The following is a 211,289-nucleotide window of genomic DNA, read 5'->3' as shown; positions in this document are numbered from 1 at the left end:
AGACAACGACCTTGAAGTGTTCTTTCTCAAGGACGGAGAGTGCAGAAGGCTGCACATTTTCATAGTCGATGAGTACGTAATTTGTCCGCATCCAATTTCCTCACAAGCGCTGCTAACACCTGAATTAAGCCGCTGCGCTGCGGCCAAACACAAACCCTAGTCAAGCCACGAAGCGCAGTCGGCTTGAATGAATTGTTAGCTGGCTGTGACCAGCGTTGGAGGTTGAGTGAAAGAGTCGAAAGCATTGCAGGTGTTGCGAAAGCATAACGACTGGCGGCGAGGCGGCAAGTCTGAGCAGCAGGACGCGCTGGAAATTGGCGAGGCTATCGACGTTGCCATTGCCGCGCTGGAATCGAACAAGCGGCAACGGAAACGAATGCCGAACATCACTAATGTCGATGAAATCATCAATGCCAGCTAACACCTAGTAGACCCCACAAGCGGGGCATAAGCAGGATAGTGCGCGCACGGCGGCCACTGGTCAAGGCGAATTCCCGCGGAAATTCAACCACTTGCCCCTGTTTCGTCGCAGGGCGGTTGCTGAATCCCCTGAAATGGAACCCACGGATGGGGGCGTAATGGCGCGGCAGGCGGCAAATCGGGGTGTAGCACCGGGAATGGCTTTGTCCGGAATTCATTGCAACCTCCCCCCCAATCCCGACACCCGCCCCGCGTGCCTTGCCAGCGCCGCGGCAATCACCTCCGCGCTGCCTGCCAAATGCAACGCAGTGCGGGCGCGGGTCAGGCCGGTGTAGAGCAATTCACGGCTAAGCACGCGGGCGTCGCGGCGGGGCAATTGCAGCCACACGGTGTCGAATTCGCTGCCCTGCGCTTTGTGCACGGTCATGGCGAAGGCGGATTCATGCGCGGGCAGCGCGGCGGGGTGGAAGGCGCGCGGGCCGTCGGCGCCGGGGAACCACGCCAGCGGCGTGCCGTCGGCATCGGCCAGGCAGACGCCCACGTCGCCGTTGAACAGGTGGTGGCGGTTGCTGTTTTCGGTAATGAGCAGGAGGCGGCCCGGGAACCAGGCGGGCGGGCTGCCGATGCGGTGGCCGGAGAGCTGCGCTTCGATGCGGGCGTTGAGGCCGCGGGCGCCCTGTGGGCCGTCGCGCAGCGCGGTGAGCAGGCGCAGGCGGGGGGCGCGGGCCAGGGCGTCGGCCGGGTTGGTGGCGGCGGCCAGGGCGCGGAAATGCGCCAGCAGGTCCACGCCGGGCGCGGCCAGCGGGTCGTCCGCGTTCTCGTGGAAGTGGACATTGGCAAGGCCGCCACCGCGCAGCAGGGCCAGCGTCCCGACGGCATCGCCACGGCGCACGGCGTCGGCCAGCGGGGCCAGTGCCAAGGTGTCGCTCTGGCGCCAGCCGCGGGTGAGGTGGACGCGGTGGCCGTGCAGGGCGGGGGTTGCGGGCGGGGCGGCCGCGGGTTCGTCATCCCCGCGTCCGGAGGAATGACACGGCAAGGCATCGCCTCCGTCGGGACGCAGGGCTGCGGCATCGCCTCCATGGGGCTGACGGGCAAGGGCGTTGTCGAGCGTGAACGGCTGCACGCCGCCCAGCAGCGGTGCCAGCGCGGCGGCATCGTCCGCACGCAGCGCGGCGCCGTTGCCGGTGGCGCGCAGGATGCCGGCCAGCACGTCGCCGGCTTCCACCGAGGGCAGCTGGTCCGGGTCGCCCAGCAGGATCAACTGGGCGCCGTCGGGCACGGCTTCGGCCAGCTTGCACATCAGCGGCAGATCCACCATGGAGGCTTCGTCCACCACCACGATGTCGAACGGCAGCGGGTGGCCGGCGTGATGGCGGAAATCCGGGCGGTCCGGCAGTACGCCCAGCAGGCGGTGCAGGGTGCTGGCGGTGGCGGGCAGCGCGGCCAGCACGGCGGCATCCACGCCCAGCGTGGCCATGCGCTGCACGGCGGCGCGCAGGCTTTCGGCCATGCGGTCGGCGGCGCGGCCGGTGGGCGCGGCCAAGGCGATCCGCGGCGGCGCGTGGCCGGCGTGTACCGCCTGCGCCACCCGCAGCGCCAGCAGCCGCGCGATGGTGGTGGTCTTGCCGGTGCCGGGCCCGCCGGTGACCAGCAGCAGCGCGCGGCGCAAGGCCAGCGCGGCGGCGCGGGCCTGGGCATCACCGGCGGCGGCATCGGGGAAAAGTTGGACAAACAGCGGGGCAAGCAGTTCGACATCGTTTGCCGGCACCGGCGCAGCGGCGATGGCGCGCAGGCGCTGCGCAAGGCGGCGCTCGTATTCGCGGTAGCGGCGCAGGTACAGCAAGCGCTGGCCGTCACCCAGGCGCTCCCACACCAGCGGCGCGGTGGCGGCCGGCGCATCGGGGGCGTCGGGCGTGGCGACGAGGGGCGAAGCTGCGAGTTGGCGTGCCCAGTCGTCGGCATCGGGCCACGGCAGGTCGGCATCCACCACCAGGCGCGGACGCGCGGGGTCGAAGCCGGCGTGGCCCTGCGCCACCGCCAGCGAGGCCAGCGCGGCGGCGGCCAGCACGGCGTCCGGCGTGGCCGGGTCCAGCCGGCGCAGGGTGTTGGCCAGCGCGTCGTCCAGCGGGCGCAGCGCACCGAGGCGGGTGAGTTCGCGCAGCAGGCTCATGGCGTGCCTCCCGCGTGGCCGAACAACGCGTCCAGCGCGTGCACCAGCTCAGGCGCGAAGCACTGCGCGTGGATGCCGGGCGAGGGGTTGCGGGTGGCGTCGAGACCGCGGCAGAACACGTAGCGGATGCCGCCGAAGTCGCGCGCGTAGTCGTAGCCGCCACCGGATGCGGCATCGCCCAGGCGGAAACGCAGCCAGCGGTGCAGCGCCAGCGTGTAGATCAGCGCCTGCAGGTCGTATTCGCTGTGCGCCATGGCGCGCTGCAGGGCCGCAGCGTCATACGCGGGCAGGCGGTTGGATTTGTAGTCCAGCACGTACCAGCGGCCGTCGTGGCGATAGGTGAGGTCGATCAGGCCGGTCATCAGGCCTTCCAGCTGCTGGCGCAGGCCGAAGCCCTGACGCTCGCGCACCACGCCGTGCGCGTGCAGCAGCGCCAGCAGCGCATCCACGCGCGTGGGCTGCAGGGAAAACTGGAATTCCAGCTCTGCTCGGCGCGCGTCGGCGGGCACGTCGCACAGGCGCACGCCTTCCGGCAGCGCGACGGTCAGCGTGTGGCCCACCAGCCGCGTGGTCAGCGCCACGCCGTCGGCCAGCGCGTCTTCGCCGTAGCCTTCACCGCCCAGCGCCGCGGCGATCACGCGGGCCTCGTCGGCGGGCGCAGGCGCGCCGTCCCGCCAGGCGCGCCAGGCGGCGAAATCGGCGTGTTCCAGCGCGGCGTGCAGCGCCACGCCGTAGCGGTTGCCAGCAAAGCGTGGGTCGAACGCCGCCGCTTCGGCCGGGGCCTCGTCGAGGGCCTCGCCCGCCTCGGGCTCGTCGCTGCCGCCGGGCGCGGGCAGGGTGGCGGCGCTGCTGGCATCACCGCCTTCCGCCCTGGCCAGCTGGCTGAAGCTGTACACCCACCAGTCGTTGCGCAGCACGCGCGACGGGGTGCGCGCCGGCGGCACCGCGCCGTCCTGCGCGGCCGGCAGGCGCGGCAGGTCCGCGGGCGGCAGCGTGGCATCGAACGCGACGCCGGCGGCGCGCAGCGCGTTGGCATCCCCCAGCATCGGCGCCAGTGCGGTCTTGTCCGCGTTGTAGAACGGACCAGTGGCCAGCCACAGCGCGTGCTCGGCGCGGGTCAGGCCCACGTAGAGCAGGCGCGCGTCCTCGGCCTGTCGTTCCTGCAGCCAGGCGGCTTTTGCCTCCGGCCAGCCGGCCTCGGGCAGCGCTTCCAGCTTCCAGTGCAGGCGGCGGCCGGCCCCGGCGTCGTGCACGGTGCAGTAGCGGCCGGGATCGGCCGGCTTGCCGCCGATGCCGACGAAGGGCAGGAACACCAGCGGGTATTCCAGGCCCTTGCTCTTGTGCAGGGTGACGATCTGCACGCGGCGGGCATCCGATTCCAGCCGCAGCAGCTGCGCCTCGTCGCCGGGGTCGGCCTCGGCGATGCGGCGCGCCAGCCAGTCCACCAGCCCGTGCAGGCCCAATGCGGTGCGCTGCGCTTCCTGCAGCGCTTCGGCCAGCTGCAGGAAGTTGCTGACGCGGCGCTCGCCGTCCAGCAGCCCCAGCAGGCGGTCGGCCTGGGCGGTACACAGCGCGGTGACCAGCGCCAGCGGGCCGCCGCTGCGCAGGCGGTCGCGCCAGTGCTGCGCCTGCATCTGCCAGCGGCGGTGGGCGTCGCCGTCGCGGTCCAGTGCATCGATGGCGGCAGCATCCTGCCCCACCAGCACCGTGGCCAGCGCAGCGCGCAGGCGGCCGTCGTCGCCCCCGTGCAACAGCGCCAGCAGCAGCACGTGCAGCTCGCGCGCCTCGTCGGTGGCAAACAGGCTCTGCTTGCCGGCCGCCACCGCCGGGATGCCGGCCAGTGCCAGCGCGCGCTGCACCTGCGTGGCCTCGCGATGGGTGCGCACCAGCACGGCGATGTCGCCCGGCTGCACCGGACGCAGCGTGCCTTTCTCATTCAGCTGCGCCCGCCCCGCGCGCGCGTCCGTCAGCACGCCGTGGATGGCGGCAACGCAGGCGCGGGTGGCAAGGTCACGCGCCTCCGCCGCGCGCCAGGTAGTCTTCGCCTTGCCCTTGGCGTCCTCGCCGGCGGGCGCGGGTGCCTGCCACACGGTCAGCGCCGGCGCGGGCGCACCGTCGCGCAGATAGTCGTGGTCGTGGCGCTTGCCGCCGGGTTCGACGGGGTGGAAGACGATGTTGTCATCGACAAACGCCGCCGTACCGGCCTGCCGGTACAGCGCCTCCACTGCATCCAGCACCGCCGGCCGCGAGCGGAAGTTGTGCGCCAGCGCCGGTGCATCGGTGGCCACTTTGCCGGCAGCCAGGTAGGTGTGCACGTCGCCGCCGCGGAAGCCGTAGATGGCCTGCTTGGGGTCGCCGATCAGGAACAGCGCGGGGGCGTCGCTGCCGCTGCCGAACACGCGGTCGAAGATGCGCCACTGGCGGGCGTCGGTGTCCTGGAATTCGTCCACCAGCGCCACCGCGTACTGCGCGCGCAGCTGGCGCGCCAGCGCGTCGCCCTGCGGCCCGTGCAGTGCGTTGGCGACGCCGGCAATCAAGTCGTCGTAGCCCTGCACGCGGCGCTGCCGCTTAAGCAGGGCCATGCGGTCGCGCGCGTCATCGCGCAGGCGATGCAGCAGGGCCGCGCGGCGGCGGGCCACATACCCCTCGTGCGCCTGCACGGCCTCGACGTAGGTCGCAATGGCGTCGCACAGCGGTGAGTCCGGCAGCATCGCTTCCTTGCCTTTGTTCGCCTTGGCGCGCATGGCGGCGGCGGTGAAGCGCTCGATCTTCGCATCCAGTGGCGCGTCGAACGCGCCCGCCTCGCACCACGCCGTCCACGCCGACCACAGGGGGTCGATCCAGTCGAACTTGTAGCTCTGGCCGTTAAGTACCTTGCCATCGAGGGCAGCACGCAGCGCCGCGAGAAAGTCCGCACCGTGCGCCCGAAAGGCCTCGGCCAGCGCCCGGCCCGCCGCCAGGAGACGCGGCTGCGGATCGGCCGGTATCGGCACCGCCGGCGGCCGCAACACCGGCACCTCCAGCAGATCGCGCAAGTCCTGCGCCAGTTCGGCGTAGCCCTGCTTCCACAGCGCCAGCAGATCGTCGGCGCTGGCCGCGTCCTGCGCATGGACGCGCCAGAGATCGGCGGCCACCTGCTCGCGCAGGTCGCGGTCGTTGGCCAGCAGCTCCGGCACGTCGAAGCCCTGCCCGGCGTCCAGCGCATGTTCGCGCAGCACCCGCATGCAGAAGCCGTGGATGGTGAAGATGGCGGCCAGGTCGATGTCCACCGTGGCCTGGCGCAGGCGGCGGCGCAGCGCCTCGTCGGACTCGACACCCCGGGCACGCTGTTGCGCCAGCAGCTGGTGGGTCAGCACGGCCTCGGGCGGGGCGGCGTCGGTGGGCGGCGCATCCAGCAGGGCCAGCGTCAGCTGCAGACGCTCGCGGATGCGCTTGCGCAGCTCCTGCGTGGCGGCCTCGGTGAAGGTGACGGCCAGGATCTGGCCGACGCGCAGGCCGCGCTCCACCACCAGCCGCGTGACCAGCGTGGCCAGCGTGTAGGTCTTGCCGGTGCCGGCGCTGGCTTCGATGCGCTGCACGTCCTGCAGCGGAACGGCGAGGTAAGGATCAGGCGCGCTCATGCGGCGTCCTCGGCGTCGTCGTCCGGCAACGCCGCATCGCCCACGTCGATGGGCGCGGCTGCGCCATGCACCACCGCACCGAACACCAGGCCGGCAACGCGGGCGAAGTCGCGCAGCGCGGCATCGTCCGCAAAGGGATCGCGGCCCCGCAGCGCCAGCCGCAGCGCGTCACCGGCGCCCTCCGCCCAGCCACCGCTGCCGCTTCCGCGCCACTTGGCGGCGGCCTTGACCACGCCGCGCACCGGATCTTCTTCCGCGAACAGCGCCCAGCCGCTGTAGGGTGCAAACGGCAGCGGCTTCTGCAGGCCTTCACGGCGCAGCGTCAGCAGCGTGCGCAGGGCGTCGATGGCCGCTGCCTGCGACAGGGCCGGGCGCGGGTGCGGCCCGACGCCCGCCGCATCCGTGTCGTGGAATTCGAAGCAGGGCAGCGCGTGGCCCGCAGCATGCAGCAGCAGCCAGTCCAGGCCGTGGCGGATCGCGGACGGGCCGTTGGGCGTGCCGAAGCGCAGCCGCGCAAGGCGGCCGGCATAGAGGCCATCCAGACGGCCATGCAGGCGCACGCCGTCGATCTCCACGGCCACCGCCAACGTGTCCTCCGCGGCGCCTCCGCGCCATGCGGCAAACGCCTCGGCATACGGCGTCACTTCGTCCACGATGTCGTCCAGCACACGCCGGCCCAGCGGCCCGGACGGCAGCAGGCCGCGGGCGCGCAGCGGTGCATACAGGGCGTCGGGCTGCGCACTGGCCAACAGGCGTTCGAACACCGCCCGCTGCAGCCGGGCGTGCGCCAATCCGCGGCCCGGTGCCTGCAGTGGCTCGATGTCCTCCACCGCCTCGTCCGGCTCCGGCAGCCGCAGCTGCAGGCGCTGGCGCAGGAACTGGCCGGCAGGATCCAGCAGGAAGCGGCGCAGGGCATCCAGAGGGAGGTCGTCCTCGGCCTGCGCCGGCGGTGCCAGCGCGTCCGCGGCATCGATCCACGGCGGCAGCGCGCGGCGTGCGCCGGCCAGCCGACCGGCGGCGGGATGCCAGGCGGCCTGGTAACTGAAGACGCGCGGATTGGGCTGGCCGGCGGCATCGGTGGCACCGAACGCGGTGGGCGAGAACGGTTGCAGCGGATGCGCCAGCACCAGCGCCTTGCGTGCGGCCTCCACGTCCACGTGTTGCGCGGCAGCGACGGCCACCAGGTCCGCCACCAGCGGCGACGGCTCGCGGGTGCTGCCGTCACGCGGATCGCTGCCCAACCAGCTGACATACAAGACATCCTGCGCCGACGTCAGCAGTTGCAGCAGCAGGTAGCGGTCATCGTCGCGGGTGGAACGATCCCCCAGGCGGCGGCGGTCGGTCCCCAGCTCGGCGGTGAGGCGGTTGAGCCCGGCAGCGGGATCACGGCGCGGGAAGTCGCCGTCACTCATGCCCAGCAGGCAGATCACCCGGAACGGTAGCAAGCGCATCGGCACCATCCGCGCAAAGCTGACGCCCCCGGTGAGCAGCGGGGCGCGGGTATCGGCATCGCCCAGCACCTGCGCGAAGTGCGCGCGCACCACCTCCGCCGGCACCGGGGCGTCCACGCCGGCGCGGGCGGCATCGCGGGCAAAGCCGTCCACCAGTGTGCGCAGGCGCTCCAGCGCACGCTGCGTGGGCGCGGCGGACGGCGGCCGCGGCAGCAGCGCGTCGAGCAGCTGCAGCAGGCGCTCGCGCCACTGGGCCGGCGGCATCGCTTCGGACAGCACGCGCTCGTGCCGCGCCAGCACGCGCAGCAGCTGCAGCAGCGCGTCCAGCGCCGACAGCGCGCCACCTTCCAGCTGCGGCCACGGCGCCACGCCCGCCACCTCCTCCTCGCTGCCGGTGGCGTGCCCCAGCAGCAGGCGGTCCAGCGCGAATTGCCAGGTGTAGGCGGCATCGGCGGGCGCACCGTGGCGGGCGCGGTGGCCGGCATCCAGCCCCCAGCGCGCGCCGGCCGCATGCAGCCAGCCGCGCAGGCGCTCCAGCGCGTCGGCATCCAGCCCGGCCGCCTCGGCCAGCGGCGGGCTGGCCAGCAGGTCCAAGGTCTCTTCCAACCCGAAGCGCGCCACCGGCAGCGCCAGCAGCCGCAGGAACACGTCGGCCAGCGGCTCGCCCGCCAGCGGGCTGGCATCGGCAACGGCGTACGGGATGGCATCGGCCTGGCCATGGCCGCCGAACACGGCGTCCAGATAGGGCACGTAGGGATCGATGTCCGGTGCCAGCACCGCGATGTCGCGCGGCTGCAGCGGCGGATCGAAGCGCGTGTCCTCCAGCAGCGCGCGCAGCCGGTCGTGCAGCACCTGCAACTCGCGCAGGCGGGTGTGACAGGCGTGGAACTGCAGGCTGGGATCGCTTAAGTCCACGGCCGCGCGCGGCGCAGCCCCCGGCACGGCGCGGCGGTGGAAGATGTCGGCCTGCAGCCGCGCCAGCAGGCGGTCGGGCACGCCGCCGGGCGCCTGCTCGGGGTCGGCCGAGGCGTCCACCTCGAAGCTGGGGTGGACCTGTTCGTAGCTGCCCAGCAGGGCCAGGAAATCGCGGCCGGCCGCGCCCCAGTCGCGCAGCAGGGGATGCTCGTCCGGGGCGTCGTCCTCGCCACGGCGCGCATGCGTCTGCAGATCGCCCCAGCCGCCGCCGGTAGGCGTGGGCAGGTAGAAGTGCAGCGTGCCCACCCGCGCCTGCGTGGCCAGCACGCGCAGCACGTCGGGGGACACGTTGAGCAGGGCAAAGGCGAACAGGCGCGGTGGCAAGCCCACTGGCCGGGCGTCGCCATCGGCAAACCGGGCCAGATACGCCTGCAGGCGGTGGACGCGATGGCGACGGCCGGCGGCAACCGCGCGCCACAGGATCGCCTGCGGGTCGTCGGGGTCGGCGCCGTCTTCCCAGCGCAGCAGCCAGTCGCGGCGCCAGGCCTGGTATTTCTCGAAGGTGGTGGCCAGCTCGCCGGCCAGCGTCCACGCCTTCAGCGGATCGTCACCGGTCACGTACGCGGCCAGCGACGCCAGCGCCGGGCGCGCCAGCAGCGCGGGGTCGGTCAGCGCGGCGTGCAGGCGCCAGTGCAGCGCCGCGGCGTCCAGATCGTCATCGCTGCGGCCCAGGTTGGCATCCAGCGCGCGGGCGACGAATTCGCCCGGCGTCAGGAATTCCAGGTTGGCGGCGATGCCGTGCACCTGCGCCAGCGTGGCCTGCAGCCAGCGCCGCATGGCCACCTGCGGGATCAGCACCGTGTCCGGCGCCAGCAGGCCCTGGCCTGGCGCGGGCGTGCGCAGCGCCTCCGCCAGCAGCCCGGCCAGCACGTCCAGCGCATTGGAATGGTAGAGGCGGAAGTCGGGGGCAGGGCCGGACATGCGGGCATCATGCCGGAGCCGAATCGCAGGAGGCGAGACGCAGCATTCCACCGCCAAATCCGTGACGGCCTGCATGCAGGCGCCGGATCGGTGATAATTCCTGTACTTGCGGGTTCATTCGCTTCGCCCCCTGTTCAGCCTGTGCCCGCCAATCTGTGCCGCCCGCGCGCACCCCATCCGTCCCGCTTCGATACGGGCCTTCCATGACCGAGCTTGCCTCCATCGCCGTGCGCCTGTCCGATATCCGCCTGGAATACGGTGGGCGTGCGGTCTTGCGCGGGATCAACCTCAGCGTGGCCAAGGGCAGCATGACCGCCGTGCTGGGCCCGTCGGGCAGCGGCAAGTCCACCCTGCTGGCCGCCATCACCGGCGAGCTGGTGCCGGCCCAGGGCCAGGTGGAGGTGTTCGGCCAGCCGGTTCCACGCGACGCCCGCGGGCTGCTGGCGATGCGCAAACGGCTGGGCGTCCTGCTGCAGGGCAATGGCCTGCTGACCGACCTGACCGTGCTGGAAAACGTGGCGCTGCCGCTGCGTGCCCATTCCGGCCTGCCGGCCGCCGAGATCCAGGCGCGGGCGCTGGCCAAGCTGGAGGCGGTGGGGCTGGCAGCCGCCGCCGACCGCTTCCCGCGTGAACTGTCCGGCGGCATGGCGCGGCGGGCGGCGCTGGCGCGCGCGTTGGCGCTGGATCCGCCGCTGCTGCTGTGCGATGAGCCGCTGACCGGGCTGGACCCGATCGCCAGCGGCGTGGTCATGAGCCTGCTGCGCCAGCTCAACCAATCGCTGGGACTGACCTGCATCGTGGTCAGCCATCACGTGCGCGAAACCCTGCCGGTGTGCGACCAGGCCGTCGTGGTCGCCAACGGCGGGCTGGCCTTCGATGGCACGCCCGAGGCGCTGCAGGCCAGCCAGGACCCGCTGCTGCGGCAGTTCCTGGACGGCAGCCCGCACGGGCCGATCGCCTTCGACGACGTCACTGGACAGAGGGCCGCCTGATGCCGCTGACCTCGCTGCTGCGTTCGTTGGGCCGCGCCGGGCTGTTTGCCCTGGCGGTGCTGCGCGCCTCCCGTCCGGGCGCGGATTTCCTGGTCGAGCTGATCAAGGAGATCTACAAGATCGGCGCCCGCTCGCTGCCCATCATCCTGGTCGGCGGTGCGTTCGTCGGCCTGGTGCTGACCCTGCAGGGGTATCGCACCCTGACCACGTTCGGCGCCACCGATGCGCTGTCCACCCTGCTGGGCCTGTCGCTGTACCGCGAGCTGGGCCCGGTGCTGACCGCGCTGCTGTTCATTGGTCGCGCCGGCAGCTCGATCGCTGCCGAGCTGGGCCTGATGCGCGCCACCGACCAGATCAAGGCACTGGAGCTGATGGCGATCGATCCGCTGGCCAAAGCCGTGGCGCCGCGATTCTGGGCGGCGGTGCTGAGCCTGCCGCTGCTGACCGGGCTGTTCTGCCTGATGGCGATCACCGCCAGCTGGTTCGAGGCGGTGCGGGGGCTGGGCCTGGATAACGGCACGTTCTGGGCCGCACTGCAGAACAGCGTGGATGCCTGGGACGATTTCGGCGTGGCCCTGCTGAAATCCGCGGTCTTCGGTGCCACTGCCGCACTGGTGGCCGCCCACGCCGGGTTTTATGCCGAACCGACCATCGAGGGCACCTCGGTGGCCACCACCCGCGCCGTGGTGAACGCCTCGCTGCTGGTGCTGATGTTCAATTTCGTGATGTCGGCGCTCCTGTTCCGCTAACCACCGCCCGTGCGGAGCCGGATTCCGGTCATGCCGCCACCTGCCCTGTTTCGATGAGGACCTTCCTTCATGGCAATCCGTAGCCCCAGAGTCGAATTCGCGGTCGGCGCCTTCCTGCTGGTGGCGCTGGCCTCCTTGCTGGTACTTGCCTTTGTGTCCACCAACCGCCAGTTCGGGGACGGCGGTGGGCAATACCCGCTGCACGCGCGCTTCAGCTCGATCGGTCAGCTGCGCCTGCAGGCGCCGGTGCGGATCGGCGGCGTGACGGTGGGGCGCGTGTCCGCACTCGAACTCGATCCCAAGCGCTTCGATGCGCTGGTGACGCTGGACATCGACAAACGTTACCAGCTGCCCGCCGACACCTCGGCCGGCATCTTCACCAGCGGCCTGCTGGGCGAGAGCTACGTCGGCCTGCAGCCCGGCGGCGACCCGGAAAACCTGAAGCCGGGCGAGGAAATCGCCTACACCCAGCCGGCGGTGGATCTGATCCAGCTCGCAGGCAAGTACATGTTCGGGGGCAGCAGCGCGTCCACGCCCGCCACCCCGAATGCCCCCACGAACGCACCGTCCCCCACGGAAGCAACCCCATGAAGCCCCTGATCCTGTCTCTGGCGCTCGCCCTCGCCGCCCCGCTGCTGGCCACCGTGCCGCTGCCCGCCCAGGCCCAGCAGGCCGCCACCACCCCGGGCCAGCAGGTCGTTGCCAACGGCAGCCGCATCCTCACCATCCTGCAGCAGCGCCGCGCGGAGTTCCGCAAGAATCCAGCCGCGCTGCGTGCGTTCATCGATGCCGAACTGCGCAGCACCTTCGACAGCAACTACGCCGCGCGGCTGGTGCTGGGCACCCATGGCCGCGGGGCCAGCGATGCCGACGTCAAGCTGTTCGCCGACGCCATGGTGGACAACCTGATGCAGCGCTACGGTTCCGCCCTGCTCGACTTCGAGGGCAACCCTCGGCTGCGCCTGAAGGGTGAGACGCCGCTACCGGGCGGCCGCGGCATCAAGGTCTCCACCGAGCTGCTGCGCGACAACGGCGCGCCGGTGCCGGTGGACTACCTGGTCCGCAACAACGGCGGTTGGAAGATCTTCGATGTGATGATCGAAGGCGTGTCCTACGTGCAGACTTTCCGCAACCAGTTCGACAGCCCGCTGCGGCAGAAAGGCATCGCCCAGGTGGCGGCCGACCTGCGCAATGGCACCCTGCAGACCACCAACGGAAATGACAGCCGCCGCTGAAGGCCCCCGCTACGCCGGACGGCACCGGCTTGGCCCTGCTGTCGGCGCTGGCCCAATGCTTCGCCGCGCATCGAGGGCCAGCCGCCGGGCCTGGCCGGGCTGCGTGCCGCCTACCGTATGACTCCTGACCCGCTTCGCTTCCAAGGACCCGCATGAACCGCCTGTTGACCTCGACCGCCCTGGTTGCCGCGCTTGCAACCGCCGGCTGCGCCAGCGCGCCGGCCGCGCGCGAGGTCGCCCCGGCGGCGCCGGTCGTCCCGGTCGCGGCCGCACTGGACGCCGCACCCGCCGTGGCGACGGACACCTTGCCGGTACCGCCAGCCGAGGCGCCCGTCGACGCCCCGATGGCCGAGGGGAGCCCGGCCGCTGCCACTGCTGACACCTCCGCCACCAGCGACGCGCCCGCCACGCCGGCGGAAGACGACTTCGCGGCGATCTACGGCGACACCGCCGCACCCGCCGACGGCCAGGGCAGCGGTGCCACCGTGCTGGACCCGTGGGAGCCGATGAACCGGCGGGTGCATGCGTTCAACAACGCCATCGACCGCGCCGTGATCCGCCCGGTGGCACGTGCTTACGTGAACGTGGTACCGCAGCCGCTGCGCGCGGGCGTGACCAACTTCTTCGACAACCTCGGCTCGCCGCTGGCGTTCGCCAACCTGCTGCTGCAGGGCAGACCGGGCGAGGCGGTGGAGATGCTGGGCCGCTTCCTGGTGAACACCACCTTCGGCATCGGTGGCCTGTTCGACCCGGCCGGCAAGCAGCTGAAGATGCACCGTCACAGCGCCGATTTCGGCCGCACGCTGGCGCGCTGGGGCTGGCAGCAGTCGCGCTACGTGGAGCTGCCCTTCCTCGGGCCGCACACCCTGCGCGATGCGTTAGGCGAGGTGGGCGACATCTCGATGTCGCCGCTGAGCTACGTCGAGGAAGACCGCACCCGCATCTCGCTGCAGGCGCTGCGGCTGACCGACCTGCGCGCCGGCCTGCTCAGCATCGATGCCCTGCGCGAGGCCGCGCCCGATGAGTACGTGCTGACCCGCGACGCGTGGCTGGCCCGCCGCCGCTACCTGGTCGAAGGCGACCGCAGCCACCGCAACGAGGGCGTGGACGCGCTGCCCGAGTACATGATGGAAGACGAGCCGGCCGCCACGCCGCCGGCCCAGCCAAAGCCCTGATCGCGGCGAGGCTCAGTCCCGCGCCGGTGCTGCCAACGCCACCGGTGCGTCCTCGGCCGACTCGCCCGGCAACGCATCCACCTCGCGCAGGCTGCGCTCGATGGCGCGGGTGCGCACGCCGGTCTGCTCGATCTGCCTGCTGGCCTGGTCAAGCTTGTCCTTCACCTTGTCCAGTACGTCGCCAAACTTGCCGAACTCGGTCTTGGCCTTCTCGAGGATGCGCCACACTTCGGCCGAGCGCCTTTCGATGGCCACCGTGCGGAAACCGATCTGCAGGCTGGTGAGCAGGGCCAGCAGGGTGGTCGGCCCGGCCAGGGTGATGCGCTGCTCGCGCTGCAGGGCTTCAAACAGCCCGGGCCGGCGCAACACCTCCGCGTACAGCCCTTCGGTGGGCAGGAACAGCACCGCGAATTCGGTGGTGTGCGGCGGGCAGATGTATTTGCCACGGATGCGCTTGGCCTCCTCGCGTACGCGCCGCTCCAGCGCATCGCCGGCCGCGCGCGCCGCATCGGCATCGGCACGCTCCTGCGCGTCCAGCAGGCGCTCGTAGTCCTCGCGCGGAAACTTGGCGTCGATCGGCAGCCACACCACCGCCTCGTCGCCCGCACCGGGAAAGCGCACCGCGAACTCCACTCGCTCGCTGCTGCCGGGAATGGTGGCCACGTTGGCGGCGTACTGGTCGGGCGCGAACACCTGCTCCAGCAGGCCGGCCAGCTGCACCTCGCCGAAAATGCCGCGCGATTTCACATTGGTCAGCACGCGCTGCAGCCCGCCGACATCGGCCGCCAGCTTGCTCATATCGCCCAGGCCCTGGTGCACCTGCGCCAGCATGCGGGTGACGTTGCCGAAGCTCTCGGTGAGCCGCGTCTCCAGCGTGGCGTGCAGCTTCTCGTCCACGGTGGCGCGCATCTGCTCGAGCTTGGCGGCGTTGTCGGCCTGCAGTGCCTGCAGCTGCTGCTCCAGCGTGGTGCGCATCTCGGCGATGCGTGCCTCGTTGCGCGCGGCCAGCTCACGCAGGCCCTGACCCAGCGCGTCGGCGTGCCGCTGCTGCTGTTCGGCCAGCTCGCCACGGGCCTTGCGTGCGTCCTCGACCAGCGCGGCGCGCAGCGCGTCCAGCCGCGCATCGGTGCGCTGGGTCAACTCGTCCAGGCGCTGGTCGGTACGCGCCGCCACCGCCTGCAGCTGGCTGCCGAACCCGTCGATGCGCTGGCCCTGCTGCAGGGCGAAGCCGTCCAGCTGCGCGCGCAGCTCGCTGCGGCCCTCGCGCTGTTCCTCGCGCAGCTGCGCGGCGATGCGTTCTTCGGGGCGGCGCTGCAGCTGCACCAGCAGCAGGACGAGTGCGGCCAGGACGGCCACCAGAAGCAGGATCAGCAGCAGCGTGTTGGTATCCATCCCGCCAGTGTAACGGCGGGCGTCGCAACGCCTGCGACTGCGCTCAGCCGACGTTGACGCCGAACAGCCAGCCGATCAGCGCGGTGGCGCCCTGCGCCAGGCTGCCCCACAGCAGCACGCGCAGCGCGCCCTTGATGCCGCCGCCGCCGGCGACGCGCTCGGCAACAAAGCCCAGCACCGCCAGCAGCACCAGCGAGCTGGCGACCAGGACGGTGGACAGGCCCGGGCCGGACCACAGCCAGGCCAGCAGCACCGGCGGCAGCGCGCCCAGGGTGAACGCGCCGGCCGAGGCCAGCGCCGCCTGCACGGGGCGTGCGCGCTGCACCTCGTGGATGCCGACTTCGTCACGCAGATGGGCGGCCAGCACGTCATGCGCGGTCAGCTGCTCGGCCACCTGCCGGGCCAGCGCCGGTTCCAGCCCGCGCTGGATGTAGATCTGGGTGAGCTCCTGCAGCTCCGCTTCCGGATGCTGCTCCAGCGCCGCGCGCTCGATGCGGATGTCGGCTTCCTCGGCATCGGCTTGCGAGCTGACCGACACGTATTCGCCGGCGGCCATCGACAGCGCGCCGGCCACCAGACCGGCCAAGCCGCTGAGCAGGATGGTGGCGGGCGCGGCCTGCGCGGTGGCCATGCCCAGCACCAGGCTGCCGGTGGAGATCAGGCCGTCGTTGGCCCCCAGCACGGCGGCGCGCAGCCAGCCTGCGTTGTGGCTGCGATGGGATTCGTGGTGATGGTGATGTTCGACAGGCATCGGCGGCATCCGGTGACGGGGGGGGGTGAAGCGCGCGGTGGCATCAGGATTGTAGGCCAGCCCTGCGCAAGGGCCGCTATTCGTCGTGCCAGAGCTCGTGCGAATCCACCAGCACCCGCAGGCGCGCCAGCTCGGCCTCGGCGCGGGCATCGGCTTCGGTGGACACCAGCTGGGCATGCTGGCGCTGCACCAGCAGCCATTCGGCCACTGCCACCTCGCCCAGTTCCCAGCCGCGCCTGATCCGCTGCAACGCCGCGGTACTGGCCGTCAGCGCGGCCTGCTGGGCGCGCCACTGCTCGGCCAGGGTGACCGCGGCATTCACCGTGACCACCGCTTCGCGGGTGATGTCGCGCCGCATTGCCTCGGCATCCCCATGCAGGGCGGCGGCGTTGGCGGACTCCGCCTGCGCGTTGGCACTGCGCTGGCGGCCGCCCAGCGGAAAGCTGAGCACCAGCCCGGTGACCTGCTCGACGCCGCCGCGCTCGTCCAGCCGGCGCAGCCCCAGCGTGGGATCGGCGATGCGTTCGGCGCGGGCGCGGGCGGCACGGGCGTCGGCCTGTTCGGCATCGGCCTGCAGGGCGCCGATCTCGTGGCTGCGCGCGATGATGCGGTCGATCCACACCTGCGGCGTCTCCGGCAGCGCCAGCGGCGGATCCACCGCGGGCGCGACCTCGGGAATCGGCAGGCCGGGGAAGTCGCTGTGCAAGGCCTCGCGGGCTGAGCGCACCGCGGCCTGTGTGGCCAGGGCACGCGCACGCGCCTGTGCGGATTCGACCTCGAGCAGGTCCAGATCCTTGCGGGCCGCCGCGCCCAGCGCCACCTGCCGGGCCAGCCCGGCGCGCTCGGTCTCCAACAGGTGCAGCTGGATCTCCGCGGTGCGTTGGCGTTCGGCCGCGCGCAGCCAGTCCATCCAGTCGCCCAGCAGGCGCCGCGCCGCCTGGTGGCGGGCATCGTCAAGACGCAGCTCGGCCGCACGCACGCCGATATCGCCGATGCGGCGGTCCAGCGCGGCCTTGCCGGGCAGGCGGAACGTGCGGCTCAGGATCAGCTCGGTCTCGACGTAGCGCTGGTGCAGGCCAGGCTCGTCCACGTTGCGACGCAGGCGTGCGCCTTCAAGCTGGAATTCGTGCGGCCCCGCGGCCAATGCGCGGGCCCGCGCCTGCGCTGCGTCCAGGCGGGCGCGGGCGGCGGCGACATCGGGCTGCAGTTCAATCGCGTCATGCACCACATCGTGCGGTGGCAACCATTGCTGCGCGGGCGCTGCCGCGCTGACCAGCCACAGCAGGCCCAGCATCCATCGCTTCATCCCAGCCTCCCCATCGCCAGCACCGGCTCCAGCCACCAGCGCACGTCGTGTGCGTCCACTTCCTGCCGCAGCTTCGCCAGCACGCCATCCACCTGCGCCGGCGGCAGCAGCATCCACAGCACCCGACGCTCCACCCGCCCGCGCACCTGTTCGGCGGCGGAGGCGCGGGCGAAATCGCTGGAATGGCCTTCCGCCTGCAGCAGGGTGAACCCGGGCATCCCCGGCGTGGCCACCAGTGCCTCGGTCACCGCCTGTTCCAGATGCGGCGGGAACACCAGCACCAGCCGCACGGCAGCGTGGGCGTCTTCGATCATGGTCATGCGGCCTCCTTCTTCGCAGCGGCGATGCCATAGCGGCGGTACAGGATCGGCAGCAGCAGCAGGGTCAGCGCGGTGGAGGTCACCAGGCCGCCGATCACCACCACCGCCAGCGGGCGCTGGATCTCCGAACCGGGGCCGGTGGCCAGCAGCAGCGGGACCAGACCCAGCGCGGTGATGCTGGCGGTCATCAGCACCGGCCGCACGCGCTGCAATGCGCCACGGCGCACCACCTCCTGCAGCGGCAGGCCGGCGTCGTGCAGCTGGTTGAAGCAGGTCACCAGCACCAGGCCGTTGAGCACGGCGATGCCCAGCAGGGCGATGAACCCGACCGATGCCGGCACCGACAGGTACTGCCCCGACGCCCACAGCGCCAGCACGCCGCCGACCAGCGCGAACGGGATGTTGCCCAGGATCAGCAGCGCCTGGCGCAGCGAACCGAAGGTCATGAACAGCACCAGGAAGATCACCGCCAGCGCCACCGGCACCACCAGGCCCAGGCGGCGCGCGGCGCGCTGCTGGTTCTCGAACTGGCCGCCCCATTCCATGCGGTAGCCGGGCGGCAGGCGGACCTCGCGCGCCATCGCAGCCTTGGCGTCCTCGACGAACCCGACCAGGTCGCGACCGCCGACATTGGCCTGCACCAGCGCGTAGCGCGAGCCCTGCTCGCGGCCCACCTTCACCGGGCCATTGCCGGCGGCCAGCCGGGCCACCGCCGACAGCGGGATGTCGCTGCCGTCAGGCAGCGCCAGGCGCAGCAGCCGGAAGCGCTGCTCGGACAGACGCACCTCGTCGCCACCGCGCACCAGGATCGGCGTGCGCATCCCCGGCTCGATCACGGTGCCGGCGCGGATGCCGTCGATCTGGGCGCGCAGCTCGTCCTGCACGTCGGACACCGACAGGCCATGGCGGCCGGCCGCGACCGGGTCCACCACCACCTGCAGGTAATCGACACCCTCCACCGCCTGGGTGATCACGTCCTGCGCACCGGGCACCCGCCCCACCGCGGCGGCGGCCTGCTGGGCCAGCGCGCCCAGCACATCGAGGTCGGGGCCGAAGATCTTGATGGCAAGGTCACCGCGGCTGCCGGTGAGCATCTCGGACACGCGCATCTCGATCGGCTGGGTGAAGCCGATGTCGATACCGGGGAAGCCCCGCAGCACCTTGCGCAGTTCATCCACCAGCCAGTCCTTGTCGGCCACGCGCCAGTCCGACTTCGGGCGCAGCTTCAGGAACATGTCGGTCTCGTTGAGGCCCATCGGATCCAGGCCCAGCTCGTCCGAGCCGACGCGCGCCACCACGTGCTCCACTTCGGGCACCTGCGCCTTGATCGCGCGCTCCACCGCCAGGTCCAGGGCGGCGGAACGCTCCAGCGAAATCGCGGGCGACTTGGCGATCTGCACCAGGATGTCGCCCTCGTCCATGGTGGGCATGAAGCTCTTGCCAACACCCAGGTAGGCCGCCACGCCCAGCGCCAGCGCCACCAGCGCCGGCACCAGCGCCCGCTGCGGCCGCGCCAACACCGCATCCAGCAGCGGGCGGTACAGGCGGTCCACCTGCCGCATCAGCCACGGTTCGTGGTGCGCGTGCGAGCGCAGCAGCAGCGACGACAGCACCGGGATGAAGGTGAGGGACAGCAGCAGCGAGGCCGCCAGTGCGAACACGATGGTCAGCGCCACCGGCGCGAACAGCTTGCCTTCCAGCCCTTCCAGCGTGAGCAGCGGCAGGAAGGTCAGGGCGATGATCAGCATGCCCGCGGCCACCGGCACCGCCACCTCGCGGGTGGCATCGAACACGCGGTGCAGGCGCGGCAGGTGGGCGCCGCGCGCATCCGGCTGCAGCCGGGTCACGGTGTTCTCCACCACCACCACCGCGGCATCCACCAGCATGCCGATGGCGATCGCCAGCCCGCCCAGGCTCATCAGGTTGGCGGTCTGCCCGCTCAGCTGCATCAGCAGGAAGGTGAACAGCGCCGCCAGCGGCAGCATCAGCGACACCACCAGCGCCGCGCGCAGCTCGCCGAGGAACAGCAGCAGCAGCACGACCACCAGCACGGTGGCTTCCACCAGCGCGGAGCGCACCGTTTCCACCGCACGCTCGATCAGCTGGCTGCGGTTGTAGAACGGCACCACCCGCACGCCCGGCGGCAGGCTGGACGCCAGCGCCTGCAGGCGCGTCTCGGTGGCGTGCACCAGCTTGGAGGCATCGACGCCCCGCAGCGCCACCACGATGCCTTCCACCGCCTCGCCGCGGCCGTCGCGGGTGACCGCGCCGTAGCGCGTCATCGCCTCGGTGCGGACGCTGGCCACGTCGCGCACCCGCACCGGCGGCATGCCGGGCTTGAGCACCACGTTGCCGATGTCGGCGGCGTCCGCCAGTGCGCCTTCCACGCGCACGATCAACGCGTTCTCGCCGGCGCGCAGGCGGCCGGCGCCGTCGTTGCGGTTGTTGCGTTCCAGCGCGTCCACCAGATCGCGCAGGCGCAGGCCGTTGGCCAGCAGGCGGGCGCGGTCGGGCACCACCACGAACGACTTGACCTCGCCGCCGAGCGCGTTGACGTCGGCCACGCCGGGCACCGTGCGCAGCGCCGGGCGGATCGTCCAGTCCAGCAGGCTGCGCTTCTCCTGCAGGCTCAGGCCACCGCCCTCGATGGTGAACATGAAGACGTCCGACAGCGGCGTGGCGATCGGCGCCAGGCCACCGCCGACGTCGGCCGGCAGCACGCTGGTGACGTTGGCGTAGCGCTCGGCGACCTGTTGGCGCGCCCAGTAGATGTCGGTGCCCGGCGCGAAGTCCAGGGTGACGTCGGCAATGGCGTACTTGGCGGTGGAACGCAGCATCACCGCGCCCGGCACGCCCAGCAGCTCCATCTCCAGCGGCGCCACCACCCGGCTTTCCACTTCCTCCGGAGTCATGCCCGGCGCCTTCAGGATCAGCTTCACCTGGGTCGGCGAGATGTCCGGATAGGCATCGATCGGCAACTGCAGATAGGCGCGCAGGCCAGCGCCGGCCAGCGCCAGCACCGCCAGCAGCACCAGCAGCCGCTGGCGCAGGGAAAACGCGATCAGACGCGACAGCATGGGCCTACTCCGCCGCCGCCAGGGTCTTCAGCACGTTGCCGCCGGCCGCGGCCACCGGCACGCCGGCACGCAAGCCGGTGCCAATGACCACCGCGGTGCGACCGTCACCGCCCAGCTGGCGCACCGCCACGCGACGCCACGCGCCATCCTCGCGCACGAACAGCACCTGTCCCTTGCCCTCCTGCAGCACCGCGCTGGCCGGCACCGCCACCGCGCCTGCCGGGGCAGGCAGGCGCAGGGTGACATCCAGCTGTTGGCCCGGTAGCAGGCCGCTGCCGGGGTCCACCTGCGCGCGCACGCGCACGCTCTGCGCACCCGTATCGGCATCGCCACTCACGGCCGCCACGCGCGCCACGCCACCGCCAGGCAACGCCACTGTCTGGCCCACGCGCAGCTGCGCCGCCAACTCCATCGGCACCGCGAATTCCAGGTCCAGACGTTTGCCGGCAACCAGCGAAAAGGCCGGGGCCAGCGCCTCCAGCGCCTGCCCGGGGCGCACTTGGCGGCGCAGCACGCGGCCCGCCTGCGGCGCCAGCAGCTCGAATTCAGCCGCGGCGCCGCTGGGACGAAACTGCGCCAGCGCAGCGCTGGCCTGGCGCATGCTGGCGAGGGCCATCTGCGCGCGGGCGCGGCTCTCCTGCGCGCGGGCGGCGGGAATCAGGCCCTCCTGCTCCAGCAGGGTGTCACGGCGGGCCTGCTGCGCGGCGACGCCGGACTCCGCCTGCGCGCGCGCCAGATCGGCCTGGGCGGCAAGCAATTCGCGGCTCTGTACGCGCAGCATCGGCTGCCCGCGCTGCACCTGCTCGCCCTCGTCCACCAGCACGCGGGTGACCACGCCGGCATAGGGCAGGGTGACCTGGGTGCTGGATGCCAGCGGCATCGTGACTTCGGCCGGCAAGCCTGCCACCGGCACCGCGTCCGCTGCCGTGGCCGGCACTTCGCGCAGGCCCAGGTTGGCGGCCTGCGCGGCGCTGAGACGGATGCGACCCTCGGCATCGGCGCGAGGCGCCAAGGCCGCGTCGGCAGCGGGATCGGGGGCGCGCTGGCAGGCGGGCAGGCCCGGCAGGGCGAGGGCAACGGCGAGGACGAGCAGGCGTGGGCGCATGGCGGAGACGGCATCCGGCAGAAGGCGCCAGCCTGGCAAACCAAGCTTTTGGCTCGCTTAAGGCTGCCAGAGGCCCAGGCAACCTCCGAACACCCTGGAAATTTCTGTCGGCGATGGCGGGCGGACCACGCATCGCTCGCGCAAGCAATTGATGGGTGTGCGCCAAGCGCCCGGACAGGGGCTGGGCTTGGCATGGACTGACAACGCCAGAACGGCGTTGCCGGGACTTTTCCTAGAGTGCTGGGATCGGCCCCAATGCGGCCTCCAGCACACCATCGCGCAGGCGGAAGTCCAGAACCAGCCCCAGCGCCGCCGCCATTGCCAGCACTAACGCCAGACCCAGCCCGGCGTGGCGGACATCGGTGGCACGATTGCCGCGCCAGTGACGCTCGCCGAACCGGGCCACGTCGGCTTCGGCCAGGCCCGAAGCGCGGTTACGTACGCGCAGCCACCAGCCGGCACCGTCGGCGGACAGCGCCACCTCGACCGGCGTCCCCGGGTCGCCGTACTCCATCGCGTTGCGCAGCAGGTTGGCGGCGATGCGCTCCAGCATGCCGGCATCACAGACACCCCACGCCTCCTCCGGCACCTGCAGGGCCAGGCGCGCGGGGTCCAGCTCCTCGCCGCCGCTGGCTACCAGCGCGCGCAGCAGCGCCGCCAGATCCAACGGATCGGCCTGCGGTGGCTCCTGTCCGGATTCGAACCGGGCCAGCGCCAGCAGCGCCTCGATCCCGCGCTGCATGCGCGCATTGGCATCGCCCACGGTAGCCAACGCACGTCGCAGCGCGGCGGGGTCGCCGTCGCGACGCGCAAGCTCGGTGACGGCGGCGATTTCCGCCACCGGCGTGCGCAGTTCGTGGGCCACGCTGCGCGACAGCCGGCGCTCGCGTTCGGCCAAGCCCCAGGACGTGCGCAGTGCGGCGTGGGCCGCCTCGACAAACGGATGCAGCTCGCGCGGGGTGGTGGCCAGCGACCCCGGCTCTGGTGGTCCGTCGTGCGACAGCCGGCGCGCCTCGCGCGCCATGTGCACGAAGGCCTGGCGCACCAGCAGCAGACACAGCAGCACGGCCGCGATGACGGCCGCCAGCGTCCCGGCCAGCAGCACCGCGTGCATGCGCCGTTCGGTGCGGTCCCAGCTCTCCCGCTCGGTCGCCACCACCAGCCGGCTGCCGGCAAGATCACCGCTGGCCAACGTTTCCACCCGATAGCGACCGGCATGGCCATCGGGAAGCAGGATGTCGCCCTGCACGCCGGTGGGCGCGCGCAGCGGACGGTCGCCACTGTTCATCGATGCCGCCTGCAGCCGGCCACGGGCGTCGTAAATAGCGAAGAAGTCGGTGTGGCCGGCGATGTCCCAGGCCGGCAGCACCTCGTCCAGCGAATGCGCCCCCGCGCCCAGCTGGCGAACCAGCGCGCCGGTGCGTGCGGCCAGGAACTGGTCCAGCTGGCGGTACATCGCACGGTCCACCAGCACGTCCAGCACCAGGAACAGGCCGCCCAGCAGCAGGCCGATGGCCAGCACCAGCTGCCACGCCAGGCGCGTGCGCAGCGACCAGCCATGGGATTCAGTCGATCGCATAGCCGAAGCCCCGCCGGGTGTGGATGGGATCGGGCGCACCGGCCTTGGCCAGCTTGCTGCGCAGGGTGCTGACGATGACCTCCACCACCTTGTCGGACGCCTCGCTGGCGCTGTCGTAGAGGCGGTCGAAGATGGCCGCACGCGACAGCACCTTGCCGCGCTGGCGCAGCAGCAGCTCCAGCAGCGCGTACTCCTTCGGCGACAGATGCAGATCGGTGCCCTGCCAGCGCGCGCGGCGCGCATGCGGGTCCACCTGCAGCGCGTCCCATGCCAGCAGCGCGGTGCCGTCCTCGCGCGGGCGGCGGGCCAGCGCGCGGACCCGCGCCAGCAGTTCGTCCAGGGCGAACGGCTTGACCAGATAATCGTCCGCGCCGGCATCCAGCGCGGTAACGCGATCGGCCACGGTATCGCGCGCCGACAGCATCAGCACGCGGGTGGGCGCCCGCGAGGCGCGCAGCGCGCGCAGGACGCCCAAGCCATCCAGCCCCGGCAGCATCCAGTCCAGCACCAGCAGGTCATAGTCATGGGCGGCGAGGAAGCGCAGCGCGGCCGGGCCTTCCGCCGCGTGGTCGCAGGCATGGCCTTCAGCCGCCAGGGTGGCGCGCAGGCTATCCGCCAGCGCAGGCGAATCCTCGACGATCAGCAGCCGCATCGGCGTCGCGCCTGGGGAAAATCGTGCATGGGGCTCCTTCACATGCCAGCAGTCCAGCTCCGCATGCTACCGCCCTGCGGCCGCCCAGATCAGCGCAGCACGCACGTGGCGTCGACCACTTCCACGCCCTGCATCATGCCCAGCAGCGCGTCGAACCACGGCTTGTGCGACGCGCCGACCACGGCCAGCACGCGCGCGCCGGGGTGTTCGCGGAACGCGGCGCGCAAGTTGGCGACCCTATGCAGGTTGCGCGCCTCCCACCCGCCCAGGTACTGGCGGCCGAAGCACTGCGCCGACGGGCGCCAGGGTTGAAAGGCGTCAGTCCAGCACGCGGCAGAACACCGCCTTGAGGTAGCGCGATTCAGGCACCTGCGCCAGCCACGGGTGGTCCGGGCCGGCGCCGGCCACTTTGAGCACCTGTACGGTGCGGCCGGCATAGAACGCGGCGCGGCGCAGCATGTCGAGGAACTGCTCCTCGCTGACCAGGCCGGTGCAGCTGAAGGTGGCGAACAGGCCGCCGGGCTTCACCACGCCCAGCGCCAGCTTGTTCATGTCGAGGTACTTCTTCAGCGCGTTGATGACCTGCTCGCGGTCGCGGGTCATCTTGGCCGGGTCCAGGATCACCGCGTCGAAACGCTCGCCATTGAGGGCGGCGTCGCGCAACCACGGGAAGATGTCGGCCTGCACGAAGCGCGGCTTGCGGCTGCCGATCAGGGCGCTGTTGAGGTGCGCGTTCTGCTTGGCCAGCTCGATCACGGCCGGGTCGATATCGATACCCACCACCTCGGCCGCGCCGCGCGCCGCGGCATACACCGCAAAGCCGCCGGTGTTGCAGCACAGGTCCAGCACGCGCTTGCCTTCGACCTGCCGGCTCAGCCACTCGCGGTTCTCGCGCTGGTCGGCAAAAAAGCCGGTCTTGTGCGCGCCGGCCGGGTCGGCGCGGAACTTGATGCCGTGTTCGGTGACGATGGCCGGTTCGGTGCCCTGCGTGTCCTTGTAGTCGAAGCTTTCCTGCTTCTGCACGTGCTCGTCGGCGAAGCTGTGGAAACGGCAGCCGGGGAAGTGCTCGCGCAGCGCATCGAAGATGATGCTGCGGTGCCGCCACGCGCCGGCGCTGAAGAACTCGACCACGATCAGGTCGTCGTAGCGGTCCACCACCAGCCCACTGATGCCATCGCCCTCGCTGTGCACCACGCGCCAGGCGTTGCTGATTTCATCCAGCCGGAGGATCTCGCGGCGCAGCCGCACCGCCTCGCCGATCTTGCGCACGAACCAACCGGCATCCACCGGCACCTCCGGGTTGCGCTCGAGGATGCGCACGGCGATCCGCGAATGGCCGTTGTAGAAGCCACGGCCAATGAACGCGCCGTCCACGCCGACCACATCCACCACGCTACCCGGCTTGGGCCGCTGCGCGGGCTTCTCGACCAGGCGCTGGAAGATCCACGGATGGGTGGAGTTCCAGGCGTTCTTCAGACGGACGACGGGCAGGGGTTCGGCCATGGGGCGTTGACACACGGGTAACGGGAATCGGATATTGTCGCCCAAGAAGGGGAGTAACTCCGCGCGCGGTCGTCGTCATGACGGGCCAACTGTCCCAAAGACAGCGCCCCGGCGCCGCGGCAGGCCCACGGCCTGTGAGTGAGACCTTCGCCGAACGGCGAAGCGCGCTCCCTTTCCATGCGTCCCTGCATGGACGCCTCCGCCGGTCGAACGGAGCGCATTGCATGGAGACGATTGGAACCCCCTTTCTCTGGCTGGTATTCGGCCTGGTGGTGCTGGCCGCGCTGGTGGCCGACCTGGTGCTGATGCGCCACGGCGGGCCGCACAAGGTCACGTTCAAGGAAGCCGCCTGGTGGAGCCTCGGCTGGGTCGCACTGGCGCTGGCCTTCAACGCCTGGCTGTGGTGGGAGGCGGGACAGCGCTTCGGCGCCGCGGAAGGCGGGCGCATCGGCATGGAGTTTTTGACCGGCTACCTGGTCGAAAAAGCGCTGGCGGTCGACAACATCTTCGTGTTCCTGATGATTTTCAGCTACTTCGCGGTGCCAGAGATGCAACGCCAGCGCGCGCTGGTGATCGGCATCATCGGCGCCATCGTGCTGCGCGCGATCCTGATCTTCGCCGGCGCGCTGTTGCTGTCGAAGTTCCACTGGGTGCTGTATCTGTTCGGCGCCTTCCTGCTGCTGACCGGCATCAAGATGTGGCGTGCCGCGGGCGAGGAACCCGACCTTGACCGCAACCCGGTGCTGCGCTGGCTGACCGCGCACGTGCCATTCGTGCGCCGCTATGTGGGCAGCGCGCTGTGGATCGGTCAGGGCCGCCGCCGCAAGTTCACCCCGCTATTCATCGTGATCGCGATGATCGGCATCACCGACGTGATCTTCGCGGTGGATTCGATCCCGGCGATCTTTGCCATCACCACCGACCCGTTCATCGTGCTGACCTCCAACGTGTTCGCCGTGCTGGGCCTGCGCGCGATGTTCTTCCTGCTGCAGGGCATGGCCGACCGCTTCCACCTGCTGCCCTATGGCCTTGCGCTGGTGCTGGCCTTCATCGGTGCCAAGATGCTGCTGATCGACCTCTACAAGATCCCGATCCTGCTCTCGCTGGGCGCGGTGGCGGTCATCATCGGCACCACCATCGCACTCAGCCTGCTGCGGCCGAAGCCGGGGCACGCGCCGCCGGCCCCTTGAAGCCGGCGCGTGGCGTGACCACCTGATCGGGATGTCCGCTTCCTCCACCCGCGATGCCCAGCGCCAGGCCGACCGGGCACGCGTCCGCCGCGCGCTGAATGCCAGCTTGGGCGCCGCGTTGCTGCTGTGGGCCTGCTTCGCGGCGCAGCAGGGCTTCGACTGGACGTTCCTAGCGGTCACGCCACGCACCGCGGAGGGACTGCTCGGGCTGCTGGCGGCCCCTTTTTTACACGGCTCGGTGGCGCACGTGCTGGCCAATACCACCGCGCTGCTGCTGCTCGGCACGCTAGCCGGCACCGCCTACCCGAAGGCGACGCTGCGCGCGCTGCCGCTGCTCTGGCTGGGGTCTGGGCTGGGCGCCTGGCTGCTGGGCCAGCCCGGCTCGCACCACCTGGGCGCCAGCGGCGTGACCCACGGTCTGGGCTTTCTGGTGTTCACGCTGGGCCTGCTCCGCCGCGACCGCGCCGCGATCGCCGCCGGCATGATCGCGTTCCTGTTCTACGGCGGCATGTTGATGTCGGTACTGCCGCGCGAAGCCGGCGTGTCCTGGGAATCGCACCTGGGCGGCGCCTTGGCCGGCATCGTGGCCGCGATCCTGTTCCGCCGTAGAGACCCGCAGCCGCTACGGCCGAAGTACAGCTGGGAAATCGAGGAAGAGAGCGAAGCGGCGCAGGCGCGGGAACGCGCCGAGGCCGGCTTCGAAACATACGAACTGCGCGCCCCGGACGATGTCCCGGTGCTGTGGCAGCGCACGCCGCCATCGGCCGAGGCGACGGTGTTGCCGTTCCGGCGCCCCTCCGGCCATGATCCCGGCGGCGCGGCGGAAGGCCCCCGATTGGATACCAACAGGTAGGAATTTTCTGAAATCCGCGTCGGTGTTTTCCGTGTGCATCAGCGCCAATACCCTGTCACTGGGCCTGGAAGCGCGTTTCTGAGCACCCCGCCAGCAGTGACGCCACGACTGCCGCCGCAAGGCGGCAGTCGTATTTTCAAAGCCGAGCAGGTGCTATTTCCCCGCCAGCACCACTGCCCCCAGCTGGCGGTCATGCCAGCGCGACAACAGCAGCAGGGACGTGGCCGCACCGCACAGGCACAGGAACATGTCCCATTGCGTATCCCAGACATCGCCCTGGGTGGCGAGGAACGCATCGGCGTCAGCACCATAGATCAATGCCGACCACCATTCGATCAGTTCGAAGAACGCCGAAAAGCTGAGGCACGCCGCCAGCACCAGGTACACCAGCCAGCCGCCGCGGCGTAGCGGCGTCAGCCGCAGCAGCAGCTCGCGCGCCAGGATGGCGGGGACGAAGCCCTGCATCCAGTGGCCCACGCGGTCCCAGGGGTTGCGGGTGGTGTCCAGCAGATCCTGCAGCCAGAACCCAAGCGGCGTTTTCGCATAGGTGTAGGCGCCGCCATGGATCAGCACCAGCGCATGCAGCGCCAACAGCCAGCACAGCAACCGGGTCAGCGGGAAGTGCGGCCAGCGCCACGCAATCAGCGCCAGGCCAACCATCGCCCATACCGTTTCCAACACCCAGGTCAGCCGATCGGTGGCGATGGCCAGCGACACCGCGAGGGCTAGCACCACGCCACCAGCCAGCAGCCAGCGTTCGATGCGGGTGGGTGGAATGGCAACAGGATGTGGGTGGCGGGTCATGCACGGATGCTAGCGCACGATTCCGCCGCGGTTGCGGTTGCGCGCCGTAAGCTTTGCCGTCTTTTCCCATACCCATCATTCACACCTGCCATGCGCCGCATCGTCGCCCTTGTCTGCTCCGCCGTTCTGCTGGCGGCCTGTGCCAGCGCCCCCGCGCCAGCGCCGGCGCCTGCTCCGCCGCCAACCAAGGTCGAGATCAAACCCATCAAGGTGGGGCTGGCGTTGGGAGGTGGGGCCGCCAAGGGCTTTGCCCACATCGGCGTGATCAAGATGCTGGAGGCCAACGGCATCCAGCCGGTGGTGGTGGCCGGGACCAGCGCTGGCAGCGTGGTGGGCGCGCTGTATGCCGGCGGCATGGATGCCTATGCCCTGCAGCAAAACGCCTTCGAACTGGATGAGTCCCGCATCCGCGATGTCAGCCTGTTTTCCGGCGGGCTGGTCAAAGGGCAGAAACTGCAGGAGTACGTCAACCAGTTGCTGGGCAACCGCCCCTTCGAAAAGCTGAAGAAACCCTTTGCCGCCGTCGCGACCCGGCTGGAGGACGGCCAGCGCACGGTGTTCGTGCGCGGCAACGTCGGCCAGGCGGTGCGCGCGTCCAGCTCGATTCCGGGGGTGTTCGAGGCAGTCAGCATCGGCAAGCACCATTACGTCGATGGCGGCGTGGTCAGCCCGGTGCCGGTGGACGCCGCGCGCGAGCTGGGTGCCGATTTCGTCATCGCGGTAGATATCTCCACCAAGGCCACCGGCAGCGCGGATCCCTCCAGCCTGCTGGGCAACATCAACCGCAGCATCGCGATCATGGGGCAGAAGCTGGGCGCCGCCGAACTGGCGCGGGCCGACATCGTGATCCGTCCCGCGGTGAACGACATCGGCGCTGCCGATTTCGACCAGAAAAACCGCGCCATCCTGGAAGGCGAGCGCGCCGCGCAGGCCGCCCTGCCGCAGATCCGCGCAAAGCTCGCCGCCCTGCAGGCACAGCGCCTGGCGCAGGCCCGCCAGGCCGCAGAGAGCAAGGCGGCAGCGCAACGAGAGGCCGAGCGCAAGGCGCGCTGCGCGCAGCAGACCGGCCTGCTGGACAAGCTGCGCCGCGATGCGGACTGCCGCGCCGACTGACCGGGCTTACGCTTCGCCGGCCAGCGGCAATGCCTGCGCGCGCTTGACCGTGCGCAGCACGAAGCTGGTGTTGACGTCGGCCACTTCGGCCTGCGCCAGCAGCTTGTCCAGCAGGAAGCGGGAGAAGTGCTCCAGATCGCGCACCACCACGTGCAGCAGGTAATCCATGTCGCCGGTCAGCGCGTGGCAGGCCACGATCTCCGCCCAGCCGTTGACCTGTTCGGCGAACACCGCGATGCGGGCGGCGTCGTGGCTCTTCAGCTGCACGCGCACGAACGCCTGCAGACCAAGCCCCAGCTTCTCCGGGTCAACCTCGGCGCGATAGCCGGCAATCACGCCCTCGCGCTCCAGCCGCTGCACCCGGCGCAGGCAGGCCGAGGGCGACAGGTGCACGCGTTCGGCCAGCTCGGCGTTGGTCTGGCGGCCGGCCCGCTGGAGTTCCGCCAGCAGCAACAGATCAATGCGATCGAGCGTCGTCTTTGTCATTTTTTCCCACTGGATCCACTAATGACGCAATAATTTTGCGCTCATTCGCAATATCCACGCAAGAACGCAGACATCTTGCGCCGGTTGGCGCTTACGCTGGGTCATCACTCTGGTTGCCCCCTTTCGCCATGTCCGCTCTGCCCACCCCGCGCCGCCTCGAAAACATCCAGACCGACCGGGGCTCGGTGCCCGTGTACGCCACCGGCACGGTGGAGCAGCCTTGGGACAGCTACACCGAGGCCGATCACGCGGTGTGGCGGCAGCTGTACGCGCGCCAGCAGGCGCTGCTGCCCGGTCGCGCCTGCGACGCTTTCCTGCAGGCGCAGGCGCGGATGCGGATGCCGTCAGACCGGATTCCGAAGTTCTCCGATCTCAATGAAATCCTCGGTGCCGCCACCGGCTGGCAGATCGTGGCGGTGGAAGGGCTGCTGCCGGAGCTGGACTTCTTCACCCACCTGGCCAACCGCCGATTCCCGGTGAGCTGGTGGATCCGCCGACCCGACCAGATCGACTACATCGAGGAGCCGGACCTCTTCCACGACCTGTTCGGCCACGTGCCGCTGCTGATGGATCCGATGTTCGCCGATTACCTGCAGGCCTACGGCCGGGGCGGGGTGAAGGCGCACGGCATCGGCCCGGACGCACTGATGCAGCTGGCGCGGCTGTACTGGTACACGGTGGAGTTCGGCCTGATCCGGCAAGCCGACGGGCTGCGCATCTACGGCGCCGGCATCGTCAGCTCCAAGGGCGAGTCGATCTACTGCCTGGAGAGTGCCGCGCCCAACCGGATCGGCTTCGACCTGGAGCGGGTGATGCGCACGCGCTACCGCATCGACACCTACCAGAAGACGTACTTCGTCATCGACAGCTTCGAGCAGCTGATGGACGCGACGCGGCCCGACTTCGCCCCGATCTACGCCCGCCTGACCGGACAGGACACGATCCCGGCAGACGCCGTGCTGGCCACCGACACCGTCCTCCAACGCGGCAACGGCGGCGCCTGACGCCCGGGCCACGCCGGCATCGGCGACAATGGCGGCTTCGTCCCCGCCGAGGCCGTGCCCGTGACGCAAGCCCAGATTTCGCTGACCCGCTTCCTCATCGAAGAACAGCGTGCCGACCGCATCAACCCCGAGTTGCGCCTGCTGGTGGAAGTGGTGGCACGCGCCTGCAAGCGCATCTCGATTGCGGTGGGCAAGGGCGCGCTGGGCGGCGTGCTGGGCGACGCCGGCGAGGCCGGGCAGGCCAGCATCAACGTGCAGGGCGAGGCGCAGAAGAAGCTGGACGTCATCGCCAACGACGTGCTGCTGGAAGCCAACGCGTGGGGTGGCCATCTGGCCGGGCTGGCGTCGGAGGAGATGGACCACAGCCAGCCGATTCCGGACGTCTATCCGCGCGGCAACTACCTGCTGCTGTTCGATCCGCTGGACGGCAGCTCCAACATCGACGTCAACGTCTCGGTGGGCACCATCTTCTCGGTGCTGCGCTGCCCGGAGGGCGTGACCACGCCGGAGGACGCACACTTCCTGCAGCCCGGCACCGCGCAGGTCGCGGCCGGTTACTGCGTGTACGGTCCGCAGACCACGCTGGTCCTCACCGTCGGCCACGGCACCCACGCCTTCACCCTGGACCGCGAGGTCGGCAGCTTCATGCTGACCACCCGCGGCATGCGCATCCCGGAGGAAACCCGGGAATTCGCGGTCAACATGTCCAACCAGCGCTTCTGGGAACCGCCGATGCAGCGCTACGTCGGTGACCTGCTGCTGGGCAAGGACGGGCCGCGCGGCAAGGACTTCAACATGCGCTGGATCGCCTCGATGGTGGCCGACGTGCACCGCATCCTCACCCGCGGCGGCATCTTCAGCTATCCGCTGGACAGCAAGTGCGCGCCCAAGGGTGGCAAGCTGCGGCTGATGTACGAGGCCAACCCGATGAGCCTGCTGGTGGAACAGGCCGGCGGCGCCGCCAGCACCGGCCGCCAGCGCATGCTGGAGGTCCAGCCCAGCGGCCTGCACCAGCGGGTACCGGTATTCCTGGGTTCGAAAGCGGAAGTGGAGGCCGCGGAGGCCTACCACCGCGCCCATGACGCCGCATTGGCCTGAGTGGACACTCCGGCAGCACGCCTTGACGGCGCCTGCGGCAGAATGCCTCCATGCACCTTGACCCGCACCTGTGGCCCCCCCTCGCCTTCGGCCTAATCCTGGCAGGCGGCCTGTATCTGTTCATCAGCGAGAAGCTGCGGGTCGACGTGACCGCGATGCTGATCCTGCTGGCGCTGGTGTTGACCGGCGTCCTGAGCGACAAGCAGGCGCTGTCGGGGTTCTCCAGCGAACCGGCCATCATCGTGGCGGCGGTGTTCGTCATTTCCGGCGCCCTCGGCGCCACCGGCATCAGCGAGAAGCTCGGTCGTTGGGTGGAGCGTGCGTCAGGCAACCACGAGTGGCGCACCATCGCGGTGGTCATGCCGATGGTGGCGTTGCTGGCCTCGTTCACCCACCACGTGATGGTCACCGCGATGATGCTGCCGCTGCTGCTGCGGCATGCGCGCAATCGCCGCCTGCCGGCTTCACGCCTGCTGATGCCGATGTCGCTGGCGGCCTCGCTGGGCACCACGTTGACCCTGTTCAGCGCGCCGGCTTTCCTGCTGGCCAACGACATGCTGGTGCGTGCCGGCGCCGAAGGGCTGGGGATTTTCTCGATCACGCCGATCGGCATTGCGCTGGTGCTGGTGGGCACCGCCTACATGCTGCTGACCCGCTGGCTGCTGCCCAAGCACAGTGGCGAACAGAACGAGGATGACTACCTGCGCCTGGACCGTTACCGCACCGAGCTGGTGGTGGTGAAGGACGGCCATTGGTGCACGCGCCCCTTGGCCGAGCTGCAGAAAGCATTGGGCGAACGTTTCCGCCTGCTGGGCTGGCTGCGTGACGGCGTGCGTCGTGACGACCTGGGCGCCAGCAGCCCGCTGCTGGCCGGCGACGTGCTGCTGGTGGAGGCAGCGGCCGACGAACTGATGTCGCTGCACGAGGATGTCGGCCTCGACCTCAATGCCGTTGCCCGCTTCGGCGGTCTGGCCAGCGGCGATGGCAAAACGCAGCTGGTACAGGCCGTGGTGGCGCCGGGTTCGGAATTCATTGGCCGCAGCATCCGTGAACTGGATTTCGCCCGCCGCTTCCACACCGTGATCGCCGGCCTGTGGCGGCGCGGCGAGCAGATGGCCGACCGGCTGTCCGACGCACGCCTGCGCGAAGGCGACCTGCTGGTGCTGTGGGGGCGGCCTGCGCGCTTCGCGGAACTGGCCGCACACCACGGCTTCTTGATGTTGGTGCCGTTTGCGGGTGAGGCCAAGCGGCGCCTGCGCGCGCCGCTGGCGCTGGCCATCCTGGGCCTGACCGTGCTGGCCGCCGCCACCGAATGGCTGTCGCCGCCATTGGCGTTCCTGGCCGGAGCAGTGGCCATGGTGGCGACCCGCTGCATCGACGTGGAACAGGCGTACCGCGGCATCGACGTGCGTATCTTCGTGATGATCGCAGGCGTCATCCCGCTGGGCATCGCAATGGAACAAACCGGCACCGCCGCGCTGCTGGCGCAGTGGCTGTCCCATTTCATCGAACACTGGTCGCCGCTGGCGATCCTGCTGGTGATGTTCTCGCTGGCGGCGCTGCTGACCCAGGTGATGAGCGATGCCGCCACCACCGCGTTGCTGGGCCCGATCTCGATCGCCACCGCGCAGGTCTTGGACCTGCCGCCAGCACCTTTCGTGGTCTGTACGGCGCTGGGTGCGGTGGTTGCCTTCCTGACCCCCATCGGCCATCACGGCAACCTGCTGATCCTGCGTCCCGGCCAGTACCGGTTCGGCGATTTCCTGCGTATCGGCCTGCCGCTGACCGTGCTGATCGGCCTGGTCAGCGCCTGGATGGCCCGTTGGCTGTGGATGGGCGGGCCGCTGCTGCCCATCCCCGGCTGAGCGCTCAGAACAACTCGCCCTGCGGCGAGTCCGGCTGTGGCCGCACGAACAGGTCGGTACGCAAGGGCGGCAGCGCGCCGTAACCGCATCTGCGACGCGCCTTGGCAAAACGCAGGGCGATCAGGTCGGCGAACGGCCCTTCGCCGCGCATGCGGGTACCGAATGCGCTGTCATAGTCCTTGCCGCCGCGCATCTGCCGGAGCAGGCTCATCACGTGGGCGGCGCGGTCCGGATAGTGCAGGCGCAACCATTCGCGCCAGATATCCTTCAACTCGTGCGGCAAGCGCAGCAACACGTAGCTCGCGGACTGCGCACCGGCCTCGCGCGCCGCGGCCAGGATGCGCTCGAGATGCGCGTCGGTGATCGCCGGGATCACCGGCGCCACCAGCACGCCCACCGGTACGCCCGCTTCGCGCAGCGCCGAGATCAATTTCAATCGCGTGTGCGGCGCGGCGGCACGCGGTTCCAGCGCGGCCGACAGCCCGTTGTCCAGCGTGGTGACCGAGACGTAGACGCTGGCCAACCCGTCCCGCGCCAGCGCGGCCAGCAGGTCGAGGTCGCGCAGCAGCGCGCTGCCTTTGGTGACGATGCTGAGCGGATGGCGGGTTTCCCGCAGCACCTCCAGGCAGGCACGGCTGATGCTGTAGCGGCGCTCGATCGGCTGCCAACCGTCGGTGTTGATGCCCAGTGCGATGGGCGCAGGCACGTAACCCGGCTTGGCAAGCTCGGCGCGCAACAACTCGGCCGCGTTGGTCTTGGCGAACAGCCTGGTTTCGAAATCCAGCCCCGGCGACAGGTTCAGGTAGGCATGCGATGGGCGCGCAAAGCAATAGACGCAGCCGTGCTCGCAACCGCGATAAGGGTTGACCGACTGCGAGAAACCGATGTCCGGCGAAGCGTTGCGGCTGATGATGCGGCGCGCGCGCTCCTCGGCGACCTGCGTGCGCAGTGCCGGCGCTTCCGCCAGCGCGTCGTACACCGAGCCCCAGCCATCGTCTTCGCCAACCTGCGCGCGCGTTTCAAAGCGTCCCGCAACCCAAGAGGCGGCACCACGGCCGCGGACGGGTGCCTGCACGCGCCGGGCATCCTCCCCGGGCGAGGGTGGAATGGATGCAATCTCCATCCGCGCAGCCTACGCTGTGGCCGTCGCACGTGCCGCGACCAAGGACGCCACCCATGCCCGGCTTCACCCCCCTCTGGGACGCCCTGCTTGCGATCCCCCATCTGAAAACATGGCTGTTCGCGGGCTGGTTGCTGTATTTCCTCTGGCTGGGCGGCTGGATCCTGCTGCAGAAACGCGAACCGGTGGCCACGCTGAGCTGGCTGATCAGCCTGGCGGCGCTGCCCTACCTCGGCTTTTTGGTCTATTACTTCTTCGGACCGCAGCGGATCAAGCGTCATCGTGCCCGGCGCCGGCGCCACCATGCCGTGCTCTACCCGGACACAGGCGGGCAGGAAAGCGTCGAGCTGCGCACCCTGGCGCATGCCACCACCGGCCTTGCACCCAGCACCGCACGCGACGTGCGCCTGCTGGTGGACGGCGGCAACACATACCCCGCGTTGCTGGAGGCCATCGCGGGGGCGCACGACCACATCCATCTGGAGTACTACATCTACAACCCCGACCGTACCGGCAGCGCCCTGCTCAACGCGCTAGTCGAGCGCGCCCGGGCCGGGGTGAAGGTCCGCCTGCTGCTGGACGCAATCGGCTCCAGCCGTGCCAAAGCCCGTTTTTTCGCTCCGTTGCTGGCAGCCGGCGGCGAGCTGGCTTGGTTCCATCCAGTGCGTCCGTGGATGCTCTGGAAACGGCCCTGGATGAACCTGCGCACCCATCGGAAGCTGGTGGTCATCGATGGCGCGGTCGGCTTCCTCGGCGGCATCAACATCACCGATGAAGAAGACGAGCGGTTGCGCCCCGATGCCTATCGCGACCTGCATCTTCGGGTGGAAGGCGACATCGTCCGCTCCCTGCAGGAAGTATTCGTCGAAGACTGGGCCTATGCCACGCAGCGCAAGGACTTCATCGGCGACGTGGCGCGGGCGATGCCGCCAGCGCAGGTGGGCCCGATCCGTTCCCAGCTGCTCACCTCGGGGCCGGATTCGCCGTGGGAGGCGATCCATCGGGTGCAGGTCAGCGCCATCCACGCCGCCAACCGGCGCGTCTGGTTGTCCACACCTTACTTTGTCCCCGGCGAGGCTGCGATGATGGCGCTGACTTCGGCGGCACTGGGCGGGCTGGACGTGCGCCTGCTGGTGCCGAGAACCAGCGACAGCCGTCTGGTCACCTGGTGCATGCGCTCCTACTACGACGAGCTGCTGGCCGCTGGGGTGAAGGTCTACGAATACGGCCCGCGCATGCTACACAGCAAGACACTGCTGGTTGACGACCAGCTGGCGATCATCGGCAGCGCCAACTTCGACCACCGCAGCTTTCGGCTCAACTTCGAGGCCTCGCTACTGTTCGAGGATGCCGCCGTTGCCGCCACATTGGCAGCGCTGGTGGAGGGCGAATTCGCTTTCGCCCCGCGGGTGCGCGCCGACCGCAACCGGCCCCTGTTCACGGCCCGGTTGCCCGAAGCCCTGGCGCGCCTGATGGCCCCCCTGCTGTAAGCCACGCCGCGGCGTAAACTGCGCAGGTCCGATCCGGAGCCGCGCGCATGCACTGGTTGTTCCTGCTGCTGGCCATCGCCGCCATGGCCCTTGCCTTTATCACCACCTCGGTCGGCGTGCTGGCCGGCTGCCTGCTGGCGGCACTGGTGTTCTTCATTCTGTGGGTGCTGGGTCTGTACCAGGCGCGGGTCGCCGGAAGTGGGCGCGATGCAAGCGCGATGCTTGACCCGGCCGAACTGCGCCGATTGCGCGAACAGGCACAAGCGCGCCAGCAGGACCGCGACGCCTCCGGCCCCGCGACATGACCGCGCTCAGCGTCAACCTCAACAAGATCGCCGTCCTGCGCAACTCACGCGGCGGGCGCGATCCCGATGTCGTCGCTGCCGGCGTTGCCTGCCTAGATGCGGGTGCACACGGGTTGACCGTGCATCCGCGTCCTGATGGCCGTCATATCCGCACCGACGACGTGCATGCGCTGGGTGCGCTGTGCGCTGCCCGCGGCGTCGAGTTCAATGTGGAAGGCAATCCCTTCGCAGCGCCCCGGCCCGGCTATCCCGGGCTGCTGGCGCTGTGCGAGGCGGTTCGCCCCGCGCAGGTGACGCTGGTTCCTGATGGCGATGGCCAGCTGACCTCCGACCATGGCTTCGATTTCGCCCGGGACGGTGCGGCCCTACGTCCGCTCATCGCCGCGTTCAAGGCGCTGGGTTGCCGGGTCAGCGTATTCGTCGACGTGGGGGATCCTGCGGTCGGGCAGGCGGCGGCGGTGGGTGCCGATCGCGTCGAGCTCTACACCGGGCCGTACGCGGCCGCCTACGCTGCCGGCACGCCGGAGACCGCCTTGGCAGCGGCGGCGGATACGGCACGACGCGCCCAATCGGCCGGCCTGCAGGTCAACGCCGGCCACGACCTGAGCCAGGCCAATCTTGCGGCGTTCCTCGCCGCGGTGCCCAACGTGCGCGAGGTGTCGATCGGCCATGCGCTGATTGGCGAAGCGCTGTACGCGGGCCTGGATGCGACCGTGCGTGCTTACCGTCGCATCGTTGACGCGGCGCGCCCCGCTGGCTGAGCCCATCTGGGCAGCTTGTCTTGACTGGCGACGGCGCCCGGTCTTCCAACGGGATGCCGGCCCACTGGAACAGCCGGCCCGGTATTGGCTTCCGCCAACCCCTTGCACAAAAAAACGCCGCCCGGAGGCGGCGTTTCGTCATCCACGACGTGCCCTGAAAGCCAGGGCCTGAATTGCTTATTTCTGGACGAAGCCGATCTTCATCATCTCGGCGTTCTTGGCGGCCGCCAGCACCTTGGCCAACACGCCGTACTCCGCTGATTCGTTGGTGTCGATCTGCAGTTCCGGCTGGTTGGTGGGATCGCGGGCGACTTCCTCTTCCATCATCTTCTGCAGCGCGCTGACCGGCGTCGGCGAGTTGTTCCAGAAGACCTGGCCCGAGGCGTCGATCCGCAGTTCGATCGGATCCGGCGGTTCCTTCGGATTCTCCGGCGGCTTGTCCGTCTTCTGCGGCAGGTCGACATCGACCGGCACCGACTGGATCGGCATCGTCACCATGAAGATGATGAGCAGCACCAGCATCACGTCGATCAGCGGCGTGACGTTGATGTCCGCCATCGCGCCTGCACTGGCTTTGGCAAAGGCCATCTTGCGTTCTCCTTACTGCCCTTTCTTGGGCGGCGTGGTGATGAAGCCGACCTTCGCCATGCCCTGCGCCTGCGCGATCTTGACGACCTCGTTGATCAACCGGTACGGCGTGGTCTTGTCGCCACGGATCTGCACCGGCGGCTGCGGGGTCTTCTGCGCCTCGACCGACAGGCGGCTTTCGATCGCCTGCCGGGTCGTGGGCTCGTCGTTGAGGAAAAGCTCGCCCGCTTCGGTCACTGAAATAGTGATCGGCGGAACTTGCTGCTTCTTCTCTTCCTTTTTCAGGACCACCGCTTCCGGCAGCTGCACCTTGACCTTGTGGTTCATCAGCGGCGTGGTGATCATGAAGATGATCAGCAGGACCAACATCACGTCCACGAGGGGCGTGACGTTGATTTCGGCCATCGGCGCGCCGTCTTCCTTGTTACCGACACTTACTGCCATGGTCAGGGGCCTCCGTCAGAATAGCTGCTCGCAAAGGCGATCAGCGCTTGCCGCTCGCGTCGCCGACGCGAGCGCCGGTGGCGAAGAAGTCGTGCAGGTCGTGCGCGAAGGTGTCGAACTGGTTGTTGGTGATGCGGTTCGCGCGCACAAAGGCGTTGTACGCCAGCAGCGCCGGGATCGCCACGAACAGACCAATCGCGGTCATGATCAGCGCCTCGCCCACTGGGCCGGCCACCGCGGAGATCGAGGCGTCGCCCGACGAACCGATCTTGATCAGCGCGTGGTAGATGCCCCACACGGTACCCAGCAGGCCGACGAACGGAGCCGAGGAACCGGTGGTCGCCAGCACGGTCAGGCCGGACTCCAGGTTCAGCGACTCGCGGGTCACGGCCTGGCGCAGGGCACGGTCGACGAACTCGGAGCGGTTCAGCGACTCGGCCAGCTTGGAACCGTCGTGGCGGGAGTGGTGCGCGGCGGCCTGAGCGGCATCGAGCGCGATCTTGGAGAAGGGCTCCCACTTGGGCTGCTCTTCCATGAAGCGGATCGCGTCCTGCGCGTTCGGGGTTTCCCAGAACGTATTGACGACGCGATCGGCGCGGCTGCGCAGACGCATGTTCTTGATGAAGTTCATGATGATCCAGTACCAGGACATCACGGACATGATGCTCAAGGTCAGGAACACGATCCAGCCGACGATGTCGAAGTTCTGGATCAGATGGTCAAAGCCCATCTGCTGCAGCGCGGCGGCGTTGTTGCCTCCGGCGGCGGCAGGTGCGGCGGCAGCAGTTTCTTGCAACATACGCTTACCCTTGGATGTCGTGGATGAAGTGGTTCAAGAGAGTGTGACGCGGGGGTGGAACGGTTGGAGCGGTACAGCGGTTACAGCTTGAATTCGACCGGGACGCGAACGCGACTGGCAACTTTCTGGCCGTTCTTGACCTCGGGGTTGAACCGCCAGCGCTTGGCGGCGGTGACCGCGGCGCGGTCCAGGTTGCGGTTGCCGCTGGACTTCTCGACCTCGACGTCCAGCACGCCGCCGTTGGCGTCGATGCTCACGATAAGGATCGTGGTGCCCTGGATGCCGCGGCGCTGTTCCTCCGGCGGATAGCGCGGCGGATTCATGGCGCGCGAGGACGGATCGACGCTGGAGCCGATATCCGGAACCGAGGCCGGCGGCGATGGCGGCGACGGCGGCGGTGCGGCCACGTCAACGGCGCGGGACTCGCTCAGCACGACAGGCGGATCTTCCGGCGGCGGCGGCACCGGGCTGGGCCGCGGCGGCGACAGCGTCTTCGGCGGCGTGGTCAGCGGCTTGGGCTGCTCCGGCGGCGGCGGCGGCGGCGGCGGCGGCGGGGGCGGCGGCTCGATGAAGGTGACGCTCACCACGTCGTTCTTCTCGACCTCCTGGGCCGGCGGCGACAACGGCGCCAGCAGCATGAGCAGCGCGGCCGCATGCAGGGCGATGGCGAAGCTGAAGCCGGCGATACGCGGCCAGCTAAGGCCGCTTTCACGGCTGTCATTCTTCTCGATGTAGGCGAGATGTTCCGTCATGCGCACGGCTCTGCTGTGGGGGGCCCCGATCGCTGCGACCGGGGCGGATTACGATGCAGCCTGAAGGCCGCAGGAATCCCCTAGTGTATACCAATTACCCCGGCTTGTTCCAAGCAAAGGATCCGATGTAAGCGGCAAACTGCGCACTGCGTCTCAGCGCGCCAAGATGCGGTTGGCGTCTTCGGGTTTCTTCACACCCTTCGCAAGCGCCTGCTTGGCGGCCTCCTTGGCTTCCGCCTTCTTGCCCGCGTAGTCCAGCACCTTGGCAAGATTGAGGTAGGCCTCGCCGTCGGCGGCCATCGGCGCGGCGCGCTTGTAGAGTTCGATCGCCAGCGGGATCTTGTCGTCCATGTAGGCGTTCTGGGCCAGCACCTGATAGTCGCGGGACAACTCCGGACCCGGCTGCAGGATGCCCTTCGCGACGCCGTCCTCCATCACCTTCTGCGCGTCGTTCCAGCGCTGTGCGTTCATGTAGCCAACGTAGAGCGCACGCAGTTCGCGCGGTTCTGCGAGCATGCCGCGCTTGTAGGCACTTTCCAGCAGGGTGTTGGCCTCATCAAACTTGTCGGCGCCCTGCAGCGCTGCGACCGCGTTCATCAGCAGGCGCTTGTCGTCGGGATTCTTCGCCACGAGCTGCTTGTAGATCGTGGCGGCTTCGTCGTGGCGATCCATGCCGGCCAGGATGCCGGCACGAAGCGCCTGATGCTCCGGCTTCTCCGAGCGGGTTTCGGCCAGGAACCGGTCGATGGTCTTCAGTGCGTCGGCATAGCGCTCCTCGCCGTACTGGATGACCGCCAGGTTGAACATCGTCGAGTAGTGGCCGTCGTTGTCCAACCCATTGGCGTCCAGCGCCTTGGCGAAATAATCGGCGGCCTTGGCCTGGTCCTGCATGTTGGCGGCGGCATTGCCGGCCACCGAATACGCGAAGGATTTCTCGTAGGCCCCCGCCATGGGCATGGCGGCGATTTCCTCGGCCTTGGCGATGGCGCCGGCCCAATCATCCTTCTCGAACAGGGCCTGGAGGTTTTGCAGCGGCTTGATGGTCTTCGGGGACGCCTTCGCATCCGGGGACTGGCGCGTTGCGTTGGGATAGAGCGCCGGCTTTGCTTCCTGCGCTTGCTCCGTTTTCTGACCCTTGCCCAGCTCCGCGAGCCGGCGGGCGCGCTCTTCGCGCATGCTGGTGGCTTGGGGGCCGGCGTGAACAACCGGGGCCAAGGTGAGCACGCCAAGGGCGGTGGCCAAGGCGATGGTCAGCGGGCGGCGGGACTGCTGGGTCATGGGGATTCCTCGGAGGCCGGAAGGCCGCGACAGGCGCGGCGAGATGCGGAAACGTAGCAGAAAGTGAAGGGTACCGGCGTATGCCGATCTTCACCCGTTCAACTGCAGTGCGGGCTGCGTCCCTGCGCGCGGGCCGCCTGCAGGGTGGGTACCAGTCCGGCTGCCCGCGCCTCCAGCTCGCGCAGGCGCGATTCCGGATCCGGGTGGGTGGACAGCCACCGCGGCGGGCGCGCGCCGCCAGCGGATGCCATGTTGCGCCAAAGCGCAACGGCGCCTTCAGGGTCGAAACCGGCCTTGGCCATCAGCGCCTGCCCGACCACGTCGGCTTCCGACTCCTGCACGCGCGAGTTCGGCAGCAGGAAGACACCCTCCAGCACGGCGCCCCCCAGCTGGCCGGTGGTCTGTTGTGCGGCATCGCCGTAGCGGGAGCCAGCCAGGGCACCGGCCACACCAAGCCCGGCCTGCGCCAGCACTTGCCGGGTCACTCGTTCGTCGTGATGGCGGGAGATGACATGGCCGATTTCGTGGGCCAGAACCGCAGCCAGTTGGTCCTGGTCCTTGGCAACCCGGAAGATGCCGGTGTACACGCCGATCTTGCCACCCGGCAGCGCCCACGCATTGGCCTCGTCCTTCTGGAATACCGCATAGTCCCAGCGCACCGCATTCCACGGCGGCGGCAGTTGCGCCGCCAGTGCGTGCACCACGCAACCCACGGTGGCATTGAGCCGCGCGTCCTTGCTCAGCGGGGTCTCCGCCTTGGCCTGGGAGAACGCCTGCAGGCCCATCTGGTCCAGCTCCGCCTGGGACACCGCACCCACATATTGGGTGCGCCCGGTCGGGGAGGTCGTGGTGACGCAGGCCACCAGCGAGAGCGTGAACGCTATGCCTGCTGCAAGAGGCTTGATCTGCATGGTGTCCTCCGATCCCGCGAGACAATGTCGTTGTAACCGCTACCTGCTGAAAGCCGCGTCAAGCCGGGCGCGGGTCAAACGTCCAGATTGGCGACCTTCAGCGCGTTGTCCTCGATGAACTCGCGACGCGGTTCCACCACATCGCCCATGAGCGTGCTGAACAGGGCATCGGCAGCCACCGCGTCTTCCAGCCTGACCTGCAGCAGGCGGCGGGTGTCCGGGTTCACCGTGGTGTCCCAGAGTTGCTCGGGGTTCATTTCGCCAAGGCCCTTGAAGCGCTGGATCTGGCGGCCCTTCTTGGCTTCTTCGAGCAACCACGCCTGTGCCTCGGCGAAGCGGCTGATCGGCTGCGCCTTGTTGCCGCGCACGATCCGCGCGCCCTCGCGCACCAGCCCGTGCAGCTGGGCCGCCGCCTCGCGGAGCGGCTTCAGCTCGCCATGCTCGAACAGCGTCTGCGGCAGTACCTGGGTCAACTCCTCGCCCATGTGGGTGCGGGTGATCAGCAGCGCGGCCGGACGGCCTTCCTGCGCCGCTTGCCAACGCAGGGTGTAGCGCGGCTTGCCGAGGCCACTCTGGTTGAGGCGCGCGGCCAATGCGGCCAGGCCGGCGGCCAGGTCGCCATGCGCGGCCACGCTGGCGGCGTCCAGCGGGACGAAGTCGATCAGCGCCTCCAGCACGCCCGGATCGAACCGGTGCGCGTTGCGGGCGATCGCTTCACGGGCACGCGCGTAGGCCAGCAGCAGACCCTCCAGCGCGACGCCCTCGATGGCCGGCTCGCCATCGGCCGGCACCAGGCCGGCGCCTTCCACCGCGTTGCCGGCCAGATAGGCGTCCAGCGCGGCATCGTCCTTCAGGTACAGCTCGTTCTTGCCCTGCTTGATCTTGTACAGCGGCGGCAGGCCGATGTAGATGTGGCCGCGGTCGATCAGCTCCGGCATCTGCCGGTAGAAGAAGGTCAGCAGCAAGGTGCGGATGTGGCTGCCGTCCACGTCGGCGTCGGTCATGATGATGACGCGGTGGTAACGCAGCTTGTCCGGGTTGTACTCCTCCTTACCGATGCCGGTGCCCAGCGCGGTGATCAGGGTGCCGACCTCGGCGCTGGCCAGCATGCGGTCGAAGCGCGCACGCTCGACGTTGAGGATCTTGCCGCGCAGCGGCAGCACCGCCTGGTTCTTGCGGTTGCGGCCCTGCTTGGCGCTGCCGCCGGCCGAGTCGCCCTCGACGATGAACAGCTCCGACAGCGCCGGGTCTTTTTCCTGGCAGTCGGCCAGCTTGCCGGGCAGGCCGGCGATGTCCAGCGCGCCCTTGCGGCGCGTCAGGTCGCGCGCCTTGCGCGCCGCCTCGCGGGCACGGGCGGCATCGACGATCTTGGAGGCGATGGCCCTGGCTTCGTTGGGATGTTCCTGCAGGAACTCCTCGAACTTTTCGGCAAAGATCGCATCGACCACCGCACGCACCGGTTCGGTGACCAGCTTCTCCTTGGTCTGCGAGGAGAACCCCGGATCCGGCACCTTCACCGACAGCACCGCGATCATGCCCTCGCGCATGTCATCGCCCGACAGCGCCACCTTGGCCTGCTTGGCGATACCGCTGTTCTCGATATAGCGGGTCAGGGTGCGGGTCAGCGCGGCGCGGAAACCGGTGAGGTGGGTGCCGCCATCCTTCTGCGGGATGTTGTTGGTGAAGCAGTACATCGTTTCCTGGTAGGAATCGCTCCACTGCACGGCGCAGTCGACCACGATGCCGTCCTGTTCGCCGCTGATCGAAATCACGTTGGGATGCAGTGGCGTCTTCAGCTGCGCCAGGTGCTCGACGAAGCTGCGGATGCCGCCTTCGTACTGGAAGACGTCATGCTTGCCGTCCGGACGTTCGTCGATCAGCTCGATGCGGACGCCGGAATTGAGGAAGCTGAGCTCGCGCAGGCGGCGGGCCAGGATGTCGTAGTGGAACTCGACGTTGTGATTGAACGCGACCACCGACGGCCAGAAGCGCACTTCGGTGCCGCGCTTGTCGGAGGCTTCCAGTCGCTTCAGCGGATACACCGGCTCGCCGTGCCGGTATTCCTGCTGCCAGTGGTACCCATCGCGCCAGATATCGAGGGTGAGCTTCTCGGACAGCGCGTTGACCACGGACACGCCCACGCCGTGCAGGCCGCCGGACACTTTGTAGCTGTTGTCGTCGAACTTGCCGCCCGCATGCAGGACGGTCATCACCACTTCGGCAGCCGAAACGTCGCGACCCTGCTTCTCGCTTTCCTTGGCGTGCCGGCCCACCGGAATGCCGCGACCGTTGTCCCAGACCGAGACCGAACCGTCGTCGTGGATGGTCACCCGCACCGCGTTGGCATAGCCCGCCAGCGCCTCGTCCACGCCGTTGTCCACCACCTCGAACACCATGTGGTGCAAGCCGGAGCCATCGTTGACATTGCCGATGTACATCCCTGGCCGCTTGCGGACGGCCTCCAGGCCTTCCAGCGCGGTAATGCTGTTGGCGTCGTAGTTACCGGAGCTGGCGGGGGTGTTGGCAGGTTGGGGCGACTGGCCCGGGGTCTGTTCGTTCTGCGACATCAGCGCGTTCGTCTCCCGAGGCGCGCCGGAGCGCGCCAAGACACATTAGCTATAGGAACACACAGTATAGCCGACCGATGCACAGGCCCGGTCGAAGCTACGGCACCGAAGCAAAGCACACGGCGTGGTTACCGTCGGGAAGCCGATTCAGCCGGAAACGAAACCAGAACCGGCGCTGATGACGCCATGTTCCACGTGGAACGTGGCCACAGGTCGCCCGAGGGACACCAACCCGGCCGGCGCCTCAGTGCCGGTTACCAGCACCTGCGCCCCACTGTCAGCCAATACTTCCAGAACCCGCTGCTGGTGCCGGCGATCCAGCTCCGAACCCAGGTCGTCCAACTGCAGGATCGGCCAATCCCCTCCCACCTCGGCAAGATGGGCGGCCTGCGCCAGCAGCAGAGCCAGGGCCAATTGCTTGGCCTGCCCCCGTGAAAGCCCCTCCCGACCAGGAAGGTCCCGCAGAACGAACCGCAGGTCTGCACGGTGCGGGCCCAGCGACGTGTGGCCCAGGGCCAGATCCCGCTCGCGCGACAGCAGCAGGGCATCGGCCAGCCCCAGCTCATGGCGTTTCCAGCCAGGTTGCAGGGCGATCTCGATCGCTCCCGCCGCAGGCAGCAGCTGGGGAAGGATCCGGGCCAGCTGTGGCTGCAGGCTTGTCACATACACCTCGCGCAGTTGGGTCAAGCGCTCACCTGCTTGCGCCAGTTCGGATTCCCATGCGTCCAACTGCCCCCCGCGCCCCCCCTGACGCAACAGGCTGTTGCGCTGCTTCAGCGCCCGCGCATACCGACGCCACTCGGGCATAAACCCATGTTCCACGTGGAACATGCCCCAGTCCAGATAGCGGCGCCGGACGTCGCCTCCCCCATCCACCAAGGCATGGCTGCCGGGTTCGAACGTCACCACGGCCAGCGCTTCGCACAGCGTGCCCAGCTGGCGGATTTCCTGACCGTCCAGGCGGGCCTGCCAGGCATTGCCGCCATGCCGAAGTCCCACCCGGCGCGACGCGCCCGCGTGGGTCTCCCATTCGACGTAGACCTGCAACGCTGCCTCCCCCTGCCGCACCAAACCGTCCCGGACCCGGCCGCGGAAACTCCGGCCATGGGCCAACAGGTGCAGGGCTTCCAATAGCGTGGTCTTGCCGCTGCCGTTGTCGCCGGTGATGAGGTTGAACCCGGGCTGGAGCTCGATTTCAGCCCTCTCGAAGCGTCGGATGGCTTCCAGGCGCAGTCGGCGGATCAGCATCGGCTACTCCGCGGCGCAGCCAAACAACGACGCCCGGACAATGCCGGGCGTCGTTGCAGGTGTTCCACGTGGAACATTAACCAGATCACAGGCGCAAGGGCATCACCACGTGGCGCGCATGGTGGCTGTCGGCGCCGCGCACCAGGGCGGAAGAATTGGCGTCGCGCAGCTGCATGACGACGAATTCGTCGCGCAGGGCGCTCAATGCTTCCAGCAGGTAGGTCACGTTGAAGCCGATGGCCAGCGAATCCACATGGGTCTCCGCCTCCACTTCTTCCTGGGCTTCTTCCTGTTCCGGGTTGTGGGCGCTGATTTTCAGCAGGTTGGGCGAGACTTCAACACGCACGCCGCGGTACTTCTCGTTGGACAGGATCGAGGCGCGCTGCAGCGAGGCGCGCAGGGCCTCACGGTCGATCTTCACCTCGCGGTCGGCACCGATCGGAATGACCGCCTCGTAATCCGGGAACTTGCCGTCAATCAGCTTGCTGGTGAAGGTGACATCGTCCCGCTTGATGCGGATATGGCCCTTGCCCAGCTCGAGCTCGATCTGGCGGTCGCCGCCTTCCAGCAGGCGCTGCAACTCCTGCACGCCCTTGCGCGGCACGATGATCTGACGGCGACCTGCATGCCCCTGTCCCAGCGCAGTTTCGCACAGGGCAAGGCGATGGCCGTCGGTGGCCACGCAGCGCAGGGTGTCGTCGCGCAGGTCGAACAGCAGGCCGTTGAGGTAATAGCGGACGTCCTGTTGCGCCATGGCGAACGCGGTGCGCTCCAGCAGTTCCTTCAGCGCCGCTTCCGGCACGCTGACCTGCTCGGTGGCCTCGACTTCATCCAACGACGGGAAATCGTTGGCCGGCAGGCTGGCCAGGCTGAACCTGCTGCGCCCGGCCTGCACGGTGACCTTGTCGCCGGACTGACTGACGGTGACCCGGCTGCCGTCGGGCAGCGCGCGGACGATTTCGAAGAGCTTGCGGGCAGGGATGGTGATCTCCCCGTCCTGCGCATCGTCAACCACTGTCCGGGCGACCATTTCGACTTCCAGATCGGTTCCGGTCAAGGCCAACTGGCCATCGTGCACCTTGGCCAGCAGGTTCGCCAGAACCGGCAAGGTGTGCCGGCGTTCAACCACGTTGACGACCTGGGCCAACGGCTTGAGCAGGACTTCGCGTTGCAGGGAGAACCGCATGTAAACCCCTCACCGTTTGGTTGGTTACGGACCTGCCGGTGGGCAGGCCCTTCGCTTTTCAAAAATGGATAAATCTAGAAAGCAGGTGGTGCTGGAGGTCCGGAAAACGGGGGATATCTATCCCAACCTGTTGTTTTTAAACGAATTTATCGGAGATGAAAGCCGCGGGGAAACCCCCTTTGGACTTGCGGACAACCTGTGGATGGTTTTGCTGGTGGCAGGGTGTCCCGGGGTTGTCCACAGCATCTCCCGATGTCATTCACTGAGTTTGCGGATCAGTTTGTCCCAGTCCTCGTGCAGCTTGCCGTCGCTCTCCATCAGCTGGCGGATCTGCCGGCAGGCGTGCAGCACGGTCGTGTGGTCGCGGCCATCGAATGCCATGCCGATTTCCGGCAGGCTGTGTTCCGTGAGTTCCTTGGCCAACGCCATCGCAACCTGACGCGGACGTGCCAGCGACCGCGTGCGCTTCTTGCCCAGCATCTCCCGCAGCTGAAGACCGTAGTAGTCTGCCACGGCCTTCTGGATGTTGGGGATGCTGATCGACTGCTGCTGTGCGCGCCACAGGTCGCGCAGGGTTTCCTGGGCGAACTCCAGGGTCACCGGCCGGCCCAGCAGCCCGGCCTGGGCCGTCAGCTTGTTGATCGCGCCCTCCAGCTCGCGCACGTTGCTGCGCATCTTTTTGGCGATCAGTTGGGCCACTTCGTCGGGGATCACCGCGCCACGCTCGCGTGCCTTGGACAGCACGATCTGGGCGCGGGTCTCGAAATCCGGCGGGTCGATCGCCACCGACAGCCCCCAGCCGAGGCGTGACTTCAGCCGCGGCTCCAAACCGTCCACCTCGCGTGGGTAGCGGTCGCAGGTCAGGATGATCTGCTGGCGTCCCTCGAACAAGGCGTTGAACGTGTGGAAGAACTCTTCCTGGGTGCGATCCTTGCCAGCGAAGAACTGGATGTCGTCGATCAGTAGCGCGTCGATCTTGTGGAACTGACGCTTGAACTGGTCGGTGGTTTTTTCCTGCAAGGAACGGAAAAACGCGTCGTAAAACGTGTTCGAGCGCAGGTACAGCACCCGTGCCGCCGGGTTGAGCCGACGCATCTCGTTGCCGGCGGCATGCATCAGATGGGTCTTGCCCAGACCGGTACCGCCGTACAGCAACAGCGGGTTGTGGCCGCGGTCGCCGGGCTTTTGCGCGGCGTGCCAGGCGGCGGCGCGTGCAAGCTGGTTGCTGCGGCCTTCGACGAAGTTGTCGAAGGTGTAATGCGGGTCGACGTTGCCCTGGAATGACGCCGGCGTGCCCGGGTCTGGGTGCTGTGCAGTGGCGGCCGGCAGGCGGGGAGCAGGGGCGGCAGTGGCCGCAGCCCGGCGCGGCGCGCCAATGTCGATCACCACGTCGGCGCTGCCGCCAAAGTGGGCGGCCAATTCGCGGATCCGCGGCAGGAACCGGCTTTGCACTTCGTCGCGGACGAAGGCATTCGGTGCGTAGAGGACCAGGCCGTCGTCGCGGCGATCGGCCTGCAGCGGCTTGAGCCAGGTGCGGACATCCTCCTGCGGGTACTCGGATTCCAGGCGTTGCAGGCAGGCGGGCCAGACGTGCATGTTGGGGAGAGTCCGGAAAAGCGGCGGCGCGGCCGGGGCAACGCCGCGGCGGCTGTGGATAAGCTGGGGATGGAGCAGGTTACCACCGCGCCCGGATGCCGCAAACCCGTTGCCGGTGGAGTGACCCGGGCATACTTGCGCAAAACCTGACTTGCTAGTACGATTCCAAGTCTTTTCCGCTGAATCCAAGCAAGCAGGCCCGCCATGGCGACCAAGCGCACCTACCAGCCCAGCAACCTCAAGCGCAAGCGTGATCACGGCTTCCGTGCCCGCATGGCGACCGCCGACGGCCGCAAGGTCCTGGCCCGCCGCCGTGCCAAGGGCCGTCATCGCCTGACCGTCTGACCTCCGGGTCGGATCGCGTCCCCGGCGCATGCCGGGACAGCAATGATGTTGCCAGCGATGCCCCAGGCGCCGGTGTCCGGAGAGGATGCCGGCGCCGTCGCGTTGACGCCTCCACGCCGGGCTGGCTTTCCGCCCGCAGCGCGGGTGCGGGCGAAGGCCGAGTTCGCCCGCGTATTCGAGCACGGACGACGCACCGCTGATCCAACGCTGGCCTTGCACTGGCTGGCCGATGCGGCGCCTGCCCGGTTGGGCCTGGCGGTCTCGCGCAAAGTCGATCCACATGCGGTGGGCCGCAACCGCATCAAGCGCGCTCTGCGCGAACAGTTCCGCTTGCTGCGTGATCGCCTGGCAGGTGGCGCCTACGTGGTGGTGGCGCGTGCTGCTGCCGCCCGCACCGACAACCAGGCCCTGCGCGCCAGCCTCGAACAGTTGCTGCTGCGTGCCGGCGCGTTGCCCCCGTCCGCCTGCGCCGGCACAATGCCGCGCGCCGATTCCCCGACTTCTCCCGATGTGGCCGCGCGCCGCGTGCGCCCCGAGACTCCTGCCCAATGACCCAGATCCGTACGTTCCTGCTGATTGCCTGGCTGATGGTGGCGTTCCTGCTGTGGCAGGAATGGGGCAAGGAGAAGACCGCCGCCGCGCAGCCGGCGCCGGCCATTCCCACTGCCACGCAGGGCGGCGGGGCCGCTGCGGCAGTCCCGCAGGTGGCGACGGGGGGGGCTTCCTCCTCCCAGGCCGCCGCACCGGCCACTGCGGCCCGCGCGCCGGTCGTGCGCCTGCGCAACGACGTGCTGTCGCTGGACCTCAATGGCCGCGATCTGGTCCGCGCGGAACTGCTGGCCTACCCACAGACAACCGCGGCCGGCAGCCCGCCGGTGGTGCTGTTCGACACCGACCCGAGCCGCTACTTCACCGCGGAGGCCATCTGGCGCGCGGCGGACGGCAGCGAACTCGCCCTGCGCCCGGACGGTGACGACCGCGACATCACGCTGGCCGATGGTGCCGCTGCGGTACAGGCGCGCTTCGTCGCCCAGGACGCGAACGGCGTGCAGCTGCAGCGCACCGTCACCCTGGCGCGCGGCAGCTATGCGGTGCGCGTGCAGGACGCGCTGATCAACACCGGCGCCGCCGCCTGGACCGGCGACATCGAGCGTCGCCTTGAGCGCATCCCGCCGGTGGTCAAGACCGGGTTCACCAACCCCGAGTCGTTCAGCCTGAGCGGTGCCGCCTGGTACAGCCCGGAAGACAAGTACAAGAAACGCAAGTATCCGAAGTTCATCGAGGATGGCCCGCTCAACCAGACCGTGACCGGCGGTTGGATCGGCCTGTCGCAGCACTACTTCCTTGCCGCGTGGGTGCCACAGAAAGACCAGCCCGCGCTGTTCACGCTGGGTCAGCGCGGCCCGCTGTACTACGTGGCCGCGCGCGGCCCGCAGGTGACCTTGGCGCCGGGCCAGCGCTTTGAAAGCGACGCCACGTTGTGGGTGGGCCCCAAGCTGGCCGACAAGCTGGATGCCACCGCGCCCGGCCTTGGCCTGGCCATGGACTATGGCATCTTCACCGTGCTGTCCAAACCGATCCACTGGCTGCTGACCCAGCTGCACAAGCTGACCCACAACTGGGGCTGGGCGATCGTGCTGCTGGTGGTGCTGATCAAGGCGCTGCTCTATCCGCTGTCGGCGGCGCAGTACAAGTCGATGGCCAAGATGCGCAAGTTCCAGCCGCGCATCGAGCAGCTCAAGGAGCGCTACGGCGACGACAAGCAGAAGTTCCAGATGGCGATGCTGGATCTGTACAAGAAGGAAAAGATCAATCCCGCCGGGGGTTGCCTGCCGGTGCTGGTGCAGATGCCGGTGTTCCTGGCCCTGTACTACGTGCTGCTGGAAGCGGTGGAGCTGCGCCAGGCCCCGTGGATCATGGGCTGGGTGAACGACCTGACCGCGCGCGACCCGTATTTCATCTTGCCGATCCTCAACGCCGCGGTGATGTTCCTGACCCAGCGGATGACGCCGATGGTTGGCATGGATCCGATGCAGAAGAAGATGATGCAGTTGATGCCGCTGGTGATGGCGGTAATGTTCGCCTTCTTCCCTGCCGGCCTTGTCCTGTACTGGGTCACCAACGGCACGCTGGGCATGTTGCAGCAGTGGTGGAACACCAAGCGGTTCGCCGAGGAGCCGGCCAAGTAACCCCACCGGAACCCGCCTGACGGCGGGTTCCGCGCATCCGGCCGCCGCAAAGCGGCTACGCTGCCCGCACCCACGCTTTTTGTTTCGAGCATGCCGAACGTGCAGGACACCATCGTCGCCATCGCCACGGCCCCCGGTGCGGGCGGCGTCGGCATCGTGCGCCTGTCCGGCCCACGCGCCGCCGGGATCGGCGAACAGGTGTGCGGGCGGGCGCTGCGTCCGCGTATCGCCGAGTACGCCCGTTTCCGCGATGCCGCCGGCGCGACGCTGGATGACGGCATTGCGCTGCGGTTCGTCGCGCCCGCCAGCTTCACCGGCGAAGACGTGGTGGAACTGCAGGCGCACGGTGGCCCGGTGCTGCTGCGCGCGCTGGTGGATCGCTGCGTTGCGCTGGGGGCCCGCCAGGCGCGGCCCGGGGAATTCAGCCAGCGCGCTTTCCTCAATGGCAAGTTGGACCTGGCGCAGGCCGAAGCGATCGCCGACCTGATCGCCGCCACCGACGAGCGCGCCGCGCGCGCGGCCCGGCGCGCGCTGGACGGCGCGCTGTCGCGCCAGGTGGAGGCCCTGATGGCACGGCTGCTGGCGATCCGCGTCCATGTCGAGGCCGCGATCGATTTCGCCGACGAGCCGCTGGACACGCTGGGTGGCGCGGCGCTGCGCGACCAGCTTGAGGCAACCCGCACCGCGCTGTCGCGCCTGCAGGCCGAGGCCGAGCGCGGCCGCAAGCTGCGCGACGGACTGCACGTGGTGCTGGTGGGGCCGCCGAATGCCGGCAAGAGCTCGCTGCTCAATGCGCTGGCGGGCAATGAACGCGCCATTGTCACCGATATTGCCGGCACCACCCGCGACGTGCTGCAGGAAACGATCCGCATCGACGGCGTCGAGCTGACCTTGGTCGATACCGCCGGGCTGCGGGTATCGGAAGATGTGATCGAAGCGGAAGGCATCCGCCGTGCGCGCGCCGAACTGGGTCGCGCCGACCTGGCGCTGGCGGTGGTGGATGCGCGCGCACCGGACGCAGGCCGGGCGACGCTGGAGGCGGATCTGGCCGTCGTGCCGCAGGTGCTCTGGCTGCACAACAAGGTGGACCTGTTGCCCGCACCGCCGGTACTCGATGCGGGTGCGTTGGCGATCTCGGCGCGGACCGGCGAGGGCCTGGCCGCGCTGCACCAGCGATTGCTCGCGCTGGCCGGTGGTGATGCCGCGGCGGACGGTGCGTTCTCCGCGCGCGCGCGCCATGTGGATGCGCTGGCGCGTGCGGGGGACTGGCTGCAGCAGGCCGCGTATGAGCTGACATGGGAGCGGCTGGAGCTGGCCGCGGAGGCGCTGGTGCGGGCGCACGATGCGCTGGGGGAGATCGGTGGCCGCGTCGATGCCGACAGCCTATTGGGTCACATTTTCGCCTCGTTCTGCATCGGCAAATAGGCGCCACCCTTGACAACCGGGGGCGGATTGCCGCGTGCTATAAAATCGTGCGCGACTACCAGGGGGAACACGCGATGACTCACCACAATCACAGGCCGCGCAAGGGATGGGCGCCGGTCGCCTTGACCGTGGCCATGGCCTGCGCCTTGGCCGCCTGCAAAAAAGAGGATGCAACAGCGGCCGGGACGCAGGGCCCCCAGCAGGCTGCCCCAGCGCCAACGCCGGAGTCGGTGGTGGCTGCATCGGTATCGGCGATGAGCCCGGACCAGCTGCGCGACGCCGCCAACAGCGCCTACAACGACAATCGCCTGTATGCGCCAGCCGGTAACAACGCGATGGAGTACTTCCTCGCCTTGCGCGACAAGCAGCCCGGGGATGCGGGCGCCTCGACTGCGCTCAGCGACCTGCTTCCGATGACCGTGATCGCCACCGAGCAGGCCATTTCGCGGGAAGATCTGGAGGAAGCCAAGCGGCTGGTGGCACTCATCGGCAAGGCCGACCGGAACCATCCGGCGCTGGGCCGCCTGAAGGCCAGCGTGGCCAGTATCGAGGCCAAGCTGAAACAGCAGGCCCAGACCCAGCAGCTGAGCGCCGAGGAAGAGGCCAAGCGCCGCGAGGAGCTGGCCAAGAAGCGCGAAGAGGATCAGAAAAAACTGCAGGAGCAGCAGCGCCAGCAGCAAGCAGCAACGGACACCCAGACCCAGAGCGAGGCCGAACGCCAGCGCCAGGCCGCAGCGGAAGCCGAGCGCCAGCGCCAGGCGGCGGCCGCTGCGGAAGAGCAGCAGCGCCAGCAGCAGGCCGCGGCGGCCGCCCAACAAGCGCCGGCGCCGGCGCCAGCCCCCGAACGGCCCCGCCCGGCGCCATCGGTGGAATTGCGGGCGATCTCGCAACCGGAACCGAGATTCCCGCCTGCAGCCCAGCGCGCGGGCGCCAAAGGCAGCGTGCAGGTGGAATTCACCGTGGGCACCGATGGCAGCGTGACCAGTGCGCGGGTGGTGTCGTCGGATGCGTCGCCCCAGTTCAAGCGCGATTTCGAGCGCGAAGCGCTGGCTGCTGTCAAGCGCTGGCGTTTCCAGCCGGTCAGCCAGGCCACCACCAGCCGGCGCACCATTGTCTTCCAGTGATGTGGGCTTCGGCCTGACCAGCAAGACGCCGGCACAGCGGCCCGCGTAGAACGAACCATCCGGACAGTCCAGGCAACGCCCCCACCGGGGCGTTGCCTGTTTCGGGTGGACGGTTGCCGATGGGGCTGGCTCACCCGCCGGCTGGACAGGCCTGCAACACCCCGGCGCCCAGCCCCGTCATCGCCCGCGACAGGCGTCACAACAAGGTGGCCATCGCCCTTTCTTTCCCTGCACCGACAGTCCACGCCACATCAATCGTGGCGGTTCGACGATCCTGCCTCCAGACTGGCGAACAGTAGCGACGGAGCACGTCCGCCAGGCCGCAGCGCGGGCTGGCCGGTGCGCCTGGGGAGGGCCATGCCGAGGCCCGGTTCCGCCAGCGGCAGGCACGCCACGAACGCGCTGATCATGCGGTAAACATGCCCGCCAGAACCCGTTCATCGCCGCGACAATTGGAACAGGGGGCAGCGTCCGGTCCTCCCCACCCACGCAAGCCCTCCAGCGCAATGCCCGCCACTTGCGTTGCGGGCATTGCTGTCGCTGTGGCCATTGCGTCCGGGTTTTGACACAGCCCGACAGGCCGGGTTGTTGCTTTCGCATTGCGCATCAGCAGCAGGGATCGGCGCGGCGCTGGTTCAGGCCGAAATGGCCAGCTTCTCCTGCCGGTAGCGCCACACCGCCAGTGCCCAGAGCACGGCGGCCAGCGCCAGCGAGCTGGCCAGGTACAGCGCCCACTGCTGCATCGATGCCGCTTCGCCGCGGGTGATCTTCTGGATCAGCTGGTTCTGCGACAGGAACGGCACGGCGTACTGCCACACCGCGGTGTCCTTGAGCGGGTAGGCCATCAGCGCGTAAGCCGGCAGCATCGGCAGCATCATCAGCCACATGATGTGGCTCTGCGCTTCCTTCATGCTCTTGGCGCCCGCTGCCAGCGCGGTGATCAGCGCGGTGCCGATCAGCACCAGCGGCACCAGCGTCAGCAGCAGCTTGCCCATCGCCAGGAAGCTCACGTCCATCTGCTTGGCCATGCCGCTGGCCAGGGTGGCCGAGACCTTGAACGACACCAGGATCAGCAGCATCGAGGCCAGGCCCAGCAGTGCCGCCGCCAGCATCTTGCCGCCCACCAGCGCCGCACGTGAGGCCGGGGTGGCCAGCAGCGGCTCCAGCGATTGCCGCTCGCGCTCGCCGGCGGTGGTGTCCATCGCCAGGTGCGCGCCGCCGATGAAGGCGAAGATGGTCAGGATCATCGGTAGCAGGATCGACATGAACTGGCTGTTCTTGGCTTCCGGCGTGGCCATGTCGCGGGTACCCACCTGCAGCGGGGCGGCGATGGCCGGATTGATGCCGCGTATCAGCAGGCGCATGGCGCCCACGCTGTTGCCATAGCTTTCCAGCACCTTGCTGACCCGCGCCACCTTGACGTCGCCGTTGCGGCGGGTGGTGTCGGTGATGATGTCGATCTTGGCGGGTTTGCCGGCGCTCCAGTTGCGGGCGAAATCGGCATCGATCGCCAGCGCCAGGTCTTCCTGCTGCGCGCGCACCCGCGCTTCGATGTCCGCCGGTGCCGGCCTGGCGTCGATGCCATAGCTGGCCAGGAACTTCATCAGGTTCGGTGCCCGCTCCATGCCGACCACCGGCACGCTGAGGGTCTTCTCCAGCTGGGTTTCGGCGCGCATCTGGGTGAGCTTGCCGATGCCCAGGAAGATCAGCGGATACAGCAGCGGCGCCACCATCAGCGACAGCAGGAACGTCCGGCGGTCGCGGAAGAAGTCCAGCCATTCCTTGCGCATCACCGTCAGCATCGCGGTGGTGAAGGACGTCTTGTTCATGCGTGCAGGCCCTCTTCGCTGCCGATCAGTTTCACGAATGCGTCTTCCAGGTTGGCTTCGCCGGTCAGCGCGCGCAGTTCGTCCGGGGTGCCCTGTGCGGTGACCCGGCCCCTGGCGATGATCACGATGCGATCACACAGCGCCGCGACCTCCTGCATGATGTGGCTGGAGAAGATCACGCAGCGGCCCTCGCCGCGCAGCTCCTGCAGGAACCCGCGCAGGCCGCGCGTGGTCATCACGTCGAGGCCGTTGGTGGGCTCGTCCAGGATCACGTTCTTCGGGTCGTGGATCAGCGCCCGCGCGATCGCGGTCTTGGTGCGCTGGCCCTGGCTGAAGCCTTCGGTGGCGCGGTCGAGGAAATCCTCCATCTGCAGCGCCTGCGCCAGCTTCGCGGTGCGCGCGGCAATCTCCGCCGGCGTCATCCCGTGCAGCTTGCCGAAGTAGGCGATGTTCTCGCGCGCGGTCAGGCGCTTGTACACGCCACGCGCGTCGGGAAGCACGCCCAGGCTGCGGCGCACGCGCTCGGCGTCGCTGGCCACATCGACGCCGTCCACCAGCACCCGCCCGGACTCCGGCGACATCAGGGTGTAGAGCATGCGTAGCGTGGTGGTCTTGCCGGCGCCGTTGGGGCCCAGCAGGCCGGTGATCTCGCCGTCGCGGGCGGTGAAGCCCACGTCGTCCACGGCAACCACCGGGGTCTTGTCCTTGCCGCGTCCGGGAAAGGTCTTGCGGAGGTGTTCTGCAACGATCATTGCGTCAGTCCTTGGAAGTCGTGTCGTGGCGATGCCGGCTCAGGGCTCGGCGCCGTTGAAGCTGACGAAGGGGACCACGTAGCCGAGCCGGTCCAGGCACGTCCCGTCCAGCGCCTTGGCATCGGCCTTCTCGATGAATTGCGCGAACAGCTTCGGCATGCAGCCGGCGCCCAGCACCGAATGGCCCTGGCCCTTCAGCACGAACAGGCGGCCGTTCGGCAGGCGCTTGACGATCTCCTTGCCGTAGCGGGGCGGCGTCACCGGATCGAACTCGCCGGCCAGCACCAGCGCCGGTACCGGGGTGGCCAGCGGCTGGTGGAAGTCGGCCGGCACCCGGCCTTTCGGCCAGACCCTGCACATCGCGGCCATGCCGGAAGGCATCGCATTGCCCAGCACGGTGCCAGCGTCTTCGGCGCGGGTGACCATGCTGTCGGCGTCCTCGCTGCAGACAACCGAGAGCTGCATGCCCATCGCCATCGCGTCTTCGAGGTCGCCGGACATCATCCTGGCCAGCGCCATCAGGTTTTCATAGTGGCCGGCGTTGGCTTCGTGGATCAGCTTCGGCAGCAGCCCGGCGGCCAGCGGCATGTAGGCGTACATCCGCACCAGTCCGGCCACCGTCTCGGCGCGCAGGATGCCCTGCTTCACCTCGCCGCTGGTCGCATCGTGGTACTGCACCTGCGCCGGTTTCGCACGCAGTGTCGTCAGCAGCACGTCGAGCTCCGCGCGCGGATCACCGAGTTTGTCCTTGCAGGCGGGATCCTTGCTGCACAGGCCGAACTGCAGTGCCAGCGCGTCGTCCAGGTTGCGCGCGAAGATATTGCCCAGGCCCAGCGTGTTGGGCACGGGCGAATCCAGCACGATGCTGCGGGTGGCCTGCGGATGGCGCATGGCGTACTGCTGGGCCACGCGGGTGCCGTAGCTCACGCCGACCAGGTTGACCTGCTGGGCGCCGATGGCCTGGCGGACCGCGTCGAGGTCGGCGACCGCGTCGGTGGTGGTGTAGAAGCGCAGGTCGGCCTTCTTCGACAGCTCGGCCGCGCAGGCGGCGGCCTGGGCCTGCATCGCCTCGGGCGAGGTATCGGCGTCGTCATCTTCGCCCTGCGGCGCCTTGCAGGACAGCAGGTTGGAATGGCCGGTGCCGCGCTGGTCCAGCAGGATGACGCTGCGGCGCTTGCGGACTTCCTTGAACACCGGGTCCATCGCCGGGAAGGTGTCCACCGCCGACTGGCCGGGGCCGCCGGCCAGGAAGAACACCGGGTCGGGTGCGCTGTCACCGTTGCCGGTGGGCTGCAGCCACGCGATGTTCAGCGCGATCTTGCGGCCGTCGGGGCGGCTGCGGTCCTCCGGCACTTCCAAGCGCGCGCACTGCGCCTCCAGGCTGTCCCTGCTCATTGGCGAGCTGAGGCTGCACGGCGTGAAGGCAAGCGTGCCCAGCATCACCGGCTTGACCGGCGCGACGGGTGCAGAGCCGGTGCTGCGGTCGCCGGCGGTCGTGTCGGCGGCCTGCTTGTCCGGGGCCAGCGCCCGGTAGCCGAACAGCGCGGCGGCAACCGCCACGGCAAGGATCAGTCTGGTCTTGCGGGAGTTCATCGGGACCCCTTCGGGTGTTGCGGTTGGAAAAGGACGGCGTGCCATCACGCCTCGTCGGGCAGGAACACGTCTTCGATGCGGCAGGCGAACAGGCGGGCGATGCGGAAGGCCAGCGGCAGCGACGGGTCGTACTTGCCCGTCTCCAGCGCGTTGACGGTCTGCCGCGAGACTTCCAGGCGAAGCGCCAGCTCGCCTTGCGACAGGCCCTCGCGTTCCCGCAGTTCGCGCAGGCGATTTTTCACCAGTCGCACCTCATAGATAGCGCCGGGTCAGGGCCATCTTGGCGATGCCGTAGGTGAAGCACAGCAATGGGAACACCCAGATCATCGCGGCGGCGGCATCGATGTCGATGACCTTGGCCTTCTGCAGCAGCCCACCGGCGAAGTACAGCAGGGCCACCAGCAGGCTGGCGATGCCGATCGCCTCGGTTTCGATGCGCTGCTGCAGCTCGTCGATCTCGCGCAGGTAGCGCAGCGCCGCACGCATCAGCAGGGCGATCGGCAGCACCGGCAACACCGCCACCAGTGCACGCAGCGGAACCGGGCCGATCCCGCGCTTCACCAGCCAGATCGATACGAACAAGGTCAGGGCGTAGCCGATCATGATCGGCCACAGCGCGCGCAGATAGCGCCGGCTGGCCGGCTGCGCGTACATCTCGTCGCAGTGCTGGCGCCACCAGCGCGGCACCAGCAAAAACAGCGCCGCGCCGAGGAGATAACCGGCGCCAATCCCCACCCACATGCCCACCGCATCGTCCGGCCAATGCAGCAGCCAGCGGCCGGCGCCGGCCAGGCCCAGTGCGGCCAGGCCGATCGCGACGAAGATCCACATCCAGCGGCGCAGGGTCATCGGTTCAACCCCGGCGCGAGCGGGCGAGGAACACCACACCCAGCGCGATGAACGAGGTGGCCACGCCGATAAAGGCGGCCTGCCCCGCGGCCAGCGCGGCAGCGGAGAACGCCACGCCGGCGCCGAGGAACGCGATGCCCGCGCCGCGGAGCTGCTTGGGATCCTGTGGTTTCATGCCACGCCTCCTGTCAAGGTTGCTTGACAAGACACTAGCGCGCAACCAATCGCTATGTCAAGCGTCCTTGACAGTGCGTGCTGTGGAAATGTGCATCGGCAGGCACGGACCCGGGTTACTTGTTGCTGACGTATTTCTCGCGGTGGGTGAGGCCGGGTGCTTGCGCGGCATGCCGCGGGCCCGGCCGAACGCCGCGCGCGTGAGCGCGTGGCCGGGGATCCGCCGCCCCGGTCACTTGTTGCTGACGTATTTCTCGCGCCGGATCATCGGCACCGGCAGCCCCACGGCTTTCAGCGCCTCGAAGGTCGCATCCACCATGTCCGGGTTGCCGCACAGGTAGGCGATGTCGCCGGCCGGGTCGGGCGCCAGCTCCGGCAGCACGTTCTGCACGTAGCCGTGGCGCACGTCGGGATGGGCCAGCGGCGAGTCCGCGGCCGGCAGCTCGCGCGACAGGCACGGCAGGTACCGGAAGCGCGGATGGGCGTTCGCGAAAGCGCGGAACTCGTCGCCGTACAGCAGTTCGGCCGGCGTGCGCGCGCCTTGCAGCAGCACCACCTCCACGCCGCGTTCGTCCATCAGCCGTTCCAGCTGCGGCAGCATCGCCCGGTATGGGGTGATGCCGGTGCCGGTGCCGATCAGCAGGTAGCGGCGGTTGGCGTCGTTGGGATACAGGCAGAACCGCCCGAACGGGCCGCTGGCGTCCACCGTGGTACCGATCGCCATGCCCTCGAACAGGGCGGTGGCCGCGCCGCCGGGCACGTAGCTGACCGCGATCTCCACCCGCGCGTCGGGCGCTGCGTCGGGGGCGCGGCCGACGGCGATCGAGTAGCTGCGGCGTGCCGGGCTGCCGTCGGCGTAGTGGAAATGGATCTGGATGAACTGGCCGGGGATGCAGGCCAGCGGCTGGCCGTCGTCGCGTTCGAACGACAGATGCGCCACGGTGGGCGCGATCATGCGCCGAGCGACAAGCTTGAGTGGGAAATGGGAAATGGCCACGGGCATGCAACAGTGCGTGGCATCAGGCGCGCCACGGGGCTGCCTATACTACCGGCTCAGTGCGCATGACTTTGCGCCCGAGGCGTTCCGATGACCGACCAATCCGCGGCCCCTGCCCTGCGCGTGCGCGAGCTGCATAAAACCTATGGCAATGGCGTTGAGGCGCTCAAAGGCGTCAGCTTGGAGGTGCAGGCGGGCGATTTTTACGCCCTGCTTGGCCCCAACGGCGCCGGCAAGAGCACCCTGATCGGCATCGTCAGCTCGCTGGTCAACAAGACCAGCGGCACGGTGGAGATCTTTGGCATCGATCTGGTGCGCCAGCGCAGCCTGGCGATGCGCCAGCTCGGCCTGGTGCCGCAGGAAATCAACTTCAACATGTTCGAAAAGCCGCTGGACATCTGCGTGAACTACGCGGGGTTCTACGGCATCCCACGCCGGCAGGCGCTGGCGCGCGCCGAGCAGGTGCTGAAAGAAGCGCAGCTGTGGGACAAGGCCGACAAGATGAGCCGCACGCTATCGGGCGGTATGAAGCGGCGGCTGATGATCGCCCGCGCCATGATGACCGCGCCGAAGCTGCTGATCCTGGACGAGCCCACCGCCGGCGTGGACATCGAAATCCGGCGCGGCATGTGGAAGACGCTGAAAGAGATCAACACCGCCGGCACCACCATCATCCTCACCACGCACTACCTAGAGGAAGCGGAGAGCCTGTGCCGCAACCTCGCCATCATCGACCACGGCCGTATCGTCGAGCAGGGCCCGATGAAGTCGCTGCTGGCCAAGCTGGACGTGGAGGGCTTCCTGTTCGACGTCGAGGATGTCCTGCCCGCCACCCTGCCCGCGATCGAAGGCGCCACGCTGGTGGCGGCGGACGCGCACACGCTGGACGTGGACATGCCGCGCGCGATGGACCTCAACCGCGTCTTCGCCGCGCTTGACGCTGCCGGCATCCGGGTGCGCTCGATGCGCACCAAGAGCAACCGGCTGGAAGAGCTGTTCGTCCGCATGACCGCCCGCGAAGGAGCCCCGGCGTGAGCAATCCGAACCTCGTTGCCCTGGGCACCATCGCCCGCCGCGAAGTGCACCGCATCCTGCGCATCTGGGGCCAGACCCTGATGCCGCCGGCGATCACCATGACGCTGTACTTCCTCATCTTCGGTGGCCTGATCGGCTCCCGCGTCGGGACCATGGACGGGATCCGCTACATGGATTTCATCGTCCCGGGGCTGGTGATGATGAGCGTGATCCAGAACAGCTACGGCAACATTTCCAGCTCGTTTTTTGGTGCCAAGTTCGGCCGCCACGTCGAAGAGTTGCTGGTCAGCCCGATGCCGAACTGGGTGATTTTGTGCGGTTACGTGGCCGGTGCCGTCCTGCGCGGGCTGATGGTGGGTGCCATCGTGCTGGCGATTGCCATGCTGTTTACCCGCGTGCGGGTGCCGCACCCGCTGGTGATGCTGAGCTCGGTGCTGCTGGGCGCCACCATTTTCTCGCTGGCCGGGTTCGTCAACGCGATTTACGCCAAAAAGTTCGACGACATCGCCATCGTCCCGACCTTCATCCTGACCCCGCTGACCTACCTTGGCGGCGTGTTCTATTCGATCAAGCTGCTGCCGGTCTGGGCCCAGGCCGGCACCCATGCCAACCCGATCTTCTACATGGTCAATGCCTTCCGCTACGGCCTGCTGGGCGTGTCCGACGTGCCGCTGTGGGTGGCCTATGCGCTGATGCTGGGCTTCGTGCTGGTGCTGGGTGCGCTGGCCCTGTATCTGCTCCACAAGGGCGTTGGCCTGCGGAGCTGATCAGCCAGGCAGGCGGAAGAACGCGGTTGCCGTGGCGGTGGTCGCTGCGGCAACCGACTCGACGGCCTCGCCGCGGTCGCGCGCCAGTTCTTCCACGATATGCGGCAGGAAGGCCGGCTCGTTGCGGCGGCCTTTCGGCATCGGCCTGAGCGTGCGCGGCAGCAGGTAGGGCGCGTCGGTTTCCACCATCAGGCGGTTGCCGGGGATGTGCTTGACCGGCTCGCGCAGGTGCTGGCCGCGGCGTTCGTCGCACAACCAGCCGGTGATGCCGATGTGCCAGTCCTGGTCGAGGTAGTCGAACAGCTCCTCGCGTGTGCCGGTAAAGCAGTGCACCACCACCGGGCCCAGCCGGCCATCGAACTGGCGCAGGATCGCCATGAAATCGGCATGGGCGTCGCGCTGGTGCAAAAACAGCGGCTTGCCGGTGTCGGCGGCGATCTGCAGCTGCCATTCAAAGGCGCGCCGTTGCGCCGGGCGCGGGGAAAAATCGCGGAAGTAGTCCAGCCCGCATTCGCCCACCGCCACCACTTCGGGATGGGCATGCAGTGCGCGCAGTTCGGCATCGTACTCCGTGCTGTATTCGCTGGCGTGGTGTGGATGCACGCCAGCGGTGGCAAACCATTCGCCGGGCCGGCTGCGCGCAAGCTCCAGCACCTTGGGATTGTGCGCACGGCTGGCGCCGGTGAGGATGGCGCGCGTCACGCCGGCAGCGCGCGCGCGCAGCCAGACCGCATCACGGTCGTGGTCGAAGCTGTCGTGGGACAGGTTGAGGCCGATATCAATGAGCTGCATTCGCACATTGTAAGGTGACCGCCGTGTGCCCCCGCAGGCAGGCGCCTGCCGGGGTTGCCGCTGCCCACGCCTTGCGGCCTGTCTGTTGCACGCGTCTCCTGTTTCCGGAAACATGCCCCCGACAGCCGCACATACGCGGGCGGCCAAGGTGGGCATGCAGGCAACCGGGGGGCATCGTGCCGATTAATAGCCAGGCATTCATCGAGACCCTGGATGCAGCCATCCAGTCGCATCTTGAATGGACGCGCCGGGTGCTGCGCTGTGCCGTGCTGCACGAATCACCGGGCGAGGATGTGATGCAGGCGCAGTCGCATCTTCTGTGCCAACTGGGGCGCTGGCTGATGGCCAATCGTGCCAGCCTGGAGCGGCTGGATGCCGAGCGGTTTGCCGCGCTGGAGGATGCCCATCGTGACATGCACGATGCCATCCGCACCCTGTGCCACGACATTCTGCAAAACCGGCCCAGCAGTCCCGAAACGCTGCAGCAGTTCGAGCAGACCCAGGTCAAGGTCGTGGACTGCCTACAGCATTTCAAGACGCTGCTCGTTGGCCGCATCTCGCAGATCGATGTCTTGACCGGCCTGCCATTGCGTTCGCGCATGCAGGACGATTACGAGCAGATGCTTGCCCGCTGCCGGCGTCAGGGCTGGGTGTTGGGGGTGTTCCTGGCGGACATCGACCATTTCAAGCAGGTCAATGACGAACACGGCCATGCCGCCGGCGACGTCGTGCTGAGGGATGTGGCGATGGCCATCCGGCGCAGCGTCCGCAACGAGTGCCAAGTTTATCGCTATGGCGGCGAGGAGTTCGTCGCTTTCATGGAATTGTCGCGTCCCGAGATTGCCCGGGTGCCGGCGCAGCGCGTGCTGCGACATGTGCAAGAACTTGAAATCCAATTGCCGGATGGATGTGTGGTCCGCCACCCCACCTTGACCATCGGCATCGCCATCGCAAGGGAAGGCGAACCGTTGGCCGACGTGTTGCGCCGTGCGGATGTGGCGATGTACGCAGGCAAGCACAGGGGCCGCAACTGCTACGTGCTGGAAGGGGCGCCCTGACGGTTTCCTGGGGCCAGCGGACCGGCCAATAGCCAGGGCAAGCACGGCCGGTTCGTACAATCGCGGCCATGCAGTTCCCCATCACCCCGTTGTTGCCGGGTCTTCTCGACGCACTGGCCGCGCATCCGCGGCTGGTGCTGGAAGCGCCGCCGGGCGCCGGCAAGACCACCCAGGTGCCGCTGGCACTGTTGCACGCACCGTGGCTGCAGGGCCGTAAGGTGGTGATGCTGGAGCCACGCCGGGTCGCCGCGCGGGCGGCGGCCGGGTTCATGGCCCGGCAGTTGGGCGAGCGCGTCGGCGCGACGGTGGGCTACCGCATCCGCTTCGAGAACAAGGTGGGCCCGACCACCCGCATCGAGGTAGTCACCGAGGGCATCCTCACCCGCATGCTGCAGGACGACCCATTGCTTGAGGGCGTCGGCGCGCTGGTGTTCGACGAATTTCACGAGCGGCATCTGGCCGGCGATCTGGGGCTGGCGCTGGCGCTGGACGTGCAGGCCGGCGTGCGCGAGGACCTGCGCATCGTGGTGATGTCGGCCACGCTGGACGGCGCGCGCCTGGCCGATTTTCTCGATGCCCCGCGCCTGTCCAGTGCCGGGCGCAGTTTTCCGGTGGCGATCGCGCATTTTCCGGCGCGGCGGGATGAGGCGCTGGAACACCAGACGCGGCGGGCGATCGAACATGCACTGGCGACGCACCCGGGCGACGTGCTGGTGTTCCTGCCGGGCCAGCGCGAGATCGCCAAGGTGGCGGCGCTGCTGGAGCTGGACGACCACGCGGTCGAGGTGCTGCCGCTGCACGGCGAGCTGCCGATCGAGCAGCAGGCGCGCGTGCTGCAACCGGCGCCCGACGGCCGTCGCCGGGTGGTGCTGGCGACCAACGTGGCCGAATCCAGTGTCACCCTGCCCGGCGTGCGGGTGGTGATCGACAGCGGGCTGGCGCGCGAGCCGCGGTTTGATCCCAACAGCGGGTTCTCGCGGCTGGAGACGGTGGCGATTTCCCAGGCCAGCGCCGACCAGCGTGCCGGCCGTGCCGGGCGCGTGGCGGAGGGTTGGGCGTACCGGCTGTGGCCGGCCTCGCAACGGCTGGAGCCGCAGCGGCGGCCGGAGCTGGTCCAGGTCGATCTGGCACCGCTGGCGCTGGAGCTGGCGGCCTGGGGCAGCGACGGGCTGCGCTGGCTGGATCCGCCACCGCCCGGTGCGCTGGCGGCCGGACGCGACCTGTTGCGCCGGTTGGACGCGTTGACCGCCACCGGCACGCTGACCGAACGCGGGCGGCAGATGCTGGCATTGGGCACGCACCCGCGGCTGGCCGCGATGCTGCTGGCGGCGGCAAACGACCCGGCGCGGTTGGCCCTGGCCTGCGATCTGGCCGCCCTGCTGGAAGCGCGCGACCCGCTGCGCACCCGCACCGATGCACTGGCGGCGCGCTGGCAGGCACTGGCCGCATTGCGCGCCGGCCGTGTGGCAAGCGATGCCAGCCGTTCGGGCCTGACGGCGATTGATGCGGCGGCAACGCAGTGGCGGCGGCGTCTGCGCTGCGACGCCGCGCCGCCCGCCACAGTTCCGGCGCATGCGCTGGGCGACTTGCTGGCACATGCGTTTCCCGACCGCATCGGCCGCCAGCATCCGCAGGACCCTCGCCGCTACCTGCTGGCCAATGGCCGGATGGCGCGGCTGTTCGACGACTCTGCGCTGTACGGCGAGCCGTGGCTGGTGGCCAGCGAACTGCGCTTCGAGGCCAAGGACGCGCTGCTGCTGCGCGGTGCGCCGGTGGACGAGGCCGTGCTGCGCGCCGAGTTCGCCGCGCACTTTTCCGATGCCGATGAGGTGCGTTGGGATGCCGAGCGGCGCGCACTGGTGAGCGAGCGCGTCGCCCGCTTCGATGGCATCGTGCTGGCAGCAAAGCCTGCAGGCCGTGTCGATCCGGCGCTGGCGGCGCGGGCGCTGACCGACGCCGTGCGCGACCTCGGTCTGGCCGTGTTGCCGTGGTCGGAGGCGCTGACGCAATGGCGCATCCGCGTGCAGTGTCTGCGTGTCTGGCTGCCCGAGCTGGGCCTGCCCGACCTGTCCGATGCGGCGCTGCTGGCCAGCCTGGACGACTGGCTGCTGCCGGCATTGGCCGGCAAGACCCGGCTGGATGCTCTGTCGGTCGAAGCGCTGGCCGAGGCCGTGCAGGGCCGGCTGGACTGGCCGCTGCGGCAGCGCCTCGACGCGCTTGCGCCGACCCGCATCGCGGTGCCCTCCGGCATGCAACGCGCCATCACCTATGCGCTCGACGCCGACGGTACGCCGGCCGCGCCGGTGCTGGCGGTGAAGCTGCAGGAGCTGTTCGGGCTGGCCGATACCCCGCGCATCGCCGATGGCCGCGTGCCGCTCACCCTGCACCTGCTGTCGCCGGCCGGCCGCCCGCTGCAGGTGACCCAAGACCTGCGCGGGTTCTGGGAGCGCACCTATCCGGACCTGAAGAAGGAAATGAAAGGCCGCTACCCGCGCCACCCGTGGCCGGACGACCCCTGGAGCGCCACCGCCACCCACCGCGCCAAGCCGCGCGGCACGTGACGCGCCCGTCACGGCGGCGCGCCATACTGATGCCCGTTGCCATCTCAGGAAGGAGTACCGCATGGGCAAGTCGAAACGGCCGCAGGACCGGGCACTGGACCTCTTGGCCGACGTGGGCGATGGCCTGCGCCGCAAGCTGCCGGACAAGGCGGTGCAGTGGATCGAGACCGGCGCTGCGCTGGGCGCGCTGCGTGCCGGTGCCAAGGTGGCCGGCGGCGTGGTGCGGCGCAATCCGTTGCTGGTCGGCGCGGCGGTGGCCGGCGCCGGCCTGCTCTGGTACGCCGCGCGCCAGCGCGCCAAGGCGCAGGCGGCGCAGGAAGGCCAGGCCCGCCAGGTGCGCGCGCTGCGGCGCGGCGAGGTGGAGCAGGACGACTACGGCGTTTGAGCCGGCGTGCAGGGCTGCGTGCAGGCAACAGCCGGCAGCTCCACCACAAAGCGGGCACCGCCGCCTTCGCGCGCCTCGTACCAGAGCCGGCCGCCGGCCTGGTCCACGATCCGCCGGGCCAACGACAGTCCCAAGCCGTTGGACAACGTTGCCTCGCCATCGCCGGCGTTGCTCCGCTGGAACGGCATGAACAGCCGCGACCGGAAGCCGTCGGGGATCCCGGGCCCGCGGTCCTGGGCGACCAGCTGCCAGAAGCCCGGTGCACCGGCGCGTGCCGCCAGCGTCAGTTCGCCGCCGTCGCGTGCGTATTTCAGCGCGTTGCTCACCAGGTTCTCGCCCACCTGCCGCAGCGCCTGGTCATGGATCGCCACGCAGGGATCACAGCCGGACGGCTCGATCTGCAGGCGCAGGCCGCGTGCTTCCAGCTGTAATTCATAGCGCGCCGCCAGCCAGCGCAGGGTGTCATCGAGATGGGCGCAGGCCGCGGCCGCAGGTTCCGCTGTGTGGGCGTCCTGCCCGGCGCCGGCCTGGCTTTCGAGATAGCTGTGGATGTAACCCAGCGCCTCGCGCGTGCTTTCCTCAATGATCTGCAGGTAGCGCGGTACCCGCGCCGGATTGGCGTCGGCCAGGCCCAGCATCTCGCAGGCGAACAGCACGCTGGTCAGCGGGTTCTTGAGATCGTGCGCCACCAGGTTGACCAGCTCCTGGCGCTGGCGCGCGACCTGTTCCAGGCGGTCGCGGGTCAGCTTCAGGTGCAGGTGCACCTGCACCCGGGCCAGCAGCTCTTCCGGCGCGCAGGGCTTGGCCACGCAGTCCACCGCGCCGGCTTCGAAGGCACGTAACAAACGTGCCCGGTCCGAATGCGCGGCGAGCACGATGGCAGGGATCTGCCGCAGACGGGGCTGCGCATGCAGGGCAGCCAGCAGCTCGACGCCGGTGATGTCCGGCAGCGGCAGGTCCAGCAGGATCAGGTCCGGGGCTTGGCGGCTGGCCAGCGCGAGCGCCTGGGCGCCGCTGTCGACGTGGATCAGCGCATGGCCGTGCTGACCGAGCAGGGACAGCGCCGGGTTCTCTGCAAGCGGCGGCGCGGAAACGACGAGGACACGCCCGAATCTGGCGATCTGATGCGGCATCCTGCAGGCACTCCATGCCAGTCTGGCGAGCTACGGTAGCAAAAGACCGGCGGGGCGCACACAGCGGAATTAGTCGCCTTCCAGGGCCCGCCATTGCCCGGGTGCCAGCCCCTGCAGCGCATGCGGCCCCACCGCCATCCGCACCAGCCGCAGCGTGGGCAGCCCCACGGCCGCGGTCATGCGCCGCACCTGCCGGTTGCGGCCTTCGGTGATCACCAGCTCCAGCCACGCATCCGGCACCGTCTTGCGGAAGCGCACCGGCGGATCGCGCGGCCACAGTGCCGGCGCCGCCAGCAGGCGCGCGCGCGCCGGGCGCGTGGGGCCGTCGTTCAGCACCACGCCCGTGCGCAGCTGCTGCAGCTGGGCGTCGGTGGGTGTGCCTTCCACCTGCACCCAGTAGGTCTTGGGCAGCTTGTGCGCGGGGTCGGTCAGGCGGTGCGCCAGCCGACCATCGTCGGTCAGCAGCAGCAACCCTTCCGAGTCGAAATCCAGCCGGCCGGCCGGATACACGCCCGTGGGCAGGCCGAACCCCGCCAGCGTCGGTCGCGGCGGCACGCTGCGGTCAGTGAACTGGCACAGCACGCCATAGGGTTTGTTGAAGGCGATGAGCATGGGCCGTGCAGAAATCCGGGGCGCGCAGCGCGGAGGGCGTGGCGTGGAAAGGTCAGTCGCTGGCCGGTTTGCGGAACCGCAGGGTCATCCGGTCGCTTTCGCCAATCGCCTGGTACCGGGCGTCGTCGGCCGCATCGTGGCGGTTGGTCGGCGGCAGCGTCCACACGCCGTTGGGATGGTCGGCGGTGTCGCGCGGATTGGCGTTCACCTCGCTGCGGCCGTCCAGCACGAAGCCGGCACGCGTGGCCAGTTCGATCACCAGCGCCTCGGTCAGGTAGCCAGAGGTCTTCATCGTGTCGAGGTCGGTGCCCGGCTGGGCGCGGTGCTCCACCACGCCTAGCGTGCCGCCCGGCTTGAGCGCGGCGAAGAAAGCCTGGAAGTAGGCATCGGCGGTGCCGGCGGACACCCAGTTGTGCACGTTGCGGAAGGTCAGCACTGCGTCGGCGGTGCCGGGGGCGCCCAGTACCGGCGCCTTGCCGTCGTACTCCAGCAGGGTGGCGCGGTCGTAGCGGGCGGGGTCGGCGCTGAACACCGCGCGCAGCCCGTTGCTGCGCCCCGGCGCGGGTGTGGCGCTGGCCGCGATGTAGTGGCCGTGGTGGCGCAGGTAGGGCGCCAGGATCGCGCTGTACCAGCCGGTGCCCGGGCTGATCTCGATCACCGTGTCGGTAGGCCGGATGCCGAAGAACGCCAGCGTTTCGGCCGGATGGCGGTAGACGTCACGCGCGCGCTGGGCCGGGCTACGGCCCGGATCGGCCACGGCCGCGCGCAGGCCCGCGTCGATGGCGGGTGCGCCCGTTGCGGCGGGGGGCGGCGTCTGCGCAGTGGCGGCGGGGCTGGCCGCCAGCAGCAGGAGGGCGAGCGCGTGGGTCGGCAAGCGGGTCATGCGGCGGCTCCGGTCGGTCGGGGCTTGCAGGGTAACCGCGTCTGCCGGAAACACGCAGCCCGGCACGGGGCCGGGCTGCGTAGCGGTCCGCGGGAGCGCGAGGCTTACAGCGTGCCCAGCGCCGCATTGAAGGTGGCGCTGGGCCGCATGGCGGCCGCCAGCTTGCCCATGTCGGGCTGGTAATAGCCACCGATGTCCACCGGCTGGCCCTGCACGGCAAGGAGTTCCTCGACGATCTTCGCCTCGTTGTCCGCCAGTCGCTGGGCCAGTGGCGCGAACGTCGCCGCCAGCGCGGTGTCGGCCGTCTGCGCAGCCAGTGCCTGTGCCCAGTACAGCGCCACGTAGAAGTGGCTGCCGCGGTTGTCGATGGTGCCCAGCTTGCGGCCCGGCGAACGGTCGTTGTCGAGGAACATGGCGTTGGCTGCGTCCAGCGCATCCGCCAGCACCTGTGCGCGGGCGTTGCCGGTGGCGTTGGCCAGGTGCTCGAACGAGGCCGCCAATGCCAGGAACTCGCCCAGCGAATCCCAGCGCAGGTAGTTTTCCTCGAGGAACTGCTGGACGTGCTTGGGCGCGCTGCCGCCGGCACCGGTCTCGAACAGGCCGCCGCCGGCCATCAGCGGCACGATGGAGAGCATCTTGGCGCTGGTGCCCAGCTCCATGATCGGGAACAGGTCGGTCAGGTAGTCGCGCAGCACGTTGCCGGTGACGCTGATGGTGTCCTGGCCTGCGCGGATGCGCGCCAGCGAAAGCCGCATGGCCTCGATGGGCGGGAGGATCCGGATGTCCAGGCCGGCGGTGTCATGCTCGCGCAGGTAGCGCTCGACCTTGGCGATCAGGCTGCGGTCGTGGGCGCGCTGCGGATCCAACCAGAACACCGCGGGCGTGCTGCTCAGGCGCGCACGGGTCACCGCCAGCTTCACCCAGTCGCGGATCGCGGCGTCCTTGGTCTGGCACATGCGCCAGATGTCGCCAGCCTTGACCGCATGCTCCATCAGCACGTTGCCGGCGTCGTCCACCACCTTGACCACGCCGTCGCCGCTGATCCGGAAGGTCTTGTCGTGGCTGCCGTATTCCTCGGCCGCTTGCGCCATCAGGCCGACGTTGGGCACGCTGCCCAAGGTGGCCGGGTCGAATGCGCCGTGCGCCTTGCAGTCGTCGATCACCACCTGGTAGATGCCGGCATAGCAGCGGTCCGGGATCACCGCCTTGGTGTCCTGCAGCTGGCCCTGGGCGTTCCACATGCGGCCGCTGTCGCGGATCATCGCCGGCATCGAAGCGTCCACGATCACATCGCTCGGCACGTGCAGATTAGTGATGCCCTTGTCGGAGTTCACCATCGCAAGCTGCGGGCGCTCCGCATACAGCGCGGCGATGTCGGCCTCGATCTGCGTGCGCACGCCGGCGTCCAGCTGCGGCAGCCGCGCGTACAGGTCGCCGATACCGTTGTTCGGGTCGAAGCCCACCGCAGCCAGCGCGGCGGCATGCTTCTCCAGCACCGGCGCGTAGAAGCGCGAGACCACGATGCCGAACATGATCGGGTCGCTGACCTTCATCATGGTGGCCTTCAGGTGCAGCGAGAACAGCACGCCCTTCGCCTTGGCATCGGCGATCTGCGCGTCCACGAAGGCGGCCAGCGCGGCGGCGTCCAGCACACTGGCATCGATCACCTCGCCGGCCTGCAGCGGCAGCGCCGCGCGCAGCGGGACGGTGGCGCCGTCGGTACCGGTGAATTCGATGCGCACGCTGCCGGCGGCCGGCATGGTCACCGACTGTTCGCTGCCGTAGAAGTCTCCGGCGTCCATGTGCGCGACGTGGGACCGGGAGTCGGCGCTCCAGGGCCCCATCCGGTGCGGGTGCTTGCGGGCGTAGGCCTTCACCGCCTTGGGCGCGCGCCGGTCGGAGTTGCCTTCGCGCAGCACCGGATTGACCGCACTGCCCTTGACCTTGTCGTAGCGTGCCTTGGCGTCTTTCTCGCGGTCGTCCTGCGGTGCATCCGGGTAGTCCGGCAGCGGATAGCCCTTGCCTTGCAGCTCCCGGATCGCCGCCTTCAGCTGCGGGATCGAGGCGCTGATATTGGGCAGCTTGATGATGTTGGCCTCCGGCGTCTTCGCCAGCGCGCCCAGCTCGGCCAGATCATCGGCCACCGCCTTATCGCCCAGCCGGTCCGGGAACTGCGCCAGGATGCGCGCCGCCAGCGAGATGTCGCGCGTCTCCACGTCCACGCCGGCGGTCTTCGCATATGCCTGCACGATCGGCAGGAAGCTGGCGGTGGCGAGGAACGGCGCCTCGTCGGTCAGGGTGTAGAGGATCTTGGACATGGCGGCTCGTGGACGCTGGGGAAGCCCCCATTGTCGCGCCTCGCCCCGTCGCGGGGCAAAACACGACGCAAATGACGCGGATCCGCTCAGCGCACCTCGAAGACGCGCGCCTGCGCCAGCGTGCCGTCCACCCGCAGTTCCAGCCGGTACGTACCGGGCGGCCAGCCGCTGGGCTTGGCCAGCTGGAACAGCGTCGTGGTGTTGCCTTGCAGCAGCAGGCGCTTGCCCTCTTCGCGCACGACCTGCCGGGTGTCGAGGTAGGTCCAGCGGACGACCACCGCATGTGCCAGCGCGTCGCGGCCGTGGAAGCCGACGCTGGCGTACAGCGTGTCCCCGGGCGTGAAGTGCACGCGGGGCCGGACCACGCGGCCATCCCCGTCCACGGCGTTGCCAAGGTCCAGCCGGGTAACGCGCACCGTGGCCGGGACGACCGGCGTCGCGGTGTTGGCCGCTGGCACGGTGGGCGGTGCTGGCGGCGCGGCAGGGCGCTGACATCCCGCCAGCGCCAGCAGACCGGCCAGCAGGCCCAGCCGACGCCGCCCGGTCATTGGCGCAGGGTGCGTCGCGGCGCCGGCGGTGTGCTGCCGGGGGTGCCGCGCCAGGGGTTGATGTCCAGCCCGCCGCGCCGCGTGTAGCGGGCTTCCACCGAAAGTGCGGTCGGCGTGCAGCGCGCCAGCAGGTCGACGAACAGCTGTTCCACGCACTGCTCGTGGAAGCCGGCGTGTTCGCGGAAGCTCACGACGTAGCGCAGCAGGCTGGCGCGGTCGATCTGCGGACCGCGGTAGGTGATGGTCACGTCCGCCCAGTCGGGCTGGCCGGTCACCGGGCAGTTGGACTTCAGCAGCGCGCTGGCCAGGGTCTCCTCGACCACGTTGCCTGGGTCCGCCTGCAGCAGCGCCGCGTCCGGCGGGCCGTAGTGGTCGATGGCGATGTCCAGATCGTCGATGCGGATCAGGTGGCCAGTGGCATCGTCCATCGGCGCCACGCCGAAGGCCAGCGTGACCGGCGCGCCGGCCGCGGCCGAGAGATCGGCCTCGATGCAGGCCTGCAGCGCTTCCGCGGTGGCGAAGCGGGCGGCATTGAGCGAGTTCAGGTACAGCTTCAATGACTTCGATTCCACCAGGTGCGGCGAACTGGCCGGCACCTGCAGGGTCGCGGTGGCCACGTGCGGTTTGCCGCGCAGGTCCAGCCACGACAGCTCGAACGCCTGCCAGCGGTCGACGCCCACGAACGGCAGCGCACCGGTGATGCCCAGCTGGGCGCGCGCCGGCGCCCGCGGGATCGGGTACAGCAGGCCCGGGTCGTAGCCCGAGGGGTAGGCGGTGTCGCGGCCGAGCGGCGAGCCGGCGGTGGTGTTGGCGTTCATTCGCAGCGGTGCTCGTGGGCGAGGTACTCGGCGGACTGCATCTCGATGAGACGCGAGGCGGTGCGTTCGAACGCACCGACGAGGCGCTCGCCCGCGTACAGCGCCATCGGCGCGGCGTCGGCGGTGCAGACCAGGTTGACATGGCGATCGTACAGCTCGTCCACCAGGTGGACGAAGCGGCGCGCGGCATCGTCGCGCAGCGCGTCGAAGCGCGGGATGCCGCCGACCAGCACGGTGTGGAATTCGCGGGCGATCTCGATGTAGTCGGCGTTGCCGCGCGGGCCTTCGCACAGCGCGGCGAAGTCGAACCAGCACACCCCCTTGCTGCGCGCCCGCACCGGGATGCGCCGGCCGTCGATGACGATGCCGGCGTCGCGGTGGCCGTCGTCGCCGCCGAGCTCGTGCCAGCGCCGCTCCAGCCAGGCATCCGCCTCGGCATCCAGCGGCGCGCGGTAGACCGGTGACTGGGTGAGCGCGCGCAGGCGGTAGTCGGTGTCGCTGACCAGTTCGACCACCTCGCACTGGCGCTCGATCAGGTCGATCGCCGGCAGGAAGCGGGCGCGCTGCAGGCCGTCCTTGTACAGGTCACGCGGCGCGGCGTTGGAGGTGGTGACCAGCACCACGCCTTCGGCGAACAGGCGTTCCAGCAGGCGCGCCAGCAGCATGGCGTCGCCGATGTCGCTGACGAAGAATTCATCCAGCACCAGCACCCGCAGGGTGCTGCGCCACTCGCGGGCGATCACCGCCAGCGGGTCGCGTTGCCCGGCGTGGTCGCGCAGGCGGGCGTGCACTTCGCGCATGAAGCGGTGGAAGTGGGTGCGGCGCTTCTCGCGCAGCGGCAGCCCGGCGAAGAACTGGTCGACAAGGAAAGTCTTGCCGCGGCCCACGCCACCCCAGAGGTAGAGCCCGCGTACTGGCGGTGCAGGGTCGGCGCCGCCCAGCAGCCGCTGCAGCAGGCCACGCGTTGGCGCAGGTTGCAGCAGCGCCGTGTGGATGCGGTCCAGTGCCTGCAGGGCAGGCCGCTGCGCGGCGTCCTCGCGCCAGTCGCCGCGCGCCACGCCCTCGGCGTAGCGCTGGGAGGGAAGCAGGGCGTCGCTCATGCCGCTGGCGGTGCCGGCAGCCAGCCGCGGATGCCGTTCTTGAGCGCGCCGCGCAGGTCCATCAGCTTGCGGTGGAAGAAGTGGCTGGTGTCGGGCATCTCCACCAGCACGGGTGGGTTGGGCAGCCCGGTTACCCAGTCGCGCACCGCACCGGCGTCCACGATTTCGTCGGCATCGCCCTGGATCACCAGCCACGGCATGGTGGGCAGGACGATGTCCTGGAAATCCCAGCTACGCCCCACCGGCGGGGCGATGCTGATCAGCGCGGCCGCGCCCAGCTCCTCGGCGGCGCGCAGTGACACCCAGGCGCCGAAGCTGAAGCCGGCCAGCCAGAGAGCGTGATCCGGGAAGCGCTCGCGCGCCCACGCTGCCACTGCGCGCAGGTCGTCCAGCTCGCCGTCGCCGTCGTCGAATGCCCCTTCGGAGGCGCCGACCCCGCGGAAGTTGAAGCGCAGGGTGGACACCCCCGACTCGCGCAGGGCGCGCGCCGCCATGGTGACCACCTTGTTGTGCATGGTTCCGCCCTCGGTGGGCAGCGGATGGCAGACAATCGCCAGGATCGGCTGCGCGGGGGCCTCGGCGGCCTCGAACACAGCCTCGATTCGGCCGGCGGGGCCGGGGAGGGTCAGCGTGGCGTCGGTGCCGACGGGTTGGGCGATCGGGTCTGTCATGACGTCATCATGCCGCAGCTGGCGTGAAGCTGGCCGTATCGGAGCCCGGAAACGCGAACGCCGCCCGCAGGCGGCGTCCTCCGGACGGACAGGCGAGGCTTATTTGCTCTGCGCCACCATCCACTCGACCACGGCCTTCATCTGCGCGTCGGTCAGGGCCGGGTTGCCGCCCTTCGCCGGCATCACGCCCACCGAGCCCTGGAAGCCTTCGGTGGCTTTCTTGATCAGCATCTCGACGCCCTGCTCGGCCGCGCGCGCGCCGATGCCAGCGGCATTCAGCTTGGGCGCACCGCCCACCCCGGCGGTGTGGCAGCCGGTGCAGGGGCCGTTGTTGAAGATCTCGGCGCCGTCGGTACGGCCGTCGAACGGCACGTTAGCGGCCAGCGCGGCGGTGGCCGCGGCAGCGGCGGCGGCTTGCGCGGCCGCACCCGTGGCGCCGGCATACACCGCGCCGACCGGGGCAATCCGGTTTTCCAGGTTGCGCTGCGCAACCGGGTCCACGGGGTATTCCACCTTGCTGTTCAGGTGATAGGCAAACAGGATCAGGCCGACCGCCAGCAACGCCAGGAAGGCGATCACCATCGAGAAGCGCTTGAGGAAGGCAAGGTCGTGAGTCCGCATGGTGTTCCCGCACAAGTCGTGGCCGGTTCCGGCCGCCAGACGCTGGATTATTCCAGAACGGCGTTGGCGGCGCGAGATGGGGGGGCGTTGGGGTCTCGGGGCCCGAAGGCGATCTGGACTGTGCGGGTGGTCACGTTATTGACCCCGGGGCTGGATTCGGCGATAACTGAACAAACGGCAAATGCAGAGGGGGGGCGGAGGTTCCGCTCGAACTGCAGGCGCACGCCGACGGGAACCCCGCGTTCCTGCCGAGGCTTTTTCTTTTTTTGCAAATCTTTGGAGGGGATATGAGCGACCACCGGACCAGCACACGCCCGGGCAAGGCCCGCCACCGCCGCGCCGTGAAACTGGCGCCCATGACACATGCGGTGCGCTCGGTGCTGGCTGTTTCCGCAATGACGGTGGCGCTTGGACTTCCCGTCAGTGCAGTGGCATCCGGCGTCAAGGCCCCTGCCACGCGGGTGGTCCAGGCTGATCGGCCTTTCCTCGATCTTGCGCCGGTGTTCGATCTCACGGCCGTGCCCATGGGCCTGGTGGCCCAGGCGATCGGCGTCACCGACCCGGGTGACATCACGATCGACAATGCCGATCCGATCCTCGATAACCAGACGTACGACGCCATTGCGATCTACGCGTACAGCGCCGGGGGCAATGTCAACATCAACAACCAGGCGACCGGGTCACTGGAAGCGTTGTCCTCCCTGAGCAATGCGATCGGCATCTACGGCTATGCCTTGGACGGTAGCGTCGAGATCCGCAACGAGGGCGGGATTTTCGCGCGCTCCATTGACGGTCTGGCCGACGGCATCTTCGCGTCGGGCACCGATGTGGACGTGTCGAGCAGCGGCGACATCACCGCGGTCAGCGTGTACGGCAACTGGGCGGCAGGCATCGAGGCCCAAGCCACCGACCTGACCACGGTCCAGAACGACGGCAGCATCTACGCGTCTGCTGCCTACGGGCAGGCGTTCGGCATCTATGCCACCGGCGACGACGTGGTGGTCGGCAACACCGGCAACATCGGTGCACAGGGTTACTACGCCACCGGCATCGAAGCGCAGTCCACCGGCGACGTGGCGATCGACAACAGTGGCGCCATCATCGCGGGGATGCCCAGCTACACTGCGCTGGCGAACGGCATCAACGCGGTCAGCAATGGCGAGGACGCGGCGGTCGGCGTGACCAACAGCGGTGACATCTCGGCGGTGTCGTACTTCGGCGGCGCGGGCATCGCGGCCACGGCGAGCGGCGAGGGCGGCTCCGCGAGCGTCACCAACAGCGGCAATATCTATGCCTCGCAGTACACCAAGTACGGCTACGGCGCCTACGGCATCGTGACGTCCGCAGATGGCAACTCGAACATCGACAACAGCGGCGCGATCGACGTGGTGTCGGCGGGCGCGGCGAACGGCGCGACCGCGCTGTCGTTCGCCGGCGATGCCGGGGTGACCAATTCGGGAGACATCACCGTCTACAGCAGTGCCTCGCTGGGGTACAGCGCGACCGGGATCACCGCCTTCGCTGCAAACGGCAATGCGCAGGTGGACAACAGCGGTTCGGTGGACGCCAGCGCGAAGTACTGGGCGACTGCCATCAACGCGAGCGCGCAGGGCGACGTGGCCGTTACCAACAGCGGCTCGCTGTATGCGGACGGGCAGAAGTACGCGTTCGGCGTGTACGCGCTGTCCAACGCGGGCGACGTGTCGGTGCACAACGACGCGGATGGCGAGATCGGCTTCTACTCCTACCTTGGCCGTGGTTGGGGCGTGTTCGCCTACGCCGGCCAGGGCGACGTGCACGTCACCAACGACGGCGCGATCTCCGGGTATGCCTACGGCCAGTCGGCGGGCGTGTTCGCGATCGCGGGCTACGGCGACGTAATGGTAGAGAACACCGGCAGCATCGACGTGGTCAGCGGCAGCGGCGTGGCGGTGGGCGCCTTCGCCCGCGCCGATTACGGTACTGCCAGCGTGAGCAACAGCGGCGATATCACCGCCAGCGTGGGTGGTCCGTTCTCGGGCGGTTACGCGGCCTACGGCATTCTGGCCCGCGGCGCCTATGCCGATGTGTCCAACAGCGGCAATATCGCGTCCAACGGTTACTACTACGCCACCGGTATCGCGGCGACGTCGTATTACGGCACCACGGTGAACAACACCGGCGGCAGCATCACCGCCAATGCGCTAGGCGGCGCCACCGGCATCAATGCGCTGTCGCTGTTCGGCGACGTGACGGTGACCAACGCCAGCGATATCCAGGCCGTCGGCTTCGTGTTCGGCGCGCAGGGTATCCGTGGCTACAGCCTCTACGGCGATGTAGGGATCGACAGCAGCGGTGACATCTACGCGGCCTCGCTCTATGGCGACGCGATCGGCATCTACGGCTATTCGCTGACCGCCGATGTTGCGGTCCACAACGCCGGCGACATCACCGCCGTGTCCTATTACGGTCTGGCCGACGGCATCTTCGCTTCCGGCGCTGACGTCAACGTCGCCAACAGCGGCGCGATCCTGACCGCGGGCTATACCTGGGCCGCCGGCATCGAGGCGCAGGGCGCCTCCTCCGCGACGGTGCAGAACGATGGCACCGTCAGCGCGATTGCCATGGGGCCCGGTGGCAAGGCCTATGGTCTCTACGCCACCGGTGGCGATGCTGTGTCGGTGGGCAACACCGGCGATGTCGATGCCCAGGGTTACTACGCCACCGGCATCGAGGCCCGGTCCTACGGCGACCTGGCCATCGACAGCAGCGGCAACATCACCGCCGGCTATGCCAACGCGTATGGCTTCTACAGCGCGCTGGCTACCGGCATCAATGCCAGCAGCGGCGGCGTCGGCGCGGTAGTGAACGTCGCCAGCGGCGGCAATATCACGGCCACCGGGTACTTTGGCGCCAGCGGCATTTCCGCGACCTCCAGCGGTACGGGTGGCACCGTGCATGTCAGCAGCAACGGCAACATCGACGTCCTGCAGGGCAACAAATACGGCTACGGCGCCTATGGCGTGGTGGCCTCGGGCGACGGTGACACGCTGGTTGAAAACGGCGGCGGCATCGGCGTGTATTCCGCAGGCGCGGCCACCGGCGTTGCCGCCCTGTCGTTCGCGGGGGCCGCCGACGTGTCCAATGCCGGCGACATCGAGGCGATCAGCACGGCTACGGGGTTCTACGGCGCCACCGGCATCCTTGCGTTCGGCGCCAATGGCACCGCCAGCGTCCAGAACACCGGCTCGGTATCGGCGACGGCGGCCGGCCTGCTCTACTCCGAGGCGCGCGCGGTGGATGCGCAGGCCTTCGGCGACGTCAGCGTGGCCAACGCGGGTTCGCTGTACGCCAACGGCCAGAAGTACGCGTTCGGTGTGTACGCCAGCTCCGGCAACGGTGACCTCTCGGTCAGCAACGCGGGAAGCGGCGACATCGGCTTCTATTCATATGTCGGTCGCGGGTGGGGCGTGTTCGGTTTCGCCACGCAGGGCGATGTCGCGGTGAACAACGCAGGTGCCATTGCCGGCTACGCCTACGGGCAGTCCGCTGGCGTGTTCGCAGTGGCCAGCGCAGGCGATGCCAGCGTTACCAACAGCGGCAGCATCACCGTGGTGAGCGGCAGCGATGCGGCGGTGGGCGTGTTTGCCCGTGCCGACTACGGTACTGCCAGTGTCACCAGCAGCGGTGACATCGAGGCCAGTAGTGCCTATCTCGCCTACGGCGTCATCGCCCGCGGTGCGGATGCTGTCATCACCAACCGTGGGAGCGTCTCGGCCTCCGCCGGCGTGGCAGCGGTCGCGGCCGCCGCCAGTGGTTACTACAGCTCCACTGTCAACAACACCGGCACCCTCCACGCCGCTGACGCAGGCTTCAACGTCGGCGTGCTGTTCAGCGATGCAGGCGGCAATGTCCTCAACAACAGCGGCGCGGGCCTGATCTATGCCAGCGGCGCCGATGGCTACGCCTTCGCGGTGGTTGGCGGCAACGCTGACGAGACCATCAACAACAGCGGTCGCATCCTCGGGGCGCTTTCGCTGTACGGCGGCGGCGACGTGCTGCACAACAAGGCCGGTGGCACGTGGGATATCGGCAGCACCCGCAGCACGGACTTCGGCGACGGCGACGACGTCATCGACAACCAGGCCGGTGCCACCCTCCGCTTGGCTGACGGTGCGCTGTCGCTGGGTGCCGCGGGCACAAACGGCAATGCGTTCAACAACGCCGGTACGATCAAGGTGATCGGCAGCGACAACCTGATCGACATGGGCAGTACCGTGGCGTTGCAGCCAGGCGCAAACCCGCTCCCGTTGGTCAATACAGGCATCATCGACTTCTTCGATGGCGCCACCGACGACGGCCTGACCATTGCCGGCAGCCTTGGTGGTAGCGGTGCGATCAACATCGATCTGGACCTGGACAACCTGACCAGCGACCAGCTCTATATCGACGGCGACATTGCCAGCGGCGCGGTCCAGATGGTCAACGTCAGCATCACCCGCATGCCGACAACGGCCAGTACCGAGGGGGTCGCGTTCGTTCACGTGTCCGGCGCCTCCAGCGCTGGTTCGTTCGTGGGCGGCAAGGTGGTCGGCTATTCAGCGTCCAACTTCCTGGACATCGGTGCGCGCACTACCCGCGAGGCGGGTAGTGGCGGGGACGCCGCGTTCCTTGTGTCCCTCGACGTGCTTGGCTTGAACGACACCGGCGCCTTGGCCGTGACGACAGCAACGGCCGCGGCGACCTTCCTGAACTCGCAGGTCGGCACGTTCCGTCAGCGGCTTGGCGTGAACCCTTACGGTGATGCGGACAAGGTCATGAACGCCTTCGTCCGCTTCTATTCCAGTCAGGGCGACATCAACCCGACCCATTCGGCCGGTAATTTCGGCCAAGGCGGCCGTTTTGGTTTTGCCCAGAACAGCTGGGGTCGCGAAGTCGGCATCAACGCCAATCTGCCGGGCAACATCCATGCCGGTCTTGTGCTGGGCAATGCGGACAGTCGCCAGCGACTTAGCGATGGTGTTGGTGAGAACCGGATGGACGGCGCCACCGTCGGTGCCTACGCCACCTGGTACGCGCCGGGCGGCTTCTACGTGGACCTGAGCGGCCGCTGGATGGCGTCGGACATCCACTCGACCACCGCCGCCGGCACCATGGCGGGCCGGGTCCACGCCCAGGCGACCAGCCTGGAGGCGGGCTACGAGTGGATGGCGGGTGGTTTCAACGTGGTCCCGCAACTTCAGTACACCCGGACTAAGGTCGATGGGATCACGCCGCTGCAGGGCACGTGGGTGACCTTCCAGTCGCACGGTGGCACCTTCGAGCAGGGCCGGCTCGGCGTTGAGGTGAACCGCACGTTCGAGTTCGGTGGCCTGCGCTGGACGCCGTACGGATCGATCCATGCTGTGCATGAGTTCGATGGCAAGACCACCTACACCGTGGCCGATAACTTCTACGGCAGCACCGGGACAAAGGGCACCAGCACCATGGCGGAGCTTGGCCTCGGTCTGCAGAAGGGTCGCTTCGGTGTTGGGCTGGGGATGAACTGGACCGACGGTGGTGCGTATAAGCACGTCATCGGTGGTCAGGCAGTCGCCCGATTCTCCTGGTAATCCTGCAGTCGCCGGCCCGGGAGGGTCGGCGGCAGGCAGACGCAGTCTGGACACCCCGTGGTCATCGACAACAAGCAAAACGACACCGATATCCAATCCCACCCAGATCGGCCAGGGCTCGACACCGGCCTTGATGCGGTCGGTCCCGACCAAGCCGCGGTGCCGGTGAACGCCCCCAAGCCGGCCACCCCGCCGCGGGACCTGACCCAGCTCAAGGTCGAGAAGACCTGCTCGCGCGGGCTCGCCGGCTGGCTGGGCCAGCACCGCCTGTCCCTGGCGATCACCTCCTACCAGAGCGGCCGCATCTACCTGGTGGGCAGCGACAAGCAGGGCCGCGTGTCCTTCTTCGAGCGCATCTTCGAGCGCGCCATGGGCGTGGTGGGCAATGCCCAGCGCATCTACCTGGGCGGCTTGTACCAGCTGTGGCGGTTCGAGAACGTGCTGCGCCCGAACGAGGTCATCCATGGCCAGTTCGACAAGTGCTACGTGCCGCGCAACGCGCAGACCATCGGCGACCTGGACATCCACGAGCTGGGCATCCGCAAGGACGGGCGGGTGGTGTTCGTGAACACCAAGTATTCCTGCCTGGCCGAGCTCAGCACGACCCACAGCTTCAAGGCGATCTGGAAGCCCAACTTCATCAGCAAGCTGGCGCCGGAGGACCGCTGCCACCTCAATGGCCTGGCCATGGTCGACGGCGAGCCGAAGTACGTCACCGCGGTCTGCAAGAGCGACAGCGTCGACGGCTGGCGCGAGCGGCGCCGTGACGGCGGCGTGGTGATCGACGTGCAGACCGACGAGATCGTCTGCGAAGGCCTGTCTATGCCGCACTCCCCGCGCTGGCACAACGGCAGGCTGTGGCTGCTCAACGCCGGCACCGGCCAGCTGGGCTGGGTCGATTTCGAGAAAAAAGCCTTCGTGCCGCACGCCTTCGTGCCGGGCTTTGCGCGCGGCTTGTCGATCATCGGCAATGTCGCCGCGGTGGGGCTGTCCAAGCCGCGCAACCAGCGCTTCGAAGGCCTGCAGCTGGACGAGGAATTGAAGAAGCGCGACGCCGAGCCGTGGTGCGGCGTGCAGATCATCTCGCTGGTCAACGGCGACGTGCTGAACTGGATCCGCTTCGACGGCGACATGGGCGAGATCTTCGACATCAGCTTCCTGCCCAACGTGAAGCACCCGATGATGATCGGCCTGCGCACCAACGAGATCCGCGACCTGATCACGTTCGAGTCCGAAATCCCGGTGGAGGCAGGTGCCGCATGAACCACAAGTTCTTCCTGCCCGTCCTGCTGCTGGTTGCCGCCTTGCCGCTGCAGGCCCAGAACAAGCCGGTCCCGCCAGCCCCGCCGCGCCCGGATCCGGCCGCCGCGACGTTCAAGGCCTGGGACAAGAACGCCGACGGCCAGCTGTCCCTGGTGGAGTTCCGCGCCGGTTGGGAACAGACCCAGGCCGCCGCACGGACGCAGATGGCCCTGCGCCGGCAGTTCGCCTCCATTGACGCCAATCACGATGGCGGCCTCGACGCGACCGAGTACGCCAACCTCGTGCTGATCAAGCAGGCCGGCAAGTCCGCCCCGCCGCTGTCACGCTTCGACGCCAACGGCAACGCCAAGCTGGAGTTCGCCGAATACGTCAAGCTCGTCGAGACCCTGGCCGCCAAGCAGGACGCGAAGAAGTGAAGGTCGAGTTCGTCCCCGTCTGGAAGCAGGTGACGCCCGAGCTGGCGAAGGAACTGGTCGCGTTCTGGCAGGAGCAGAAGGCCGTCCTCGATCCGGCCACTGCCCAGCGCCGCGTCGACCAGGTGGTCTGCATCGCGCGCGATGCAGACGGCGCCTTGTGCGGCGTCGGCACGGCCTTGCTGAAGATCATCCCGCGCCTGCGCCAGCCGACCTACTACTACCGCCAGTTCTTCGCCAAGGCCCTGCGCGGCCAGCACCAGGAACTGCCGTTCTTCCTGCGCTGCAAGCAGGTCCTCCAGCAGTACAACGCCGGCCTCCAGCGTCCCGAAAGCCTCGGCATCCTGCTCGAGATCGAGAACGCGAAGATCGCCGCCGCCTACAAACGTGCGGTGGAACCCGGTTTCGATGCCGTTTTCATCGGATATTCGCCGCGTGGCCTGCAACTCCGCGTCTCCTATTTCGAGGACGCCGTCCTGCAACCACCGGCGCGGGTAGCCGCCCCGGCGGTGGCGACGGGCAAAGCCCGCGCTGTGCGTCGCAAGACCAACCAATCCCTTCCCGGCACGGCAACCGCGCCGGCCTTGATCACCACGGAGAAAGCGCCATGAAAGCCCAAGCAAGTCTGCTGTGTCTCGCCATCGCCTCCGCCCTCGCCGTGACTGCGGCCCCGGCAGAAGCGGCTGTGCTCCAGAAATCCGCGGTGATCGCCCGCGCCAGCACGCTGGTGGGCGGCAACGCCACCCTCGCGCGCCGCGCAGCCGCCGACGCGTTCGTCGCCCGTGATGTGATCGTCGATGCCGACGGTACCGAGCACGTCCGCTTCGATCGGACCTTCAACGGTCTTCCGGTGATCGGTGGCGACATGGTCGTCCATTCGCGCAATGGCAAGCTGGCCGGCATCAGCCAGGGCCTGAAGTCCGCTGCCCGCCCGGCACTGGCTGGCCGCATCACCCGCGACCAGGCCATCGTCGAGGCTGGCGCCCAGTTCGGCAGCCGCTTCGTCGGCGCACCGTCGGCCCGCACCGTGGTCTACGCGCTGGGCGCCTCGCCCGTGCTGGCGCACGAAGTGGTCTTCAACGGCATCAAGGCGGACCAGACCCCGACCGAAATGCATTACTTCGTCGATGCGTCCAACGGCCGCATCCTGAACAAGTGGGACAGCGTGCAGACCGCCAAGCCGGGTCCGGGCACCGGTGGCGCCTGCAGCGGCGCGACCGCGGCCGTCGGCACCGGCAAGAGCCTGACCGAGGGCGACGTGGTGGTGAACACCACCAAGTGCGGCACCACCTACCAGATGGTCGACATGACCCGCGGCGGCGGCGCCACCCACAACATGGCGATGAAGACCACCGGCATGGGTTCGGTGTTCACCAGCAGCACCAACATCTGGGGCAACAACCTGCTGTCGAACTCGCAGACCGTCGGCGCCGATGCGCACTACGGCGTGGCCACCACCTGGGACTACTTCAAGAATGTCCACGGCCGCAGCGGCATCGCCAATGACGGTCAGGGTGCGGTCAGCCGCGTCCACTACGGCCGCAACTACCAGAACGCCTTCTGGAGCGACTCGTGCTTCTGCATGACCTTCGGTGATGGCGACAACGGTGCGTCCATCTATCCGCTGGTGGCCATCGACGTGGCCGGCCACGAAATGTCGCACGGCGTGACCAGCCGTTCCGCCGCTCTGATCTACAGCGGTGAGTCCGGAGGCCTGAACGAAGCGACCTCCGACATCTTCGGCACCATGGTCGAGTACTACGCGAACAACGCCAATGACCCGGGCGATTACGTGATCGGCGAGGAGCTGTTCCCGAACAACGCCAACATGAGCAAGGCGATCCGCTGGATGTTCAAGCCGAGCCTGGACGGCGCTTCGCCGGATTGCTACGCCGGCGGCATCGGTGGCATCGACGTGCACTACAGCTCCGGCGTGGCCAACCACTTCTACTACCTGCTGGCCGAGGGCGCGGTGGTGCCGAACGGTTTCGGCGCGGGTACGTGGGCGAACCTGACCCCGGCGTCGCTGGTGTGCAACGGCAACACCTCGCTGGCCGGCATCGGCCGCGAAGCCGCGGGCAAGATCTGGTACCGCGCGCTGACGGTGTACATGACCGCCAGCACCAACTATGCGGCTGCCCGTACCGCCACGCTGAACGCCGCTACCGATCTGTACGGTGCGGGTTCCGCCCAGTACAACGCGGTGGATGCCGCTTGGGCTGCGGTGAATGTCGCCCCGGCGATCTGATCGCTGAGGTGGGAGCAACAAGGAACGGCCCGCGCAAGCGGGCCGTTCCGCGTTTGGGGGCAGCGCAACGCCGCCGATCCATGCGAGAATGCCGCCCTGCCATCGGCTTGATGGCACGACGCGCCCGTAGCTCAGCCGGATAGAGTAGTGGCTTCCGAAGCCATTGGTCGGGGGTTCGAATCCCTCCGGGCGCGCCACTTCTTCCCGACGGCGGGCCCTGCGTCCGCAGGCCCGACGCGTCCCGTCCGATGCCCCGATCCCCCGACGTCCCTTCGCCGCCCGCCATCGAACCGCGCTGGCGCGAGCGTCTGCGCCAGTATTGGCGGCTGGTGCGCGGCGATCGCCCGATCGGCTGGTTGCTGCTGCTGTGGCCCACGTGGTGGGGCCTGTGGCTCGCCGCCGACGGCCTGCCGCCGCTGTGGCCGCTGCTGGTGTTCTCGCTGGGCGTGTGGCTGACGCGGTCGGCCGGCTGCGTGATCAACGACTATGCCGATCGCTGGCTGGACGGCAGCGTGGAACGCACGCGCCATCGCCCGCTGGCCACCGGCGCCGTGTCCGGCCGCGAGGCGCTGGCGGTGTTCGCCGTGCTGATGCTGGTGGCCTTCGCGCTGGTGCTGACGCTGAACCGGTTGACCATCTACATGAGCGTGGTCGGGGTGTTTCTGGCCGCCAGTTACCCGTATCTGAAGCGCTACACCTACCTGCCGCAGGTCTATCTGGGGATGGCGTTCGGTTGGGGCATCCCTATGGGGTTCGCCGCCCTGACCGGCGGCGTGCCGCCGATCGCGTGGGTGCTGTACGTCGCCAACATCTTCTGGGCCACGGCCTACGACACCTGGTACGCGATGGTCGATCGTGAGGACGACATCCGCATGGGGGCCAAATCCACCGCAATCCTGTTCGGCGACATGGACCTGGTGGCGCAGGGCGTGCTGTACGCCTGCATGTTCGTCGCGCTGGCGCTGGTGGGGCGCGATGCCGCGCTGGGCCTGTGGTACTGGGCGGGATTGGGCACGGCCCTGGTGCTGGTGGCGTGGGAGTTCGGGCTGGCCCGTGGCCGCGACCGCGATGCTTGTTTCCGCGCGTTCCTGCACAACAACTGGGTGGGCCTGGCCATCTTCGCCGGTATCGCCCTGGACTTCGCCCTGCGCGCCAAGGTCGCCGCCGCCTGACCGTTGCCCTGCGCCGCTCACGCCACCCGCGCGCAGACCCACGCCTCCACCCGCGTCACGCCCTCCGCACGCAGCGCGCGTGCCGCCGCATGCAGGGTCGCGCCGGTGGTCATCACGTCATCGACCAGCACCACGTGGTGCGGGAGGGCGCTGCCGCAGGCGTCCACCCGGAACGCGTCCAGCAGGTTGCGCCGCCTGGCATCTGCGTCCAGCCGCGACTGCGCCCGGGTGGCGCGCGTGCGCCGCAGCAGGTCGGCGTGCAGCGGCAGGTGCAGGGCCCGGGCCAGCGGGCGTGCCAGTTCCAGCGCCTGGTCGTAGCCGCGCTGGCGCAGGCGCGCAGGATGCAGCGGCACTGGCACCAGTGCCTGCGGCCGGGGCAAGCCGGTGAAGCGATCGACCATGGCTTGTGCCAGCACCCGCCCGGCGGCGAAGTCCCGATGGAATTTCAGCCGCGGCAGCAGCCGGTCCAGCGGGAAGGTATAGGCGAACGCGGCGTGCGCGGCGTCCAGCGGCGGGGGCGCCGCGGTGCAGCTCGTGCAGGTGCCTGCGCGCGGCTGCGGCAGCGCGCAGCGCGGGCAGGCATGGCGGGGCGCCGGGAGGATGGCACGGCACGCTTCGCAGAGGTCGCAACCCGGCAGTCCGGGGTCGCCGCAGACCACGCAGCGTGGCGGCAGCAGCCAGCACAGCGGCGCGCCGTCAACTTTCCGCCAGGGCAATTGGTTGACGGTGCCGGCCATGCATTCCAGACTGCCGCCCTTGTCGCCCCGCGTCAGTCGGAAAACCCCTATGCCCCAGGTCGCCGCTTTCCCCATCCGCCACGACTGGTCCCGCGCCGAAGTCGAAGCCCTGTTCGATCTTCCCTTCCCCGAACTGCTGCATCGTGCCGGCACGGCGCACCGCCAGCATTTCGATCCGACTGAAGTGCAGGTGTCCACGCTGCTGTCGGTGAAGACCGGTGGCTGCCCGGAAGACTGCGGCTACTGCCCGCAGGCGGCGCGCTACCACACCGGGGTCGAGGCGACCAAACTGATGGAGACCGACGCGGTGGTGGCGCGAGCGCGCCAGGCCAAGGCCGCGGGCGCCTCGCGCTTCTGCATGGGCGCGGCCTGGCGCAGCCCGAAAGACCGCGACATCCCGAAGGTCGCGGCGATGATCCGCGAGGTGAAGGCGTTGGGCCTGGAGACCTGCGCCACGCTGGGCATGCTCAGCGGCACCCAGGCGCAGGCGCTGAAGGCTGCCGGCCTGGACTACTACAACCATAACCTTGACACCGATCCCGAGTACTACGGCGACATCATCCATACCCGCGAGGTGCAGGACCGACTGGACACGCTGGCCCACGTGCGCGACGCCGGTATGAAGACCTGCTGCGGCGGCATCGTCGGCATGGGCGAATCGCGTCGCCAGCGCGCCGGGTTGCTGCAGACGCTGGCCAACCTGCCGGCGCACCCGGACTCGGTGCCGATCAACCGGCTGGTGCAGGTGGAAGGCACGCCGCTCCACGGCACGGTTGAACTGGATCCGTTCGAGTTCGTCCGTACCGTCGCCGTCGCGCGGATCCTGATGCCGGCGTCGATGGTGCGGCTGTCGGCCGGCCGGGAATCGATGAGTGACGAGCTGCAGGCGCTGTGCTTCACTGCGGGCGCCAACTCCATCTTCTATGGCGAAAAACTCTTGACCACCGGCAACCCCGACACCGAGCGCGATCTTGCGCTGTTTGCGCGGCTGGGCCTGCGGCCCATGCCGGTGGAGGCGGCGCACGACGACCGCATCGACGCCTGCACGACCACCGTGCATGCGGGCATCACCGAAGCGGCCTGAGCAATGCCGCGCGAGGGCCTGTCCGATCGCGTCGCCGCCCTGCGCGAACGGCGCGCGGCCGCCCACCGGGTTCGCGTGCGGCGCACGGTGCTGCGCCGCGATGGCGTGCGCTGCGAGGTGATCGGCGAGGACGGCGCGCCGCGCTGGTTGCTGGATTTCTGCGGCAACGACTACCTGGGCCTGTCGCAGCAGTTCGCCGTCACCGGCGCGCTGCAGGACCTGGCCGCGCGCGAGGGCGCGGGCGGCATCGCCTCGCACCTGGTCTGCGGCCATCACGCCGTGCACGAAGCGCTGGAGCGCGAGGTCGCCGACTGGCTGGGCGTGCCGGCCGCGCTGCTGTTCGGCAGCGGCTACGCCGCCAACCTGGCAGTGCTGCAGGCGTTGTTGGGCAAGGACGATGTCTGCGTGCAGGACCGGCTCAACCACGCCAGCCTGATCGACGGCGCGCGCCTTGCCGGTTGCGCGCTGCGCCGTTACCCGCACGCCAATGCCGAGGGGGCGTTGCGGCAGCTGCGCGCGGCGCCCAATGGCGCGGCCCTGCTGGCCACCGATGGCGTCTTCAGCATGGACGGCGACGTGGCCCCGCTGCGCCAGTTGGCGCTGGTGGCCCGCGCCCAGCGCGCCACGCTGTACGTGGACGAAGCGCATGCCGCGGGCGTACTGGGCGAGGACGGCCGCGGCAGTATCGATGAGGCCGGTCTCCATGCTGACGCGGTGCCGCTGCGGCTGGTGACGCTGGGCAAGGCATTGGGCGGCTACGGTGCGGTCGTCGCCGGCGATGCCGACCTGGTCCGCCATCTGGCAGAAACCGCGCGGCCCTACATCTACACCACCGCGCTGCCGCCCGCGCTGGCGGCGGCCTCGCTGGCGGCAGTCCGGCTGGCCCGACGCGACCACTGGCGCCGCGAAAAGCTGGCCGCGCTGGTGCAGCGCTTCCGCGAGGGCGCCCAGCGGCGCGGGCTGCCGCTGCTGCCGTCGGACACGCCGATCCAGCCGTTGCCCTGCGGCGACGAGGCGCGCGCGCTGGCCATGGCCGCATCGCTGGAGCGCAAGGGCTGCTGGGTGGCGGCGATCCGCCCGCCCACCGTGCCGGAAGGCGGCGCACGCCTGCGCATCACGCTATCGGCCGCCCACGCCGAGGCCGACATCGACCGCCTGCTGGACGCACTGGCGGCGTCGCGCGACGCCACCCTGTAAGCCGCGCGGCGGCTACAGCCCGCCGATGCAGACGTACTTGATGTGGCTGTAATCGTCCAGTCCGTGCTGCGAGCCTTCGCGCCCGAACCCGGACTGCTTGATGCCCCCAAACGGCGCCACTTCGGTCGAGATCAAGCCGGTATTGAGGCCCACCATCCCGCACTCCAGCGCCTCGGCCACGCGCCAGGCGCGGGCGTTGTCGCGGGTGTAGAAATACCCGGCCAGGCCGTACTTGGTGGCATTGGCCAAGGCGATGGCCTCAGCCTCGGTCTTGAAGCGAAACAGCGGTGCCACTGGCCCGAACGTTTCCTCGTGCGCCAGTTGCATCTGCGGGGTGGCGTCCAGCAGCACCGTCGGCGCGTAGAACGTGCCGCTCAGCGCGTGACGGTGCCCGCCGGTCGCCACGCGTGCGCCATGCGCCAGCGCGTCGGCCACATGTGCCTCCACCTTCTCCAGCGCCTTGGCATCGATCAGCGGGCCCTGATCGGTCTCGCCGGTCAGCCCCGGCCCCACCCGCAACGCCTGCACGGCGGCCACCAGTTTTTCGGCAAACGCGTCGTACACCCCGTCCTGCACCAGCAGCCGGTTGGCGCAGACGCAGGTCTGCCCGCTGTTGCGGAACTTGCTGGCAATGGCGCCGGCCACCGCGGCGTCCAGGTCGGCATCGTCGAACACGATGAACGGCGCATTGCCGCCCAGCTCCAGCGACAGCCGCTTGAGGCCATCCGCGCATTGCGCCATCAGCCGGCGGCCGACCGCGGTGGAACCGGTGAAGCTGAGCTTGCGCACCTTCGGGTTGCAGGTCATCTCTGTGCCAATCGCTGCGGCATCGGCCCCGGTGACGATGTTCAACACGCCGGCGGGCAGGCCCGCAAGTTCGGCCAGCACCCCCAGTGCCAGCGCCGAGAACGGGGTCTGCACGGCGGGCTTGCACACCACCGTGCACCCGGCCGCCAGCGCCGCCGCCACCTTGCGGCCCAGCATGGCCGATGGGAAATTCCACGGCGTGATCGCCGCCACCACCCCCACCGGCTGGCGCAGGGCCAGCAGGCGCACACCTGGGACATGGCTGGGGATCACCTCGCCGTCCATCCGTTTGGCCTGCTCGCCGAACCATTCGAAATACCCCGCCGAATAGGCGATCTCGGCGCGTGCCTCGGCCAGCGGCTTGCCCTGCTCGGCGGTCATCAGCCGGGCCAGGTCCTCCTGGTGCGCCAGCATCAGGTCGTGCATCCGGCGCAGCACCTGCGCGCGTTCCTTGGCGGTCCTGGCGGCCCATGCCGGGAAGGCCGCATCGGCGGCGTCGATGGCCTGCCGCGTTTCGGCTGCGCCCATGTCGGGCACGGTGCCCAGCAGGGTGCCGTCGGCGGGGTTGTGGACGGCGCAGGTGCCGCCGCCGTCGGCCGTGCGCCAGGCGCCGGCGATGGGCGCGCGGTCGCGCCACAGGTCGGGATCGGCGAGGGTCGGGCGGGAGGCGGTGGTCACGGGCGGGCTCCTGTCGCGGCAACGAGGTCCACACGATACGGCGGTGGGCGTGAGCTTCGCGCGATAATGCGCGGCCCATGGCCCGCGCGACGGGCCGCCCGCGCCCCGCGGGCGAACGACAGGCGAGACGAATGAGCGCGTTGCACGTGGACATCCTGGGCAGCGGCCCGCCGCTGGTGCTGCTGCACGGCTGGGCGATGCACGGCGGCATCTTCGCGCCGCTGGTGGAGGCGCTGCGCGCCCACCGCACCCTGCACGTTGTCGACCTGCCCGGGCACGGCCACAGCCGCGGTGCCGCGGTGCCCCTGCGGCTGGACGACTGCGCCGCGGCCGTCCTCGACGCAGTGCCGGACGCCCCGTGGTGCGGCTGGTCGCTGGGCGGGCTGGTGGCGCTGCGCGCCGCCACGCTGCGGCCCGCGCGCGTGCCGGCGCTGGCGATGGTCTGCGCCACGCCGAAGTTCGTCGTCGCCGACGACTGGCCACAGGGCATGCCGGCGGCGGTGTTCCACGGTTTCGCCAATGGCCTGCACGACGATTGGCAGGGCACCATCGACCGTTTCATCGCGCTGGAGGCGTTCGGCTCCGACCACATGCGCGAGGAACTGCGGCTGCTGCGCGACGCGGTGCTCGCGCGCGGCGCGCCGTCGCCGCAGGTGCTGGCCGACGGCCTGCGCCTGCTGGAGGACGGCGACCTGCGCGCCGCCCTGCCCACGCTGGCCGTACCCAGCCTGTGGCTGGCCGGCCGCCGCGACCGCCTGGTGAATCCGCAGGCGATGCAGGCCGCTGCCGCGCTGGCGCCGGGCGCACGTTACGTGGAGGTCGAGCACGCCGGCCATGCCCCCTTCCTGACCCATGCCGACACGGTGGCCGCCGCGCTGCGCACATTCCTCGACGGGGTGCCGGCATGACCGCGCCGCTGTTCGATACCCGCCAGGTGCGCCGCGCGTTCTCGCGCTCTGCGCGCAGCTACGATGCCGTCGCCCAGCTGCAACGGTTGGCGGAGGCGCGGCTGCTGGAGTCGCTGGACTACTGGGATGACCCGGCGCTGGGGCGGTCGCCACCGCAGGTGGTGCTGGACCTGGGCTGCGGCACCGGCCACGCCAGCGGGTTGCTGCAGCAGCGTTGGCCGAAGGCGCAGGTGGTGTCGATGGATCTGGCCCTGCCGATGCTGCGCCAGGCGCGTGCGGCCACGATCCCCCGGTTGCCCGGGCTGGGCCTGCCCAACCCGCTGGCGCGCCGGCCGCAGCTGGTCTGCGCCGATGCCCGCGCACTGCCGCTGGCCGAGGGCAGCGTGGACATCCTCTTCTCCAACCTGTGCCTGCAGTGGGTGGAAGACCTCGGTGCGGTGCTGAACGGCTTCCGCCGCGTGCTCAAGCCACACGGCCTGCTGCTGTTCTCCACCTTCGGCCCGGAAACCCTGTGGGAGTTGCGTGATGCGTTCGCGCAGGCCGATGCCGCCCCGCACGTCAGTCCGTTCGTGGACACCGCCGGCGTCGGCGACGCGCTGGTCAACGCCGGCTTCTTCCAGCCGGTGGTGGACCGCGACGAGGAAACCACCGTCTACCCGGACCTGGCCGCACTGATGCGCGAACTGCGCGCGCTGGGTGCAACCAACGCGCTGGCTTCGCGCCGGGCCACGCTGACCGGACGCGGCCGCTTTGCCGCGGCCGCCACGGCGTACGAAGCGCACCGGTTCGATGCGGGCCTGCCGGCCACCTGGGAAATCATCAGCGCGATGGCATGGGCGCCGGCGCCGGGCGCGCCGATCCGCGAGAGCGGCATGGATCTGGCCGCGGTGCCCGTCTCACGCATTCCCATCCGCCGCCGCTGAGCGGCCAGGCAGGCATCTGCGAACACCGCGGAGATGTCCGTTGGCCATGGAGGGCCGACCATGCATTGATCGCGCAAGCCATCGGTGTGTGTCAGCCACGCGGGCTGGGCATGGGCTGACAATGCCAGAATGGCGTTGCTCAGATCGTCCTCAGGCCGCGCGCGCCAGCAGTGGCGTCAGCGCGTCAAGATCGACGTTGCCGCCCGACAGCACGATGCCCACCCGGCGCCCGGCGAACAGTTCGCGGTGCGCCAGCACGGCGGCCAATGCGATCGCCGACGACGGCTCCACCACCTGTTTGGTGCGGGTCCACAGCAGGCGCAGGGCGGCCACGGTGCGGGTGTCGTCCACCGTCAGCACCCGCGCCTGCGCCGCGCGCAGCAGGGTGAAGTTGATCGCGCCAAGGGTGCCGCGCAGGCCATCGCAGACGGTGTTGGGGACGAAGTCGTGGTCGAGCCGGCCCTGTGCGAACGAACGCGCGCCGTCGGCCGCACCCTCGGGTTCGGCCAGGAAGAGGGCGCAGCCCGGTGCCAGCGCGCGCATCGCCAGCGCGGTGCCCGCGGCCAGCCCGCCGCCGCCCAGCGGCACCACCAGCGCATCCAGATCCGGCTGCGCGGTCAGCAGTTCCAGCGTGGCGGTGCCCTGGCCCGCGATCACCCGCGGATCGGTGTAGGGATGCACCACCGTGGCGCCGGTGTCGGCCTGCACGCGCGCACAGGCGGCTTCGCGCGCGGCGATGGTGGCTGCGCACGGATGCAGTACCGCGCCGTAGTGTTCAATCGCCGCCAGCTTGGCGCGCACCGCGCCGTCCGGCACCACCACGTGGCAGGGAATCCCGCGCAGCCGCGCGGCCAGCGCCAGCGCGGCACCGTGGTTGCCGGAGGAATGCGTCACCACGCCGCGCGCGGCGGTGGCCTCGTCCAGCGCAAACACCGCGTTGCAGGCACCGCGGAACTTGAACGCCCCCACCCGCTGCAGGTGTTCGGCCTTGAAGTGCAGCGCCGCGCCTGCCTCCGCATCCAGTGCGCGTGAGTGCAGCACGGGCGTGGCATGGGCATACGGGGCGATACGTGCGGCGGCATCAAGGATGTCTTCGAACGCAGGCAAGGCGGGCGTGGTGTCGGTCATCGACGCATGCTAACGCACGCTTCCACTACCTCCGACGGGCTTGCTGCGGCGTGAAAACGTGATGGGTTGCACAGGCTGAACTGAAGATTGTCGAAAAATGGACCGGTAGCGTCACATCGCGCCGGTTCGCGTTACGCTAGGCGTGCCGGTGCCTTGCGGGATGTCCCGGATCCCCCCTGTTCCGTGTCCCGCAGGCACCGGCGCTTTCTTGGTGGCGCGCGCGGGGTGTGTGACGGCTATAGCCGCACCGGCGCCTTGATTGGCGCCATCGTGTGCAAAAAAGTGAGGGCCGGCTGTCCCCCGACAACCGGCCCTCGTAGCATCCCCGACCTGCGCAGGGTCGGCCCCTGTTCAGTCCGACCGTCGCCTTGCGGCGTGCCAGGTTGGGTGCCGCCCTGTATCAAGCAGGAACCGTGCCAACTCCGCGCCGCGTCCGTCCCGGCTGCGCGCGATAATGCCCCCATGAGTGACTCCTTCCACCGCTACGACGTCATCGTGATCGGCGGCGGCCATGCCGGCACCGAGGCGGCGCTGGCTGCCGCCCGCAGCGGTGCGCGCACGCTGCTGCTGACCCATTCCATCGAAACCGTGGGGGCGATGAGCTGCAACCCGGCGATTGGTGGCATCGGCAAGGGCCATCTGGTGCGTGAGATCGATGCGCTGGGCGGGATCATGGCGCGTGCGGCGGACGCCGCCGGGATCCAGTGGCGCACGCTCAATGCCAGCAAGGGGCCGGCGGTACGCGCCACCCGCTGCCAGGCCGACCGTGCGCTGTACCGCGCCTTCATCCGGCGTGCGGTGGAAACCCAGCCCAACCTGACCGTGTTCCAGGCCGCGGTGGATGACCTGATCATCGACCAGGACGCCGTGCATGGCGCCATCACCAACACCGGCCTGCGCTTTCACGCCCCGGCGGTGGTGCTCACCGCGGGCACGTTTCTGGCCGGGAAAATCCACATCGGCCAGACCCAGTACGCCGCCGGGCGCATGGGCGATCCGCCGGCCGTCACCCTGGCCCAGCGCTTGCGCGAAGGGCCGTTCACCGTGGCCCGGCTGAAGACCGGCACGCCGCCGCGCATCGACGGCCGCACGCTGAACTACGCGGTGATGACCGAACAGCCCGGCGACACCCCGCGGCCGGTGTTTTCGTTTATCGGCGCAGTGGAGGATCACCCGCGCCAGGTGTCGTGCTGGATCACCCACACCACCGAACACACCCACGCCATCATCCGCGCCGCGCTCGACCGCAGCCCGCTGTATTCCGGCCAGATCGAAGGGATCGGCCCGCGCTACTGCCCGTCGATCGAGGACAAAGTGGTGCGCTTTGCCGAGAAGGCCTCGCACCAGATCTTCGTCGAACCGGAAGGGCTGGACGTGGTGGAGATCTACCCGAACGGCATTTCCACCTCGCTGCCGTTCGACGTGCAGCTGGCGCTGGTGCGCAGCATCGTCGGCTTCGAGCAGGCGCACATCACCCGCCCCGGCTACGCCATCGAATACGACTTCTTCGATCCGCGCGGGCTGAAAGCCTCGCTGGAGACCAAGGCGGTGTCCGGGCTGTTCTTCGCCGGCCAGATCAACGGCACCACCGGCTACGAGGAAGCCGCCGCGCAGGGCTTGCTGGCCGGCATCAACGCCGCCCGCTATGTGCGCCAGCAGCCGGCCTGGACGCTCCGCCGCGACGAGGCCTACCTCGGCGTGCTGGTGGATGACCTGATCACCCACGGCACCAACGAGCCGTACCGCATGTTCACCAGCCGCGCCGAATACCGCCTGCAACTGCGCGAAGACAATGCGGACGCGCGGTTGACCCCCGTGGGCCGCGACCTTGGCCTGGTGGACGACGTGCGCTGGGAACGCTTTGCCCGCAAGCGCGACGCGGTGGTGGCCGAGACCGCGCGCCTGTCGGCGCTGTGGGCGGCGCCGAACAACGCGCTGGGGGCGGCCATCGCGCGCCATCTCGGCATCGAAGTCAGCCGCGAGAACAGCGCGCTGGACCTGCTGCGCCGGCCGGAGCTGGACTACGCCGCGCTGATGCGCGTGCCCGAGCTGGGCCCTGCGGTGGACGATGCCAAGGTGGCCGAGCAGGTGGAAATCGAAACCAAGTACGCCGGCTATCTCGACCGCCAGCGCGAGGAGATCGACCGCCAGCGCCGCAACGAAGCCACGGTGATCCCGGATGCGTTCGACTACGCGCAGGTGCGCGGCCTGTCGGCCGAGGTGCTGCAGAAGCTGCAGCGGGTGCGGCCGCAAACCGTGGGCCAGGCCCAGCGCATTCCCGGGGTGACGCCGGCGGCGATCTCGCTGCTGCTGGTGCACCTGGAGCGTGCGCGACGCGAACGCGCGGCCTGACGTCTGACGGCCGCTTCACCGGCCGCTGCCGCGCATGCAGGCGTTGCCCCCGCGATGCCCGCGATGCCCGCGCCGCGGGCGAGGCGTATCCTTCGCCCATGACCACGCGCACCGCTCTCGCCCTCACCCTTGCCTTTTCGTTGCCGCTGCTGGCCGCTTGCCAGCGCGATGCGGCGCCCGCGAAACCCGCCAACGGCGATTACGCCGTACAGACCTGGGCGCTGCCGGCCGAGGCCGGCTCGATGGCGCCCGACCTGGTGCTGGCACCCGGCGATCGCGTGCTGCTGAGCTGGATCAACCGCCGCGCCGGTCGCCGCAACGCGCTGCAGTTCGCTTCCTACAACGAGGAAGCGGGCTGGCAGAGCCAGCCGCGCACGATTGCCGTGGGCAATTCGCTGATTGCCAACGCGGCCGACACCCCGCACCTGCTGGCCACCCCGGACGGCGCGCTGTGGGCGCAGTGGCTGCAGCGCCAGCCCGATGACGCAGGCGGCTACGACGTGGTGCTGGCGCGGTCGCGCGACGGCGGCATGGGCTGGACCCAGATCACCCGGGTCAACGACGACGCGCGCCCGGTCGAGCACGGCTTCGCCGCGCTGTGGGCGGCAGGCGTGGACGCGCTGGGCATCGCCTGGCTGGACGGCCGCGCGCAGGACGTCGCGGGCGCTTCCGCCGCGACCGGCCACGCGGATCATGGCGGCGCCATGCAGTTGCGCGCCAACCGCTTCGACATGAGCCTCAACCGCGGCGTTGACGCCGTGGTGGACCCGCGCACCTGCGATTGCTGCCAGGTGGCGGTGGCGCAGACCGCGCGCGGGCCGCTGCTGGCCTGGCGTGACCGCGACGACGGCGAGGTGCGCGATATCGCCACCGCGCGCTTCGAAAACGGCGCCTGGACCGCACCCAAGGCCGTCCACGCCGACGGCTGGAAGATCGACGCCTGCCCGGTGGCCGGCCCGGCGCTGGCCGCGTCCGGCGATACCGTGGCGGTGGCCTGGTACAGCGAAGCCGGCGGCACGCCGACGCTGCGGCTGGCCCGCAGCACCAACGCAGGCGATGCCTTCGCCGCACCGGTGACGGTCGATGCCGGCGCGGGCGTGCTGGGTCGTGCCGCAGTGGCGCTGGACGCACGCCAGGTGTGGGTGGCATGGCTGCGCGAGGATGCGCAGGGACAGACGCTGATGCTGGCGCGTTACGCGCCGGATCTTGCCAAGCCGCTGCAGACGCTGCAGGTGGCGACGCTGCGCGCGCGCGGACTGGCCAGTGGCTATCCGAAGCTGGCGGTGGACGCGGGCGGCGCGTGGCTGGCGTGGACCGACGTGGGCGAAGACGGCGTGGCCCAATTGAAGGGCGCGCGCATCACCCGCTGACGGTGCGTTTCACTTCTCCGTGCGCCAGTTCACCGAGGCGCGGTTTTCGACCGTGGACGATTCGATCTGGATGTCGAAGCCCTTGCGCAGCAGGTACTTCAGCGTCACCACCTGGCCGGTGCCGAGCAGCGACACGCCGTAGCTGACGTAGAGCTTCGGCGACAGGTACTTGCCGATGCCCAGCACTTCCGCGCCGAGCGCGCGCGAGGTGCTCACGCCGGCGTCGTCCAGGCCGATGCGGGCGCCCAGCTGCGCGGTCAGCAGGCCCACGCCGGTATTGAGCGCGGATTTGGCCACGTCGAGCTGCTGCATTTCGCGGCTGCTCAGGCTGGGCAGCGGCCGGCCGAGGGTGAGGTAGGCCAATGCTTCCGACTGGCTCATCGCCGGGTTCGACCACACGCTGGCCTGCGGCGCGGAGGCGCGCCCGGACACCTGCACGCCCGCCACCACCTCGCCGATCTCGCGCTGGGCGCGGATATCCAGCAGCGGATCGCCCACCGCGGTGTTCGACCACACCAGCCGGCCGCGGGTGATCTGCAGGTCCTGGCCGTAGGCGCGGTAGCGGCCGCCCACGTCCAGCGCGCCGGTGGCGCGCATGGCCTGGCCCGGCGGCTGGCGCACCCGCAGGTTGCCGCCCAGCGTGCCGGTGAGCCCATAGCCGTCGATGCGCACCCGCTCGCCCAGGGCGACCGCGATGTCCAGGTCCAGCGCCAGCGGCGCGGCGGCGGCCTTCTGCGGGTCTGCCGGATCCAGCACCACCACGTCGGGCGAGGCCGACACGCCCATGTCCAGCCGTTCCAGGTGCAGGTCCGCCTCCGGCACCGCCACCGTGCCGCGCACCTCCAGCGGCGTGCCGGCGCGGTAGCGCACCGTGATGTCGGGCGAGGCGAGGATGCGTGCTTGGCGGGTATCGGCCAGCAGGACGTCCGTGCCGCGCAGGGTGAGCTGCAGCGGCGTGGCGTCGTCCTGCCCGCCCAGGCTGCCGTCCACCTGCAGCACGCCCTGCCCGGTCCTCAGCCGGCCCTGGATGCGCGCGCTGCCGTCTTCCAGCGCCTGCAGGCCGATATCGCCGTCCTGGAGGGCGATCCCCAGCGCGGGCAGCTCGGCCGAGAAGCGCTGCAGGCGGCCGCTGCCCCCAAGGCGCGGCTGGCCGAGGGTGCCGCCCAGCCGCAGGTCCACGTCCAGCCGGCCGGTGGGCTCCACCAGGTCCGGCGAGAACAGCTCCAGCCAGGTCAGTGCGCCGGTGCCTGCCGCCAGCGTGCCGGACAGCGGCGCATAGGCGTCGTAACCGGTGGCGATGCGGGCGTCCACGCGGCCGTCCCGGTCCAGCGCAGCGCCCAGTGAGGCCTCGATGCGGTGCGGGTCCAGCGTCGCTTCCAGCCGCAGATCGCGGTAGCCCAGCAGGTTGCGGCGCGCGCGCGCGAGGTGGCGCACGCCACCGCTGGCCGAGGTGACCAGCACATTGGCCTGCCAGGCGCCGGCGGCCGGGCGCATGCGGGCGGCCAGGTCGACGGTGCCGTCGAAGGCCCACGGCCGTCCGTCCTCGCGCTTTGGCAGCCAGTCGGAGGCCAGCGCCAGCGGCAGCGCGTCGCCCTGCAGGTCCAGTCCGCGCCGCGGCCAGTCGGCGCTGGCGCAGAGCGCGCCACCCAGCGCGGACTGCAGGCAGGTGGCGGCCAGCGTGCCGTTGCGGCCATCCCAAGCCCAGCTGGCCGGCTGTCGCAGCGTCCAGGCCGCAGCGGCAGCAGGGGTGAGCACGGCGCGCGCCAGGTCGCCCTGCCAGCGCGCGCCCTGCTTGCGGGCGCTGCCGGCCAGCGCCAGCGATGCGCTGGCGTTGCCGGCATCCACCTCGAAGCGCAGCCGTTCCACCGCACCGCGCAGCGTGGCGCGCAGGCGGGTCAGCGGGACGCCGGCCTGTACGCCGTCGGCCTCGACGACCAGCGCGCCATCGCCCTGCCGCCACGGCAGCCTGCCATTGGCTTGCAGCCGTGCCGCGCGGTAGTCGCCGAACGCCAGATCGCTGCCGGCCAGATCCACCGCCACGTCGGGCGCGTTGCGGGCGCCACGGAGTTTCAGGGCGCCGCGCAGCACGCCCGCGCCATCGGGCAGCAGGTCGTTAAGCCGCAGTGGCGCGACCGTGGCATCCACGTCGAAGGTCGAGGCGATACGGCCATGGGCGGCGATGCGGCTGCCGCCCAGCGCCAGCGCGATGTCGCCGGCAACGGCATCGCCGTCGAGGGTGATCTGTCCATACCCGGACAGCGTGCGCCGACGCAGCGTGCCGCCAAGATCCCGCGCGTCCACCTCCGCCCGCAGGCGACCGTCGTCGTGCTGGGTGCCGGTGCTGCGCAGACGGCCGTTGATCGCGCCCGGCCAGTCCGGCGCGAAATACCCGGGGTCGAAGCCGGCCAGCGTGGTCGTCGCGGTCCAGGACAGGCGCGGCGCCCACGCGATCTCGCCCTGGCCCGCCAGCCGCCCCTGCGGCATCGTCGCCGTCAGCGCGTCGATCCGCAGCGCGTTGCGGTTGCCCAGGCCGGCGAGGTCCACGGTCGCGCGTTCGTCGCCGCGTTGCAGGCGCGCCTGCCCTTTCACGGCCCAGCGTTCAAGGCGGCCGGCCACGCCGAGGTCGGCATCGCCGGTGAGCGTGGTGGCGCCATCGGCGCTGGTCCAGCGCAACCGGCGCGCGTTGACGGCCAATTTCAATGCAGTGTTCGCGGGGTCGCGCAGGTCGGCGCTGCCGTTGGCGGTCACGCGGCCGCCCAGCACGTCCACCACCAGCGGCTGCAGCTGAAGCTGCTGGTCCTGCAACTGCAGTTTCGATGGCAGCACCGCCAGCGCGAAGCCCCCCCGCTGCAGCGTGCCCTGCAGCTGCACGTTGCCGCCGCTGCCGCCGGCCTTAAGCTTGAGGCGCAGCGGCACGCCCGTCCCGTCGCCGGCCAGCAGGCTGATATCGAGTGCCTCGCTGCCGGCATCCAGCTGCCAGCGGGGTGCGTCCGCATTCCCTTGCAGCATCAGCGTGGCCCGCAGCGGCGCAGGTGCACGCCCGCCGATACCCACCACCATCCGCGTCAGGTCGCCACGCGCCACAAGCCCCAACCGTGCCGGGGTGATGCCAGTGGGTGCAGGCAGCACGGCGGTGGCGACCAGATCGCTGTGGAAGTTGTGGCGTGGCGCGTAGTCGCCGTGCAGGGTGAAGCGGCCGCGGTCGCTGTCCATCGTCAGGCGCTCCACGTGCAGCGCCCCGCGGCGCGCCTCCAGCCCGCCGCGTGCGCGCCGGATGTCGATCACGGATTGACCTTGCTGCAGCACATGCAGCCCGTCGATGCGGATTGCGTCGGCGCGCAGGTCCAGCGGCGGCTCGATCTGCGGGAGCACGTCCGGCCAGCGGGGCAGTTCGAACGGCGTGTCGCTGCGCGGCAGGTCGAGCGTGGCATCAGTGATGTCCAGCGAATCCAGCCGCAGGGTGCGCCCCAGCAACGGCCGCAGTGCCGGGTCCAACACCACCGTGCGCGCGTCGAAGGTGATGGTGCCCATCGCGCAGCTCGCCTTGGGCGTGGGCACGCAATCGGGATCGCGCTGGCGCGGCATCGCGAAATGCACGCCGTGCAGGACCAGCGGCCCCGCCACCAGCCCCTCGGCCTTGGACCACGTCAGCACCGCGCCGGCCGGCAGGCGCGATGCGATCTGACCAAGCAGGAAGTCGCGGCCAGCGAGCGTTGCCACCAGCCAGTAGGCCAGTGCCATCGCCATCACCCCGGCCAGTATGGTGGCAATGGCGCTGCGCAGCAGGACCTTGCGGCGGCGGCGCTGGCGCAGCGTGCGCAGCTCGACGATGCGGGCCTCGCGCTGCGCCGGGGTGGCGTCGGCGGGCAGCGGAGCGAGCCCATAGCGGCGGTCGCGCAGGTAGCGGTCGCGCCAGCTCACAGGTCGGCGCCGATGTTGAGGTAGATGGCGAACGGCGAGTCGGGTGCGTTCAGCCCGCGTGCGACGTCGATGCGCACCGGCCCCACCGGCGAACGCCAGCGCAGGCCGATGCCGACGCCGGTGTGCAGGTCGGGCGTGCGGCCCTCGAAGGCGCTGCCGGTGTCCACGAACACCGCGGCGCCCCACGGGCCCCGGAAGTAGCGTTCGGCTTCGAGGCTGGCAATGAGCACGTTCGGCGCGCCGGTGAAGTAGTCGCCGCCACCGGTGACGATGCGCGGACCGATTTCGTGCCAGCCATAGCCGCGCACGCTGCGGTCGCCGCCAGCGTAGAAACGCAGGCTGGGCGGCAGGTCCAGCACGTCGCGGGTGAAGGTGTGGCCCAGCTCGCCGCGTGCGATCAGGCGGCTGTCCCCCCCCAGGCCGCGGAACCACTGCGCGCTGGCGTGCAGCTGGGTGAAGGTGGCCTTGCCGTCCGCACCGCCGCTGCCGCCGCGCAGGGTGAGGCTGAGCCCGCCGCCGCGCCGCGGCGCCAGGCGGTCGTCCACGTCGATGAAATCGGCGCGCAGCTCGGGGAACACGAAGCTGGCGAACTGGAACGTCGGCGTGGGCCGGGTCAGGCTGGCGTAGGCCCAGCGTTCGCGCAGCACGTGCACCGAGGCCGACAGCGCCAGCCGCGCGCTGTACTGCCCGGTGCGGCTGGCCACCAGTTCCAGTCGGCGGCTGTTGATGTAGTTGTTGACCTCGTCGGCCGCCTGCAGGGTGGCCGTGTACCAGCCGTCCAGCCAGGCGAAGGCCGGGACCCGGTACTGCACGGTGGCGGTCTTGCGCTTGTTGGCGTAGTCGAGCTGGGCCAGCGCCTTGTGCCCGCGGGAGTTCAGGTAGCGGCGCTCGATGCCCAGGCTGATGCCGGCGCCGCTGAGCGTGCCGTAGCTGGCGCCGGCGCTGTAGATGCTGCGCTTGGCTGGGGTCAGTTGCACGTCCACCGGCACGTGTCCGTCCTGGGCCTCGGCGGGAACCGCCTGCACGTCCACCAGGCCGAAGTAGTCCAACCCCACCAGCGAGGTGCGCAGGCGATCCAGCATCGCCTCGTCGTAGGGTGCGCCAGGCGTCCACGGCACCAGCTTGGCCAGCAGCCGGGGGCGGATCACCGCGCTGGGCACCTGCGAGAAGCGCGCATCGCCCAGCGCGTAGCGATTGCCGCTGGTCCAGCGCAGCGCTAGGTCCGCGGCATGGTCGGCGCGGGTCACCTCCACGCGGTGGATGGCCGGTGCCGCGTCGAAATAGCCGTGGCGCGCCAGCGCCGCGTCCACCTGCGCCTTGCCGGCTTCGTAGCGGGCATGGTCCAGGATCTCGCCGGCGCGCGGGTGGAAGCCGTCCAGCGCCGCCACCACGCCGGCATCGCTGCCGCCGGGGCCGTCCACGCCCAGGTCGAACCCGCGCACCCGCACCGGCGTGCCGGGCGTGATCTGCAGGGTGATGGTCAGGCTGCGGTCGCGATGCGCGCTTGCAGCATGCGCCTCCGCCTCGTCGCCGGTGTCGTCGGTGTCGTCGTCCTGCCCGTCGCCTGTGTCCGGGTTGTCGTTGGCGTTGCCGGGGCGGTCGCTGCGAGTAAGGGTGACAGTCGGGTCGTAGTAGCCGAAGGGCTCCAGTGCCTGCCGCGTCTCGTCTTCCGCCACGCGCAGCAGGTAGCCCAGCCGGCGCGGCCGCACGTCCTTGCCCAGCGCATCGCTGAGCGACAGCGCGCTGCGCACGTTGGCTTCCATCGCTGCGTCGGGCAGGCCGCGAATTTCAATCCGGGTCACCTTGGCCGCCAGCGCCGGCATGGCGGCCAGGCAACAGAACAGGAACAGTGTCGGGCGCGCGCGGCGGGGTGGCATCGGCGCAGGATACCGATGCGGTGTCAAAGTGTGATTAACGGCAGCGTCAGTGCGCGCCGCCGCGACCGCTTACTGCAGCCAGGCCTTGATCCTGCGCTTGAGCCAGCCGTCGTGGGTGCCGCCCTGGCGCGGCCGCTTGTAGGTGTCCAGGTAATGGCGCACGTGCCGGGCATAGGACTTGTCGTCGCCGCGGATGTGGTTGAACAGCCAGCGCGCCAGCATGCCCTTCAGTTCGCCGGCGATGTCCTCGCCCGCGTCAAACCGCATGCGGTATTCGCTGACGCGGCGCACGAACATCTCGTGTACGCGCTTGTGTGCCGGCCCGAAGGTGTAGCCGGACTCTTCCATCAGCTCTTCTTCGAACGCGAAGTGCGAGAGGGTGTAGTCGACCAGCTCCTCCAGCACGGCCGCCTGGTCGTCGCGGGTGGTCGCCTCGGCGAGCTGGTTGATCAGCGCCACGATGCGGTGGTGCTGCTGGTCGATGACATCGATGCCGGTGTCGAGTTCGGCTTGCCACACAAGCAGGGCCATGGGGTGCTCCGGAAAATTTTCCGGGCACCTTAGGTCCGCATGCCGACGTGCGTGTTGACCGCGATCAAAGTCGGGTCAGGCGGACAGATGCTCGATCGCCGCTACGCTGCTCAGGCGGTCCGCCAGCCGCTTCAGCAGGGCCAGGCGGTTGCCGCGCACGGCCGGGTCGTCGGCGTTGACCATCACCGCGTCGAAGAACGCGTCCACCTGCGGGCGCAGTCGCGCCAGATGCGACAGCACGTCCACGTAGTCGCCACGCGCCAGCGCCGGACCGGTTTCCGCATAGGCGGCTTCCACCGCCTCGGCCAGCGCACGCTCGGCCGCTTCGGTCATCAGCGCCGGGTCTTCCATGCCCGGGATGGCGATGTCGGCCTTCTTCAGGATGTTGCCGATGCGCTTGTTGGCGGCGGCCAGCGCGGCGGCCTCCGGCAGCTGCGCGAAGGTGCCGATGGCATCGAGGCGGCGGTCGAAGTCGTACAGCGAGGCGGGCTTCCATTCCGCGACCGCGTTGAAGTGCGAGGCCGGCACGCCCTTGTCGGCGTAGTAGCCGCGCAGGCGGTCGAGGATGAAGTCGTAGAGCTCCGACGGGTCGGCCTGCACGTTCCGTGTTGCCAGCGCTTCATTCGCCTTTGCCAGTAGCGCCTTCAGGTCGAGTTCGAACCCGCTCTCGATGATCGTCCGCGCCAGCCCCAGCGCATTGCGGCGCAGCGCGAACGGGTCCTTATTGCCGGTCGGCTTGAGGCCCGCGGCGAAGCCGCCGGCCAGGGTATCCAGGCGCTCGGCGATGGCCAGCACCTTGCCCAGCATGGATGCCGCGATGTCGTCGGCGGCAAAGCGCGGGCGGTAGGCTTCGTCGATCGCCAGCGCCACCGCGTCCGGCTCGCCCGCGTGCTGCGCGTAGTAGCGGCCGGCGATGCCCTGCAGCTCGGGGAACTCGTTGACCATGCGGCTTTGCAGGTCGTTCTTGGCCAACTGCGCCGCGCGCCGGGCCTGTGCCGGGTCGGCGCCGACCTGCGCGGCGATGGTCTCCACCAGCGCCGCCACGCGCGCCACCTTGTCGGCCACGCTGCCCAGCTTGGCTTGGTAGGTGACGGCCTTCAGGCCCTCGCCCATCGATTCCAGGCCCTGCTTCAGGTCCTCGTCAAAGAAGAACTTGGCATCGCTGAAGCGCGGGCGGATGACCCGCTCGTAGCCCTTGCGGATTTCTGCAGGGTCCTTGGATTCGATGTTGGCGATGCCGATGAAGTGTTCGGTCAGCCGGCCCTGCGTGTCCAGCACCGGGAAGAATTTCTGGTTGGCCTCCATCGTCTCGACCAGCGCTTCCTGCGGCACCGCCAGGAAGTCGCGCTCGAAGGTGCAGGCCACCGCCACCGGCCATTCGTTGAGGCAGTTCACCTGCTCCAGATTGTCGGCGTCGATGCGCGCGCTGCCGCCGGCATGGCGTGCGGCGGCTTCGACCTCGGCGACCACGCGCGCGCGGCGCTCGTCGGGATCGACCAGCACGAACGCCTGGCGCAGCGCTTCCACGTAGTCCTGCGGCTGCGCGATGGCGACGTCGCCCGGCGCGTGGAAGCGGTGGCCGCGCGACTGCCGGCCGGCGCGGATGCCCAGCGCCTGCACATTGGCCACGGTGCTGCCCAGCAGCGCCACCAGCCAGTGCAGCGGGCGGGCGAAGCCGTAGGCGTGGTCGCCCCAGCGCATCGGCTTGGGAATGGGCATCGCGGCCAGCGCGTCGTCCAGCACGCCCTGCAGCAGGTCCAGGGTCAGCGCCCCCGGCGTGGTGGCGCGATGCACGAAGCGCTCGCCCTTGGCGTCGGCGACTTTCTCCAGCTGCGTCCAGTCCACCCCGGCCTTGGCGGCGAAGCCTTGCAGCGCCCTGGTGGGCTGGCCCTCTGCGTCCAGCGCGATGTTGAGGTAGGGGCCCAGCACTTCGGAGGTCTGCGGCGGCTGTTCCACCGCCACGCCCGGCAGCAGCACCGCCAGCCGGCGCGGCGAGTACAGCGGCTTGGCATCGCCGTGCTCGACGGCGATGCCGCGCTTCTCCAGCGCAGCGATCACGCCATCGAAAAACGCCTGCGCCAACCCCGGCAGCGCCTTGACCGGCAACTCCTCGGTGCCCAGTTCAATCAGCAACGGTTGCATGCTCATGCCGCGGCCTCCGGATGGGTGGCGGGGCGCTTCAGGCCGGGAAACCCGAGTTTTTCTCGCTGCGCGTAATACGCCTCCGCCACCGCCTGCGCCAGTTTTCGCACGCGCAGGATGTAGCGCTGACGCTCGGTCACGGAGATCGCGCGGCGCGCATCCAGCAGGTTGAAGCTGTGGCTGGCCTTGGTGACCTGCTCGTAGGCCGGCAGCGGCAGGCCGGCTTCGACCAGCTTCATCGCTTCCGCCTCGCAGGCGTCGAAGCGGTGGAACATCTCGGCCACGTCCGCGTGCTCGAAGTTGTAGGCGCTCTGCTCGACCTCGTTCTGGTGATAGACATCGCCGTAGGTCACCGGCAGGCCGTCCGGGCCATAGGTCCAGATGAGGTCATAGACGTTGTCGCAGTTCTGCAGGTACATGCACAGGCGTTCGAGGCCATAGGTGATCTCGCCCAGCACCGGGCGGCACTCCAGCCCGCCGGCCTGCTGGAAGTAGGTGAACTGGGTCACCTCCATGCCGTTCAGCCAGACCTCCCAGCCCAGGCCCCAGGCGCCCAGCGTGGGCGATTCCCAGTTGTCCTCGACCAGACGCAGGTCGTGCACCAGCGGGTCGATGCCCAGCGCCTTCAGGGAGTCGAAGTACAGCGCGACGATGTTGTCGGGCGATGGCTTCATCACCACCTGGAACTGGTAATAGCGCTGCAGGCGGTTGGGGTTCTCGCCGTAGCGGCCGTCGGTGGGGCGGCGGGAGGGCTGCACATAGGCGGCGTTCCACGGTTCCGGCCCGAGCGCGCGCAGGAAGGTGGCGGGGTGGAAGGTGCCTGCACCCACTTCCAGGTCCAGCGGCTGGATCAGCACGCAGCCCTGCTCCGCCCAGTAGGCGTTGAGGCGCGAGACGAGTTGCTGGAAAGTGATCGGAACGCGGTCGGCGGCCATCTGCAGGGAACACGGCGAGGTGGCCGGATAGTATAAATGCCGCGCTTGCTCTCCTTTCCGCTGCCTGCCTGCCATGCCTGACGCCGCCGCGTGTGTCCCCTTCCTGATCCTGCAGACCGGCGTGCCGGCGGCCTCGATGCGCCGTCACGGCAGCTTCGCCCACTGGATCCGGGTGGCCGCAGGCCTCGACCGCGATGACGCCGTGGTGGTGGATGTGGCCAATGGCGAGCCGCTGCCGGCGCGCGACGGCTTTGCCGGCGTCATCGTGACCGGCTCGGCGGCAATGGTCACCGAGCGTCGCGACTGGAGCGAACGCAGCGCGGCGTGGTTGGCCGAGGCGGCGCAGGCCGGCTTGCCGCTGCTGGGTATCTGTTACGGGCACCAGCTGATCGCGCACGCGCTGGGCGGCACCGTTGGCGACAACCCGCGCGGCCGCGAGATGGGCACGGTGGACATCGACCTGCACCCGCAGGCCGGCCGCGACCCGCTGTTCGCCGGGCTGCCGACGCGCTTCGCCGCGCAGGCCACCCACCTGCAGAGCGTGCTGCAGCCGCCACCCGGTGCCACTGTGCTTGCCCGCAACGACCACGACGCCTGCCACGCCTTCCGCTGGGGCGAGCGCGCCTGGGGCGTGCAGTTCCATCCGGAGTTCAGCGCCGGCCACATGCGCGGCTACATCCACGCCCGCGCCGACGCGCTGGCTGGCGAGGGCCGCGACAGTCGCCAGATGGCCGCCGCGGTGCGCGCGACCCCGCACGCCCGCGCGGTGCTGCGTCGCTTCGTCCGCCACGCCCGGCGCTGAGCCAGCGCTCCGGTATCCTGTTCCTCTCTTTTCGAGGTGCAGCATGGACATTCGCAGATTGCCGGCCAGCCAAGGGCTGGCGTGGTTCCGTCAAGCCATCGATCTGGGTGCGAAGAACCCGCGCGCGGTGTTCGGCGCCGCGGCGCTGGCGATCGTCGCGCTGTATGCGGCCGCGCTGGTGATGGCGCTGCTGACCGGGCTGCTGGTGGCGGGCAACCGCGCCGCTGGGCAGGCGCCGGACCTCGGCCTGGTGATGGCCGTGGCGGTACCGCTGACGCTGGCGCTGATGTTCCTGGTGCCGGTGCTGCTGGGCGGCCTGATGCACGTGATCCGCGAGGCGGAGGCCGGGCGCCCGGTGCGCGCCCGCGATGTGTTCGCGCCGCTGCACAGTGGCCCCGGCCGCCGATTGGCGTGGCTGGGGGTGGTGCAGGTGGCGCTGGCGGTGGCCGGCGGCGTGCTGATGGTGGCGGTGGCTGGCAGTGACTACTGGCGCGACTACCTGCAGGCGATGCAGGCCGCGATGCAGGGCGCCACGCCAGTGCCGCCGGAGCCCCGGCATGCCGGGTTGCTGTTCCTGGTGCAGCTGGTCTTCAACTACTTCAGCTACGCGATGATGCTGTTCGCCATCCCGCTGATGCTGTTCTCCGGCCGCCGCCTGGGCGAGGCCCTGCGCGATGCCCTGCGCGCCTCGGTGGCCAACGTCGGCGCCAACCTGCTGGCCGGCGTGCTGTTCGTCGGCGCGCTGCTGGTGGCGGCGCTGGTGGCGGCGCTGCTGGCCAGCCTGCTGGCGGTGCTGGGCGGGGCGCTGCATCCGGTCATCGGCGGGCTGCTGCTGGCGCTGACCATGCTTGGCTTTGCCGCCGTGACGCTGGTGCTGGTGGTGGGGGCGGCTTACCTGGCCTGGCGCGATACGTTCGGTGATGGCACCGTGCCGCCGGTCGCCTCCCAGGTGCACGGCTTCGAGGCCTGAGCCCCGCGGCTCAGGCGCGGGCGGCGTCGGGTGGACGGGTGACGACGCGCGCGGCGAGGATACCGGCTTCGTACAGCAGGCACATCGGGATCGCCAGCATCAGCTGGCTGATCACGTCGGGCGGGGTCACCACGGCGGCGATGATGAAGATGCCCACGATCGCGTAACCGCGCCCCTCGCGCAGTTGGTCCGGCGTCACCCAGCCCAGCAGGGCCAGGATCACCAGTGCCACCGGCAGCTCGAACGCCAGCCCGAACGCCAGGAACAGCACCAGCACGAAATCCAGGTAGGCGCTGATGTCGGTCATCATCGCCACCCCCGCGGGAGTTACGCGCGCCAGGAAGCCGAACACCATCGGCAGCACCAGAAAGTAGGCGAACGCGCAGCCGGCATAGAACAGCACCAGGGCGGACGTCAGCAGCGGCAGGGCCAGGCGCTTCTCGCGGCGGTACAGGCCGGGCGCGACGAAGGCCCACAGCTGGTAAAGCAGCCAAGGCATCGCCACCATCAGCGCGGCGAAGAAAGCCAGCTTCATGGGCGCGAAGAACGGCGAGGCGACCTGGGTGGCGATCAGCTGGCCGCCCTTGGGCAGCTTGTCCAGCAGCGGCTGCGCCAGCCACGCGTACAGGCGATTGGCGAACGGCAGCAGGCAGGCCAGCGCCACGCCCAGGCCGGCCACGCCGCGCAGCAGGCGCAGGCGCAGTTCCAGCAGGTGCGTGATCAGCGGGCGCTCGCTGTCCGGCGCCTCAGTCGTCACGGCGTGCCTCGTCGGTCGGTGGCGGAGCGGCGGCGGGCGGTGGGTTCATGTCCTGCAGCTGGGCTTGCGCCTCGCGCAGCGCCTGCTGGCTCTCGCGCAGGCTGCGCTGCAGTTCCTCGCTGGCCAGCTCCTGCTCCAGCTCGTTGCGCATCACGTGCCACTGGGCGCGCGCCTTGCGCACCCACAGTCCAGCCAGGCGCGCGGCCTTGGGCAGACGCTGCGGGCCCAGCACGATCAGCGCCACCAGGGCGACGACCAGCAGTTCGCCGAATGAGAAATCGAACACCGGTGCCGCCCGGTGGCGTCAGCGCGCCGTGTCGTCGCGGTCGGGCGAGGACGGCTTGTCTTCGCCGATCTGCGCGGCCGGTTTGTCCTCGTCCTCGCCCTGCATGCCTTTCTTGAATTCGTGCACGGCCTTGCCGAGGTCGCGCGCACCGGAGGTCAGGCGCTTGGTGCCGAATACCAGCAGCACGATGACCAGCACGATGAGCCAGTGCCAAATGCTGAAGCCGCCCATGGGTGCACCGTTGACGTGGGAAAGAACGTGGATTCTAGCTTACGGCTTGGTGGCCGGCGGCAGCGGGGTGGTGGTGGCCGGGTTGCCGGCATCCAGCGGCTGCACGCTGGCGCCGGCCGGCGGGGGGGCTGCCGGGGCCGCGGGCGCAGTGCTGGCGCGGCGTGCGTAGCGGGCCGCCGCGGTGGCTTCCTCCAGCGCATCGCGGAAACCGACGATGGCCGCGGATGCCGGCCGCGGGGCACGGCCCTCGAACACCATGCGCGGCGTCACCCCGTCGCCATACACGCTGCGGTTGGCACCGTGGTCGATTTGCAGAACTGCGCCGTCCAGCGCCACGCCGGCAAACAGCCCGCGCGCCCGCGACCACGACCAGATCTCGGCCTTCAGTGCGCCGTCGGTGGCGGCCGCGGCGTTGCGGCCCACCGGGCCGGCGGCGATGCCGGCGTCGGCGCCAAGGGTGAACTTGCCGTTGACGATGTTGTCCAGGCCGCGCTCGCTGCGGAACACCAGGATCACGTCGGCCGACTGCACGCCGGCCTGCAGGCCAAAGCTGGCGCCGGACAGCTTCACGAACACGGGGTTCGACCAGGTGCCGTTTGGCTGCTTCACCGCCATCAGGCCCAGGCCGCGGCGGCCGCCCAGCATGAAGCCGGCCTTGAGCGTGTCCGGCACCACCACGATGGCCTTGGCCTCGTCCAGCAGGCGGTCCGGGATGGCGGACTCGGGGATGGCCTGGATCTGCTTGACCACGCGCACGGCGTCCTCGGCGCGGACGTCCTCGCGGGCGCCGGCAGCGACGGTTCCGGCGGCAAGCAGCACGGCCAGGGCAAGGGTCAGGCGTCGCGGGGTTGCACGCATCGGGGCCTCCAGGGAATGAGTGTGGCAATGCCGCATCGTGGCGCGGCCGGGATGAATCGATATTAAGTCAACGCGTGGCAGGCACGCGCCATGCGATCCTATGGCCATGTCGACCCCGCACGATTCCGCGCCGGCCCTGGTGCTGGTCAATCTTGGCACCCCGGCGGCGCCCACCGCCCCGGCGGTCCGCCGCTACCTCGCGCAGTTCCTGCACGACTACCGGGTGGTGCAGCTGACCCGCTGGCTGTGGTGCCCGCTGCTGCATTTCATCATCCTGCCGCTGCGCAGCCCGAAGGTGGCGCACAAGTACGCACAGATCTGGATGGAGGGCGGCTCGCCGCTGGCGGTGCACACCGCTGCCCTGGCCCGTGCCGTGGGCGCGCGCCTGCCGGGCTGGCGGGTGGTGCATGCGATGCGCTACGGCGAGCCGTCGATGGCGGCGGCGTTCGATGGCCTGCGGGCTGCGGGGGTGCGCCGCGTCCGCGTGCTGCCGCTGTATCCGCAGTACTCCACCACCACCACCGCCAGCGTGGTGGACGCGGTGGTCGCCGCGGCGGGCGACCTGCAGGTCGAGGTGCTGCAGGACTACCACGTGGATGCCGGCTGGGCCGCGGCGGTGGCCGCGTCGATCCGCGCGCACTGGGCCACGCATGGCCGCGGCGAGCGCCTGCTGCTGTCCTTCCACGGCATTCCGCGCCGGTTGGTGGACGGCGGCGACCCCTATGCCGACCAGTGCGAGGCCAGCGCGCGGGCGATCGCGGCGGCGCTGGGCGTACCGCGCGACGAACTGCTGCTGACCTTCCAGTCCCGCTTCGGCCGCGAGCGCTGGCTGGAGCCCTATACCCAGCCAACGCTGGAAGCGCTGGCGCGCGAGGGCGTGCGCCGGGTGGACGTGGTCTGTCCCGGCTTCGCGGTGGACTGCCTGGAGACGCTGGAAGAGATCTCGGTGGAGAACGACGCCGCCTTCCGCGCCGCCGGTGGCGAGGCGCTGCGCTACATTCCCTGTCTGAACGCGGGTGACGCGCATGCCGATGCGCTGGCCGCGCTGGCGCAAGGCGACGCGGGCTGGGCCTGATGCGCGAGGTTGGTTTCGATGTCGCGCTGGGCCGCCTCGCCGGTCTGCGCAACGACGGCCGCGGGCCGCGCGTGCTGGCCCTCCACGGCTGGCTGGACAACGCCGCCAGCTTTCTGCCGATGGCGCCGTACCTGCGCGGCTTCGACCTGGTCGCGCTGGATCTGCCCGGGCACGGCCGCAGCGCACACCTGTCGGCCGGCGCGGAGTATTCGTTCAGCGTTGCCATCGCCGCGGTGCTGGACGCCGCCGATGCGCTGGGTTGGGACCGCTTCCACCTGCTCGGCCACTCCATGGGCGCGGGCATCGCCAGCCTGGTGGCGGCGGCCTGTCCCGACCGCGTCGAGCGGCTGGTGGCCATCGAAATGCTCGGCGCGCTGGCGGAGCCGCCGACGCAGGCAGCCGCGCGGTTGCGCGAGGCCGTCGCCGCGCAGCGCACCCTTGCCGACAAGCGCCTGCGCGTGTTCCCCGATATCGACACCGCGGTGCGTGCGCGCCTGCACGCCGGCCGCGTGCCCGGCAGTGGGCTGGATGCGGAGCGCCTGCGCCTGCTGGTGGAGCGCGGGGTGCGCGCGGTGCCGGGCGGCTTTGTCTGGAGCAGCGACCCGCGCCTGACCCTGCCCTCGCTGATGCGCTACACGCAGGCGCAGGTGGACGCCATCATCGCCGCCATCGTCTGCCCCGCGCTGGCCGTGTTCGCGGAACCCGCCCAGCCGTACCTGCCGGATGAGGAGCGCCGTCGCCGCACGGCCCTGCTGCCGCAGGGTCGCATGCTCGCCTTGCCCGGCGGCCACCACCTGCACATGCAGCAGCCGGAACCGGTGGCGGCTGTGATCGCGGACTTTTTCGCGGGCGCGTAGTCGCCCACTGTCTGGCGGGAAGTTACTCGTCGCTGGCGGCGCGGATGGCCAGCTGGGTCCCGCCGTCGTCCTGCTTGACCAGCTGGTAGAACGCCTGCCGCTTGTCCTTGCGGTAGGCCAGCGTGCTGCCCTCGCCGGTCTGCATGGCCAGCGCCTGCGTCCAGCCGCCACGCTGCATGGCATCCACCACGCCGGCATGTACGTCGGCCGTTGCCATCGACGTGGTGAGGTTCACCATGTGCGCGCTGCCCATCGCCATCACGCTTTCCACCTTGTGCGGTGTCGGTAGGTACAGGTCCGTGGGGAAGTCGGTCGGTAATGCCACGGCCGTGCCATCGGCGGCGGTGGTGATCCGCATCTCGCCTTTGTCGGTCTGCACGGTCACGGTGTTGCCGTCCTTGTCCACCTTGGCGCCGGTGGCACGTTCGACGGCCGCTTCCACGGCCGCATCCTGCGCCTTTTTGCAGGCGGGCAGGACGGCGGTGGCGGCGATCAGGGCGAGGAGGATGCGATGGCTGGGCATTCGTGCGTTTCCGTGTTTGGGGTGCAGACCGGAAAACGCGTGATAGGCGTTCAGCCGGCCAGCAGCTGGCGCAGTCGCCCTTTCAGGCCGCGGCCTTCGCCACGCAGGTAATCGCGCTGCTCCCGCCAGTCCGGATAGCGGGCTTCGACTTCGCCCCAGAACCGCGGCGAGTGGTTGGCGTGCAGGAGATGGCAAAGCTCGTGCACGAGCACGTATTCGAAGGCCGGCGGGGGCGCGAGCACGAGCGCCAGGTCCAGCGCCAGGGTGCCGTCCGGCGCCAGCGAGCCCCACAGCGACGACGTGCGCTTGAACACGATCCGCCGCGGCGAGCGCGGCAGGCCCGCCAGGTAGCGCGGCAGCCAGCGCCCGGTGTCGGCACGCGCTTCGGCTTCGTAGAAATCGCGCAGCGCGCGGCGCAGGGCGGCATTGCCCGCGCTGGCCGGGGCAGTGAACCGCAGGCTGCCGTCGGCGTCGAGGGCCAGTCGCGTCGCGCGGCCGCCGTCCCAGCGCAGCGGCAGCTCAACGCCGCGCAGCGGCAGCGCGGCGGTTGCTTGGTGCACCAGCCCGGTGCCGGCCACGTTCGCCTGTGCCGCGAGCTGCCCCGCCAGCCAATCGTGGTGTTCCCGCAGGAAGCGGTTGCCCGCCACCAGGCTGGCGCGCAGCGGCAGCGTCAGCCGCGCGCCGCGCTCGTCCACCGACAGCCGGATCCGCCGCGCGCGCGGGTCGCGCACGCGCAGCACCGTGACTTCGCGGCCGTCGTCGAGCAGGAAGGCGAGCCGGTCGCGCTGGATCGCAGGCGCTTTCGGCGCGGCGCGCGCGGGCGTGAGCAGGCGGAACAGGGAACGCATGGGCCGAGTGTACGCCGGCGGTTTTCTTCGGCGTGGCCGACGCGCGGCCTCAGTCCGCCTTGCTCAGCTTGAACGCTTTTTCCAGCACCGCGAACAGGCGCTTGAACTCGCCGGCCATCAGCGCGAAACGGGCCTGCAGCTCGGCCACGATATCGTCGTGTTCGGTGGACTCCATCTGGTCCACCGCGCCGTCCAGCAGCTTGAACTTGCGTACGATCAGGTCTTCGCCGATCACGAAGCTGACGTGGTCGTCCAGCACCAGCGCCAGCCGCGTGCACTGCTTGCCGGCCTCGAGGTGCTTGCCGATCTCGTCGCCGGAGAGCTCCATGCGCTGGATCTTCACCACCGCGCCGGTATCGGTGGGGTCGCGCAGCTCGCACTCGTCGCCCAGCGCCAGGCCGTCCGGCAGCGGGTCGCCGGCCAGCCAGCCGGTGAGGATGGCGCGCGGCGCCACTTCCGCGTTCAGCGGCAGCGCCGGGAAGCTGCCCAGTGCGCGGCGCACTTCCGACACCACCGATTCGGCCGATTTGCGCGAGGAGGTGTCCACCGCGATCACGCCCAGCTGGCTGTCCAGCAGCGCGTCGGTGCGCACCGGGCGCACGAACGCGCGCGGAAGCAGCTCGGTGATCAGCTCGTCCTTCAGCCGCTTGCGGGTACGGCCGCCCGGCTTGCGGCCTTCCTTCTCCTCGATCGCGGCCAGCTTCTTCTGCAGCAGGTCGTTGACCACCGCGCCGGGCAGCAGTTTGTCCTCGCCGCCCACGGTCAGCCAGCGCGCGCCGTCGCACAGATGCTGGAAGCCATCGTGATGCTGGCCCATCGGCGCGACGAAGCCGCGCGAGGAGAGTTCCAGCGGGCCGACCGGCTTGAGCGCGCATTCCGCCAGCTGCGGTTCGAGGTCGGACAGGTCGAGCGAGGACGGGAAGCGGAACAGCGTGAGGTTGCGGAAGAACATCGGGAATCCTGTGGAAGGGCCGCGCCAGGCGGGCGGCCGGAAAGAGAGTGCGCGCGCCGGCGGAGGTCAGGACTTCAGGATGTCCAGGCCGTCGTGGTTGCGCACGGGATGCAGCGCCATCGCCACCGGCTCGGGCGCGCCGGGGGTGCCGGCCAGCCAGGCGTGCGCGTCGGGCAGTGCCGCGTCGCCGCGCCTGCCGAGGGACAGGAAATCGAACAGCTTCGGATCACTGAGCTGGGACGGGCGGATGTCGCCCAGCGCGCGGGCGATGGTCTCGATGCGACCGGGCGTCTCCTTTTCCCACTGCGCCAGCATCTTCTTCACCTGCTTGCGCTGCAGGTTCTCCTGCGAGCCGCACAGGTTGCAGGGGATGATCGGGAAGCCCTTTGCCTCGGCGTAGGCCTCGATGTCGGCCTCGCGCACGTACGCCAGCGGGCGGATCACCACGTGCTTGCCGTCGTCGCTCAGCAGTTTGGGCGGCATGCCGCTGAGCTTGGCGTGGAAGAACAGGTTGAGGAAAAAGGTGGCCACCAGATCGTCGCGGTGGTGGCCCAGCGCGATCTTGGTGAAGCCGTTCTGCTCGGCGTAGGTGTACAGCGCGCCGCGGCGCAGCCGCGAGCACAGCGAGCATAGGGTCTTGCCTTCCGGGATCACCCGGCTGACCACCGAGTAGGTGTCCTGCTCGAGGATGTGGAAGTCCACCCCGATCGAGCGTAGGTACTCCGGCAGCACGTGCTCGGGGAAGCCCGGCTGTTTCTGGTCCAGGTTGACCGCGGTGATGCTGAAAGCCACCGGCGCCTTCTTCTGCAGCTGCAGCAGCACGTCCAGCATCGTGTAGCTGTCCTTGCCGCCGGACAGGCAGACCATGACCTTGTCGCCGTCCTCGATCATGCCGAAATCGGCGATCGCCTTGCCCACCTGGTGGCGCAGGCGCTTGGCCAACTTGTCGGCTTGGTGCTTGCGCTTCGGCAGGATGGGCGCAAGGTCGGCGGGCTGGGGGGCGGGGGTGTTCATCTGGCTGCCATTTTACCCGCCTGCCGGCGTCCGACGGACGCGCTATGCTGGCGCAATGGGCCGCCCTCTCGATCCTGCCGAACAGTCGCACATGGCCAAGCGGGTGGCGGAGCTGCGCCAGCAGCATCGTGACCTGGACGAGGCCATCCGCCGCTTGCAGGACGATATGCGAACGGACGAATTGATGCTCAAGCGGCTGAAGAAGCGCAAGCTGCTGCTGAAGGACCAGATCGCCTGGCTGGAGAACGCGCTGATCCCGGACGAGCCGGCCTGACGGTTCGCCCGGCGGCGTCTTCAGGAGGCCGGGGTGCCCGCGTCCTCCGGCGGCAGCGCGGGGGTCTCGCCGGTGGTGCGCGCGCTGGCCGGGCTGATCTTCTCGATGGTGGCGCGCAGTTCGCGGCCCAGCACCACCCGCGCGTCCTTCGCCCACGCCTTCAGACGGTCGTCGAAGGCCAGCTTGCCGGCGTCGTCCGGGCAGACCAGCTTGAGCTCGCGCAGCTTCTGGATGAAGCCGCGGAACAGGGTCTTGTCGAAGAACTCCGGGGCGGCCGGGGCGTACAGCAGCGACAGCCGCTGGGCGGTGAGCTGGCACAGGCTTTCCAGCTCGGCGGCGGTCAGGGTGCCACTGCCGTTTTTCACCAGCACGCTGATGGCGATGTAGTAGCGCTCGAATGCCTGCTGCAGCGTGTGGCCCAGCGCGCGCAGGCGGAACACCTCGTCGCTCTGCCCAGAGTTGCGCTGCAGGATGCCGCCGTCCTCGTCGCTGATCTGCTCCAGCAGGCCTTCGCGGACGAACACCTCGATGGTGCGGTCGATGCGGTCGGCAAAGCCGTCCTCGTCCCACGGCAAAAACAGCTCGGCCTGCAGGAACGGGTACAGGCTGCGGCCGATCTGCTGCAACTGGCGGCGGCCCATGCGGCGGTTGTTCTGGAAGCACACCGCGATCCACGAGGAGGCGGTGAACAGGTGCAGCACGTTGTTGCGGAAATAGCTCAGCAGCACCGCGGCGTCGCCGTCCACGCCCAGCACGTCGCCCAGCGGGTGGCGGGTGCGCTGGATCAGCCCGATTTCCTCGCCGTGGGCGATGATCTGCTCCGGCGTGTGTGGCGTCACCGTGACCCAGTCGGAATACGGCACGTCCGCCAGCAGGGTCTTGGACAGCGCGATCTGCGCGCGCAGGTCGGCTTCGCCCATCGCGTGCTTGGGGGTGGACAGCAGGGCCAGCGCCAGCAGGTTGATCGGATTGACGTCGGCCGCACGGTTGACGTTGGTTTGGATCTTGAGGGCGAGCGTATCGATGGTGCGGGCGAGCCACGCGGGCTTCTCGTCGTCCGCCACCGGTTTGCCGTCCCAGTCGGGCGCGTGTTCGGCCAGCATCTGGTCCAGCCGGATGCGTTCGCCGAAGTTCACCACCACCTGGCCGTAGTTGCTGCGCAGCACCTTGGGAATGCCGGTCAGCAGCTGCCAGATGGACTCTTTTTCCTTGGGCTTGCCCGACAGCTCATCAAGGTAGCTGCGGCCTTCCATCAGCTTTTCGTAGCCGATGTAGACCGGCTGGAACAGGACCGGCCGGGTTGGTTGGCGCAGGTAGGCGCGCACGGTCATCGCCAGCGAACCGCCCTTGGGCTGGAGCAGCCGGCCGGTGCGCGAACGCCCGCCCTCGATGAAGTATTCGATGGAATAGCCGCCGGCGACCAGCTGCGCCATGTATTCGCGGAACACTGCCGAATACAGGGCATTGCCCTTGAAGCTGCGCCGCGCAAAGAACGCGCCGCCCTTGCGCAGCAATGTGCCCACCACCGGCAGGTTGAGGTTGATGCCGGCAAAGATGTGCGGCGGCACCACCCCGTGGGTGTAGAGCAGGTAGCTCACCAGCAGGTAATCCATGTGGCTGCGGTGGCTGGGCACGTAGATGACCTCATGCCCCAGCGCGTCCTGCTTGAACTGGTCCAGATGGTGGACCAGCACGCCGCGGTAGATGCGGTTCCAGACGAAGGTCAGGGCGAAGCTGGCCGAGCGCACCACCGTGCTGGAGTAGTCGGCGGCGATTTCCCAGAAATAGGCATTGGCCTTCTTCCAGGCCTCCTCCGGCTTGGTGTTGTCACGCCGCGCCTGGTCGGCGATGGCCTCCTTCACCAGCGGCGCCGACAGCACCTGGTCGGCCAGCATGCGGCGGGTGGAGAGGTCGGGTCCGATCACCACCTCGCGCACGCGCCGGAAGTGGGTGCGCAACACCCGCGAGAGCTTGCGCACGGTGCGTTCCGGGTCCAGCCCTTCCGCCACCGTGTTGCGCACTGAAATCGGTGCCGAGAACTGCACCAGGGTGTCGCGGCCGTTCAGCAGGATCGCCAGCAGCCGGCGGAACCGGCCCACCAGGGTCCAGTTTTCCGAGAACAGCACGGAGAACCAGCCGCTGCTGCGCTTGGGCGCCTGGCCGACGAAGATCGAGACGGGCACCAGCTGCACGTCCAGCGCCGGCTGGGCCGTGTGCGCCGCCAGCAGCCGCGCCAGCGAGCCGGAATGGGTCTTGTGTTCGGCGCCCGGCAGGAGGCCCAGCGCATTGGCATGGCGGCGCGACAGCGCCACGTAGGCGCGCTTGCGGCCCAGCGGGTCGCCGGGAATCGGCTGCAGCGGCGGCGGCAGGCCGGCCTCGCGGCAGGCGCGCTCCAGGATCAGCGCGTTGGACAGGCCGTAGTCCTCCAGTACGTAGCAGACCGGGCGGTCGTCCGCGGCGAACTGCGGGTCCACCTCGATGTCCAGCTTCAGCCACGGGTGCAGGGGTCGGCCCAGCAGGCGGGCCCACAACGGCACCGGGCCCCGACGCGGGCGCGGCGGCCTGGCGCCGGCGCCATTCCCGGTACTGGCGAGAAAGGGCGGCAGCGGCAGCGGCTCGCCCGCGGGCGCATGGCCGGCCGGGGGGGCTGCATCCACGGCGCTGCCGGACGCCGCCCCGGGGGCGGCATCGGAAGCGGGCGGCGCGTCGAACAGGCCGGCTTGGGCAGGGGTCGGGTGATCAGGCATCACCACCATTATGGCCGACGGCCGTCCCGCGCAGGCGCGGCGCCAGACGCGCGACCCGACGACTTCATGTGAAGCGCGTCACGTTTTGTCGGGGCCGCCGGGCCTCAGCCAGTGGCTGGCCGGTGCTGGCCGCCCGAACAGAAACCCTTGCACATGCGGGCAGCCGACGGACCGGAGCGCGTCGCGCTGCGCTTGGGTTTCCACCCCCTCGGCCACCACGTCCAGTGACAGCGAGCGGGCCAAGCCCTGCACCGCTTCGATGATCGCGGAGCTGCGCCGGGCATCCGCCTGGCCCAGGTCCTGGATGAACGAGCGGTCGATCTTGATGGAGCGCATGGGGAAGCGATGGATGTAGCTGAGCGAGGAATAGCCGGTGCCGAAGTCGTCCAGCGCTGCTCCCACCCCGGCGTCCAGCAGCCGCTGCAGGATCCGCGCGGCGGCATCGGGATCGCTGAGCAGGGTGCTCTCGGTGACTTCGATCTGCAGCCGCGCCGGCGGGAATCCGGTTTCGGCCAGCAGCTCCAGCAGGCGCTGGTCGAAGTCCTCGTACTGGAAGTGGCGCGGCGAGATGTTGATGCTGATGAAGCCGCCCTGGGCCACCAGCGGTGCGCCGGCGGTGCAGGCCAGCCGGTACATATGCCAGTCGATCGCCTCGATCAGGCCGCTTTCCTCGGCCACGGGCAGGAACTCGCCCGGGCTCAGCAGGCCGCGCGTGGGGTGCTGCCAGCGGATCAGGGCTTCGTAGCCCACTGCCGAACCGTCGTCCAGACGGACGATCGGCTGGAAGTAGGGCACGAATTCGCCGGCGTGCAGGGCATGGCGCAGGGCCAGCTCCAGCTCCAGGACGTTCATGGCCGCCTTCTGCTGGGTTTCGTCGAACAGGACGAAGCGCTGGCGGCCGGTGGCCTTGGCGCGATACAGCGCCACGTCGGCGTCGTGCAGGAGCTCGTCGATGGCCAGGTAGCGCGGATGGCCGATGGCAATGCCGATGCTCACCGACGCCTGCAGGTCGCGCTCGCCCACCTGCACCGGTTCCTGCATCCGCGCCTGGATGCGCTGGGCGATCTTGATCGCGGTGGCCGGCTGGGCGCCCTCCTCCAGCAGGATCGCGAATTCATCGCCGGATAGGCGCGCCACGATATCGGGGCCGCGCACGCATTCCAGCAGCCGGCGCGACACCTCGCGCAGCACCGCGTCCCCGACCAGGTGGCCCAGGCTGTCGTTGAACAGCTTGAAGCGATCCACGTCGAGGTACAGCAGGGCGAAGGCGTGCTTCGGGTTGCGCTGCTGGCTGGAGAGTGCCCGCTCCAGGCGGTCGCGCAGGTAGAGCCGGTTGGGCAGGCCGGTCAGCGGGTCGTGCATGACCTGGTGCTTGAGCTGGGCCTCCACCTGCTCGCGCACGGCGATTTCGCGGCGCAGCTCGCGGGTGCGCGCCTGCACGCGCTGTTCCAGGTCCGCGTTGAGGGCCTGCAGCGCTTCGGCGTGGCGCCGGCGCTGCACGCTGCTGGCGATCTGCTGGGCCACGAACGTAAGCAACTTGGCGTCATCGGCGGTGTACACCAGGTCCGGGCGGTAGCTCTGCACGGCCACCACCCCCATCACGCCGTCCTCGCCCGGCAGCGGTACCCCCAGCCAGCACACCGCCGGCGTGCGTACAGCGTAGTGTTCGGCGTCGATTTCCCCCGCGGCGACCAGCGCGCGCGTGCCCGGGTCGTCGATCAGCACGGTCTGTCCCTTGCGCAGAACATATTCGGTCAGGCCGCGGGCGAGCGGGCGTTCCGGGCGCTCCTCGCCGGAGGCGTCGACCGAGTAGGGCACCTGCAGCCGGCTGCCATCCGGCGAGATCAGGGCGATGTAGAAGTTCTCCGCATCCAGCAGCGTACTGACCGCCTGGTGGATGCTGCGATAGAAGGCCTCATCGCTGTGGGTGCTGCTGGCCAGGCTGGCGATCTGGTAGAGCGTGGCCTGCAGGTGGGCGGCGCGTTCGCGCTCGCGGATTTCCTCCTGCAGCCGGGCATTGGCCTCGGCCAGCGCCTGGGTGCGCTCGGCCACCCGGCGTTCCAGCTCCTCCTGGTTGCGCTTGCGCTCGACCGCGTTGAGCACGTGTTCGGCGACGAAGCCCAGCACCGCGCAGTCGGACTGGGTGTAGCCCATGCCTTCCTTGTAGCTTTGCACCACCAGCGCGCCCAGTACCTGGCCGTCGCGCCGCATCGGCACGCCCATGAAATCGACCGACGGGGTGCCGATGCCTTCCTCCGGCGGCAGCCCCAGCAGCGCCATGATGTCTTCCGACGGCCCGCGAACCGGCCGGCCGTGCCGGATCAGGCCCAAGGTCAGGCTGCCGCCCATGCGGGCGACCGGGATCTCCTCGTCCGGGTCGTACAGGCCGCCATCCTTTTCGTCCGCGAGATAGATAAAGCGCAGGGTTTCGCGCTGCGGATCGTAGAGCGCGATGTAGAAGTTCTCGGCGTACATCAGCTTGCCGATGATCTGGTGCAGGCCGTGCAGCAGGCGCTGCATGTCATGGTCGGAGGCGGCCAGATCGGCGATGGCGAACAGCGCATGCTGCAGCTGCTCGGCCTGTTCGAGCTCCTTCACCGCGTCCTGCAGGCGCTGCATCGAAAACAGCTCGGCCAGGCGCTGGCCGGCCAGCGCCAGCAGATGCGTGGCGTCGTCGGATGGGGCTGCCAACGCCCCCGGGGGGGCCAGCAGCACGGCCCCGGCCTCGGCGGCGCCAGGAGGCAGCAGGCGCGCCTCCAGGGCATCAGCACCGGTTTGCGGACGCCCGGCGAAAGCAGCCACCGCCGCGGCCCGGCGCGTGGCATTGGCGGCGGCTTCGGGCTCGAAGACCAGTTCGCCGTGGTCGGTCCAGACCACCGCATCGGTAGCGATACCGTGCGCGCGCAGGCCCTGCCGCAGCGCGGCGGCAGCGGCACGAACCTCGGTGGCGGCCAGCACCGCTGCGGTGGCGGGCGCCCATTCGGCCCCGCTGCCGGGTTCCCCCGCCTGCCGCGGCGGTGCGTGTCTGTCGCTCATGCCTGTGTCCTGCCGTGTCGTCGAGCCGTCGCCGCTGCCCACCGGGCGGGTGACGGTGCCTCCTGCGGGAGTGTATCGGCCGCCGCCACCGATTCTTGGGCGTGGTGTGGCGATTCCGGGCGGCCGTCGTCGGTTTGCATGCCCTGACCGTTGGCCTAATGCGCGCCTGGGTGCAGGGACTGTTCGGCGCGGCGCACGTAATCGGCCAGATACCAGTGGCCGTCTATCCGCACCACCGGCAACCGTGCGTCCACCGGTTGGCTGGCCAGCACGTACTGCAGCCGCAACAGGGCGGTGTCGCCGGTCTGCTGCAGCAGGGTGACCCGCGCGCTGCGCAGGGCCGCGTCCAGGTCCAGGCCATACTGCTGGCGTAGCTGCGCCAGCAAGGTGGCGAAGAACGGCGACAGCCGGTTCAGGCTCTGGGTCATGCCCAGGCGGGCGAAATCGGCATCGGCGTGGTTGCCGTCCAGGCCACTGCGAATTGCCGCCGCGGACAGGGTGGCGAAGAAGCGCTGCGCGCGCGCGGGGTCAGACAGTGGCGCCGCCAGCGCCCAGCCGCCGATCGCGGCGATGGCCTGGGCGATGTGGTCGCGGGCATCCTGGCTGTATTCGGGGGCCTGCTGCACGTACTCGCCACCGAACACCATCAGGGCGCGCACCGCCTGGTCGATGTCGGCATCGGCATTGGCAAATTGCCTGCGGAACGTGGCCATCAACGCCTTGTCCGCTTGCGGGGCCTGCAGGGCGGCCAGCATCCGCGGGATATGGGCGTCCAGCGGCAGTTCATCCAGCGGCCAGCGTGTGGTGCCGTGGGCCCACCCGTCCTGCAGCCGGGCGTACAGGGCCGGCGGCACCGCCACCCGGGCGAAACCGGCGCCGTCGCGGGCCAGCAGGCGGTCGCGCAGGACCAGCACGGCGTCGGCCGGACGGGACGCGGGCGCGGGGGCGCCGTCGTCGTCGGTGGCCGCGCCGGGCGAAGCGCCGCGCTGGCAGGCCGGCAGGCATGCCGCGGCCAGAAGCGCGAGGCAGATGCCCAGCACGGCGCGGAAGGGGCGGGCGTTGGCGGTCCCGGCAGGCATGGGCGGAGTGTCGGGGGGGCGGCGCGCCAACGCAACCCCGGGTCCGGCTTGCGTCGCGTTGGCCCGAGCGCCACCGGGATCGCCAGGAAGTCGCAAAGAAAAAGAGGAGGCCCAGGGCCTCCTCGAATCCGGCAACGCCGGTGGACGACAGTTGTGGCGCGGTTCCGGCCGGGCCGGACGGATGCAGCCTACTGGCGTCCCTGACTTAATGCAATAGATGAAATTGATTAAGGTAACGTATTGATTTAATTCGCGGTATTGAGCGATTCGCGCTTGGCCCGGCGGCGCGTTTCAACGGGCTGGGTCCAGTCGTTGTTGAACAGCGCCGGTTCCCAGCTGCCATAGCTGGGGTTGGGCAGCATGAACCAGCGCACCCCGAACCAGTCGCGGTACTGTTGCAACAGCGCGGAGCGGCCTTCCGGCGTGTTGGCCACGATCTCGGTGAAATCGCCAAGCTGGTCGCCGAGCTGCATCAGGATCCGGTAGTGCTGCCCGGCCAGCTGGCGCCGGCAGGCTTTCTCGCTGCCGTTCTGCTCGCAACCCGGCACGAAGGTGCCCAGCCCCATGAAGACGCTGGCGTCCTTGATCGGGAACCCGGCCGCCTTGAGGTTGTCGAGGGTGGCCTGATCCAGATCCACCGCACGGTTGGAGATATACAGCACGGTGATGCCGCGCGCCGCGGCAGCCTGGGCGAACGCCACCGCGCCGGGCACCGGGCGCGCCTTGCGGGCCTTGACCCAGGTGCTCCAGCTCACCTCGTCATACTCCTGGTCGTCGCGGATCAGGCGCGCCTGGTAGGGCGAGTTGTCCAGCACGGTTTCGTCCACGTCCACGATCACCGCCGGCGGCAGGGTGTCGGCCGGGGTCTGGCGGTCTTCCGGGGGCAGGGCGTCCCAGTGCTTGTCGCGCAAGGCCTCGTCCAGCCGGGCTTGGGCGGCGTGGTACACCGTTTCGGTCACCGCGGCATATTCGGCGGCCTGCTGCATCCACACGACGGCGTTGAGATTGTCGTGCGGCGCCGGGCCGTGGGCTGCGGCCGGGGTGTCGGCAGCGACTGGATGGGTGGCGGGCGCGGCGGCGCGCGGCGCGGTGGTCTGGCAGGCCGACAGGGCCAGCGCGGCCACCAGCAGCGAGAGGGCGAAGGGACGGCGCGGGGACATGGCAGAGCTCGTGGTGGGGCAAGGTGGCAAGTGTACCCGTGGCGGATGACGGTTTTCGTCCGGCCAGACGCGTTCAGACCGGCTCAGTCCGCCAGCATCGCCTGGATGTCGGCGAAGCTGGCGCGCCGGCGCTCGGCGCGCTGGGCGGCCTCGGCCTCGGGGTCGGCGCCGTCGCGCTGCAGCTCGGCTGCCGGCAGCTCGTCCAGGAACCGGCTGGGCTGCAGCCGCAGTTTGTCGCCCCAGCGCTGGGCCTCCTTTGCGTGCGACAACCACAGCCGTTCCTTCGCCCGCGTGATGCCGACGTAGAACAAGCGGCGCTCCTCGTCGATGCGCCCTTCCTCGATGCTGGCCTCGTGCGGCAGGTTGCCGTCCTCCACCCCGACGATGAACACGAAACGGAACTCCAGGCCCTTGGAGGCGTGCAGCGACATCAGCCGCACCTGGTTGCCGGCATCGCCCTTGTCAGCATGCGAAAGCAGTGCCAGCGCGGCGGCCAGCTCGCCGGGGCCGGAGGTCTTGGGGCCGTCGAACCAGTCGGCCAGCTCGTCCAGGTTGCGCCGGCGCGCCTGGAACTGCGCTTCGTCCTTGCAGGTGGCGCGCAGTGCGGCCAGCAGGCCGGAGCGCTCGTTGAGCTTGCGCACCAGCTCGGCTGGCGGCAGCGTGCGGGCATCCGCGCGCAGGCCCTGCACGATGGCCGAAAAACCCTGCAATGCGTTGGCCGCCCGCGCCGGCAGCTGCTGCGCCACCGCCATCGACTCGGCGGCGCGGGCCAGCGGCAGGTGTTTCTGGTTGGCCAGTTCGCCCAGCTTGGCCAGAGTGCCGGCGCCGACGCCCCGGTTGGGCGACTGCACCGCGCGCAGGAAGGCGGCGTCGTCGTCGGGATTGGCCAGCAGGCGCAGCCAGGCCAGCGCGTCCTTGACTTCGCCGCGGTCGAGAAATGCGGTGCCGCCGCTCAGGTGGTAGGGGATACGCAGCAGCTGCAGCGCCTTTTCCAACGCGCGGCTCTGGTGGTTGCCGCGGAACAGGATGCAGAATTCGTTCCATGGCAGCGTGCCGTCCGGTACGGCATGCTTTCTGGCGATGAACTGGATCTCCGCCGCCACCTTGTCCGCCTCGTGGGCGGCATCGCGGCATTCCCAGACGCGGATGCGCTCGCCGTCGGCGGCCTCGCTCCACAGCGTCTTGGGGTGCTCGTGCGGGTTGTGGGCGATCAACGCGTTGGCCGCGCGCAGCACCCGGTTCGAGCAGCGGTAGTTCTGCTCCAGCTTGATGATCCTCAAGGCCGGATAGTCGCTGCCCAGCGCCAGCAGGTTGTCCGGATTGGCGCCGCGCCAGGCGTAGATGCTCTGGTCGTCGTCGCCCACGCAGGTGAACTGCCCGGCCTCGCCGGCGATCGCCTTGAGCAGGCGGTACTGGGCGTCGTTGGTGTCCTGGCACTCGTCCACCAGCAGGTAAGCGATGCGCTCGCGCCAGCCCAGCCGCGCCTCCTCATCGGTTTCCAGCAGCTGCACCGGCAGCCGGATCAGGTCGTCGAAATCCACCGCGTTGAACGCGGCCAGCCGCTGCTGGTAACGCGCGTACAGCGCCGCGGCTTCGCGCTCGCGGGTGCTGCGCGCGGCCTCGGCCGCCTGCTCCGGCGACAGGCCGGCGTTCTTGGCGCGGCTGATCAGCTGCTTCATCGCCTCGATCGCATCCGGCTTGCTGCCGGGCGGCAGCAGGTCCTTGATCTGCGCTGCGGAATCGTCGGCGTCGAAGATCGAGAAGCCGCGCCGCAGGCCCAGCTTGGCGTGGTCGATCTGGACGATCTTCAGTCCCAGCGCGTGGAACGTGCTGACGGTCAGCGCCTGCGCGGCGTCGCCCTTCAGGCGCCTGCCGACGCGCTCGCGCATCTCGCGGGCGGACTTGTTGGTGAAGGTGATCGCAGCGATGCGCCCTGCCGGGTAGCGCCCGGTCTGCACCAGGTGCGCGATCTTCTCCACGATCACCCGGGTCTTGCCGCTGCCGGCGCCGGCCAGCACCAGCAGCGGGCCCTCGGTATGCAGGACCGCGGCGCGCTGCGGGGGGTTGAGGCCGTGGAGGGGATCGGGTGACATCGGTGCCATTGTCGAAGCCCGGCGCGGCGCATGCCAGCCTTGTGCGCCGGTAGAATCCGTGCATGGCGAAGCTCTACTTCTACTACTCCGCGATGAACGCGGGGAAGACCACCACCCTGCTGCAATCGGCCTACAACTACCGCGAACGCGGGATGCGGGTGGCCATCCTCACCCCGAAGCTGGATTTCCGCGCCGGCAGCGGCACCGTGGCCTCGCGGATCGGCCTGCAGGCCGACGGCATCGCGTTCGCCGCGGGCGATGACCTGCAGCGCATCGTGGAGGCCGACATCGCCGCGCGCGGCGCGCTGCACTGCGTGCTGGTGGACGAGGCGCAGTTCCTGACCCGCGCGCAGGTGTGGCAGCTGTCGGAAGTGGTGGACGCACTGCGTATCCCGGTGCTGTGCTACGGCCTGCGCACCGACTTCCGCGGCGAGCTGTTCGAGGGCAGCCAGTACCTGCTGGCTTGGGCCGACGAGATGCAGGAGATCAAGACGATCTGCCACAGCGGCAGCAAGGCCACCATGACCGTGCGCGTGGACGAGGCCGGCCGCGCGGTGCAGGACGGGCCGCAGGTGGAGATCGGCGGCAACGAGCGCTATGTCTCGGTATCGCGGAAGGAGTTCAAGAAAGTGATGCGCGGCGAAGGCAGCATCGAGCCGATGCAGGCGCCGCTGCTCTAGCCGGCATCAGGCCCGGCTGCGGACGCAGGCATCGCGCAACCGCTGCACCTCGCGCGGGATCGCGCCGGCCTCCGGCAGGGCAGTGCCCAGCTCTCCCAGCAGCTTGTCCAGCGCGGCCAGTCCTGCCGGCCGTGCATCGCGCTTGCGGCACTGCAGGTCGGCGGCGTAGGCACGCGCCAGCCAAGCCGCCTTGCGCTGCTCCAGGCTGTCACCCGCGGGCTGCCCGTACGCCGTCAGGCGGAGCGCCGCGGCGGTATCCCCATCCGCAGCCAGCAGCCGAGCTTGCGAAATCTCGGCCCGGCGGGTGTGCGAGTGGGTCGGGCCGAAGCCGGCACGGGTGTGGTTCACCGCCTGTGCCAGCGCGGCCCGGGCCTCCAGGGGCCGGGCCAGCGCCGCCAGCACTTCGCCCAGCAGCCGTTCGGTATCGCCGACCAGCGCCTGGTTGGCACGCGACGCGCGCTTGCGCAGCTGGAGCGATTCACGCACCAGGGGCAGCGCCTCGGTGTCCCGGCCGGCGTCGTGCAAGAGCATGGCCAGATTGAACAGCCCGCCCGCCAACGGCCCGGCAGTGCCGGCGTGGCGCCAGGAGGCCACGGCGTGTTGTTGCAGGGTCAGGGCCTGCGCCAGATCGCCGCGCTCCCAAGCCACAATAGCCAGCGCATTGTTGACGCGGGCAAGGTCCGGGTGCTGCGGGTCCAGCCGCGTGCGCATCCAGGCCCGGGTAGCCAGCAGGCGCTGTTCGGCCTCGCGGAAGCGCCCCAGGTCCACGTACAGCGCAGCCAGGTGGCGATTGGCGTCGATGCTGGCGCGATGGTTGGGGCCATGCAGTTCCTCGGCCAGCCGCAGCGATGCGGTGCAGTCGCGCAGGGCGGCGGCCATCGCGTCGGTGCCACGCTCCAATATGCACATGGTGCGCAACAGATCGATTGCCAGCGGGTGCTGGTCTCCGGCACTGCGGCGCAGCTGCGCCAACCCGGCACCGGCTTCGCGCAGCGCTTCCTCCGGGCGTCCGGCATCCGCCAGCAGGGTGGCCAGATCCAGGGCCGTCTCCGCCTGGCCGGCAGCGTCTTCGCGTTGGCGGCGCAGGGCCAGTGCGCGGGTGAACAGGCGCTTGGCCGCCTCCGGCTGGTCCAGGTCGCGGCGGCAGCGCCCGAGCTGGGTGTAGAACGCGGCTGCCTGCTGCGGCAGCCGCTGCTCCTCGCGACGCGCGACGCCTTCCAGCGGCTGCAGTTGGGCGGCACAGGTGCCGGCATCGCCCAGCTGGTGCCGCGCGCTGCCGCGCAGGGCGGCCGCTTCCAGCCGCAGGCTGGCCGGTGCGTCGGGCAAGGTGTCCAGCAGGCGGGCCTGCCGGTCCAGCAGTTCGGCCGCTTCGCGGTAGTCGCCCAGCCCCAGGCGCAGCTGCGCCACCGTGCCGTACAGCTCGGCACGCGTCTGTGGCTGGCGTGCCAGGCTGCGCTCGCCGCGCAGGATGCCCATGTCCAGCAGGCTGCGCAGGTCGATCGGCGTGTTGGCCGAGGTGCCGGCGTCCTGGAACAGCTCCGCCACGAAGCGTTGCATGGCCTGCGCGCGCTCGGCCTCGCGCAGCGCGCGCTGCGCCTGCCAACCCACCACGCCCAGCGCACTGCTCAGCACGGCCAGCACGGCGACGATGGCGCCGATCGCCCAGCGATGGCGCTGCACGTACTTGCGCATGCGATAGCCGGCACGCTCGCCACGGGCCCGTACCGGCCGGCCGCGCAGGTAATTCAGCAGGTCCTGCGACAGCGCCTCGGCGGAGACGTAGCGGCGGGCCGGGCATTTGGCCAGCGCTTTCAGCACGATGTTGTCGAGGTCGCCGGCCAGCGCCCGTGCCAGCCGCGCCGGCGTGTACGGCCGGCATGCGGCCGGCTCCGCGCGTGCGGCGGCCTGCGAGGGGCGCTGCGGCACACCGTCCAGGATCGCTTCCTCCCACTCCGCGTCGGTCTGCCGTTTCAGGCGGTAAGGCTTGCTGCCGGTCAGCAGTTCGTAGAGCACCACGCCCAGCGAATACACGTCGGTCATGGTGGTGACCGGCTCGCCGCGGATCTGTTCGGGCGCCGCATAGTGCAAGGTGAAGGCGCGCACGCCGGTGCGGGTCTGCTCCACCGGCAGCGCGGGGACGTCGAGCAATTTGGCGATGCCGAAATCCAGCAGCCGCACCTGCCCGGCCGGTGTGACCAGGATGTTGGACGGCTTCAGGTCGCGGTGGACGATGAGGTTGGCATGGGCGTGGCTGACCGCCTCGCAGACCTGCCGGAACAGGTCCAGCCGTGCAGGCAGATCGAGCTGGCGCGATTGGCAATAGCGGGTGATCGCCTCGCCATCCACGTACTCCAGCGCCAGATAGGGCTGGCCGTTCTGGTCGATGCCGGCATCCAGCAGACGGGCGATAAAGGGGTGCGCGAAGCGGGCCAGGATGTCGCGCTCGCGATCGAAGCGCTGGCGCAGCTGCGGATCGGCCAGGCCGGGACGCAGCAGCTTCAGCGCCACCTTGCGCTCGTACAGGCCGTCGGCACGCTCGGCCAGCCAGACCTGGCCCATGCCACCCTCGCCCAGCAGGCGCTCCAGCCGGTACGGGCCCAGCCGCGCGCCCGGCACCACGCCCACCGGCAGCGTCACGAAGGGCGTGTCGAGGAAGCCGGGATCGTCGGCGTCCAGCGCCAGTAAGCGTTCCAATTCCGCCGCCAGCGCCGGGTCCTCGCCGCGCAGGGTCTGCAGGTGGTCGGCGCGCAGGTCCGGCGCCAGCTCAAGCAGGGCGTCGAGCAGCGGTGAGAGGCGTTGCCAGCGTTCGATGTCCATGGCGGCCCCCGTCGCCGACCGTCGGGTCAGCGCGTTGCAGGTTCCTGCAGGCTGGCCAGCAGGAACATCCGCGCCTTCTGCCAGTCACGGCGCACGCTGCGCTCGGAGCGCTGCAGCAGCGCGGCGATCTCCAGCTCGGACAAGCCGGCGAAGTAGCGCAGTTCCACCACCTGGGTCAGCCTGGGATCGACGCCGGAGAGGCGGGTCAGCGCTTCATCGAGTCCCAGCATGTCCTCGTCCAGACGGAAGCCGCCTTCGAGGTTGTCCGGCAGTTCGGTGATGCGGTGCAGGTCGCCGCCGCGCTTCTGCGCCAGCCGCTGGCGGGCATAGTCCACGACCACCGAACGCATCGCCGAGGCCGCGTAGGCGAAAAAATGCGCACGGTCGTCGAATTGGCCGCTGCCGTTGCCGCGGCCTACCAGTTTCAGGTATGCCTCATGGACCAGCGCGGTCGCGTCCAGGGTGTGGCCGTGGTGTTGGCCTGCCAGCTGGCGCCGGGCCATCCCGTGCAGCTCCTGGTACAGCATGGACAGCACGCGGTCCAGCGCGGCGCGATCGCCCTCGCGGGCGGCGCCCAGCAGCACGGTGATGTCGCCGGTGTCGGTCATCGGGCAACAGGGAGTCGGGGGACGCCCGGCACTATACCCAATGCGCGGCGCAGCACCGGTCCTGTGGCTCTCAGCGCTGGCAGTGGCCGCACCAGACGGTGGTGCGCTGGCCCAGGCTGGCCTGCTTCATCAGCCGTCCGCAGCGGGTGCAGGGCTGGCCGCCGCGGCCGTAGGCCAGCAATTCCTGCTCGAAGTAGCCTGGCGTGCCGTCCGGGCTGAGGAAGTCGCGCAGGGTGGTGCCGCCGCGGGTGATGGCGTGGCCCAGGATCGCCTTCACCGCCTGTGCCAGCGCGATGTAGCGCGCGTGCGAGACCCGGCCGGCTGCGCGCAGCGGGGAGATGCCGGACAGGAACAATGCCTCGGCGGCGTAGATGTTGCCCACGCCCACCACCACCGCCTGGTCCATCAGGAATGTCTTGACGGGTGTCTTGCGGCCGCGGCTGAGGTCGAACAGGTAGTCGCCGTCGAACGCCTCCGACAGCGGCTCCGGGCCCAGCCCGGCCAGCAGCGGGTGGGTCTGCCCCGGCGCCTGCCAGAGCAGGCAGCCGAACCGGCGTGGGTCGTTGAAGCGCAGCACGCGCTCGCCTTCCAGCAGCACGTCCACGTGGTCGTGCGCACGCACCGGCGCGTCGGCGGGCAGCACGCGCAGGCTGCCGGACATCCCCAGATGCAGCAGCGCGCTGCCGGCGGCGGTGTCCAGCAGCAGGTATTTGGCGCGGCGGCGGATGGAATCGATGCGCTGGTCCGGCAGCAGCTCCTCCACCTCGCGCGGGATCGGCCAGCGCAGGTCGGGGCGGCGCAGCAGCACGCCCTCCACGCGGCGGCCCTCGACGTGGGGCAGCAGGCCGCGGCGGGTGGTCTCGACTTCGGGCAGTTCGGGCATGCGCCCATGATGCCGCGTCGGGGCGGCAGTCAGCCACGCCGTGGCATCATTCCAAGGCGCTATCTCGCGCCTTTCCATCCGAGTCACCCGATGCCCGCGTCCCTGCTCGACCCCGCCCTCCTCGACTTCCTTGCCGGCGGCCTGCTCCAGTTCGGCTGGGGCGAGATGCTGCTGTACCTGCTGGTGGCCACCCAGATCACCATCTTCACCGTCACCTTGTACCTGCACCGCAGCCAGGCCCACCGCGGCGTGGATTTCCATCCGGTGGTGGCGCACTTCTTCCGCTTCTGGTCGTGGCTGACCACCTCGATGATCACCAAGGAGTGGGCGGCGATCCACCGCAAGCACCACGCCAAGTGCGAGACCGAGGAAGACCCGCACAGCCCCATGCACAAGGGCATCCGCACGGTGTTCTGGCGCGGCGCGGATTTGTACCGTCAGGCGCGACTGCGGCGCGAGGACATCGAGCAGTACGGCAAAGGCTGCCCGGACGACTGGATCGAGCGCCATCTCTATACCCGCCACGCCAACCTTGGTGTGGTGTTGTTGCTGGCGGTGAGCTTCGTGCTGTTCGGCTTCAAGGGCGTTGCCGTGTGGGCGATCCAGATGGCGTGGATCCCGTTCTGGGCCGCCGGCGTCATCAACGGCCTCGGCCACTGGTGGGGCTACCGCAACTTCGAGACCACCGACACCGCCACCAACCTGACCCCGTGGGCGGTGTGGGTCGGCGGTGAGGAGCTGCATAACAACCACCACGCGTTCCCGTCGTCGGCAAAGTTCGCGCTGCGCCGGTTCGAATTCGACATCGGCTGGGCGGCCATCAAGCTGCTGGAAAAGGTGCGCCTGGCCAAGGTGCTGCGCGTCGCGCCGTCGCTGAACCTGCGCCCCAACATCGCCATGCCCGACGCGGAGACGCTGAAGGCCCTGTTGGCGCTCCGCTTCCAGGCGATGACGGACTACCAGCGCAACGTGCTGAAGCCGGCGCTGAAGGAAGAAGCCGCCGCGGCGGGCGCCAAGCTGCGCGCGCTGCTGCCGCGCCGGCTGCGCAAGGGCATGGTGGACGACGGCCGCTGGCTGACCCCCGAGTCGCGCGCGCAGCTGCAGGCGTGGGTGGACGCGCGTCCGCGCATCCGCGCGCTGCTGGAGCACCGCCGCCGCCTGGCCGACGTGCTGGAAAGCCGCGGCCACGACGCCGCCGAGCGCCTGCGTCGCCTGCAGGCCTGGTGCGCCGAGGCCGAGGCCAGCGGCGTGCGCGTGCTGCAGGACTATGCCGCGCGCCTGCGCGGCTACGCGCTCGCCCCGGCGTGAACCGCCATGCCGCCCTGCTGGCCTGCCTGCTGCCGATTGCGGCGCAGGCCCAGCAGGTGCAGCGCGCCGGGGACTACCTGGCGCGGATGGACGTGGACGGCGATGGCCGCGTCTCGCTGCCCGAATACCTCGACTGGATGGGCTATGCGTTCGACCGCATGGACCGCGACCGTGACGGCGTGCTGTCCCCCCCCGAGCTGCCCGGCGGTCGCGGCGCCCCGCTCACACGGGCCGCGCATCGCGCGCAGTTGGCGGAACGCTTCCGCCGCCAGGACACCAACCGCGACGGCGTGCTGGATGCCCGCGAACTGGCCGCGCCGCCGCGCTGAGCGGCCGTTTCGGCGGTTTTGGCCCCGACGCGCCAGCGCGCCTGCCTGAACCGCGTCGTTGCGCCGGTTTGCTTTCCTCCCCCGATGCGTCTACCGTGACCGGGCTGAATGACAAGGGTCACCTTGAATTGTGGCCTGATGTTGCAGTCGCTCGTTCCTCTGCATCGTTACACCCGCTTCTCAATTCTCCTTGGCGCCAGCGTTTCCGCCGCACCCGCGGCTTCATCCGTTACAAGGAGCAATTGCAATGTCGAATTCCGAAACCGGAACCGTGAAGTGGTTCAACGATGCCAAGGGCTTTGGCTTCATCACCCAGGACGCCGGCGGTGACGACCTGTTCGTCCATTTCCGCTCGATCGAGTCCTCGGGCTTCAAGTCCCTGCAGGAAGGCCAGAAGGTCTCCTACGTGGCCGTGAAGGGCCAGAAGGGCATGCAGGCCGAGCAGGTCCGCCCGCTCTGAGCCACGCCCACGCGTGACCCGAAACGCCCGGCTTCGTGCCGGGCGTTTTCGTTTGGGGCCATCACGGTCCGACAGGGGGCCGGACAGCCGAACGCCGGCACAAGGCCGGCGTCCGGGGCACCGCATCGAGGGGATGCGCTTACCAGATCTTCACCCGCGCCTCCGGCGCCAGATACAGCTTCTGGCCGTCCTTCACGCCGAAGGTCTGGTACCACGCATCGATGTTGCGCACCGTCAGCGCGCGCCACTGGCCCGGAGCATGCTCGTTGCCCACCACCTGCGCGCGCAGGGCCGCGTCGCGCTGCTTTTCGCGCCAGGCCTGGGCGAAGGCGAGGAAGAAGCGCTGGTCGCCGGTCAGGCCGTCGATCACCGGCGCCGGCTTGCCGCCCAGCGCCTTGTGGTACGCCACGTACGCGGCCTGCAGGCCGGCGACGTCGGCGATGTTCTCGCCCAGCGTCTGCTGGCCGTTGATGTGCAGGCCGGGCAGCGCTTCGTACGCGTCGTACTGCTTGACCAGCCGCTCGGACGCGGCCTTGAAGTGGGCGGCGTCCTCCGGCGTCCACCAGTTGTGCAGGCGGCCCTGCGCGTCGAACTCGGCGCCCAGGTTGTCGAAGCCGTGGCTGATCTCGTGGCCGATCACCGCGCCGATGGCGCCGTAGTTGGCGGCGTCGTCCGCGGCCGGGTCGAAGAACGGCGCTTCCAGGATCGCGGCCGGGAAGTTCATCGCATTCTGCAGCGGCAGGTTCACCGCGTTCACCGTCTGCGGGGTCATCCACCACTCGCCGCGATCCGGGGTCTTGCCCAGCTTGGCCAGCTGGTGCGCGTACTCGGCCTTCGCCGCGCGCAGCGCGTTGCCCAGCGGATCGTCGGCCTTCACCTCCAGCGCGGAGTAGTCGCGCCAGGTGTCCGGATAGCCCACGCCCACCTTCATGGTCTCGGCCTTCTGCTTGGCCAGCGTCTTGGTGGCCGGGCTCATCCACGCCAGCTGGTCCACGCCGTCGCGGAAGGCGGCCAGGATGTTGGAGACCATCGCTTCCACTCGCGCCTTCGAGGTCGCCGGGAAGTACTGCTTCACGTACAGCTGGCCGATCGCGTCGCCCAGCGCGCCGTCGGTGGCGGCTAGCGCGCGCTTCCAGCGGTCGCGCTGCTGGGTGGCGCCGGACAGCTGGGTGCCATAGAAGCCGAAGCGCAGGTCGGCGTAGGCCTTGGGCAGCAGCGAGGCGTTGTGGCTGATGGCGTGGAAGCGCAGGTAGTCCTTCCACGTCTGCAGCGGCTGGCTGGCCACCAGCGCCGACAGCTTCTTGATCGCGTCCGGCTGCCACGCCACCAGCGTCGGCTGGCCGGCCAGCTGCGCGGCCTCGAAGAACGCCGGCCAGTCGATGCCCGGCGCGCGCGCGGCGAACTCGGCGGTCGGCCACGGGTTGTTGGCCTTGTGGATGTCCTGGGTGTCCACCACGCTGGCCTGCGCCTTGGCGATCTTCATCTCCAGGTCGAAGATGGCCTGCGCCTTCTTCTCGGCGTCCGTGTCGCCGGCCTGCTTCAGCAGCGCGGCGATATAGGCTTTGTAGGCGTCGCGGGTCTTCGCCATGTCCTTGTCGGCGGACAGGTAGTACTCGCGGTCGGGCATGCCCAGGCCGCCCTGCAGCAGGTAGCCGACGTTCTTCTCCGGCGCATCCAGGCCGGCGGCTACGAACAGGCCCAGCAGGTTCTCGGTGTAGTAGTTGGTGGCGTTGATCGGATCGACGTCAGCGCGCAGCGTGCTGCCCAGATAGGCTGACAGTGCCTTGCCGTCGTTGATCGCGGCCACCGCATCCAGCGTGGGCTGCAGTGGCGCCAGGCCGCGCGCCTCGATGCCGGCCTCGTCCATGTAGGCGGCGTAGTAATCGGCGATGCGGCGCGCGTCGGTACCCGGTGCCGGCTGCTGTTTCTGCAGCGACTGCACCAGGTCGGCCAGGCGTTTTTCAGCCTTCTCGAACACGGTGTAGAACACGCCGGTGCTGGCGCGGTCGGCCGGGATCTCGGTGGTCTTCTGCCAGGTGCCGTTGGCGTAGGCGTAGAAGTCGTCGCCCGGCTGCACCGATTTGTCGATGCCGGCCAGGTCGATGCCCACGCCGGCGGCGGCCGGGACGCTGGCCGGCGCGGCCGCAGCCTTGGGCGCCGCGTCGTCGCCGGGTTTGCAGGCGGTCAGGGAGGCGCCGGCAACGGCGCACAGCAGGGCGAGCGCCAGCGGCGCGCGGCGGAGGGAACGGGTGTGCATGGGCGGCAGCCTCGAGGGGAAATGCCCGCCTATCCTGCGCCCATGGGCCGTAGGGGCATGTGCAGGAAGTCAGAGGGCGCGGTACCCGGTCCTGCTGGCCGGGTTAACCCGGCGGCTGCCGTCGGCACAGCGGCGGTGATGCCGGAGCGATCACCCTGGCACAGCGATGCGGCACACTGGTGCCTGCAGCCACCGCTGCGTGGCGAATGGAGAAAGCACGATGAGCGACATCTATCCAGTGGCGCCCGAATTCGCGGCCCGGGCCAACGTCGACCACGCCGCCTACGAACGTGCCTACGCGCAGGCGCTGAACGACCCCGATGCGTTCTGGGCTGGCCTTGCCACGCGCCTTGCCTGGTACAAGGCGCCGACCCGGATCAAGGACGTCAGCTACGACCTGAAGGACTTCCGCATCCGCTGGTTCGCCGACGGCGAGCTCAACGCCAGCGTGAACTGCCTGGACCGCCACCTGGACAAACACGGCGACAAGGTCGCGCTGATCTTCGAGCCGGACAGCCCGGACGCGCCGGTGCGGAAGCTGACCTACCGCGAGCTGCACGCCCGCGTGTGCCAGCTCGCCAATGCGCTGCGCAACCTCGGCGTGGGCAAGGGCGACCGCGTCACCATCTACCTGCCGATGATCCCGGAAGCGGCCATCGCCATGCTGGCCTGCGCCCGCATCGGTGCGATCCACATGGTGGTGTTCGGTGGCTTCGCGCCCAATTCCATCGCCGACCGCGTGGCGGACTGCACCAGCAAGCTCATCATCACCGCCGACGAAGGCCTGCGCGGCGGCCGCAAGGTGCCGCTGAAAGCCAACGTGGACGCCGCGCTCAAGCTGCCCGGTACCAATTCGGTGGAGACCGTGCTGGTGGTGCGTCACACCGGTGGCGCGGTGGACATGCAGATGCCGCGCGACCGCTGGTTTGATGCCGTGGTGGACAGCCAGCCGGCGACCTGCGAGCCGGAGCGCATGAACGCGGAAGACCCGCTGTTCATCCTCTACACCTCCGGCAGTACCGGCAAGCCGAAGGGCGTGCTGCATACCACCGGCGGCTATCTGCTGTGGGCGGCCTACACCCACGACCTGGCCTTCGACCTGAAGCCGGACGACGTGTTCTGGTGCACCGCCGACGTGGGCTGGGTCACCGGCCACAGCTACATCGTCTATGGCCCGCTGGCCAACGGCTGCACCGAGGTGATCTACGAGGGTGTTCCCAACTACCCGGATTACTCGCGTTTCTGGAACGTGATCGACAAGCACGGCGTGACCCTGTTCTACACCGCGCCCACCGCCATCCGCGCGCTGATGCGCGAGGGCGTGGAGCCGGTCAAGAAGACCTCGCGCAAGTCGCTGCGCGTGCTGGGCAGCGTGGGCGAGCCGATCAACCCCGAGGCCTGGCGCTGGTACTACGAGAACGTGGGCGACAGCCGCTGCCCCGTCATCGACACCTGGTGGCAGACCGAAACCGGCGGCATCCTGATCAGCCCGATCCCCGGTGCCACCGACCTCAAGCCCGGCTCCGCCAGCAAGCCGCTGCCGGGCGTGCAGCCGGCACTGGTGGACGCCGGCGGCGAACTCCTGCACGGTGCCGCCGAAGGCAACCTGGTGCTGCTGGATTCGTGGCCTGGCCAGATGCGATCGGTGTACGGCGACCACCAGCGCTTCATCGACACCTACTTCAAGACCTACCCGGGCATGTACTTCACCGGCGACGGCTGCCGCCGCGACGCAGACGGGTATTACTGGATCACCGGTCGCGTGGACGACGTGATCAACGTGTCCGGCCACCGCATCGGCACCGCCGAGGTGGAAAGCGCGCTGGTCGCGCACCCCAAGGTGGCCGAGGCCGCGGTGGTCGGGTTCCCGCACGACCTCAAGGGCCAGGGCATCTACGCCTATGTCACCCTGGTGGCCGGCGAAGTGGAGAGCGAAGACCTGCGCAAGGAGCTGGTGGCGTGGGTGCGCAAGGAGATCGGCCCCATCGCCACGCCGGATTTCCTGCAGTGGGCGTCGGGCCTGCCGAAGACCCGCAGCGGCAAGATCATGCGCCGGATCCTGCGCAAGATCGCCGAGGGTGCGCCCGACCAGCTGGGCGACACCACCACCCTGGCCGATCCGTCGGTGGTGGAGTCGCTGGTGGCCAATCGCCGCCAGAGCTGAGCCACGGCGCGGCGGCCACCGCGCCGGCCGTCAGAAACCGTAGCGCAGGAAGCCGCCGTCCACGGCAATGCATTCGCCGGTGATGTAGCTGGCGGCGGGCAGGCACAGGAAGGCGACCGCCGCCGCGACCTCCTCCGGCTCGCCCACCCGGCCCATCGGCGTGCGCAGCAGCACCTCGTCCAGATAGTCGGGGTCGGCCAGCTTGCCGCTGGTGCGGCGGGTGCGGATGTACCAGGGCGCCACCGCGTTCACGCGGATGCCGTCCTCGGCCCACTCGACCGCGAGGTTCTTCGTCATCTGGTGCAGCGCTGCCTTGCTCATGCCGTAGGGCGCGCCGCTGCGCACGTGGGTGAGGCCGGACACGCTGCCGATGTTCACGATGCTTGATGCCGCGTGCTTGGACAGCAGCGGGTGCGCCAGCCGGCACAGCTCGAAGGCGGAGAACAGGTTGGTCTCGAAGATCCCGCGCCACTGGTCCTCGCCGTAGTCCAGCGCGGGACGGGTGAGGTTGCCACCGGCGTTGTTGATCAGGATGTGCAGGCCGCCCTGGTCGGCGGCCCAGTCGATGATCTCGGCGCGCTGCTCGTCGTCGGTGACGTCGGCCGGCAGCGCCAGCACCGCGTCTTCCGGGCCGGGAAATTCGTCTTCCAGTTCGGCGCGCGCCTGCTCCAGCAGGTCGGGGTCGCGCGCCACCATCAGCACCTGCGCACCGAAGCCCAGCAGTTCGCGGCAGATGGCCAGGCCGATGCCGGCGCTGGCGCCGGTGACCAGTGCGCGGTGCCCATGCAGGCTCCAGCGGGGCGAATGCATCGGTGATCTCCGAAGGAAACGACCGGCGTAGGATAGGCCAAGCCCATCGCCGGAGGTCGCCATGCCGCGTGCCCTGTCGCTGTCGTTCGCCATCCCGGTACTGCTGGCCGCCTGTTCCGCGCCGTCACCGCCCGATCCGGAGCGGCCGCCGGTACCCAAGGCCCCCATGTCACCCGTCACCGCCAGTGCGAACGCCTACAAGGACGCCGCGCGCGATGCCGCGGCCGCCACCCAGGCGCAGGCCGCCGAAGGCGCCCGCGCGGCCGACGCCGCGACGCCGTAGCGCCGCACCGTCGTCACCCGTGCCGTGGATCGGCCGTCGGCGTCGCAGCGGCGGCCGTGGCCGTTACAGCGGCGCGCAGAAGCAGTACGCCAGTGCCTTCACGCGGGCCTGGCCGCGGTGTTCCAGCGCATCCTGCACGAAGCGCAGCGGCGCCTGCTCTTGCAGGTGGCGGGCCAGCAGCAGCTCGCCGACGCCGGTGCCGCGCAGCAGGCCCACGCCGGCCCGGCTCTGCATCAGCCCGGCCAGCATCTGCGACAGCGGCACGGTGGCCTCCTCGACGTAACGCACCTGCCAGCGTCCTGCCGGCCCCAGCTTGGCGCGTGCGGCGGCGTCCGCAATGGCATCGTCCAGCCCACCCAGCGCGTCCACCAGCCCGCGTGCCTGCGCCTGTGCGCCGGTCCACACGCGGCCCTGGGCGACGGCGTCGATTTCGTCCACGGACTTGCCGCGCGCCTGCGCCACCTTGCCGGTGAAGTCGCGGTAGCCCTTCTCGATCACCGCCTGCACGGTGGTGGCCACGCCCGGGTCCAGCGGCCGGGTGATGTCGAACGCGCCGGCGTACTTGGCGGTGGCGACGCCGTCGGTGCGCACGCCCAGCTTGCCCAGCGTGCGGTCCAGCGTGGGGAACAGGCCGAAGATGCCGATCGAGCCGGTGATGGTGGACGGATCGGCATAGATCCGGTCGGCGTTCATGCTGATCCAGTAGCCACCGGAGGCGGCCACGTCGCCCATCGACACCACCACCGGCTTGCCCGCAGCCTTCAGCGCCTCGACTTCGCGGCGGATCTGCTCGGAAGCGAACACTTCGCCGCCGGGCGAGTTGACCCGCAGTGCCACCGCCTTCACGTCGTCGTCGTCCCGCGCATCACGCAGCAGCGCAGCGGTGGAGTCACCGCCCACCTTGCCGGGCGGCAGGCGGCCGCTGGCGATTTCGCCCTCAGCGACGACCACCGCCACCTGCGGGCGCAGGTCGGTCTGCGGCAGCGCACCATCGAGATGCTGCAGATAGGTGTCCAGCGCCACCTGGCGGAACCCGCCCTCGGCGTTGTCGTCGGCCACACCGCGCTGGGCCAGCAACTGGTCGACTTCATCGCGCGTCTTCAGGCCGGTGACCAGCTTCTGCTGCAGCGCCAGCGCGGCCAGGTCGCCGCGGGCGCCAGCGACCTGTTCCGGCAGCGTGTTGGCGTAGGTGTCCAGGGTGGCGGGGTCGAGCCCGCGCGCCTTGCCGACATCGGCCACCATGCGGCGCCACACGTCGCCCATCCAGAACAGGTCGGCTTCCTTCGAGGCCGGCGAGGCCGCGTCCAGGATGTAGGGCTCCGCCGCGGACTTGTACTGGCCCACCTTGAACAGGTGCATGTCGACGCCCAGCTTGTCCTGCAGTGCCTCGCGGTAGTACTGCCGGTACGATGCCAGCCCGTCCAGCATCACGCCGCCGGGCGACATCGGGTCGAGATAGATCTCGCTGGCCTGCGCCGCCAGCAGGTACTGGCCCTGTTCGAACGCATCGCCGTAAGCGACCACCTGCTTGCCGGCGGCCCGCAGCGCGGCCAGCTTGGCGGCCACCTCGCGCAGCGAGGCGAAGCCGCTGGGCGCGAAATTGTCGAGGTACAGCGCCACGCGCTCGATGCGCTTGTCGGTGCGGGCTGCGTCCAGCGCGCGCAACACATCGCGCAGGCGCACCTCGCGGCAATCACTGCTGTCGGTGGCGCGCGCCAGCGTGCGGCTGAAGGCATCGCAGCTGTACTGTTCCACCAGCCGGCCTTCCGGCGCGAACACCAGCGTCGAGCGCTGCTCCAGCGGCGCCAGCTTGCCGCCCCCGAACATGGCCAGCAGCACGATGGTCAGCACCAGCAGGAACAGCAGGTTGAAGACCAGCCGACGGCTGAAGTTGATTGCGTCCCACAGGCCGATGGCGAGGCGGGCGATGGGGCCGCGGCGGCGCGGTTCGTTCATTGCGTGACTCCGGGGGGAACGGGCCGCGGGAGGGCGGCCTGCAGGGGGATGCTAGCGGGCGGGCGGGGAGGATTCATGCGGCATCGGTCACGGTGCCGGATGGACCGGGAGCCTGCATGGGGATGCGCAGGCTGCTGCGCAAGAAGCGCCGACACAGCAGTACCGCCGCGACGGTCAGGCCGGCGCTCAGGCCCAGCCACATGCCGCGTGCGCCCCAGCCCAGCGCCAGGCCCAGCCCGGCGCCCACCGGCATGCCGATGCCCCAGTAGGCCAGCGCCGCCAGCCACATCGGCACGCGGGTGTCCTTGAGGCCGCGCAGGGCGCCGGCCGACACCACCTGGATGCCGTCGGGGAACTGGAACAGAGCCGCGTACAGCAGCAGGCTGCCGGCCAGCGCGATCACCGCGGGGTCGGTGGTGTACAGGCTGGCGATGGCCTGGTGGCCCAGCAGCATCAGCAGCGCTGAGCCGGCTTGTGTGGCCAGCGCCAGCGCAAACCCGGCGAAGGCGGCACGGCGCACGCCCTCGCGGTCGCCGCGGCCCAGCGCGTGGCCCACCCGCACGGTGGTGGCCTCGGCCAGGCCGAACGGCACCATGAAGCACAGTGAGGCGACGCTGAGCGCGATCTGGTGCGCCGCTGCTGGCACTTCGCCCAGCCGCCCGATCAGCAGGGCAGTGGCTGCGAACAGTCCGCCCTCCATGGTCACAGTGACGCCGATCGGCAGCCCGGTGCGCAGCAGCGTCCGCAGGGTGTCACCGTGCGGCCGGTCCCAACGTGCGAACAGGCCAAGGTCGGCGAAGCGGCGCGCGCGCCACAGGTACACCGCAAATGCGATCGCCTGCAGCCAGAACATCAGCGCCGAGGCGATGCCCACGCCGGCCGCGCCCAGCTCGGGCAGGCCGAACAGGCCGTTGGTCAGCACGTAGCCTGCCGGTGCGAGCAACAGCAGGCCGCCGAAGCCCAGCAGCATGGTCGGCATCGACCAGTGCAGGCCGTCGCTGAGGTAGCGCATGGCCAGGTACAGGGTGAAGCCGGGGATGCCCCAGCGGATCGCGTGCAGGAAGGCGGTGGCACCGGGCGCGATGTCGGGCGCGATGCCCATCGGCCCCAGCGCCAGCGGCAGCAGCGTCATCAACCCGAACAGCAGCACGCCCAGCAGTGCGGCCAGCCACAGGGCCTGGCGGAACAGCGGGCCGATCTCGGCGCGGCCGCCGCCGCCGTCCAGCTGCGACACCGACGGCGGCAGCGCCATCAGCGTGCCCATCGGCGCCAGCATCGGCAGCCAGAACAGGGCGGCGCCGACCGACACGCTGGCCAGGGTGGCGGTGCCGTGATGGCCGGCGACGACGGTGTCGATGAAGCCGACCAGCCCGTGCGACAGGTGACCGGCCGCCAGCGGGGCGGCCAGGCGCGCGGTACGGGCCGCATCGTCCCGGAGGCGGGCAAGAGGAGTGGGCATGGGAGAGCTATCGGGGAGATGACCGGGGCACGCGCTGGTGTCGGCGCGGTGCGGCCTGTCATTCTACCGGCATGAACGCGACCGCCGCCCCCGCCCCTGCCCCCACCGAACCCGTGCATCCGACGCACTGCCGCAACTGCGGGGCGGCCCTGCAGGGCCCGTACTGCCACGCCTGCGGGCAGCCGGTGAAAGGCCTGATGCGCCCGCTGGGCAGCGTCTTCGGGGACCTGCTGGACAGCGTGTTCGATCTCGACCTGCGCGTGCTGCGCACCCTCGGCCCGCTGTTCACCCGGCCCGGCTTCCTGACCCTCGAGTACCTGGCCGGCCGCCAGGTGCGCTACGTCACGCCGTTCCGGCTGTTCTTCTTCCTCGCGGTGCTGGCGTTCTTCGTCGCCCGGCTGACCGTGCAGATCGACGCCAATGTCAACCTTGGCGAGGGCGACAGCGCGATTGCCAGCGCGACCACCGTGGAGGCCGTGGTGCGCGAACGCGACGCGCGCCTCAAGCAGATGGACGAGGCCAAGCGGGAGATGGCGGGCACGCCGGCCGCGGCCGGCATTGCGGGCATCGAGGCCGGGCAGCAGGCGATCCGCGACGCCGCCGACAAGCGCATTCGTGAGTTGCAGGCGCAGGGCGTGAGCGCTGCACCGCCGGCGCCGCCGCCCGCGCCTGCCTTCCCGCGCGACAAGGGGCTGGTGATCAACGGCCAGCCCTGGGATGCCGAGCAGCATCCCATCGCCATCGGTTGGCTGCCCGAGTTCGCCAACCGCTGGCTCAACACGCAGGCCCAACACGCCAACGCCAACATCGAGCGCCTCAAGAAGGATCCCGGCGCGTTCAAGGACGCGGTGCTCAGCGCCATTCCCACCACCCTGTTCGTGCTGGTGCCGGTGTTCGCGCTGCTGCTCAAGCTGGCCTACGTGTTCAAGCGCCGGCTGTACATGGAGCACCTGATCGTGGCGCTGCACAGCCACGCGTTCCTGTGCCTGTGCCTGCTGCTGGTATTGCTGGCGCACGTACCGTCGGAAACCTTCGCGCCGGACGGTACCTGGCTCAACAGCGTGTTCGACTGGGTCGAGGGTCTGCTGTTGCTGTGGATGCCCGTCTACCTGCTGCTGATGCAGAAGCGCGTCTACGGCCAGGGCTGGCCGATGACGCTGCTGAAATACGGCGCGCTGGGCATGATCTATTCGGTGCTGCTGGCGTTTGCGGTCAGCGCGGCCGCGATGATCGGCCTGGTCTCGATGTAGCGCCGCTGCTGCGCCGGTGGCGGCCGTCGCCTAGCGCTGCAGCCGCCCCTGCAGCCAGGCCGTCCGCTGCGCGGGCGCCTGCGCCAAGAGGTCGCGGCGCAGGGCCGCGCGGTCCTCCGGCGGGGTGGTCTGGGCCAGTCGCGCCAGCGCTTCGAAATCCTCGGGCGTGGCTTGGCGCAGCAGTTCCAGCAGCGCCGTGCGCTCGTCAGGCGCGACGAAAGCAAATAGCGGGACGATCCTTGGCCAGTCGCGGCCCAGCCGTGGGCCCAGGTGCCAGCCGCGGCGGGCGTCGAATGGCAGCTGCGCGTAGCGGTCGCGCAGTCCCCGCTGTTGGTCCAGCGGCAGCGCGTCGAAGCGGGCGGCGGTGGCGCGCAGGGTGGTGCGCTCGGCGTCGGTCAGTGCCTGCCATTCCGCCCACGCGCCGCGCTGCGCTGCGCGCGCCTGCGGTGGCAGCCGGTCCCAGGCCTTCAGGCGTTGGGCAAGCGTGGAGGCGTCCGGCGTCGGGGCGACGACGGGTGTCGCCGGCGTGGTGGATGTCGCGGCCGCGGCGCTGGTATCGGTGTCGGTCGCTTGCGCCGCGGTTGCGTTTTCCGTCGCTAGCCACGCCAGGAGTGGCAGCTCGCGCGCCAGCCGCAGGTCGGCCGGGGCCTGCAGCAGGGCAAGGTCGGGATGCAGTGCGGGATCCCCGGGATCGAAGCGCGCCTGCGGCGCGTCGGCCGGCGGCAGCGGGGTCACGTGGACCGGGTTGCGCCATTCGCCCAGCAGCGCACGGCCGCGCGGATGCAGCAGGAAGGTGGCGACCAGCGCCGCCGCGCAAAGCGCCACGCCCAGCCACAGCCAGCGCAGCCGGCGGCGGTGCCGATCTTGGCCGTCGATGGTACGGAGACGGGGCGCGTCGGGCTTGGCGTTGGCCGGTGCGGCGGTGCCGGCAACCGGCATCGCCTCCGGCAGGGCGTCCAGCGCACGCTGGCTGGCGGCGCGCCAGGCGCGCCACACGTCCACGTCGGGCTGGCCCAGCGCATCGCGCGGCAGGGCGTCGCGGATGCGCGCCTGGTAGGCATCCACGGCGATGCCCAGCGCCGCGGCCGCATCGGCGTCGTCGAGGCCGGCGACCAGGTGCAGCAGGATCGCCGCGCGCGGCGCGGGCGCCAACCGGGCGATACCGGGCAACAGGGCGACCGGTGCCGTGCCGGGCTGGCGCATTGCCGGCACGGACAGCAGCAGGCGCCAGTACTGGCGGGGCCACTGTGCCAACGGCCACTGCGCCGCGTCCGCGGTGAACACGCGCGCCGTCACGTCCAAGGCGCGCGCTGCCGAGGCCGGGTCGCCGGCCTGGACCTGTGCCAGCAGGCGGGCACGACGCTCCAGCCCGCGCAGGAAGGCGGCGACCGCGGCGGGTTGGGTGGGGGGCGGCGAGGCGCCGGTCATGGCGGAAGGCTGTGCACGCCCCATCTTAGCCTTGCGTCCATGCTGCGCCACGGCTTGACAGACCGGCCGGCCGGGGCTCCTCCAGCGCTGGCGCGGCCTGTGGGCCGGCGCAGTTGTGCACAGCACCCGCACATCGCGCGTCCGCGGCGGGCAGCAGGGGATGTGCGCCTTCCGGATTCGATGGAAGCTCCATAAGTTGCTGATATCTAAAAGAATATCTCAGGTGGCGAGATGTTCTCCAGCCGCCCGCCTGACGCGGAGCGGCAAGGATTGGAAGGCACCGCCAGGACAACACGCACAGGGTTATCCACAGAACGTGTGGATAACGGGAAATTGCAATCCGGAACAACCGGTTGCTTCGGTTTTGTGAACCCGTTCGCAGAAGGTGGCCGGTGCCCGGATCGCGATTCCGACGATGCTGGATGCAGTGCGCCTTGACAGTGGGGACTCGGCCGGCTCCGCCAGCAGGGGCGCGGGCTGGGGCCCGTGGAGTTGTGCACAGCCGCGAAGAAACCGTCACATCCGGCGGTTCCACGTCAAATGCCCGTCACGGTGGCACGCTGTTCCACGGATAACAAATTGAATTCATTGGCATTTATAGATGTGGCGAAAATTTGTCCAGCTGCAGAAGGTGCTGCTGTGACGGCCCCTGCGCAGGTCTGTGCAGTCGCCATACACAGACTTATCCACAGCGCGTGTGGATAAACAAATTTTCCGTTCAGGAACATGGGTTTGCCGGATTTTGGTGATCCCGGGGTCAGGTGTGTCCCGCAACCAGAACGGCACCGCTGGCAGCTAGACTGGGCGGCATGTCTGCTTCCCTCTCCGTCTTGCGCGTGGCCCTCCCGGTGCCGCTGCCGCGCCTGTTCGACTACCTGCCGCCGCCCGGCTTGGCGGCCGAGGCGGTGGCGGTGGGCCAACGGGTGCGGGTGCCGTTCGGCCCGCGCCAGGCCTGCGGGCTGGTGGTGGCGCATGGGATGGCCGAACCGGGCGTGGAGCTGCGCGCCGCCCTGGCCGCGCTGGACGACGGCCCGGTGCTGCACGGCGAGCTGCTGGCGTCGCTGCGCTGGCTGGCTGGCTACCTGCATGCGCCGCTGGGCGAGGTGCTGGCGACCGCGCTGCCGGCAGCGCTGCGCCGCGGCGAACCGCTGCCCGACAGCACACGCCGTGGCTGGGCACTGAACGAGGCCGGCCGCACCGCGCTGCCGGCGATGCGTGCAGGCAAGCCGAAGGCGCTGGCCACCCTGTTGGCCGAGGAAGCCCGTGACGAGCGCCAGCTGGATGCCGCGCTGCCGGGCTGGCGCACGCCGCTGCGGACGTTGCGCGAGCGCGGGCTGGTGGACGCACTCGTGCTGGATGCGGCCATCAGCACACGCGCGCCGGCAGAGGGTGTTCTCCAGCCCAATGCCGAGCAGCAGGTCGCCATCGATGCCATCCGCGCCGCCGATGGCTTCGCCCCGTTCCTGCTGGACGGCGTGACCGGCAGCGGCAAGACCGAGGTCTATCTGCAGGCGATCGCCGACTGCCTGGCGCGCGGCAGGCAGGCGCTGGTGCTGGTACCGGAGATCGGCCTGACCCCGCAGGCGCTGGCGCGCTTCCGCGCGCGGCTGGGCGTGCCGGTGCACGCGCTGCATTCCGGTCTGAACGACAACGCGCGCGCGGCGACGTGGTGGGCGGCTGCCACCGGCCAGGCGCGGGTGATCGTGGGCACGCGTTCGGCCGTGTTCGTGCCGCTGCCGGAGGCGGGCCTGGTCGTGGTCGACGAAGAGCACGACGGCAGCTACAAGCAGTTCGACGGCATCCGCTACCACGCGCGTGATTTCGCCGTCGTGCGCGCGCGCGCGCTGGGCGTACCGGTGGTGCTGGGCAGCGCCACGCCCGCGCTGGAAACGCTGCACAACGCGCAGGCCGGGCGCTATGCGCACCTGCGCCTGCGCCAGCGCGCCGGCGCCGCGCAGCCGCCGCGCGTGCGCGTGCTGGACGTGCGCAAGCGGCCGCTGCACGCCGGGCTGTCGCAGGAAGCGCTGGATGCGATCGGCACCGCGCTGGCCGCCGGCGGCCAGGTGCTGGTGTTCCGCAACCGCCGCGGCTACGCGCCGGTGCTGCTCTGCCACGACTGCGGCTGGAGTGCGCACTGCCCGCGCTGCAGCACCGAGAACCGGCCTACGCCGATGACCGTGCATGCGCACGGCAAACGCCTGCAGTGCCACCACTGCGGCTACCGCAAGCCGTCGCCGCCGGCCTGCCCGGACTGCGCCAGTCTGGCGCTGCAGCCGCAGGGCAATGGCACCGAGCGGATCGAGGCTGAACTGCAGGCACGTTTTTCCGAGGTGCCCGTGCTGCGCATCGATCGCGGCAGCACCGGCCATCGCGATGCCTTGCAGCGGCATTTCGACGACCTGGGCACGCGCCCCGGCATCCTGATCGGCACGCAGATGCTGGCCAAGGGCCACGACCTGCCGAACCTCACCCTGGTGGTGGTGGTCGGCATCGACGAGGGCCTGTTCTCCGCCGATTTCCGCAGCGGCGAGAAGCTTGCCCAGCTGCTGGTGCAGGTGGCCGGCCGCGCCGGCCGCGCGCAGCGCGCGGGGACGGTGCTGCTGCAGACCCACCATCCCGACCATCCGCTGCTGCAGACGCTGGTGGCCGGCGGCTACCACGCGTTCGCGGATGGCGAACTGGCGCTGCGCCAGGCGGCCGGCTTCCCGCCGTTCGCGCACCTGGCGCTGCTGCGCGCGGAGGCCAGGCATGCCGACCCGCCGATGCGGTTCCTGCAGGCAGCGAAGACCACGCTGGAAGGCTTCGCGGTGGAGGCCTCCGGCCCGCTGCCCGCGCCAATGCCGCGCCGTGCCGGCTACGTGCGTGCGCAGCTGGTGGTGTCCGCGCCCGACCGCCGCACCCTGCACGCCGCATTGGAGGCGGTGGTGCCGGCATTGCACGCCGCGCCCGAGGCGCGCCGCGTGCGCTGGTCGCTGGACGTGGATCCGGTGGACCTGTACTGACGCGCGGCTTCGGCGACAATGCCCGGCCCACCTTTGCACGGGCCCGCTGCATGACCTCCCAGCTCGACCAGCTTCGCCAGCACTCCGCCGTGGTCGCCGACACCGGCGACATCCAGGCCATTGCCCGCTTCGCGCCGACGGACGCCACCACCAACCCGTCGCTGCTGCTCAAGGCGGCTGCGCTGCCGGCGTATGCCGCGCATCTGGCCGCTGCGGTCGCTGCGGCAAGCGGCGACGATCCGCTGGCCGATGCCTGTGACCGCTTGGCGGTGGCCATCGGTGGCGAGATCCTCAAGCTGATTCCGGGCCGTGTCTCCACCGAGGTCGATGCCCGGCTGAGCTTCGATACCGAGGCCACCGTCGCCAGGGCCCGCCGTCTGGTGCAGTTGTACGCCGATGCCGGCATCGGCAGCGACCGGCTGCTGATCAAGATCGCGGCCACCTGGGAAGGTATCCGCGCGGCCGAGCGGCTGGAGCGCGAGGGCATCCACTGCAACCTCACCCTGCTGTTCTCGTTTGCGCAGGCGGTGGCCTGCGCCGATGCCGGCGTGTTTTTGATCTCGCCGTTCGTCGGCCGCATCCTCGACTGGCACCTTGCCCACGGCATGGTGCCGCCGGCCACGCCGCAGGACGATCCGGGCGTGCAGTCGGTCACCCGCATCTGGCAGCACTACAAGCGGCACGGCTACGGCACCGTGGTGATGGGCGCCAGCTTCCGCAACACCGGGCAGGTGCTGGCGCTGGCCGGTTGCGACCGGCTGACCATCGCGCCGGAGCTGCTGACCGAACTGGCGCAGTCCGATGCGCTGGTCACGCGCACCCTGAGCGACGACGGCCAGCGGCTGCCCGCGCCGCCGCCTCTCCCGGAGCCGGCATTCCGCTGGCAGCACAACGAGGATGCGATGGCCACCGAAAAACTGGCCGAGGGCATCCGCAAGTTCGCCGTCGACCAGCGCGCGCTGGAGGCGCTGCTGGCGCCGCGGCTGGGCTGAGGCCGGGCGCCCCGGCCGCAGGAACGCAAACGGCCCGGGCTGTGCCGGGCCGTTCGGGATGGAAGCGGGTGCAGTGGCTTACGCCGCGAACAGCGCCTTCATCTTCTTCAGCGCGTTGGCCTCGATCTGGCGGATGCGCTCGGCGGAGACGCCGTATTCGTCGGCAAGTTCCTGCAGGGTCACCTTGCTGTCGGCATCCAGCCAGCGGCGCTTGATGATGTCGCGCGAGCGCGCGTCGAGCTTGGCCATGCCCTCGCGCAGCACGTCCAGCTGGTCGGCCTCGCTGTCGGCGGATTCGTAGGCAGCGGCCGGGTCGCCGTCGTCGGCGACCAGGTAGCTGACCGGCGCCGGCGGGGCGTGGTCGTCGTCGGCATCATCGGGCGCGTCGAAGCCGATGTCGCGGCCGGACAGGCGCGACTCCATCTCCAGCACTTCGCGCTCGGAGACGTTCAAGTCCCGGGCAACGGCGCTGACTTCCTCCGCATTGAGCCAGCCCAGGCGGGTCTTGCTCTTGCGCAGGTTGAAGAACAGCTTGCGCTGCGCCTTGGTGGTGGCCACCTTCACGATGCGCCAGTTCCTGATGATGAACTCGTGCATCTCGGCGCGGATCCAGTGCACCGCGAAGCTCACCAGACGCACGCCCACGGCCGGGTCGAAGCGCTTCACCGCCTTCATCAGGCCGATGTTGCCTTCCTGGATCAGATCGCCCAGCGGCAGGCCGTAGCCGCTGTAGCCGCGGGCCACGTGCACCACGAAGCGCAGGTGCGAGAGGATCAGCTCTTGCGCAGCGGCCAGATCGTTGTGCTCGCGCAGGCGGTGCGCCAGACGCTGCTCGTCCTCGACGGAGAGCACGGGGATCTGGTGCACGGCGCTGATGTACGCCTCCAGCGAGCCCATCGCGCTGGGGAGCGGCAGGTTGTTGGCGACAAGTGCGGTGGACGTCATGGCGGTCTCCCTCATGTGCTTGATTTTAGCAGTCGCCATGTTTGACTGCTAACACGCAGAGAAAGTTCTGAGCGTTGCACTCATGGAACGATGGCCCGTTCAGCTGGCGGTTGGCCGCGCCCATCGTATTCAACAAAATTGGGGGCGATGCTCAGGAAATCAACGCCCGAGCCGGTGGCAGCGACCAGTCCACCGGCGCCTGCCCGGTCCGGGCAAGGTACTGGTTGGCGGCTGAAAAGTGTCCGCAGCCCAGGAAGCCCCGATGGGCGGACAGCGGCGAGGGGTGGGGGGCCTTCAACACCCGGTGCCGGCGCGGGTCGATCACCGCGCCCTTCTTCTGGGCATAACTGCCCCACAGCAGGAAAACCAGATGCTCGCGCTCGCGATTGAGCACGTCCACCACGTGGTCGGTGAACCCTTCCCAGCCCTTGCCCTGATGCGACCCGGGCTGGCCGGCTTCGACCGTCAGTACGCTGTTGAGCAGCAGCACGCCGCGGCGGGCCCAGGGCAGCAGGCAGCCGTGGTCCGGGCGCACGAAGCCGGTGTCACGCGCCAGCTCCTTGTAGATGTTGTCCAGCGAGGGCGGCACCGGCACCCCCGGGCGGACCGAGAAGCACAGCCCGTGGGCTTGGCCGGGCCCGTGGTACGGGTCCTGGCCAAGGATCACCACCTTCACCGTATCGAACGGGGTGGCGTCGAACGCGGCGAAGATCTCGCCGCCGGGCGGGTAGACAGTGGCGCCCGCCGCTTTGCGCTGGCGCAGGAACGCGGCCAGCGCGCGCATGTCGTCGCGGGCGAACCAGTCGCCCACGCGGGCCTTCCAGCTCGGCTCCAGGCGGATGTCGGGCGGGACGGGGGCATGCATCCCGGTCAGATCACGCCGCGCTTCTTTTCCAGCAGCAGGTAGCCCACACCGACCGCGGCGCCGATACCCAGCGCCGCCGGCCAGCCCAGCGGGCTCAGCCATTTCGCCAGCCCGGCCGCGATCAGCCCGAGGATGACGAATTGCGAATAGCGCCAAGGGCTGTCGCGGAAATTCTTCAGCGGTGGCTGTCCGTGCATGGGTCAGGCCTTGTAGCCGGTGTGGATGGCCACGATGCCGGCGCTGAGGTTGCGGTAGCTGCAGCGCGCCAGGCCGGCCGCTTCCATCATCGCCTGCAGCTCGCGCTGCGGCGGGTGCTTGCGGATCGACTCGGCCAGGTACTGGTAGCTGTCGGCATCGCCGGCGAACAGGCTGCCCAGCTTGGGCAGCACCTTGAACGAGTGGAAATCGTAGATCGGCCGGAACCACTCGGCCTGCACTTCCGAGAACTCCAGCACCCGCGCCTGCCCGCCCGGCTTCAGCACCCGCGCGATCTCCCGCAGCGCGGCGTCCTTGTCGGTCACGTTGCGCAGGCCGAACGCCATCGTCACCAGGTCGAAGCTGGCGTCGGGGAAGGGCAGGCACTCGGCGTTGCACTGCACGTACTCGAAGCCGCGGACAAGCCCGCGGTCGGTCATGCGGTCGCGGCCGACCCGCAGCATGTCACCGTTGATGTCGCCCAGCACCAGGTCCCCGGTTTCGCCCACGCGGTCCTTCAGCAGCGCGGCGATGTCGCCGGTGCCGCCGGCCAAGTCCAGGACGCGGTCGCCCTTGCGCACCTGCGAGGTGGCAACGAAGAAGCGCTTCCAGAGCCGGTGGATGCCCAGGCTCATGGCGTCGTTCATCAGGTCGTACTTGGCGGCCACTGAGGAAAACACCTCGCCCACCAGCTTCTGCTTCTCGGTCACCGGCACGTCGCGGAAACCGAAGTGGGTGGTGCCGGCCTTGCCTGTCGATTCGTTCATGGCGGGATTATCGCACCGGTGGCGGAAACGTCGCGCAGGCCGCTGGCGGGGGAATCCCTCCGCGACGCCCCCAACAGAGGCGTTGCCGCTGTCTCCTCCTTGATTTCGCTGCGGGATCCCCGCCAGCGGCCTGCGCACATCGCGTGCGACACTCCATCCATGCAGATCGAATCCGTTTCATTCCGCGGCACGCCATGCATCCGCATCAACAGTCAAGGCGCCACCGCCCTCGTCGCCCTGCGCGGCGGCCAGCTGCTGTCCTGGGTCCCGGCGGATGGGCGCGAGCGCCTGTTCCTCTCGGAGCGGGCCGTGTTCGACGGCAGCGCGCCGATCCGCGGCGGCATCCCGGTGGTGTTTCCCCAGTTCGGCGAGCGTGGTGCGTTGCGCAAGCATGGCTTCGCCCGGGATCGCGTGTGGACGTTCGATGGCCAGAGCGCAGAGGCCGCTGTGTTTTCGCTGGTTGGTCACGGAACGGATGCCGATTGGCCATACCCGTTCCGGCTGCATCTGCACGTGGGCCTGTCTGCCGATCGGCTTGTGCTGGGGCTGGAAGCAGAGAACACCGGCGCGATGCCGCTTGCATTCGCCGCCGCGCTGCACACCTACCTGCGCGTTGAGGACATCGCCCGTGTCGCCATCGAGGGCCTGCAGGGCTGCGATTTCGAGGACAGCGCGGCCGGCGGCACCCTGCACCGGCAGCACGACTACGACGTGGCGTTCGCGGATGACGCGCTCGACGCCGGCATCGACCGCATTTATGGCGATGTGGTCGCGCCGCTGGTGCTGGTCGAGGGCGAGCGCCGCCTCGCGTTGGAGCAGGACGGCTTTGGCGATGTCGTCGTGTGGAATCCCGGCGCACACCTGGGTGCCCAGATTCGTGACCTTGCGCCGGATGACTGGCGGCGTTTTGTCTGCGTCGAAGCGGCGCAGGTGCTGCAGCCGGTGGTGTTGACACCTGGAGGGGCGTGGCGCGGCAGCCAGGTGTTGGGCCCCTGATGCAAAACGCCCAGCATCACTGCGGGGCGTTCCGGTTGCATCGATCGCGCGGTGGCTTACTTGCGCATCGAGCTGAAGAACTCGTCGTTGGACTTGGTGTTCTTCATCTTGTCGAGCAGGAACTCCATCGCCGCGATCTCGTCCATCGGGTGCAGCAGCTTGCGCAGGATCCAGATCTTCTGCAGCAGGTCCGGTTCGATCAGCAGGTCCTCGCGACGGGTGCCGGACAGGTTGACGGCAATGGCCGGATACACGCGCTTTTCGGTGATGCGGCGGTCGAGGTGGATTTCGCTGTTGCCGGTGCCCTTGAACTCCTCGTAGATCACCTTGTCCATCGCGCTGCCGGTATCGACCAGCGCGGTGGCGATGATGGTCAGGCTGCCGCCTTCCTCGACGTTGCGGGCCGCGCCGAAGAAGCGCTTGGGCCGGTGCAGGGCGTTGGCATCGACGCCGCCGGTCAGCACCTTGCCGCTGCTGGGCAGCACGTTGTTGTAGGCGCGGGCCAGGCGGGTGATGGAGTCGAGCAGGATCACCACGTCCTTCTTGTGCTCGACCAGGCGCTTGGCGCGCTCGATCACCATTTCCGCCACCTGCACGTGGCGCGCGGCCGGCTCGTCGAAGGTGGAGCTGATGACTTCGCCGCGCACCGTGCGCTGCATCTCGGTCACTTCCTCCGGGCGCTCATCGATCAGCAGCACGATCAGATGCACGTCGGGGTGGTTGTACGTGATGGCGCTGGCGATCTGCTGCATCATCATCGTCTTGCCGGCCTTGGGCGGACTGACGATCAGGGCGCGCTGGCCTTTGCCCTGCGGGGCCATGAGATCCAGGATGCGGCCGGTGATGTCTTCGCTGGAGCCGTCGCCGCGCTCCAGCTTGAAGCGCTTGCGCGGGAACAGCGGGGTGAGGTTCTCGAACAGGGTCTTGTTCTTCGACGCTTCCAGCGGTTCGCCGTTGATGGTGTCGACGATGTTCAGCGCGAAGTAGCGTTCGCCGTCCTTCGGCCAGCGGATGCGGCCGGACACGTGGTCGCCGGTGCGCAGGTTGAAGCGGCGGATCTGCGACGGGCTGATGTAGGTGTCGTCTGGGCCGGCCAGGTAGCTGGCCTCGGCCGCGCGCAGGAAGCCGAAGCCGTCGGGCAGGATCTCCAGCACGCCGTCGGCCTGCACGCCCTCGCCGTGGCGGGTCAGCACCTTCAGGATCGCGAAGATGATGTCCTGCTTGCGCGCGCGCGCCACGCCTTCGCTGATCGAGAGCTGGTCGGCGATCTCCAGCAGCTTGTGCGCCGGCATGCGCTTGAGGTCGCCCAGCGAATAGGTGGGGAAGCCTTCCGGCACCTGCGGGTGCGGGCGCGGCACGAAGTGCTCGCCGTTGCCGCCTTCGTCGGGCATGCCGCCGTCGCGCTGGCGGTCGCGCTGGCGCTCGCGGCGGTTCTTGAAGCGTTCGCGGCGGCTGTTGCGGTGGCCGCCGTCACGCTGCTGGCCACCCTCGTGCCCGTCCTGCGGACCGCCTTCGCCCCCGTGGCTGCGGGCCTGCGGGGCATCGCCCTGTTCGGCATGGACGGCGGGTGCCGCTGGAGCGGGTGCCGGTGTGGCAGCGGCCGGGGGGGGCACCGCCGGGGTGGGTGCGACCGGCGCGTCGGCCAGCGGCATCTCGGACTGTTCGGGGCTGCGCGGCTTGGCCACGCGGGTCTTGCGCACGCGCTTCTCGGCGACTTCGCCGGCGTCGTTGGTGGGGTCGGACAAGGGAAAAACCTCGCTTGCGTTGCGAGCGCCCGCAGAGCGCGGGTCGTCGGGAAAGGATCGGGCCGGAGGGGCGGATCAGAAAGGTGCGGCGCGTCGTCGATGGTGCAGGACGGTGCCGGATGCAGTTAACGCTAGCACTGACGCGGCATGGCGCGCAAGCGGGCCGTTCAGCGGAGCGTCGGCCGGCGCTCCGCGACGGGACGGGTCCCGGCCGTGCCGGGACACCCGTCGGGCGGGATCAGAGCGCCTTGTCGATCATCTGCGCAAGCTGGGCCTTGCCTACGGCGCCGATCTGGGTGGCCTGCACCTGGCCGCCCTTGAACAGCAGCAGCATCGGGATGCTGCGCACATGGAACCTCATCGCGGTCTGCTGGTTCTGGTCGACATCGACCTTGACGATCTTGGCCTTGCCGGCGTACTCGGCCGCCAGCTGGTCCAGCGCCGGGGCGATCATCTTGCACGGGCCGCACCAGGGCGCCCAGAAATCCACCAGCACCGGCAGGTCAGAGGCCAGGACCTGGCTGTCGAAATCGGCATCGGTGGCGTGCAGGACGGTCTCGCTCATGGTGGCTCCAGTTGGGTGCGGGGCGCGGCAGGCCGCGCCGGTGGTAGACTTGGGGGGTTGCGCCGCGGTTCGGCGGCGCCGTGCCGGGAATGACCAGCCCCGGAATTGTCCCGGCAGTCTGCGTGGCTGCCCTCCATTCATGCAAGTGGCGATGTGCAACGCGGCGTTACTGGGCGCGCGGGCCGGCCACCGATCGAGGCTGCATCCGTGTCCGACAAACCCCTGACCGACATCACTTTTTCCACGTTCGACCTGCACCCGGACCTGCTGGCCGGGCTGGAGGGCGCCGGCTTCACCCGCTGCACCCCGATCCAGGCCATGACCCTGCCGGTGGCGCTGGCCGGTGGCGATGTCGCCGGCCAGGCCCAGACCGGTACCGGCAAGACGCTGGCGTTTCTGGTGGCGGTGATCAACCGCCTGCTGACCCGCCCGGCGCTGGCCGAGCGCAAGCCGGAGGATCCGCGCGCGCTGATCCTGGCGCCAACCCGCGAGCTGGCCATCCAGATCCACAAGGATGCGATGAAGTTCGCCTCCGATCTCGGCCTGAAGTTCGCCCTGGTCTATGGCGGCGTGGATTACGACAAGCAGCGGGAACAGCTGCAGGCCGGTGCCGACGTGATCATCGCCACCCCGGGCCGGCTGATCGACTACGTCAAGCAGCACAAGGTGGTCAGCCTGCATGCCTGCGAGATCTGCGTGCTGGACGAAGCCGACCGCATGTTCGACCTCGGCTTCATCAAGGACATCCGCTTCTTGCTGCGGCGCATGCCCGAGCGCACCACCCGCCAGACCCTGCTGTTCTCGGCCACCTTGAGCCATCGCGTGCTGGAGCTGGCCTACGAGCACATGAACGAGCCGCAGAAGCTGGTGGTGGAAACCGAGCACATCACCGCTGCGCGCGTCCGTCAGAAGCTCTATTACCCGGCCGACGAAGAAAAGCTGCCGTTGCTGTTGGGGCTGTTGTCGCGCAGCGAGGGCGCGCGCACCATGGTGTTCGTCAACACCAAGGCGTTCGTCGAGCGGGTCGCGCGGGCGCTGGAGAAGGCCGGTTACCGGGTTGGCGTGCTGTCCGGCGACGTGCCGCAGAAAAAGCGCGAGTCGCTGCTGAAGAAGTTCCAGGCCGGTCAGCTGGAGATCCTGGTGGCCACCGACGTGGCCGCGCGCGGCTTGCACATCGACGGCATCAAGTACGTCTACAACTACGATCTGCCGTTCGATGCCGAGGACTATGTCCACCGCATCGGCCGTACCGCGCGGCTGGGCGAGGAAGGCGACGCGATCAGCTTCGCCTGCGAGCGCTATGCGATGAGCCTGCCCGACATCGAGGCCTACATCGAGCAGAAGATTCCCTCCGAGCCGGTCACTGCGGAGCTGATGACCCCGCTGCCGCGTCCGGAGCGCGCGCGTCCGACGGCCGACGCCGACGGCGACAGCATCGGGGAAATTTTCAAGGAAGTGCGCGAAGCGCGTGCCGCCGAGGAGGCCAAGCGCGGCGGCGGTCGCAGTGGTCGCGGCGGCGCTGGGCGCTCCGGCGGTCGCAGTGGTGCCGGTGAGCGCCACGGCGGCGAAAGCCGCGGCCCGCGTCCGCCGCGCGACAAGTCCGCCAGGAGCGGGCGCGTGGAAGGTGATGCCGCTGTCGGGTCGCCGCAGCCGGCAGCGACCCCGGCGCAGCCGGCGGCCACCGAGGGCGGGGCGCCGGCACGCAAGCGCCGCCGCCGCCGTGGCGGGCGTCCGGTGGAGGGCGCCCAGGGCGTCGCGCAGCGGGATGCGCAAGCAGGGCAGCCCGGTCAACCCGGTCAACCCGCCGGGACGAAGTATGTGCCGGCCAGCAGGACCGCCGCGCCGACGGCCGGTAAACCGTCGCTGCTCAGCCGCATCGGGCGTGGGTTGAAGTCGCTGGTGACGCGCTCGCCCAGCAAGCAGCATTAAGGGCGCTCCGAACAGCGCCATCCCGGCGCTGTCAACGCACGTCGAATCCGGCACATGTCCGGGCTCGGCGCACACGCATCCATCGCCTGTGCGATTGATGCGTGGTCGGCAATCCACGGCCGACGTGGATTGCCGGGGTGCTCGGAGATTCCTCAGGTGCGGTGGCGGTCGCGCTAGCCGCAGGCCGCGGCTCGGGCGATACTGCGTCCCTGTTCGTTCCCCAGTCCTCCGCATGCCGGTTCTGCGTTTCGACAACGTCAGCAAGCTCTACCCGGGCGGCCATGCCGCGCTGTCCGAGGTGAGCTTCGCCGTGGACGCGGGCGAGATGCTGTTCGTGACCGGGCATTCCGGCGCCGGCAAGAGCACCCTGCTGAAGCTGATCCAGCTTGCCGAGCGGCCCAGCCGTGGCGCGGTGCTGTTCCAGGAGCGCAACCTGGCCCGGGTGCGGGGTGGACGCATCGCCGCCCATCGGCGCAGTGTCGGCGTGGTCTACCAGAACCACCAGCTGCTGATGGACCGCAGCGTGGCCGACAACGTGGCGCTGCCGCTGGTGCTGCGCGGGATCAAGCGCGCCGAGATCGGCAAGCGGGTGCGGGCGATCCTTGGCAGGCTCGGGCTGGAGCCGCGCGCCAACGCATTGCCCACCCAGCTGTCGGCCGGCGAGCAGCAGCGCGTCGGCATCGCCCGTGCGGTGGTGGCCGAGCCGCCGCTGCTGATTGCCGACGAGCCCACCGGCAATCTCGACCCGACCTTGTCGGCGGAGATCATGGCGCTGTTCGCGGCCCTGCCCGAGCGCGGCACCAGCGTGCTGGTGGCCAGCCACGACCTGGCCCTGGTCAAGCGCATGCGCAAGCGGGTGCTGGTGCTGGAGCGCGGGCGTCTGGTTGATGACATCGCCCCGGAGGACCTGGCCGATGCGTGAGCCGGGCGGCAGCCAGCAGATGCAGGGTGTGCATGCCAGCCGCATCGGCGCCTGGTTGGAGCACCACGCCCACAGCCTGGTCACCAGCCTGGGCCGGCTGCTGCGCAAGCCCTGGGCCAGCCTGCTCACGATCGGGGTGATGGCGCTGGCGCTGGCCTTGCCGGTGGGGCTCTGGGTGGTACTGATGAACGTGCAGCGCCTGGGTGGCCAGGTGCAGGCCGCGCGCGAGATCACGGTGTTCCTCAGGCCCGGCATCGATGCGGCGCGCGCTTCGGCCCTGGCGGACATGCTGCGCACCCGGGCCGATGTCGCGGCGGTGGATCGCGTGTCGCCGGATCAGGCGCTGGCGCAGCTGCGCCAGCGCGATGACCTGGCCGCTGCAATCGACGCGTTGGGCGCCGATGCCGCCCGTGCAGCGTTGCCGGAGGCGCTGCGCGTGGTGCCGCGCGATGACGAAGTCGCGCTGGTGCGGGCGATAGGGGCGCTGCCGGAAACCGACCGCGTGCAGTACGACGCGCGTTGGCGCGAGCGCTTGCAGGCGTGGCTGGGCTTCGGTGTTCGCGCCGTGCAGGTGCTGGCGGTGCTGCTGGGCCTGGGCGCGCTGCTGGTGGTGGGCAACACCGTGCGGCTCGACATCCAGGCGCGGCGCGAGGAGATCGGCGTGCTGCAGTTGCTGGGCGCCAGCGACGGCTTCGTGCGCCGGCCCTTCCTCTATCTTGGTGCGTGGTACGGGCTGGCGGCCGGTGCGCTGGCGCTGGGCATCCTCACCGTGGCGTGGTTGGCCCTGCAGGCGCCTCTGGCGACCCTGGCCGCCCGCTACGGAAGCTCCTTCACCCTGCGCGGACTCGATCCGCTGGCTGCGGCGGCCGTGCTGGCCGGTGCCGGCCTGCTGGGCTGGCTCGGGGCCGGCCTGGTGACTGGACACTATCTGCGGCAGACCCGCCCGCGGGAGTATTGAGATGGCAGGCAAGCAGGATCTGCGCCATGTGGTCAGCGACGCGCCGCGGGTGATGGTGGTCGATGGCAGCAAGCTGGTGCGCAAGCTGATAGGCGACACCCTGGTCAAGGAGCTGCCGAATGCGCAGGTGATCGGCTGCGCCAGCATCGCCGAGGCCCGCAAGGCGCTGGAGGACGGCGCGGTCGACCTGGTCACCACCGCGCTGGTGCTGCCCGACGGTGATGGCCTGGCGCTGGCGCGCAGCGTGCGCGAGGCGTCGGGGCAGGCCTACGTGCCGGTCATCGTGATCTCGGGCAACGCCCAGGAGGCGCTGGAGACACGCGCCTTCACCGAGGACATCACCGACTACTTCGACAAGTCGCTGGGCCAGACCGCGCTGGCCGCGTTCATCCGTGGCTACGTGCATCCGGCGCCGATCGAAGGCGCGCGCGTGCTGTATGTGGAGGACAGCCGGGTGGTGGCGGTGGCAACCAAGCGCATGCTGGAGCGTCACGGCCTGCAGGTGCTGCACGTCATCAGCGCCGAGGAGGCGCTGGAGCACCTGCACAAGTTCTTCGGTCGCAAGGACGGCGACGTCGGTGCCGACCTGGTGCTGAGCGACGTGTACCTGAAGGGTACGCTCAGCGGGCGCGAACTGCTCAACCAGATCCGCGGGGTGTTCCGTTACGGCAAGCGGCGCCTGCCGATGGTGATGATGACCGGTGACGACAACCGTGATAACCAGGCCGCGCTGCTCCGCGATGGCGCCAACGACCTGGTGCTCAAGCCGATCGAAGAGCGCCTGCTGGTGACCAAGGTGCTGTTCCAGCTGCGCCTGTCGAAGCTGGGCTGAAACCACGCCGGGGGCGTTTCAGCCCCGGCGGTTGTTCTTGCGTGTGAACCGATGGGTTACGGCTGCCAGCCGTAGCTCAGCTTCACGAACACGCTGCGGGTGTTGCCGAACAGGTCGGGATGGTCGTCGTCCATGAAGGCGCCGTACGACGCGCCGGCATACACCGCGGTGCGCGGATTGACCTTGTACGAATAGACCATCTGCGCCGCCCAGTCGCGCGCCGTTTGATTGACGGAATCGACGTACAGCGCCTGGTTGCGCGTCACCTCGCTGCCCTGCAGGGTCAGACGCAGGCGCTGGCGCGGGTCGAACTGCCAGCTGCCGCCGGCATTGAGCACCGTCGCGGTGAACGCGGTGCCGCCGTCGCGGTGCATGCGCTGGCGCATCAGATCCCAGTCCAGCGCGATGCCGCGGCCGACGTTGGCGTTGCCCCACACGTCCAGCATCGTGCGGCGGCCGGTGCGTTCGGCGGCAAGATCCAGCAGCGTGCCGACCTGCAGGAAGGCGCCGAGCTGGAGGTTGCCGGTGGGACGGAAGCTGCCGTTCACGTCGGCGTAGCGCTCGTCGTACAGGCGTCCCCGCCAGAAGCGCGTGCGGGTGAGGCCGTGCAGGCCCATTCCGCTCTGCTTCGGGCCCTGAGCGCTGAGCCTCGCCTCAAGCTCGCGCTCCAGCAGCTGGCCGTCGTAGCGATGGGTGATGTCGAAGTCGGCGTAGAGGTCGATGCGGTTGAACGCCTGGTCGTCGCGGTACCAGCTGTGGCCGCCGCCGAGCAGCGATTTGTCATAGCCCACCTGGCCCATGAAGCCGAGGTCGGCGCGGAAGCCGGGGTCGATCGATTCGTGCCACGCGCTGAAGTTCCAGTTGCGGTTGCCGAAGGCGTATTCGGCGCGCCAAGCGGTACCCGACGGGGTGGCATCGGCGCCCAGCGCGTCGCCGTACAGGCCGACGATGTCCTGCGGATACTCGGACTGGCTGCGCAATACCTGCGTGGTGACGGTGTGGCTGCCCTGCTGCCAGCGCGCGTCCACGCCCGCCACGCTGTTGGCATAGGCGTCGCCGCGGCGGAACGTGCCGATTGCGCCGACGCTGAAGTGCGTGTTGAGGTCGTAGCGGTAGCGCCCCACCGCGACGTCCGCCTTCTGGTCCAGCTGGCGGAAACCCGAGCCCAGGACGCCCGGCACCAGCAGCAGGGTGGTGGCGTCGCGCGCCACGATCGCCCCGTAGGCGCCGCTGCCGGTGCGGCCGGTGACGCGCAGCCCGTAGTCGGGGTCGGCGATCTGGCGGGTGTAGAGCACGTTGAACTGGCTGGTGAAGTAGTCCGCGCCTTCGAGGAAGAACGGCCGCTTCTCCTGGTAGAACAGGGCGAAGCTGTTGTTGATGTTCAGCTGCAGCTGGTCGGTTTCCACCTGCGAGAAGTCCGGGTTGATCGTCGCGTTGAGGGTCATCGCCGGCGATGGCGCCCAGCTCACGTCCAGTCCCGGTTCGATACTGGTGTCGTTGCTACGCCATGGATCGCCCGCGGCGTCGCGGGTCTGAGTCTGGCCCACCGTCAACGTGGGCACCACTTCCAGGTTGCGGCCCTGGCGCGCACCGGCCAGGCCCTCGTACTTGCCCCATTCGCACTGGAAGCAGTTGGACTCACGCGGCACGCGGTGGCTGGTCAGCTGGTGGCGCTTGTCGCGCGGCCAGCTGCGGAACAGCGAGATGCCCCAGCGCTGGTCGCCGCCGCCGGTGGGGAAGCGCAGGGTGGAGAACGGGATGCGGATCTCCACGTCGTAACCGTCGGCGGTGATCTGGCCGGCGCTTTGCCACAGGCCGTCCCAGCTCGAATCCTCCTGGTTGTTGGTGTTGGACTCGTCGCGGATGATGTCGCCCTGCACGCCCAGTGGATTCACCACCAGCTCGTAGCCGCGGCGATGGTCGTTGAAGGTGTCCAGGAACACGCCCACCCAGTCGTCGTTGAACATCGCGTCGCGGTCGCGCAGGTGGGCGCGGATTTGCGACGGATCGGGGTCGGTGGCGTGGAAGCTGACGTACAGCGCGTCGGCGGTGTAACCGATGCGCACGATGGTCTTCACAGGCGCCGGGGTGTTGTCGCCGGGCTGGATGTCGTAGGCGATCTCCTGCACCAGCGCACCTTGCCAGGCGGCATCGTCCAGTTTGCCATCGATGGCGATCTCGCCCTGCAGCTGCGGGATGCGGCCACCGGGAACGTAGGTCGAGCCGTGTGGGGCTGGCGCGTCGTCACGGGCGTGGGCGAACGGGGCGCAGAGCAGCAGGGCGGCGGCAAGGGCATGCGGTTTCAAGCGGTGGCTCCGTGGAGGATGTGCGTCATGGGCTCGGATGCGCCGCCAGGCCGTCGGGTTGGCATGACTGATGGCAGGGGCGCAGGCAGCGCATTGCCGGCCCAGTCTCGATGCGCGTCCGCGCGCGCGGCAGGGGGCATGCGACGGACGCCGGCCCGCGGCGATAAACTCGGCGTTTTCCGCCACCGGATCCTGTCCATGCGCCACATGCTTCTTACCGCCTCCATCGCCGCCGCACTGGGCGTTGCGGTCACCGGTTGCCAGGGCAACCAGGCCGCCACGACCGCCGCCGCGCCGGCCGCGTCGACCACTGCGGCCGCCGAGAAGATCGTGGACGAACATTCCTTCGCGCAGCCCGACAAGGTCCGCACCACCGACCTGGCGCTGGATCTGGCCATCGACTTCGACAAGAAGACGATCAGCGGCACCGCGACCTACACCCTCGACTGGGTGGACAAGGCCGCGACCCAGCTGGTGCTGGACACCCGCGACCTGACCATCGCCAAGGCCGAGGGTCTGGGTGCCGACGGTACGTGGAGCCCGCTGACCTTCGCGCTGTCGGACAAGGACAAGGTGCTGGGCAGCGCGCTGACCATCCAGGCGCCGACCCGCCCGGCCAAGATCCGCGTGACCTATTCGACTTCGCCCGAGGCCTCCGGCCTGCAGTGGCTGGCGCCGTCGATGACCGAGGGCGGCAAGCAACCCTTCATGTTCAGCCAGTCGCAGCAGATCCACGCGCGCTCGTGGGTGCCGCTGCAGGACACCCCGCAGGTGCGCTTCACCTATTCCGCGCATGTCACCGCGCCGAAGGATGCCATGGTGCTGATGAGCGCCGACAACGACCCCAACGCGGCGCGTGACGGCGATTACAGCTTCAGGATGCCGCAGAAGATTCCGTCCTACCTGCTGGCGATCGCTGCCGGTGATCTGGTGTTCAAGCCGATTTCCGCGCGCAGCGGCGTGTGGGCGGAGCCGACGATGGTGGACAAGGCCGCCGCCGAGTTCGAAGACACCGAGAAGATGATCGACACCGCGGAGTCCCTGTACGGCCCGTATCGCTGGGGCCGCTACGACCTGCTGGTGCTGCCGCCGTCGTTCCCCTACGGCGGCATGGAAAACCCGCGCCTGACCTTTGCCACGCCCACCGTGATCGTCGGCGACAAATCGCTGGTGTCGCTGGTGGCGCACGAGTTGGCGCATAGCTGGTCCGGCAACCTGGTCACCTTCGCCACCGACAAGGACGCCTGGCTCAACGAAGGCACCACAACCTACGTGCAGAGCCGCATCACCGAGGCGCTGTACGGCCGTGACATGGCCGACATGGAAGAAGTGATCGATCGCGACGAGCTCAAGCAGGAATACAAGACCCTGCCGCCCGAGTTGCAGCGGCTCTCGCTCAAGCCCGGCACCCTGGCCGACCCGGACGACCAGTCCAGCGCCACCGTCTATACCAAGGGCGCCTGGTTCCTCGAGTTCCTGGAGAAGCGTTTTGGCCGCGAAGTGTTCGACCCCTGGCTGAAGGGCTACTTCGACCACTTCGCCTTCCAGAGCATCACCACGGCGCAGTTCCGCGACTATCTCAAGGCCACCCTGATCGACAAGCACCCGAACGTGGTGACCATGCAGGAGGTCGATCAGTGGCTGTACGAGCCCGGCATCCCCGGTAATGCGCCGCAGGTGGCGTCGGGCCGGTTTGCCACCGTCAATGCCGCGCGCATCGCGTGGCTGGGCAGCGGCCAGCTGCCGGCCAAGAGCATCACGGATGCCTGGAGCACCCAGGAGTGGGCGCATTTCCTGGAGACCATGCCGGAGACGCTCAAACCCGAGCAGCTGGCCCAGCTGGACGCGGCCTATCACTTCACCGGCACGCCGAACGGCGAGATCGCGATGCGCTGGTATCCGCTGGCCGAGCGCAGCGGCTATACCGCCGCGCGCGAGGAGATGGGCAAGTTCCTTGAACGTGTCGGCCGCCGCAAGCTGATCCTGCCGATCTACAAGGCGCTGGTGGCGACACCGGACGGCCTGGCCTTTGCCGAGCAGGTGTTCGCCAAGGCCAAGCCGGGCACGCACCCGATCACCGCCAGCTCGGTCGAGGCGATCCTCGACGGCGCCAAGGCCAAGGCGCCGGCGGCGCAATAACCCCATGCCCGTGCCGGCCCACGCCGGCGCGGGGCGGGCCTCAATCGATGCTGCTGCTGTTTGCATTGGCAGGGATCGCGGCGCTACTGGCGGTGATTGCCGTCCTGTGGCGTGATCCCCTACGGCTGGTGCGCCTGGAGTTTGCCCGCCAGCGTCTTGCCGCCGGGTTGGCACGCGGAACGGTCGAGGCGGCAGGCCATCGGTGGGTGTATGCGCACCGCGCCGCCACCGATCCGGCCGCGCCGGTGGTGGTGATGGTCCACGGTTTCACCGGCAGCAAGGAGAACTGGTATCCACTGGCGCGCGCGCTGGGGCGCCGCTACCGCCTGCTGATTCCCGACCTGCCCGGCTGGGGCGAATCCGAGCGCAAGCCCGGCGCGGCCTATGGATTCGTCGAGCATGCGGAGAACGTGGTGGCCTTCATCGCCGCGCTGTCGCCGCAGCAGCCCGTGATCCTGCTGGGGCATTCGATGGGCGGCGGCATCGCCGCGCTGGTGGCGGCACGCTGGCCGGAGCGTGTGGCCAAGGTGGGATTGTTCAATGCCGCCGGCGTGCGCTTCGACGACAACCGCTTCGGTCTGGACGTGCTGGCCGGCAAGAACCCGTTCGCGGTGAAGGATCGGGCCACGTTGCGGCATTACATCGACACGGTGTTCTTCGATGATGCGGCCAAGCCGTGGATTCCCTGGCCGTTTTCCGCCGCGCTGATCGCCGGGCGGCGCGCCGACGCGGCATTCGAGCAGGCGGTGCTGGACCGCATCGGCCGCGGCGACGAGAGCCTGCTGCCCGGCGAGGAAGCCGCCAACATCCGCCAGCCGGCGCTGTTGCTGTGGGGCAGGCAGGACGCGGTGATCGACCCCAGCGCGCTGGCGCTCTACGCGGCGCGTATCCCGCAGGCGCGCCAGGTCTTGCTGGACGGCTGCGGCCACATGTCGATCATGGAGCGTCCGCGCGACGTGGCCGCCGCCGTGCTGGACTGGATCGATGCCCCGTGACTGCAACGAGGATTGCCCGATGAAACTGCTGCTTGCGCTTGCCCTGTGTCTGCTGCTGCCCGCCTGCGGGCGCGAGGATCCCCAGGCTGCCGCGCGTGCCGCTGCGGCGCAGGCCGCCGCGCAGGAGCAGGCGGCCGCGGCAATGGAGAGGCAGTTCGAGGACGCCGTGGCGGCACAGAACTGGCGGCTGGCGAAAGGCTACGGCGAGGTCCTGCAAATGGACCACCCCACCAGCGCCGCCGCCGCGCGGGTCAAGCCGCGGCTGGACGAGGTGCGCGCCAACGCCGAGGCGCAGGTGCAGCAGCAGCGCCTGGCCGCGCTGTGGACCTACGGCGACGAGCCCGTCGGCAAGAACGGCCACCAGCTGTCGGCCTCGATCTACTCGCAGGAACCGGTGGACACCGATGGCGGTGGCGCGCATCCGGTGCGGCTGATCTTCCGCGACCATCCCGACTGGGGCCGCAGCGCCTACCTGGTGCTGGAAGCCGGCGACTTCGACTGCTACGCGGGCTGCAAGCTGAAGGTGGTGCTGGACGGCAAGGCGCACGTCCTGCCGGGTTCGCGGCCGAAGACCGACCAGGCCATCGCCATGTTCATCGACGACCGCAAGGCGCTCTGGACGCTGGCCAAGTCCGGCCAACGGCTGTCCATCGAATTTCCCACCAAGGCCGTGGGCCGCAAGACCGCCGAATTCGAGGTGGGCGGGCTGGTGCCGACGCGGCTGCCGGGCTGGAACTGAGCGGCGCGGGCGCTCAGCCCAGCGCGTAGCCGAACTGCTGGCGGAACTGCTCGGCGAACTCGTCGTAGTCGAAGCGCTGGTTCTGGGTACCGGGGTGCTCGACCTTGAGCGCGCCCATGAGATTCCCCATGCGGCCGATGGTCATCCAGTCGTAGCCCTTCTCGATGCCGAAGATCAGGCCGGCGCGGAAGGCGTCGCCGCAGCCGGTCGGGTCGGTCACCCGGCGCTCGTGCGCCGGCGGGATGCGGTGGGTGGTGCCGTCGGCGTGGATCTCCGCGCCTTTGGGGCCGCGGGTGGTGATGTAGGCCTTCACCTTGCTGGCGATCTGCGACTCGCTCCAGCCGGTGCGTTCCTGCAGGAGGTTCGATTCGTAGTCGTTCACGCAGACGTAATCGGCCTGCTCGATGAAGTGGCGCAGCTCCTCGCCATTGAACAGCGGCATGGCCTGGCCGGGGTCGAAGATGAACGGGATGCCGGCTTCGGCGAATTCACGCGCGTTCTGCAGCATGCCTTCATAGCCGTCCGGGCTGACGATGCCGATCGTCACGTTCGGCACGTCCTTCACATGGTTCTCGTAGCTGCGCATCATCGCGCCCGGGTGGAAGGCGGTGATCTGGTTGTTGTCGTGGTCGGTGGTGATGAACGCCTGCGGGGTGAACAGTTCGTCGATCACACGGACATGGTCGAGGGTGATGCCATGTTCCTGGAACCAGTCCCGGTAGGGGCCAAAGTCGGCGCCGACGGTGGCCATCGGGATCGGGTCGCCGCCCAGCAGCTTGAGGTTGTAGGCGATGTTGCCGGCGCAGCCGCCGAACTCGCGGCGCATCCGCGGCACCAGAAACGACACGTTCAGGATATGCACCTTGTCCGGCAGGATGTGGTTCTTGAACTGGTCGGGGAACACCATGATGGTGTCGTAGGCCAGGGAACCGCAGATCAGGGCAGCCATCGAAAGCCTCGGGCAAGGGTCGGACGCAAGGCCGTCCATGATACCCGGCCGTCCCGGCCGACGGCAGCGGTGGCGTGGCCTGCGGCGCAGGTTCCTTGCCGGCAGCCGGGCGCGTTGCTAGGCTAACCGCCCCCGGCGGTCTAGGCCGCTCGCGGTGCCCGCCCCCTTCCGCGTCCCCCCGCGCGGCGATTCCCCCTTCCGGCAGCCCTCCGCATGTTCAAGTTCCTCGGCCGCTACTTCTCCAGCGACCTTTCCATCGACCTCGGCACCGCCAACACGCTGATCTACGTGCGCGGCCAGGGCATCGTCCTCAACGAACCCTCGGTGGTGGCGGTGCGCCAGGATCGCGGCGGCGGCGCCAAGGCGGTCGCGGCGGTCGGCAGCGAGGCCAAGCAGATGCTGGGCCGCACCCCGGGCCACATGACCACGGTGCGGCCGATGAAGGACGGCGTGATCGCCGACTTCACCTACACCGAGGAGATGCTCAAGCACTTCATCCGCAAGGTGCACAAGAGCCGTTTCCTGCGTCCCAGCCCGCGCGTCCTGGTGTGCGTGCCGGCCGGCAGCACCCAGGTCGAGCGTCGCGCGATCAAGGAATCGGCGGAAGAAGCCGGCGCCCGCGAGGTGTATCTGATCGAAGAGCCGATGGCCGCGGCGATCGGCGCCGGCCTGCCGGTGACCGAGGCGCGTGGCTCGATGGTGGTGGACATCGGCGGCGGCACCACCGAGGTGGCAGTGATCGCGCTGAACGGCATCGTCTATTCCCAGTCGGTGCGGATCGGCGGCGACCGCTTCGACGAGGCCATCATCAACTACGTGCGCCGCCACCACGGCATGCTGATCGGCGACACCACCGCCGAGAAGATCAAGATGGAGCTGGGCAACGCCTACCAGCAGCAGGTCGTCCGCGAGATGGAGATCTCCGGCCGGCATCTGGCCGAGGGCGTGCCGAAGATCATCTCGATTTCCTCCAACGAAGTGCTGGAGGCCCTGCGCGAGCCGCTGTCCGGCATCGTCTCCGGCATCCGCCTGGCGCTGGAGCAGACCCCGCCGGAACTCTGCGCGGACGTGGCCGAGCGCGGCATCGTCCTGACCGGCGGCGGCGCGCTGCTGCGCGACCTCGACAAGTTGATCTCGGAGGAAACCGGCCTGCACGTGCAAGTGGCGGACGACCCGCTGACCTGCGTGGCGCGCGGCGGTGGTCGCGCGCTGGAGCTGGTGGACATGCACGGCAACGAGTTCTTCGCGCCGGACTGATCCGCTTCCCGGGCCGGCCCCGCCGGCCGCCCGCCACCGGGCGCTGGACGCCCGCCCACGCGGGCTCGAGATTTCCGGATCCGCCTTCCCAACGACGCCAGCAGACCGCCCCACGTGTCCTCCCCAGCCGGCTCTTCCGCACCCCGTCCAGGCGACGTTGCCGGCGTGTTGCGGCTGCTGGCCTACCTGGTGCTTGCCGGCACCCTGATGGTGTTCGATTACCGTGGAGGCTGGCTGCATGCGCTGCGCGTCCGCGCGGATGCGGCGGCGCAACCGCTTTGGTGGGCGGCCGGCCTGCCAGCGCGGGTTGGCGCCAGCCTGCGCGAGAACGCGGTGACCCGCGCCCGGCTGATCGATGACAACGCCCGCCTGCGCCGGGCGCTGCTGCTGGAGGAGGCCCGCAATGCGCGCCTGCGCACTGCCGCCGCCGAGAACGCCCGCCTGCGCGGCCTGCTGGACAGCGCCGAGCGCAGTCACCTCAACGTGCAGCTGGCCGGCATCCTGGACGTGGATCTGGACCCCACCCGCCAGCGCCTGCTGCTGGATGCCGGCAGCGGCAGCGGCGTGCACGTGGGGCAGCCGGTGATCGACGCGGGCGGCCTGATGGGGCAGGTCATCGCCACCACGCCCACCACCGCCACGGTCTTGCTGGTCACCGACCCCGACCATGCGGTGCCGGTGATGGTGGCGCGCAGCGGCGTGCGCCTGGTGGTCTACGGTACTGGCCGCAGCGATGTCCTGCATCTGGCCGATGTCCCGCTCTCGGCCGATGTGCGCGCGGGGGATCTGCTGCTCACCTCCGGGCTGGGCGAGCGCTTTCCGCCCGGCTTCGCGGTCGGCACCGTCGGCGCCCTGCGCGCCGACGACACACGCGCTTTCCTGGAAGCGGACGTGACGCCCGCCGCCCAGCTGGACCGCGGCCGCGACGTGCTGCTGCTGCGCGCTGACCCGCCAGCCGCCACGGCAGAGGCTCCCGGCGGGGCGGCCGTGACCGCGGTGCCGCCGCCAGCAGCCTCCCCGGCCATCTCGCCCGTGGCACGGCCCCGGGCCGCACCGCGCCCGGGAGCCACGCCATGAGCCGGCCACGCAACGGCTGGGTGCTGCCGGCCAGCCTGCTGCTGGCGCTGTTGCTGGGGGTGTTGCCACTGCCCGGCATCCTGCAGGCGCTGCGGCCCTATTGGCTGGCGCTGGTGCTGGCGTACTGGCTGCTGGAAGCGCCGGATCGCGTCGGGTTGGGCAGCGCCTTCCTACTGGGCCTGCTGGCTGACCTGGCGTTCGGCAGCCTGCTTGGCGAACACGCGCTGCGGCTGGTGGTGCTGGCGTTCATCCTAGAGCGCTTCCGCGCGCGCCTGCGGTTCTTCCCGGTGACGCAGCAGGCGCTGACCATCGGCGTGCTGCTGGTCAACGATCGCGTGATCACGGCGATCCTGCATCTGCTGACCGGCACCCCACCGCTGCCGTGGGCCTACTGGCTCGCGCCGCTGGTGGGCATGCTGCTGTGGCCGCCGCTGCATCTGCTGCTGGATGCGCTGCGCCTGCGCCGGCGGGCCTGAGCCATGCGCCGTCGCGCCCGCCTGATCAAGAACCACGCCGCCGAGGCCGCGCTGTTCCGGCGCCGTGCGTTGGCCGGGCTGCTTGGCGTGCTGGCCGGCCTGGGGGCGCTGGCCGGCTGGTACTTCCGCTTGCAGGTGCTGCGCCACGACGAATTTGTCACCCGGTCCGAAGCCAACCGGCTGCGGCTGGTGCCGGTGGCGCCGGCGCGCGGCCTGATCTACGACCGCAAGGGCCGCATCCTGGCCGACAACGTGGCGGCTTGGCGGTTGGAAGCGGTACCGGAGCGCGCTGGCGACGGCGCCGCATTGCTGGCAAACCTGCAGGGCGTGGTGGCGCTGGATGCCGAGCAGCAGGCGCAGTTCCTGCGCGACTACCGCGCGGCGCGCGCGTTCAAGCCGGTCACGATCAAGCTGCGTGTGCCCGACGAGGAGGCTGCGCGGTTCGCGGTGAACCGCTGGCGTTTTCCCGGCGTGGATCTGGTGCCCTATCTCGGCCGGGTCTATCCCTATGGTGCGCTGTTTGCGCACGTGGTGGGCTACGTCGGCCGCATCGACGAGAAGGACCTGGCCGCGCTGGGCAACATCGGCGGTGCGTATTCCCATGTCGGCAAAACCGGACTGGAACGTTCCTACGAAGCGGTGCTGCGCGGCAGGCCCGGCTACCGGCGGCTGGAAACCAACGTCGCCGGGCGCACCGTGCGCGCGCTGGACACGGTGCCGGCGGTGCCCGGCGTCGACTTGCGGCTGTCCATCGATGCCGAATTGCAGCAGGCCATGGTGGATGCCTTCGGCGAGCTGGAGGGCTCGGCGCTGGCGATGGATCCGCGCAGCGGCGAGATCCTGGCGATGGTCAGCCTGCCGTCGTTCGATCCCAACCTGTTCGTCAACGGCATCAGCCACGCCGACTTCCAGGCGCTGAACGACAACCCCTCGCGTCCTCAGTTCAACCGCATCGTGCTGGGCGGCGTGGCGCCCGGTTCGACCATCAAGCCGCTGACCGCGCTGGCCGGCCTGGACAGCGGCCTGCGCCAGCCGGGTGACAAGGTGCTGTCGACGGGCGTGTTCCGCCTGCCCGGCATGCGCGGGCGCGGCTGGCTGGACGGCGTGCACGGCTGGACCGACGCCCGCAAGTCGATCTACGAGTCGGTCAATACCTACTACTACCAGCTGGCGCTGGACATGGGCGTGCAGCGCTACGACGCCTACATGGCGAAGTACGGCTTCGGCCAGAAAACCGGCATCGATCTGGCCGGCGAGATCGAGGGCATCGTCCCGTCGCCCGCCGCGAAGATGAAGTACGCCCGGCAGCGCTGGTATCCGGGCGACCTGGTGAATGCCTCCATCGGCCAGGGCCTGTGGAAGGTCACGCCGCTGCAGCTGCTGCGTGGCGTGGCCGCCATTGCCGATGGCGGCACCATGCGGCGGCCACATCTGGTGGCGGAACAGCGCGCCGGCTTCGACGCACCGTGGACACCCCTGCCGCAGCCGGATGCGGTGCGCATCAGCGATCGTCCCGATCATGTGCGCGTGATCCAGGAAGGCATGGAGCTGACCACCACCGCACCCTCCGGCACGGCTGCGCGGGTGTTCCGCGGCTCACCCTACCGCTCGGCGGGCAAGACCGGCACCGCGCAGGTGGTCAACCGCGGCGCGACCGCGGTCGATCCGCGCTCGCTGCCGCTGTGGAAGCGCCACCGCGCGCTGTATATCGGCTATGCGCCCGCCGAGGCGCCCACCATCGCCGTGGCCGTGGCGGTGGAGGGCGGCGGCTTTGGCGCCGACACCGCCGCGCCGATCGCGCGCAAGGTCTTCGATGCGTGGCTGCTCGGCAAGGCCGCCACGCCGCCAGGGGCGAAGGACGTGCCGGCGCCTTCGGCCCGGCCGGACTTCTCCGATGTGCGCGGCAGCCCGGACGCGGTGCCGGTTGCCCCGCCCAAGCCCGCGTCTTCCGGAGGCCTGCAATGAAGGCTTTGCTGTGGTGGTTGGGTGACCTGCTGGGGCGCTTCGTGCGCACCCTCGACCTGCCGCTGCTGGGCGCGCTGCTGGCGCTGATGGGCATCGGCCTTGCCACCCAATACAGCGCCGGCAACGAGTCCCTGCGCGGGGTGGCCATGCAGGGGGCATTCTACGGCGTGGGCCTGGGCGCACTGTGGGTGGCGTCGCGGCTGCCCGCGCACCTGCTGAAACAGGCCACGCCGGCGATCTTCCTGCTGTCGCTGCTGCCGCTGGTGCTGGTGCTGTTCATCGGCAAGGGCAAGTACGGCAACCACTGGATCAACCTCGGCTTTTTCAATTTCCAGCCATCGGAGCTGACCAAGCTGACCCTGCCGATGATGCTGGCCTGGCACTTCGACCGCCATTGCCTGCCGCCGCGCTTCGGCGTATTGCTGGGCGGGGTGGCGATCATCGCGCTGCCGGTGGGCCTGACCCTGCTCCAGCACGATCTGGGTACGGCGGTGCTGATCCTGGCCACCGGCGTGTTCGTACTGTTCCTGGCCGGGACGTCCTGGTGGTGGTGGGGTGCCGCAGGCGCGCTGGGTGGCGGTGGTTTCGCGCTGGCGATGTTCGCGCCGATGCGCTGGTTCTCGTTCCTGCGTCCGTACCAGCAGGACCGCATCCTGACCTTCCGCAATCCCGAGAACGACCCGATGGGCGCAGGCTGGAACATCCTGCAGTCGCAGATTGCGATCGGCGGCGGCGGCATGACCGGCAAGGGCTGGGGGCAGGGGACCCAGTCGCACCTCAACTACCTGCCCGAGCACACCACCGACTTCGCGTTCTCGGTGCTGGCCGAGGATTTCGGTTGGATCGGCGTGGCGCTGACCCTGGCGCTGTACCTGTTCATCGTCGCGCGCTGCCTGTGGATTGCGTCCGATTCGCGTGACGGCTACGCACGGCTGCTGGCCGGCGCCATCGGGCTGTCGCTGTTCGTGTACGTGCTGGTCAACGGCGGCATGATTTCCGGCCTGCTGCCGGTGGTGGGCGTGCCGATGCCGTTGCTCAGCTACGGTGGCACCTCGGCGGTGACCATCCTGCTGGGCTTCGGCGTGGTGATGGCGCTGAAGGCGCGACGCCCGATCCACCGCTGAGCGCCCATCGCGGGCACCCGCGCGGCCGGGCCGGGCGCCCTAAGGGTGGCATGGCGCCGCTGGCCTGGAGACCGCCGCAGGGCTGCGCGGGATGGCAGCCTGCCGATTGCGCGACGCGCGGGGCGGTGAGGCGAGCCCTGCATTTCAACGCCAGAGACCGTCCTTGCCGGTCCGGCAACGGGGCGTGGCACCCGCACGGGCGGCAGGCTGGATCCGGGGGCAAGAGCGATGGCGGGTTGGAGGGATATCCCCCGCTTGCTACGATGCACGTTCGGGCCTATAGCTCAATGGTTAGAGCAGAGGACTCATCGATACGGTGACGCCGCGCAGGAATGCGCGGATGAAAACGGGAAGAATTCAGGGAACCCGCAGCGGAACCGGTGGATTGGTGGCCGGCGGCAACCCTGAGCCGAGCCGGCGGTACACCGCCGGAAGGTGCAGAGACTACCTGGGGGCTGCAGCGCCCTTAATGACAGGCCAGAGCCTCCCGCACCCCACCAGCGCAGGCTGAGGGTGATGAGATAGTCCACGCCGGTGCGAAAGCATCGGACAACGTGAATCCTTTGGTTCCAGGTTCGAGTCCTGGTGGGCCCACCAGCTTCACGACAGGCGGATCAACGCCTGCCCCGGTGCATTGAACGCCACGGTCCAGCCCAGCCTGTTGGCCAGGCGGTCCAGCAAGGCGGAGCCGGTGCCGGTATCGGCGCGCGCCGCCCCGGCATCGCCGTCGGTCGGCAAGGGCAGGGCCTGGATGCGTACACAACGTTCTTCCAGCGCGATCCGCAGGGTGCCGTCCGTCCGCCCCTGCACCAGCCGGCGGGCGATGCCTCCCAGCAGCAGCTCGGCTTCCTGCGGCGCGGTGTGCAGGTCGCCGCTCGCCACGATCTCGATGTCGATGCCGGTGCGCCCGGCCAGGGCCTGCGCCGCCGCGTTACCCAGCAGCGCGTCAGCCGCAACCGCGCTTTCCTGCAGCGGCTTGCGCCGCGCCGCCGCCAGCATCGCTTCCAGCAGGCGACCCATCTCGGCCGCGCCGCGCGCCAGCCGCGCATGCCGCGCCCGCTGCGCGGGGGCGGTATCCGGCTCGTCCTGCAGCACTTCGGCAACCCCCTGGATCACCGCCAGCGGCGTGCGCAGTTCGTGGCTGGCATCGGCCAGGAACGCCTGTTCGCGCGCGTCGGCGGCGACCAGCCGCGCCTGGTAGCCGTCGATGGCCCGGGCCAGCCTGCCCAGGTCATCGTCGCCGGCCAGCCCGGCCAGGCAGCTGGGTTGCGGCTGCACCGGCAGCGCGTCCACGCCATCGGCCAGCGCGTGCAAGGGACGCAGTGCGATCCCGGCCAGCAGCCAGCCCAACCAGCCTGCCAGCACGGTGCCCAGCACCACCACGATGGCGACCTGCCGCCGCAGGTGGCGCTCGCCCATCTCGATGTCGCCCAGGTCGATGGTGAACACCAGCCGCCCCGCGGCGCTGTCGAACACCCCCACGTGGACATCGGCATTGGCCGGGTCTTCGCGCACGCCGGGCGGATAGTGGGCATAGGCGGCAGGTAGCGCGGGATCATCGGCCCGGTAGCCGCGCAGGCGCTGGGTGCGCGGGAGCTCCGCCGGCAAGCCATTGGCGAGGCGCAGTCCGTAGTCCTCGGCCTGCCCCTGCAGAATCTCGTTGGCGAGCACGTACTCGTAGTCCTCGGCCACGCCCAGCAGGGCGACTGCGGCCAGCCCACCCAGCGCCAGCCCCAACAGCAGCGCCAGCAAGGCAAAGCGCTGGCGCAGTGGCAATGGCCGCCGTGACGGCTGCACGCACGCGCTCATGCGGGGGATACCAGCCGATAGCCAACGCCGCGCACCGACTGGATCAGCGGCTGCGCGAATGGCCGGTCCACCAGCGTGCGCAGCGCGTACACCTGGGTCTGCAGCGCCGCCATGTCGGTGCCGGCGGGCCCCCAGCCGCGCTCGATCAACCGGGCATGCGCAACGATGCGCGGGGCATCGCGCAGCAGCGTTTCCAGCAGTGCGCCCTGCAGGCGGGTCAGCGGAATACGCCGACCCTCGCGCAGGGCGGTCAGCGTGTGCGGGTCGTAGGACAGCGGACCATGGGCCAGGCCGCCATCGGGATGCTTGCGCCGCACCATCGCGCGCAGCCGTGCTTCCAGTTCAGGCAGCGCGAACGGCTTGACCAGGTAATCGTCGGCGCCCTCGGCAAAGCCGCGCAGCTTGTCGTCCAGGCTGTCGCGCGCGGTCAGCATCAGCACCGGGACGCCGTGGCCGGCCTCGCGCAGCCGGCGGCACAGGGCCAGCCCGTCCAGGCGCGGCAGGCCCAGGTCCAGCACGACCACGTCGAAGCCGCCCTGCATCGCGCGGGCGAGCCCGCCGGCACCGTCGGCACAGTGGTCCACCACGTAGCCCCGCCGCTCAAGGAAATCCCAGATGTTGGCGGCGATGTCGTGCTCGTCCTCGACCAGCAGGACGCGCAAACCGGAGGCGGACGGCGTGGGCGAAGGGGGGAGCGGCATGCCGATAGCCTGCCACTGCTGCGCACGCTGGTGTTAGCGATCGGCCGGGATGGGGCGGGCCGGGCCTGTTCGGCTTCCATTATGCTCACGCCTCGTATCTCGATCCGGCCCGTCCCGATGCCCACACGCCTTCCGTCTTTGGACCGCTTCCGCCCCCTGTTCTGGTTGGCGGGCTGCCTGCTCGTGATTTCCACTGCCACCCGGCTGGCCCTGCTGGTGGCGACGGGCAGCGGCGTGCCGGCCAGCGTGGGCAACTGGCTCTACGTGTTCGGCGTGGGGCTGGGTTACGACGTGCTGGCGGCGCTGTACTTCGGCATCCCGCTGCTGCTGTTGCTGTGGCTGCTGCCGGCGGGCTGGCTGTTGCGCAAGCGCGGGCGCTGGCTGGTGGGCGCCCTGTGTCTGGTGCAGCTGTTCGTCCTGCTGTTCGTGGCGGTGGCGGAGTGGACGTTCTGGGACGAGTTCCAGGCCCGGTTCAATTTCATCGCGGTGGACTACCTCGTCTACACCACCGAGGTGATCGGCAATATCCGGCAGTCGTATCCGGTGGGCTGGATCCTGTCCGCCGTGGCCGCGGTCGCGCTGGGCGGCTTCGTCGCCACCGGGCGCTGGCGCCGCGCCGTTGCGGACACTGCCGGCTTCGGGGCGCGCACGGCGGTGGTGGCGGCCTGGCTGGCGCTGGCCACGCTGGGCACCTGGCTGGTCAACGGCGAGATGAAGGAGCGCTCCGACAACGCCTACGTCAACGAGCTGGCCGGCAACGGTATCTACCAGTTCTTCGCCGCGTACCGCAGCGCCTCGCTGGACTACCCGCGCTACTACCGCACCGTGCCGATCGACGAAGCCTGGGCGCAGGTCCGCGCGCAGCTGGCCACGCCCGACGCCACCTTCTTCGGCCCCACCGGCATCGCCCGGCGCATCCACAACCCGGCGCCCGAGCAGCGCATGAACGTGGTGCTGATCAGCGTGGAAAGCCTGTCGGCCGATTTTTCCGGCACCTACGGCCGCCCCGACTCGCTGACCCCGCAGCTGGACGCCCTGACCAGGGACAGCCTGCTGTTCACCGAGCTGTGGGCCACCGGTACCCGCACCGTGCGCGGGCTCGAGGCATTGTCGCTGTCGGTACCGCCGACGCCGGGGGAATCCATCGTCCGGCGCGAGCACAACGAGGGCCTTGCCACCCTGGGCGAAGTGTTCCGCGGCAAGGGCTACCACGCCATGTTCCTGTACGGCGGCTACGGCGCGTTCGATGACATGAACCGCTTCTTCTCCCACAACGGTTATGACGTGCACGACCGCACCGACATCCCGGACCAGGCGATCCACCACGAGAACGTCTGGGGCGTGGCGGACGAAGACCTCTACACGATGGCGATGCAGCATTTCGATGCCGATGCCGCCGCCGGCAAACCGTTCTTCGCCCACCTCATGACCACCTCCAACCATCGCCCGTACACCTTCCCGGCCGGGCGCGGGCCGTGGCCGCAGGGCAAGCGCAACAGCGCCGTGGCCTACACGGACTGGGCGATCGGTGACTTCCTGCGTCGGGCCAGCAGCAAGCCGTGGTTCCGCAACACCCTGTTCGTGATCACCGCAGACCACTGCGCGTCCAGCGCCGGTAAAGCCGCGTTGCCGGTATTCCGTTACCGCATCCCGCTGTGGATCTATGCGCCCGGCGGACAAGTGGCGCCGGGCCGGGTAGAGCGCCGGGTCAGCCAGATCGACATCGCGCCCACCGTACTGGGCCTGCTGGGCATGGACTACGACAGCCGCTTCTACGGCGTGGACATCTTCCAGCTGCCGCCCGGCCGCGAGCGCGCGTTCATCGGCACCTACCAGCTGCTGGGCTACCTGCGCGACGACAAGCTGGTGCAGCTCTCGCCGCACCGCAAGGTGGAGACGCTGCGCCCCGCGTACACCCGCGACGTCGCGCAGCCGGAACTGCCCGAAGATCCCGCGTTGACCCTGCAGGCGATCAGCTACTACCAGACTGCCGCCGCCGCGTTCAGCGACGGCTCGATGCGGCAGGCCGCGCTGGAACGCGAAGCGCGCGCCGCTGCCGCGACACCGCCGGCCCGGTGACTTCCGGCGCTGGCGCCGCCCTGGTGCGGGGCCGCATCCTGCGGTCCTGCGTCCACCGGAGCCTGCCCATGCGCCGCCTGCTTATCCTGCTGTTGCTGTCCTGCTGCCTGCCGCTGGCCTACGCCGGCGCGCGCGTGCCGGCCGAGGTCGCGGTGCTGGTGACGCTGCACCAGCTGCATGCAGAGGTGCCCGCCTATGACAACGATGCGCTGAAGCGCAGCATCGAGCGGCTGACACCGGACGTGCTGTGCATCGAAGTCAGCCCGGCGCACTACGCCAGCCGCGCACCCGAGGCCAACAAGGTGGAATACCCGGCCGTGGTCTATCCGCTGGTTGTGGCCCACGGCTACCGGGTGTACCCGATGGAGCCGGTACCGCCGCGCGACGCCGAGATCCTGCAGCCTTACCTCGCCGCCAACCGCGCGTTCGCCGAACAGCAGCCCGCCGCGTCGAAAGCATTCCAGACGCAGACCGGCGCGCTGTACGACACGCTTCGCCTTTACTGGACGTCGCCCGCGCGGGTGAACGATGCCGTCACCGACGCGCAGATGCAGGCCAAGCATGCCCTGCAGGCGGCGCTGGTCGGCGAGGGCGAGCGGGCCGGCTGGGAGGCATGGAACGGCCAGTTCCTGGCCACCGTCGCGCGCGCCGCGCGGGAGAACCCGGGCAAGCGCATCGTGGTACTGGTCGGTGCCGAGCATGGCTACTGGCTGCGCGCGGCGCTGGCGCGCACGCCCGGCGTGCACCTGCTGGACACGGCGGCACTGCTGGCCGCGGACGGCAGCTGAGGAATCGCCCGGCATAATGCGTGCCGACCCGTTGCTGGAGGTGCGCATGCTGCTGGACACCGTCGAACACGAAACCGGCCCGAATCCCGAGTGGTGCGTGCTGTGGCTGCATGGCCTGGGCGCCGACGGCCACGATTTCGCGCCGATCGTGCCGGAGCTGGTGCGCCGCGACTGGCCGGCGCTGCGCTTCGTGTTCCCGCATGCGCCGGTGCGCGCGGTCACCATCAACGGCGGCGCGCGGATGCGGGCGTGGTACGACATCCGCGACTTCGACCTGGCCCATCGTGCCGATCTGGATGGGGTGGATGCCTCCGTGGCGCAGGTGGACGCGCTGATCGCACGCGAGGCCGAGCGCGGCATCCCGCCGCAGCGGCTGCTGCTGGCCGGCTTCTCGCAGGGCGGCGCCATCACCCTGGCCGCTGGGCTGGCGCGGGCGCAGCCACTGGCCGGCCTCATCGCCCTGTCCACCTACCTGCCGATGCCGCTGGCACTGGCGCAGCAGCGCGTCCAGCCGGCCGCGGTGGCGCAGCCGCTGTTCATGGCCCACGGCGAATTCGATCCGGTGGTGCCGGTTGCCGCGGGCGAGGCGGCCATGCAGGCCATGCGCAGCCTGGGGTTCGAGGCAACCTGGCGGCGCTACCCCATGCAGCACCAGGTCTGCGCCGAGGAAATCGCCGATCTTGCCGATTGGATGTCCGCGCGCTTCGCCGCGGGGTGAGGTGACGCGCTCCGCACGGCGCGGCTACCATCGGCCGCAGGGCCGGGGCGCTGCCGGGGAGAGACAGGCCATGACCGCAACCGCACTGCGCGTGCTGATCGTCGATGACGAGCCGCTGGCGCGCGCGCGGCTGCGCGCGCTGCTGGAGGCGCAGCCCGGCGTGGACGTGGCGGGCGAGGCCGGCGATGGCGAAGCGGCGTTGGCCGCCTGCACCGCCCAGCGGCCGGATCTGGTGCTGCTGGACATCCGCATGCCCGGTATCGACGGGCTGGAGACGGCGCGTCGGCTGGGCGCGCTGCAGCCGACGCCGGCCATCGTGTTTTGCACCGCCTTCGACGCCCACGCGCTGTCGGCGTTCGAAGCGCAGGCGCTGGACTACCTGGTGAAGCCTGTGCGCGGCGAGCGCCTGGCCGAGGCGCTGGCCAAGGTCCGCACCTTCCTCACCGGTCGTGCGCGCCAGCAGCACGATGCAGCGCCAGGCCAGCCGCGCAACCAGCTGTGCGCGCGCCTGCGCGGCAGCCTGCGGCTGATCCCGGTCGAGGACATCCACTACCTGCAGGCGGAGGAGAAATACGTGGTGGTGCGCCACGCGCGCGGCGAGGACCTGATCGAGGAATCGCTGAAATCGCTGGAAACAGAATTCGGTGAGCGTTTCGTGCGCATCCACCGCAACTGCCTGGTGGCGCGCGACCAGATCGTCGAGCTGCGCCGTGGCCTCGACGGCCATGTACAGGCGGTGCTGCGCGACGTGCCGCAGCCGCTGGACGTCAGCCGGCGCTGTCTGACCCAGCTGCGCGAGACGCTGCGTCACCCGTGACGGCCTGCCGCCCGCGCGCACCCGGCGCCAGCGGAACGGCGATAATGCCGGCATGACAGCGCTGCGCATCGCCACCCGCAAGAGCCCGCTCGCCCTCTGGCAGACGGAACACGTCGCCGACCGCCTGCGCGCGGCCCATCCCGGCCTGCAGGTCGAACTGGTGCCGCTGAGCACACGCGGCGACGAGATCCTCGACCGATCGCTGGCCGCGATCGGCGGCAAGGGCCTGTTCCTTAAGGAACTGGAACTGGCGATGCAGCGCGGCGAGGCGGACTGCGCGGTGCATTCGCTGAAGGACGTGCCGATGCAACTGGAACCGGGCTTCGCGCTGCCGGCGATCCTGCCCCGCGCCGACCACGCCGATGCCTTCGTCAGCCCACACTTTGACGGTCTGGATGCGCTGCCTCGGGGCGCACGCGTGGGCACCTCCTCGCTGCGCCGGCAGGCGCAGCTGCGTGCGCTGCGCCCGGACCTGCAGCTGCTGGACCTGCGCGGCAACGTCAACACGCGGCTGGCCAAGCTGGATGCCGGCGACTACGACGCCATCGTGTTGGCCTGCGCCGGCCTGCAGCGGCTCGGCTTCAACGGCCGCATCCGCGCGCGGCTGGACGCCCCGGCCTGGCTGCCGGCGCCCGCGCAGGGCGCGATCGCCATCGAGTGTCGCGACGACGATCCGCGCGTGGCGGCTCTGTGCGCGGCGCTGGACGATGCCGCCACCCGCACCTGCGTGGCGGCAGAGCGCGCCATGAACCGCGCGCTGGAAGGCAGCTGCCATGTCCCCGTGGCGGCGCTGGCCGCATTGGACGGCGAGGGCCTGCACCTGCGCGGCCTGGTCGGCGCGGTGGCCGATGGCCGCTGCGTGCGGGCCGAGGCGACGGGCGCGCGCGAAGCGCCCGAGGCGCTGGGGATTGCGGTGGCCGAGGCGCTGCTGGCACAGGGCGCGCGCGCGCTGATCGACGCCTGAGGCGCGGTGGCCGGCTCCGGCCAGTGCCGGCATGGCGCGCCGCTATCGCCTCCCTGCCGATCAGGACTCGGCGTGACCGCCCAGCAGGCCACTATCCGGCACCCGCACCCAGCCCTCCATCAGCACCCGCGCGCTGCGCGACATCACCGCGCGAGTGACCGTCCACTGGCCCTCCACCTGCGTGACCGAGGCGCCGACCCGCAGCGTCCCGGAGGGATGCCCGAAGCGCACCGTATCGCGCGTGCCGCCGCCGGCCGCCAGGTTCACCAGCGTGCCGGGCACGGCCGCTGCCGTGGCGATGGCGACGGACGCGGTGCCCATCATGGCGTGGTGCAACTTGCCCATCGACATTGCGCGCACGTTGAGGTCGATCGTGCTGGCGGCGATGTGCTTGCCGCTGGATGCCGTGTAATCGGCCGGTGGCGCCACGAAGGCCACCTTGGGCGTGTGCTGGCGGGTAGCGGCTTCTTCCGGCGCCTGGATCAGGCCCATGCGCAGTGCGCCGGCAACCCGGATCGCCTCGAGCTTCGCCAGTGCGGCCTTGTCGTCGTTGATCGCCGGCTGCAGTTCGGTGCCGTCGTAGCCGATGTCGGCGGCGTTCACGAACACGGTCGGGATGCCGGCGGTGATCAGGGTCGCCTTGAGCGTGCCGATGCCTGGCACCTCGAGTTCATCCACGAGGTTGCCGGTGGGGAACATCGCCCCGCCGGCATCGCCGTCGTCGGACGGATCGAGGAACTCCAGCACGATCTCCGCCGCCGGAAAGGCCACGCCATCCAGCTCGAAGTCGCCGGTTTCCTGCACCTGTCCGCCGGCCACCGGCACGTGCACCAGGATGGTCTTGCCGATGTTGGCCTGCCACACGCGCACGGTGACAGTGCCGTCGCGCGGGATGCGTTCGGCGGGAATAAAGCCATTGGCGATCGCGAACGGCCCCACCGCGGTGGACAGGTTGCCGCAGTTGCCGGACCAGTCCACGAAGGCGGTGTCGATGCTGACCTGCCCGTAGAGGTAGTCCACGTCGTGGTCGGGCCTGGTGCTGGCGGAGATGATCACGCACTTCGAGGTGGACGAGGTCGCCCCGCCCATGCCGTCGGTGTGCTTGCCGTAGGGGTCCGGCGAGCCGATCACCCGCATCAGCAGCGCGTCACGCGCCGGGCCGGGCACGCGCGTGGCGTCGGGCAGGTCTTCCAGGCGGAAGAACACGCCCTTGGACGTGCCGCCGCGCATGTAGGTGGCGGGAATTCTCAATTGGGGCTGGAAGGCCATGTCAGGCACCCTCCGCCGCGGCCAGGAAATCCTGCGCAAAGCGCTGCAGCACGCCGCCGGCCGCATAGACCTCGACGTCCTCGTCCGAGTCCAGGCGGCAGGTGACGGGCACCTCGACGGTCTCGCCGGTCTTGCGATGCACGACCAGGGTCAGCGTCGCGCCCGGTGCGGGGGTGCCGGTGACATCGAAGGTTTCACTGCCGTCGATGGCCAGCGTCTTGCGGTTGGTGCCGGGCAGGAACTGCAGCGGCAGCACGCCCATGCCAACCAGGTTCTGACGGTGGATGCGCTCGAAGCCCTCCGCCACGATGGCCTCCACGCCCGCCAGCCGCACGCCCTTGGCGGCCCAGTCGCGCGAGCTGCCCTGGCCGTAGTCGGCACCGGCGATGATGATCAGCGGCTGCTTGCGCTGCATGTAGGTTTCGATGGCCTCCCACATGCGCATCACCTTGCCATCGGGTTCCAGGCGAGCCAGCGAGCCCTGGCGCACATTGCCATCGGCATCGCGCACCATTTCATTGAGCAGCTTCGGGTTCGCGAAGGTCGCGCGCTGCGCGGTGAGGTGGTCGCCGCGGTGGGTCGCGTAGGAATTGAAGTCCTCTTCCGGCAGGCCCATCTTCGCCAGGTATTCACCGGCGGCGCTGGACGGCAGGATCGCGTTGGAGGGCGAGAGATGGTCGGTGGTGATGTTGTCGCCCAGCACTGCCAGCGGGCGCATGCCGCGCAGCGTGCGCGCACCGGCCAGCGCGCCCTCCCAGTAGGGTGGGCAGCGGATGTAGGTGCTTTGCGGACGCCAGTCGTACAGGGGCTTGACGGCGCGGCTGCGGTCGCGCGGGGCGAACATCGGGCCGTACACCTGGTGGAACTGTTCCGGCTTGACGCTGGCCTTCACCACCGCATCGATCTCGGCATCGGATGGCCAGATGTCCTTCAGGCGCACCTGGTTGCCGTCGGCATCCACGCCCAGCACGTCCTTCTCGATGTCGAAGCGCACGGTGCCGGCGATGGCGTAGGCGATCACCAGCGGCGGCGAGGCCAGGAACGCCTGCTTCGCGTAGGGATGGATGCGGCCGTCGAAGTTGCGGTTGCCGGACAGCACCGCGACGGCATACAGGTCGCGGTCGATGATCTCCTCCTGGATCAGCGGGTCGAGCGCGCCGCTCATGCCGTTGCAGGTGGTGCAGGCAAAGCCGACGATGCCGAACCCGAGCCGCTCCAGTTCCGGCAGCAGGTTCGCCTCTTCCAGGTACAGCTGCACCGCCCTCGAGCCCGGCGCCAGCGAGGTCTTCACCCATGGCTTGCGCGTCAGCCCGCGCGCATTGGCGTTGCGCGCCAGCAGGCCGGCGGCGATCACGTTGCGCGGGTTGCTGGTATTGGTGCAGCTGGTGATGGCGGCGATGATCACCGCGCCGTCCGGCATCAGTCCCAGCACTTCCTCGCCGCGGGCGGCGTCGAGCTTCGCTTCGTCGGCAATGCCGCGCGCGCGGAGCTCGCTCACCGGCAGGCGCCGGTGCGGATTGCTGGGGCCTGCCATGTTGCGCACGACGCTGGACAGGTCGAAGTGCAGGGTGCGCTCGTACTGCGCATGCGCCAGGTCGTCCGCCCAGAAGCCGGCGGTCCTGGCATAGGCCTCCACCAGCGCCACCTGCGCGTCGTCGCGCCCGGTCAGGCGCAGGTAGTCCAGGGTGTTGTCGTCGATGAAGAACATCGCGGCGGTGGCGCCGTACTCGGGCGCCATGTTGGAAATAGTGGCGCGATCCCCAATCGTCAGTGCCGCTGCACCTTCGCCGCGGAACTCGAGGTAGGCACCGACTACCTTCTGCTGGCGCAGGAACTCGGTCAGCGCCAGCACCACGTCGGTGGCGGTGATGCCGGGGCCAGGCCTGCCGGTCAGTTCCACCGCCACGATGTCGGGCAGGCGCATCATCGACGCCCGGCCCAGCATCACGTTTTCCGCCTCCAGTCCGCCGACGCCGACGGCGATCACACCCAGCGCATCCACGTGCGGCGTGTGCGAGTCGGTGCCCACGCAGGTGTCGGGGAAGGCCACGCCGCCCTGGGTGTAGATCACCGGCGACATCTTCTCCAGGTTGATCTGGTGCATGATCCCGTTGCCCGCCGGGATCACGTCCACGTTGTCGAACGCCAGCCGGCACCACTCGATGAAGTCGAAGCGGTCCGCGTTGCGGCGGTCCTCGATGGCGCGGTTCTTGGCGAACGCCTGCGGATCAGAGCCCGGGGCCTCCACCGCCAGCGAGTGGTCCACGATCAGCTGCACCGGCACGACCGGGTTGACCTTGGCCGGGTCGCCGCCGGCCTTGGCGATGGCTTCGCGCAGGCCGGCCAGGTCCACCAGCGCGGTCTGGCCGAGAATGTCGTGGCAGACCACGCGCGCCGGGAACCACGGGAAGTCGAGGTCGCGGCGGCGCTCGATGAGCTGGATCAGATAGTCGTTGATCCGGGTCGGCTCGGCCTTGCGCACGATGTTCTCGGCGTGCACCCGCGCGGTGTAGGGCAGGGCGGCCCAGGCGCCGGGTTTCAGTGCTTCCACCGCCTCGCGCGCGTCGAAATAGTCCAGGGCGGTGCCGGGCAGGGGCTTGCGGAAGCTGGTGTTCATCATGGCGGCGGGCTGCGTCGAACGGTTCGCTCTATTGTCGCGCATCGCCGCCGCGGCTGCCCCGCTCCGTACAATGCGCGCCGTGAACGCCTCGCCTGCCATCCCCGCCGATCTCGTGCGCCTGTCCGTCGCCCCGATGATGGATTGGACCGACACGCATTGCCGCGCCTTCCACCGCGTGCTGGCGCCGCATGCGCGGCTCTACACCGAGATGGTGCATGCCAACGCGGTGATCCACGGCGACCGTGCGCGCCTGCTGGCGATGGATCCGTCCGAGCATCCGGTGGCGCTGCAGCTGGGCGGCAGCGAGCCGGCGCTGCTGGCGCAGGCGGCGCGGATCGGCGCGGAGGCGGGCTTCGACGAGATCAATCTCAACTGCGGCTGCCCGTCCGACCGCGTGCAGGCCGGCCGCTTCGGTGCCTGCCTGATGCGCGAGCCGGCGCTGGTGGCGGAGGGCGTGGCGGCGATGATCGCGGCCTGCCCGGTGCCGGTAACGGTGAAGTGTCGGCTGGGCGTGGACGACGACCACGAGTGGGAGCGCTTCCTCGCCTTCATCGACACCATCGCCGAGGCGGGGTGCCGCTCGTTCATCGTGCATGCGCGCAACGCCTGGCTGCAGGGCCTGTCGCCCAAGGAGAACCGCGAAGTGCCGCCGCTGCGCTACGACTGGGCCTATCGGTTGAAGCGCGAGCGGCCGGCGCTGCAGGTGGTGGTGAACGGCGGCATCGCCGACGCCGAGGAAGCCACCGCGCACCTTGCCCACGTCGATGGCGCGATGCTGGGCCGGGCGGCGTACCACACGCCCTACCTGCTGCACGCGCTTGACGTGCGCTGGTTCGGAGGCGCACTGCGCAGCCGCGGCGATCTGCTGCGCGCCTACCGGCCGTACGTGGAGGCGCAGCTCGCGCAGGGCGTGTTCCTGAAGCACATCGTCCGCCACATCCTAGGCCTGTTCGCCGGCCAGCCCGGTGGGCGCGCGTTCCGGCAGGTGCTCAGCGAGGGCGCGCACAGGCCCGGTGCCGACTGGGCACTCGTCGAACAGGCGCTGGCCCTGACCGGGCGCGCGGAGGCGGCGTGATCACCCGCGACGTGGCGGCTTTTCTGGCGTTTGCGCGCACCGTCGCGTCCGACTTCGGCCCGGCCACCGCGCGTGCGGCCTTCCTGGTTGCGCCGGACGGCTTCCGTCTGGCCGAACAGTCTGCGCGCGACAACGCCTACATGGCCGAGGCCGCGGCGTTCGATGCCGCGCGTGCCTCCGCCCAGCACCGCGTCCTGCACCGTGCCATCTCCGCCGTGCTGCCGACGGTCTGCTTCGCCGGCGACCCGGCCACCCCGGATGCGGTGTTTCCCAACAACGTGTTCGGCACCGCCGCGGGCCGCAGCATCGTCGGTCGCATGCGCCATCCGGTGCGCCAGCGCGAAGCGGCCCGGGCCGATATCCGCGCGTTCTTCCGCGACGTCCTTGGGACGACCGAAGTCGATCTCTCCACCCAGCCGCATCCCTGCGAGCTGACCGGCGCGCTGGTGATCGACCGCGCCCGCGGGCTGGGCTTCTGTGGCCTGTCCGAACGCTGCGACGAGGCCGGCGCCCGCCTGATGCACGAGGCGTTTGGCCTGCGCGCCACCCTGCTGTTCGACCTGGCGCCCGGCGAGTACCACACCAACGTGGTGCTGGCGGTGCTGGCCGGCCGCGCGGCCGTGGTCTGCCCGGCAGGGTTTACCGACCCCGCGGTGGCCGAGGCCATCGCCGGCCTCTACGCCCCGCACGCGGTGGTGTGCGATGCGGTCGAGCACGCGGCGTTCGTTGCCAACTGCATCGCCCTCTCGCCGGAGACGGTGTGGATGAGCGCGGCGGCGGGCCGGGCACTGACGCCCGAGCACAGGGCCGTGCTGGCCGATGCCGGGTTCCGGGTGGGCACGGTGGAGCTGGACGCCATCGAGGCGGCCGGCGGCTCGCTGCGCTGCTGCATTGGCGAACTGTACTGAGCGCGGCAGGAAGCTGAACGGCGCGGTATGCTGTTCAGGAAATTTCAGGGCGGATTCACCGGCTGCGCCCAGAATTGCCGCATCGATAACCGAGAATGCATGCCATGTCCTGCCGTTCTTCGCACCTGCCGACGCTGATGACCATTGCCGTGCTGGTGGCGTTGCCGGCAGTGGCTGCCGCGCAGGCCGGCCCGCAGGCGCGGGATCGCGGGCGCCCTGATCTGCGCGATCGGGACGACCTGCCCCCGCCTGCCAGCCTGTCCGATGCCGTGCGTCGGGTCGAGCGCAATACCCGCGGCGAGGTGCTGTCGGCCGAGCGCATCCAGTTCGACGGCCGCGACATGCACCGGGTCAAGGTGATCGACGACCAGGGGCGCGTGCGCGTGTTCATGCAGGAACCCGTCCGCCGCGATGCCGCGACGGCGCGGCCTGACCGCGTGCCGCGCGACGACGACGGCAACTGACCGCCCGCCGCACACCCTTCCAGCCATTCCCAATCCCCAGGAGTTGCCATGCGTATCCTGCTCGTCGAAGACGAAGCCCCACTCCGCGAGACGCTGGCCGCGCGCCTGAAGCGCGAAGGCTATGCGGTGGACGCCGCGCAGGACGGCGAAGAGGGGTTGTACATGGGGCGCGAGGTGCCGTTCGATGTCGGCATCATCGACCTCGGCCTGCCCAAGATGAGCGGCATGGAGCTGATCAAGGCCCTGCGCGACGAGGGCAAGACGTTTCCGATACTGATCCTGACCGCACGCTCCAGCTGGCAGGACAAGGTGGACGGCCTCAAGCAGGGCGCCGACGATTACCTGGTCAAACCGTTCCACGTCGAGGAACTGCTGGCGCGCATCAATGCGCTGGTGCGGCGTGCCGCCGGCTGGAGCAAACCGACCCTGGAGTGCGGCCCGGTGACCCTGGACCTGGCCGCGCAGACGGTCAGCGTCAATGGCAGCAACGTCGACCTGACCAGCTACGAGTACAAGGTGCTCGAGTACCTGATGATGCATGCCGGCGAACTGGTCTCCAAGGCCGATCTCACCGAACACATCTACCAGCAGGACTTCGACCGCGACTCCAACGTGCTGGAGGTCTTCATCGGCCGCCTGCGCAAGAAGCTGGATCCGGAGGGCACGCTCAAGCCGATCGAGACCGTGCGCGGCCGCGGCTACCGGTTCGCGATCGCGCGCACCGGCGAGTGATCGCGGCGCGTCGCCAGGCCTTGCGCCGCGCATGACGTCCCCCGTCCACCCGCCCGCCAGTGCGCCCCGTGCGCGGCGGCTGCGCATCGCCCAGCCGCGCTCGCTGCAGTCGCGTCAGCTGTGGGCGGCCAGCTTGGGTCTGGTCGCTTTCCTCGCGCTGGCTGGCTACGCGCTGGACCGCGCCTTCCAGAGCACGGCGCAAAGCGGTATGCGCGAGCGCCTGCACAGCTACGCGCTGGCCTACGCCAACAGCGACTTCGCCCGCGATGGCAGCGTGATCCCGCCGTGGGATCCGCCGGATCCGCGCTTCCGGCGCCCGGGCAGCGGGCTGTACGCCCAGATCGTGCTGCCCCAGGGCCAATGGGAATCCGAGTCGGCACAGGGGCCGAAGTTGCCGGCGGGCGTCATGCTGCCGCCCGGCCAGCAGGTGTTCGAAGGTCCGCTGCCGATGACCCGCATCGACGGTCGCCCCGGCGAGGTCTACCGCTACGGTTACGGCCTGGTCTGGGGCGGCAGTGACGAGGCAGAGGGCGGGGAGATCCCTTACACGGTCTACATCCTGGAGGACACTACCGCGCTGGGGCGCCAGGTGGCGGCCTTCCGCGCCGCGCTGTGGCGCTATCTGGGCGGGGCCGGCGTGATCCTGCTGCTGCTGCAGATGCTGGTGTTGCGCTGGAGCCTGCGCCCGCTGCGCGACGTGATTGACGAGCTCAAACGCGTGCAGGCCGGGGCCGCGGCCGGCATGAGCGAGGCGCACCCGCGCGAGTTGGAGCCGCTGACCGAAAGCATCAACGCGTTCATCCAGAGCGAGCGCGAGAACCTGGAGCGCCAGCGCAACACGCTGGCGGACCTGGCGCACAGCCTGAAGACGCCGCTGGCGGTGCTGCGCACCCGTCTCGACAGTGGCACCGGCGAGGACGAGCTGCGCGCCGAACTGGACACGCAGCTGCGGCGCATGAACGACCTGGTGAGTTACCAGTTGGCGCGCGCCGCGCGCTCTGGCCACCAGCTGTTCGCCGCGCCGGTGGCGATCGAGCCGCAGGCCGAGCAGATCGTGGTTGGCCTGGAGAAGGTCTACGCCGCCAAGGGCGTGCTGTGCGAGTTCGAGATCGCGCCGGAGGCACGGTTCTATGGCGAAGTCGGCGACCTGCAGGAGTTGCTGGGCAACCTGCTGGAAAATGCGTTCAAGTGGGCAAAATCGCGGGTGCTGCTCACCGTGGCCGAAGGCGCACAGGCGCCCGGGCGACGCCCGGGCCTGGTGATCGTGGTGGAGGACGACGGTCCCGGCATTGCCGAGGATCGCATCTCCCTGATCCTGCAGCGCGGCGTGCGTGGCGACGAGCGTGTGCAGGGCCACGGGATCGGGCTTTCGATCGTGCAGGACATCCTCAAGAGCTACCGCGGGCAGCTGCACGTCGGCCGCTCGCAGGAGCTGGGCGGGGCCCGTTTCGAAGCGGTGCTGCCCGGCGGCCTGTGACCGCCGCGCCGGTGCCGCATCACAGCAAGGGCGGGCCGTAGAACCGCTGCAAGTGCGCCGCCACCGTGGGCATGGCTGATGCGAGCAGGCGCGGCGCGCTGAAGTGGTACTCGGTGCAGACCGCGAAAAATTCCTCCGGCGCCTCCGCCGCGTATGGATCGATGGCGGTTTCGTGGCCACCATCCACCGCTTCGCAGAGGCCGTCGTAGGCGCGTTGGAAATCGGATGCCCACTGCCGCTGCCAGTCGCGCGGTAGTGGCGGTGTGCCGTCCAGCACGCCGTCCAGTGCGTCCAGTTTGTGCGCGATTTCGTGGGCCGCCACGCAGAAGCCGTCCGCAGGCGAGGCGATGTCGGCGCGCACGTCCGCCCATGACAGCACCACCGGGCCGTGCACCCAGGCCTCGCCGATCAGCTCCTCGTCGCCTTCGTGCAGCACGCCGTGCGCGTCCACGTGGCTGCGTCGCGCACGGAACGCGCCGGGATAGACCACCAGCTCGCTCCAGCCGTGCAGGCCTTCGCTGCCGAACTCCAGCAGCGGCAGGCAGCACAGCATGGCCAGGCGCAGCCGCTGCACCGCGTCCAGCCGCAGCCCGTGGACGGGGGTGATGGTCTTCTCATGCAGAAAGGTTGTGGCCAGTGCCTCCAGCCGCGCGCGGCGGGGATCGTCTAGGCCGCGCAGCCACGGCAATCCCGCGGCGGCCTGCCGGGCGAGCGTGGGGTCGAGGGATGGAGCAGCGCGCCGCCGGCGCGTGAACGGCCAGATCACGCGGGGCGTGGCCTCAGCGGAACATGCCGGGCAGGAAGCTGTGGAAGCGCGAAGGCAGGGCGCGGTTGTCGCCCGTGCTGCGGGCGGGCGGCGCCGGCGTCTGTGCCTTCGGCCTGCTGGCGGCGCGCTGCGCCCGGGCAGCGGCGATTGCGCCGTCCAGATCGGCATCTTCGAGGCGATCCGTCGGCGGCACGGCGGGCTCCGCGGGTGCCGCCGGCTCCAAGGCCTGATGGCGCAGCTCGAAGGCGCCGGCAGGACCGACGCTGCCCAGCAGGACAAGGCAGGCCAGCAGCAGATGCTTTCTGGAGTGGCGCATGAAGTCACCGGACGGGAGGGCGTGCGGGAGCGCACGGCCGCATATCCGACTATAGCAGCGAACCGGGGCTGCGGATGTTGCAACGCAGCAGGCAACCCGCGCGCCGGGTCTGCACACTGGCGGCATGACCGAACTAGCCTTATCGCCTGCCCCCGCTCCCGCCATCACCGCTGCCGCGCTGCGCCGCGCCCTGATCGCCGGCGCGCGCCGGGTCATTGCCGCGCGTGACGAGTTGAACCGCATCAACGTGTTCCCGGTGCCGGATGGCGACACCGGCAGCAACCTGGCCTCCACGCTCGCCAGCGTGCTGCACGGCGCGCTGAGCCGGCGCAGCGTGCACACCGGCGAGTTGCTCGTGCGGGTGGGCAACGACGCCATCGACGGCGCCCGCGGCAATTCGGGGGCGATCATGGCGCAGTTTCTGGTCGGCCTCGGCGAGCAGGCACGGGCGTTGCCGCAGCTCGATGCCGCCGCGCTGGCGGCGGCCGTGCGGCGCGGCGCGGACAGCGCCCGGGCGGCGCTGGCCCATCCGGTGGAGGGCACCATCCTCAGCGTGATCGCCGCGTTCGCCGACGCGCTGGACGAGCGCGCACGCCGCCACGGTGCCGCCCCCTGGCAGGCGTTCGCCGATGCCCTGCAGCGGGCCCGCACCGCGCTGGCGGACACGCCCCGGCAGATGCCGCTGCTGCAGAAGGCTGGCGTGGTGGATGCCGGTGCGCGCGGCTTCGTCGACTGGCTGGAAGGCATCGCTGCTTACGCGGAGGGCGGGCCGCGCGCGCTGCGCCTGCGCGCCGCCACCGCCGCCGGTGCCGACGAAGCGCTGGAGGCCCCCCACCTGCACCAGGACGTGGACCCGCGCTTCCGCTACTGCACCGAATGTCTGCTGGTGGGCGAGCGCATCGACCGCGTCGCCCTGCGGGCAGCCCTGGAGGCCGCCGGCATCGATTCGCTGGTGGTGGCCGGCAGTGACAGCCGGGTGCGCGTGCATGGCCACGTCGGCCAGCCGCAGGTCCTGTTCGACGCCTGTGCCGCGTTCGGGCGCGTGGAGGCGATGAAGGCCGACGACATGGTGCTGCAGCAGCGCAGCGTGGAGTCGCCGGCGACGGTGGCGGTGGTCACCGACAGCGCGGCCGACCTGCCGCCCGCGTTGGCGGATCGGTTTGGCATCCATGTGGTGCCGGTGCGGGTCAGTCTGGACGGCCGCGATTACCTCGACCGCCTCGGCCTGACCGCGGCCGAGTTCTACCGCCGTATGGCCGACTCCGCGCGCCTGCCGCAGACCAGCCAGCCGCCGCCCGGGGACTTCCGGCGCGTGTTCGAGCACGTGCTGGCGCACCAGCCGGCAGGCGTCTACGTGGGCGTGTCGCGGCCGCTGTCGGGTACGCTGCAGTCGGGCGAAACCGCGGCACGCGGCCAGCGCGCGACGATGCACTGCCTCGACAGCGGCCACGTCAGCGCCGGCCAGGCGTTGCTGGCCTGGCGTGCGGCGGAACTCGCCGCGGCCGGCGCCGACGCCGCGGCCATCGCCGCCGAACTGGAACGCCTGCGCCCGCAGACGCAGACCTGGGCGATGGCGCGCGATATCCGCCATGCCGTGCGCGGTGGCCGCATTCCGCGCTGGGCCGGCCCGCTGGTGCGCTGGACCGGGCTGATCCCGATCGCGCGGGTCAGTCCGCAGGGCCTGCTGAAAGTGGCGGGTGGCCTGCTGGCCCGCCGCGCCGCGCCTGAGGCCTTCGCCCGCCATGTTGCCCGGCGGGTGCCGGCGGGGACGCGCTGGCGGCTGATCGTCGGCCACGCCGATGCGCTGGCGGACGGCGAGCGCCTGCTGGCGGCGCTGCGCCAGCGGTTGTCGATCGACGAAGCGCACTTGGTCGAAGTGGGGCCCGCCGTCGGTGCGCATGCCGGCCAGGGCACCCTCGTGGTCGGGCTGCAGCCCGCGCCCTGACGGGCGTCGGGCGTGCGGCCGGCGCGGCCGGCTGCGTATCATCCGCGCATGTCGATCACTTTTGCCGCCGCGTCCGTCCTGCTGGCCGCCTACCTGCTGGGTTCGCTGTCCGGCAGCCTGCTGCTGGGGCGCCTGCGCGGGGTGGACATCCGCCATCACGGCAGCGGCAACGCGGGCGGCACCAACGCCTTCCGCACCCAGGGTTGGCGCTTTGCGCTGGGCGTGGTGATCGTGGATATCGGCAAGGGCGCACTCGCGGCGTGGCTGGCGCTGCGGCTGGCGCCGACGTGGGCCTACGCCGCCGCCGCGCTGGCGGTGGTGGGCCACGTGTGGCCGCTCTGGCACGGCTTCCGTGGCGGCAAGGGGGCGGCCACCGCAGTCGGTGCGCTGCTGGTGCTGTGGCCTTCCGCGCTGCTGCCGCTGCTGTCGGTGTGGGTGCTGGTGCTGGTCGTCACCGGTTACGTCGGCCTGTCCACCGTGCTGGCCGCAGCCAGCCTGCCGGCCTGGGCCGCGTGGGAGGGGGGCGACCCCGCGCGTCTGGCGTTCGCGCTGGGCATCGCCCTGTTCCTGGCGTTCACCCATCGCACCAACCTGCAGCGCCTGCGCCGCGGCACCGAGTCGCGTTTCGAGCGCGTGCGCCTGTTCCACCGCTGGCGCGCCCGCGCATGAGCGACGCCGCCGGCGAGCGCGCCCTGCTGCTGCGGCTGGCCGAGCGCCCGGTCAGTGGCGATGTGCTCGCCGCCGAGCTGGGCCTGACCCGCGCCGCCGTGTGGAAGCGGATCGAGGCGCTGCGCGAGGCCGGCGTGGCGATCGATGCCGCGCCCGGGCGCGGCTACCAGCTGGCGCAGCCGCTGGACCTGCTGGAGGCCGATGCGATCCGGACGGCGCTGCCTGCGGACGTGCGGGCCGATCTCGCTGGCCTGGACGTCGCGTGGTCGCTGGCCTCCACCAACAGCACCCTGCTGCGCGACGAAGCCCCCGCGCGCGGCTGCGCGGTGCTGCTGGCCGAGCGCCAGACCGGCGGCCGCGGACGCCGCGGGCGCAGCTGGGCGTCGCCGCTGGCGGCGCACGTGTATCTGTCGCTGGTGCGCTGCTTCCAAGGCGGGCTGGCGCGGCTGGGCGGCCTCAGCCTGGTCGCCGGCATCGCCGCGGCGGAGGCGCTGCAGGCGCTGGGCGTTGCCGAGGTGCGGCTGAAATGGCCGAACGACCTGGTCGTCGCCGATGCCGCCGGCCTGCGCAAGCTGGGCGGACTGCTGGTCGAAGGCGGTGGCGAGGCAGGCGGCACCGCGCGCGCGGTGATCGGATTGGGCCTCAACGTGCGCATGCCATCGGCGGTGGCCGCGGGGATCGACCAGCCCTGGACCGACCTGGCCACGCTGCGCACGCCAGCGCCGCCGCGCAACGCGGTCGTGGCGATGTTGCTGGCCCATCTGCTGCCGGCACTCCGCCTGTTTGATGCCCAGGGGCTGGGGCCGTTCCTGCCGCGTTACGCCGCGTTGGATGCGTTGGCCGGCCGCCGCATCCGTGTACACGAGGCTGGCGGCGCGTTCGACGCGGTGGCGCTGGGCCTGGCCGATGACGGTGCCTTGCGCCTGCGTGACGCCAACGGCGGCGAGTGCCGCGTGCATGCCGGCGACGTGAGCGTGCGCGCATGAACACGTGGCTTTTCGATCTCGGCAATACCCGCCTGAAATGCGCGCCACTGCGCCCCGACGGCGGTCTGGGCGAGGTGCGCGCCATTGCGCACGACGATGCGGGCGCATGGCTTGACGCCCTGCCCACGGGCGACGTGGCCTGCCTGGCCAGCGTGGCGCCGGAGGCACGACGCGTCGCGTTGCTCGATGCCCTGTGTGGGCGCTTCACGCGGCTGCACCGGGTCTCCACCGAGCCGGCGCTGGGGCCGCTGCGGATCGCCTATGCGGTGCCGGCGCGGTTGGGGGTGGATCGCTTCCTGGCGATGCTCGGCGCCTGCGAGGGCCGTGCCGTGCTGGTGGTCGGCGTGGGCACGGCGCTGACGGTGGACCTGGTGGATGCGGGCGGCCGCCACCGCGGCGGTCGCATCGCGCCCTCGCCGCAGCTGATGCGCGAAGCCCTGCATGCGCGCGCCGCGCAGTTGCCTGAAGCCGGCGGCGTCTACGCCGAGTTCGCCAACGACACCGATGCCGCGCTGGCGTCCGGCTGCGAGGGTGCCGCGGTGGCGCTGGTGGAGCGCAGCCTGCAGGCCGTGCAGGCGTTGCTGGGCACGGCGCCGGTGGTGCACCTGCACGGCGGCGGTGCGCCGGCGCTGCGCCCGCACCTGCCCGACCACCGCTGGGTGCCCGATGCGGTGCTGCGCGGGCTTGCGCGCTGGTGCGCGCTGCGGATCGCATAAACTCGCCGCATGCTGCTGCGCGCCGCCATCGTGATGCTGTTGATGCTCAATCTGGGCGCCGCCGGCTGGTGGCTGTTCCAGCCGCCGGCGCGTGCCGCGGCCACCGACGAGGGGACGCCCACCCTGCGCTTGCTGGGGGAGCGCGATGCCGTGGCGGCTCCTGCGAGCGTTGCCTCCGTTCCCATGCAGCCTGCGCCTGCAACCGACATGCCCCCTGCGCCGGCAGTGCCGGCCGAGCCTGTGCCGGCCCCGACCCCCACCGACGCCCCCCTGGTCTGCTTGCGTTTCGGCCCCTTTGCCGATGCCGCGGCACGCGCCCGCGCCGCCGATGCGCTGGTCGGCCTGGGCGCCACCGCCGTGTTGCCGCGCGATCTGCCGGGCCGCGCATCGCGCGGCTGGAAGGTCTTTCTGCCGGCGCAGCCCTCGCGCGAGGCGGCGCAGGCGCTGGTGAAGCAGCTGGAAGCCGCCGGCGTGCGTGACCTGTTCGTGATGGCGCAGGGCGAGGCTGCCAACAGCATCGCGTTGGGCCGCTTCAGCACCGAGGCCGGCGCCCGCCGCCGCCAGGCGGAGCTGCAGGCGAAGGGCGTGCAGGCCAGCGCCGAGCCGGTGGGCGGCACGCCTGCACAGGCCTGGCTGGACGCCCGCCTGCCGGCCGCGGTTGACTCCGCCGCGCTCGCCCGCATTGCGCCGTCCCGCCCGGTGGATTGCGCCAACCCGCGCTGAAGCCGGCCCCGGTGAGGCTGGTAGAATCCATGCAATCGCCGCTTTAGCTCAGTTGGTAGAGCAGCTGCCTTGTAAACAGCAGGTCGTCCGTTCGATTCGGACAAGCGGCACCACCTTCCCGTCGGCGCAGTCGCCGCCCCATCGCCTACAGGACGTCCCATGACCAGAAGCTATCCGCCCGTCTCCGTGTTCGGCGTTCCCACCGACATCGGCGCCTCCCGGCGCGGCGCCTCGATGGGGCCCGAGGCGCTGCGCGTGGCTGGGCTGGTGGAGGCGATTGCCGCGCGCGGCCTGGAGGTTCGCGACGTTGGCGATGTGGCCGGTCCGCGCAACCCGGTCAGCCCGCCGGTGGACGGCTACCGCCATCTCGAGGAGGTGGCGGCGTGGAACCGTGCTGTCTTTGACGCCAGCATCCGCGAACTGCGCGCCGGCCGCATGCCCATCCTGCTGGGTGGCGACCATTGCCTGGGCATCGGTTCGATTGCCGCGGTCGCGGCGCATTGCCGCGACACCGGCAAGAAGCTGCGCGTGCTGTGGCTGGACGCGCACGCCGACTTCAACACCCGCGAGATCACGCCCAGCGGCAACATCCACGGCATGCCGGTGGCCTGCCTGTGCGGGCTGGGCCCCGATGTGCTGACCCGGCTGGGTGGTGCGTCGCCGGCGATCACGCCGGACCAGGTGCGCCAGATCGGCATCCGCTCGGTCGATCCGGGCGAGAAACGGCTGGTGAAGGAATACGGGCTCGACATCTACGACATGCGCTACATCGACGAAGTCGGCATGCGCCGCGCGATGGAGGAGGCGCTGGAAGGTGTGGACGCGGACACCCATCTGCACGTCAGCTTCGACGTGGACATGCTGGACCCGTCCATTGCGCCCGGCACCGGCACCCGCGTACCCGGCGGCGTGAACTACCGCGAGGCGCAGCTGATCATGGAGATGGTGGCCGACACCGGCCGCCTGGGCTCGCTGGACCTGGTGGAAGTGAACCCGGCGCTGGATCGCCGCAATGCCACCGCAAAGCTGGCGGTGGATCTGGTGGAAAGCCTGTTCGGCAAGTCCACCCTGATGCGCGACTGATCAGGCCGCCGCGTCGCCCAGCCAGTCGCGCGGGCGCAGGTAGTCGGCCAGCCGCGCCTCGGGGCTGCCGGCCTCGGGCACATAGCCGTATTCCCAGCGCACCAGCGGCGGCAGGCTCATCAGGATCGACTCGGTGCGGCCGCCGCTTTGCAGCCCGAACAGGGTGCCGCGGTCGTAGACCAGGTTGAATTCGACGTAGCGGCCGCGCCGGTAGAGCTGGAACTGGCGTTCGCGCTCGCCGTAGGGGGTGTCCTTACGGCGGGCGACGATCGGCAGGTAGGCGTCGAGGAACCCATCGCCGACCGCGCGCAGATAGGCAAAATCGCGCGCGAAGTCTTCGCCTAAGTCGTCGAAGAACAGGCCGCCGACGCCGCGCGTCTCGCCACGGTGCTTGAGGAAGAAATACTCGTCGCACCAGCGCTTGTGGGCCTCGTAGCGGCTCTGGCCGCCGAATGGCTCGCACAGTGCGCGGGCAGTGCGATGCCAGTGCAGCACGTCCTCGTCGAAGGGATAGAACGGCGTCAGGTCGAAGCCGCCGCCGAACCACCACGCCACCGTTTCGCCGTCGCGCTCGGCGCGGAAGTGGCGCACGTTGGCATGGGTGGTCGGTACGAACGGATTGCGTGGATGAAGCACCAGCGACACACCGATCGCCCGCCAGGAGGCGCCCGCCAGTTCCGGCCGGTGCGCCGTGGCCGATGGCGGCAGGCGGTCGCCCGACACGTCGGAAAAGCCAATCCCGGCCTGCTCGAACACCGCACCATCGCGCAGCACGCGGGTACGCCCGCCGCCACGGATCGGGCTGCTGGCGGGGTCTTTCTCCCATGTGTCCTGGTGGAAGCGTGCGCTGCCGTCGGCGCCTTCGATGGCGGCGCAGATGCGGTCCTGCAGGCCGGTGAGGTAGTCGCGGACAGTGTCGAGGCTGGGGATGCGGTCGGTCATGGGCGCATTGTAGGCGCAGCCCGGCTCAGCCCCAGGCCAGCAGCGCGATAGCGGCCAGCGCCAGCAGCAGGCCAAGCGCGTTGATGCGCCCCAGCCGTTCCTTGAACACCGCCACGCCGACCAGCGTGCCCAGCACCACCACGCCGAGGTTCATGCTGGCGAACACCAGCGCAGGGTTGTCGGGCAGCGCGCGATGCGCGTGCAGGTAGAACAGGATGTTGGCGAAGTTGCAGGCGCCCAGCAGCAGCCCGCCCAGCGCGCTGCGCAGGGTGAAGCGCGCGCCCCGCGCACGTTGCATGGCAAAGCCCACTGCAAGGGCGAGCGCGAACACCGCCAGCAGCGCGCTGCCCAGCGGCAGCCCGGTCGCTGCGACGCGCTTGAACAGCACGTCGATCAGGCCGAAGCCGGCAAACACTGCGAGCGGCCAGCCCCAGCCCGTCGCCGCGGCATCGACGGCAGCGGTGCGATCGCCGCGCCACACCATCGCGGCCAGCGCCAGCAGGCCCAGCGCACATCCCAACAGCTGCATGTCGCTGGCGGGCTGGCCGAACAGGGTGAACGCCGCCAGCAGCGGGATCAGCAGCGACAGCCGTTGCGCCGCGTCGCTGCGCACGATGCCGGCGTGTCGCACCGAGGCGGCCAGCGCGAGGAAGATGGTGGGCAGCAGCAGGCCCAGCGCGCCCAGCGTCACCCACGTGGCCGCACCGGCGGCCTGCAGCGGTGCCAGCGGCGGTCGCAGGACGACCAGCGTCAGCGCCAGCGTGGCCACGTAGTTCCAGGCGATCGCCTGGCCGACGTCGATGCCGCGGCGGCGGGCGAGTTTCAGCAGCACTGATACCAGCACGCTGCACAGGGCCGCCAGCAAGACCTGGGTCATGGCGATGTGCAGGCGGTCACGGCCGGCGTGGCCGCCGGGCGCGGCATGGCGGGACAAAGGCGGTCACCGCGGCATCCAGCAGCGCCGATGGACGCGGGTAGGGGGCGACGGCCACCCGGACGAACCCGGCTGCACGGGCAGCCTCGGCCATGCGTGCGCTGGTGGCGACCACGGCGCAGTGCCGCAGCGCCGCAGCGTCCACCTGGCATAGCAGCGCCGCCAGCGCCTCGCTGCTGCTGGCGATAAGCAGCACGCGCCGGGGCGCATGCAGCGCGGCGGCCAGCGCTGCATGCTGGCGTGCCGTCAATGCCACTTCGCGGCGGGCGTACACATGGGCGCGCAGCACCTGCGCGCCGCGTGCGGTCAGCGTGGGTGCAAGCAGGTCGCGGCCGCCGGGTGCGGTGATCAGGCCGATGCGCATCCCGCGCACGTCGGACAGCGCCGGCAGGTCCAGAAGCCCATCACTGTCCATTCGGTTGGGTGCGATTGCGGTGATGCCCGCCCGCGCCAACGCCCGCCGGGTACCTGCGCCCACCGCCAGCCAGACCTGGCCGCGTCGCGCCCGCAGCGGTGCCAGCCTGGCTGCCGCGCGCACCGCATTGGGGCTGGTGAACACGATGCGCTCGGCGTCCAGGGCGGCGGCCAGCGTGGTGCGCGTCCGCGCATCGTCCAGCGGCACGATCGCGATTGGCGAAGCCGCCAGCACCCGCGCGCCGCGCCGCCGCGCCGCCGTTCGCAGGCTGCCGTGCTGGCCGCGGGGCCGCAGCGACAGGACGGTCCAGTGGTGCAGCGGCAGGGCGGGAGCGACAGTGCACGGCATGCATACAGCTTGGCATGGTGGCACCGCCTGCGTCAGGCTGTCGGCATGGATCGAATCACTTCCCACGAACAGGGCCTGGCGGCGTTGGCCTCCCATTTCGCCGGCATGCCGCCGGTCGCCGCGCTGCAGGTGCAGGTGGACGCCTGGCGCGAGGGGTGTTTGCGCCTGCGTGCGCCGCTGGCGGCCAATGTCAACGACAAGGGCTGCGCATTCGGCGGCAGCCTGTCCTCGCTGATGACCATCGCGGCCTGGGGCCTGGTGGCGCTGGAGCTTGAAAGTGCCGGCGTCCACGCCGACGTGTTCGTGGCGGACAGCCGCGTGCGCTTCCTCAAGCCGGTGTTCGAGGATCTGGTGGTCGAGGCCACGTTTGACGATGCCGCCGAGCACGCCGCGCTGCTGGACGTGCTGCGCCGGCAGGGGCGCGTCAGCATCCGCCTGCAGGCCCGCACGGTGCTGGCCGACGGCGCGGTGGCCGCCACCTATGCCGGGCGCTACGTGGCGATTGCCAGGTCCTGACCCGGAAGCGGTTAGGATGCCGCCATCCCTTCGTCTTCCGAGATGCCCCATGTCCCGATGGCTGACGCGCTGCCTGCTGCTGTGCTGCCTGCTGCTGCTGGCGGGTTGTCCCAAGTCGGCCAGCAAAGGCAGCGCACTGGACGAGGCCCAGTACGGCTATTCGGCGGCGATCCGCTGGGGCGACTTCGAGGGCGCCTGGAATCTGGTCGACCCCGAGGTGCGCCGGGCGCATCCGCTGACAGACATCGACTTTTCCCGCTACAAGCAGGTGCAGATTTCGTCGTATCGCGATGTTGGCGCGAGCGTCCTCGGCAATGGCGACGTGGTGCGCGACATCGAGATCGGGGTCATCAATCGCAATACCCTGGCCGAGCGCACGGTGCGCTATCGCGAGCGCTGGCGTTACGACCCGCAGGCGCGCAGCTGGTGGTTGGTCAGCGGCCTGCCTGACCTGTGGGGCGAGTGAGCCGGAGCGGGCTGCGGCCTGCCGCCGCGCCCAACGGCGTCGCAGCCTCTACAATGGGCGGTCCCTTTCCACAGGTTGTTGTCCGTGAGCTTTGCTGAACTGGTCGCTTTTGCCGGCCGCCATGCCCTGCTTTCCCTGGCCCTGGTCGGGCTGACGGTGGCGATCGTCGCCAACGAAATCGCGTCCTTGCTCAGCGGCGTGCGCCGGATCGGCCCGGCCCAGCTGACCGGCCTGATCAACCGTGATAACGCACTGGTGGTGGATCTGCGTCCGCCGGGTGAGTTCGAAAAGGGCCATATCGCCGGCTCGAAGAACGTCCAGACCAGCCAGTTCGATCCCGAGAACAAGCAGCTGGCTGCCGCCAAGACGCTGCCGGTGGTGCTGGTGTGCCGGGTCGGCCAGACGGCCAGCGGCGCTGCCAAGCGCCTGCGCAAGGCAGGGTTTACCCAGGTCAGCGTGCTTGACGGGGGTATCCAGGCCTGGATGGCCGCCGACCTGCCGCTGGTCAAGGGCCGCTGAGCCGACCACGCCAGGGCGCGGCTTGCATTCCCTGCGGGCCCACCCCATGTCGCACAGGTCGCTCCGCGATCGGTGCGATAATCCGCACTTCTTCCTCTTTTCGTTGCAGTCGAGAATCCCATGTCCGATGAAACCCTGAACGGCGCCGCCGCGCCCGCCGATGCCCAGCAAGGCCCGACCTTCACTGTCGAAAAGCTGTATGTGAAGGACGTGTCCTTCGAAGCTCCGAACGCGCCGCAGGTGTTCAACGAGCAGGGCCAGCCGGATCTCCAGATGAAGCTGAACCAGAAAGTGCAGCGCCTGGCCGAGAACGCGTTCGAGGTCAGCCTGGGCATCACCCTGACCTGCACCCTGAACGGCAAGACCGCCTACCTGGCCGAAGTCGAGCAGGCCGGCGTGTTCGGCCTCGGCGGCATGGACGAGCAGCTGCTGGACGCCATGCTGGGCATCCAGTGCCCGAGCATCCTGTATCCCTACGCCTCGGCTGCGATCGGCCAGCTGATCACCGCCGGTGGCTTCCCGCCGTTCCCGATGCAGCCGATCAACTTCGACGGCCTGTATGCCGAGACCCTGCGCCAGCGCGCTGCCCAGCTGGGCCAGGGCGACTCGCTGGCCGACGCCGAAACCGCCGGCAACGCCTGAACGGCGACGCATGACGGCGTCTGACAAGCCGAAGGTCGCCGTCCTCGGCGCGGGCTCCTGGGGCACCGCGCTGGCTGCGCTGATCGCGCGGCACGGCCACCCCACGGTGCTGTGGGGCCGCGATCCGTCGGTGGCATCCGCCATCGATGGCCGCCACGAGAACCCACGCTATCTGCCGGGCATCGCCCTGCCGGCGGCGCTGCGCGCGACCACGTCGCTGCCGGACGCACTGGCCAATGCCGGTCTGGTGCTGGTGGTGGTGCCGTCGCACGCGTTCGCGGAGACCCTGCGCGCGCTGGCGCCGCTGCGGCCGGCGGGTGCGGGCGTGGCGTGGGCCACCAAGGGCTTCGAGCCGGGCAGCGGCCGCTTCCTCCACGAAGTCGCCGGCGACATTCTGGATGACAGCGGGGCGGGCGACGGCGTGCCGCTGGCGGTGGTCACCGGCCCCTCGTTCGCCAAGGAAGTGGCGGAAGGCCTGCCCACCGCGCTGACCGTCCATTCGGATGATGCCGATTTCTGTCGGCGGGTCGCCGATGTGCTGCACGGCCCCGCGTTCCGCGCCTACACCGGCAACGACATGCGCGGTGCCGAACTGGGCGGCGCGATGAAGAACGTGCTGGCGGTGGCCACCGGCGTTGCCGACGGTATGGGGCTGGGCCTGAATGCGCGCGCTGGCCTGATCACCCGCGGCCTGAACGAGATGCTGCGCCTCAACATCGCCCTGGGCGGTCGGCCGGAGACCCTGATGGGCCTGGCCGGGCTGGGCGACCTGGTGCTGACCTGCACCGGCGACCTGTCGCGCAACCGCCGGCTGGGCCTGGCGCTGGGCCGGGGTGCATCGATCGCCGACGCGGTGCGCGAGATCGGCCAGGTGGTGGAGTCGTTGCAGACCGCCGAGGAAGTGATGCGGTTGGCCGAAGCGCACGGCATCGAGCTGCCGATCGCCGAGGGTGTGCGCGACGTGCTGCAGGGCACGGTCACGCCGGCCGAAGGCCTGGCCCGGCTGATGGCCCGCGAGCGCAAGGCCGAATACCCGCAATCGCTGTTCTGCTGAGCTGGCGCGCGCTGGCGGTCGCGTACTTTGGCCCTTCGTGGCCGACGGGAACCCTTGCGTTGTCCGCAGATTGCTTAGCGGCGCGTTGCAAAAGAAAACGCCCGGCTTGCGCCGGGCGTTTTTGTTGTCACGGGCAAGCGTGGCTTACCAGGTGAAGCGCGGACCCACGAACCACTGGGTGTCGCCGCCCTGGATCAGGCGCACGTCGGCGTTGATGCCCCAGTTCTGGTTGAACATCACGTTGGTGCCCAGGCGACCATAGGCCTCGCCACTGGTCTTGTTGGTGTCCATGTAGCCGACCTTGGCATAGCCCTCGACGTTCGGCATCAGCAGGCTGCGCACGCCGGTTTCGACACTGTAGCCTTCGGCCTTCGGGCCGCCGTGCTTGGCCTTGATCACGTCATAGCCGATGTCGGCCACGAAGTCCGTGTTCTTGCCGATGGCGGTGTTGTAGCCGCCGCCGATGCGCGACTGCTCGAAGCCGGCGCTGGAGTGCTTGATGTCCTGGTTGCCGTAGTCGGCGAACAGGTGGAAGTTCGGGTGCACGGCGACGGAGCCGCCGAGGCTCCAACCGTCGGCATCCGGGCCGTCGGTGTTGGTGGCGACGTAGCCGCCCTTCACCGAGTTGTAGGAGATGCCGTCGGCCGCGGAGGCGGCGAAGGGCAGGGTGGCAGCCAGGGCAATGGCAATGACGAGACGCTTCATGAGGTGGACCTCCATGTTGTTGTTGTGTGCCCCGCCGGACGGGCGGGACGGGGCCATTGTTGGCGCCGGGCTGCAACATGGGCTGAATACAGTACGAGTCGGTACAGGAATCATTCGGGTTGGCTGGCGTACAACCGCGCGCCCTACTGGCCGCCGGCGAAGCCCGCCTGCCGCCAGGCTTCGAACACCATCACCGCCACCGCGTTCGACAGGTTGAGGCTGCGGTTGCCGGGGCGCATCGGCAGGCGCAGGCGCTGCGCCTGGGGGATCGCGTCCAGCACGTCGCCGGGCAGGCCGGCGGTTTCGCTGCCGAACAGGAACACGTCGTCCTCGCGGTAGGCGGGCGCGTCGTAGCGCACGCACCCGCGCGTGGACAGGGCGAACACCCGCGCCGGTGCGCCGATCTCGGCGGCGATCGCGGCCAGCGCAGCGTCCAGGTCGTCGTGCACGTGCATCCGCGCGACCTCGTGGTAGTCCAGCCCGGCACGCTTCAGCTGCCGATCGTCCAGGTCGAAGCCCAGTGGACGCACCAGGTGCAGCTGCGCGCCGGTATTGGCACACAGGCGAATGACGTTGCCGGTGTTCGGGGGAATTTCGGGGCGATGCAGGATGACGTGCGGCATGCCGCCATTCTAGGCGGCATGCCGCGGCACCCGGTCACCAGGGCAGCGTGCGTCCCTGCCAGTCGAAGAAGCGCCCGGTCTGCGCGGGGGTGGTGGCGTCGAACAGGCGCAGCATGCCCGCCACCACCGTATCCACCGGATCGGGGGCCTGCGGGCCCCCCATGTCGGTCTGCACCCAGCCCGGATGCAGCGCCAGCACCACGATGCCCCGCGGTGCGAGCGCCTGGGCCAGCTGCGCGGTGGCCATGTTCTGTGCGGCCTTGCTGATGGCATAGCCGGGCGTGCCGAAGCGGGTGACGCTGGCGATCGAGCCCAGCTGCGAGCTGAGATTGGCGATGACGGGGCTGTGCTGCCCGTCGCCGTCGCGCAGCAGCGGCGCCAATACCTGCACGAGCAGCAGTGGGCCCACGGCATTGGTGCTCAGGCTGTCTTCCAGCAGGGCCTGTTGCAGGTGGCCGAAGCGTTCCCCGCTGTGCAGCACGCCGGCATTGTTCACCAGCAGATCCAACCGGCCGTTTTCGCCCAGCACCAGCGGCAGCTCGCGTGCCAGTTCGGCCCGCGATGTCTCGCGGGCCACATCCAGCGGCAGCACATGCAGCCGCCCGGGATGGGCGGCCCCCAGTGCGGTCAGCGCGGTGGCTTTGCCGGGGTGGCGGCAGGTCGCCACGACGTGGTCGCCGCGGGCCAGCAGCTGGCGGACGAATTCGAGGCCAAGGCCGCGATTGGCGCCGGTGACAAGGGCGGTGCGGACCATGCGACTCGCTCCGGGTGGCTTTTGGCCTAGTGTACCGGTCCCGTGGCGCCGCTATGATCCTCGTTCGCTGTTACGCCTCGAGGAGTTGCCGATGTCCGTGTTCCGTCCCGCTGCGCTTGCGCTTGCGCTGGCCACCACCCTGTCCGCTGGCGCCTACATGCCGTCTGCGCTCGCCGCCAATGCACCGGCCGTCGACATCCCCTACGAGACCTTCACCCTGCCCAACGGCCTGCGCGTGGTGGTGCACACCGACCGCAAGGCGCCGATCGTCGCGGTCAACGTCTGGTACCACGTGGGCAGCAAGGACGAGCCGGCCGGCCGCACGGGCTTTGCGCACCTGTTCGAGCATCTGATGTTCAACGGCAGCGAGAACGCGCCGGGCGAGTTCTTCACCCCGTTCAAGGCCATCGGCGCCACCAACCAGAACGGCACCACCAATTCCGACCGCACCAACTACTTCGAGAACGTGCCGACCACCGCGCTGGATACCGCGCTGTGGATGGAGTCCGACCGCATGGGCCACCTGCTCGGCGCGATCGACCAGAAGACCCTGGACGAGCAGCGCGGCGTGGTCCAGAACGAGAAGCGCCAGGGCGAAAACCAGCCCTACGGCCAGGTCTGGGATGAGCTCGGCAAGATCATGTATCCGAAGGGCCACCCGTATCACCACAGCACCATCGGCTCGATGAACGACCTCAACGCGGCCTCGCTGGAGGACGTGAAGACCTGGTTCCGCACCTGGTACGGGCCCAACAACGCCGTGCTGGTGTTGGCCGGCGACATCGACCTTGCCACCGCGAAGGAGAAGGTGGCCAAGTACTTCGGCGACATTCCGGCCGGCCCGACCATGGCGCAGCCGAAGGTGGACGTGGCGGCGCACAAGGCCGACTCCCGCTCCGAGATGACCGACCAGGTGCCGCAGTCGCGCATCTATCGCGTCTGGAACGTGGCCGAGTACGGCCAGCCCGATCTCGATCGCCTGCAGTTGTTCGCCCGGATCCTGGGTGGCGGCAAGTCGTCGCGCCTGGACCGCCGCCTGGTGCACCAGGACAAGCTGGTGGACAACGTCAGCGCCGGCGCCTACGGCTCGCAGCTGGGCAGCACCTTCCTGATCACCGCCACGGTGAAGCAGGGCATGGATGCGGCCAAGGTGGAGGCCGCCATCGACGAGGAACTGAAGAAGCTGCTGGCCGAAGGGCCGACGGCCGACGAAGTGGAGCGCAACCGCACGGCCATCCAGGCTGGCTGGATCCGCGGCGTGGAGCGTATCGGCGGCTTCGGCGGCAAGGCCGACGCGCTGGCCGAATGCACGGTGTTCACGGGGGACCCGGGCTGCTTCCGCGCCAGCCTCAAGACCCTGGCCGAGGCCACCCCGGAGGCGCTGCGCGCCACCGGCAATGCCTGGCTGGGCGCGGGCAAGGGCAGCCATACCCTGGTGGTGAACCCGGGCAAGCGCGTTCCCATCGCGGAGGAGCCGGCGGAAACGCCCACGCCGTTCAAGATCCCGAAGGCGGACCCCAGGTTCAAGACGCTCGCAAGCACGGTGGACCGCAAGGCCGGCGTGCCGATGCCGTCCAGCTTCCCCGACCTGAAGTTCCCGCAGCAGCAGCACGCCACCCTCAGCAACGGCACCAAAGTGGTGCTGGCTGAACGCCACGACGTCCCGGTGGTGCAGATGAGCTACGAGTTCCGCGGCGGCTATTCGGCCGATCCGGCCGGCAAGCCCGGTGTGGCCAGCTTCACCATGGGCCTGCTGGACGAGGGCGCGGGCGAGCTGGATGCGCTGGCCTTCGCCGACCGCGTGCAGTCGCTGGGTGCCAACATCGGCGCCAGCGCCGGGTTGGACAGCAGCAGCGCCTACCTGTCCGCGCTGAAGCAGAACCTGGAGTCCTCGGTGACCCTGTTTGCCGACATGCTGCGCAAGCCGCGCTTCGAGCAGGCCGATATCGACCGGGTGAAGGGTCAGTGGATCGCCGGCATCAAACAGGAAAAGGCCAACCCGAATGGCATCGTCCAGCGCGTGGTGCCGGGCCTGGTGTTCGGCGCCGGCCATCCGTACGCCGCCCCGCGCACGGGCAGCGGCACCGAGGCCGCCATTGCCGGCCTGACCCGCGTCGACCTGCAGGCCTATCACGCCAATGCCCTGCGCCCGCAGGACGCCACCCTGGTGGTGGTGGGTGATACCACGCTGGCGGAGATCATGCCGGTGCTGGAGAAGCACTTCGGCGACTGGAAGGCCGCCGGCAAGGCCAATGGCACCGCCGCCATCGCGCCGGTCGCCGCGGCCCGCAAGCCGCGCGTGTTCCTGGTCGACCAGCCGGGCGCCGTGCAGGCCAACATCGTCGCCGCGCAGACCCTGCCGTCCAGCGCGGACCCGATGTCGGTGCAGTACGACATGGCCAACATGGTGATCGGCGGCGACTTCACCGCCCGCCTCAACATGAACCTCCGCGAGGATAAGCATTGGTCCTACGGCGCCCGCAGCGGCGCCGGCGGGGCGGTCGGCCCGCGCCTGTGGACCGCCTCGGCGCCGGTGCAGATCGACAAGACCGGCGAGGCAATGGCGGAAATGCACCGCGAGATCGCCGACTTCGCGACCGGCAAGGCGCCGGCGACGGCCGAGGAAGTGGAAGGCATGGAGAAGGTGCTGACCCTGACCCTGCCGGGTGCCTACGAGACGGCGGCGTCGGTGATGAGCACCATCGCCAGCAACGTTCTCTACAACCGTCCGGACGACTACGTGTTCAAGCGCAAGGCGGAGATCGAGGCAATGACGCCGGCGCAGGTGAACGCCGCGGCCAAGGCGCTGGATCCGAACGGCCTGACCTGGCTGGTGGTGGGCGATCTGTCCAAGACCGAGGCCCCGGTGCGCGCGCTGAACCTGGGCGAGGTCACCGTGATCGACGCCGACGGCAAGCCGGTGGCGAAGAAGTAAGCCACGGCCGGTCGCCGCGTCCAGCGCGCGCGGCGACCCCACCGCTTTTGCACGATTCAGACGCACCGGGCCACAATCCGGTGCGTCTTCGTTTGCAAGGAACCCCGCGCATGCCCCTGCCGACCCGCGTCGCCGCCGTCCTGCTGGTGCTGGCCCTGCCGGCCTGCACGTTCGTCAAGATGGCGCCGGGCGCCAAGCAGGTGCAGGTGCTGGCCACCGCGCCGACCGGCTGCCAGGCCCGCGGCGAGGTGGAAGTCTCGGTGACCCACAAGGTGGGCTTCTACGAGCGCGACGACATGCGCGTGCGCGACGAGCTGGAGCTGCTGGCCCGCAACGAAGCCCCGGGCCTGTCCGCCAACCGGATCAGCCCGCTGGGCCCGCCGCGCGACGGCAGCCAGCGCTGGGCGTTGTGGCGCTGCAACTGAATGCGGCAGCACCCCGCAGCGTGATTTCCGGCCGGGTTTCGACAATACGCCGCCGCATGGCGCCATGAGGCGCTATCCTATGCGGTTCCGGCGCCGTTTCGGCGCCCGTGCGAGTGCCACCCCCATGCTGTTCCAACATGTCGCCATCGCCGGCCTGGCCCACATCGACGCCCCGCGTCGCCTGTCGTCCGACGAGATCAATGCCCGCCTGAAGCCTACCCTGGATCGGCTGGGCATCAGGATCGACGTGCTCGGCGACATCGCCGGGATCCACGCGCGCCGCCTGTGGGAGGGCGACGTGCAGGCCTCCGACGCCGCCACCCTGGCGGGCGTGAAGGCGCTGGCCGATGCCGGCGTCGAGCCGGAGCGCATCGGCCTGCTGGTCAACACCTCGGTCAGCCGCGATTACCTGGAGCCGTCCACCGCCTCCATCGTCAGCGGCAACCTGGGCCTGCCCGACACCTGCCAGAACTTCGATGTCGCCAACGCCTGCCTCGCCTTCATCAACGGTATGGACATCGCCAGCCGCATGATCGAGCGCGGCGAAATCGAGTACGCGCTGGTGGTGGACGGCGAGACCGCCAACCTCGCCTACGAAAAAACCATCGATCGGCTATCCCGCGAGGACATCACCGAGGCCGATTTCCGCAACGAGCTGGCCACGCTGACGCTGGGTTCCGGCGCCGCCGCGATGGTGCTTGCGCGCGCCGAGCTGGCCCCGGGCGCGCCGCGCTACAAGGGCGGCGTCACCCGCGCCGCCACCGAGTGGAACAAACTCTGCCGAGGCAACCTCGATGGCATGATCACCGATACCCGCATGCTGCTGATCGAGGGCATCAAGCTGGCCACCAAGACCTTCGAGGTGGCCAAGCAGAAGCTGGGCTGGGTGGCCGGTGAGCTGGACGAATTCGTCATCCACCAGGTCAGCAAGGTGCATACCGCCGCCTTCACCAAGGCCATGGGCATCGACCCGAAGAAGGTCATGACCATCTTTGCCGAGCACGGCAACATCGGTCCGGCCAGCGTGCCGATCGTGCTGTCCAAGCTGCGCGAGATGGGCCGGCTGAAGAAAGGCAGCCGCGTTGCCCTGCTGGGGATTGGTTCCGGCCTGAACTGCTCGATGGCGGAAGTGGAGTGGTGAGCTGACGGCCGCCCGGCCCCGCCGCCGGTGGCCAACGATGGGAGACGGCCGGATGGTGTCCGATCCCGGGCTGGACGCGCCGCGCTGCCCGCTGTGCGGCGCCGCCACCCATGCGTTCTGTGAAGACCGGGCGCGGCGTTACGTGGAGTGCCCGGGCTGTGGGCTGGTGTTGGCCGATCCGGCTTCGCACCTCTCCGCGTCTGATGAGCGCGCGATCTACGACCTGCACCAGAACGACCCCGCTGATGCCCGCTACCGCGCGTTTCTGGCGCGGCTGGCGGCGCCACTGCAGGCGAAGCTGACGCCGGGCATGCGCGGGCTGGACTTCGGCTGCGGGCCGGGGCCGGTGCTGGCACAGATGCTGCGCGAAGCGGGCATGGCGATGTGCGAGTACGACCCGTTCTACGCACCGGACGCGACGCTGCTGGTGACGCCATACGATTTCGTGACCTGCACCGAAGTGGTGGAGCATTTCCGCGACCCGCTGGCCGGCTGGACCCAGCTGGCCGCGCTGGTGCGCCCCGGCGGCTGGCTGGGGGTGATGACCCAGCTGGCGCCGGCGCTGCCGGCGAACTTCCTGCGCTGGCGCTACCGCGACGACCGCACCCACGTCAGCTTCCACCGCCTGGCCACATTGCAATGGCTGGCAGTTCGCTTCGGCTTTGCGCTGGAGCAGGTGGAAAGCCAGGCCTTCCTGCTGCACAGGCAGGGCTGAGGGCGGCGCACCGCCTACAATGAGCGGATGCGCTTTCCCGACTACCCCTTTACCCCGCACCGCTTCGAGGTTCGTCCCGGCATCGCCATGTCCTTCCTTGACGAAGGCCCGCGCGATGGCGAGGTGGTGGTGATGCTGCACGGCAATCCGTCGTGGAGCTACTACTGGCGCCATCTGGTGCTGGGCCTGCGCGACAGGTACCGCTGCGTCGTGCCGGATCATGTCGGCATGGGGCTGAGTGATCGCCCCGATGATGGCCCGCAGGCGCAACCGCGCTATGACTACACCCTGCAGTCGCGCATCGATGACGTGGCTGCGCTGTTGCAGCACCTTGGCATCAAGGGCCCGGTCACGCTGGCGGTGCACGACTGGGGTGGGGCGATCGGCTTTGGCTGGGCGCTGCGCGATCCCGCGCGCGTCAAGCGCCTGGTCATCACCAACACCGCCGCGTTCCCGCTGCCGCCGGCCAAGCGCTTCCCGGCGCGGCTGGCGCTGGGGCGCGACTCGCGCTTGGGTGGTTGGCTGATCCGCCGCTTCAATCTGTTCGCGCGCGGTGCGGCGTGGTTCGGCACCCGGCGTTCGCTGCCCAAGGCCGTGCGCGCGGCGTATGCCGGCGTGTACGACGGTTGGGACAATGCGATCTCCACCCTGCGCTTCATGCAGGACATCCCGCTGCACGACGGCGATCGCGCCATGCCGCTGGTGCAGGCCAGCGCCAGGGCGCTGCCGGGCTACGCGGACCGGCCGGTGTTTCTCGGCTGGGGCCTGCGGGATTTCGTCTTCGACAAGCACTTCCTCGACGGCTTCCGCAAGGCGCTGCCGGATGCGGAGGTGCATGCCTACGCGGATGCCGGCCACTACGTGCTGGAAGACAAGCACGAGGTGCTGGTGCCGCTGATCCGCCACTTTCTGGAGACCCCTGCGCGCTGATCGCTGGGCGCAGGTCCAGGAAATCTCCACACCATTCGCAGAGCTCCGCCGGCCAGATGGATGCGTATGAGCCAAGCCAAAACATGGGCCCGGCCGGGCGCGGGCTGACAACGCCAGGATGGCGCTGTTCAGGCCTTCCCTAGATATCCGGCAGAGGATTCTTGTCGGTTTCGGCCACCCCGACCCAGTCGTCAGGCGTCAAGACCGGCAGGCCATGCGCCAATCGCGCCTTGTCGCACTGCGCACTGGCGGCACCGAATTCCCAGCTTGCCGGCACCAGTGCGCACACCGAAGGCCGTCGATCGTGGATGGTGCACCGGCTGTAGCGGCCGATGTCCGCATCCAGTGCAATGCAGCGCGGGTGTGCCTGGGAGGTGCCGCGCATCGCGCGCTCGTGGGTGCGCAACGGCTCGGTCAATGCCAGTGGCACCGTGCCGCCCAACTCCGGGTCGGCTTCCGACCAGTGGAAGCTGACCCGGAAATAGGCGCAGCAGGCACCGCAAGTCAGGCAGGGATGCATGGGCGCGGCCTTGCGCGGCGGGGAAAAGGGGGCAATTTTTCTCTGCGCCGGGCCCACGCGCAAGAGGCGCAGTGGGGCGGCGATAATGCGGCCATGACCTCGATCTGCAACATCGCAGCCGCGCTGCCGCGGCTGGCCCAGGCGCAGCCCGACCAGGTGGCGATCCGCTGCCCCGGTCGCCGTGGCCGCTATGACGTGGCGTTGACCTATGCGCAGCTGGATGCCCGCAGCGACGCCATCGCCGCCGGTCTGGCCCGGCACGGCATCGGGCGCGGCACGCGCACGGTGGTGATGGTGCGGCCCACGCCCGAGTTTTTCCTGCTGATGTTTGCCCTGTTCAAGGCCGGGGCGGTGCCGGTGCTGGTCGATCCCGGCATCG

The 211,289-nt window shown here is 69.9% G+C and carries 183 protein-coding genes, 2 tRNA genes and 1 pseudogene (1 of these 186 running past the window's edge); 93 read left to right on the top strand and 93 right to left on the bottom strand.

Annotated features, from left to right (window positions below):
• Positions 1-226: 226 nt before the first annotated feature.
• Positions 227-421: a hypothetical protein gene (locus ACK4SG_RS09915; RefSeq protein WP_409601579.1), complete on the top strand. Its 195-nt coding sequence runs from the start codon at positions 227-229 to the stop codon at positions 419-421.
• 213 nt (positions 422-634) lie between these two features.
• On the opposite strand, the gene ACK4SG_RS09910 is transcribed toward ACK4SG_RS09915, so the two are convergent.
• Genes ACK4SG_RS09910 through recC form a run of 3 tightly spaced genes read right to left on the bottom strand, consistent with a single transcriptional unit; the run spans position 635 to position 9,557 of the window.
• Entirely contained in the window at positions 635-2,590 is a 1,956-nt protein-coding gene (locus ACK4SG_RS09910) for an AAA family ATPase (protein ID WP_409601578.1), read from the bottom strand.
• Entirely contained in the window at positions 2,587-6,210 is a 3,624-nt protein-coding gene (locus ACK4SG_RS09905) for a UvrD-helicase domain-containing protein (protein ID WP_409601577.1), read from the bottom strand. The genes ACK4SG_RS09910 and ACK4SG_RS09905 overlap by 4 nt, the downstream gene beginning before the upstream one ends.
• Positions 6,207-9,557: an exodeoxyribonuclease V subunit gamma gene (gene recC / locus ACK4SG_RS09900; RefSeq protein ID WP_409601576.1), complete on the bottom strand. Its 3,351-nt coding sequence runs from the start codon at positions 9,555-9,557 to the stop codon at positions 6,207-6,209. The genes ACK4SG_RS09905 and recC overlap by 4 nt, the downstream gene beginning before the upstream one ends.
• Before the next feature lie 203 nt (positions 9,558-9,760).
• On the opposite strand from recC, the gene ACK4SG_RS09895 reads away from it, so the two are divergent.
• From ACK4SG_RS09895 to ACK4SG_RS09875, 5 genes are all read left to right on the top strand, one after another.
• A complete protein-coding gene (locus tag ACK4SG_RS09895; protein ID WP_409601575.1) occupies positions 9,761-10,549 on the top strand; it encodes an ABC transporter ATP-binding protein in 789 nt (262 codons plus the stop codon).
• Positions 10,549-11,298, top strand: coding sequence for an MlaE family lipid ABC transporter permease subunit (locus tag ACK4SG_RS09890; protein ID WP_409601574.1), 750 nt, complete (start codon positions 10,549-10,551; stop codon positions 11,296-11,298). The genes ACK4SG_RS09895 and ACK4SG_RS09890 overlap by 1 nt, the downstream gene beginning before the upstream one ends.
• A gap of 69 nt (positions 11,299-11,367) precedes the next feature.
• Entirely contained in the window at positions 11,368-11,889 is a 522-nt protein-coding gene (gene mlaD, locus ACK4SG_RS09885) for an outer membrane lipid asymmetry maintenance protein MlaD (RefSeq protein ID WP_409601573.1), read from the top strand.
• A complete protein-coding gene (locus ACK4SG_RS09880) occupies positions 11,886-12,533 on the top strand; it encodes a phospholipid-binding protein MlaC (protein ID WP_409601572.1) in 648 nt (215 codons plus the stop codon). The genes mlaD and ACK4SG_RS09880 overlap by 4 nt, the downstream gene beginning before the upstream one ends.
• Positions 12,534-12,685: 152 nt before the next feature.
• Positions 12,686-13,708, top strand: coding sequence for a VacJ family lipoprotein (locus ACK4SG_RS09875; protein WP_409601571.1), 1,023 nt, complete (start codon positions 12,686-12,688; stop codon positions 13,706-13,708).
• A 12-nt stretch (positions 13,709-13,720) separates the two neighbouring features.
• On the opposite strand, the gene rmuC is transcribed toward ACK4SG_RS09875, so the two are convergent.
• The 10 genes from rmuC to ACK4SG_RS09825 form a co-directional block, all read right to left on the bottom strand.
• Positions 13,721-15,100: a DNA recombination protein RmuC gene (rmuC, locus tag ACK4SG_RS09870; RefSeq protein ID WP_409601570.1), complete on the bottom strand. Its 1,380-nt coding sequence runs from the start codon at positions 15,098-15,100 to the stop codon at positions 13,721-13,723.
• A gap of 43 nt (positions 15,101-15,143) precedes the next feature.
• Positions 15,144-15,851, bottom strand: a complete 708-nt coding sequence (locus ACK4SG_RS09865) for a VIT family protein (protein WP_409601569.1) — start codon at positions 15,849-15,851, stop codon at positions 15,144-15,146.
• A 76-nt stretch (positions 15,852-15,927) separates the two neighbouring features.
• Positions 15,928-17,157: a TolC family protein gene (locus ACK4SG_RS09860; protein WP_409601568.1), complete on the bottom strand. Its 1,230-nt coding sequence runs from the start codon at positions 17,155-17,157 to the stop codon at positions 15,928-15,930.
• Positions 17,154-17,477 carry a DUF3240 family protein gene (locus tag ACK4SG_RS09855; protein WP_409601567.1) on the bottom strand — a complete coding sequence of 108 codons (324 nt, stop codon included), beginning with the start codon at positions 17,475-17,477 and terminating at the stop codon, positions 17,154-17,156. Before ACK4SG_RS09855 ends, ACK4SG_RS09860 begins: the two co-directional genes overlap by 4 nt.
• Positions 17,474-20,554 carry an efflux RND transporter permease subunit gene (locus ACK4SG_RS09850; RefSeq protein ID WP_409601566.1) on the bottom strand — a complete coding sequence of 1,027 codons (3,081 nt, stop codon included), beginning with the start codon at positions 20,552-20,554 and terminating at the stop codon, positions 17,474-17,476. Before ACK4SG_RS09850 ends, ACK4SG_RS09855 begins: the two co-directional genes overlap by 4 nt.
• 4 nt (positions 20,555-20,558) lie before the next feature.
• Positions 20,559-21,659 (bottom strand): efflux RND transporter periplasmic adaptor subunit, encoded by a 1,101-nt coding sequence (locus ACK4SG_RS09845; RefSeq protein WP_409601565.1) that lies wholly within the window; start codon positions 21,657-21,659, stop codon positions 20,559-20,561.
• Positions 21,660-21,891: 232 nt separating this feature from the next.
• Entirely contained in the window at positions 21,892-23,238 is a 1,347-nt protein-coding gene (locus ACK4SG_RS09840) for a sensor histidine kinase (protein ID WP_409601564.1), read from the bottom strand.
• Positions 23,225-23,890 (bottom strand): response regulator transcription factor, encoded by a 666-nt coding sequence (locus tag ACK4SG_RS09835; RefSeq protein ID WP_409601563.1) that lies wholly within the window; start codon positions 23,888-23,890, stop codon positions 23,225-23,227. The genes ACK4SG_RS09840 and ACK4SG_RS09835 overlap by 14 nt, the downstream gene beginning before the upstream one ends.
• An 89-nt stretch (positions 23,891-23,979) precedes the next feature.
• Positions 23,980-24,327, bottom strand: a complete 348-nt coding sequence (locus ACK4SG_RS09830) for a DUF5694 domain-containing protein (RefSeq protein WP_409601562.1) — start codon at positions 24,325-24,327, stop codon at positions 23,980-23,982.
• Entirely contained in the window at positions 24,209-25,393 is a 1,185-nt protein-coding gene (locus ACK4SG_RS09825) for a class I SAM-dependent rRNA methyltransferase (RefSeq protein WP_409601561.1), read from the bottom strand. Before ACK4SG_RS09825 ends, ACK4SG_RS09830 begins: the two co-directional genes overlap by 119 nt.
• 224 nt (positions 25,394-25,617) lie before the next feature.
• On the opposite strand from ACK4SG_RS09825, the gene ACK4SG_RS09820 reads away from it, so the two are divergent.
• Both ACK4SG_RS09820 and ACK4SG_RS09815 read left to right on the top strand, forming a co-directional pair.
• Positions 25,618-26,583 carry a TerC family protein gene (locus tag ACK4SG_RS09820; RefSeq protein WP_409601560.1) on the top strand — a complete coding sequence of 322 codons (966 nt, stop codon included), beginning with the start codon at positions 25,618-25,620 and terminating at the stop codon, positions 26,581-26,583.
• A gap of 31 nt (positions 26,584-26,614) precedes the next feature.
• Positions 26,615-27,436, top strand: coding sequence for a rhomboid family intramembrane serine protease (locus ACK4SG_RS09815; protein WP_409601559.1), 822 nt, complete (start codon positions 26,615-26,617; stop codon positions 27,434-27,436).
• Between the two features lie 153 nt (positions 27,437-27,589).
• Here the strand turns inward: ACK4SG_RS09815 and ACK4SG_RS09810 are convergent, their stop codons facing one another.
• Positions 27,590-28,240: a DUF2238 domain-containing protein gene (locus tag ACK4SG_RS09810; RefSeq protein ID WP_409601558.1), complete on the bottom strand. Its 651-nt coding sequence runs from the start codon at positions 28,238-28,240 to the stop codon at positions 27,590-27,592.
• 90 nt (positions 28,241-28,330) lie between these two features.
• On the opposite strand from ACK4SG_RS09810, the gene ACK4SG_RS09805 reads away from it, so the two are divergent.
• Positions 28,331-29,353, top strand: coding sequence for a patatin-like phospholipase family protein (locus ACK4SG_RS09805; RefSeq protein WP_409601557.1), 1,023 nt, complete (start codon positions 28,331-28,333; stop codon positions 29,351-29,353).
• Positions 29,354-29,359: 6 nt separating this feature from the next.
• Here the strand turns inward: ACK4SG_RS09805 and ACK4SG_RS09800 are convergent, their stop codons facing one another.
• Positions 29,360-29,839, bottom strand: a complete 480-nt coding sequence (locus tag ACK4SG_RS09800) for an Lrp/AsnC family transcriptional regulator (protein WP_409601556.1) — start codon at positions 29,837-29,839, stop codon at positions 29,360-29,362.
• Between the two features lie 128 nt (positions 29,840-29,967).
• Here ACK4SG_RS09800 and phhA point away from each other — a divergent pair, with 128 nt between their 5' ends.
• From phhA to ACK4SG_RS09785, 3 genes are read left to right on the top strand one after another with little or no spacing between them, the layout of a single operon-like run.
• Positions 29,968-30,843, top strand: coding sequence for a phenylalanine 4-monooxygenase (gene phhA / locus ACK4SG_RS09795; protein WP_409601555.1), 876 nt, complete (start codon positions 29,968-29,970; stop codon positions 30,841-30,843).
• 60 nt (positions 30,844-30,903) lie between these two features.
• Positions 30,904-31,941: a class 1 fructose-bisphosphatase gene (locus ACK4SG_RS09790; protein ID WP_409601554.1), complete on the top strand. Its 1,038-nt coding sequence runs from the start codon at positions 30,904-30,906 to the stop codon at positions 31,939-31,941.
• A 50-nt stretch (positions 31,942-31,991) separates the two neighbouring features.
• Entirely contained in the window at positions 31,992-33,806 is a 1,815-nt protein-coding gene (locus ACK4SG_RS09785) for an SLC13 family permease (protein WP_409601553.1), read from the top strand.
• Between the two features lie 4 nt (positions 33,807-33,810).
• Here ACK4SG_RS09785 and ACK4SG_RS09780 read toward each other — a convergent pair whose 3' ends face one another.
• Entirely contained in the window at positions 33,811-34,929 is a 1,119-nt protein-coding gene (locus tag ACK4SG_RS09780) for a PA0069 family radical SAM protein (protein ID WP_409601552.1), read from the bottom strand.
• Between the two features lie 53 nt (positions 34,930-34,982).
• Here ACK4SG_RS09780 and cls point away from each other — a divergent pair, with 53 nt between their 5' ends.
• Genes cls through ACK4SG_RS09765 form a run of 3 tightly spaced genes read left to right on the top strand, consistent with a single transcriptional unit; the run spans position 34,983 to position 37,482 of the window.
• Complete coding sequence (cls, locus tag ACK4SG_RS09775) at positions 34,983-36,416, top strand: cardiolipin synthase (RefSeq protein WP_409601551.1); 1,434 nt, start codon at positions 34,983-34,985, stop codon at positions 36,414-36,416.
• A 47-nt stretch (positions 36,417-36,463) separates the two neighbouring features.
• The gene (locus ACK4SG_RS09770; protein WP_409601550.1) at positions 36,464-36,721 is read left to right on the top strand and encodes a hypothetical protein; all 258 of its coding nucleotides are present in this window, start codon (positions 36,464-36,466) and stop codon (positions 36,719-36,721) included.
• Positions 36,718-37,482: a pyridoxine 5'-phosphate synthase gene (locus ACK4SG_RS09765; RefSeq protein ID WP_409601549.1), complete on the top strand. Its 765-nt coding sequence runs from the start codon at positions 36,718-36,720 to the stop codon at positions 37,480-37,482. The genes ACK4SG_RS09770 and ACK4SG_RS09765 overlap by 4 nt, the downstream gene beginning before the upstream one ends.
• Positions 37,483-37,659: 177 nt before the next feature.
• Here the strand turns inward: ACK4SG_RS09765 and ACK4SG_RS09760 are convergent, their stop codons facing one another.
• The 10 genes from ACK4SG_RS09760 to dnaA form a co-directional block, all read right to left on the bottom strand.
• Complete coding sequence (locus ACK4SG_RS09760) at positions 37,660-38,070, bottom strand: ExbD/TolR family protein (RefSeq protein WP_409601548.1); 411 nt, start codon at positions 38,068-38,070, stop codon at positions 37,660-37,662.
• Positions 38,071-38,082: 12 nt separating this feature from the next.
• Complete coding sequence (locus tag ACK4SG_RS09755; protein WP_409601547.1) at positions 38,083-38,514, bottom strand: ExbD/TolR family protein; 432 nt, start codon at positions 38,512-38,514, stop codon at positions 38,083-38,085.
• Between the two features lie 40 nt (positions 38,515-38,554).
• A complete protein-coding gene (locus ACK4SG_RS09750; RefSeq protein WP_409601546.1) occupies positions 38,555-39,313 on the bottom strand; it encodes a MotA/TolQ/ExbB proton channel family protein in 759 nt (252 codons plus the stop codon).
• 80 nt (positions 39,314-39,393) lie between these two features.
• Positions 39,394-40,065 carry an energy transducer TonB gene (locus tag ACK4SG_RS09745; RefSeq protein WP_409601545.1) on the bottom strand — a complete coding sequence of 224 codons (672 nt, stop codon included), beginning with the start codon at positions 40,063-40,065 and terminating at the stop codon, positions 39,394-39,396.
• 153 nt (positions 40,066-40,218) lie between these two features.
• Complete coding sequence (locus ACK4SG_RS09740) at positions 40,219-41,343, bottom strand: hypothetical protein (RefSeq protein WP_409601544.1); 1,125 nt, start codon at positions 41,341-41,343, stop codon at positions 40,219-40,221.
• Between the two features lie 98 nt (positions 41,344-41,441).
• Positions 41,442-42,248, bottom strand: a complete 807-nt coding sequence (locus tag ACK4SG_RS09735) for a M48 family metallopeptidase (RefSeq protein WP_409601588.1) — start codon at positions 42,246-42,248, stop codon at positions 41,442-41,444.
• A gap of 80 nt (positions 42,249-42,328) precedes the next feature.
• Complete coding sequence (gene gyrB / locus ACK4SG_RS09730; protein WP_409601543.1) at positions 42,329-44,821, bottom strand: DNA topoisomerase (ATP-hydrolyzing) subunit B; 2,493 nt, start codon at positions 44,819-44,821, stop codon at positions 42,329-42,331.
• A gap of 147 nt (positions 44,822-44,968) precedes the next feature.
• Complete coding sequence (recF, locus tag ACK4SG_RS09725) at positions 44,969-46,069, bottom strand: DNA replication/repair protein RecF (protein WP_409601542.1); 1,101 nt, start codon at positions 46,067-46,069, stop codon at positions 44,969-44,971.
• A gap of 85 nt (positions 46,070-46,154) precedes the next feature.
• Complete coding sequence (gene dnaN / locus ACK4SG_RS09720; protein ID WP_409601541.1) at positions 46,155-47,255, bottom strand: DNA polymerase III subunit beta; 1,101 nt, start codon at positions 47,253-47,255, stop codon at positions 46,155-46,157.
• A gap of 255 nt (positions 47,256-47,510) precedes the next feature.
• Entirely contained in the window at positions 47,511-48,851 is a 1,341-nt protein-coding gene (gene dnaA / locus ACK4SG_RS09715; protein WP_409601540.1) for a chromosomal replication initiator protein DnaA, read from the bottom strand.
• A gap of 204 nt (positions 48,852-49,055) precedes the next feature.
• Between dnaA and rpmH the strand changes: the two genes are divergently transcribed.
• From rpmH to ACK4SG_RS09690, 5 genes are all read left to right on the top strand, one after another.
• Entirely contained in the window at positions 49,056-49,196 is a 141-nt protein-coding gene (gene rpmH, locus ACK4SG_RS09710) for a 50S ribosomal protein L34 (protein ID WP_409601539.1), read from the top strand.
• Between the two features lie 57 nt (positions 49,197-49,253).
• Positions 49,254-49,748 carry a ribonuclease P protein component gene (gene rnpA / locus ACK4SG_RS09705; protein WP_409601538.1) on the top strand — a complete coding sequence of 165 codons (495 nt, stop codon included), beginning with the start codon at positions 49,254-49,256 and terminating at the stop codon, positions 49,746-49,748.
• Positions 49,745-51,385, top strand: coding sequence for a membrane protein insertase YidC (gene yidC / locus ACK4SG_RS09700; protein ID WP_409601537.1), 1,641 nt, complete (start codon positions 49,745-49,747; stop codon positions 51,383-51,385). Before rnpA ends, yidC begins: the two co-directional genes overlap by 4 nt.
• A gap of 90 nt (positions 51,386-51,475) precedes the next feature.
• Entirely contained in the window at positions 51,476-52,810 is a 1,335-nt protein-coding gene (mnmE, locus tag ACK4SG_RS09695; RefSeq protein WP_409601536.1) for a tRNA uridine-5-carboxymethylaminomethyl(34) synthesis GTPase MnmE, read from the top strand.
• A gap of 74 nt (positions 52,811-52,884) precedes the next feature.
• Positions 52,885-53,934: a TonB family protein gene (locus ACK4SG_RS09690; protein WP_409601535.1), complete on the top strand. Its 1,050-nt coding sequence runs from the start codon at positions 52,885-52,887 to the stop codon at positions 53,932-53,934.
• Between the two features lie 635 nt (positions 53,935-54,569).
• On the opposite strand, the gene ACK4SG_RS09685 is transcribed toward ACK4SG_RS09690, so the two are convergent.
• The 7 genes from ACK4SG_RS09685 to ACK4SG_RS09655 form a co-directional block, all read right to left on the bottom strand.
• Positions 54,570-55,763 (bottom strand): ABC transporter permease subunit, encoded by a 1,194-nt coding sequence (locus ACK4SG_RS09685; RefSeq protein WP_409601534.1) that lies wholly within the window; start codon positions 55,761-55,763, stop codon positions 54,570-54,572.
• Complete coding sequence (locus ACK4SG_RS09680) at positions 55,760-56,515, bottom strand: ATP-binding cassette domain-containing protein (RefSeq protein ID WP_409601533.1); 756 nt, start codon at positions 56,513-56,515, stop codon at positions 55,760-55,762. Before ACK4SG_RS09680 ends, ACK4SG_RS09685 begins: the two co-directional genes overlap by 4 nt.
• A gap of 39 nt (positions 56,516-56,554) precedes the next feature.
• Entirely contained in the window at positions 56,555-58,108 is a 1,554-nt protein-coding gene (locus ACK4SG_RS09675; protein ID WP_409601532.1) for an alpha/beta fold hydrolase, read from the bottom strand.
• Between the two features lie 44 nt (positions 58,109-58,152).
• The gene (locus ACK4SG_RS09670; RefSeq protein WP_409601531.1) at positions 58,153-58,350 is read right to left on the bottom strand and encodes a helix-turn-helix transcriptional regulator; all 198 of its coding nucleotides are present in this window, start codon (positions 58,348-58,350) and stop codon (positions 58,153-58,155) included.
• Positions 58,351-58,360: 10 nt separating this feature from the next.
• Complete coding sequence (locus ACK4SG_RS09665) at positions 58,361-58,957, bottom strand: hypothetical protein (RefSeq protein WP_409601530.1); 597 nt, start codon at positions 58,955-58,957, stop codon at positions 58,361-58,363.
• A 4-nt stretch (positions 58,958-58,961) separates the two neighbouring features.
• Positions 58,962-59,132: a hypothetical protein gene (locus ACK4SG_RS09660; RefSeq protein ID WP_409601529.1), complete on the bottom strand. Its 171-nt coding sequence runs from the start codon at positions 59,130-59,132 to the stop codon at positions 58,962-58,964.
• Positions 59,133-59,363: 231 nt separating this feature from the next.
• The gene (locus ACK4SG_RS09655; RefSeq protein WP_409601528.1) at positions 59,364-60,134 is read right to left on the bottom strand and encodes a ferredoxin--NADP reductase; all 771 of its coding nucleotides are present in this window, start codon (positions 60,132-60,134) and stop codon (positions 59,364-59,366) included.
• Positions 60,135-60,218: 84 nt separating this feature from the next.
• On the opposite strand from ACK4SG_RS09655, the gene ACK4SG_RS09650 reads away from it, so the two are divergent.
• Both ACK4SG_RS09650 and ACK4SG_RS09645 read left to right on the top strand, forming a co-directional pair.
• The gene (locus ACK4SG_RS09650) at positions 60,219-61,163 is read left to right on the top strand and encodes an ABC transporter ATP-binding protein (RefSeq protein WP_409601527.1); all 945 of its coding nucleotides are present in this window, start codon (positions 60,219-60,221) and stop codon (positions 61,161-61,163) included.
• On the top strand, positions 61,160-61,930 hold the full coding sequence (locus ACK4SG_RS09645) for an ABC transporter permease (protein WP_409601526.1): 771 nt from the start codon (positions 61,160-61,162) through the stop codon (positions 61,928-61,930). Before ACK4SG_RS09650 ends, ACK4SG_RS09645 begins: the two co-directional genes overlap by 4 nt.
• Here ACK4SG_RS09645 and ACK4SG_RS09640 read toward each other — a convergent pair whose 3' ends face one another.
• Entirely contained in the window at positions 61,931-62,722 is a 792-nt protein-coding gene (locus tag ACK4SG_RS09640; protein ID WP_409601525.1) for a TatD family hydrolase, read from the bottom strand.
• Between the two features lie 14 nt (positions 62,723-62,736).
• On the opposite strand from ACK4SG_RS09640, the gene ACK4SG_RS09635 reads away from it, so the two are divergent.
• The 3 genes from ACK4SG_RS09635 (at position 62,737) to ACK4SG_RS09625 (ending at position 66,726) form a co-directional block, all read left to right on the top strand.
• Positions 62,737-63,780: a diguanylate cyclase domain-containing protein gene (locus tag ACK4SG_RS09635; RefSeq protein ID WP_409601524.1), complete on the top strand. Its 1,044-nt coding sequence runs from the start codon at positions 62,737-62,739 to the stop codon at positions 63,778-63,780.
• 68 nt (positions 63,781-63,848) lie between these two features.
• Positions 63,849-66,341, top strand: a complete 2,493-nt coding sequence (hrpB, locus tag ACK4SG_RS09630) for an ATP-dependent helicase HrpB (protein WP_409601523.1) — start codon at positions 63,849-63,851, stop codon at positions 66,339-66,341.
• A gap of 61 nt (positions 66,342-66,402) precedes the next feature.
• Positions 66,403-66,726, top strand: a complete 324-nt coding sequence (locus ACK4SG_RS09625) for a hypothetical protein (protein ID WP_409601522.1) — start codon at positions 66,403-66,405, stop codon at positions 66,724-66,726.
• Here ACK4SG_RS09625 and ACK4SG_RS09620 read toward each other — a convergent pair.
• From ACK4SG_RS09620 to ACK4SG_RS09580, 9 genes are all read right to left on the bottom strand, one after another.
• A complete protein-coding gene (locus ACK4SG_RS09620; protein WP_409601521.1) occupies positions 66,714-67,859 on the bottom strand; it encodes an ATP-binding protein in 1,146 nt (381 codons plus the stop codon). The genes ACK4SG_RS09625 and ACK4SG_RS09620 overlap by 13 nt on opposite strands.
• Before the next feature lie 69 nt (positions 67,860-67,928).
• The gene (locus tag ACK4SG_RS09615; RefSeq protein ID WP_409601520.1) at positions 67,929-68,471 is read right to left on the bottom strand and encodes a pseudouridine synthase; all 543 of its coding nucleotides are present in this window, start codon (positions 68,469-68,471) and stop codon (positions 67,929-67,931) included.
• Positions 68,472-68,523: 52 nt separating this feature from the next.
• The gene (locus tag ACK4SG_RS09610; protein ID WP_409601519.1) at positions 68,524-69,354 is read right to left on the bottom strand and encodes a class I SAM-dependent methyltransferase; all 831 of its coding nucleotides are present in this window, start codon (positions 69,352-69,354) and stop codon (positions 68,524-68,526) included.
• Between the two features lie 104 nt (positions 69,355-69,458).
• A complete protein-coding gene (locus tag ACK4SG_RS09605) occupies positions 69,459-71,672 on the bottom strand; it encodes an NADP-dependent isocitrate dehydrogenase (RefSeq protein ID WP_409601518.1) in 2,214 nt (737 codons plus the stop codon).
• An 86-nt stretch (positions 71,673-71,758) separates the two neighbouring features.
• On the bottom strand, positions 71,759-72,220 hold the full coding sequence (locus tag ACK4SG_RS09600; RefSeq protein ID WP_409601517.1) for a hypothetical protein: 462 nt from the start codon (positions 72,218-72,220) through the stop codon (positions 71,759-71,761).
• Positions 72,217-73,038, bottom strand: coding sequence for an NADPH-dependent 7-cyano-7-deazaguanine reductase QueF (queF, locus tag ACK4SG_RS09595; RefSeq protein ID WP_409601516.1), 822 nt, complete (start codon positions 73,036-73,038; stop codon positions 72,217-72,219). The genes ACK4SG_RS09600 and queF overlap by 4 nt, the downstream gene beginning before the upstream one ends.
• Positions 73,035-74,138 carry a cell division protein ZapE gene (zapE, locus tag ACK4SG_RS09590; RefSeq protein WP_409601515.1) on the bottom strand — a complete coding sequence of 368 codons (1,104 nt, stop codon included), beginning with the start codon at positions 74,136-74,138 and terminating at the stop codon, positions 73,035-73,037. Before zapE ends, queF begins: the two co-directional genes overlap by 4 nt.
• On the bottom strand, positions 74,135-74,809 hold the full coding sequence (locus ACK4SG_RS09585) for an alpha/beta hydrolase (protein WP_409601514.1): 675 nt from the start codon (positions 74,807-74,809) through the stop codon (positions 74,135-74,137). Before ACK4SG_RS09585 ends, zapE begins: the two co-directional genes overlap by 4 nt.
• Before the next feature lie 99 nt (positions 74,810-74,908).
• On the bottom strand, positions 74,909-75,430 hold the full coding sequence (locus ACK4SG_RS09580; RefSeq protein ID WP_409601513.1) for a c-type cytochrome: 522 nt from the start codon (positions 75,428-75,430) through the stop codon (positions 74,909-74,911).
• 287 nt (positions 75,431-75,717) lie between these two features.
• On the opposite strand from ACK4SG_RS09580, the gene ACK4SG_RS09575 reads away from it, so the two are divergent.
• The 7 genes from ACK4SG_RS09575 (at position 75,718) to ubiA (ending at position 86,117) form a co-directional block, all read left to right on the top strand.
• Complete coding sequence (locus tag ACK4SG_RS09575; protein ID WP_409601512.1) at positions 75,718-81,021, top strand: hypothetical protein; 5,304 nt, start codon at positions 75,718-75,720, stop codon at positions 81,019-81,021.
• Between the two features lie 165 nt (positions 81,022-81,186).
• Complete coding sequence (locus tag ACK4SG_RS09570; protein WP_409601511.1) at positions 81,187-82,284, top strand: TIGR03032 family protein; 1,098 nt, start codon at positions 81,187-81,189, stop codon at positions 82,282-82,284.
• Positions 82,281-82,700 carry an EF-hand domain-containing protein gene (locus ACK4SG_RS09565; RefSeq protein WP_409601510.1) on the top strand — a complete coding sequence of 140 codons (420 nt, stop codon included), beginning with the start codon at positions 82,281-82,283 and terminating at the stop codon, positions 82,698-82,700. The genes ACK4SG_RS09570 and ACK4SG_RS09565 overlap by 4 nt, the downstream gene beginning before the upstream one ends.
• Positions 82,697-83,308, top strand: coding sequence for a hypothetical protein (locus ACK4SG_RS09560; protein ID WP_409601509.1), 612 nt, complete (start codon positions 82,697-82,699; stop codon positions 83,306-83,308). The genes ACK4SG_RS09565 and ACK4SG_RS09560 overlap by 4 nt, the downstream gene beginning before the upstream one ends.
• Positions 83,305-84,945: a M4 family metallopeptidase gene (locus tag ACK4SG_RS09555; protein ID WP_409601508.1), complete on the top strand. Its 1,641-nt coding sequence runs from the start codon at positions 83,305-83,307 to the stop codon at positions 84,943-84,945. The genes ACK4SG_RS09560 and ACK4SG_RS09555 overlap by 4 nt, the downstream gene beginning before the upstream one ends.
• Before the next feature lie 120 nt (positions 84,946-85,065).
• A tRNA-Arg gene (locus ACK4SG_RS09550) sits at positions 85,066-85,142 on the top strand.
• Between the two features lie 51 nt (positions 85,143-85,193).
• Positions 85,194-86,117 carry a 4-hydroxybenzoate octaprenyltransferase gene (gene ubiA / locus ACK4SG_RS09545; protein ID WP_409601507.1) on the top strand — a complete coding sequence of 308 codons (924 nt, stop codon included), beginning with the start codon at positions 85,194-85,196 and terminating at the stop codon, positions 86,115-86,117.
• Between the two features lie 17 nt (positions 86,118-86,134).
• On the opposite strand, the gene ACK4SG_RS09540 is transcribed toward ubiA, so the two are convergent.
• The gene (locus ACK4SG_RS09540) at positions 86,135-86,854 is read right to left on the bottom strand and encodes a ComF family protein (protein WP_409601506.1); all 720 of its coding nucleotides are present in this window, start codon (positions 86,852-86,854) and stop codon (positions 86,135-86,137) included.
• A 49-nt stretch (positions 86,855-86,903) separates the two neighbouring features.
• On the opposite strand from ACK4SG_RS09540, the gene bioB reads away from it, so the two are divergent.
• Positions 86,904-87,938, top strand: a complete 1,035-nt coding sequence (gene bioB / locus ACK4SG_RS09535; RefSeq protein WP_409601505.1) for a biotin synthase BioB — start codon at positions 86,904-86,906, stop codon at positions 87,936-87,938.
• A gap of 3 nt (positions 87,939-87,941) precedes the next feature.
• On the top strand, positions 87,942-89,135 hold the full coding sequence (gene bioF / locus ACK4SG_RS09530) for an 8-amino-7-oxononanoate synthase (RefSeq protein WP_409601504.1): 1,194 nt from the start codon (positions 87,942-87,944) through the stop codon (positions 89,133-89,135).
• A gap of 12 nt (positions 89,136-89,147) precedes the next feature.
• Here bioF and ACK4SG_RS09525 read toward each other — a convergent pair whose 3' ends face one another.
• Entirely contained in the window at positions 89,148-90,620 is a 1,473-nt protein-coding gene (locus ACK4SG_RS09525) for an NAD-dependent succinate-semialdehyde dehydrogenase (RefSeq protein ID WP_409601503.1), read from the bottom strand.
• A 140-nt stretch (positions 90,621-90,760) separates the two neighbouring features.
• On the opposite strand from ACK4SG_RS09525, the gene bioH reads away from it, so the two are divergent.
• Positions 90,761-91,528, top strand: a complete 768-nt coding sequence (gene bioH, locus ACK4SG_RS09520) for a pimeloyl-ACP methyl ester esterase BioH (RefSeq protein ID WP_409601587.1) — start codon at positions 90,761-90,763, stop codon at positions 91,526-91,528.
• On the top strand, positions 91,525-92,451 hold the full coding sequence (gene bioC, locus ACK4SG_RS09515; protein ID WP_409601502.1) for a malonyl-ACP O-methyltransferase BioC: 927 nt from the start codon (positions 91,525-91,527) through the stop codon (positions 92,449-92,451). The genes bioH and bioC overlap by 4 nt, the downstream gene beginning before the upstream one ends.
• Before the next feature lie 150 nt (positions 92,452-92,601).
• Here the strand turns inward: bioC and ACK4SG_RS09510 are convergent, their stop codons facing one another.
• The gene (locus ACK4SG_RS09510) at positions 92,602-93,579 is read right to left on the bottom strand and encodes a pyridoxal-phosphate dependent enzyme (protein WP_409601501.1); all 978 of its coding nucleotides are present in this window, start codon (positions 93,577-93,579) and stop codon (positions 92,602-92,604) included.
• Positions 93,580-94,041: 462 nt separating this feature from the next.
• On the opposite strand from ACK4SG_RS09510, the gene mnmG reads away from it, so the two are divergent.
• Both mnmG and ACK4SG_RS09500 read left to right on the top strand, forming a co-directional pair.
• The gene (gene mnmG / locus ACK4SG_RS09505) at positions 94,042-95,931 is read left to right on the top strand and encodes a tRNA uridine-5-carboxymethylaminomethyl(34) synthesis enzyme MnmG (protein ID WP_409601500.1); all 1,890 of its coding nucleotides are present in this window, start codon (positions 94,042-94,044) and stop codon (positions 95,929-95,931) included.
• 98 nt (positions 95,932-96,029) lie between these two features.
• A complete protein-coding gene (locus ACK4SG_RS09500; protein WP_409601499.1) occupies positions 96,030-97,301 on the top strand; it encodes a sialidase family protein in 1,272 nt (423 codons plus the stop codon).
• Between the two features lie 9 nt (positions 97,302-97,310).
• Here ACK4SG_RS09500 and ACK4SG_RS09495 read toward each other — a convergent pair whose 3' ends face one another.
• The 5 genes from ACK4SG_RS09495 to glyQ form a co-directional block, all read right to left on the bottom strand.
• On the bottom strand, positions 97,311-101,222 hold the full coding sequence (locus ACK4SG_RS09495; RefSeq protein ID WP_409601498.1) for a translocation/assembly module TamB domain-containing protein: 3,912 nt from the start codon (positions 101,220-101,222) through the stop codon (positions 97,311-97,313).
• Positions 101,219-103,099 (bottom strand): autotransporter assembly complex protein TamA, encoded by a 1,881-nt coding sequence (locus ACK4SG_RS09490; protein ID WP_409601497.1) that lies wholly within the window; start codon positions 103,097-103,099, stop codon positions 101,219-101,221. Before ACK4SG_RS09490 ends, ACK4SG_RS09495 begins: the two co-directional genes overlap by 4 nt.
• A gap of 69 nt (positions 103,100-103,168) precedes the next feature.
• Positions 103,169-103,630, bottom strand: coding sequence for a bacteriohemerythrin (locus tag ACK4SG_RS09485; protein ID WP_409601496.1), 462 nt, complete (start codon positions 103,628-103,630; stop codon positions 103,169-103,171).
• A 75-nt stretch (positions 103,631-103,705) separates the two neighbouring features.
• Positions 103,706-105,778, bottom strand: a complete 2,073-nt coding sequence (gene glyS / locus ACK4SG_RS09480; protein ID WP_409601495.1) for a glycine--tRNA ligase subunit beta — start codon at positions 105,776-105,778, stop codon at positions 103,706-103,708.
• Positions 105,775-106,707, bottom strand: coding sequence for a glycine--tRNA ligase subunit alpha (gene glyQ / locus ACK4SG_RS09475; protein ID WP_409601494.1), 933 nt, complete (start codon positions 106,705-106,707; stop codon positions 105,775-105,777). The genes glyS and glyQ overlap by 4 nt, the downstream gene beginning before the upstream one ends.
• Before the next feature lie 73 nt (positions 106,708-106,780).
• On the opposite strand from glyQ, the gene ACK4SG_RS09470 reads away from it, so the two are divergent.
• Both ACK4SG_RS09470 and ACK4SG_RS09465 read left to right on the top strand, forming a co-directional pair.
• Positions 106,781-107,509 carry a glutamine amidotransferase gene (locus ACK4SG_RS09470; protein WP_409601493.1) on the top strand — a complete coding sequence of 243 codons (729 nt, stop codon included), beginning with the start codon at positions 106,781-106,783 and terminating at the stop codon, positions 107,507-107,509.
• 43 nt (positions 107,510-107,552) lie between these two features.
• Positions 107,553-108,479 (top strand): hypothetical protein, encoded by a 927-nt coding sequence (locus tag ACK4SG_RS09465; RefSeq protein WP_409601492.1) that lies wholly within the window; start codon positions 107,553-107,555, stop codon positions 108,477-108,479.
• A 10-nt stretch (positions 108,480-108,489) separates the two neighbouring features.
• Here the strand turns inward: ACK4SG_RS09465 and tatC are convergent, their stop codons facing one another.
• The 4 genes and pseudogenes from tatC to ACK4SG_RS09445 all read right to left on the bottom strand — a co-directional run.
• Positions 108,490-109,236 carry a twin-arginine translocase subunit TatC gene (gene tatC / locus ACK4SG_RS09460; protein ID WP_409601491.1) on the bottom strand — a complete coding sequence of 249 codons (747 nt, stop codon included), beginning with the start codon at positions 109,234-109,236 and terminating at the stop codon, positions 108,490-108,492.
• Positions 109,226-109,522, bottom strand: coding sequence for a Sec-independent protein translocase protein TatB (tatB, locus tag ACK4SG_RS09455; protein ID WP_409601490.1), 297 nt, complete (start codon positions 109,520-109,522; stop codon positions 109,226-109,228). The genes tatC and tatB overlap by 11 nt, the downstream gene beginning before the upstream one ends.
• A gap of 18 nt (positions 109,523-109,540) precedes the next feature.
• Complete coding sequence (gene tatA, locus ACK4SG_RS09450; protein WP_409601489.1) at positions 109,541-109,753, bottom strand: Sec-independent protein translocase subunit TatA; 213 nt, start codon at positions 109,751-109,753, stop codon at positions 109,541-109,543.
• Between the two features lie 42 nt (positions 109,754-109,795).
• Positions 109,796-110,611: pseudogene (locus tag ACK4SG_RS09445) on the bottom strand (lipid-binding SYLF domain-containing protein); the annotation flags it as partial.
• A 106-nt stretch (positions 110,612-110,717) separates the two neighbouring features.
• On the opposite strand from ACK4SG_RS09445, the gene hemH reads away from it, so the two are divergent.
• Entirely contained in the window at positions 110,718-111,686 is a 969-nt protein-coding gene (gene hemH, locus ACK4SG_RS09440) for a ferrochelatase (RefSeq protein ID WP_409601488.1), read from the top strand.
• Positions 111,686-112,543 (top strand): alpha/beta fold hydrolase, encoded by an 858-nt coding sequence (locus ACK4SG_RS09435; RefSeq protein WP_409601487.1) that lies wholly within the window; start codon positions 111,686-111,688, stop codon positions 112,541-112,543. Before hemH ends, ACK4SG_RS09435 begins: the two co-directional genes overlap by 1 nt.
• 22 nt (positions 112,544-112,565) lie before the next feature.
• Here the strand turns inward: ACK4SG_RS09435 and ACK4SG_RS09430 are convergent, their stop codons facing one another.
• The 4 genes from ACK4SG_RS09430 to ttcA form a co-directional block, all read right to left on the bottom strand.
• Positions 112,566-113,066 carry a hypothetical protein gene (locus tag ACK4SG_RS09430; protein WP_409601486.1) on the bottom strand — a complete coding sequence of 167 codons (501 nt, stop codon included), beginning with the start codon at positions 113,064-113,066 and terminating at the stop codon, positions 112,566-112,568.
• A gap of 50 nt (positions 113,067-113,116) precedes the next feature.
• Positions 113,117-113,914 (bottom strand): M48 family metallopeptidase, encoded by a 798-nt coding sequence (locus tag ACK4SG_RS09425; RefSeq protein WP_409601485.1) that lies wholly within the window; start codon positions 113,912-113,914, stop codon positions 113,117-113,119.
• A 49-nt stretch (positions 113,915-113,963) separates the two neighbouring features.
• Positions 113,964-114,866 carry a recombination-associated protein RdgC gene (locus ACK4SG_RS09420; RefSeq protein WP_409601484.1) on the bottom strand — a complete coding sequence of 301 codons (903 nt, stop codon included), beginning with the start codon at positions 114,864-114,866 and terminating at the stop codon, positions 113,964-113,966.
• A gap of 66 nt (positions 114,867-114,932) precedes the next feature.
• Positions 114,933-115,880, bottom strand: coding sequence for a tRNA 2-thiocytidine(32) synthetase TtcA (gene ttcA, locus ACK4SG_RS09415; RefSeq protein ID WP_409601483.1), 948 nt, complete (start codon positions 115,878-115,880; stop codon positions 114,933-114,935).
• Between the two features lie 55 nt (positions 115,881-115,935).
• Between ttcA and ACK4SG_RS09410 the strand changes: the two genes are divergently transcribed.
• Positions 115,936-116,154 carry a YdcH family protein gene (locus tag ACK4SG_RS09410; RefSeq protein WP_409601482.1) on the top strand — a complete coding sequence of 73 codons (219 nt, stop codon included), beginning with the start codon at positions 115,936-115,938 and terminating at the stop codon, positions 116,152-116,154.
• Positions 116,155-116,174: 20 nt separating this feature from the next.
• Here the strand turns inward: ACK4SG_RS09410 and plsB are convergent, their stop codons facing one another.
• From plsB to ACK4SG_RS09385, 5 genes are all read right to left on the bottom strand, one after another.
• Positions 116,175-118,910, bottom strand: coding sequence for a glycerol-3-phosphate 1-O-acyltransferase PlsB (plsB, locus tag ACK4SG_RS09405; protein ID WP_409601481.1), 2,736 nt, complete (start codon positions 118,908-118,910; stop codon positions 116,175-116,177).
• 69 nt (positions 118,911-118,979) lie between these two features.
• Positions 118,980-121,937 carry an EAL domain-containing protein gene (locus ACK4SG_RS09400; RefSeq protein WP_409601480.1) on the bottom strand — a complete coding sequence of 986 codons (2,958 nt, stop codon included), beginning with the start codon at positions 121,935-121,937 and terminating at the stop codon, positions 118,980-118,982.
• A gap of 155 nt (positions 121,938-122,092) precedes the next feature.
• Positions 122,093-123,016 carry a hypothetical protein gene (locus ACK4SG_RS09395; protein WP_409601479.1) on the bottom strand — a complete coding sequence of 308 codons (924 nt, stop codon included), beginning with the start codon at positions 123,014-123,016 and terminating at the stop codon, positions 122,093-122,095.
• A 245-nt stretch (positions 123,017-123,261) separates the two neighbouring features.
• Positions 123,262-124,176 (bottom strand): 5'-nucleotidase, lipoprotein e(P4) family, encoded by a 915-nt coding sequence (locus tag ACK4SG_RS09390; protein ID WP_409601478.1) that lies wholly within the window; start codon positions 124,174-124,176, stop codon positions 123,262-123,264.
• Between the two features lie 83 nt (positions 124,177-124,259).
• The gene (locus ACK4SG_RS09385) at positions 124,260-126,269 is read right to left on the bottom strand and encodes a UvrD-helicase domain-containing protein (RefSeq protein WP_409601477.1); all 2,010 of its coding nucleotides are present in this window, start codon (positions 126,267-126,269) and stop codon (positions 124,260-124,262) included.
• A 62-nt stretch (positions 126,270-126,331) separates the two neighbouring features.
• Between ACK4SG_RS09385 and ACK4SG_RS09380 the strand changes: the two genes are divergently transcribed.
• The gene (locus tag ACK4SG_RS09380; protein WP_409601476.1) at positions 126,332-126,949 is read left to right on the top strand and encodes a thymidine kinase; all 618 of its coding nucleotides are present in this window, start codon (positions 126,332-126,334) and stop codon (positions 126,947-126,949) included.
• A gap of 6 nt (positions 126,950-126,955) precedes the next feature.
• On the opposite strand, the gene ACK4SG_RS09375 is transcribed toward ACK4SG_RS09380, so the two are convergent.
• The 3 genes from ACK4SG_RS09375 to mutM form a co-directional block, all read right to left on the bottom strand.
• A complete protein-coding gene (locus tag ACK4SG_RS09375; RefSeq protein WP_409601475.1) occupies positions 126,956-129,766 on the bottom strand; it encodes a protein kinase domain-containing protein in 2,811 nt (936 codons plus the stop codon).
• Between the two features lie 26 nt (positions 129,767-129,792).
• A complete protein-coding gene (locus ACK4SG_RS09370) occupies positions 129,793-130,374 on the bottom strand; it encodes an ECF-type sigma factor (RefSeq protein ID WP_409601474.1) in 582 nt (193 codons plus the stop codon).
• Between the two features lie 70 nt (positions 130,375-130,444).
• Positions 130,445-131,257: a bifunctional DNA-formamidopyrimidine glycosylase/DNA-(apurinic or apyrimidinic site) lyase gene (mutM, locus tag ACK4SG_RS09365; RefSeq protein ID WP_409601473.1), complete on the bottom strand. Its 813-nt coding sequence runs from the start codon at positions 131,255-131,257 to the stop codon at positions 130,445-130,447.
• Between the two features lie 90 nt (positions 131,258-131,347).
• Between mutM and ACK4SG_RS09360 the strand changes: the two genes are divergently transcribed.
• The 3 genes from ACK4SG_RS09360 to ACK4SG_RS09350 all read left to right on the top strand — a co-directional run bounded on the left by ACK4SG_RS09360 (position 131,348) and on the right by ACK4SG_RS09350 (position 133,354).
• Positions 131,348-132,565, top strand: coding sequence for an acyl-CoA desaturase (locus tag ACK4SG_RS09360; protein WP_409601472.1), 1,218 nt, complete (start codon positions 131,348-131,350; stop codon positions 132,563-132,565).
• The gene (locus ACK4SG_RS09355) at positions 132,562-132,894 is read left to right on the top strand and encodes an EF-hand domain-containing protein (RefSeq protein ID WP_409601471.1); all 333 of its coding nucleotides are present in this window, start codon (positions 132,562-132,564) and stop codon (positions 132,892-132,894) included. The genes ACK4SG_RS09360 and ACK4SG_RS09355 overlap by 4 nt, the downstream gene beginning before the upstream one ends.
• 247 nt (positions 132,895-133,141) lie before the next feature.
• A complete protein-coding gene (locus ACK4SG_RS09350; protein ID WP_409601470.1) occupies positions 133,142-133,354 on the top strand; it encodes a cold-shock protein in 213 nt (70 codons plus the stop codon).
• 139 nt (positions 133,355-133,493) lie between these two features.
• Here the strand turns inward: ACK4SG_RS09350 and ACK4SG_RS09345 are convergent, their stop codons facing one another.
• Complete coding sequence (locus tag ACK4SG_RS09345) at positions 133,494-135,611, bottom strand: M13 family metallopeptidase (protein ID WP_409601469.1); 2,118 nt, start codon at positions 135,609-135,611, stop codon at positions 133,494-133,496.
• 220 nt (positions 135,612-135,831) lie between these two features.
• Between ACK4SG_RS09345 and acs the strand changes: the two genes are divergently transcribed.
• Positions 135,832-137,775: an acetate--CoA ligase gene (gene acs, locus ACK4SG_RS09340; protein WP_409601468.1), complete on the top strand. Its 1,944-nt coding sequence runs from the start codon at positions 135,832-135,834 to the stop codon at positions 137,773-137,775.
• Between the two features lie 30 nt (positions 137,776-137,805).
• Here the strand turns inward: acs and ACK4SG_RS09335 are convergent, their stop codons facing one another.
• On the bottom strand, positions 137,806-138,585 hold the full coding sequence (locus tag ACK4SG_RS09335) for an SDR family oxidoreductase (RefSeq protein WP_409601467.1): 780 nt from the start codon (positions 138,583-138,585) through the stop codon (positions 137,806-137,808).
• A 61-nt stretch (positions 138,586-138,646) separates the two neighbouring features.
• Between ACK4SG_RS09335 and ACK4SG_RS09330 the strand changes: the two genes are divergently transcribed.
• Complete coding sequence (locus tag ACK4SG_RS09330; protein WP_409601466.1) at positions 138,647-138,868, top strand: hypothetical protein; 222 nt, start codon at positions 138,647-138,649, stop codon at positions 138,866-138,868.
• A gap of 63 nt (positions 138,869-138,931) precedes the next feature.
• Here ACK4SG_RS09330 and sppA read toward each other — a convergent pair whose 3' ends face one another.
• Positions 138,932-140,824, bottom strand: coding sequence for a signal peptide peptidase SppA (gene sppA, locus ACK4SG_RS09325; RefSeq protein WP_409601465.1), 1,893 nt, complete (start codon positions 140,822-140,824; stop codon positions 138,932-138,934).
• A gap of 73 nt (positions 140,825-140,897) precedes the next feature.
• On the bottom strand, positions 140,898-142,283 hold the full coding sequence (locus ACK4SG_RS09320) for an MATE family efflux transporter (RefSeq protein WP_409601464.1): 1,386 nt from the start codon (positions 142,281-142,283) through the stop codon (positions 140,898-140,900).
• A gap of 71 nt (positions 142,284-142,354) precedes the next feature.
• Between ACK4SG_RS09320 and ACK4SG_RS09315 the strand changes: the two genes are divergently transcribed.
• Complete coding sequence (locus ACK4SG_RS09315) at positions 142,355-143,533, top strand: DUF3667 domain-containing protein (RefSeq protein WP_409601463.1); 1,179 nt, start codon at positions 142,355-142,357, stop codon at positions 143,531-143,533.
• 30 nt (positions 143,534-143,563) lie between these two features.
• Here the strand turns inward: ACK4SG_RS09315 and ACK4SG_RS09310 are convergent, their stop codons facing one another.
• Positions 143,564-144,961, bottom strand: coding sequence for a DUF3106 domain-containing protein (locus ACK4SG_RS09310; protein WP_409601462.1), 1,398 nt, complete (start codon positions 144,959-144,961; stop codon positions 143,564-143,566).
• An 809-nt stretch (positions 144,962-145,770) separates the two neighbouring features.
• Between ACK4SG_RS09310 and ACK4SG_RS09305 the strand changes: the two genes are divergently transcribed.
• Together ACK4SG_RS09305 and tal are read left to right on the top strand one after the other, a co-directional pair.
• On the top strand, positions 145,771-147,963 hold the full coding sequence (locus ACK4SG_RS09305; RefSeq protein ID WP_409601461.1) for a primosomal protein N': 2,193 nt from the start codon (positions 145,771-145,773) through the stop codon (positions 147,961-147,963).
• A gap of 50 nt (positions 147,964-148,013) precedes the next feature.
• Positions 148,014-148,955 carry a transaldolase gene (gene tal, locus ACK4SG_RS09300; RefSeq protein WP_409601460.1) on the top strand — a complete coding sequence of 314 codons (942 nt, stop codon included), beginning with the start codon at positions 148,014-148,016 and terminating at the stop codon, positions 148,953-148,955.
• Positions 148,956-149,033: 78 nt separating this feature from the next.
• Here tal and rpoH read toward each other — a convergent pair whose 3' ends face one another.
• The 4 genes from rpoH to ubiE all read right to left on the bottom strand — a co-directional run bounded on the left by rpoH (position 149,034) and on the right by ubiE (position 151,727).
• A complete protein-coding gene (gene rpoH / locus ACK4SG_RS09295; RefSeq protein WP_409601459.1) occupies positions 149,034-149,900 on the bottom strand; it encodes an RNA polymerase sigma factor RpoH in 867 nt (288 codons plus the stop codon).
• Positions 149,901-150,051: 151 nt separating this feature from the next.
• On the bottom strand, positions 150,052-150,765 hold the full coding sequence (gene ung, locus ACK4SG_RS09290; protein WP_409601458.1) for a uracil-DNA glycosylase: 714 nt from the start codon (positions 150,763-150,765) through the stop codon (positions 150,052-150,054).
• 5 nt (positions 150,766-150,770) lie between these two features.
• Positions 150,771-150,962, bottom strand: coding sequence for a hypothetical protein (locus tag ACK4SG_RS09285; protein WP_409601457.1), 192 nt, complete (start codon positions 150,960-150,962; stop codon positions 150,771-150,773).
• A 3-nt stretch (positions 150,963-150,965) separates the two neighbouring features.
• Positions 150,966-151,727 carry a bifunctional demethylmenaquinone methyltransferase/2-methoxy-6-polyprenyl-1,4-benzoquinol methylase UbiE gene (gene ubiE / locus ACK4SG_RS09280; RefSeq protein WP_409601456.1) on the bottom strand — a complete coding sequence of 254 codons (762 nt, stop codon included), beginning with the start codon at positions 151,725-151,727 and terminating at the stop codon, positions 150,966-150,968.
• Positions 151,728-151,886: 159 nt separating this feature from the next.
• Here ubiE and ACK4SG_RS09275 point away from each other — a divergent pair, with 159 nt between their 5' ends.
• On the top strand, positions 151,887-152,723 hold the full coding sequence (locus tag ACK4SG_RS09275) for a D-hexose-6-phosphate mutarotase (RefSeq protein WP_409601455.1): 837 nt from the start codon (positions 151,887-151,889) through the stop codon (positions 152,721-152,723).
• Between the two features lie 56 nt (positions 152,724-152,779).
• Here ACK4SG_RS09275 and rho read toward each other — a convergent pair whose 3' ends face one another.
• On the bottom strand, positions 152,780-154,468 hold the full coding sequence (rho, locus tag ACK4SG_RS09270) for a transcription termination factor Rho (RefSeq protein ID WP_409601454.1): 1,689 nt from the start codon (positions 154,466-154,468) through the stop codon (positions 152,780-152,782).
• A gap of 238 nt (positions 154,469-154,706) precedes the next feature.
• Entirely contained in the window at positions 154,707-155,033 is a 327-nt protein-coding gene (gene trxA / locus ACK4SG_RS09265) for a thioredoxin (protein WP_409601453.1), read from the bottom strand.
• 153 nt (positions 155,034-155,186) lie between these two features.
• Between trxA and rhlB the strand changes: the two genes are divergently transcribed.
• From rhlB to ACK4SG_RS09245, 4 genes are all read left to right on the top strand, one after another.
• The gene (rhlB, locus tag ACK4SG_RS09260) at positions 155,187-156,962 is read left to right on the top strand and encodes an ATP-dependent RNA helicase RhlB (protein WP_409601452.1); all 1,776 of its coding nucleotides are present in this window, start codon (positions 155,187-155,189) and stop codon (positions 156,960-156,962) included.
• 232 nt (positions 156,963-157,194) lie between these two features.
• Positions 157,195-157,884 carry a cell division ATP-binding protein FtsE gene (ftsE, locus tag ACK4SG_RS09255; RefSeq protein WP_409601451.1) on the top strand — a complete coding sequence of 230 codons (690 nt, stop codon included), beginning with the start codon at positions 157,195-157,197 and terminating at the stop codon, positions 157,882-157,884.
• The gene (ftsX, locus tag ACK4SG_RS09250; protein ID WP_409601450.1) at positions 157,877-158,842 is read left to right on the top strand and encodes a permease-like cell division protein FtsX; all 966 of its coding nucleotides are present in this window, start codon (positions 157,877-157,879) and stop codon (positions 158,840-158,842) included. Before ftsE ends, ftsX begins: the two co-directional genes overlap by 8 nt.
• 1 nt (position 158,843) lies before the next feature.
• Positions 158,844-159,674, top strand: a complete 831-nt coding sequence (locus ACK4SG_RS09245; RefSeq protein WP_409601449.1) for a response regulator — start codon at positions 158,844-158,846, stop codon at positions 159,672-159,674.
• Positions 159,675-159,730: 56 nt separating this feature from the next.
• Here ACK4SG_RS09245 and ACK4SG_RS09240 read toward each other — a convergent pair whose 3' ends face one another.
• Entirely contained in the window at positions 159,731-161,980 is a 2,250-nt protein-coding gene (locus ACK4SG_RS09240) for a DUF5916 domain-containing protein (RefSeq protein WP_409601448.1), read from the bottom strand.
• Between the two features lie 198 nt (positions 161,981-162,178).
• On the opposite strand from ACK4SG_RS09240, the gene ACK4SG_RS09235 reads away from it, so the two are divergent.
• From ACK4SG_RS09235 to ACK4SG_RS09225, 3 genes are read left to right on the top strand one after another with little or no spacing between them, the layout of a single operon-like run.
• Positions 162,179-164,119, top strand: a complete 1,941-nt coding sequence (locus ACK4SG_RS09235; protein ID WP_409601447.1) for a M1 family metallopeptidase — start codon at positions 162,179-162,181, stop codon at positions 164,117-164,119.
• A gap of 47 nt (positions 164,120-164,166) precedes the next feature.
• Positions 164,167-165,114 (top strand): alpha/beta fold hydrolase, encoded by a 948-nt coding sequence (locus tag ACK4SG_RS09230; RefSeq protein ID WP_409601446.1) that lies wholly within the window; start codon positions 164,167-164,169, stop codon positions 165,112-165,114.
• A gap of 19 nt (positions 165,115-165,133) precedes the next feature.
• Entirely contained in the window at positions 165,134-165,853 is a 720-nt protein-coding gene (locus tag ACK4SG_RS09225) for a hypothetical protein (protein ID WP_409601445.1), read from the top strand.
• A gap of 13 nt (positions 165,854-165,866) precedes the next feature.
• On the opposite strand, the gene ACK4SG_RS09220 is transcribed toward ACK4SG_RS09225, so the two are convergent.
• Positions 165,867-166,802: a carbohydrate kinase family protein gene (locus ACK4SG_RS09220; protein ID WP_409601444.1), complete on the bottom strand. Its 936-nt coding sequence runs from the start codon at positions 166,800-166,802 to the stop codon at positions 165,867-165,869.
• Positions 166,803-167,015: 213 nt separating this feature from the next.
• On the opposite strand from ACK4SG_RS09220, the gene ACK4SG_RS09215 reads away from it, so the two are divergent.
• The 5 genes from ACK4SG_RS09215 to rodA all read left to right on the top strand — a co-directional run bounded on the left by ACK4SG_RS09215 (position 167,016) and on the right by rodA (position 172,701).
• A complete protein-coding gene (locus ACK4SG_RS09215; RefSeq protein WP_409601443.1) occupies positions 167,016-168,059 on the top strand; it encodes a rod shape-determining protein in 1,044 nt (347 codons plus the stop codon).
• Between the two features lie 165 nt (positions 168,060-168,224).
• Positions 168,225-169,136 (top strand): rod shape-determining protein MreC, encoded by a 912-nt coding sequence (mreC, locus tag ACK4SG_RS09210; RefSeq protein WP_409601442.1) that lies wholly within the window; start codon positions 168,225-168,227, stop codon positions 169,134-169,136.
• The gene (mreD, locus tag ACK4SG_RS09205; protein WP_409601441.1) at positions 169,133-169,612 is read left to right on the top strand and encodes a rod shape-determining protein MreD; all 480 of its coding nucleotides are present in this window, start codon (positions 169,133-169,135) and stop codon (positions 169,610-169,612) included. The genes mreC and mreD overlap by 4 nt, the downstream gene beginning before the upstream one ends.
• Positions 169,613-169,615: 3 nt before the next feature.
• Positions 169,616-171,577 carry a penicillin-binding protein 2 gene (gene mrdA, locus ACK4SG_RS09200; RefSeq protein ID WP_409601440.1) on the top strand — a complete coding sequence of 654 codons (1,962 nt, stop codon included), beginning with the start codon at positions 169,616-169,618 and terminating at the stop codon, positions 171,575-171,577.
• On the top strand, positions 171,574-172,701 hold the full coding sequence (rodA, locus tag ACK4SG_RS09195; RefSeq protein WP_409601439.1) for a rod shape-determining protein RodA: 1,128 nt from the start codon (positions 171,574-171,576) through the stop codon (positions 172,699-172,701). Before mrdA ends, rodA begins: the two co-directional genes overlap by 4 nt.
• Before the next feature lie 600 nt (positions 172,702-173,301).
• Here the strand turns inward: rodA and ACK4SG_RS09190 are convergent.
• Positions 173,302-174,510 (bottom strand): sensor histidine kinase, encoded by a 1,209-nt coding sequence (locus tag ACK4SG_RS09190; RefSeq protein WP_409601438.1) that lies wholly within the window; start codon positions 174,508-174,510, stop codon positions 173,302-173,304.
• Complete coding sequence (locus tag ACK4SG_RS09185; protein WP_409601437.1) at positions 174,507-175,211, bottom strand: response regulator transcription factor; 705 nt, start codon at positions 175,209-175,211, stop codon at positions 174,507-174,509. The genes ACK4SG_RS09190 and ACK4SG_RS09185 overlap by 4 nt, the downstream gene beginning before the upstream one ends.
• A gap of 117 nt (positions 175,212-175,328) precedes the next feature.
• On the opposite strand from ACK4SG_RS09185, the gene ACK4SG_RS09180 reads away from it, so the two are divergent.
• The 5 genes from ACK4SG_RS09180 to hemC all read left to right on the top strand — a co-directional run bounded on the left by ACK4SG_RS09180 (position 175,329) and on the right by hemC (position 180,577).
• The gene (locus tag ACK4SG_RS09180; protein ID WP_409601436.1) at positions 175,329-177,290 is read left to right on the top strand and encodes an LTA synthase family protein; all 1,962 of its coding nucleotides are present in this window, start codon (positions 175,329-175,331) and stop codon (positions 177,288-177,290) included.
• A gap of 68 nt (positions 177,291-177,358) precedes the next feature.
• Entirely contained in the window at positions 177,359-178,078 is a 720-nt protein-coding gene (locus tag ACK4SG_RS09175) for a hypothetical protein (RefSeq protein WP_409601435.1), read from the top strand.
• Positions 178,079-178,124: 46 nt separating this feature from the next.
• A complete protein-coding gene (locus tag ACK4SG_RS09170) occupies positions 178,125-178,796 on the top strand; it encodes an alpha/beta hydrolase (RefSeq protein ID WP_409601586.1) in 672 nt (223 codons plus the stop codon).
• Positions 178,797-178,866: 70 nt separating this feature from the next.
• Positions 178,867-179,613 (top strand): LytR/AlgR family response regulator transcription factor, encoded by a 747-nt coding sequence (locus ACK4SG_RS09165; protein ID WP_409601434.1) that lies wholly within the window; start codon positions 178,867-178,869, stop codon positions 179,611-179,613.
• 52 nt (positions 179,614-179,665) lie between these two features.
• Positions 179,666-180,577, top strand: coding sequence for a hydroxymethylbilane synthase (hemC, locus tag ACK4SG_RS09160; protein WP_409601433.1), 912 nt, complete (start codon positions 179,666-179,668; stop codon positions 180,575-180,577).
• A 60-nt stretch (positions 180,578-180,637) separates the two neighbouring features.
• Here hemC and prpF read toward each other — a convergent pair whose 3' ends face one another.
• Together prpF and acnD are read right to left on the bottom strand one after the other, a co-directional pair.
• Positions 180,638-181,846 (bottom strand): 2-methylaconitate cis-trans isomerase PrpF, encoded by a 1,209-nt coding sequence (prpF, locus tag ACK4SG_RS09155; protein ID WP_409601432.1) that lies wholly within the window; start codon positions 181,844-181,846, stop codon positions 180,638-180,640.
• Position 181,847: 1 nt separating this feature from the next.
• Positions 181,848-184,463, bottom strand: coding sequence for a Fe/S-dependent 2-methylisocitrate dehydratase AcnD (gene acnD / locus ACK4SG_RS09150; RefSeq protein WP_409601585.1), 2,616 nt, complete (start codon positions 184,461-184,463; stop codon positions 181,848-181,850).
• A gap of 73 nt (positions 184,464-184,536) precedes the next feature.
• Here acnD and dusA point away from each other — a divergent pair, with 73 nt between their 5' ends.
• The 5 genes from dusA to ACK4SG_RS09125 all read left to right on the top strand — a co-directional run bounded on the left by dusA (position 184,537) and on the right by ACK4SG_RS09125 (position 189,122).
• Positions 184,537-185,541 carry a tRNA dihydrouridine(20/20a) synthase DusA gene (dusA, locus tag ACK4SG_RS09145; RefSeq protein WP_409601431.1) on the top strand — a complete coding sequence of 335 codons (1,005 nt, stop codon included), beginning with the start codon at positions 184,537-184,539 and terminating at the stop codon, positions 185,539-185,541.
• Positions 185,538-186,449 carry an arginine deiminase-related protein gene (locus tag ACK4SG_RS09140; RefSeq protein WP_409601430.1) on the top strand — a complete coding sequence of 304 codons (912 nt, stop codon included), beginning with the start codon at positions 185,538-185,540 and terminating at the stop codon, positions 186,447-186,449. Before dusA ends, ACK4SG_RS09140 begins: the two co-directional genes overlap by 4 nt.
• Before the next feature lie 104 nt (positions 186,450-186,553).
• Complete coding sequence (locus ACK4SG_RS09135; RefSeq protein ID WP_409601429.1) at positions 186,554-186,913, top strand: PepSY domain-containing protein; 360 nt, start codon at positions 186,554-186,556, stop codon at positions 186,911-186,913.
• A 48-nt stretch (positions 186,914-186,961) separates the two neighbouring features.
• Positions 186,962-187,645 (top strand): response regulator transcription factor, encoded by a 684-nt coding sequence (locus ACK4SG_RS09130; protein WP_409601428.1) that lies wholly within the window; start codon positions 186,962-186,964, stop codon positions 187,643-187,645.
• A 31-nt stretch (positions 187,646-187,676) separates the two neighbouring features.
• On the top strand, positions 187,677-189,122 hold the full coding sequence (locus ACK4SG_RS09125) for an ATP-binding protein (protein ID WP_409601427.1): 1,446 nt from the start codon (positions 187,677-187,679) through the stop codon (positions 189,120-189,122).
• Positions 189,123-189,141: 19 nt separating this feature from the next.
• Here the strand turns inward: ACK4SG_RS09125 and ACK4SG_RS09120 are convergent, their stop codons facing one another.
• Together ACK4SG_RS09120 and ACK4SG_RS09115 are read right to left on the bottom strand one after the other, a co-directional pair.
• On the bottom strand, positions 189,142-189,888 hold the full coding sequence (locus tag ACK4SG_RS09120) for a zinc-dependent peptidase (protein ID WP_409601426.1): 747 nt from the start codon (positions 189,886-189,888) through the stop codon (positions 189,142-189,144).
• Between the two features lie 13 nt (positions 189,889-189,901).
• Complete coding sequence (locus ACK4SG_RS09115) at positions 189,902-190,204, bottom strand: hypothetical protein (RefSeq protein WP_409601425.1); 303 nt, start codon at positions 190,202-190,204, stop codon at positions 189,902-189,904.
• A gap of 124 nt (positions 190,205-190,328) precedes the next feature.
• Between ACK4SG_RS09115 and ACK4SG_RS09110 the strand changes: the two genes are divergently transcribed.
• From ACK4SG_RS09110 to rocF, 7 genes are all read left to right on the top strand, one after another.
• Positions 190,329-192,149 carry a DegV family protein gene (locus ACK4SG_RS09110; RefSeq protein WP_409601424.1) on the top strand — a complete coding sequence of 607 codons (1,821 nt, stop codon included), beginning with the start codon at positions 190,329-190,331 and terminating at the stop codon, positions 192,147-192,149.
• A gap of 48 nt (positions 192,150-192,197) precedes the next feature.
• Complete coding sequence (gene plsY, locus ACK4SG_RS09105; protein ID WP_409601423.1) at positions 192,198-192,818, top strand: glycerol-3-phosphate 1-O-acyltransferase PlsY; 621 nt, start codon at positions 192,198-192,200, stop codon at positions 192,816-192,818.
• On the top strand, positions 192,815-193,804 hold the full coding sequence (birA, locus tag ACK4SG_RS09100; protein WP_409601422.1) for a bifunctional biotin--[acetyl-CoA-carboxylase] ligase/biotin operon repressor BirA: 990 nt from the start codon (positions 192,815-192,817) through the stop codon (positions 193,802-193,804). Before plsY ends, birA begins: the two co-directional genes overlap by 4 nt.
• Positions 193,801-194,520: a type III pantothenate kinase gene (locus ACK4SG_RS09095; RefSeq protein ID WP_409601421.1), complete on the top strand. Its 720-nt coding sequence runs from the start codon at positions 193,801-193,803 to the stop codon at positions 194,518-194,520. The genes birA and ACK4SG_RS09095 overlap by 4 nt, the downstream gene beginning before the upstream one ends.
• A gap of 9 nt (positions 194,521-194,529) precedes the next feature.
• Positions 194,530-195,243, top strand: coding sequence for an SPOR domain-containing protein (locus tag ACK4SG_RS09090; RefSeq protein WP_409601420.1), 714 nt, complete (start codon positions 194,530-194,532; stop codon positions 195,241-195,243).
• A 37-nt stretch (positions 195,244-195,280) separates the two neighbouring features.
• Positions 195,281-195,356: transfer RNA gene (locus ACK4SG_RS09085), tRNA-Thr, on the top strand.
• Positions 195,357-195,402: 46 nt separating this feature from the next.
• A complete protein-coding gene (rocF, locus tag ACK4SG_RS09080; RefSeq protein ID WP_409601419.1) occupies positions 195,403-196,326 on the top strand; it encodes an arginase in 924 nt (307 codons plus the stop codon).
• Here rocF and hemF read toward each other — a convergent pair whose 3' ends face one another.
• Genes hemF through ACK4SG_RS09065 form a run of 3 tightly spaced genes read right to left on the bottom strand, consistent with a single transcriptional unit; the run spans position 196,327 to position 198,965 of the window.
• The gene (hemF, locus tag ACK4SG_RS09075; protein ID WP_409601418.1) at positions 196,327-197,268 is read right to left on the bottom strand and encodes an oxygen-dependent coproporphyrinogen oxidase; all 942 of its coding nucleotides are present in this window, start codon (positions 197,266-197,268) and stop codon (positions 196,327-196,329) included. It abuts the gene before it with no gap.
• A gap of 25 nt (positions 197,269-197,293) precedes the next feature.
• Positions 197,294-198,145: an EamA/RhaT family transporter gene (locus ACK4SG_RS09070; protein WP_409601584.1), complete on the bottom strand. Its 852-nt coding sequence runs from the start codon at positions 198,143-198,145 to the stop codon at positions 197,294-197,296.
• Between the two features lie 16 nt (positions 198,146-198,161).
• Positions 198,162-198,965, bottom strand: coding sequence for a uroporphyrinogen-III synthase (locus ACK4SG_RS09065; protein WP_409601417.1), 804 nt, complete (start codon positions 198,963-198,965; stop codon positions 198,162-198,164).
• 45 nt (positions 198,966-199,010) lie between these two features.
• On the opposite strand from ACK4SG_RS09065, the gene ACK4SG_RS09060 reads away from it, so the two are divergent.
• The 5 genes from ACK4SG_RS09060 to ACK4SG_RS09040 all read left to right on the top strand — a co-directional run bounded on the left by ACK4SG_RS09060 (position 199,011) and on the right by ACK4SG_RS09040 (position 202,162).
• The gene (locus ACK4SG_RS09060; protein WP_409601416.1) at positions 199,011-199,481 is read left to right on the top strand and encodes a YiiD C-terminal domain-containing protein; all 471 of its coding nucleotides are present in this window, start codon (positions 199,011-199,013) and stop codon (positions 199,479-199,481) included.
• 49 nt (positions 199,482-199,530) lie between these two features.
• Complete coding sequence (locus ACK4SG_RS09055) at positions 199,531-199,947, top strand: hypothetical protein (protein ID WP_409601415.1); 417 nt, start codon at positions 199,531-199,533, stop codon at positions 199,945-199,947.
• Positions 199,948-200,031: 84 nt separating this feature from the next.
• Positions 200,032-200,466, top strand: a complete 435-nt coding sequence (locus tag ACK4SG_RS09050; protein ID WP_409601414.1) for a rhodanese-like domain-containing protein — start codon at positions 200,032-200,034, stop codon at positions 200,464-200,466.
• Positions 200,467-200,586: 120 nt separating this feature from the next.
• Positions 200,587-201,108 (top strand): protein-export chaperone SecB, encoded by a 522-nt coding sequence (secB, locus tag ACK4SG_RS09045; protein WP_409601413.1) that lies wholly within the window; start codon positions 200,587-200,589, stop codon positions 201,106-201,108.
• Between the two features lie 10 nt (positions 201,109-201,118).
• Positions 201,119-202,162 carry an NAD(P)H-dependent glycerol-3-phosphate dehydrogenase gene (locus ACK4SG_RS09040; protein WP_409601412.1) on the top strand — a complete coding sequence of 348 codons (1,044 nt, stop codon included), beginning with the start codon at positions 201,119-201,121 and terminating at the stop codon, positions 202,160-202,162.
• 144 nt (positions 202,163-202,306) lie between these two features.
• On the opposite strand, the gene ACK4SG_RS09035 is transcribed toward ACK4SG_RS09040, so the two are convergent.
• The 3 genes from ACK4SG_RS09035 to ACK4SG_RS09025 all read right to left on the bottom strand — a co-directional run bounded on the left by ACK4SG_RS09035 (position 202,307) and on the right by ACK4SG_RS09025 (position 204,244).
• Positions 202,307-202,867: a diffusible signal factor-reguated Ax21 faimly protein gene (locus tag ACK4SG_RS09035; protein ID WP_409601411.1), complete on the bottom strand. Its 561-nt coding sequence runs from the start codon at positions 202,865-202,867 to the stop codon at positions 202,307-202,309.
• Positions 202,868-203,010: 143 nt separating this feature from the next.
• The gene (locus tag ACK4SG_RS09030) at positions 203,011-203,490 is read right to left on the bottom strand and encodes a tRNA (cytidine(34)-2'-O)-methyltransferase (protein WP_409601410.1); all 480 of its coding nucleotides are present in this window, start codon (positions 203,488-203,490) and stop codon (positions 203,011-203,013) included.
• Positions 203,491-203,524: 34 nt separating this feature from the next.
• Positions 203,525-204,244 carry an SDR family oxidoreductase gene (locus ACK4SG_RS09025; protein WP_409601409.1) on the bottom strand — a complete coding sequence of 240 codons (720 nt, stop codon included), beginning with the start codon at positions 204,242-204,244 and terminating at the stop codon, positions 203,525-203,527.
• Between the two features lie 91 nt (positions 204,245-204,335).
• Between ACK4SG_RS09025 and ACK4SG_RS09020 the strand changes: the two genes are divergently transcribed.
• The 5 genes from ACK4SG_RS09020 to ACK4SG_RS09000 all read left to right on the top strand — a co-directional run bounded on the left by ACK4SG_RS09020 (position 204,336) and on the right by ACK4SG_RS09000 (position 210,390).
• The gene (locus ACK4SG_RS09020) at positions 204,336-207,179 is read left to right on the top strand and encodes a M16 family metallopeptidase (protein ID WP_409601408.1); all 2,844 of its coding nucleotides are present in this window, start codon (positions 204,336-204,338) and stop codon (positions 207,177-207,179) included.
• A gap of 110 nt (positions 207,180-207,289) precedes the next feature.
• The gene (locus tag ACK4SG_RS09015) at positions 207,290-207,604 is read left to right on the top strand and encodes a DUF4156 domain-containing protein (RefSeq protein ID WP_409601407.1); all 315 of its coding nucleotides are present in this window, start codon (positions 207,290-207,292) and stop codon (positions 207,602-207,604) included.
• Positions 207,605-207,728: 124 nt separating this feature from the next.
• Complete coding sequence (locus ACK4SG_RS09010) at positions 207,729-208,745, top strand: 3-oxoacyl-ACP synthase III (protein WP_409601406.1); 1,017 nt, start codon at positions 207,729-207,731, stop codon at positions 208,743-208,745.
• A gap of 52 nt (positions 208,746-208,797) precedes the next feature.
• On the top strand, positions 208,798-209,460 hold the full coding sequence (locus ACK4SG_RS09005; protein WP_409601405.1) for a methyltransferase domain-containing protein: 663 nt from the start codon (positions 208,798-208,800) through the stop codon (positions 209,458-209,460).
• A gap of 27 nt (positions 209,461-209,487) precedes the next feature.
• Positions 209,488-210,390 (top strand): alpha/beta fold hydrolase, encoded by a 903-nt coding sequence (locus ACK4SG_RS09000; protein WP_409601404.1) that lies wholly within the window; start codon positions 209,488-209,490, stop codon positions 210,388-210,390.
• A gap of 139 nt (positions 210,391-210,529) precedes the next feature.
• On the opposite strand, the gene ACK4SG_RS08995 is transcribed toward ACK4SG_RS09000, so the two are convergent.
• Positions 210,530-210,910: a YkgJ family cysteine cluster protein gene (locus ACK4SG_RS08995; RefSeq protein ID WP_409601403.1), complete on the bottom strand. Its 381-nt coding sequence runs from the start codon at positions 210,908-210,910 to the stop codon at positions 210,530-210,532.
• A 93-nt stretch (positions 210,911-211,003) separates the two neighbouring features.
• On the opposite strand from ACK4SG_RS08995, the gene oleC reads away from it, so the two are divergent.
• Positions 211,004-211,289, top strand: partial view of an olefin beta-lactone synthetase gene (gene oleC, locus ACK4SG_RS08990; RefSeq protein ID WP_409601402.1) — the beginning only. It continues 1,367 nt past the right edge of the window; 286 of the gene's 1,653 nt are visible here — the first part of the coding sequence; its start codon is at positions 211,004-211,006; the stop codon falls past the right edge of the window.

The sequence above is a fragment of the Thermomonas sp. genome (assembly GCF_046293095.1).
Taxonomy (GTDB): Bacteria; Pseudomonadota; Gammaproteobacteria; order Xanthomonadales; family Xanthomonadaceae; genus Thermomonas.
Note: the sequence above shows the minus strand (reverse complement) of the source record. Positions and strands in the feature narration are given on the sequence as shown.

Coding starts and splice junctions, on each gene's coding strand:
- ACK4SG_RS09165 (WP_409601434.1), top strand. CDS start 178,867: ATGACCGCAACCGCACTGCGCGTGCTGATCGTCGATGACGAGCCGCTG.
- ACK4SG_RS09655 (WP_409601528.1), bottom strand. CDS start 60,134: ATGCCCGTGGCCATTTCCCATTTCCCACTCAAGCTTGTCGCTCGGCGC.
- dusA (WP_409601431.1), top strand. CDS start 184,537: ATGCGCGCCGTGAACGCCTCGCCTGCCATCCCCGCCGATCTCGTGCGC.
- ACK4SG_RS09425 (WP_409601485.1), bottom strand. CDS start 113,914: ATGCGTTCCCTGTTCCGCCTGCTCACGCCCGCGCGCGCCGCGCCGAAA.
- ACK4SG_RS09880 (WP_409601572.1), top strand. CDS start 11,886: ATGAAGCCCCTGATCCTGTCTCTGGCGCTCGCCCTCGCCGCCCCGCTG.
- ubiA (WP_409601507.1), top strand. CDS start 85,194: ATGCCCCGATCCCCCGACGTCCCTTCGCCGCCCGCCATCGAACCGCGC.
- ftsE (WP_409601451.1), top strand. CDS start 157,195: ATGCCGGTTCTGCGTTTCGACAACGTCAGCAAGCTCTACCCGGGCGGC.
- ACK4SG_RS09760 (WP_409601548.1), bottom strand. CDS start 38,070: ATGGCCTTTGCCAAAGCCAGTGCAGGCGCGATGGCGGACATCAACGTC.
- ACK4SG_RS09070 (WP_409601584.1), bottom strand. CDS start 198,145: ATGACCCAGGTCTTGCTGGCGGCCCTGTGCAGCGTGCTGGTATCAGTG.
- ACK4SG_RS09500 (WP_409601499.1), top strand. CDS start 96,030: ATGACCACGCGCACCGCTCTCGCCCTCACCCTTGCCTTTTCGTTGCCG.
- ACK4SG_RS09400 (WP_409601480.1), bottom strand. CDS start 121,937: ATGAGCGACAGACACGCACCGCCGCGGCAGGCGGGGGAACCCGGCAGC.
- ACK4SG_RS09170 (WP_409601586.1), top strand. CDS start 178,125: ATGCTGCTGGACACCGTCGAACACGAAACCGGCCCGAATCCCGAGTGG.
- ACK4SG_RS09680 (WP_409601533.1), bottom strand. CDS start 56,515: ATGATCGTTGCAGAACACCTCCGCAAGACCTTTCCCGGACGCGGCAAG.
- ACK4SG_RS09010 (WP_409601406.1), top strand. CDS start 207,729: ATGCTGTTCCAACATGTCGCCATCGCCGGCCTGGCCCACATCGACGCC.
- ACK4SG_RS09755 (WP_409601547.1), bottom strand. CDS start 38,514: ATGGCAGTAAGTGTCGGTAACAAGGAAGACGGCGCGCCGATGGCCGAA.
- tatA (WP_409601489.1), bottom strand. CDS start 109,753: ATGGGCGGCTTCAGCATTTGGCACTGGCTCATCGTGCTGGTCATCGTG.
- ACK4SG_RS09245 (WP_409601449.1), top strand. CDS start 158,844: ATGGCAGGCAAGCAGGATCTGCGCCATGTGGTCAGCGACGCGCCGCGG.
- birA (WP_409601422.1), top strand. CDS start 192,815: ATGAGCGACGCCGCCGGCGAGCGCGCCCTGCTGCTGCGGCTGGCCGAG.
- ACK4SG_RS09580 (WP_409601513.1), bottom strand. CDS start 75,430: ATGCGGACTCACGACCTTGCCTTCCTCAAGCGCTTCTCGATGGTGATC.
- ACK4SG_RS09745 (WP_409601545.1), bottom strand. CDS start 40,065: ATGACGGAACATCTCGCCTACATCGAGAAGAATGACAGCCGTGAAAGC.
- ACK4SG_RS09640 (WP_409601525.1), bottom strand. CDS start 62,722: ATGCAGCTCATTGATATCGGCCTCAACCTGTCCCACGACAGCTTCGAC.
- ACK4SG_RS09180 (WP_409601436.1), top strand. CDS start 175,329: ATGCCCACACGCCTTCCGTCTTTGGACCGCTTCCGCCCCCTGTTCTGG.
- bioB (WP_409601505.1), top strand. CDS start 86,904: ATGCCCCAGGTCGCCGCTTTCCCCATCCGCCACGACTGGTCCCGCGCC.
- ACK4SG_RS09040 (WP_409601412.1), top strand. CDS start 201,119: ATGACGGCGTCTGACAAGCCGAAGGTCGCCGTCCTCGGCGCGGGCTCC.
- mnmG (WP_409601500.1), top strand. CDS start 94,042: ATGAGTGACTCCTTCCACCGCTACGACGTCATCGTGATCGGCGGCGGC.
- ACK4SG_RS09910 (WP_409601578.1), bottom strand. CDS start 2,590: ATGAGCCTGCTGCGCGAACTCACCCGCCTCGGTGCGCTGCGCCCGCTG.
- ACK4SG_RS09035 (WP_409601411.1), bottom strand. CDS start 202,867: ATGAAGCGTCTCGTCATTGCCATTGCCCTGGCTGCCACCCTGCCCTTC.
- ACK4SG_RS09225 (WP_409601445.1), top strand. CDS start 165,134: ATGAAACTGCTGCTTGCGCTTGCCCTGTGTCTGCTGCTGCCCGCCTGC.
- ACK4SG_RS09430 (WP_409601486.1), bottom strand. CDS start 113,066: ATGCCCAGCCATCGCATCCTCCTCGCCCTGATCGCCGCCACCGCCGTC.
- ACK4SG_RS09805 (WP_409601557.1), top strand. CDS start 28,331: ATGCGCCGCATCGTCGCCCTTGTCTGCTCCGCCGTTCTGCTGGCGGCC.
- ACK4SG_RS09820 (WP_409601560.1), top strand. CDS start 25,618: ATGGAGACGATTGGAACCCCCTTTCTCTGGCTGGTATTCGGCCTGGTG.
- ACK4SG_RS09375 (WP_409601475.1), bottom strand. CDS start 129,766: ATGGACATCGAACGCTGGCAACGCCTCTCACCGCTGCTCGACGCCCTG.
- ACK4SG_RS09610 (WP_409601519.1), bottom strand. CDS start 69,354: ATGACCCGCTTGCCGACCCACGCGCTCGCCCTCCTGCTGCTGGCGGCC.
- ACK4SG_RS09380 (WP_409601476.1), top strand. CDS start 126,332: ATGGCGAAGCTCTACTTCTACTACTCCGCGATGAACGCGGGGAAGACC.
- phhA (WP_409601555.1), top strand. CDS start 29,968: ATGTCCGCTCTGCCCACCCCGCGCCGCCTCGAAAACATCCAGACCGAC.
- ACK4SG_RS09740 (WP_409601544.1), bottom strand. CDS start 41,343: ATGACCCAGCAGTCCCGCCGCCCGCTGACCATCGCCTTGGCCACCGCC.
- ACK4SG_RS09230 (WP_409601446.1), top strand. CDS start 164,167: ATGCTGCTGCTGTTTGCATTGGCAGGGATCGCGGCGCTACTGGCGGTG.
- ACK4SG_RS09780 (WP_409601552.1), bottom strand. CDS start 34,929: ATGGAGATTGCATCCATTCCACCCTCGCCCGGGGAGGATGCCCGGCGC.
- ACK4SG_RS09770 (WP_409601550.1), top strand. CDS start 36,464: ATGCACTGGTTGTTCCTGCTGCTGGCCATCGCCGCCATGGCCCTTGCC.
- ACK4SG_RS09395 (WP_409601479.1), bottom strand. CDS start 123,016: ATGCCTGCCGGGACCGCCAACGCCCGCCCCTTCCGCGCCGTGCTGGGC.
- ACK4SG_RS09315 (WP_409601463.1), top strand. CDS start 142,355: ATGAACGCGACCGCCGCCCCCGCCCCTGCCCCCACCGAACCCGTGCAT.
- ACK4SG_RS09030 (WP_409601410.1), bottom strand. CDS start 203,490: ATGCCGCACGTCATCCTGCATCGCCCCGAAATTCCCCCGAACACCGGC.
- plsY (WP_409601423.1), top strand. CDS start 192,198: ATGTCGATCACTTTTGCCGCCGCGTCCGTCCTGCTGGCCGCCTACCTG.
- mutM (WP_409601473.1), bottom strand. CDS start 131,257: ATGCCCGAACTGCCCGAAGTCGAGACCACCCGCCGCGGCCTGCTGCCC.
- ACK4SG_RS09875 (WP_409601571.1), top strand. CDS start 12,686: ATGAACCGCCTGTTGACCTCGACCGCCCTGGTTGCCGCGCTTGCAACC.
- ACK4SG_RS09305 (WP_409601461.1), top strand. CDS start 145,771: ATGTCTGCTTCCCTCTCCGTCTTGCGCGTGGCCCTCCCGGTGCCGCTG.
- ACK4SG_RS09510 (WP_409601501.1), bottom strand. CDS start 93,579: ATGACCGACACCACGCCCGCCTTGCCTGCGTTCGAAGACATCCTTGAT.
- ACK4SG_RS09840 (WP_409601564.1), bottom strand. CDS start 23,238: ATGCGATCGACTGAATCCCATGGCTGGTCGCTGCGCACGCGCCTGGCG.
- ACK4SG_RS09000 (WP_409601404.1), top strand. CDS start 209,488: ATGCGCTTTCCCGACTACCCCTTTACCCCGCACCGCTTCGAGGTTCGT.
- ung (WP_409601458.1), bottom strand. CDS start 150,765: ATGCATGCCCCCGTCCCGCCCGACATCCGCCTGGAGCCGAGCTGGAAG.
- hemH (WP_409601488.1), top strand. CDS start 110,718: ATGTCGACCCCGCACGATTCCGCGCCGGCCCTGGTGCTGGTCAATCTT.
- ACK4SG_RS09620 (WP_409601521.1), bottom strand. CDS start 67,859: ATGCCGCATCAGATCGCCAGATTCGGGCGTGTCCTCGTCGTTTCCGCG.
- ACK4SG_RS09665 (WP_409601530.1), bottom strand. CDS start 58,957: ATGACCCTGCGCCGCTGGATGTGGATCTTCGTCGCGATCGGCCTGGCC.
- ACK4SG_RS09890 (WP_409601574.1), top strand. CDS start 10,549: ATGCCGCTGACCTCGCTGCTGCGTTCGTTGGGCCGCGCCGGGCTGTTT.
- ACK4SG_RS09115 (WP_409601425.1), bottom strand. CDS start 190,204: ATGCGCCACTCCAGAAAGCATCTGCTGCTGGCCTGCCTTGTCCTGCTG.
- ACK4SG_RS09090 (WP_409601420.1), top strand. CDS start 194,530: ATGCTGCTGCGCGCCGCCATCGTGATGCTGTTGATGCTCAATCTGGGC.
- rpoH (WP_409601459.1), bottom strand. CDS start 149,900: ATGACGTCCACCGCACTTGTCGCCAACAACCTGCCGCTCCCCAGCGCG.
- ACK4SG_RS09850 (WP_409601566.1), bottom strand. CDS start 20,554: ATGCTGTCGCGTCTGATCGCGTTTTCCCTGCGCCAGCGGCTGCTGGTG.
- ACK4SG_RS09020 (WP_409601408.1), top strand. CDS start 204,336: ATGTCCGTGTTCCGTCCCGCTGCGCTTGCGCTTGCGCTGGCCACCACC.
- yidC (WP_409601537.1), top strand. CDS start 49,745: ATGACCCAGATCCGTACGTTCCTGCTGATTGCCTGGCTGATGGTGGCG.
- ACK4SG_RS09065 (WP_409601417.1), bottom strand. CDS start 198,965: ATGCCGTGCACTGTCGCTCCCGCCCTGCCGCTGCACCACTGGACCGTC.
- ACK4SG_RS09385 (WP_409601477.1), bottom strand. CDS start 126,269: ATGTCACCCGATCCCCTCCACGGCCTCAACCCCCCGCAGCGCGCCGCG.
- tal (WP_409601460.1), top strand. CDS start 148,014: ATGACCTCCCAGCTCGACCAGCTTCGCCAGCACTCCGCCGTGGTCGCC.
- ACK4SG_RS09420 (WP_409601484.1), bottom strand. CDS start 114,866: ATGTTCTTCCGCAACCTCACGCTGTTCCGCTTCCCGTCCTCGCTCGAC.
- ACK4SG_RS09600 (WP_409601517.1), bottom strand. CDS start 72,220: ATGACCGGGCGGCGTCGGCTGGGCCTGCTGGCCGGTCTGCTGGCGCTG.
- ACK4SG_RS09815 (WP_409601559.1), top strand. CDS start 26,615: ATGTCCGCTTCCTCCACCCGCGATGCCCAGCGCCAGGCCGACCGGGCA.
- ACK4SG_RS09605 (WP_409601518.1), bottom strand. CDS start 71,672: ATGTCCAAGATCCTCTACACCCTGACCGACGAGGCGCCGTTCCTCGCC.
- trxA (WP_409601453.1), bottom strand. CDS start 155,033: ATGAGCGAGACCGTCCTGCACGCCACCGATGCCGATTTCGACAGCCAG.
- plsB (WP_409601481.1), bottom strand. CDS start 118,910: ATGGTGGTGATGCCTGATCACCCGACCCCTGCCCAAGCCGGCCTGTTC.
- ACK4SG_RS08995 (WP_409601403.1), bottom strand. CDS start 210,910: ATGCATCCCTGCCTGACTTGCGGTGCCTGCTGCGCCTATTTCCGGGTC.
- ACK4SG_RS09555 (WP_409601508.1), top strand. CDS start 83,305: ATGAAAGCCCAAGCAAGTCTGCTGTGTCTCGCCATCGCCTCCGCCCTC.
- ACK4SG_RS09130 (WP_409601428.1), top strand. CDS start 186,962: ATGCGTATCCTGCTCGTCGAAGACGAAGCCCCACTCCGCGAGACGCTG.
- ACK4SG_RS09320 (WP_409601464.1), bottom strand. CDS start 142,283: ATGCCCACTCCTCTTGCCCGCCTCCGGGACGATGCGGCCCGTACCGCG.
- ACK4SG_RS09485 (WP_409601496.1), bottom strand. CDS start 103,630: ATGGCCCTGCTTGTGTGGCAAGCCGAACTCGACACCGGCATCGATGTC.
- ACK4SG_RS09175 (WP_409601435.1), top strand. CDS start 177,359: ATGCGCCGCCTGCTTATCCTGCTGTTGCTGTCCTGCTGCCTGCCGCTG.
- bioC (WP_409601502.1), top strand. CDS start 91,525: ATGACCGCGCCGCTGTTCGATACCCGCCAGGTGCGCCGCGCGTTCTCG.
- hemC (WP_409601433.1), top strand. CDS start 179,666: ATGACAGCGCTGCGCATCGCCACCCGCAAGAGCCCGCTCGCCCTCTGG.
- ACK4SG_RS09370 (WP_409601474.1), bottom strand. CDS start 130,374: ATGACCGACACCGGCGACATCACCGTGCTGCTGGGCGCCGCCCGCGAG.
- ACK4SG_RS09830 (WP_409601562.1), bottom strand. CDS start 24,327: ATGCCGGCCGCACCGTACAGGTGCTCAAAGTGGCCGGCGCCGGCCCGG.
- glyQ (WP_409601494.1), bottom strand. CDS start 106,707: ATGGCCGCCGACCGCGTTCCGATCACTTTCCAGCAACTCGTCTCGCGC.
- ACK4SG_RS09835 (WP_409601563.1), bottom strand. CDS start 23,890: ATGCGGCTGCTGATCGTCGAGGATTCGCCTGCGCTGGCGGATAGCCTG.
- ACK4SG_RS09615 (WP_409601520.1), bottom strand. CDS start 68,471: ATGCTCATCGCCTTCAACAAACCCTATGGCGTGCTGTGCCAGTTCACT.
- ACK4SG_RS09330 (WP_409601466.1), top strand. CDS start 138,647: ATGCCGCGTGCCCTGTCGCTGTCGTTCGCCATCCCGGTACTGCTGGCC.
- ACK4SG_RS09765 (WP_409601549.1), top strand. CDS start 36,718: ATGACCGCGCTCAGCGTCAACCTCAACAAGATCGCCGTCCTGCGCAAC.
- ACK4SG_RS09825 (WP_409601561.1), bottom strand. CDS start 25,393: ATGGCCGAACCCCTGCCCGTCGTCCGTCTGAAGAACGCCTGGAACTCC.
- dnaA (WP_409601540.1), bottom strand. CDS start 48,851: ATGCACGTCTGGCCCGCCTGCCTGCAACGCCTGGAATCCGAGTACCCG.
- ACK4SG_RS09435 (WP_409601487.1), top strand. CDS start 111,686: ATGCGCGAGGTTGGTTTCGATGTCGCGCTGGGCCGCCTCGCCGGTCTG.
- ACK4SG_RS09490 (WP_409601497.1), bottom strand. CDS start 103,099: ATGCCACCCCGCCGCGCGCGCCCGACACTGTTCCTGTTCTGTTGCCTG.
- gyrB (WP_409601543.1), bottom strand. CDS start 44,821: ATGTCGCAGAACGAACAGACCCCGGGCCAGTCGCCCCAACCTGCCAAC.
- ACK4SG_RS09865 (WP_409601569.1), bottom strand. CDS start 15,851: ATGCCTGTCGAACATCACCATCACCACGAATCCCATCGCAGCCACAAC.
- rmuC (WP_409601570.1), bottom strand. CDS start 15,100: ATGGATACCAACACGCTGCTGCTGATCCTGCTTCTGGTGGCCGTCCTG.
- ACK4SG_RS09235 (WP_409601447.1), top strand. CDS start 162,179: ATGCGCCACATGCTTCTTACCGCCTCCATCGCCGCCGCACTGGGCGTT.
- mnmE (WP_409601536.1), top strand. CDS start 51,476: ATGCCGAACGTGCAGGACACCATCGTCGCCATCGCCACGGCCCCCGGT.
- ACK4SG_RS09675 (WP_409601532.1), bottom strand. CDS start 58,108: ATGAACTCCCGCAAGACCAGACTGATCCTTGCCGTGGCGGTTGCCGCC.
- ACK4SG_RS09345 (WP_409601469.1), bottom strand. CDS start 135,611: ATGCACACCCGTTCCCTCCGCCGCGCGCCGCTGGCGCTCGCCCTGCTG.
- ACK4SG_RS09625 (WP_409601522.1), top strand. CDS start 66,403: ATGGGCAAGTCGAAACGGCCGCAGGACCGGGCACTGGACCTCTTGGCC.
- ACK4SG_RS09895 (WP_409601575.1), top strand. CDS start 9,761: ATGACCGAGCTTGCCTCCATCGCCGTGCGCCTGTCCGATATCCGCCTG.
- mrdA (WP_409601440.1), top strand. CDS start 169,616: ATGCGCCGTCGCGCCCGCCTGATCAAGAACCACGCCGCCGAGGCCGCG.
- secB (WP_409601413.1), top strand. CDS start 200,587: ATGTCCGATGAAACCCTGAACGGCGCCGCCGCGCCCGCCGATGCCCAG.
- ACK4SG_RS09125 (WP_409601427.1), top strand. CDS start 187,677: ATGACGTCCCCCGTCCACCCGCCCGCCAGTGCGCCCCGTGCGCGGCGG.
- acs (WP_409601468.1), top strand. CDS start 135,832: ATGAGCGACATCTATCCAGTGGCGCCCGAATTCGCGGCCCGGGCCAAC.
- ACK4SG_RS09060 (WP_409601416.1), top strand. CDS start 199,011: ATGGATCGAATCACTTCCCACGAACAGGGCCTGGCGGCGTTGGCCTCC.
- ACK4SG_RS09055 (WP_409601415.1), top strand. CDS start 199,531: ATGTCCCGATGGCTGACGCGCTGCCTGCTGCTGTGCTGCCTGCTGCTG.
- ACK4SG_RS09860 (WP_409601568.1), bottom strand. CDS start 17,157: ATGAAGCGATGGATGCTGGGCCTGCTGTGGCTGGTCAGCGCGGCAGCG.
- ACK4SG_RS09310 (WP_409601462.1), bottom strand. CDS start 144,961: ATGACCGGCGCCTCGCCGCCCCCCACCCAACCCGCCGCGGTCGCCGCC.
- ACK4SG_RS09800 (WP_409601556.1), bottom strand. CDS start 29,839: ATGACAAAGACGACGCTCGATCGCATTGATCTGTTGCTGCTGGCGGAA.
- ttcA (WP_409601483.1), bottom strand. CDS start 115,880: ATGAACACCCCCGCCCCCCAGCCCGCCGACCTTGCGCCCATCCTGCCG.
- rnpA (WP_409601538.1), top strand. CDS start 49,254: ATGCCCCAGGCGCCGGTGTCCGGAGAGGATGCCGGCGCCGTCGCGTTG.
- ACK4SG_RS09855 (WP_409601567.1), bottom strand. CDS start 17,477: ATGACCATGATCGAAGACGCCCACGCTGCCGTGCGGCTGGTGCTGGTG.
- ubiE (WP_409601456.1), bottom strand. CDS start 151,727: ATGAACGAATCGACAGGCAAGGCCGGCACCACCCACTTCGGTTTCCGC.
- ACK4SG_RS09005 (WP_409601405.1), top strand. CDS start 208,798: ATGGTGTCCGATCCCGGGCTGGACGCGCCGCGCTGCCCGCTGTGCGGC.
- ACK4SG_RS09660 (WP_409601529.1), bottom strand. CDS start 59,132: ATGAAACCACAGGATCCCAAGCAGCTCCGCGGCGCGGGCATCGCGTTC.
- dnaN (WP_409601541.1), bottom strand. CDS start 47,255: ATGCGGTTCTCCCTGCAACGCGAAGTCCTGCTCAAGCCGTTGGCCCAG.
- ACK4SG_RS09110 (WP_409601424.1), top strand. CDS start 190,329: ATGACCGAACTAGCCTTATCGCCTGCCCCCGCTCCCGCCATCACCGCT.
- ACK4SG_RS09650 (WP_409601527.1), top strand. CDS start 60,219: ATGACCGACCAATCCGCGGCCCCTGCCCTGCGCGTGCGCGAGCTGCAT.
- ACK4SG_RS09565 (WP_409601510.1), top strand. CDS start 82,281: ATGAACCACAAGTTCTTCCTGCCCGTCCTGCTGCTGGTTGCCGCCTTG.
- ACK4SG_RS09335 (WP_409601467.1), bottom strand. CDS start 138,585: ATGCATTCGCCCCGCTGGAGCCTGCATGGGCACCGCGCACTGGTCACC.
- recC (WP_409601576.1), bottom strand. CDS start 9,557: ATGTCCGGCCCTGCCCCCGACTTCCGCCTCTACCATTCCAATGCGCTG.
- ACK4SG_RS09360 (WP_409601472.1), top strand. CDS start 131,348: ATGCCCGCGTCCCTGCTCGACCCCGCCCTCCTCGACTTCCTTGCCGGC.
- sppA (WP_409601465.1), bottom strand. CDS start 140,824: ATGAACGAACCGCGCCGCCGCGGCCCCATCGCCCGCCTCGCCATCGGC.
- queF (WP_409601516.1), bottom strand. CDS start 73,038: ATGAACGCCAACACCACCGCCGGCTCGCCGCTCGGCCGCGACACCGCC.
- ACK4SG_RS09905 (WP_409601577.1), bottom strand. CDS start 6,210: ATGAGCGCGCCTGATCCTTACCTCGCCGTTCCGCTGCAGGACGTGCAG.
- ACK4SG_RS09285 (WP_409601457.1), bottom strand. CDS start 150,962: ATGCACGGACAGCCACCGCTGAAGAATTTCCGCGACAGCCCTTGGCGC.
- mlaD (WP_409601573.1), top strand. CDS start 11,368: ATGGCAATCCGTAGCCCCAGAGTCGAATTCGCGGTCGGCGCCTTCCTG.
- cls (WP_409601551.1), top strand. CDS start 34,983: ATGCCCGGCTTCACCCCCCTCTGGGACGCCCTGCTTGCGATCCCCCAT.
- glyS (WP_409601495.1), bottom strand. CDS start 105,778: ATGAGCATGCAACCGTTGCTGATTGAACTGGGCACCGAGGAGTTGCCG.
- ACK4SG_RS09015 (WP_409601407.1), top strand. CDS start 207,290: ATGCCCCTGCCGACCCGCGTCGCCGCCGTCCTGCTGGTGCTGGCCCTG.
- ACK4SG_RS09135 (WP_409601429.1), top strand. CDS start 186,554: ATGTCCTGCCGTTCTTCGCACCTGCCGACGCTGATGACCATTGCCGTG.
- ACK4SG_RS09750 (WP_409601546.1), bottom strand. CDS start 39,313: ATGTTGCAAGAAACTGCTGCCGCCGCACCTGCCGCCGCCGGAGGCAAC.
- hemF (WP_409601418.1), bottom strand. CDS start 197,268: ATGACCGACCGCATCCCCAGCCTCGACACTGTCCGCGACTACCTCACC.
- ACK4SG_RS09390 (WP_409601478.1), bottom strand. CDS start 124,176: ATGTCCCCGCGCCGTCCCTTCGCCCTCTCGCTGCTGGTGGCCGCGCTG.
- mreD (WP_409601441.1), top strand. CDS start 169,133: ATGAGCCGGCCACGCAACGGCTGGGTGCTGCCGGCCAGCCTGCTGCTG.
- ACK4SG_RS09025 (WP_409601409.1), bottom strand. CDS start 204,244: ATGGTCCGCACCGCCCTTGTCACCGGCGCCAATCGCGGCCTTGGCCTC.
- bioF (WP_409601504.1), top strand. CDS start 87,942: ATGCCGCGCGAGGGCCTGTCCGATCGCGTCGCCGCCCTGCGCGAACGG.
- ACK4SG_RS09275 (WP_409601455.1), top strand. CDS start 151,887: ATGCAGATCGAATCCGTTTCATTCCGCGGCACGCCATGCATCCGCATC.
- ACK4SG_RS09575 (WP_409601512.1), top strand. CDS start 75,718: ATGAGCGACCACCGGACCAGCACACGCCCGGGCAAGGCCCGCCACCGC.
- recF (WP_409601542.1), bottom strand. CDS start 46,069: ATGCTGATCCGCCGACTGCGCCTGGAAGCCATCCGACGCTTCGAGAGG.
- ACK4SG_RS09470 (WP_409601493.1), top strand. CDS start 106,781: ATGCCTGACGCCGCCGCGTGTGTCCCCTTCCTGATCCTGCAGACCGGC.
- hrpB (WP_409601523.1), top strand. CDS start 63,849: ATGCAGTTCCCCATCACCCCGTTGTTGCCGGGTCTTCTCGACGCACTG.
- ACK4SG_RS09410 (WP_409601482.1), top strand. CDS start 115,936: ATGGGCCGCCCTCTCGATCCTGCCGAACAGTCGCACATGGCCAAGCGG.
- acnD (WP_409601585.1), bottom strand. CDS start 184,463: ATGAACACCAGCTTCCGCAAGCCCCTGCCCGGCACCGCCCTGGACTAT.
- ACK4SG_RS09685 (WP_409601534.1), bottom strand. CDS start 55,763: ATGAACAAGACGTCCTTCACCACCGCGATGCTGACGGTGATGCGCAAG.
- rpmH (WP_409601539.1), top strand. CDS start 49,056: ATGGCGACCAAGCGCACCTACCAGCCCAGCAACCTCAAGCGCAAGCGT.
- ftsX (WP_409601450.1), top strand. CDS start 157,877: ATGCGTGAGCCGGGCGGCAGCCAGCAGATGCAGGGTGTGCATGCCAGC.
- ACK4SG_RS09215 (WP_409601443.1), top strand. CDS start 167,016: ATGTTCAAGTTCCTCGGCCGCTACTTCTCCAGCGACCTTTCCATCGAC.
- ACK4SG_RS09095 (WP_409601421.1), top strand. CDS start 193,801: ATGAACACGTGGCTTTTCGATCTCGGCAATACCCGCCTGAAATGCGCG.
- ACK4SG_RS09690 (WP_409601535.1), top strand. CDS start 52,885: ATGACTCACCACAATCACAGGCCGCGCAAGGGATGGGCGCCGGTCGCC.
- ACK4SG_RS09810 (WP_409601558.1), bottom strand. CDS start 28,240: ATGACCCGCCACCCACATCCTGTTGCCATTCCACCCACCCGCATCGAA.
- ACK4SG_RS09220 (WP_409601444.1), bottom strand. CDS start 166,802: ATGGCTGCCCTGATCTGCGGTTCCCTGGCCTACGACACCATCATGGTG.
- ACK4SG_RS09540 (WP_409601506.1), bottom strand. CDS start 86,854: ATGGCCGGCACCGTCAACCAATTGCCCTGGCGGAAAGTTGACGGCGCG.
- ACK4SG_RS09190 (WP_409601438.1), bottom strand. CDS start 174,510: ATGAGCGCGTGCGTGCAGCCGTCACGGCGGCCATTGCCACTGCGCCAG.
- rocF (WP_409601419.1), top strand. CDS start 195,403: ATGACCAGAAGCTATCCGCCCGTCTCCGTGTTCGGCGTTCCCACCGAC.
- zapE (WP_409601515.1), bottom strand. CDS start 74,138: ATGAGCGACGCCCTGCTTCCCTCCCAGCGCTACGCCGAGGGCGTGGCG.
- ACK4SG_RS09585 (WP_409601514.1), bottom strand. CDS start 74,809: ATGACAGACCCGATCGCCCAACCCGTCGGCACCGACGCCACGCTGACC.
- ACK4SG_RS09185 (WP_409601437.1), bottom strand. CDS start 175,211: ATGCCGCTCCCCCCTTCGCCCACGCCGTCCGCCTCCGGTTTGCGCGTC.
- rodA (WP_409601439.1), top strand. CDS start 171,574: ATGAAGGCTTTGCTGTGGTGGTTGGGTGACCTGCTGGGGCGCTTCGTG.
- prpF (WP_409601432.1), bottom strand. CDS start 181,846: ATGGCCTTCCAGCCCCAATTGAGAATTCCCGCCACCTACATGCGCGGC.
- ACK4SG_RS09350 (WP_409601470.1), top strand. CDS start 133,142: ATGTCGAATTCCGAAACCGGAACCGTGAAGTGGTTCAACGATGCCAAG.
- ACK4SG_RS09845 (WP_409601565.1), bottom strand. CDS start 21,659: ATGCGCCCACGCCTGCTCGTCCTCGCCGTTGCCCTCGCCCTGCCGGGC.
- ACK4SG_RS09785 (WP_409601553.1), top strand. CDS start 31,992: ATGCACCTTGACCCGCACCTGTGGCCCCCCCTCGCCTTCGGCCTAATC.
- ACK4SG_RS09465 (WP_409601492.1), top strand. CDS start 107,553: ATGGACATTCGCAGATTGCCGGCCAGCCAAGGGCTGGCGTGGTTCCGT.